This is a genomic window from Mesorhizobium sp. M0243 (genome assembly GCF_040321775.1).
Lineage (GTDB): Bacteria > Pseudomonadota > Alphaproteobacteria > Rhizobiales > Rhizobiaceae > Mesorhizobium.
Genome location: NZ_JAMYSF010000003.1, coordinates 1 through 224,680, shown reverse-complemented (window position 1 = coordinate 224,680; position 224,680 = coordinate 1). Strand labels below are relative to the sequence as shown.

The window sequence follows — 224,680 nt, the reverse complement described above, 5'->3', positions numbered from 1 at the left end:
GGCAGTGCCACCGTTCTGCGCCTTTTGCGCAGGCGGCCAAGCGCCTCGTTGATGACGATGCGCGACAGCCATGTGGCGAGCGAGGAGTCGCCGCGAAACGCATCGAGATGGGCGAAAGCCTTGACGTAGGCCTCCTGCACGATGTCCTCGGCCTCGCTGTCATTGCGCACGACGCCACGCGCGATCCGGTAGAGCCGCTGATTGTGTGTCTTGATGATGGTGCGGAAGGCATCGCCGTCGCGCGCCAAGGCGCGGCGCACAAGCTGCATCTCGCCTGGCACAGCAGAAGGCACGGCCGTCAAGACAGCAGGCATGGCCAGTTTCCTCAACCCAATCTCCGGACCGAACCTCGATTGAGAGATTGGACGCTGTCGCCGGCAAAAGGTTCCCGAAGACTTTTCGCGGGGCCCGGCGGCGGTACCCTACCGCGCGAGTGAAGGCTTGTCAGGCAGCCTGCAGGCGCGCCGTGGCCGCCAACAGATCGGTCTGGGTGATCAGCCCGAGAATCCGTTTGTCGTCGTCGACGATGATGACCGCATGGCTGCGGCCGTCGGTGAGCACCGGCAGCAGACCCATGGCGGCGAAGCCGGCGGCGGCTGTTGCCGCGGGCGATACAACGGATCCGACCGTCCCGGAGGCCTGGGTGAGTTCGCGCAACCCCACGGTGCCTGCCAGCCTGGCCTCCGCATTGACGACCGGCAAGGTCCGGATGTTGTGGTCAAGCAGCAATTGGCGCGCCGCCTCGGTGGAGGTGTGAGCATCGACCGAGATCACATCGCGCGACATGATATCCTCGCACAGAAGCGTCTTGTGCGCGCGTACCATCGCCTGCAACTCGACCTGCCGCAGCAGCCGGTCGAGATCGTTGCGATCGATATCGAATGTCTCGTCGAGTGCGCCAAGCGCGGCATCGATGTCTTCGGACCGGAAGCCCACGCGCAGCTGCGCCGGCGGGTCGCCGGTGCCGTGGCTGTTCGCCGGCGCTGCAACCGGTACATGCGGATAATTGCGCCGGGCCAGCCTGTGGAAGCCGTAGCCGAGCGTCACCAGCAGGATCGAGTTCAGCGCCACCGGCACGAATGGAAACAGGAAGCCGGCGCTGATGACGGCAGGCCCTCCCAGCACCGCGGTCAGCGCGGCCGCTCCGCCCGGCGGATGCAGGCAGCGCGTGAACGACATGGCGGCGATGGCCAGTGCCACCGCGATGCCGCTGGCAAGGGCGGTTTCGTGGATGAAATGCGCCACGATCACGCCGACCAGGGCCGATATCGTGTTGCCGCCGATGATCGACCATGGCTGTGCCAGCGGACTGGCGGGCACGGCGAACAGGAGCACCGCCGACGCCCCCATCGGCGCCACCAGCAGCGGCACATGCGGGCCGTTGCCGAGCACAAGGCTGGCGATCACGCCGGTGAGTGCAATCCCGATCGTCGCGCCGATACAGGCGACGAGACGCTCGCGCAGCGTTGCGCCGGCAAGAATGGGAACAAAAAGGCGGAAAGCCATGGGGTCGAAAACTCTGCCGGTATTCCAGGGGAAGTCGAAAATGTGCTGATCGCACCGCAATGACGCGGCAGCGCTGAATTTGAAAGCCAAACTGATCCGGGAAACCGCAATTTGAGGGAATAGAATTTCGCTAGCGCATGTCGCCCAAATGTGACCTCGGTTTTGGGAGAACGACATGCACAAAAACAAAACCTGAAGCGGGTCGCCTGAAAATCTTCAGGCGCGACACGCTTTAGGCCGCTGCTGCGGCGGTCAGGCCGCGCGAAATATCGGCCTTCAGGTCGTCGACATCCTCGAGGCCGATCTGCAGGCGGATCAACGGACCCTCATAGGGGGCTTTTGCAACGACACGGTCGCCAAGCCAGACCGGCACGGCAAGGCTCTCATAGCCGCCCCAGGAATAGCCGAGGCCGAAGATCCGCAGCGCGTCGAGGAAGGCGTGCTGCTGCTTCTGGCCGCCACCGGCAAGAACGATGGAAAAGATGCCGCTCGAGCCGGAAAAGTCGCGCTTCCACAGAGCGTAATCCGGATGGCTGGGCAGGGCCGGGTGGAGCACGCGCGCCACGCCCTTCTGGCCCTCGAGCCAGGAGGCGATCGCAAGCGTACTGCGCTGATGGTGTTCGAGGCGCACGCCCATGCTGCGCAGGCCACGCAGCACCTGGTAGACGTCGTCGGGCCCGGCGCAACAGCCAAGCGTGCAGAAGCTTTCGTAGAGGTGCGTCCAGCAGCTCTCCTTGGCCGACACCGTGCCAAGCAGCACGTCGGAATGGCCGGCCGGGTATTTGGTCGCCGCATGGATCGATATGTCGACACCGTGGTCGAGTGGGCGGAAATAGAGTGGCGTCGCCCAGGTGTTGTCCATCATGACGATGGCGCCCGCGGCGTGCGCCGCCTTGACGATGGCCGGGATGTCCTGCACCTCGAACGTGTTGGAGGCCGGCGATTCCGTGAACACCACCTTGGTGTTGGGCTTGATCAACGCCGCGATGCCGGCGCCGACATCGGGAGCGTAGTACTCGACCTCGACGCCCAGCCGCTTCAGCATCGTGTCGGCGAAATTGCGGGTCGGATGATAGACGGTATCGACGATCAGCAGATGGTCGCCGGCCGAGACGAAGGCGAGCAGCGGCACCGTCACCGCCGCAAGGCCCGACGGCACCACGATCGTGCCTGCCGAGCCTTCCAGCGCGTCTATGGCATGGGCAAGCGCATCGGTCGTCGGTGTGCCGCGCGTGCCGTAAGTGTATTTCTGGCTGCGTGCCGCCATCGAAGCCGCGTCGCGAAACAGCACGGTCGAAGCATGCACCACCGGCGGATTGACGAAGCCAAAATAGTCATGCGGGTTGTTGCCCGAATGGGCAAGCCGCGTGTTGATGCCCATCCCGCCGTGCTCGCTGCCGTCTTTCGCCATTCTGCGTCGCCTTGTTTGACAAGCCGCTAGCCATAGTGCGGCGCTATGGACCGTGCAACAGCCACCGTCCGCCAGGAGGCGGACTTCGAATATGCCAATTCGTCGCGGCAAAAACAGCGATGCTGGGACAGGGTATCAAACGAAAAACCCGCCTGTGCGGCGGGTTATCGGCGCAAATCGGCACCATGGACGAATATGTACCATAGCTGAGGGCAGGGAGTCAAGAAAAAATTCCTATCGCAAAAGGCGGCCTTTTATTGAACTGCGTTCGGAGCCCTTGTCTCAGCCGATCGGTCTATTGTGGGCGGCTGTGGATGGTATATGATCGTCGGCTAATGTTAATCGCCGGATTGCTTCGATCAGATGCTGCCGGATGGTTGCTGCCGGTTGACCTCTGGTCCTCCACGATCCGGATCGCGCTCACGAAGCGTGAGCGCGGCAAGGGAGGAATGCCATGCCGGATGTCAAATGGGCCATGAAGGCGAGCGAATTCATCAACTGCAACTGCGCCTATGGCTGCCCGTGCCAGTTCAACGCCATGCCGACATACGGATTCTGCCAGGCGGTCGCCGGCATGGAAATCGAGAGCGGCCATCACGGCGACACCAAGCTCGACGGGTTGCGGTTCGTCGGGATTTTCAGCTGGCCCGGCGCCATACACCAGGGCGGGGGTGAAGCCGCGGTGGTCATCGACGAGAGGGCGACGGAAGCCCAACGTGGCGCGCTGCTTCGCATATTGGGTGGTCTGGACACCGAGCCAGGTGCAACGATATTTCAGGTCTTTTCGACCACTCTGGAGAAATTCCACGATCCGATCTTCGCGCCGATCGAGTTCAAGATCGACGTCGACGCGCGAACCGGTCAGTTGCATGTCGAGGGTATAACCGACGGTCGCGGCGAGCCGATCCGGAATCCGGTCACCGGCGCCGCGCACCAGGCGCGCATCGACTTGCCGCACGGCTTCGAATACGCGATCGCCGAGGTCGGGCGCGGCTGGACCAAGGCGACGGGCCCGATCAAGTTCGAGCTGGCCGATACGCACAGCCATTTCGCCAATCTGCATCTCACGCAGAGCGGCATCGTGCATTGACCTGATCCAATGGGCGATACGGCCCTCGAGGCGGTGCTGAGGCGCGATCGCGCGGTCGTGACGGTCGCGCTCGTCGTGATTGCCGTGCTCGCCTGGGCCTATGTGCTGTGGCTCGCCGCCACCATGGTCATGCCCGGCTCCCCCTTGCCGGACGGCGGAGGCGGCGACATGGCCGGCATGGATATGTCCGGCATTGATATGGGCGCCGCCATGGCGCCCGGCTTCCGGCCCTGGGCATTGGGCGATTTCGCCTTCACCTTCACGATGTGGGCGGTGATGATGGTCGGCATGATGACGCCGTCGGTCGCGCCGATGTTGCTGCTTTATGCCGGGGTCGGCCGCAAGGCGCGGGCGGATGGCCGGCCCATCGCTTCGACGGGATGGTTTTTTGCCGGCTATCTCGCCGTCTGGGTCGTCTTCAGCCTCCTGGCGACCGGTGCGCAATGGCTTCTCGCCCGTCTAGCCTTGCTCGATCCCTCGATGGCGACCGGCAGCGCGATCCTCGGCGGCCTCGTTCTGATCGCCGCCGGTCTCTATCAATGGACGCCGATGAAGGGCGTCTGCCTGCGCCAATGTCAGGCGCCGATCGCGTTCCTGGCCGGCCGTGGCGGATTCCGCTCCGCTCCGCTCGGCGCGCTTCGGCTCGGCATGGATCACGGCGCTTATTGCCTGGGGTGCTGCTGGGCGCTGATGGCTCTGTTGTTCGTCGGTGGCGTCATGAACGTGCTGTGGATCGCCGGCATCGCCATCCTTGTTCTGCTGGAGAAGACGGTGCCGACCGGGCAGCTGATTCCGCGCGTTTCAGGTGCGTTTATGGCTGCCATCGGGATCTGGATCGTCTTTCAAGCCCTTTGAGAACAGTCTTCGTCGGCGGTCTGTATTGGTATGCAGCCGTCAGTAAATTGTCAGATGACAATCTTGGGACCTGGTAGTTCGTCGCACGCGGAGGTCAACAACGACGAGGTATTGCCCGGGATGGATTTCGCTGCCGCGGCCCGTATTGGCCCGGCGTTGGCGTTGCATGAGATTTGCCGCCTTTATTAGCCCTGCTGGCTAAATCGCGGGCGTGTTTGTCTGTAAATCGGGCATTTGCGGCAATCGGTTTTCAAACTCTTTGGGTTTCGGTCATTTCCCTTGACCTCACAGGAATTATCGCCTTCGATGACATTTGTGAACGGGAGGCGGCGCGTCGGTTACGATGCGGGGTTCCGGGATGGGCCGGGATGGGAGCCGCGTTCACACGGGAGAAAAAAATCAGGATTTACTCCTGAAAAACAGAGAAAAGGGTCTGTGGGTCATGAAACATATTGCTATCGGCATTCTAGGCGCCGCCACGCTTGGATTGATGGCGTCCGCCGCGTCGGCGGCCACGCTCGACACCGTCAAGGCGAAGGGCTTCATCCAGTGCGGCGTCTCCACCGGCCTGGCCGGCTTTTCGGCGCCGGACGACAAGGGTGACTGGCAAGGCATCGATGCGGATTTCTGCCGCGCTGTCGCGGCCGCCGTCTTTGGTGACGGCTCCAAGGTCAAGTTCACGCCGCTCAGCGCCAAGGAGCGGTTCACCGCGCTGCAGTCGGGCGAGATCGACATCCTCTCGCGCAACACCACCTGGACCATCAACCGCGATACGGCGCTTGGCCTGAATTTCATCGGCGTCACCTACTATGACGGCCAGGGTTTCATGATCAACGCCAAGAAGCTGCCGGGCGTCAATTCGGCATTGCAGCTTTCGGGCGCCGCCGTCTGCGTGCAGAGCGGCACCACCACCGAGCTGAACCTCGCCGACTACTTCAAGGCCAACAAGATGGAGTACAATCCCGTCGTCTTCGAAAAGCTGGAAGAGGTCAACGCCGCCTATGATGCCGGCCGCTGCGACGTCTACACCACCGATCAGTCGGGCCTCTATGGCATCCGCCTGACGCTGGGAGCGCCGGCCGACCATGTCGTGCTGCCCGAGATCATCTCCAAGGAGCCGCTCGGACCGGCCGTTCGCCAGGGCGACGACCAGTGGTACCACATCGTCAAGTGGACCTATTTCGCGCTGCTGCAGGCTGAAGAGCTCGGCATCACCAAGGCCAATGTCGATGAGATGAAGAACTCGGCCAGCCCCGAGATCAAGCGCGTGCTCGGCCAGGAAGCCGATACCAAGATCGGTACCGATCTCGGCGTCTCCAATGACTGGGTGGTCAACATCGTCAAGGCAGTCGGCAATTATGGCGAAATGTTCGAGCGCAATGTCGGCTCGGGCAGCCCGCTGAAGATCGCGCGCGGCATCAACGCGCTGTGGACCAAAGGCGGCCTGCAATACGCGCCGCCGATCCGCTGATCGAAATGTGATCCGGGAGGCAGATCATCTGCCTCCCGGTTTCTCTTTCCAGGGGACGGTCGAATGGCATCGCAGGACGTACTTCGCGAGGAGCCCAGCCGCGGTTCCTTCATCAACGATCCGAAAATCCGGGGCATATTCTTCCAGGTGCTGGTCGTCGTGCTGCTGGTGGCGGGCGTCTGGTGGATTGCCCACAACGTCATCGACAACCTGACGCGGCTGCGCATCGCTTCAGGCTTCGGCTTCCTCAAGGGCCGCGCCGGCTTCGACATCAGCGAGAGCGCGATCGCCTATTCGTCGGATTCGACCTATGGCCGCGCGATTCTGGTCGGCCTCATCAACACCTTGATCGTCGCCATCGTCGGCATCATCACCGCGACAATCATCGGCTTCGTCATCGGCATCGGCCGGCTCTCGCAGAACTGGCTGATCAGGAAGATCTGCACCGTCTATGTCGAGGTCTTCCGCAACATCCCGCCGTTGCTGGTCATCTTCTTCTGGTATTCCGGCGTGCTGGCCGTGTTGCCGGCGCCGCGCGACAGCATCGGTTTGCCGTTCGGCTCCTTCCTCAACCAGCGCGGTTTCTATTTTCCACGCGCCGTGTGGGGCGACGGCTCATGGCTGATCTTCGTCGCCCTGCTCGTCGGCATCGCCATGGCGTGGTTCGTCGCGCGCAGGGCGCGGCAACGGCAGATGGCGACCGGCCAGCAATTTCCAGTGTTTTGGACGTCCACCGCGCTGATCGTCGGGCTTCCGCTGCTCGCCTATGCGCTGAGCGGCTTTCCCCTGAGCTTCGACTACCCGAAGCAGTCGACTTTCAACCTGGCCGGCGGCTTTCAGGTCCGGCCGGAGTTCCTGTCGCTTTATCTGGCGCTGTCCTGCTATACCGCCGCCTTCATCGCCGAGATCGTGCGCGCCGGCATCAGGGGTGTCAGCGCGGGCCAGACGGAAGCTGCCGGTGCGTTGGGCTTGCGGTCCGGATCGATCCTGCGGCTGGTCGTCGTGCCGCAGGCCATGCGCATCGTCATTCCGCCGCTGACCAGCCAGTATCTCAACCTGACCAAGAACTCGTCGCTGGCTATCGCCATCGGCTATCCGGACCTGACGGCGACCGCCGGGACGGTGCTGAACCAGACCGGCCAGGCCGTCGAAGGCGTGGTGATCATGATGGTGATCTATCTGGCCATCAGCCTCCTGACCTCGCTTGTGATGAACTGGTTCAACGCCAAGATGGCGCTGGTGGAGAGGTGAGGTAAGGACATGCAAGAACATGATATGTCCTGGGTGCGAACCGAAATGGTGCTGGCGCAGCCGGCGCCCGCCAGCGTCACCGGCCTCGGCGCATGGGTGCGCAAGAACCTGATCGCTTCTGCCGGCGACACCATTTTGACCATCGTCGGCATCGCCCTGGTGGCGATGATCCTGCCGCAAATCATCAATTGGGCGTTCATCAACGCCGTGTGGACGGGACCGGACCGGACCGTATGCGCCACGGTGGCGCAAGGCGGCATCCAGCCGGATGGCTGGACCGGCGCCTGCTGGGCTTTCGTCAACGCCAAATTCGGCCAGTTCATGGTCGGACGCTATCCCATCGAGGAGCGCTGGCGGCCGATTTTGGTCGCCATACTGTTCGTGGCACTGCTGGTGCCGATGCTTATCCCGAAAGTGCCGCGCAAAGGGCTGAATGCGGTTCTGCTGTTCTTCGTGCTGCCGGTCGTCTCCTTCGTCCTGCTGGTCGGCGGCATGTTCGGCCTGCCGCATGTCGAGACCTCGCTGTGGGGCGGGCTCTTGGTAACGCTCAGCCTGTCTTTCGTCGGCATTGCCGTGTCGCTGCCGCTCGGCATCGTGCTGGCGCTCGGCCGCCGTTCCAAGATGCCGATCATCAAGACGCTGTGCGTCGTCTTCATCGAGACGGTGCGCGGCATCCCGCTGATCACCGTGCTGTTCTTTGCCAGCGTCATGCTGCCGCTGTTCCTGCCGGAGGGTGTCTCGTTCGACAAGTTCCTGCGCGCTTTGATCGGTGTGTCGCTGTTTGCCGCCGCCTATATGGCCGAAGTGGTGCGCGGCGGCCTGCAGGCGATTCCCAAGGGCCAGTATGAAGGTGCCGATTCGCTCGGTCTCGGCTATTGGCAGAAAATGTATTTCATCGTCATGCCGCAGGCGCTGAAACTGGTCATCCCGGGCATCGTCAACACCTTCATCGGCATGTTCAAGGACACCAGCCTGGTCATCATCATCTCGATGTTCGACCTGCTCGGCATCGTCAAACAGAATTTCTCCGATGCAAACTGGGCAACCGCGCAGACGGCGAGGTCCGGCCTGATCTTCGCGGCCTTCGTCTTCTGGCTGTTCTGCTTCGGCATGTCGCGCTATTCAATGTACACCGAACGCCGGCTCGACACCGGCCACAAACGTTAAACAAAAGAACAAGGGGACCCCCTGTCATGGCCACCGAAAATGCCGTCAGCGCCGAAGAGATCAAGGTCAACGCCGCCAAGATGCAGATTTCCACCACCGATGTCGCCATCGACATCATCGCCATGCACAAATGGTATGGCGAGTTCCATGTGCTGAAGGACATCAACCTGAAAGTGATGCGCGGCGAGCGCATCGTCATCTGCGGCCCCTCCGGCTCCGGCAAATCGACGATGATCCGCTGCATCAATCGCCTGGAGGAGCACCAGAAGGGCAAGATCATTGTCGACGGCAAGGAATTGACCAATGATCTCAAGAAGATCGACGAGGTGCGCCGCGAGGTCGGCATGGTGTTCCAGCACTTCAACCTGTTTCCGCATCTGACCATCCTGGAGAACTGCACGCTGGCGCCGATCTGGGTGCGCAAGACGCCGAAGAAGCAGGCCGAGGAAATCGCCATGCATTTCCTCAAGCGCGTCAAGATCCCGGAACAGGCCAACAAATATCCCGGCCAGCTTTCCGGCGGCCAGCAGCAGCGTGTGGCGATTGCCCGCTCGCTGTGCATGAACCCGCGCATCATGCTGTTCGATGAGCCGACCTCGGCGCTCGATCCGGAGATGATCAAGGAAGTGCTGGAGACCATGGTTGGCCTGGCCGAGGAAGGCATGACCATGCTGTGCGTCACTCACGAGATGGGTTTTGCCCGCAAGGTCGCCAACCGGGTGATCTTCATGGACCAGGGCCAGATCGTCGAGCAGAACACGCCGGCCGAGTTCTTCGACCACCCGCGCCACGAGCGCACGAAGCTGTTCCTGTCGCAGATCCTGCACTAGGCCTCGACGGCCACGAAGAGCCCGGCTGAAACACTGCCGGGCTCTTTTGCGTATGGGATAACAGGCGGGCGTTCGTGTCGCGCCGGAGCGCGTTTGCAGGGCCGCCTTTCATGAAAAGACTGGGACGTTTTCTAGGTCTTCTGTTGGTTGTCGTCGCACTCGCCGTGACGACGGGCACCTTCGTGCCACGGCCGCTGTGGCCGGCGGCCGCCGCCATGCCCGCCGCGACGCACCACATCCTGGTGCTGAACAATCCGATCCACACCGATATCGCCATCCCGGTCGATGACGCCGTGCGCCGGCGTTTCCATTTCCTGGTCGACGCGGGCATACCGGCCGACAGGCCGGAGGTCCGCTACATCGTCTTCGGCTGGGGCGGCCGCGCCTTCTACCTGGAGACGCCGACATGGTCCGAGTTGAAGGCGGTGCCGGTGATGAAGGCACTGACACTCGACGCCTCGGTCATGCATGTCGATGTCGCCGGTGACATCGTCGAACCGCGCCCTGATATCGCGGGGTTCGACATCACTGAGGATCGGTTCACGGCGTTGCTCGATTTCATCGATGCGAGTTTCCAGCGGGGACCGGAAGGCCCGATCCTCGTTCTGGACGCAGCCTATTCCAGGTTCGACGCCTTCTACGAAGGCAATGGCCATTTCAACGCACTGGTCGGCTGCAACACCTGGACGGCGGCGGCCTTGCGCATCGCCGGCCTGCGCACCGGCTGGTGGAACCCGCTGCCTGTATCGCTCGGGCTGTCGATGAGCTTGTATAATTAGCGTGAGCATTCCGCGAATTGGCGTCGCGTTCCTTCACACCCCCCTCTGTCCTGCCGGACAGAGGGGGGTGCTGTCCCACCAACCGATTGTGCTTGTACGCTCAGCGTCGAATGATCTTCTGAGCCTGCCACCCATAGAGCCAGTCCAGATCCGCCGCGAGTTTTTCCGACGAGCGCACCTTCAGGAACACATTGCGCGCAATCGCCACTGGACCCACGGCATGCCAGGCCAGCCGGTTGACAGCGCCGCGTCGGGCGACCTGCGCGACACGCGGCCGCCGTGACTGCTCCCAGACGGCAAGCGCGGCCAGAGGATCGGCAGGGAAGTCGGCGATGATGTCGGCAAGCGTCGCAGCATCCTCGATCGCCATCGCCGCACCTTGCGCCGCGAACGGGGTCATCGCATGCGCGGCGTCGCCGATCAGCGCGATGTTGCCGGTCGTCCAAGGTTGTTTGCTGTCGACCGTGTGGATCGGCCATGCGGTCCACGGGCCGGCCTGCTCGACCAGGCGGGCAAGTTCTGCCGCGGTGCCGCGCAGGGCGCTGCTCAGGATCCCGGCGTCGGCGTTGCCGGACCAGCCCTCGGCAATGCGGTCGCCCCTGGTGAAGGCCGCGAGATTGAAGGCCGCACCCTTGCTGACGGAATAAGCGACCATATGGAAGCCAGGATGCAGGAAGGTGGTGACGCAGTCCCTGGCGCCGATGGCGGCAAAGCTCTGACCGGCGGCGCTCTCGGCCGCGACGGTGGCGCGCCAGGCCAGTTCGCCGGAGAAATGGTTTCTTCGCGAAGCCGACCCCTTGGCCGAATCGACAAGTGCGCGCACCGACGACCAGACGCCATCGGCCCCAACCAGCAGGAAGCCCTCCGCCTCGACGGTTTTGCCACCGATCTCGGCCGTCGCGGTGATGCCGTGCGGGCCGGTGTCAACGCCGCCCATGCGGGCGCCGGTGGTGAGATGGATATCCGGTATCTCGGCAGCGCGCGCGGTCAGTGCGCGCTGCAGATCGGCCCTGTGCGCGACGAGATAAGGTGCCTGCCAGCGCGTTTCGGCGGCTTGCCCCAGCGGCACGCGCGCCAGTTCGCGCAAGGTCGCGGCCTCCTTCAGCACCACGGCTTCCGGCCGCACCGCCGCCGGCAGCAGCCGGTCGAGTACGCCAAGCTGGCGAAGGATGCGGGTCGCGTTGGGAGAAAGCTGAATGCCGGCGCCTGCCGCTTCCAGGCGCTGCGCCTGTTCGAACACCCGTACCGAGTAGCCGCGTTCGGCGAACGCCAGCGCTGCGGTCAATCCGGCGACACCCGCCCCGGCGATGACAATTTGCCGGGAGCGCGTGTCGTTCATCGGGCTGGTCGCGAAAGACTCAGGCGGCCTGTTCTATGTAGATGCAGCCGGCCGGCAGCGTTTCGGTTGCCTTCAGCTTCGGCGAATAGCGGTAGAGCGTCGAGCAATAGGGACAGACCTTTTCGTTGTCGTCGCCCATGTCCAGAAACACATGCGGGTGGTCGAAAGGCGGATTGGCGCCCGTGCACATGAATTCCTTCACGCCGATGTCGATTGCCTGATAGCCCGCATCGTTCTGAAAATGGGGAATGGAACCGCCTGCCATCGTCGTCTCCTTAACGCAGTCTCGTCTGCATCTGGATCATATCAGGCCTCTTTGCAAGTTCGATGAAATGAAACTGTCGCAAAAGCCTGTCAGAGGATAAGTTAAGCCGGTTAACGCATGGCCCCGAAGACCGACACCGGTTTTCGGCAAGGACCATGCGTCGCCTTGGAGTGGTAGAGCGTCCTTTGCGCGTCCTGAATGACGCGCGGCGCTTTAGCTGGCTGACGGTGTGGAAGAGCGGGAATCATGAACGAACTGAAGCCGGTGCAGAACGAATTCGTGGATGTCGAGGTAGCTCGTCCGGAGGGCGGCAATCCGGACCGGTTTGTCAACCGCGAGTTTTCCTGGCTGCAGTTCAACCGGCGCGTTCTCGAGGAATCGCTGAACCTCAATCATCCGCTGCTGGAGCGCGTCCGCTTCCTGTCGATCTCGGCCGCCAATCTCGACGAGTTCTTCATGGTGCGCGTCGCCGGCCTCGCCGGCCAGGTGCGCGAGGGCATCACGCTGAAGAGCCCTGACGGCCGCACCCCCGAACAGCAGCTCGAACAGCTGCTGCGTGAGGTCGAGCGGCTGCAGGAAGACCAGCAGAAGAGCCTTTCGGCGCTCACCGTGCTGCTCAACAAGGAAGGCATCGAGAGCATCACCCGCGATGTGCTGACCAAGGACGAGAAAATCTGGCTGGAAGACCATTTCCAGGGGCAGGTGTTCCCGGTGCTGACCCCGCTGTCGATCGATCCGGCGCACCCGTTCCCGTTCATTCCCAATCTCGGCTTCTCGATGGCGCTGCAACTGCGCCATCGCAAGAACGGCGAAGAGATGAGCGCGCTGCTGCGCCTGCCGGTGGCGCTGAAGCGCTTCATCCGTCTGCCGGACCGCAAGCATCACGTCCGCTTCATCCCGCTGGAAGAGGCGGTCGGCCTCTACATCGGCAAGCTCTTCCCCGGCTATGAGGTCAAGGGCTCCGGCACGTTCCGCATCATTCGCGACAGCGATATCGAGGTCGAGGAGGAGTCCGAGGACCTGGTGCGCCTGTTCGAAACGGCGCTGAAGCGGCGGCGGCGCGGTTCGGTGATCCGCATCGAATTCGACAGGCTGATGCCTGATGAATTGCGCGACTTCGTCGCCGGCGAGCTTGGCGTGTCGTCCAGCCGCATCAGCGTCTTGACCGGTCCGTTGGCGCTCAGCCAGATTTCCGAGATCGTCGCCGTTCCCCGCGACGACCTGAAATTCACGCCCTACAATCCGCGTTTTCCCGAGCGCATCCGCGAGCATGGCGGCGATTGTTTTGCCGCCATCCGCGAGAAGGACATCGTCGTCCATCACCCCTACGAATCGTTTGACGTCGTGGTGCAGTTCCTGCGCCAGGCGATGGCCGATCCGGAAGTGGTGGCGATCAAGCAGACGCTTTACCGCACCTCCAACGACAGCCCGATCGTGCGTGCGCTGGTCGACGCGGCCGAAGCCGGCAAGTCGGTCACCGCGCTGGTCGAGCTCAAGGCGCGCTTTGACGAGGAAGCCAACATTCGCTGGGCGCGCGACCTGGAGCGCGCCGGCGTGCAGGTCGTGTTCGGCTTTCTCGAGCTGAAAACCCATTCGAAAATGTCGCTGGTGGTGCGGCGCGAGGACGGCAAGCTGCGCAACTACGTGCACCTCGGCACCGGCAACTACCATCCGGTAACGGCGCGCATCTACACCGACCTGTCCTTCTTCACCACCGATCCGACGATCGCCAGCGATGTCGCCCAGCTGTTCAATTTCATCACCGGCTATGCCGAGCCGACGGATGAAATGCGGTTGGCGATCTCGCCGTTCACGCTGAGAAGTCGCATCCTGAAGCACATTGCCGACGAGATTGCCTACGCGGTGCAGGGGAAACCGGCGCGCATCTGGATGAAGATGAACGCACTCGTCGATCCGATCATTATCGACGCGCTCTACGATGCCAGCCGCGCCGGCGTCGAGGTCGACCTGGTCGTGCGCGGCATCTGCTGCCTAAGGCCGCAGGTTCCGGGCCTGTCGGAAAACATCCGCGTAAAATCGATCGTCGGCCGCTTTCTCGAGCACAGCCGCATCTATTGTTTCGGCAACGGTCACGGCCTGCCGTCGGACGAGGCGATCGTCTACATCTCCTCGGCCGATCTGATGCCGCGCAATCTCGACCGCCGCGTCGAAACCATGGTGCCGATCACCAATCCAACTGTGCACGAACAGATCCTTGGCCAGATCATGCTGGGCAACATCATGGACAATCAGCAAAGTTTCGACGTATTGGCTGATGGAACCTCCCGGCGCGTCGTGCTGGAGGAGGGCGAGGAACCGTTCAACGCGCAGGAATATTTCATGACCAATCCGAGCCTGTCGGGACGGGGTGACGCGCTGAAGTCGCATGCGCCCAAGCGCATTGCGCAGTTCAAGCGCCGCAAGAAGAACGCAGCAGCGTCCGGCTGATGCTGTCTGATTCCCAGGGCCGGTTGCAGGACCGCCGACCGCTGTCCATCATCGACATCGGATCGAATTCGATCCGTCTCGTCGTCTATGAGGGGCTGGCGCGTTCGCCGACCATGCTGTTCAACGAAAAGATGCTGGCCGGTCTCGGCCGCGGCATCGTGTCGACCGGCAAGCTCGACCCCGAGGCGGTGACGCGCTCGATGGAGGAGTTCCGCCGCTTTCGCGCGCTCTCCGACCAGGCCGGCGCCGAGCATATGTATGTGCTGGCCACCGCCGCCGCCCGTGAGGCTATCAACGGTCCCGATTTCATTCACCGCGCCGAGGACGTGCTGAAGACCGAGATTCGTGTCATCAGCGGCCGTCAGGAAGCCTATTATTCCGCGCTCGGCGTCATTTCCGGCTTCCACCCGGCCAATGGCATCGCCGGCGATCTGGGCGGCGGCAGCCTCGAACTGGTCGACGTCAGCGGCGAAGCGATCGGTGACGGCATCACGCTGCCGTTGGGCGGCCTGCGCCTGCAGGACATGGCGAAGAACTCGCTGGCTCAGGCGGCGAAGATCGCGCGTGACGAACTGGCGAAGGCGAAGCTGTTGAAAGGCGGGCAGGGCCGGCCCTTCTACGCCGTCGGCGGCACCTGGCGAAATCTTGCCCGGCTGCACATGGAAATGACCAACTATCCGCTTGGTGTCATGCACCATTACGAGATCTCGGCCGAAAGCGCGGCGAATTTCCTCAAGCAGGTGGCCAAGGCCGAGATCGAGAAGGTCAAGGGCATCGAAGGCGTTTCCAAGAACCGCCGTTCGCTGCTGCCCTATGGCGCCGTCGTGCTGCAGGAGATCATGGCGGCGATGCAGCCGTCGAAGATCATCGTTTCGGCTCTGGGTGTACGCGAAGGCTTTCTCTATTCGCTGCTCGACGAGGCGGAGCAGAAGGCCGATCCGCTGATTTCGGCCTCGGAGGAACTCGCCCGCCTGCGCTCACGCTCCGTCGCCCATGCGCATGAGCTCGTCGACTGGACCGCCAAAACCTTTGCTGCCTTCGGCATCGACGAGACCGAGGACGAGGCGCGCTACCGCCACGCGGCCGCATTGCTGGCCGACATCGGCTGGCGCGCGCATCCCGAATATCGCGGCAAGCAATCGCTCAACATCATTGCGCACGCCTCCTTCTTCGGCGTCGACCATCCCGGCCGTGCTTTCCTGGCCATGGCCAACGCCTATCGTCACGACGGCATCTTCAACGAAGCCATCGCCCCCGAGATCAAGGCGCTGGCGCCGCCGCGTTATCTGGAGCGGGCGCGCGTGCTCGCCGCGATGATGCGCGTCGTCTACCTGCTGACGGCGTCGATGCCCGGCATCATGCCCAGGCTGAAATGGGAACAGCGCGCCAACGGCGTGCTGGCGCTGGTCTTGCCGGCATCGCTGGCCGATCTCTATGGCGAGCGGCCGGCCGGGCGCCTGGCGCAACTGGCCAGGATCACCAACCGCCGGCTGGTGCTGGCCGTCGAAGGTGGGCCCAGTGGGTCGGTGAAGTAGAGTCGGAGCAGAGCGGATTAGAACCTGCTCGGTCGAGTTTCTTCACACCCCTCTCTGTCCTGCCGGACATCTCCCCCGCAAGGGGGGGAGATTGGCTGCTTCGTCGTCGGTGCTTTTTTCTTGCAACATTGAAGATTGGCGAAAGCCTGGATGACATCCGATCTCCCTCCTTGCGGGGGAGATGTCCGGCAGGACAGAGGGGGGTGCTGTCCCGTCGACGTTTCCAACCCAGTCCGTCAGGCCAAACCACGTCCGTCGACCGACCAGGCTCCCGCACCGGCCATCGCCAACGCAACGAACCCGCCTGATATCGCAATGTCCTTCATCAGCATCTGCTGGTGCAGGAAGGCGAGCATCGCGTCGCCGCCGCCCTGGCCGTAATGGCCGATGAAACCGGCGGCAATGCAGAAGGCGGCGAGCAGCAGCGCCGCGATCCGGGTCTGGAAACCGACCAGGATGAGCAGCCCGGCGATCAGTTCGAACAGTCCCGTGCCCCAGGCGGCAAGCGTCGGCAGCGACAGGCCGAGGCCGGCGAAATAGCCTGTCGTGCCGGCAATATCGCTCAAAGCTTGGAAACCGGAGGGCACGAACAGGGCGGCGAGCAGCAGCCGGGAGAGCAGGAGCAGCGCGTTGCGGGGCATGTTCACCTCCGTTATCGGCCGCCGGCCGGCCTCGTCCGATGCCCCGATCCTAGAGCAATTCCAGGAAAAGTGTGAAACGGTTTCCGTCCGGAATGGCGTCAAATCAAAGAGTTAGAGCGGTTGGCCGTTTCCGTGAAACGGTGAACTGCTCTAGCAGAAAACTCCGGCCGACAGATCGGCGGGCATGTACCAACAACGAAAAAGCGGCGCGGAAAATTCCGCGCCGCTCTTTCGTTCGGCTATTGCCAGTTTTTGGCTCAGCCGCGCTTGGCGTCGATCGAATAGGCACCGGCGCCCGAGGAAGCCAGCACGAGGAAGCCGCCAGCGATGGCGAGGTTCTTGAGAAACTGGATCATCTGCATCTGGTCAGCCCAACCGGTGTGGGCGACCAAGCCGGTAGCGACCGTGAAGATCGCCAGCACCCAGGCGACAATCCGGGTCTTGAAGCCGACGAGGATGGCGAGGCCGCCGAGAAGCTCGATCAGGCCGACGACAATGGCCGTTACGGTCGGCAAGGGCAGGCCGAGGCTGCCGAAATAGCCGGCCGTGCCGGTGATGGCGGTCAGCTTGCCGAAGCCTGAAAGCAGGAAGATGACGGCAAGCAGGACGCGGCCGAGGAGAATGGTGGTCGAGGCATTGGATGCGCCGGAACCGGCGACTGAAGTGTTGATGGACATGGTGGCTCTCCGGGATGGGTTGATACCGGGGAGATAGAGCAAGCCGACTGTTCACCAAAGCCACCAGACTGGCGACACATTGTTCACAGTACTTACGTTTCCGTGATCGGGCGGCCCGCGCAAAATTTGCTTCGGGTCAGGTTGCGACGGGAGTAAATTCTCCCGCGCGGAATACTGGGCTTTTGGCTGACGCAATTCCGGACGGAAAACCACAAGACATTTTTCCCGGAATTGCCTACCCCGGATGCGTCATGTCCTCCGGCCGCACCAGCCGGTCGTAATCGGCTTCGCTGACCAGCCCGGTGGCAAGCGCTTCCTCGCGCAGCGTGGTGCCCTTCTTGTGCGCGGTCTTGGCGATCTTGGCGGCATTGTCGTATCCGATGGTCGGCGCCAGTGCCGTCACCAGCATCAGCGAGCGGTCGAGTGCCGCCTTGATGTTGTCTTCGCGCGCCTCGATGCCGACGACGCAATTGTCGGTGAAGGAGACCGAGGCGTCGGAGAGTAGTTGCACCGACTGAAGGAAATTGTAGGCCATCAGCGGGTTGTAGACGTTGAGTTCGAAATGGCCCTGGCTGCCGGCGAAGGTGAGTGCTGCATTGTTGCCGAACACCTGCACGCAGACCTGCGTCAGCGCCTCGCACTGGGTCGGATTGACCTTGCCCGGCATGATCGACGAGCCCGGTTCGTTTTCCGGCAGCGACAGTTCGCCGAGGCCCGAACGCGGGCCGGAACCGAGGAAACGGATGTCGTTGGCGATCTTGAACAGCGCTGCGGCCGCCGCGTTGATGGCACCATGCGAGAACACCATGGAATCATGGGCCGCCAGCGCCTCGAACTTGTTCGGCGCGGTGACGAAGGCAATGCCGGTGATGGTGGCGATGCGATCCGCCACCCTTTCGGCGAAGCCGACCGGCGCGTTGAGGCCGGTGCCGACGGCGGTGCCGCCCTGCGCCAGTTCCTGCAGGCCGGGCAGCGTCAGCTCGATGCGCTTGATCGACGAGGCGACCTGCGCGGCATAGCCCGAAAATTCCTGGCCAAGCGTGAGGGGGGTGGCATCCTGCGTGTGCGTGCGGCCGATCTTGATGATGTGATTGAACTCTCTGCTCTTGGCGGCGAGCGCCTTGTGCAGGTGCTTCAGCGCCGGCAACAGCTCGTGCACGATGCGTTCGGCGCAGGCGATGTGCATGGCCGTCGGATAGGTGTCGTTCGACGACTGGCTCATATTGACGTGGTCGTTGGGATGCACCGGCTTCTTGGAGCCCATGACGCCGCCCAGCATCTCGATCGCCCGGTTGGAGATCACCTCATTGGCGTTCATGTTGGACTGCGTGCCCGAGCCGGTCTGCCAGACCACGAGCGGGAAATGGTCGTCGAGCTTGCCGTCGATGACCTCTTGTGCCGCCTCGACAATCGTCTTGCCGATCGCCGGGTCGAGCCGCTGAAGGTCCATATTGGCTTCGGCCGCGGCCCGCTTGACGATGCCCAGCGCGCGCACGATCGATGCCGGCTGCTTTTCCCAGCCGATCTTGAAATTGCCGAGCGAACGCTGCGCCTGCGCGCCCCAATAGCGGTCGGCGGCGACTTCGATCGGGCCGAACGTGTCGGTTTCGGTTCTGGTCTTTGCAGCGGTCACGGGTCTCTCCTTGTCGAAGTCGGCAACGGCGTATCGCGTTGCACAAACGGCTTCAAGCGGAGATTGCGGGCGGCGAGGATGCAAATCGGTTGAAGGTGCGGCGCTTCTCGCCTTCTCCCCTTGTGGGAGAAGGTGGATCGGCGCGCAGCGCCGAGACGGTTGAGGGGTGGGTGACGGAGTGCCGTCGGCGCCAAGCTGGAACACCCTCATCCGACCTCTTCGCGGCCACCTTCTCCCACAAGTGGAGAAGGGAAAGAATGCGCGGTTTCGGCCTCTCACCCTAGCGGCGGACCGACAATGTCGATGCCGTTTTCTGCGCAGAGCTGCACCAGTGCCGCGATGATTTCCGGTGTTGGTTGCATCTGCGGCGGCACCTCCGGCTGTTCGGCGGGACGGCTCGCCTGACGCAGCATCGTCTCGAAATCCGAACCGCGCGTGATGGTGAGCGTACGCGCGCCTTCGCGCGATTCGACCCGGTAGGTGTGCGGCAGGCCTTTCGGCGCAATGACGGTTTCGCCGGCTTCAGCAATGCGTTCGTGGCCGTCGATCTGAAAGCGCAGTCTCCCGTCCAGGATGTGAAACACTTCGTCCTCCCTGCGATGCACATGCAGGGGCGGGGAGTCGCCATAGGGCATGCGATGCTCGACGACGCAGGTGCCGTCCTCTCCTGCCGCCGACGAGACGTGGATCGCGACAAGCGTGTTGTTGAACCAGAAGAGTTCCTTGCCTGTGATCGTGCCGGGGGTCATTGTCATGGCCGTCTGATCCTCCTGTTGCCTGTGCCTGCTGGGCCGATGACGATCTAGCCAGGGATATGCCGACAACGGAAATCGAATGATCGTATGGGGCGAATTGATGCGATGAATTTGAACGCGCTCGACCTCAATCTCATCAGGGTGTTCGACGCCCTTCTGCGGGAGAGAAGCGTTACGCGTGCCGGCGAGCAGATCGGCCTCAGCCAGCCTGCCGTCAGCGCTGCGCTCAATCGCTTGCGGCATCTCCTCAACGACCAGCTGTTCGTGCGACGGGGCAATGACATGATGCCGACGCCACGCGCCGAGAGCATGGCCGAGCCGTTACGCGTGGCGCTTCGTGAAATCGAACGCGTCTTCCACTCGGCCAAGGCGTTCGATCCGGTGGAACTGGAGCGAACCTTCACGTTCATGGGTGCGGATTTCTTTTCCATGATGCTGATGCCAACTTTAGCGGCGCGCATCGCGGGTGCCGCGCCGCGCGCGTCGCTAAGGTTTCTCGACAGCGCGCGCGGCGACGTCTCGCGGCTGCTCCAGGACGATGAAATCGACGTAGCGCTCGAGCGTCCGCTGGAGGTCTCCGACTGGGTCTCAAGCACGCCTCTGTTCCATTCACCATTCGCCATCATCGCCGCGAGCGACAACGCTGCGATCAGGCAGGCGGGGATCATGGAAGGCGAGCTTCTACCGATCGACCTCTTCTGCGAACTGCCCCATGTTCTTCGTTCTATCGATGGCTCGATGTCGGGGTCCACCGACGAGGCGCTCCGCAAGATCGGACGAACGCGCCGTGTAAGCCTGACCCTGCCGCACTTTCAGGCTGTCGCATTGGCCGTGGCAACCGGAAACCACCTCTCGGCGGTTCCCAGGCAGTTCGCGGTTTGGGCGGCCAAGACCATGCCGCTCGTCATCTTCGAACCGCCACTTCCCATTGCTGTTCCTGAAATCAGGATGTACTGGCACGCGCGCCACGACGACGAGCCACCCCATCGCTGGGTTCGCGATCAGATCCTGGAGGCGGTAGGCGCACTCGGATTTGTGGAAAGCGGCGCCGCCGAAAATGCCGACGCCTGGCGTGGCGCCCGGACGGATCACCCCGCCGTATAGCCGCCGTCCACGGAAAAAATGCCACCGCTGGTCCAGGCGGCCTCTTCGCTGGCCAGATAGACCGCGATGCCGGCGAGGTCGTCGGGGCGGCCGATTCTGCCGAGCGGATAGCTGCGCTCGACATAGGCCCTCAGCTCCGCCTTTGCCTCGGCCGGCAAATTGTCGACGGTCTTGCGCCGCATGGCGGTGTCGACCGTGCCCGGCGCGATGGCGTTGACGCGGATGCCGCGCGGGCCGAGTTCGAAGGCCAGCGATTTGGTCAGCGAGTTCAACGCGCCCTTCGACAGCGAATAGAGGCTCGACGGCCGCTTCGGGATCATCTTGTTGGCGAAATAGGACGAGATGTTGATCACCGATGCGCCGGCCGCCAGATGCGGCAGCAGGCCCTGTGTGAGGAAGAACACAGCAGTGACATTCAGCGCGAAGGATTGCTGGAACTGCGCCTCGCTGACGGTTTCGAACGGCACCAGGAAAGCCACTCCGGCATTGTTGACGAGAATATCGAGAGGCCGGCCGGAATTTTTCACCTGCTCGACGACGGCTGCGATGCCGGCCGATGTGGCAAGATCGGCCGACAGCGTCTCGATATTGCCGCCGAGCTGCTTGCGGGCGGCGTCGAGCTTCTTGGTGTCGCGGCCGACGATCAGCACGTCCGCGCCCTCGCGCAAAAAGGCTTCTGCGATCGCCAGGCCGATACCGTCCGACCCACCAGTGACCAGCGCGCGCTTGTTGTGAAGTCTCATTCGACGCTCCAAGGCTGCTCTGGCCGCCGCGAGAGCACCGCATATCAGCGGGCGAGGTCAAGCGGCCAGCCTATCCGGTAGTGGGTCAGTTTGAAATCTGTCTCGCCTGAACGTGGCTCAGCAGTGAGACGACATATCGTTCCATATCAAGCCTGCGAGCGGTTCCAAGTACACTTGCCCAGGTATCCTGCGGACCGGCGCCAGAGGCGATCATGGCCGGTGCGTTGTGAAATGAATCCGCGAGCATACGAGCTCTGGATAGATCATCGGTCGCGCGAATTTCGACGAGGACGATGCAAAGAACCCTCAGGATATTTTCATTCGTGATGGGTTGAGGATCAATCAGTTGAGACACCTTTCTTTCGGTACGCCCCCGAGCCGCTGGCTTTTCGGCTTCCTTCGCCTCGATCAGCGCAACGATATCGCTAATCTCCCAAAGCTTGCCAGTCACGCCGGCGGCCATCGCGGGCGTCATGCGCATGAAGCATGAATGCGGACAAAGTTGTAATACATGAAGTGCAGGGCAACGGCGTTGGCGTGAGCTTCCACTGCCGTTGGTCAGGCGCGTGAAGCGGTGCATATGCATCCGCATAGTCCGGTTTTGGCGTTCGGCAAATGACGTGCTGACGTGCTTGATGTCTGGATTACCTTCGATCCACTCTTTCCGCGCACCAGTGCATTCGGCGGGGCTATGCACTCGATTGTCATACGCCGTCCCATACTTTTCTGTAAGCATATAGGAGTTCACGGCGGGTCACGACAACGGCATTCGCGGCATCAAATTTCAAACTGACCCACTACCGCCTATCCCACGGTATGAACTTCGGTGACGGGCTCCCGCATGGCCAGCCGGCCCGCGACATAGTTCTTGACCTGACGGACCGCCTGTTCCCGCGAGACGCTGCCTGGCTGCAGGCCGAGCCGCAGCCAAAGCCCGTCGATCAGCGCGGTGACGCCAAGCGCGATGTCGTCGGCGTCTCCAGGCGAGGCGAGGCCGTGCAGGCCCGACAACAGGTTCGAGCGCATGCGCGCATGGATCACCCGCTGGATACGGGCCATCTTCTCGTCGCGCGGCACCTCGGCGCAGAGCGACAGCCAGGCATGGCACAGAGGCGGCTGGAACAGATGCTCCTCGAAATTGCCCTCGATCACCGCATCCATGCGCTCCATCGGCGTACGCGCCCGGCGAAGCCGCGCGATCACCGCCTGGCACAGGACGGCGTTTGCCTCGCGCATCGCGTGCTCGAACAATTCCTGCTTGTTGCGGAAATAGTGCAGCACGATGCCCTTGGAGGCACCGGCCTGCGCCGCCACCTTTTCCAGGGTCGCACCGGCAATGCCTTCGCGCTCCAGCACCGCGAAGGCCGCCTGCCGCAGCTCCTTGCGGCGGATCTCACTGAGACGCTTGAGTTTCACGGGATCGGTCCATGCATCGCGAATCCACGTTGACATTTCCGTCCGCTCAGATCAAGAATTGACCTATGGGACAATAAAAAGACCAATTGGTCAATTTGACGACAATGAGGAGAACCGAAATGTTGCGCATCCTTGCAAACGGCGTCTGTTTGGCCGCCCTCATGTTGGCCTCTCATGCGGCTCAGGCGGCCGAGGGCCAAGAGTGCAGGACGATCCGCATGGCCGAACCCGGCTGGAACGACCTTGCCTTCACCACCGGGGTCGCCAACGTCCTGTTGGAGGCGCTCGGCTATCAGCCGCAAAGCCAGGTGCTCGGCATCAACGTCATCTACGAGGGCATGAAGAACAGGGACCTCGACCTGTTCCTGGGCTACTGGGATCCGGCCATGGTCACCTATTACGAGCCCTACAAGAAGGACGGCTCTGTCGAGAATGTGCGCGTCAATCTCGTGGGCGCCAAATACACCTTCGCCGTCCCGACTTACGCTTGGGATGCCGGCGTCAAGGACATTTCCGACCTGCACAAATTCGCCGACAAGTTCGGCAAGAAAATGTACGGCATCGAGCCCGGTTCAAACCAGTTGATGATGGACGCCGTCGCCGATCCGGCCTTTGGCCTGGACGGCTGGCAGGTGGTCGAGTCCAGCGAAGCCGGCATGCTGTCGGAGGTCGGCTACGAGATCAAGGAAAAGCAGTTCATCGTCTTTCAGGGCTGGGCGCCGCATCCGATGAACACGATGTACGACTTCAAATATCTGACCGGCGGCGACAAGTTCTTCGGCCCGAATTTCGGTGCCGCGACGGTAACGACGCAGGTGCGCAAGGGCTATCTTGAGCAGTGCCCGAACGTCGCGCAATTCCTCGGGAATCTCGTCTTCGACATCGATTTCGAAAATGTCGGCATGGGTTATCTGATCAATGACGGCATGAAGCCGGAGGACGGTGCGCTGAAGGCAATCATGGCGAACAAAAGCCGCCTCGACGCCTGGCTCGCCGGCGTCACCACTTTTGACGGCAAGCCGGGCCTCGCCGCAGTCAAGGAAAAGCTCGGCCTGTGAGAGCGGCCGCGCTTGATGACTTGCCGAAGCAGGATGTGATGGCGGAGCAGGGCGCCTGGGCCAGCCGCAAGCAGTTCGTCACTGTCGGCGATCTCGACATCGCCTATGTCGAGATATCGGGCGCCGAGCCGGCACTGCTGTTGGTGCACGGCTTCACCGACACCAGCCGCAGTTTTTCGCTTCTGGCGCCATATCTGGCCGGCCGCCGTCTGATCATGCCGGATTTGCGCGGCCACGGCGCCTCGCAGGCTGGCAAGAACTGCGGCATCGCCGATCTTGCCGATGATATCGCCGGGCTGATCCAGAGTTTACAACTCGACCGACCGGTCGTCGTCGGCCATTCGCTGGGCGCCATGGTGGCTGTCGCTTTGGCTGCGGGGCACAAGGAGTTGATCGGCGGGCTGGTGGTCCTGGCCGGCACGTTGAAGCCCGATTTCGCGCCGGGTCATCCGCTGGTCACAGGCGTCGAGGCGCTGCGCGACCCGATATCGCCGGCCGATCCGTTCTATGCCTGGTGGCATGCCTGTCGTCCCGACGTGCCCGCAGCCTTTCTCGCCGGCTTGGCGCAAGAGGCCTCGGCGATGCCGACCCCGCGCTGGCGCGCGATTCTCGAGGAAATCCGCCGCGCCGACCTGACCGATGCTGCGCGGGCCGTGCAGGCCCGGACGCTGATCATCGCCGGCGCGTGCGACCCGCTGTTCGGCGAGGCGCACCAGCAGGCGTTGCAATCCGCTCTTGCAGAAGCCGTCTTCGTTCGGGCCGAGAGCTGTGGCCACAACCCGCATTGGGAAGATCCAGGCCTCGTCGCCAAGGCCATCATCGAGGCGTTTGAAGTCTGATGCATGTCGCCCAAAAGTGCCCCCGGTTTTGGGAGAACGACATGCACAAAAAAGGCCTATTCCTAAAGCGCGTCGACGCGCTTTAGGAATAGCGCCCGACCAGTGATTGCGATGTCGGCGACAGCCGCAAAGTCTCCGTTGGTTTGGTCAGGCCGAGCTGCGCGGCCTGCCAAAAATCCTGCCATGCCGGCGAAGCGGCGAGGGCGGCCTTATGATGGGCATGCGCCTCGGTGCTGGCAAAACCCATGACGCTGATGAAGACGTTTTCATCAGCCCGTACCGGCAGGCGCGGAAAACTGTTTTCGGCATGCTCGGTAACGAAAGCGGCGAGCAGGCGTGCGTCGGCCGTCATCAGGCACGCCGTCTCAATCTCGAAGCGAGTGGCGAAATCTGCCTCCGTGCCGGACTGCAAATGATGAATCTCGATGACAACGATGCCGGTCAGCGGTTTGTTTTGAATGGGCTTTTCGTCATCGGCCAGGCTTGGCCGCTGCTTGCCCGCCAGGTCGAAGCCGGCGCCCGGCCACGCCGGCTTGAGCAGCAGCACATCGTCGGAATCGATCATCGTTGAGTTGGCCGCATCACTGTGCGCCGCCCAGACCGGCCCGCCATAAAAAGCGGCGAGAGCATTTTTCCGCGCATCCATGCCGTCGAAGCCGCGCATCCAGACGAACATGTCAGGCCGATCGAGGTCCCGGAACTGGCCGATGATGGTCATGCCGGCGTCCTCCTGGCCCTCGATCAGCCTGCTGTCGAAGATGCCGATGAGCGTGTCGCGCCGGCCGGGTTGCAGCGTGTATTGCCGAAGCTCGACGACAGGCGAAGCGAGCGCTGAGGGTTTCGTCGCGACGTTCTGGGTCAGGTTCATCCGGCACTCTCCTTAAAACAGGGTGATCGTCCTGTTTTGTAAAACAGACCGGTTGTCCTGTTTTGTCAACATGCTAAAGTTCGGCAATGTCAGCAGAGATGACCGTCCAGCCAAAACCGCGCCCGGGAAAACGCATCAACGACCCTGAGGGCATGCGCAAGAAAGTGCTCGATGTCGCCGAGGACGCGTTCCAGGCGCGCGGCTATCACGCCTCCAGTATCGGCGATCTGATGGCGGCGGCTGATGTCAGCGGCGGAGCGCTGCATCACCATTTCCCGACCAAGAAGGCGCTGGCGCTGGCTGTGATCGACGAGCGTGTGGCGGCAGCGGTCGAAGAGACATGGATCGCGCCGGTGCTGGCGGCGGCATCGGCGCGCGAGGGCGTGCGCGCCGTGTTCGAGGCCGTGGCGGCGGAACTGGAGCAGCAGGGGTTCGTGCGCGGCTGCCCGCTCAACAATCTGGCGCACGAACTGTCGCTTGCCGATCCCGATTTCCGCCTTGCCCTTGCCGATATCTTTGGCGGGTGGCGGCAGGCGATTGCCGACAAGGTGCGTGCCGACCAGCAGGCGGGCAAGGACGAGGGCACGGACCCCGAACGCTTCGCCGCGCTGACGGTCGCCGCCTATTCCGGGGCGATGTCGATGGCCAAGACGGCGCAGGATGCCGGTGTGCTGCGGGATTGCCTGGCAGGGTTGGAGCGCAGCGCGCCGTCGCAGGGCGGCTTGGTTGCCAGGCGACGCAACAGGATACTGCCACGGCCGAGAATTATTTGATGTCGGCGGGACAGCACCCCCCTCTGGCCTGCCGGCCATCTCCCCCGCAAGGAGGGAGATCTGCAGCATCGGCGCTCGCTCGTACCTTCACCGGTGGAGATTGGCGAAAGCCGGTGTGACAGCCAATCTCCCCCCTTGCGGGGGAGATGTCCGGGAGGACAGAGGGGGGTGTGCAGGATCGCGACGCAGCCACTTCTCTCGACCTTGCGGCTTCGCTCTGGCTGACACGAGGGGGAAGCGAAGAAGCCTGGGCTCTTACCTACTCGGCCAGCGGCTTGATCGTCTCGTAGCCGTTGACGGATTCCGAACTGGTGCCTTCATCGTAGCGCCGCGCGAGCGCGGCTTGCAGATCGGGAGCATAGAGCGCGGTGAATGAATCCAGCGTCTCGCCGGCACCGTTCTTGAAGGTCTCCTTGACCGCCAGGACATTGTATTTGCAATCGATTCGTAGGTGTTGGCAACCGACATCATCCCGCCGGCCACGGGCCGAAATTCGCTCTGGATGCCGGGTCTCGCCAGAACGAAACCCTTCCTGGCGGACTTGGCATCGACGCAACCGGCGGCATGCGCGGTGCTCGCGCACAACATCGCGGCCAGGATCATCCAGATAGGTGCGGCTTTCATTTTTCCTCCTCCTCCGCTTGCGCAGCGAGACATGCCAGACCCGTGGCGTCATGTCGATGATGGCGCAGAGGCGCTGGACGACCGGCTGCTGTCCATGCTGAATCAGCAGATGATGAATCGCCGTTCGACTGGATCGCTTTCCCGACGCAACTTCCTGGTACAGGCTGCAGGATTTGCCGCGGCCGGCGCCTTGCCGCGGCCGGCCTTAGGCCAGACCGGGCAACGCGTCCAGTCGATCGACGCCACCTTCCTGTTCATCGCCGATGTCCATGCCTGCCGCATGGCGAGCGGCTTGAGCCCCAACTGCCTGCAAGAAGGCAAGACCGACGCAGCGCTGCTGCGCAACGTGGCGGTGCTGAATGCGCTTGGCGACAAGGACTGGCCGGCCGAGATCAATGGCGTCGCCACCGGCCTGCGTTCGGCCGGCAAGATAGGCGCGCCGCTCGGCCTTGTCGTCGGCGGCGACATCACCGACGATGGCGGCGGCCAGATCACCCAGCCGAGCGAGGGCACCCAACTGCTCCAGTTCAGCCAGCGCTACAGCCAAGGCGTCGGTCCGGATCGCGTGCACATGCCGGTTTATGTCGGGCTCGGCAACCATGATCTCGACCAGAACGGGCCGCCGCACCATGTCGACTGGTACCGGCGCGAACTGCGCGACTATGTCGAGGTCAACCATCGCGCCGGCGTGTTCTTCAAGCCGCCAGTGCCGGCCACCGACTATGATGTCGACACCGACTGCTACTCCTGGGACTGGGGCGGCCTGCATCTGATCCAGACGCATCGTTTCGCCGGCGATACCGGCCACGGTGCCGAGAGCAGCCTGCCATGGCTGAAGCAGGACCTGGCGACCTATGCGGCGGACGGCCGCCCGGTCGTCCTGTTCCAGCATTATGGCTGGGACACTTTCTCGGTGGAACGCTGGGATGCCGCCAGGAGCCACTTTGATGATGACGGCACCGGTGCGCCGCATTGGTGGAGCGAGGCCGACCGGCAGGCGCTGCTGGCGGCGCTCAAGGGCTACAATGTCGTCGGCATTTTCCATGGCCACCAGCACGAAACGCCGCTGATCTATCGCAGGGACGGGATCGACCTGTTCAAGCCGAAGGCTGCCTATATGGGCGGTTTCGCGCTGGCCAGGGTGACCAGCAACGGCATGGACGTGGTGCTGGGCGAGGCGATCGGCGATAATGGCGAGGTCGTGTTCACCAATGCTTTCAGCAAGGGCTGGAGCACCTGAAAAAGGCGGCCTTCGCGACCGCCTTTCCCTCGATAACAACGCGTTCCTCGATGCGGATCAGAGCGCCTTCCTGACCTTGTCCTTGACGTCGCCATAGGCCTTCTGCACCTTGCCGGCGATCCTGTCGGCCGTGCCTTCGGCCTGGGTCTGCCGGTTGCCGGTCTTGCCCGCGGCTTCCTTGACCGAGCCCTTGACCTGCTTGGCCACGCCCGCGACCTGATCCTTGTTCACCATTTTTGCGCATCTCCCGGGATTTTGAATTCGAAGGAATTCATTGCGGTAGCTAACGAGCCGATGTCGGTTAGGTTCCAGGCGTCGCCCGGACGGCAGATCAGGTCGCGCGGCCGCCGCCTGGGGCAAGGTCGGTGGGCTAGGCTGTGAACACGCGTTGGCAATGGGATTTTGGAGGCCGTGCGTGCGGGGAGAAAAATGGCAGAATTTACGCTCTATATTGGCAACAAGTGTTTCTCCTCATGGTCGCTGCGGCCATGGGTGGCGATGAGGCATCTGGAGATCCCGTTCGAGGAAGGTTTCGTGCGGCTGCGCACGCCTGAAACTTTTGCCAATCTGGCAAAAGTGTCGCCGACCGGTCAGGTGCCGGTGCTGAATCACAACGGCAAGATCGTCTGGGAAACCCTTGCCATCCTTGAATATCTCGCCGACCTGTTTCCCGAGAAAAAGCTCTGGCCCGCCGATATCGACGCCCGTGCGCTGGCGCGTTCGGCCGCGACCGAGATGCATTCCGGCTTTCGCGAGGTTCGCTATGGCTGGCCGATGAATTTGCGTCGGCCGAAGGGCCACAAGCCGCTTGACGCCGAGGGCGAGGCGCAACGCGCCCGCATCGAGGCGCTGTGGCGCGAGTGCCGGGAAAAATACGGCAAGGGCGGCCCGTTCCTGTTCGGCCACTTCACCGTGGCTGATGCCATGTATGCGCCTGTCGTCACCCGTTTCGATACCTATGGCGGCACGCTGGCGCAGGATACGCGCGCCTATGTCGATGCCGTGCTGGCAACGCCGGCGATGCGCCACTGGTATGCCGAGGCGGCCAGGGAGACGTGGCCGGAACCCGGCCCGGACGAATAGGATCCAAACCAAAACGCCCCTCGCACCTTTTATCGTGCGGGGGGCGTCTTTGCCATCAACTGTTATTCGATTGCTCTCATGAACTGCTGATGACACCGAATAAATGCGCGTCTGCGCAGATGGTTCCTGGATGCCGGAAAACTTTTTTCAAGTTGGCGCAAGCGCGCTGTTTGGGGTCCGATTTGCCGTCATGTCAGGTGTTTTGGCCAGGTGGTTTGGGAGAATTCCGCAGCTGTGGCTTTATGCAAATTTGACAGCGCCCCAAAAGAAGCCTATAAGCAAATCGTCGATATTTGTTTGACTGACTTTTGTTATCCGCGCTTTCGAGCGCGCCTTTGACGAACTTCCCACATCAAAAATCGGGACAAACGACGTTGTGCATCCGCATGGCGTCGAACGAATATTTGCCATGGAAAGGGTTCGTCATGAGCACCGGCACAGTTAAATGGTTCAACGCCACCAAAGGTTTTGGTTTTATTCAGCCTGACGACGGCTCGGCCGACGTTTTTGTCCACATCTCGGCCGTAGAGCGCGCCGGCATGCGCGACATCGTCGAGGGCCAGAAGCTCGGCTACGAGATGGTCCGCGACAACAAGTCGGGCAAGATGTCCGCCGACCAGTTGAAGGCGGCCTGAAAAACGAATTCAGCTCTCCCGGTGACCACGGATGTACTGGCACCGGTGAGTGGCGAATTCGGGCGCATGGCCGCGGAGACCTGAGTTTCCACGGCATATCATGTGCATAAGCAGGGCGTTCCCGTGCACCCCCGGTGCATCCTTTTGGATGTCGTCTGGTTGCGCGACGCTCTCATGGAAGGTCAGGCGGTGCCTGGCCTTTTTCATTTTGCGCGCCTTACCGCCGAAAGTGCGCTGCGCGCCGGCCTGGACGTGCTAAGGGACGCTCCAGCAATTTGAATTCGCCGCGCGTATTGCTTTGTGCGTGATCCTGACCGAAGACCCGGTCTCGCTCCATCGGCACAGGCTCCTGACAGGAGAAAGATTTGACCACCAGTTCAAAGACAACCGTCGATCAGGCCGTGTCCCTGTTCAGCAAGACGCAAACCCAGTCGATGTCGCTCAACCGCATCAATTCCGAGCGCGACGCCGTCAGCGAGGCACGCGAAGCCAAGACCGCGCGGCTGCGCGAATTGCGCCTGGAGAAGGAGGCCGACGAGATGGCCGCCGCCGCCGCGCTAGCCGCTTTGCCGAAGCGGGCCGGAAGACGCTGATGGCCACCAAACGCGTACCGCCAACACCGATCGCCGCCGATGCAACCATTGCCGATATGGTCGAAGGCCTCGACAAGCCGGTCGAATTCGTACGGCGTGTGCTGGAAAAGCTCGAACGCTGCAAGCGTGCCCACGGCGATGCCCAGGTGCGCGTCGGCGTGCGCGGCCGCGCCGAATGCCCGAATTACCTGATCGAATATGTCCGTGAAGACGCCAAAACCCATGAGCGGGTGACTTATCAGGACGCGGCCTACAGCGGCAGCACGCATCGCGAGCTGGCGGCCCATCACATCGAGGCGGTGAAAAACTGGTCGCCCGAGGAAATGAACATCACGGCCGTTTCGGCGCTGATCGGCCGCCTGCGCAATCCGCGCGCCCCATCATCGCGCTTCGCCGACGAGGACTGACATGGCCATAAAATTCTCCTCCAAGGATCAGCCGGCAGCCTCGGGTGCCGCGGCAAAACCGGCTAAGCCGGTTGCCGCGCCGAAGGCCGGCGACGCCATCGAGGCCGCGACCGATCTGTTCAAGTCGCCGGCGGATTCGCCGAAGGGCAAGACGGCTAAGAAGAAATAGCGCCTTGCCGCAAGACGCCGATCGCAACCCCGCCGCGCCAGGGCTGTCCGCCCTGGTGGCGAGCGTTTTGTCGTCGCAACAGGGCACCTTCGATTGCCAAAGCTGCGGTGCCTGCTGCTCCTATTCGGCCGAGTGGCCGCGCTTTTCCACCGAGGATGACGCGCAGCTCGACCGTATCCCGGAAAAATATGTCGCATCTGACCTGTCAGGCATGCGCTGCGAGGGCGTGCGCTGCTCGGCGCTGTCCGGCGAGATCGGCAAGTCGACCGCTTGCGGCATCTACGACGTCCGGCCAGACGTCTGTCGCGCCTGCATGCCCGGCGACGAGGAGTGTCTGATGGCACGCCGAGCGCTCGGATTGCCGGTGTAGCCAAGCTCCGATCACCTCCGCTTGTGCGCCGACCCGCAGCCCGATACGTTCCTGGCCGGGTCGGGTGCCGGAGGAACCATCGTGAGCATCGAATTTCTGTTGACGTCGCTGATCGTCGTGGCTTCGCCCGGCACCGGCGTTCTCTACACGCTGAGCGCCGGCCTTTCGCGCGGCGCGCGGGCCAGCGTCATCGCCGCCTTCGGCTGCACGCTCGGCATCATCCCACACATGGCCGCCGCCATCACCGGCCTTGCGGCGCTGCTGCACACCAGCGCGCTTGCCTTCGAGACGCTGAAATATCTCGGCGTCGCCTACCTCCTCTACATGGCCTGGAACACGCTGAAGGAAAATGGCGGCCTCAGCGTCGAGCAGGATGTGACGCCGCGCTCGGCCGGCAAGGTGATTGCCACCGGGATCCTCGCCAACGTGCTCAATCCGAAACTGTCGATCTTCTTCTTCGCTTTCCTGCCGCAATTCGTCAGCACCACCGAGCCCAATGCGCTGTCGAAGATGCTGGAACTGAGTTCCGTCTTCATGCTTTTGACCTTCGTGGTTTTCGTCGGCTACGGCATCTTCGCCGCCTCGATCCGCAGCCACGTCGTCTCGCGGCCAATGGTGTTGACCTGGATGCGCCGGACCTTCGCCGGCGCCTTCGTCATGCTCGGCGCGAAGCTGGCGCTGGCCGATCGGTAGCGCCACGGGGAGCGGTTCAGTCTCGCTGATCCGCTCCTCTTTGTTGCGCTATTCCGGGCGAAAAGCCGTTATGCGCTTTCGGGGAATTGCTCGGGCACGCTACCCCTTCACATAGCCCATCGCTTCGACGATCCGCCCGCCGGCCACGCGCATGAGGTTGACGCCGCGCAGCGAATTGCCGTCGGTCATGAAATAGCGCCAGCGGATCGTTGCCCGGTCGCCGGCAACGAAGGTTTCCTCGATATCGAAGCGCGTGCCGGCCTGGGTTGCTATCGCCGCCCAAAGCCCGACGCACGCCGCTTGGCCGGCATAACGGGCGCCGTCCGGCGCTGGCACGGTGTTCTCGATCACGCAATCCTCAGCCACCAGCTCGGCGAGTGCCGAAGGATCATGGCGTTGGAATACGTCGTTGTAGCGCCGCATGATCTCGGCCGTCTGCTGGGACAGGTCGTACGCGGCTGCGTCCAGGACAAGCTCCTGTGTCATCTTCTTTCTCCTGGCTTCATTGGCCTTTGGTGGCTTCGACGAGTGTTGCCTTGAGGGTGATCTGGGACACGCCGGCAAGGGCCCGCGAGACGAGGCAGCCCGCCTTGGCGGACTGTGCAAGGCGCTCGAATTCACCTTCGGCAAGTCCCGCGACCTCTGCCTCGGTTTCGAGTTCGATGCGGGTGATCGTCGGACCGGCAGCGGTTGCGCCAAGATGCACCTTGGCGACGGTGCTGATGCTTGTCGGAACATGATTGGCGTTGCGCAGTATGGCGCTCAGCGCCATCGAGAAGCAGCCTGCATGCGCTGCGGCGATCAGTTCCTCCGGATTGGTGCCCGGACCGTTCTCGAAACGCGACGGGAAGGAATAGGCGCCTTCGAAGACGCCGCTGCCGAGCCGCAACCGTCCCGAACCTTCCTTCAGCGTCCCCTGCCATTTGGCCAAGGCTTCACGAATTGTCATTGTCGTTCTCCCTTCGCATGGCATTCCTTAGGAATATATAGACTGATCTACATATTATGTAGACCGATTGTCATATTCTGCGCAAGGCCTATAATGATTCCTGCTGACAGAGGTTGACATGGCCAACGACACCCGCACCCGCATACTCGAGACGACTGGGCTGCTGCTCAGGCAGCGCGGCTATCACGGCACCTCGCTCAACGACATATTGAGCGCCAGCGGCGCACCGCGGGGCTCGCTCTATTTTCATTTTCCCGGCGGCAAGGACCAACTGGTCATCGAGGTGACGCGCGCTAGCGTTGCCGACGTGACGGAGAGGCTGGGCGAAGCGCTGGCTGCCGAAAAGGATCCGGCGGTGGCCGTCCATCATATCTACCAGTCGGTGGGGCGCATGCTGGAAGACAACCAGTTTTCGCTCGGCTGTCCGGTCGCGCCTGTCGTGCTGGACTCGCCCACCGACGTGCCGGAACTGGCGGAATTGTGCCGCTCGGCCTTCGAACAGTGGATAGGCCTGCTGCGGGACGCCTTCGTCAGGGCAGGGGTGCCCGAGCGCCGCGCGCATGCATTGGCACTGCTGGTCGAATCGTCGCTGGAGGGGCTGATGGTGATCGCCCGCGCCACCCGCGACCGCGCTCCGATACAGGCCGTGGCCGATGAAGTGGCGGCGCTGATCGAAGCCGCGGTGCTTGCCGGCGAGGTAAAGCAACGCGCGGATGCCGCCGTCTGAGAGGCCACGACGACCGCTGCGCAAAACAAAAAGGGCGGCATCTCTGCCAGGCATCTCTGCCGCCCTTTCCGTATCTGAAGGCTGATAGGGCTGGATTAGAAATCCATACCGCCCATACCGCCCATGCCGCCGCCCATGCCGCCAGGCATGCCGCCGCCGCCAGCCGACTCCTTCTTCGGAGCCTCCGCGATCATGGCTTCGGTGGTGACCAGCAGGCCGGCGACCGAGGCCGCGTCCTGGAGAGCCGTACGGACGACCTTGACCGGATCGACGATACCCATGGCGATCATGTCGCCATATTCGCCGGTCTGGGCGTTGTAGCCGAAGGTCAAGCCCTTGTTCTCAAGGATCTTGCCGGCAACGATCGATGCTTCCGCACCGGCGTTGGCCGCGATCTGGCGGGCCGGAGCCTGCAGCGCACGACGAACGATGTTGATGCCGGCGGCCTGGTCGGCGTTGACGCCGGTGGCCTTGATGTTGGCCGAAGCGCGCAGCAGGGCTACGCCACCACCAGCAACGATGCCTTCTTCGACGGCCGCGCGGGTCGCGTTGAGGGCGTCATCGACGCGGTCCTTCTTTTCCTTGACTTCGACTTCCGTCGCACCGCCGACGCGGATCACCGCAACGCCGCCGGCGAGCTTCGCCAGACGTTCCTGCAGCTTCTCCTTGTCGTAGTCCGAAGTGGTCTCTTCGATCTGCTGCTTGATCTGGGCGACGCGGCCCTGAATCTCGGCCTTCTTGCCGGCGCCGTCGACGATGGTGGTGTTCTCCTTGGAGATCGACACCTTCTTGGCGCGGCCGAGCATGTTGAGGCCGACGTTCTCGAGCTTGATGCCGAGGTCTTCCGAGATGACCTGGCCACCGGTGAGGATGGCGATGTCTTCCAGCATGGCCTTGCGGCGATCACCGAAGCCCGGCGCCTTGACGGCGGCGATCTTCAGGCCGCCACGCAGCTTGTTGACGACCAGCGTGGCCAGAGCCTCGCCTTCGACGTCTTCCGAGATGATGAGCAGCGGCTTCGAGGTCTGCACGACGGCTTCGAGAACCGGCAGCATGGCCTGGAGGTTGGACAGCTTCTTCTCGTGCAGGAGGATGTAGACGTCCTCGAGCTCGGCAACCATCTTGTCGGCGTTGGTGACGAAGTAGGGCGAGAGGTAGCCGCGGTCGAACTGCATGCCTTCGACGACTTCGAGTTCGGTCTCGGCGGTCTTGGCTTCCTCAACCGTGATGACGCCTTCGTTGCCGACCTTCTGCATCGCTTCCGCGATCATCTTGCCGACCGACTCGTCGCCATTGGCCGAGATCGTGCCGACCTGGGCAACTTCCTCGGAGGTCTTGATCTTCTTGGCAGCCTTGCCGAGCGCCGCGACGACTTCGACGACGGCCAGATCGATGCCGCGCTTCAGGTCCATCGGGTTCATGCCGGCGGCTACCGCCTTGTGGCCTTCCTGGACGATCGACTGTGCCAGAACGGTCGCGGTCGTGGTGCCGTCGCCGGCAATGTCGTTGGTCTTCGAAGCAACTTCGCGGACCATCTGCGCGCCCATGTTCTCGAACTTGTCTTCAAGCTCGATTTCCTTGGCGACGGTGACGCCGTCCTTGGTGATGCGCGGGGCGCCGAACGACTTGTCGATGACGACGTTGCGGCCCTTGGGGCCGAGCGTGACTTTCACCGCGTCGGCGAGGATGTTGACGCCGCGCAGCATGCGCTCGCGGGCATCACGGGAGAATTTTACGTCTTTGGCAGCCATTTTTAGCTCCTGGCAGGGGCTTTGATCGAGCCCGGGAATTCAGTTGACGGGGAAAGGCCTGATATCAGCCGATGATGCCCATAATGTCGGATTCCTTCATGATCAGAAGGTCTTCGCCATTGAGCTTGACTTCGGTGCCCGACCACTTGCCGAACAGGATGCGGTCGCCGGCCTTGACGTCCAGCGGGACCAGCTTGCCAGCTTCGTCACGAGCGCCGGAGCCGACAGCGATGATCTCGCCTTCCTGCGGCTTTTCCTTTGCCGTGTCGGGGATGATGATCCCGCCAGCGGTCTTGGATTCGGATTCGACCCGGCGAACGACCACGCGGTCATGAAGCGGGCGGAACTTCGACTTTGCCATTTTTTCTTCCTCGATGAGAACGGTGAGAAACAGTTCCTCCATCCGGCGGCGCCGGACATATGAGTTAGCACTCACCAATGGAGAGTGCTAACGTGGCGCTGAAATAGGCTGACGGCGCGCCGGAGTCAAGGCGCTCGGAGCGCCTCTTGGCGGCATGATGATGAACTTACCGGTGCCTGGCCGAACCGAGTACCAGAAGCGGGCACCGTTCGGCCAGCGGATAGCTGCCGCTCGGCACGACGCGCACCTCGCCGAACCAGTTGGCGGCCTCTTCGATCAGCGTGGCCAGGGTCGCGAAACTGTAGCTTATGTCCGAGCCGGCATAGACGTCGATCGTGTTGATCGAGGTCATGCTCCAACCCGTCCTTGCGGCAAGAGCTTCGCGGTCTGGGAACAGGCTGCCGAAGGTATCGCGGATCGTTCCCACCTTGATGGTGAAATCGCGGTCGTTCGTCGTGGACGCCATCGCGATCCGCCATTTGAGCGCGTGGAAATTCTCGACCCCGCCGGCCAGAACCAGAGCTTCGATGCCGCGCAGATCATCTGCCGTTTCCGGTCGTGCGAAGACGCGGATCGCTGCGCGCCTGCCAGGCTTCAGCACCCTGGCGACCTCGCCAAACAACGAACTGCGCGCCGCCTGGGAATCGACCGCCGACAGGCATCCGTCGCCGATGACGGCGTCGATGCTTGCGTGATCCACGGGCAGGTCAAGCCAGTTGCCGGCGATTGCCCTTCGCGAGCCGTCGTCGCCGGCCCATACGCCGGAAATCATGGCCGCCGACTGGTCGACCGCCAACATCGACTTGCCCAGAATTGCCAATTCCGGGGTCACCCCCAAGAGCAGGACATCGGCATTTCCGAGATCAAGTTCGCGATCGAATATAGCGACGGTTTCCGCTGTTGGCCGGAGCGGCGCTTCCAGAAGTTTCCAATGGCGGTGGTAATCGTCCCAATGATTTGTCATGCAATTTTATTAACCCCTGGACGCCTGGATTTAGATACCCGCCGGGGCTTAATAGAGGTCGTCGGACAAGCCAAGACATTTCAAGAATTTACAGACAGTCCAAGAGGTAGATAGTGGCGCGCATCGTTGTGATAACGCACGAGCATGACAGGTTCCTGGGCAGGCGCGACATCCTGCTGCGCAGGAGCAGCCCATACATGCTGTTCGACATTCTTGCGGAATTGAAAAGGCGCGGCCACTCGGTTCAGGTTCAGCAAGGCCTGTCGAAGCTGGTCAGCGGCGATATGGCGGTATTGCATGTCGATGCCACGGTGACGCCCACGGACTATGTCGACTACGCCCGGAGTTTTGCCTTCTGCCTCAACATCGGCGCCGACGACATATCCAAGCGGCGGATCAGCGGCGCATTGGTCGACAGAACCGATAGCTGGCAAGGTCAGGTGATCGTCAAAAGCAATCTCAACAATCGGGGTATTCCGGAGACGCTCCTCAACCGGCGATCCGAGCGCGCCGGGAAACAGCAGCCGTTTCCGCGTTTGCCAACCTTGCATCCTTATGAGGTCCATGGATCTCTCGGCGACGTTCCAGATGGCGTCTTTGATTGCGACGATCTCGTCGTGGAAAAGTTCATTCCGGAGAGAGAACCCGACGGTTTTGCTGTTCGTTTCTGGGTGTTTTGCGGAGAGCGCGAGCGCTGCACCCGCTACGTCTCTCCGAACGGGCTGGTCAAGGCATCGGAGACGATCCGGCGCGAGCCCGTCCCGGTGCCCGACCAATTGCGTGAGCGTCGGCGTGAACTCGGCTTTGACTATGGAAAATTCGATTTCGTCATGCATGAGGGCAGGGCCGTCCTCCTCGACGCAAACAAGACTCCCGGCCGTCCGCAAAATCTCGTCAAGATGTTCGCGGCCGGCGCTTTCGATCTGACACACGGCTTCGAAGGCCTCATCCCTCGAGCGAAATAGGCCGCGGCTGAGATCGCCACGGCTACAAAAACAGCCGCAGCTGGGTGTGAATGATAGACCGGTAATCCTCGATGGTCTGGCGGCTTTCCGGTTCGCCCTCGGCGAGCGCCAGGCGCACCACGCCGCCGGCGAGCTGGAAGATCAGCAGAACCATGCGTTCGAACTGCTCGCGCCTCTCGGGCTCGAGCAAGGCGATGACGTGGTCGCAGAACATTTTGGCTTGGTACCGGGTTTCCGCGATGTCGAGGTTCTTGAGCGCCTTGTCGGCCTGGATGGCGTTCTGCAGATCCTGGATGGCCGGATCGCCGGCGACACGGTTGAGATAATCATCGAGCAGCCGGTCAGCGGCCACGATCACATCCTTCGCCTCGTGGATTTCGGCGATGATCGTCGTCAGCCGTGCCCGGCTGACCTCTGAAAACCGTTCATAGAGCATCGCCAGGATCGCCGATTTGTTGGGAAAATAGTGGTAGACGGTGGCGATCGGCCCGCCCGCCAGCATGCCGACCTCCTTCATGGTGACGGCGTCGATACCCTTTTCCCCGATCAGCCGCATGGTCGTCGACAGGATCGCGTCGATGCGCTCGCGGCTGCGTTCCTGCTTGGGCCTGCGCCTCGGCTCGGTCGCCATTCTTTTCAATTCGGTCATGCACCGATCTTTCGCACGATTTTCAAATTCCGGTTGACAAGAAATATGATCAAGTATCAGTTTCTGAAATACTGACAGGTTGTCAGCTTTTTTGCCGCACGGCAAGGACGTTGGGAGGCGCCTTTGGCTTCGACAGACACCGGCCATGCAGGCAGTGGCGACTGGCTGGTCGGTAATCCGACCGGCTGGCAGCTTGCCTCGGCCCTGTGGATCGGTTCGGTCGGCCTGCTCATCCTCGGCCTGCAGCCGGTGCTGCTTGGCGCCCTTTATACTGAGGGCCATGTCAGCGGCGACGCACTGGCGCTGGTCGCCACCGCCGAGATGATCGCCATTGCCATCGGTTCGGCCGTCGTGGCGATGCTGCTTTCGGCCCACCACATGCGCTGGAAAAGTGCCGTCCTTCTGCTGCTGCTGGCGCTGGCCAATATCTGGACGGCTTATGCCGCGAGCGCCAACATGCTGATTGCGGCCCGCGCCCTGGCCGGGCTCGCCGAGGGCGGTCTGGTCGCCATCGCCACCGAACTGATCGCCCGCTCGCGGCGCGCCGAGCGCATCGGCGGCTATTTCGTCACCATGCAGACGCTGGCGCAATGCGCGCTCGCCTTGTTGCTGGCGCTCTATGTCATCCCGGCCGCAGGGTCGGCGGGCGGCTTCATCGTGCTTGCCGTCGTCTGCGTCGTGTCGCTGGCGGTCGCCTTCACTGTTCCCGGTGACTATGCCGACCTGCCCAAGGAGGAGAACCTGGCCAATGTGCTGACGCTTCCCTCGATGACCGCGCTGCTGTCGGTCTTCTGCTATTTCATGTTCTTCGGCGCGGTCTGGGCTTTTCTGGAGCCGCTAGGCGCGCAATACGGCATCGATGGCCGCACCGTTGGCCTGATCGTCTCGGCCAGCCTCGCGGTGCAGGTCCTGGGGGCGATGACGGCGACCGCGTTCGAGGCGCGCATCGATTATCGCCTTGCCATCGCGGCGATCGGCGTCGTCGCGCTTGTCAGTTCCCTGGTTCTTGCCAGTAGCCCCGGCCTGACGACGTTCTGGGTCGCTGCCCTGGCCATGGGCTTTATCCTGCTGTTCATCGTGCCCTACCAGATCCGTCTGGCGATCACCGCCGACGAGACGCGCACCGCTGTGCTGCTGGTGCCGGCAGCCCAACTTTTCGGCCTGGCGATCGGACCCATCGCGGCGTCGCTGCTCATTGATGGCAAGGATTTCCGGCCGGTGCCGGAATTCGCCGCCGCCAGTGCGGTGGCCAGCGTGGCGCTGCTCGGTCTGTTCGTCCTTGTGTCGCGTCGCCGTCGTGCGGTTGCCTGAGCGGGGAGGTGGGATGTCAAACATTTGGAGCAACTGGTCGGGCTTTGTAAGTGCCGAGCCCAAGCTGATCGCCAGCCCCGGCGATGCCGGTGAGCTCGGTGATCTCGTCCGGACCGCGCCTGGCCCGGTGCGCGTCGCCGGCGCCGGTCATTCCTTCACGCCGCTGGTGAAATCGCAGGGCACGATCCTGTCCCTGGAGAGACTGGAAGGGCTGGTCTCGCACGACGCTGAAAAACATCAGGCGCGGGTGCGGGCAGGGACCCGGCTCGGCGCGCTGATGGGCATCCTGCAAGGTATTGGCCAGGGCCTGCCCAACATGGGCGATATCGACCGCCAGGCGATCGGCGGCGCGCTGGGCACAGCCACGCACGGCTCGGGACCGACGCTCGGCGCCTATCACACGCAACTGGAGACGGTGCAGATCGTCGACGGGCTTGGCAAGCTCCGCGACTTCAAGCGGGCAGGGGATCAGGACATGATCCATGCCATCGGTGTCGCGCTCGGCGCTTTCGGCGTGCTCACCGAAGTGACGCTGAACAACATCGCGACCTACCGGTTGCGCCGCCGCAAATGGGTGCTGCCGATCACCGAGATGCTGCGCGATTTCGAGGCAATGATGGCCGCGCATCGCTCGGCCGAATTCTACTACATTCCGTTTTCCGGCTATGCGCAGTTCATCGCCAGCGATTTCAGCGACGCCGCACCCACCACACGGCCGCCGGAAGAGGACGAGGCGGGTTTGAGGACACTGCGCAGGCTGCGCACCTCACTTGCCTGGCTGCCATCGCTGCGTGGCCGTCTGATCCTGGGCGCCATCGCCAAATTGCCGGCCGAGGACTACGTGCAGGACTGGCTCAACGTCTATGCCAGCGACCGGCAGACCAAGTTCAACGAGATGGAATATCATTTGCCGTTCGAGGAAGGGCCGAAGGCGCTGGCCGAGATCATCGAGCTGACCGAGAAGCGTTTTCCCGAGGTCTATTTCCCGATGGAGGTGCGCTCGGTCGCGCCGGACCAGTTCTGGCTTTCGCCATTCTACAACAGGCTGACCTGCTCCATCGCCATCCACCATGATGCAGCGAACGATCCGTTGCCGTTCATGCGGGCGGCAGAGCCGATCTTCCGCAGATATGGCGGCCGGCCGCATTGGGGCAAGATGCACAGCCTGAAAGCGGCGGATCTGAAAAAGCTCTACCCGCGCTGGGACGATGCCATGGCGGTGCGCCGCGACGTCGATCCGCAAAACCGCTTCGTCTCGCCCTATATGGCCGGCCTGTTCGGCATCGAATGATGAGCACCTATTTTTCCACCCTGTCCGATGCGCTGAAGGAAGCCGGCATCTTCCAGCCCTGCCTGCTGCTCGATCGCGACCGGCTGGACGGCAACATTGCCCTGGTAAAGGAGAGACTGGATCCCGGCCTGGCCGTGCGGCTGGTCGACAAATCGCTCGCCTGCCTGCCGCTGCTTGCGCATATCGGCAAGGCGCTCGGCAGTGAGCGCTTCATGACCTTTCACCCGCCGATCAGCGAGGCGGTGCTGAAGGCGTTCCCGGATGCCGATCTGCTCTATGGCAAGCCGATGCCGATCGGTGCGGCAAGGGCTGCGCTGGTGAAGGGTAATGTTGACTGGTCGCGTGTCTGCTGGCTGATCGACAGCGAGGAGAGACTGGCGGAATATGGCGCCCTCGCTGGCGAACTCGGCATCGGCCTGCGCATCGCTTTCGAGATCGATGTCGGGCTGCATCGCGGCGGGTTCGCCAATCCTGAGGCCTTGTCGAAGGCGTTGAGCGCGTTGCCGGCCCGGCTGCATTGCGAAGGCGTCATGGCCTACGAGGCGCATGCGCCGCTCATTCCCGGCCTTTTCGGCGGACCGGCAAAGGCATTGGCCAAGGCGTCGGCGCAGGCGTCGGCGTTCGTCGCCTGTCTCGGCGCCGACCAGCGCCGTATCCTGAACATCGGCGGCAGCAAGACCGCGCTGCTTCATCATGGCGGCATGGCCAACGAGGTTTCGATGGGCTCGGCCTTTGTGCTGCCCAGTGATTTCGATACGCCAGGCCTCGACGGCTTCCAGCCGGCGGCCTTCATCGCCACGCCGATCCTGAAAATGGTCGAGCCGATGCTGCCTGGCCCGCCGGCCGTCACCCGCCTGCTGCAGGCGCTCGGCCGCTTCCCGCGCAAGGGCTGCTATCTCTATGGCGGCAAGTGGATGGCCGAGCCCGTCTTCCCCGAAGGCATGAAGGCGAACGGGCTGCTCGGCCTGTCCTCCAACCAGCAATTCATGGGCTTGCCCGCCGACGCGACCGCAAAGCCCGGCGACTACGCGTTTCTAAGGCCGACGCAGAGCGAAGCCGTGCTGCAGCAGTTCGGGTCGATCGCTGTGTTTTCCGGCGGCGGGATAGTCGATCGCTGGCCGGCGCTGCCGATGGCCTGACCGACTACGCCTTCACCGGTATCCAGATCTCCAGCCCGCCATTGCCGCTGCGTGGGTCGAACTCAGGGCCGTAGCGTTCGAATTCCGGCGCATCCGATATCTCGTGGCCGGAAGCCGGCAGCCATTTGTTCCAGATCGTATTGACCGTGCGGCGGATGGTCGAGATGTGTTCGCGGTGGGCAAAGACCGCATATTTCTGCGCCGGCACCCGCACCCGGCTGAATTCCCTCGGCAGGTCGGAAAAATCAGACACTTCGACGCCGGCGATGTAGTCGAAATTGCCGGCATCGTCGCCGTTGACGCAGACGCCATAGGCGACGTCGCCGGCCTCGCCCGGAATGTTGCCGATATAGGGGCCGAAGCGCTGCCATTGCATCGGAATGGCGGCGCTGGTTTCGCAGCTGTAGCGTTCGCCGAGGCCGGCGATCAGGAACGGCCGGCTGGTCTCGAAACGCGGTGGTTCGAGATTGGTGAGGAAGGACTGGTCCATCAGGATCGGCTCCACGAGGTCGAGCTTGTCGAGTGTGCCTTGCGCGCGCACCAGTTCCGGCGTGGTGCCGAACTGATCGCGGAAGGCACGGGTGAACGCCTCATGCGAGTTGTAGCCGGCGTCGAGCGCGACGGAGAGAATGTCGGGCGCCCCGCCGGCCAGCTTGCGCGCCGCCTCGGTGAGCCGGCGTGAGCGCATGTAGCCCATCACCGAGCGGCCCGTGGCAGCGCCGAAAGCCCGCGTCACATGAAAACGCGACACGCCGCTGCTTTGCGCGACATCGTCAAGCGAGATCGCCTCCGGCAGATGACTTTCGACGAACCACAGCGCTTTCTCGGTCGGGTTCATTTTGCTCCTCGCATTGGCCAGATCATCCTGCCGTTTCCTGGCGCGGCCAGTTTGATCGAAATTGCGCATCCCGCGCAATCGAACCGATCCCGTCACAGTCGCACACCGATATGGCACAGCGGTCGAGCGCCCCTTGCCGCCGACGAGCCAAATTCGGCAGGCTTCGCTTGACAGCGCCAGGCGGCATCCTCTAAATGCGTAATGTTATTACATATCGAGAGCGTGAAATGCATGTTTCCCCTAGCCGGCCCACCACTCCGTCCGAGAAATCCATTGCGAAGCGATTGGGGGAAATCTACGCTGAAGCGGTGATGGTCCCCGAGTCGAAAGGCGAGGGGTGAAAAGGGAACACGGTGAGATCCCCAGGGGTCGAGGCCGTGGCTGCCCCCGCAACTGTAAGCGGCGAGCAAAATCCGTGAATGCCACTGGCCGGCAAGGCTGGGAAGGCAGGATGGCGCAACGACCCGCGAGCCAGGAGACCTGCCATCACTGAGTTGACCGGACGGGGTGTGCCGGGAGGAAACGCGAATCCCGGTCTTGTCGGCCGCTTCGCCAGCTTCCTTCCGTCGCCAGTTTTGGAAAGTGACGGAAAGTTGGACGGCTCTATCGATCATCGCATCATCGTGTGCACGCTTTGCCATCCCGGCAATCTGGCGGGCAGCCGATGACCGTAGCGCTTCTCGAAGCACATGACCTCTGCGCCATGGCCAATGGGCGGGATCTGGTCCAGGCGGTCAGCTTCTCGGTGGCCGCTGGCGATCGCCTAGCCATCATCGGTCCCAACGGCGCGGGCAAGACGACGCTGCTGCGCATGCTGTCGGGCATGCTGCGGCCGAGCTCCGGCGAGGTGAACCTCGGCGGGCGCCGGCTGGGCGGGATTTCCGCCGCCGAGCGGGCGCTGCATATCGCCGTTGTCGGCCAGACCGACCAGCCCGATCCGCGGCTGGCGGTGATCGACTATGTCGAGCTGGGCCGGGTCCCGCACGCTCGGCTACGGCGCAGGAGCGAGGAGCGTGACATTGTCGTCGATGCGCTGCGCCGGACCGGCCTGCTGCCGCTGCTTGGCCGCACCATCGGCTCGCTGTCGGGCGGCGAGCGCCAGCGCGCCCAACTGGCCCGCGCCATCGCCCAGCAGCCAAAGATCCTGTTCCTCGACGAGCCGACCAACCATCTCGACCCGCGCGCCCGCGGCGAACTGCTCGACCTCGTGGCAGGCTTCGAGATGACGGTGATCGCGGTGCTGCACGATCTGGCGCTGGTGGCACCGTTCGCCACCAGGGTGGCGGTGATGAACCATGCCCGTCTGCAAGCGCTCGCCGCACCGCGCGAAGCGCTGACCCAAAAGCTGATTCGCGAAATTTTCGGCATCGATGTGCTGCGTCTGCGCCATCCGACCGAAGACCGCGAACTGACGGTGTTCGATGTTCCGAACCGTGCCGCGCCGCCATCCTGATTGAAGCCGTCCCATATCGATCATCCCGTCCACAGGAGCAAACCCTTGAAACGCCTTGCTTTTTCGCTTGCCTTCTCGCTGCTGGCCTCGACAGCCCTGGCCTTCCCGGTAACTGTCGACAGCTGCGGCAAGCCGCTGACCTTCGATGCGCCGCCGAAGCGCGCCGTCATCCAGGATCTCAACATGGCCGAGATGGCTTTCGCGCTGAAACTGCAGCCGTCGATCGTCGGCCTGACCGGCATCACCGGATGGTACAAGGTGGGTCCTGAGTTCAAGGCCGAGCAGGGTTCGATCCCGGAACTGGCGCCGAAATATCCGACGCTCGAAAACCTCGTCGCGGTCGAGCCCGATTTTTTCTTCGCCGGCTGGTATTATGGCATGAAGCCGGGTGGTGAAGTGACGCCCGACACGCTTGCTCCGCACGGCATCAAGACGCTGGTGCTGACGGAAAGCTGCGTCCATCTCGACAAGAGCCGCCCCGCCGCCTCGATGGACCTACTCTATGGCGACGTCGAGAAACTGGGCAAGATCTTCGGCAAGGAGGCCGAAGCTGAGAAGCTTGTCTCCGGCTGGAAGACGCGGCTCGCCGAGATCACCGCCAAGGTCGGCGACGCCAAGGGAACGCGGGTCTTCCTCTATGATTCCGGCGAGGACAAGCCGTTCACCGCAGGCAAATTCGCCATCCCCAGCGCCATGATATCAGCCGCCGGCGGCGACAACATCATGGCCGACATGGACACCAGCTGGGGCAATACGGACTGGGAAACGGTGGCGTCGCGCAATCCGCAATTCCTCATCCTGCTCGATTACCAGGATGGCGGTGGCTACAGGAAACTGCTCGATTTCCTGAAGGCGCATCCGGCGATGAAGGAGACGGACGCGGTCAAGAACGAGCGCTTCGTCGCCCTGCGCTATGCCGAACTGACGCCGGGCCCGGCCAACATCGAAGCGATCGACAAGATCGCCAAGGCCATGCATCCGGAAGCGTTTTGATGCCTGTGGCCCAAAAGTGCGCAGCGGTTTTGGGGCAACGACATGCATGAACAAAAGATGCTGGAAGTGCGTCGCACGCGTCCTGACAGACACAACGCATTTCCAGGCTTGCGCCATCCGGCATTTGCACTGGCCATGCTGGTGGGAGCGGCGGCGATTGCCGCTCTCGCTCTGCTGTCGATCGCCTATGGTTCGACACTGATCCCGTTGACCGATGTTGTTGCCGCGCTTGGCCGTGCAGTCGGCTTCAGCGGGCGCGACGTGGCAGGACCGGTCGGCAAGATCGTCGTCGACCTGCGGCTGCCGCGCACGATCCTGGCCATCTGCGTCGGCGCCGGCCTCGGCGTCGTCGGTGCGCTGCTGCAGACGGTGACCCGCAACGACCTCGCCGATCCGTTCCTGTTCGGCCTGTCGTCGGGCGCCGCCGCGGGTGCGGTTTCCGTTATCACCGTCTTCGGCGACAGTTTCGGCATCTGGACATTGCCGGTCGCGGCCTTCACCGGCGGCATATTGGCTGCCGGCGTCGTGCTGCTGCTGGTTGCGCGGGTGAGGGGGCAAGGCCCGGAGCGGCTGATCCTTGCCGGCCTTGCCGTGTCCTTCATGTTCACCGCCTTGACCAACTATCTTGTCTTTGCCGGCGATCAGCGCGCCGCCCACTCCGTGCTGTTCTGGACCATGGGCGGCCTTGGCCTGGCGCGCTGGGACAACATCTGGCTCGGCGCACTGGGTGCGGGGACCATTCTGGCTTACGCGCTGTGGAACCACCGCCGGCTCGATGCTTTCCTGGCCGGTGAAAATGCCGCCGAAAGCCTTGGCGTGCCGGTGGCGCGCATGCGCCGGATGACCTTTCTCGTCGCCGCCTTCTCGACGGCTATCCTTGTCTCGGTCGCTGGCGTCATCGGCTTCGTCGGGCTGATGATTCCGCATCTGTCACGGCCGCTGGCGGGCCCCCTGCATCTGCGCCTGGTCGCCAGCTGTGCCGTGTTTGGCGCGGTGCTTTTGCTGGCCAGCGACCTTCTGGCCCGAACGCTGCTGCCGCCGCAGGAGCTGCCGATCGGCATCATCACCAGCTCGGTCGGCGCGTTCTTCGTCGTCACCATGCTGATCCGCAACCGGCTTTGAGTGCGGCCTGGGTCAGGGCCGCGATTACTCTCCCGAAATGCCCAGTTGCACCCGTTGCTTTGGGCGCTTCGACTGGAACAGGGCAAGCAAAAAAACGCCGGCCTGAACGACGACGATCGTCGGGCCGGTGGCTGCGTCGATGTGATAGCTGAGGATCGTTCCCACGACGCTCGACCCGATGGCGGCCGCGGCAGCAATGGCGAGCATGCGCTCAAAGCTCTTCGTCAAAAGAAAGCCGATCGCTCCCGGCGCGATCAGCATGGCGATGACAAGGATGATCCCGACAGCCTTCAGCGAGGCCACGATGGTCAACGCGAGCAGCGTCAACAGCCCGAAATGCAGCAGGTTGACGGGCAGGCCGATCGCGCGCGCATGGGCCGGATCGAAACAATAAAGCAGCAGATCCTTGCGTTTTGCCAGAACGATGAGGATCGCCGGCACGACGATGACCGCCGCCTCGATCACGTCGCGCCACTGGACGCCGAGCATGTTGCCGAACAGGATATGATTGAGATGCTGGTCGGTCTCGACTTTGACGAACAGCACCAGGCCAAACGCGAACATGCCTGAGAAGACGATGCCCATGACTGCGTCCTCCTTGATCCGGCTTTGCTGCTTGAGGTAGCCCGTCGCCAGCGCGCAGCCAAGTCCTGCCACGAAGGCGCCGAAGGCAAGCGGGATCCCGGCGATATAGGCGAGCACGATACCCGGAAGCACGGCATGCGAAACGGCGTCGCCCATCAGCGACCAGCCCTTCAGGACGAGATAGCAGGACAACACCGCGCAAATGGCGCCGACCAGAACGGCGACGGCGAGACCGCGACGCATGAATTCGTGGCTGAGCGGTTCGGCGATCCAGGACCAGATCGTCATCATGACGCGACCTGCGATGCGGCACGTGCCGCCCGGCGTGCGGCGAGCCGCCCATGTTTGGGTGCGAAGACGAAGGCAATCAGAAAGACGACGGTCTGCAGCACCACGATCAGTCCGCCAGTCGCGCCATCGAGAAAGAAGCTGAGATAGGCGCCAACCGCGCTCGTCGCCGCGCCGATCGCCATCGCGAGCAGGATCATGACGCCGAACCGATCGGTAAGCAGATAGGCGGTGGCGCCAGGCGTTACCACCATCGCGATCACGAGGATCGCGCCGACGGTCTGGAGCGCGGCGACGATGCAGGCGCTGAGCAGCACGAAGAACAGGACCCGCAGCCGCCACGGATTCAGGCCGACGCCGCGCGCATGGTTCTCGTCGAAGAACACCAGCATCATATCCTTCCATCGAAGCCCCAGTACAGCCAGCGAAACCGCTGCGATGAGGATGACCTGGGTTACATCCTCGTCGGAGATTGCGAGGATGTTGCCGAGTACGATGGACTGGATGTTTACGGAGGTCGGACTGATCGACGCAATCAGCAGCCCGCCAGCGAACAGCGTTGTAAAGACAAGGCCGATCACGGCGTCCTCGCGAAGTTGCGTCACGCGCCGCACCAAGGTGATGCCGAGTGCGGCGATGAGGCCGGAGGCGAATGCGCCGGCGGCATAGGGAAGGGCCAGCATGTAGGCGGCCGCAACGCCCGGCACCACCGAGTGGGCAAGCGCGTCGCCCATCAGGGCCCAGCCCTTTAGTATGAGATAGCAGGACAGGAACGCGCAGACCATGCCGACCAGGGCGCTGACCCAGATGGCCTTGGCCATGTAGTTGTAGGTGAAGGGTTCCAGCAGGATGTCGATCACGGGGCTGGCGATCCGCTGTCGGGCTTCATCATCTTCTCTTGATCCCGCTCGCCGTAAAGCACCAGAGGACGCTCGTCATCGGTCAGCACGGTCAGGTGGCGAGCGTCGGGGTCGTCATGAAGATCGGCGCCGCCGAGGCGCAGATGCCTCAGCACGCCGCCAAAAGCTTTCGCAAGATTGGCTTGCGTAAACGTTGTCTCTGTTGGTCCGAAGGCCAGCACCGTCTTGTTGAAGATGACGACATGGTCGCAGAAATTGACGATGCTGCCGAGATTGTGCGTCGACACCAACATCAGCTTGCCGTCGTCGCGCATCGACCGAAGGAGATCGATGATCGCTGCTTCGGTCTGAACGTCGACCCCGGTGAACGGCTCGTCGAGCAGGATGATTTCGCCGCCCTGCGCCAGAGCGCGCGCCAGGAACACACGCTTCTTCTGGCCGCCGCTCAGTTCGCCGATCTGGCGCTTGCGAAAATCGGTCATGCCGACCCGTTCCAGTGCCGCGTCGACCGCCATGCGATCGGCTCTGCCTGGGATACGCAGAAAATTCATGTGGCCGTAGCGGCCCATCATGACGACATCTTCCACCAGCACCGGAAAGTTCCAGTCGACATCCTCGCTCTGCGGCACATACGCGACTAGGCCGCGCTTCAGCGCTGCGTGGACGGGCAATCCGGCGATAAGCACTGTTCCGGTCGACGGCGTCAGGAAGCCCATCAGCGCCTTGAACAGCGTCGATTTGCCGGAGCCGTTGACGCCGACCAGCGCGCAGATGGTGGAGGCGCCGAGCCTGAAAGAGGCGGAGTGTACGGCCGTGACCCCGCTTGAATAGCTGACGGTGACGTCGTCCACGTCGATGGAGGCAACGACCCGGCCGCTACCGGTCGATGTTCGATCATGGCTGCTGTCCGGAGCGAGCGCGGTGCGAACCCCGGTCACCCGCCGAACCCCTGGACGATCGTCTCGACGGTGGTTTCGAGAAGCTTCAGATAGGTCGGAACCAGGCCGTCTTCCTCGCTCAGCGAATCGACGTAGAGAACGCCTCCATAGGTGGCTCCGGTTTCGCGCGCGACTTGCTTGGCCGCCTTGTCGGAAATGGTGCTTTCGCTGAACACCACCGGAATCTTGTTCTCGCGCACCAGGTCGATCAGCTTGCGCGCCTGTTGCGGGGTGCCTTGCTGGTCGGCGTTGATCGGCCACAGATAGGCTTCGCGCAGGTCGAAGTCGCGTGCCAGGTAGCTGAAAGCGCCTTCGCTTGTAACCAGCCAGCGTTGGTCCGTTGGGATCGCCGACAGGCGCTTGCGCATGGGCTCGTCGATTGCCTTGATCTTTTCCGAATAGGCGGCGGCATTGGCGGCATAGACCGGGGCGTTTGCCGGATCCGCCTTGGACAGCGCCTTGCGGATGTTCTCGACATAGATGAGGGCGTTCTTCGGCGACATCCACGCATGCGGATTGGGCTTGCCTTCGTAAGGTCCCTCCTTGATCCCCATCGGCTCTATGCCCTCCGTGACGACGGCACTCGGCACGTTCTTCACGTTGTCGAAGAATTTCTCGAACCAGCGTTCGAGGTTCATGCCGTTCCAGAGCACGAGGTCGGCCGATTGCGCCCTCACCACGTCGAGCGGCGTCGGCTGATAATCGTGGATTTCAGCGCCGGGCTTGGTCACCGACTCTACGATTGCCGCGGTCCCGGCCACGTTTTGCGCGATATCCTGGATGATCGTGAACGTCGTCACGACGCGCAGAACCTTCCCTGCCGCAGGCCGGGTCTCCTGTGCCATGACCGGAACGAGGCTCGCCATCGTCGCAAAACCGATGGCCACAAGGCCGCCAAGCGCCCGCTGCATCGTCCTGCGGGTTGGGGAAGCAGAAACAGTCATCGGATGCCTTTCGACTGGAGTTGATCGTCGCCCATGCGCTAGTCACGTCATGCTAATGCAAGTGATTTGCATCTGATATTGCAGTTGCAACTGATTTGCAAGTAGCTAATTGCAGTCGCGTGGCAACGCGGCTAAGTATGACGGATGAAAGCGGACAACGACCTTTTCGAGCGATTCCGGAGCAATTTGAAAGCCGCCGGTGTCCGGATGACCGAACAACGCAAGGTGATCTTGCGGCTGCTGGCGGATGCGCACGACCATCCGGACGCGAACGAATTGTATTCTCGTGCCCACCAGATCGACGGCAGCATTTCCTTGTCGACCGTCTACCGGACGTTGCGGCTCCTGGAGGAGAAAGGCGCCATCCAGCGTCATGCCTTCGACGAGGGCCGCGCCCGGTTCGAAAACGCGGACCGTGAACATCACGACCATCTCATCGACCTCGACACCGGTCAGGTGATCGAGTTCCGTTCCGACAAAATCGAGAAACTGCAGGCCGAGATAGCGTCGGAGCTTGGCTTCGAAATCGTCCGCCACAAGCTGGAACTGTATGTCAGGAAACGCGCTAAATAGCGTGGTTTCTGGTCGTCACCATGCTCATCCGCAACCGCTTTGAGCGCGGCAACAGATCGCCGGATCACACGGTCCAGAAATAGCGCACGATGTGGAAGAACACCGGGGCGGCGAAGACCAGGCTGTCGGTGCGGTCCATCATGCCGCCATGGCCTTCGATGAGATGGCCCCAGTCCTTGACGCCCTGATCGCGCTTGATGGCCGATGCGACCAGCCCGCCGAGAAATCCCATCGAGCAGGCGACGAAGGCCACGGCTGCTGCCTGCAGCGGCGAGAAGGGTGTCACGAACGATAGCAGCGCGCCGAGCAGGCTCGCCGACACCAGTCCGCCGATCAGGCCTTCCCAGGTTTTCGACGGCGAGACGTTCGGCGAGAAACGGTGTTTTCCAACCAGCTTGCCGAAGATGTATTGCAGCACGTCGCTGCCTTGCACGACGATGATGAGAAAGGCGATCAGCAGCAGGGTGCGGCCTTCGAAGCCCGGCACGTCGAGTGTCAGCAGGGCAGGGACGTGGCTGACGCAATAGACCGAGATCATCACCGCCCATTGTTGCGCGGCGATCCGCTCGAGGAAGCGTTCCGTGTCGCCATGCAGCGCCGTGATGGCCGGCATCAGCAGGAAGCAATAGACCGGAATGAAGATGACGAAGAGCCCGTACCAGGCGGTCCACACCAGCCAGTATTGAAACGGTATGATGATGCCGAACATGCCGAGCAGCACCCAATGGTCGCTGCGGCGCGTATGCGTCAGCGTCACGAATTCGCGCAGCGCGGCGAAGGAGATCAGAGCGAACAGGATGGTCATCCCGTAACGGCCGAAGAAGAAGGCGACCGTCATCAGCGCCACCATCACCCACCAGGCGTTGATGCGCTGGGTCAGATTGACCAGCGTCGAACTGAGCGGCTTGGGCGCCCGCGCCGAAAGTATGGTGGCGACGATGCTGGCGGTGGTCAAAACCGCCAGCAGGCCGATGATCAGGATGGAGATCTCGTGGCGCATCAATCGTCTCGCTCGGGACGCGGGTTGAGCGCCAGAAGCGCGGCGTGGGCGCGTTCGAGGAAGGCGCGGCGTTCTTCGCCCGGACCGATCGCCACCGGCGGGCCGAAGACGACGCGGCACAGCAGCGGCACCGGCAGGAATTGGCCTTTGGGCAGCACGCGCGACATGTTCTCGATCCAGCACGGGATCAGCTCGACCTCAGGCCGCGCCGTCGACAGATTGTAGAGCCCGGAGCGGAATGCCAGCAGCGGCTCTTCGGTCATGTTGCGTGTGCCTTCGGGAAACAGGATCAGCGAGTGCCCCTGGTCGAGAACCGACAGCATGATCTCGATCGGATTTTCCTCAGGTCTCGTCCACTGCCGGTTGATGAGCACCGACGACAGCATATCCTGCGCGATGAAGCGGCGCAGCCGCGACTTCCCCCAATATTCGCCTGCGGCAACAGCATGGGTGATCGCGCGCTCCCTTTCGCTGAGGCAGGCCGACAAAAGGATGAAGTCGCCATGGCTGGTGTGGTTGGCGAAATAGATGCGCTGGCGGTCGGAGGGCAGGCTGCCGTTCCAGATCGGCCGCACCCCGGTTACCATCCGGGCCAGCGCCGACAGGCCGACGGAGGTTACAGTCTGCAGCAAGGTGAAGGTCTTGAGCGAAAGCCTGTTCATCGCGGCGCCCAAAACCCTGCCGCCAGAAGTGCTGCGGCAAACAGAGCCAGGGCGGCACGCTGCTTGAACAGCAGACGACGCGTGCCGGCCATGCGGTCATCAAGCGAACGTGTCGCGGACGGGGCCGTTTTCAGGCGCATGCGCGCCAGCATGTCGTCCACTGCGGCACCGCCGGAAGCTTCGTCGTCATGGCTGGCCATGATCCGGAACAGCAGCGCGTCAAACGCCAGCAGTGTCGACAGCATCAGCACCGCCACCGCGCTCGCGGCGGTGATCGACAAAGCAATGGCCGCGGGCAAGTTTTCGAAAGCGCCGCGCGTCGAGGCAGCCAGCGGCGCAAGGACATTCGCGGCCACCACGATTGCAGCCGGCCACGCTGCCTGCCGCATCAGCATGCCGGCGAAGCGGTCGGTGCGGTCCTGATAGGCATTGCCGGTCATGACGCTACCGGATCCGTGGCTTCTGCAAGATGAACCGGCCGGCCGAGGGCCGCGAGCATCTCGCGGGCAAGCGCCGGCGTCCTGGCTCTGTCGGTCGCCACAAGCCATTCGGCGACGACGCCGGCGCTGCGCTGGAAGCCGAGCGCGCAGCACACCAGCACGGTGCCATCCCGGCGCGCGCTTTCCAGCGCGCCGGCTGCCTGTTGCTGTACCGACACGGGCGGCGGCAACAGGTCGATCATCGGAAAGCTGATCCAGCGGCAATCGGGTGCCGCCGGTCTTTCAAGTTCGGCGGCAAGGTCGATGACCGTGCCGAAGCCGTTGGCCTCGCGTGTAGTGGGAAAGCGCCCGAGAAAGACGCCATCGGCAATCGCCACCTGGGGAGCAAGTTTGCGCGTCCAGGCCCATATGTTTGCCCTGGCGCCGAGACGGTAAGGCAAGAGCAGGACACGGCTTGCAAGCGTGATGCTGCCATCGGCGGATTTCTGGAACACTTTTTCGACTGCCCCTGCATAGGCGAGGGCGACGATGGCCAGCGCCAAAGCCGGCCAAAGCAGGAAGAGGGCGACAGCGCAAACGAATGCACCGAGCGCGGCGCCCGCCAGCGCAAGAACGGCGCCCAGCGCATAGAACCGCGCCAGCCGCCGCGCTTGCACATCGCTGGTCAGCCGGAAGCCTGAAAACGGCAACGCGCCGCTGCGCGGAAACAGCCACAACGCAAAGAGCCCGAGCAGCGCGCCGGTCGGGATGTCGATGAAATGATGCTGCCAGGTCGTCAGCACCGAGGCGCCGATCAGGAAGCACCAGCCGTGCCAGAGCGCCAGGAGAAAACCGCCGAGCCGGTGGCGCCAATGATCCCAGATGATCACCAGAAGGGCGATGTGCAGCGAGGGCGCCTGGTTGAACGGCTTGTCGAAACCGCCGAGCACGGCAAACAGGAAGCCGGGCAGGCCGGTCGTCGCCGGTCGCACGAATGTCGCGGTCAGCGGGAACAGGATGAAGCAGGCAACGGCGACGATTTGCGCGGTGAGATAACGCCCGGCCAGGCGGTCCACCCCTTGCCTGTCGTTGTTGAGCAGCAGCGACAGGCCGTAGAACAGGTTGATCGACCAATAGGGCACGATGGTCCAGGCGACGAACGGAATGCCGTGCTCCCACGAGAACACGATGCTGCCGACATCGTCGCGCCGCGAGGCCAGCCAGTTGGCGAAGCCGTAGCTGAGATAGAAGAATGGTGCCAGCAAGGCCAGCCAGAGCGCAGCCCTGACGACCACCCGTCCATAAGGCTCGGCGCGCGCGGTGGGTGCAGGCGATAAGACCATGCTGTTCAGCGGCGCCGCGCGACCGAGACGGTGAAGATGCCCCATTGGTCGATGCGCTGGTCGAGCTTCTCGAACCCGGCGGATTCGACGAGCTGGTCCATCTCGCCCTGCGTGCGCCGCCGCATCACCCAGGCCTCGCCGCCGCGATGCGAAGTCAGGCTGCGGGCGATCATCTCGAGCTGCGGATGCCAAGGCTGGTTGGTGTAGAGCAGCAGGCTGCCCGGCTGCATGGCGCTGGCCAAACCACCAAGCGAGCGGGCGATCATCGCGTTGTCCGAGAACAGCTCGTAGAGGCCGGAAACGATGGCGAGGTCGGGGGCCGGATCGACGTTGGCGAGCATGTCGGCATCGAAGGCATCGGCGCGCTGGAACGAGACATCAGCCGGCAATTGCCGCTCAGCGATCAGCTTGCGGCCAAGCTGGACGTTGAGGTCGGAATAATCCTGCAGGCGAACGCTCGCTGGCTGGTCGGGGCTCTTCGCGATGGCATCGAGAACATAGCGGCCATGGCCGGCGGCGATGTCGAGAATGTGCGCCGGCCGGCCAGCGGCCTTGAGCGTCGCCACGCAAGAGCCGATGAGCTCTTCGAGATGCAGCTTGCGCTGGCGGATGCCGCGCCAGCCAATGGCCTCCAGGAAGACACGGTCGACGACGCGGCCAAGAGGTGTGAGACCCCGCGCGTCGTTCTCGTAGACGTAATCCAATGTCGAGCCGGAATCGAAGCCGGTGGCGATGCCGGTCTTCATGCCCTGCGAGACCCAGGCACCCATGCGGATGGAGGCGCGGCTGAATGCCCAATAGAGGCCCTTGGGCGACATCAGAGCGAGCGGCGAGGCAAGCCGGTCGGCCTCGTCGCGGGTGTAGCCGGCGATGTCCGCCTGCTTCAGGTCGACCGGCGCGTCCGGTGCCGCGAATTGCCTGGCGAGGAACGGCCGGATCAGCTCGAGGGCCTGCGCCCGGTCGCGTTCGCCCAGCGTGTCGTGAAAGAAGCCCGGCAGCACATGGCGTTCCTTGGTGCGGCTGCCGAGATTGACGAAGAACTCGTGCTGCGGGCCGTGGCGCACCACCCAGTCGCTGCCCGAGAGCAGAAGCTGGGTCGGCACGCTGATGGCGCGGGCGTCAGCGACGATGCGTGCGGCATGCTGGTAGAGTTCGACCAGGATGTTGGAAGCGATCGGCCGCGCGATCAGCGGATCGCTCTCGAAGGAGGCGATGCGCACAGGATCGTGGGTCAGGAATTTCGCCTTGACGTAGGAATTGACGAAAAAGCGGCCCTTGATCTTCTGCCAGAGCGCGATGCCCTCCTTGGCGAAGGGTACGTAGAGTTTCACCGAGAAGGCCGGTGAAGCCAGCACCATGGCGCGCAGCTTCGGCGCATAGTCATGCACCCAGGCGGCGGCGAGCACGGCGCCGAAGGACTGCGCGATCAGCGCGATATCCCCAGTGGCGACGCCATCCCTGGCTGCAATCTCGCGCATGAAGCAGTCGATGTCGCGCACCAGCGCCGAGAAGTACGGGGCATAGCCGCGCTCGCCGGATGAGCGGCCATTGCCGCGGGCGTCCCAGGCATAGAAGGCGTGGTCCGGCATCCGCAATTCATCGACGAGATGGGCCATGCGGCCGCCATGCTCGTGGCCGCGATGGAACAGCACCACCGCGCCCTTGGCACCGGCGGAGTCCGCCGGCCAGAATCGGTAGAAGATCTCCGTCCCGTCATGGCTGCGGAAAACCCGCTCCTGCGCTTGCCGCGCAAGGCTTTGCGTGGCCGCGGCGGCGATTGGTTCGTGCATCATGGTCTTCCCCTCTGGCGGCATGGCGAGCCTCGATGCTCAGCTGGCGCTGCCAATAAGGCCGGCGCGTATCCGGTTTATGGCGGTCAGCAGCGAAAGCGTTGCCATGGCCGGAAACACAAACGGTGCTATCGATGCCGGCCAGATCCCGGCGGCGCACAGCACGGCGACCACACCGAGCGCCAGCGCTCTGTCGCTCTTGCCGAATGGCCCGGCATAGTTGCGTCCGATCTTGGCGGCAATGCCGAGCACGCCGGCGAATTCGGTCAACACGGCCGATATCGCGAAGGCGATGACGCCCCATGCGCCAAATTCCGGAAAGACGGCAAAAGGAAGAATCAGTGCGAGGTCCGAAACGACGTCGCACAACTCGTTCAGATACATGCCGAGCGTCGACGCCTGCCCATGTTCCCGTGCCAGCATGCCATCCACGGCATTCAGCGCCATGCGCACGAACATCACCACGGGGATAAGCAACAGCAGCCAGCGCCATTCGTGCAGGATCGCGATGGCCGCGCCGGCGGTTATCGACATCACGGCCGCCAGGATGGTTATGCTGTTTGCGGTGACCCCGATTGCCGCCAGCCGATTGACCAGCGGCCGCAGCCGTCCCTGGAAGGCCGGCTTGAGAGCGTAGAGCGTCGGCATTTTCGTGATCCCCCGATCCTGACCAACGGCTGTACATCAATATGTCAGACCCGACCAGCATGACGTGGCGGAGCGGCGAAGCCGGCTGGCATGGCGACAGGCGCTCACCAATCGGTAACCATGCCTGCATCGCATGACTGTCGTGCATATCTGCCGGCTTCTTATGCAACGCGGCATCTTGAATAGTGAGCACGCTTATTATATATCCCGCTCATGGTTTCCGATGGCATCGACAGATTGGGCTTCTTGATTCACGACGTGCAGCGCCTGATGCGCAAGCGCTTCGAGGCGAGGGCCAGTGGCTTGGGGCTTTCTTCGGCGCAATGGCGGCTTCTGGTCCGCGTTGCCAAGGAAGACGGCGTCGCGCAGGCACGGCTGGCCGAACTTCTCGAAATCGAGCCGATCAGCGTTTCGCGCCTGGTCGACCGCATGGAGGAGGGAGGCTGGATCGAGCGTCGTGCCGACGCCGCCGATCGTCGCGTCCGCATGATCTTCCTGACGCCCAAGGCGAGCGACGCCTACGCCGTGATCAAGAGCATTGCCGGGGAAGTCTATGAGGAATCGCTGGTCGGCGTGAAGCCGGAAGCCCGTCGCGTCCTCGTCGAAGGGCTCGAGGCGATGGTCCGCAACCTGACCGACGACGAGACGCCGTCCATTGAAAAAGTGAAGAATACAGAAGGCGCAGCAGCATGAACGCGGTAGCCAAGATAGACAAGAACACGACCGAACTGGAGATGGAAGCGCCGGCGCAGCCGGCCGCGGCCCCGGTGGCGGTTGCTCCCCCAGTGCAGCCGGCCCCGGCGCCGGTGAAGAAAAAGCGCCGGCTGGGCCGCTTCCTGCTGATGGTCGCGCTGCCCGCGGCACTCGCTGTCGGGGGCGGCTACGTCTGGGTCACCGGCGGCCGCTACCAGGAGACCGAGAACGCCAACCTGCAACAGGCCAAGGTGTCGATCGCTTCCGACACGGCAGGCCGCATCGTCAAGGTCGACATCTTCGATAACCAGCTGGTCAAACAGGGTGACGAGCTGTTTGCCATCGACCCCGAGCCATACCGGATCGCGCTGGCGCAGGCCGACGCGGCGGTGGCGGGCGCGCGTCTCAATGTCGAGCAGCTGCGCGCGGCCTATGGCCAGTCGATGGCTCAGCAGAAGTCCGATGCCAGCCAGGTCGTCTTCGCCCAGTCGCAGTTCGACCGCGCCGCCGATCTTGCCCAGAAGGGCATCAACGCCAAATCGTCGCTGGACGAGGCCAAGAACGATCTCGACAAGGCCAAGCAGCAGCTGGCCGTTGCCGAGCAAGGCATCATCAGCGCCAAGGCAGCCCTTGGCGGCAATCCCGACATCGAGACCGACAAGCACCCGACCGTGATGGCCGCGCTCGCCGCGCGCGACAAGGCGGCCTACGACCTGGCGCAGACCACGGTCAAGGCGCCGGCGGACGGCATCGCCAGCCAGGCCTCGTCGTTCAAGGTCGGCCAGTATGTCGGTTCCGGCACGCCGCTGTTTTCACTGGTCGAGACCGGCGACACCTGGATCGATGCCAATTTCAAGGAAACGCAGCTCACCCACATGAAGCCCGGCCAGAAGGCCGAGATCGTGGTCGACACCTATCCAGGGCGCACCTTCGAGGCGACGGTCAAGGCGATCGGCGCCGGCACGGGAGCCGAGTTCTCGCTGCTGCCAGCCCAGAATGCCACCGGCAACTGGGTCAAGGTCACGCAGCGCATCCCGGTTCGTCTCGAATTGACCGATGCGGACGCCAAGATGGCGTTGCGCACCGGCATGAGCGCCACCGTTACCGTCGACACCGGCGTGGCGCGTGGCCTGCCTTCGATCTTCGGTCACGCCACGGCTGGCGAGGCCGCGCAGTAACGTCAACAGAATGCCGCAGGACCAGCGGCGGAGGTGAATAGCAGGATTGGTCTGATGGGAGGAGCTGGAGGATCAGCGTTTGGGCGTGCCGCGTAGCGGCCTGGCCGAAATCTGAAATCTCCGACGCGGACCCGTCGGTCCTCATGTTTCCGGGCGGCAGGCATCCGCTCATCAGAGACTTTCAGTCGATGTAACCCCCACATCGACAATCGCGTCCCACCGCGACGAGGGTCTCTCAACGGAAGGCGTTGCCGCCCGGAAACCCCTTGTACACGTTTTTGTTACCTGCTGGAAGTTTCATGCCATGAGCACGCCCGAACCCTTCAAAGAAGTGCCGCATCGCGGCCTGATCACGGTCGCGCTCATGCTGGCGACGATCATGCAGGCGCTCGACACGACGATCGCCAACGTCGCGCTGCCGACCATGACCGGCGATCTCGGCGCCTCACCCGACAACATCAACTGGGTGCTGACCTCCTACATCGTTGCCGCCGCCATCATGACGCCGGTCACCGGCTGGCTGGCCGATCGCTTCGGCCGCAAGGAACTGTTCCTCGGGGCGGTTGTCGGTTTCACCGTATTCTCGATGCTGTGCGGTATCGCCTGGAGCCTGGAGAGCATAGTGTTCTTCCGGCTGATGCAAGGCGTGTTCGGCGCCGCCATCGTGCCACTGTCGCAAACCTTCCTGCTCGACATCAACCCCAGGGAACGTCACGGCCAGGCAATGGCCATCTGGGGCGCCGGCATCATGCTGGGGCCGATTCTGGGTCCGACGCTCGGCGGCTGGCTGACCGAAAATTTCAACTGGCGCTGGGTGTTCTTCATCAACCTGCCGGTCGGCATCATCGCCTTCCTCGGCATGGCCGCCTATCTGCCGGCGGTTGCCCGGCGGGTGCGCAGCTTCGATTTCTTCGGCTTCGCCATGTTATCGCTCGGTGTCGGCGCGCTGCAGCTGCTGCTCGACCGCGGCGGCGAGGTCGACTGGTTTTCCTCGGTCGAGATCTGGATCGAGCTTGCTCTTTCGATCACCGGATTCTGGGTGTTCATCATCCACACGCTGACGGCGGAACGTCCTTTCATCGATCCCAAGATCTTCCTCGACCGCAATTTCGTGACCGGGCTGGCATTCATCTTCGTCATGGGCGTGCTGATCCTGGCCTCGATGTCGCTGCTGCCGCCGATGCTGTCGACCATCTTCGGCTATCCGACCGTCACCATCGGTGTCGTGTTGGGGCCACGCGGTGTCGGCACCATGATTTCGATGCTTGTCGTCGGGCGGCTCATGAGCAGGATCGACGCCAGGATTCTTGTCGTCATCGGCTTCCTGCTCACGGCGCAATCGCTCTACACCATGTCCAGCTTCACCCCGCAGATGGACAATTGGCTGATCCTCAGCTCCGGCGTCATCCAGGGCCTGGGCATGGGAATGGTGTTCGTGCCGCTGTCGACCGTCGCCTTCGCCACGCTTGACGTGCGCTTCCGCACCGATGCCACGGCTTTGTTCAGCCTGGTGCGCAATCTTGGCTCATCCATCGGCGTGTCGGTCGTGACGGTTCTGATGGTGCGCAACACGCAGGTCAACCACACCGAGCTTTCGGCCTTCATCAACCCGTTCAATCCGAATCTGTGGGCCGTCTCTCCAGCCGCCGCGAGCGGCGATCCCATGGCGCTCTCACAGGTCGATCGCATGGTCAATCTCCAGGCGATGATGATCTCCTACGTCAACGACTTCAAAATGCTCATGGTGATGACGCTGCTTGCCATTCCGTTTGTTTTCCTGCTGCGCAAGCCGAAGCAGGCGCCTGCCGGCGGCGCGCCGGCAGCGCATATGGACTAGCTTTCCATCCTATTTCCCGAGCACCAGGCTCCAGTAACGGAGCTTGCTGTCGCCGCCGTCGCGCACATAGGCAAGGCCGAAGCGGGTGAAGCGCGGGTCGAGCATGTTGCGGCGATGGCCGGGCGAATGCACCCAGATGTCGAACAGCTTCTCAAGATCGAAACGGCCCTCGGCGATGTTCTCCGCCGCGGCACCGGAAATTCGATTGTCCCTGACGCGCGAGGCGAAATCCTTGCCCCAGCCGGTGGTGTGGCTCATGCGGCGGCGCTGCGCCATGTAGCCGGCCTGCTGCAGGGCGGCCTGTTCGAGCTGCCGGTCGGGGACCATCGGCGCCAGCCCGGCCGAGGCGCGGATACTGGCCAGCGTGCCGGTGGCGGAGGAGGAGACCCCGGCGCCTTCGCCGGTTGGCAGTGAAACAGTGCTGCAGGCGGCGAGTCCCGCTAGGGCGGCGAGGCCGGTCAACACCATGCGCCTGTTCAGATTCGGCATCGGGTAGGTTTCGATTTTCGCTATGGTCATGCCCCTGAGATAACGTCGATCATGGCTTTTGCCGGGCAGGGCGGCGAAAATCGAAGATGTTAGGCGGCAGTATCGAGATCTGCGTCCGAGGAACCGCGCATCCGGTCGTCTTCCGTATGCACCCACCACGAGCCCAGCGCGTCGATGAGCGGTACAAGCTTGCGGCCAGGCGCCGTGAGGTCATAGTCGACCCGCAGCGGATAGCCCGAGCGGGCCGTTCGCCTCACGATACCGGCGTCCTCGAGCTTGCGCAGTTCCAGAGCCAGAATGCGGTGCGACACGGTGGGGTTGTCGCGTCTCAGGTCACTGAACCGCTTGGTCCCGTCCTTCAGATAATAGAGCAGCAGCGTGGGCCAGCGGCCGCTGAGCACGCGCATGGTCTCTTCGATCGGGCAGCGTGAGACGACGTCTTTCATGGGCGGATCCTGGTTACAGAATTGTGCGTAATTTACATGGGACGACCAGCGTTTAGGGTCAAGTTTCGCTGCGCGGCGTGATCTCCTCAATCACGGAAGAAAACAAATGGAACCTATCCTGCTTTATGGCTTCCCGGCGGGAAGCTCGATGGGGCTCGTCGCTGCCTTCGAACGCGTCGGGCAACCCTATCGCCTGTGCCGCGTCGACATGCTCACCGAGATGAAAAACGATGCCTATGCCAGCATCAACGACCGTCAGGAAACGCCGGTGCTGATCACCGACGAAGGCCGGGTGCTCACCGAGACAATGGCCATCGCCGCATGGCTCGAAGCCCGCGACACACAGCGTCGCATCAGCTTCGAACCGCGCACGCCGCAAGCCGACCGCATGCACCAGTTGATGGCCTTCGTGAACACCGGTTTCACCGCCGCCTTCAGCCCGCTCTGGGTGGCATTGGAAATGGCGGCGGATGAACCCGCGCTGAAGGCGACCTTGCGGGAGTTCGGCCGCAAGGCCGTTGCGGAACGTCATGATCGGCTCGAGGCGATGATCGCCGGTACGGATTTCCTGGTCGGCGACGGGCTGACTCTTGCCGATACCACGCTGATCGGCGTGGCACGCTGGGCGGAATTTCACCAGGCGATCGACGGCGCTGCCTATCCCAAGCTGGCCGGATTGCGCCTTCGCATCGAAGCCGATCCGGCCGTGCGTTATGCCCTGGCTGTCGAGGATGGCGAACAACCCGCCGGTTCTGGCGCCTGCCTTGGCCACGTCCCCCTGACTGAGGTGATCGATCGCTTCGCTGCACCGGCGCAATCGTAGCGATACCCCATTTTCAACCAGGATGTGCCTTTGTGAGAGGCACTGATCTGCCGGAGTGCGGTCGCCGCACTCCGGCATTGTTAAACGCGACCGCATTTTTTCTCAACGCGACCGCTTGGGCCGCCTGTCGTTTCTCATTTCACCAGAGTGATCATCCGATCGGCATACATTGTGCGATTTCCAAGCGCCGCCGCGCAGTCCGACTTGACGGACGAGTTTCCGGTCATCTGTATCGTATTGCCGACAAGCCTGAGACAGTTGCCCTGGGCGCTCATATCAGAGTTGCCGGCGTAGGAAATGGGCGCGTCCGGCGCGTAGATAAAACCGCTGATCACGGAATTTGCGCCGCCATTCAATGTCAGAGCAGACGTGTTGCCGTGATCCTGAAAAATGGTGATACCGGCATAAGGGCCGCTGGTGGGCGGGGAAAGGTTCACCTTCTCATTGGCATTTATGTAGATCTGAGCGCTTTCCATGAGGAATATGGTCACGCCCTGGCCAGTCAGGCTGCCGTTTCCCCCTGGCTTTATGGTGGTGCCGCGCATGATGTAGACGCCCGGATTAAGCGTGATGTTTCCCGACAATGTCTTGTCGCAATAAGTGCCTGGCGACAGCGTGTAGGTTTTGCCGTTCGGGACCGGCAAACACAATGTGTAAGGGGGAGGAACGACGTCGGCCAGCGGATCAAAGGATGCGTACCGATGTTCGTGCGGCGTTCCGCAGGCGAGACTGGCGCTGGGTGGCAACAGCCCGCTGGTGCCGCCGACAGTTGAGACACAGCCCGCTGAAACCAGGGCGGAGCCGCCCCTGTTCACGGAATCGGGGGCGTCCGAGTTCGCCGCGATCACACAATTGTCCATCGAGACGTTGGTCGAGCCCTGCAGGTTCACGGCGGCGGACGCATGCGGATCGAGCGCCAGCACGCAGGCCTGCGCGCCAGGTTTTATCTTGACCGAGGCCGAGCGGTAGGCCTGCCAGGGGGCCGAGGCGCTGATGAAGCTTGGGCGGCTTATGCTGGACGACAGCGAGATAAAGTAGGCGCTTGGGCTGCCGCTTGCCGTTGCCGCGAAAGCGGAGACGCTGCCCAGATATTCCTGCTGGTCGGCCACGCTCATATTGGCGGCGAAGAATTGCAGCCCAAGCTGCTGGACATCGCCGGCCGCCATATCGGGAGAGAACTTCGTGCCGATGGCGAGCCCCGCCGCGTCAAGCGAGTTCTGTAGTTGCGAGGCGTCATGGCTCGTGCCGATCAGATCAACGGCGCCGGCCAAACCAATCATTATCGGCAGCATCCCGATGGCGGTCGTTATGGCAAAGTTGCCACGCTCCGAAGACCAGAAGCCTTTCAATGCGAACATAGTTCCTCGCCGAACTTCGTAAAGCTCAGGTGATACGCCAAAGATCCCTACGAGCAATTTAAGTAAATGCTAAAATGCGTAAATGCTAAAATGCAGCACAATGATTGGTCAAAATGAAGGACCGCCAAGGTACGCCATATGAGAGGCCATACGGAGAGTTGAACACTACGAGGAGTTGCTCCCCAGGCAATTGACGCGGCGACAATCGCCGCCAACTCTGCTATCGTGCCTCTCGTTCTTGAAGTGGCAGCTCTGGCGGCCATCCTGGCGGTGACCGCCCCGACACACGGGAGGAAGGTTATGGCCGGCTTTCATGTCATGGCGGACGCACGTGGAATGCATGTGCAGCCAACGGTGCGCCGCATCACCACGTCGGACCTTTGGGATGCGCTGCGCCTCGGCGTCGAGGATTTCTGGGCAAAACCTTCGCACTATGTGTTCCTGTGCTTGATCTATCCCATCGTCGGCCTGATCCTGACGCAGTGGACGTCCGGGGCCAACGCCATCCAGCTCATCTATCCCCTGATGTCGGGTTTCGCGCTGGTCGGGCCCTTTGCGGCGCTCGGCCTTTACGAGATCAGCCGCCGGCGCGAACTCGGCATGAACACCTCCTGGCGGCACGCGTTTGATGTGCGGCGCTCGTCCGCGGTTCCATCGATCGCTGTCATCGGCATCATGCTGGTGGCGCTGTTCCTGTTATGGCTCTACACCGCGCAATCGATCTACACCGGCCTGTTCGGCGACCAGCCGCCGGCCTCGATCGGTGGCTTCATCCGCGACGTGCTGACCACCAGCAAGGGCTGGACGCTGATCCTTGCCGGCAATGCCGCGGGCTTTGTCTTTGCCGTAATCGTGCTGGCCACCACCGTGGTTGCCTTCCCGCTGCTGCTCGACCGTGACGTCGGCGCCGTTTCGGCGATCGAGACCTCGGCCCGGGCGGTAATGGCCAACCCGCTGCAGATGGCGCTGTGGGGCTTGCTGGTCGCCGTGCTTCTGGTGATCGGTTCCATCCCGCTGTTTGCCGGGCTAGCCGTCGTCATGCCGGTGCTCGGCCATGCCACCTGGCATCTCTACCGCAAGGTGGTCGAGCCCGAGCGGGCGCAGCAGACAAGGCGGCCGATGTAGGGTGCGCTGTCGCTAACTTCTTGCAATCACTCAACGACGATAGGCCGTTCAGCGATTGAGCTGGGAAACATCACCGCCCCAAAACGCGGCGCGCGGTCTTGACCGGGCGCTTTCCAGGAAGGCGACAATGATTGGATGCGGGTGCTGCTTTGTCGACGTCAGCTGCGGCACGAAGAGCGTGGCAAGGTAGAATGGGTGGGATGGCAGCAGGAGGACGCGAGCCTCGCCATTCGAATCCCTGCCGACAATGTGAAAGCCGCCGGCGTCCAGTTCTTTCTGGTAGGCTGGATTGATGCCGAAGTTGCAATAGTAGCGCTCTTTCGTGTTCGTTTGTCCATAAATCCGCGCTGCCCGGCTCCCTCGCGTCAGAAATACGTCCATGGTTTGCCCAACGAGTGAACAGGTCAGCTGTGTGACGAACAGGGTGGAAGCATAGGGATCGTATTCCGCATGCTCGGCGTCCTGGAAACCCAGCACGTTGCGGGCATATTCGACGACCATATGCTGGCAACCGCCGCAGGTTCCCAAAGCAGGAATTTCGTTTTCCCTGGCATGCCGGATGGCATTCAGAGCGCCATTCATGCTCCTGTACGGGCTGCCTGGAGCGATCCAGATCGCATCAAAAGGTGCCAGCTTGTCGCTGACCCCGGTGATCAGTTCTTCGGTCGAAATCCACTGGTGTTCGTACTGGATACCGAGCGTGGACCCGGCATGATCCAGCGCTTCGTCCATCTTGGCGTGTGGTTCGAAAGATGGCGTGTATTCACCGATCAGCGCCAATGCGAGTCGTTGTGTCATGAGAGCTCCTATGAATTGAAGTGAGCTTCCAGATGCGTTATCGGAGATGCATAAGTAAAATGCATTCTGATGATATCTATCATGACTATCACTAATATCACTCTCGCTCAGCTGCGGGTCCTGACCATGATTGTCGAAGACGCGAGCTTTTCGACGGCCGCTACGCGGATCGGCATGACGCAGTCGGGCGCAAGCCAGGCGATGAGAAGCCTTGAAGGCGTTCTTGGAGTGAAGCTTCTGGTTCGCGGCAAGAACGGGGTGTTTCCGACGGAAATTGGACAAGCAGTGCTTCAGGATGCGCGAGAGGCCGTTCTGGCCATCGAGCGAATCCAGCAAAGGAGCGCCGCAGCTTCAGGCGCTCAGACCGGGCGGTTGCGCATTGGAAGCGTGGCAAGCGCGGTAGAGCGTTTGCTGCCGCAAATACTTGCCCGCTTCCAGCGGCTTTTCCCCGGCGTCGAACTGGTTTTGCTGGAAGGAACCGATCATGAGGTTCTGGAATGGGTTGAAACAGCAGTCGTTGACGTCGGCCTGACCTCCGAACAATCAGCCGAAACTGTCGGGGATGTAGTCCTGGAGGATGATTTCGTCTTTCTTGCTGCTTGCGACCACCCGCTAGCAGCGACGGCGCGCGTCAAATTGTGCGACCTGGCCGACGAGAATTTCATCATGTCGGGCTCTGGTTGCGAGCCGGTCATCCGTCAGCTCTTCGCATCCGTGAACATCTCGCCTAAGGTTGTCCTTACGGTTCGCGATACGGCTGCCCTGGTGGAAATGGTGTCGCAGGGGATCGGTGTGACACTGATGCCTGAGCTTTCCACTCCGGAAGGAGACGCTCGCGTGTGTCGAATTCCCATTGTTCCTTGTGTTCAGAGGCGGCTGCTCGTTGTCAGTCTTGCAAGGGCCAATCGTTCGCCAGCCGCGGAGAAATTCGTGCAGCTGCTGGCGCCCTGACGTTTCTAGCTCAGCTCGCGATCATCGTCCAAGGCGAATTCAGCGCTGCGCCTCTGTCGCCATCTTCAGCGCAAGTGCCGCCAGCACGGTGCCCATCATCCAGCGCTGGATGACCAGCCACAAAGGCCGTCCGGCGAGAAAGGTGGCGATCGAGCCGGCCGTCACCGCGATGACGGCATTGACGCTGAGACTGATCGAAATCTGCGTCGCGCCGAGCACCAGTAGCTGCGACAGGACGTGGCCTTTGCCGGGGCTGATGAACTGCGGCAACAGCGACAGATAGAGCACGGCCACCTTCGGATTGAGCAGATTCGTCATCAGGCCCATGGCGAAAAGCTTGCGCGGCCTGTCCCTCGGCAATTCGCGCACTTCGAACGGCGAGCGTCCGCCCGGCTTCACCGCCTGCCAGGCCAGCCACAGGAGATAGAGCACGCCGGCAAAGCGCAGCGCGTCATAGGCGTAGGGCACGGCGAGCAGCAGCGCGGTGATGCCGAACGCCGCCGCCAGCACATAGAAGACAAAGCCGAGTGCCACGCCGCCAAGCGAGATGAGCCCCGCCTTCGGCCCCTGCGACAGGGAACGCGAGATCAGATAGATCATGTTGGGGCCAGGCGTCAGCACCATGCCGAGGCAGACCAGCGCGAAGGCGAGATGATTGGCCGTTTCGGGCATCTGTTCTTCCCCAGCGCGCCGCGAATGGATGCACGATCCGGCAGGCGGCCAACATGTGCCTGTCCCGGCAGGCGCGCGCAAGTGCATGGCGGCGCCAGCCGTTGTTCCAGCTAGCCGCCGGTGCCTACGGATCAGCCGACGACGCGCAGGTTCGACAGTTCGTTGCCGATTTCCTTGAAATCGTTCGACAAGCTGGCGCCGGTGGCGTTCCAGAACAGTTTTGCCGGCTTGCTCGCGTCCGTTGGATCCTTGCGGAAGCGCGAGTTCGACGAGCAGGATTTCAGCGCCTCGATCGCCTGCTGGTCGGCGATTTTAGTCGTCGACAGATCGAGCGCCACAGTCATCACCATGATGTTGGCTGCCTTGGCGTTGTTGCAAAGCGTCGCCATCTGCTCGTTGAGCGCGTTGGTATAATTGCCGTTAGAATAATCGAATTGGCCAATGGTGCTCGATGTGCCCATGAACAGGCGGCCCACCGACGTGCCGTTGTAGCCGGGTTTGAGATAGCCGAAGGACGCATAGGTCGACTTCGAATCGGCGGGGTCGGAATAGCCGAGCGAGGAAGGCGTGTAGTAGGTGTTGGCGCCGTCGGTCAGCACGATCACGACCTTGTCGTTGCCCCTCTCGGTTTCCGGGCGTCCTTGCGTGAAGGGCTCGCCGCTCGAAACCACGCGCCATCCCCAGGCGATGCCTTCGGGAACATTGGTGCCGCCATCGGGCTTCATCAGGTCGATCGCGGCCTTGATCGCCGTGAGCCCAGTGGCAACGCTGACATCGGTCAGCGGCGTGATCGGGTTGGTGGAGCAGCTGTAGTTCGGCCCGTTGCCGGCGGCCAGCGCCGGCGCATTGATCGGCCGCGGCTGGAAATATTTGGCCATGTTGCGCAACCGGGATTGGCCGGTGCTGCTTGTCGGGTCGTCATTCCACCAGCTGTTGATAGCGCCATAGGCCGTCGGCGCGGCCTCATCCGGATCCTGAGTGATCTTCCAATGGTTGCCGGGTTCGTCAGGGGCGAACATCGGCACGAACATCGTCGCCGGATCGCCAATCCCTATGCCGGTGTTCGCAGAGCCGCCGGAAGGCGCCGCGTCGTTGACATTGTAGGGATAGGGCCTGGCCTCGACGCAACCCTGCCAACTGGCGAACGGGCCATAGGAATCGATGTAGTCGTATTCGTCGTGGTCGCGTTTGCAGGTGTTGTTCGAGTTGTATTCGTCGCAAACCACGCGCTTGCTGTTGGTGACACGCTCATGGTTGGTGACGACCTTCATGTCTCGGTAGAGCGAAAACCGGGTCAGCATCTGGCCTTCGCCGGTACCCCATCCGGTGCCGCGCTTGTACCAGATACCGTTGGTCTGCTGGGCGTATTTGTCGACCGCGTTCAGCGTCGACCAGTCGAAATTCTCGTTCGATACCGGCGACAGTCCTTCGGTGTCCATCCAGGACGCGTTACCGTTGCCGGGTCCGACATTGACCGAGGCGGCAAACGGCACGAGGCCGAACTGCACCGGCCTGTCGACCTGCTTGATCATCGCCGCCTGCTGGGCCAGCGTGTCGACCAGCTGTTTGGCCGCGGTCTTGAGAAGGTCGATCCGCGTTTGCCCCGAGCCCGTTCCGGTCTTGGTCATCGACCCGGAATTGTCGAGCACCAGGGCGACTTCAAGAGTGTTCTTCAGCCGCACTTCCGAGGAGACGTTGAAGCTGATCTTCTGGTTGGCGTCGGTTTCGGATTTGCCGACGAGCTGACCGAAGACCGGATAGAAATAGGGCTTGTAGTCAAGCCGCGCGCTCATCTTGAGCAAGCCCCCGCCGGCGGTGTTGCTTGGCAAGGTGACGCTGAGCGTCGTGTTGGCAGGGTTGATCTTGTTGAGGTTGGCATTGAAGAAATCGAGCGCATAGGCTCTCAACTGGTCGTCGGTAGCACCTTCCGTCAGCCGGCGCGCCGTGGCGAAGTTTGCGGCATCGAGCGCATTCGAAACCGCCTGTTTTTCGCGGCTCATCTCGGTGAAGTCGACGGCCATCGCCAGGGCGCCCATGAGCGGAACCATCGCGACGACGGTCATAAGAGCATAGTTGCCGCGTTGGTCGCGGCAGAACTGACGCCAAAGTTCATGCATGTCTTGCAGCGGCCCCCGCCGGCGGATTCTCGATCAATGCCAGCTTTCCACAAAACGCTGAAGGCCGTGTTTGGGAAATCGCTCGATTGCCGGGGCAGCGCTTCACCAACCGCTAACCAATCGTGCCTGGCGAAAGCTGATGACAGGCCGGGGCGGTTCGGCTAATCCGAACCGGCTGCGGCGAACCGTCGGTCGCGGCGATCGCAACGATCATGACTGAAGGAAACGGCATGGCGGATTCGCCTGAAATCATCAGCTCGCTCGAAGACGTGTCGAAGGCCTATTCGGCAATCCTGTGCGACGTCTGGGGCGTGGTGCACAATGGTGAAACGCATTTCCCGGCGGCGGCCTCGGCATTGGCAAGGGCTCGAGAGGCGAAAATCCCCGTCGTCCTCATCACCAATTCGCCGCGCAGAAGTGCCGATGTCGTGGCGCAGATGAACGCGATCGGTGTTCCACCGTCAGCCTACGACCGGGTGGTTACCTCAGGCGACGTGACGCGGGATCTGATCGCCGAAGGGCCGCGCAAGATTTTCCATATCGGCGCCGACCGGGACTTCACCCTCTATGAAGGTCTCGACGTCGAGCTTGTCGAGGAGTTCGAGGCGTCCGGCATCGTCTGCACCGGCCTGTTCGACGACGAGGTCGAAAACCCCGAGGATTACACGGAGCTCCTGCGGCGGCTGCGCGCCCGGAACCTGCCTTTCATCTGCGCAAATCCCGACATCGTGGTCGAGCGCGGCGAACGCATCATATGGTGTGCCGGCGCGCTGGCGCGTGACTACGCCCAGCTCGGCGGCCGCACATTGATCGCTGGAAAACCTTACGCGCCGATCTACAATCTCGCGATGAAAGAGGTCGCCGAGATTCTTGGCCAGCCGGTCGAGCGCGGCCAGGTGCTGGCCATCGGCGACGGCATGATGACCGATGTGAAGGGCGCCGCCGACAATGGCTTCGATGTTCTTTATGTCTCCGGCGGCATCCATGCCCGCGACTATGGCGATGCCCTGTACCCGGACCCGGCAAGACTGGCGGCGTTCCTGGAAAAGCATGGCTATGGTCCGGTGGCCGTCATTCCCAGACTTCGGTAGGTGACGATGGCAGCCTTCCAACGCATCCTGGCAACCGCGCCGCTTCCCGCCGACCTGCGCGGCGGCGTGGTGGCGATCGGCAATTTCGATGGCGTCCATCGCGGCCATCAGGCGGTGCTCGAGCGGGCCTCTGCCGAGGCCGGACGGCGTGGAGTGCCGGCCCTGGTGCTGACATTCGAACCGCATCCGCGCAAGATCTTCAGGCCTGATATCCCGTTGTTCGTGCTGACGCCGCCGCCGATGAAGGCGAGGCTCCTGTCGCTGCTGGGCTTTGCCGCGCTGGTCGAACAGCCGTTCACGCGCGACTTCGCCTCGCTGTCGGCGGAAGCGTTCGTGACGGATGTGCTGGAAACGAACCTTGGCATTACCCACGCCGTGACCGGGTTCGATTTCCACTTCGGCAAGGATCGTCAAGGCGGCCCGGCCTACCTGATGGCGGCCGGCGAACGTCATGGCTTCGGCGTCACGCTCGTCGACGCCTTCCGGGACGAGGGCGCCGAGGTGGTGTCGTCCAGCCGCATCCGCGGATTGCTGGGCGAGGGCGAGGTGGCTGAAGCCGCCGGTCTGCTCGGCTACCGCTTCACCGTCGAAAGCGAGGTGGTCGGCGGACAGCAGCTTGGCCGCACCCTTGGCTTTCCAACCGCGAATATGAGGCTGTCGGCTGAAGCCGCACTCAAGGAGGGCATCTATGCCGTCCGCTTCCGCCGCGCCGACGGCACGCTTCACGACGGCGTCGCCAGCTTCGGCCGTCGCCCGACGGTCGACGACAATGGCGCGCCGCTGCTTGAAACCTTCGTCTTCGACTTCTCCGAAGACCTCTATGGCGAGGTCTGTCAGGTTTCCTTCTTCGGTTTCCTGCGCCCGGAGGTGAAGTTCGAAGGGCTCGATGCGCTGGTCGCGCAGATGAAGCGCGATGAAGCCGAGGCACGCGCGCTGCTTGCCGGCGTCAAGCCGCTCTCCGATCTCGACGCGGCCATGGCTTTTTGAGTCCAGGCGTGATCCCGGCTATTTTTTCAGCGCGAGGCCGACGGCGATGAAGGTCCAGCCCTGGAAGATCAGATCGATCGCAAGGAACAGACCGAGCACCCACAGGCTGTTGACCGGCCAGCCCATGGCGATGATCAGACCTGCAAGGGCGCTGATGACACCGGCGGCGACGATCCAGCCCCAGCCGCGTTCCGGCCGATGGCTGTAGCCGACCCAGGCCCTGAGCACCCCTGACGCGACCAGCGCGATCGCCAGCAGGAACGTCAGCACCGCCGAGGCAAGCAACGGATTGCCGAAAGCGAAGAAGCCGGCAACGGCGTACAGCAGTCCGCTGAGCAGCCAGTAGAAGAAGCGGCTCCAGGTCTTGACGCCGAACGCATGCACGATCTCGATGATGCCCGCCATCAGCATCAGCCATCCCACGACGTAGACGGAAGCCACCGTGGCGACGAACAGATTGGCAAAGGCAATGCCGCCGAAGATGAGCAGCAGCACACCGAGCGCGACAAACCATCCCCATTTTGTCCGTGTCTGTTCGATCGCGATTTTCAAGGCGTCGCCATGCAGGGTCATTGTCGCGGTCTCCATCGAGGGCTGCGGAATACTGCGAATGGAAGGTAATCCGGGCGCGGGCCAACGTCCAGTCGATGACCGGCAGCCGGATCGCGGCAAAGCGCGAGCGTATGTCTCGGGTTTAAATCAAATTTTACCAAACGGCCGTCAAAGCTGTCGTCGGTATCCGTGTGTGTTGTGTTAGTGGAGTGGCCATGAGTCCGGTCGGAAGAATCTCTCTGGTGTGGGCCGCTGCGATGCTGGGTGGCGCGGGCGTTGCCAATGCGGGCGAGGGCAGCTGGCTGTCCGGCGACTGGTATCTGACCGTTGGCGCCACTGGCATGGTGGCGCCGAATTTCGAGGGCGGCAAGAAGTACCTGCTCAGCGCCTCGCCGATCATTTCGCTGGGCAAGGCCGGACCTGCCGCCCGCTTTGTCTCGCGCAACGACAACATCTCGCTGGCGCTGGTCGATGATGGCGGTGTCCGCGCCGGCCTGACCGGCAAGTTCCTGTTTTCCCGCGACGATGACAACGCCGATGAGCTGAAGGGCCTCGATCCGGTGCGCTGGGGCGGGGAAGTCGGCGGCTTCTTCGAATTCTATCCGACGGACTGGCTGCGCGCCCGCGCCGAGCTGCGCCATGGCATTCGCGCCCACAACGGCTTTGTCGCCGACATTGCCGCCGACGCCTTCTACGATGTGACGCCAACCGTCAGGATTTCGGGAGGACCGCGTGTTTCCTTCGCCTCAGGCAACTATTTCGACGCCTATTATGGCGTCAACGCGCAGGAAGCGGTGGCTTCGGGCTTGAGCGAATATCATCCCGGTGGCGGGCTGAAATCGACCGGCCTTGGCGGCGCCATAACCTGGAAGGTGACCGAGCCGATGACCGCCAGCCTGTTTGGCGAATATTCGCGCCTGATGGGACCGGCGGCCGATTCCAGCCTGGTCAAGGAGCGTGGCGACCGCAACCAGTTTATGATTGGCGTGTCGACCACCTACCGCTTCGATTTCACGATGTAGGTGAATCGAACGAGAGACGCTTTATTCCTGCGTCTATCTCCGCTAAAAGCCCACCAATGACGAGCTTTTTGCGCCTTCGCGTGCTGACGATACGAATTACCGGCCCGGTGTTCCGGGCGGCCTGAGGGTCGCCGGAACCGCCGGGAATTCTGCGCGCGGCCTCTCGCGCTTTTTCCAGATCATCAGGCATGTCGCCCAAAAGTGGCCCCGGTTTTGGGAAAACGACATGCGCAAAAGTATAGTTCAACGCCCGAGCTCTTTTGCCGCCGGGCAATGCACATGGCAGACCAATGACCGATACAACTGAAACGATCGACTATTCCAAGACGCTTTACCTGCCGCGGACGGATTTCCCGATGCGTGCCGGCTTGCCGGAGAAGGAGCCGCTGCTGGTCAAGCGCTGGCAGGACATGGACCTCTACCGCAAGCTGCGCGAGAGCGCTGCCGGCCGCACGAAATACGTGCTGCATGACGGCCCGCCCTACGCCAACGGCAACATCCATATCGGCCATGCGCTGAACAAGATCCTCAAGGACGTCATCACCCGCTCGTTCCAGATGCGCGGTTACGACTCGAACTATGTGCCCGGCTGGGACTGTCACGGCCTGCCGATCGAATGGAAGATCGAGGAGCAGTACCGCGCCAAGGGCAAGAACAAGGACGAGGTGCCGGTCAACGAATTCCGCAAGGAATGCCGTGAGTTCGCCGCAGGTTGGATCACGGTGCAGGGGGCCGAGTTCCAGCGCCTCGGCGTCATCGGCGACTTCGAGAATCCCTATACGACGATGGCTTTCCATGCCGAGTCGCGCATCGCCGGCGAGCTGTTGAAATTCGCCATGTCGGGCCAGCTCTACCGCGGCTCCAAGCCGGTGATGTGGAGCGTGGTCGAGCGTACGGCGCTGGCCGAGGCCGAGATCGAGTACCACGACTATGAGAGCGACACGATCTGGGTGAAGTTTCCGATCCAGTCTGCTGATGGGGATACGATTTTACACGTCGAGGACGAAGGTGGTGAGCGAACTGGCAGGAAAATTGTCGTAAAGCCGCCGCACAGTTTGTCCCATGCTTCAGTTGTCATCTGGACGACAACGCCTTGGACGATCCCGGGTAACCGGGCGGTAGCCTATTCGCCACGCATTGCCTACGGACTTTACGAGATCGTGGCAGCCGAAAATGACTTTGGCCCTCAGCCCGGTGAGAAGCTGGTCTTTGCCGACGCGCTTGCCGATGAAAGCGCAGCCAAAGCCAAGGTGAATTTTAAGCGACTTCGCACCGTGACAAGCGAGGAACTTGCCAACGTAACGTTAGATCATCCGTTTTTTGCGTTAAACGGAGGGTATCATTTCGATGTGCCCATGCTCGTCGGCGACCATGTCACCGACGATGCCGGCACCGGCTTCGTCCACACCGCGCCCGGTCACGGCCGCGAGGACTTTGACGCCTGGATGGATGCGGCGGTGGATCTGCGCACACGCGGCATCGATCCCGCCATCCCGTTCACCGTCGACGATGGCGGCTTCTTCACCAAGGACGCGCCGGGGTTCGGCCCCGACCGCGAGGGTGGACCGGCACGCGTCATCGATGACAATGGCAAGAAGGGCAACGCCAACCAGGCCGTCATCGACGAGTTGATCAAACGCAACGCGCTGTTCGCGCGTGGCCGGCTGAAGCACAGCTACCCTCACTCCTGGCGGTCCAAGAAACCGATCATCTTCCGCAACACGCCGCAATGGTTCGTCTACATGGACAAGGACCTCGGCGATGGCTCGACGTTGCGCAGCCGGGCGCTCAAGGCCATCGACGACACCCGCTTCGTGCCCGCCGCCGGCCAGAACCGCATCCGCGCCATGATCGAGGAGCGCCCGGACTGGGTGCTGTCGCGCCAGCGCGCCTGGGGCGTGCCGATCGCCGTCTTCGCCGATGCCGACGGCAATGTGCTGAAGGACGAAGCGGTCAACCAGCGCATCATGGACGCCTTCGAGAAGGAGGGCGCCGACGCCTGGTTCGCGGCTGATGCCAAGGAGCGTTTCCTTGGCAATCACGACGCTTCGAAGTGGAAGCAGGTGATGGACATCCTCGACGTCTGGTTCGATTCGGGCTCGACGCATGCCTTCACGCTGGAGGATCGTCCTGACCTGAAATGGCCGGCCGACGTCTATCTCGAAGGCTCCGACCAGCATCGCGGCTGGTTCCATTCGTCGCTGCTGGAGAGCTGCGGCACCAGGGGCAGGGCGCCTTACGACACCGTCGTCACCCATGGTTTCACCATGGACGAGGATGGCCGCAAGATGTCAAAGTCGCTGGGCAACACCGTGGTGCCGCAGGACGTCATCAAGCAGTCGGGCGCCGATATCCTGCGTCTGTGGGTGGTGACGACCGACTACTGGGAGGACCAGCGGCTCGGCAAGAACGTGCTGCAGACCAACATCGACGCCTACCGCAAACTGCGCAACACCATCCGCTGGATGCTGGGTACGCTTGCCCATGACGATGGCGAAGAGGTGCCGATGGAGAAAATGCCGGAGCTGGAGCGGCTGATGCTGCACCGGCTGGCCGAGCTCGATGAGGTCGTGCGTTCGGGCTACGACGCCTTCGAATTCAAGCGCATCACCCGCATGCTGCTCGATTTCATGGTGGTCGAGCTGTCGGCGTTCTATTTCGACATCCGCAAGGACGCGCTCTACTGCGACGCGCCGACGAGCCTGAAGCGCAAGGCTTCGGTGCAGGTGGTGCGCCATCTCTTCGATTGCCTGGTGAAATGGCTGGCGCCGATGCTGCCTTTCACCATGGAGGAGGCCTGGCTTGACCGTCATCCCGACGCCGTCTCGGTGCATCTCGACCAGTTCCCGCAAATCCCGGCGGACTGGAAGAACGAGGCGCTGGCGGAAAAGTGGCGCCAGGTGCGGCAAGTGCGGCGCGTCGTCACCGGCGCGCTGGAGATCGCGCGCGCCCAGAAGGTGATCGGATCGTCGCTGGAAGCGGTGCCGGTCGTCACAATCAACGACGCAGCGCTCGAAGCGGCGATTTCAGATGTCGACATGGCCGAGATGGCGATCACCAGCGATCTGGTCATCGCTCATGGCGAGGCACCGGCTGGTGCCTTCGCGATCGACGACGTCAAGGGTGTCGCCGTGGTGGTCGAGAAGGCCGAGGATCGTGGTCTGTTAAAATGTGCACGCTCCTGGCGCTACACCGCCGATGTCGGCCAGGATCCGGAATTCCCGGATGTTTCGGCTAGGGATGCGGCGGTGCTGCATGAATTGAAGGCGCTTGGCCGACTTTAACGGTTAGTCGGCTGGATCGGTGCACAAATGCCACGCCGGGCGGGCGAAAACCGCCCGCGCGTTGCCCTTAACGAGTGGTTGAGGTAAACACGCGAAACTCCGGAAGACAAATTGTCGCCGGATTTCCGTCGCAAGTGCTTGGACGATGGGGACCGGCCACAAGGCCGGCGGCAATCGAGAGGCTGTCTAGAGTGGGACTTTTTGGCATGACCGAGAGATATAATGCGCGCTTGGCGCTGCTGGCGCCGCTTGTCGCGTCGGGCCTCGCTTTGTCCGGCTGCATGGGCTCTCCGACCTACGGCACCGACAAGACCGCCGGCGAACAGCTGGCCGGCGATATTTCAGGTGCCTTTTCATTCGCGCCGAAGCGCAAGGAACAGATCGACTACAAGCCGCGTCCGACGCTTGTGAAGCCGGCGCCAGGCCAGAAGGAAGCGCTGCCGGCCCCGCAGGACAGCATCGAGACGGCGAGCGCCGAATGGCCCGAATCGCCCGAGCAGCGCCGCGCCCGCCTGCGCGCCGACGCCACCGCCCATCAGAACGACCCGGCTTACCAGTCGGAGATCGTCGACGACGTGCAGACCGATCCGGCCTCGGTGAAGAGGGCAATGGCGGAATCAGGCTCGAGCCACCCGCCGGCATGGACACCCGCCGATTCCGACAAGGGTCGCGCCGCCGAGATCCAGCGCCGCCTTGCCGACAGCAAGCAGGGCGATCCGAACACCCGCAAATATCTGAGCGAGCCTCCAGTGCAGTATCGTGTCGCGGCCGGCACCGCACCGCAGAACGAGCTTGGCGAGGACGAGTACAAGAAGGAGCGCCGCCTCAAGAAAGAGGCGGAAGGCAAGAAGGGCAGCGGCTGGTTCGACTGGATGCCGTCCCTGTAAAAACCGCCTCTTTGTTGTTTCTTGCCGAAGGGCGCCCGGTTCAACCGCGCCGTTCCAGGAAAAATCCTTTGAGCAACAGGGCCGCCTCGGTCTCGCCCATGCCTGGATAGATGTCGGGCGTGTGGTGGCAGGTTGGCGATGCGAAGAAGCGCACGCCATTGACCACCGCGCCGCCCTTGTCGTCGGCGGCACCGAAATAAAGCCGGCGCAGCCGGGCGAAGGAAATGGCGCCGGCGCACATGGCGCAAGGTTCCAGCGTCACATAGAGATCATGGCCGGTCAGCCGCTCGGCCGACAGTTTGCGGCAAGCTTCGCGGATGACCAGCATCTCGGCATGCGCGGTCGGGTCGGCAAGTTCGCGTGTGCGGTTGCCGGCGCTGGCGACAACACCAGCGCCATTGGCGATGACGGCGCCGACCGGCACTTCGCCTCGCAAGGCGGCAGCCTCGGCCTCCTTCAGCGCCAGCGCCATGAAATCGGGCCGCTTCACGCGATTTTCACTCCGATTATCTCCTCGCCACCTGACGGTGATCCTGTTATTGAGCGCAGGACCTCGAAAATCGGGACTCGGTTTTCGAAAATGATCATGCGCCACATCAAAAGTGCTACAGCGTTCGTTGCGCGCCCGAAAGGATGCGCCACGCTGTAGCAGCGCAAACGGATAAAGGCCACATGGACGACAACGAGAAGAAATTCCGACCCAGGAAGGGTCCGGCCAAGAGTGGGCCGAAAGCCGCGGGACCGCGCAGCCGAGATGGCGCCGCGGGCAAGGGCGGCAAGCCGTCCTTTGGCGCCAAGAAGCCTTACGCACCGCGTGGCGATCGGCCGATGGCCGCTGATGGCGAGCGGCCGAAGCGCGATTTCAAGGGCGGCGACAAGCCTTTCGGCAAAGGCCCGCGACCCGAAGGGAAGCCTTTTGAGAAGCGCGAGGGGCCGCGCAAGCCCTACGCACCGCGCGGCGACCGCCCGATGGCCGCCGAGGGTGAGCGCAAACCGTATGAGAAGCGCGAAGGACCACGCAAGCCCTACGCACCGCGCGGCGACCGCCCGATGGCCGCCGAGGGTGAGCGCAAACCGTACGAGAAGCGCGAAGGACCACGCAAGCCCTACGCACCGCGCGGCGATCGCCCGATGGCCGCCGAGGGTGAGCGCAAACCGTATGAGAAGCGCGAAGGACCGCGCAAGCCCTATGCACCGCGGGGAGACCGGCCGGCTGCGGCGGCAGCGGACGGCGAAAAGCGTTTCGACCGTCCCAAGCGTGATTTCAGTGACCGCGCGCCGCGCGAAGCCGGCGATCGACCGAAGCGTGACTTCGCCGACCGCCCCAAGCGTGATTTCGGCGACCGGCCGAAGCGGGATTTCAACGATCGGCCGCAAGGCGCGGCAGGCGGCAGCTTCAAGCCACGCCCGCGTCCCGCCGAGGGCGCGGAAGAGGCAGGCGAGCGCATCGCCAAGCGGTTGGCCCGCGCCGGCCTGGCCTCGCGCCGCGATGCCGAGGAGCTGATCGCCGCCGGCCGCGTCAAGGTCAATGGCCGCGCCCTGACTTCACCGGCCTTCAACGTCATGCCTGATGACATCATCCATCTCGACGGCATGGAAATCCCGCCGATCGAGCGCACCCGGCTGTTCCTGTTCCATAAGCCGGCCGGCGTCGTCACCACCAACCGCGATCCCGAGGGCCGCAAGACCGTCTTCGACGTGCTGCCGGCTGAATTGCCGCGGCTGATGACCATCGGCCGGCTCGACATCAACACCGAAGGCCTGCTGCTGCTCACCAATGATGGCGGCCTCTCGCGCGTGCTCGAACTGCCGGCCACCGGCTGGCTGCGCCGCTACCGGGTGCGCGTCCACGGCAAGGTCGAGGAAAGCGCGCTTGCGGGCCTCCGTGAAGGCATTGCCGTCGACGGCGTGTTCTACGGTGCCATCGAAGCGACGCTCGACCGTGAGCAAGGCACCAATGCCTGGCTGACGATCGGCCTGCGCGAGGGCAAGAACCGCGAAGTCAGGAACATCCTGGGTTCGCTCGGCCTCGACGTTACGCGGCTGATCCGCATCTCCTACGGGCCGTTCCAGCTCGATGACCTCGCCGAGGGCCATGTGCTGGAGATCAAGGGGCGCGTGCTGCGTGACCAACTCGGCGAGCGCCTGGTCGAGGAATCCGGCGCCAATTTCGACGCCGATGTCACCAAGCCGTTTTCCAACAAGCCGGTGCGGCGCACCGAAGTTCGCGAGCCGGAGCCGGAGCGGCCGAAATTCACCCGCGACGGTGAGCGCCGCCCGATCGGGGAGGGCGGTCTGATCAAGAACCGCAAACGCCGCGAAGGCAGCCGCGACGAGGCTCTGGGCAAACTGTCGACAAGTCCCGACAGAAGCGCGGAGAAGAGTTTTGGCGAACGCGGCCCGCGTCCCGAACGCAGCTTCGGCGACAAGCCGCGCGGCAATTTTGGCGACAAACCGCGCGGTGGCTTCGGTGACAAGCCACGCGGCGGTTTCGGCGACAAGCCTCGGGGTGGTGGCAAAAAGTCCGAGCGCGAGCAGCGGCCGATCGAGCCGCCCGGCCAGCGCAAGGCCAATGTCTGGATGGCACCGGGCGCGCGGCCGATCGGCAAGGGCAGGGCCGACGCAGACGCAGCCAAGGCCGCTGAAGCAAAGGCGCGAAAGGCATCGTTCAAGCCGACCTATGGCAAACCGGCCGGTGCCAAGCCGTTCGGCAAGCCGAGAGGCGAACGTCCGGGCGGGGCCGGCGGCGGTGAGCGTCCGCGCAATGGTCCCCGAGGCCCCAAAGCGAGATGAGAATCGTCGGCGGTGAGTTTCGCGGGCGTCCGCTGGCGACGCCCCGTTCGAGCGCCATCCGTCCGACGACCGATCGCACCCGCGAGGCGGTCTTCAACGTGCTGGCGCATCGCTTTGCCGCGCAGTTGGACGGTGCGCGCGTGCTCGACCTGTTCGCCGGCACCGGCGCGCTGGGGCTCGAAGCCCTGTCGCGCGGTGCCTCCTACGGGGTCTTCATCGAGGAATCGGCCGAAGGCCGTGGCCTGATCCGCGACAATGTCGAGGCCTTTGGGCTGACCGGCCGCACCAAGATCTTCCGTCGCGACGCCACGGGCCTCGGCGAGGCCGGCACGCTGGCGCCGTTCGGCCTCGTCTTCGCCGACCCGCCCTATGGCAAGGGTCTTGGCGAGCGCGCCTTGCAGTCGGCGAAAGCCGGCGGCTGGCTTCGCCCCGGCGCGCTGTGCGTGGTCGAAGAGGCGGCAGTGGCGCCGTTCGAGCCTGGTCCCGGCTTTTCGGTGCTGGACGAGCGCAACTATGGCGAGACCGTTATCCGCTTTGTCGAGGCGGTCTGATAGCCTGCATCCTTGGCCGGGCCTCATGGGCCGGCCTCTTTGCCGCCGCCTTTGCCGGCAACATGACCAACAATTCACTTTGCTTGTCGCCAGCACCTTGCCTATCGTCCGCCAAGAAACCGGAGCCATCGATGACATTTCAGGCTGAATGGCTGCGCGGAACGCTGTTGGCGACCTCTTTGGCTTTTGCGATAACCGGTCCGGTGCTGGCCGAGAGCCCCGTCTTGCCCAACACGGTTCCGGCCGAGTTCAAGGTCACGGATTTCCTGCTCGACAACGGCATGGAGGTGGTCGTCATTCCCGACCACCGTGCGCCGATCGTCACCCACATGGTCTGGTACAAGATCGGCAGCGCCGACGAGCCGCCCGGCAAATCCGGCATTGCGCATTTCTTCGAACATCTGATGTTCAAGGCGACGACCAACCATGCGGCCGGCGAGTTCGACCGCGCCATCTCCGATATCGGCGGCTCCAACAACGCCTTCACCTCTTACGACTACACCGCCTTCCACGAAACGGTGGCGCCGTCGGCGCTCGAGCTGATGATGAGCTTCGAGGCCGATCGCATGCGCAATCTCATTCTCACCGACGATGTGATCAAGACCGAGCGCGATGTCATCCTCGAGGAGCGCCGCTCGCGCATCGACAACAGCCCCGAGGCCGTGCTGGACGAGGAGGTCGATGCGACGCTGTGGCAGAACCAGCCCTATCGCATCCCGGTCATCGGCTGGATGCAGGAGATGCAGCAGCTGAACCGCGCCGACGCTGTTGCCTTCTATGACAAATATTACCGGCCCAACAACGCGGTGCTGATCGTCGCCGGCGATGTCGAACCGGACACGGTGCGGGCGCTGGCCGAAAAGACCTATGGCAAGGTGGCACGCGGCCCCGATCTGCCGCCGCGCATCCGTCCGGTCGAGCCGGAGCAGAACACCAAGCGCACGGTGACGCTCGCCGATGCCCGCGTCAGCGTGCCGAGCTTTTCCACCCAATGGGTGGTGCCGTCCTATCACACCGGCAAGCCGGGCGAGGCGGAAGCGCTCGACCTCTTGGCGGAGATCCTTGGCGGCGGCAATCGCAGCCGGCTCTACCAGGCGCTCGTCGTCCAGCAAGGTATCGCATCCAGCGCCGGCGCCTTTTTCCAGGGCACCATGCTCGACGACACCAACTTCACCGTCTATGGCGCGCCGCGCGGGGATGCCAAGATTTCCGACGTCGAAGCGGCGGTCGATGCCGAAGTGGTGCGCATCGTCAAGGACGGCGTCACGCCATCGGAGCTGGAGAAGGCCAAGGACCGCTATGTCAGGTCGATGATTTTTGCCCGCGACAAGCAGGATTCCATGGCCAACATTTACGGCTCGACGCTGGCCACCGGCGGCAATGTGCAGGACGTCCAGCAATGGACGGACCGCATCCGCAAGGTCACGACAGATGAGGTCAAGGCCGTCGCCGCGCGCTACCTGGTGCTCGCCCGGTCGACCACCGGCTATCTCTTGCCGCAGCAACAGGCGGGGAATTGATTTGATGAGCACGAACGCGGTACGCGCACCCCTCACCACCCTCTTCCTCTCCGTCCTCTTCCTCATCCTGCCGGCACTCACCGCGCGGGCCATGGAGATCCAGTCCGTCACCTCGCCGAAGGGCATCACCGCCTGGCTGGTCGAGGACTATTCCGTGCCGGTCGTCGCCATCCGCTTCGTCTTCGGCGGCGGCTCGACGCAGGATCCGGTCGGCAAGGAAGGGCTGGCCAATCTGATGACCGGCCTGTTCGACGAAGGCGCCGGCCCGCTTGACAGTGAAGACTTCCAGATCAAGCTCGACGATGCCGGCGCCGAGATGAGCTTCGACGAGAGCCGCGACGGCATCTATGGCTCGATGCGCATGCTGGCCGAGCAGCATGACCAGGCGTTCGACCTGTTGCGGCTGGCGGTCAACGAGCCGCGCTTCGACCAGCTGCCGATCGACCGCATCCGCGCCCAGATCCTGTCCGGCATCATCGCCGGCGAGAATGATCCCGACACGGTGGCGCAGAACAAATGGGCGCGCGCCCTCTATGGCGATCATCCCTATTCCCGCTCCGACCAGGGCACCAAGGAAAGCATCGCCACCATCACGCCCGATGATCTCAAAGCCCTGCACAAAGCGGTGTTCGCGCGCGGCGGGCTGCGTGTCGCCGTTGTCGGCGCCATCGACGCGGAGACGCTGAAGAAGAAGCTCGACATGGTGTTCGGCGACCTGCCGCAAAACCAGGCGCTGAGGCCGGTGGCCGATATCGACCCGAAGCTGGCGCAGCATATCGAGGTCGACTACGACCTGCCGCAGACCTCCCTGCAGCTCGCTTTTCCCGGCGTGAAGCGCAAAGCGGCGGATTTTTTCCCCGCCGTGCTGATGAACGAGATCCTCGGCGGCGGCACCTTCACCTCGCGCCTGTTCCAGGAGGTGCGCGAGAAGCGCGGGCTGGCCTACAGCGTCAACTCCTCGCTCATCAACCAGGACCACGCCAACGCGCTGATTGTCAGCACCGGCACCCGCTCCGACCGTGCGGCCGAGACGCTGGGCATCGTCCGCGATGTGGTCAAGCGACTGGCCGAACAAGGCCCGACCGAGGCGGAACTGGCGGCGACCAAGAAATACATGATCGGCGCCTACGCCATCAACAATCTGGACTCGTCCAGCGCCATCGCCTCGACGCTGGTCGAACTGCAGCTCGACGATCTCGGCATCGACTACATGCAGCGCCGCGCCGGCTACATCAACGCGGTGACGCTCGACCAGGTCAAGGCGGCGGCGAAGAAGCTGCTGACCGCCGAGCCGACCATCATGGTCATCGGCCCGAAATTGGCCGGAGCCGGCAAGGGATGAGCCCGACCTTCGGCATCGCCTTCGGCGGCGGCGGCGCGCGCGGGCTGGCGCATATCCATGTCATCGAGGCGCTGGACGAGTTGGGCATCAAGCCGGTGGCGATTGCCGGCTCGTCGATCGGCGCCATCATGGGCGCCGGCATGGCATCGGGCATGACCGGCAAGGACATCCACGACTATGCCCGCTCGATCCTCGGCCGCCGCGCCCAAGTGGCGAGCCGCATGTGGCGGGCACGGCCGGGCACGATCGCCGAAGCCGTGCAGAACGGCATCCGCGTCAGCCAGTTCAACGTCGAGCGCATCCTCAAGGCCTTTCTGCCCGAAGCCATTCCCGAAACGTTTGCCGAGCTGAAAATCCCGCTGAAGGTGACGGCGACCGACTATTTCGGCCACAAGCTGGCCGTCTTCGACGACGGCGACCTGCACTCGGCCCTGGCGGCGTCAGCGGCGATACCCGCCGTGTTCCGCCCGGTGATGCGCGACGGCAGGCTGCTGATCGACGGCGGCATCTACAACCCCGTGCCGTTCGACCTGATCGAGAACGATGCCGACATCATCATCGGCGTCGACGTGGTCGGCGCGCCGGAAGAGGCCGACCGCAAGCAGCCGACCTCCGTCGACCTGATGTTCGGCGCCACGCAGCTGATGATGCAGTCGATCATCGCCAACAAGCTGAAACAATGCCGCCCCGACATCCTGGTCCGCCCGGCAGTCTCAAGATACCGTGTGCTCGACTTCCTGAAGATCGATGCGCTGATGAACGAGACAGTGGATATCAAGGACGAGCTGAAGCGGCAGGTGGAGAGGGTGGTGGAGGTGCGGGGCGCCGCCGCCGTTAAAGGGAGGCGAGGAAAGCAGGTCGGGTGAGGATGCATCTTCCCGACGCGATCTGAAAGGCTCCAACCGATTTACGATTTCGCCACCGGCACATACTCCAGCGCCACAACACCGTTGCTGAACGGCGTCGCCGAAATCAGTTCGAGCGACACCGGCTCGCCGGCTAGGAACAGCGGCTTGCCCTGACCGACGGCGCCGGGGTAGCTGAGCAGCCTGACGCGGTCGACCAGGCCATGGCGCAGCAATTCCTGCGCGACGCTGAGGCTGCCATGCACATAGATGTTGCCGCCGCTGCCTTGCTTCAGCGTCCTGACCGCATCCGGCAGCGGTCCCTTCAGCAATTGCGCCGGCTTCCAGTCGAGCGCCTTCAGGCTGGTGGAAGCGACATATTTCGGCAGCGCGTTGAACCGGTCGGCAAAATCTCCGGTTTCCGTGGGCCATGAGCCGGCAAAAATCTCATAGGTCGTGCGCCCCAAAAGCATGGCGCCGCTATCGGCAAGCTCGTCCTCCTTGAACCTGTTCATCTCGTCGTTCCAGGTCACGCCGGGCAGCTTCTTGACCTCGGCAATGCCATCGACACTGATGAATTCGGTGACGATAAGTTTTCGCATGGCGCTCTCCTTCTTCTGTCAAAGGACGGAATGCGCGGACGCTTTGCGACATGCTTCGTGAAAAATATCGCTGCGCTTGGTTGTTTTTAGTAGACGTCGGACGCTGGCGTCGACCTCCGCCCCTGTGCCCGGCGCTACGCAATTTCATGATGCAGTCAATCATTGCCAACAAGCTGAAGTAGTGCTGCCCCAACATCTAGGTTTGCCCGGCAGTGTCAAAATCCATGTGCTCGATTTCCTGAAGATCGAGGCTATGATGAGCGAGACGGTGGATATCAAAGACGAGCTGAAAAGGCAGGTTGAGAAGGTGGTGGAGGCTAGGGGCGGGAAGAGCAAGCGCCGCGGGTGGCTGGTGGGAGGCGGTGCATCAATGGGCGCGATCTAATGCTTGGCGCTTGCGAAAAATACTCTGGAATCCCGCTGAATGGTGCTTTGCAACGGCTCAATTGCAAGAAGCTAACATAGAGGTTTGGCGACTTGTCTACCTAATTCGACTCCCACGCCCGCGCTCGGTTGATCGTTTTGGCGAGATTAATGACTGCCTATGACAGAAACTAGTTAAAGCGTTTGGCGTCCTCATAGTCATCGACGCAAATCGGTCAAAGCTTTTAAGAGACTGATCAGCGCTGCCAGCAATTTGGTGTCGATACCAAGCACCAAACAAAGGTAGAGAAATGCTATGGCGACAGAAAGGAGCTTCGAAATATTCATGAAAAACTTCCTACCTGAGCTTACTGCCGGGTCGACAGCATATTTGAAGTGACAGTGTGGCTCAGAAGGGACATACGAGAATGCGGTTCAGAGGCGTAAAAAATGCGGAGTAAATGCGGATTATGAGAAGCTTTGGGCAGGCGCTCGGTGCCCTCGTGCGTCAGAAGCGTCAAACCCAAGGGCTTACGCAGATGCAACTGGCCGAAGATGCATTCGGAACAAGCGGGAAAACACGCCGCATTAGCGAACTGGAAAGCGGTAGTGTCGCCAACCCGCATCCGAAGACAATTGACCCGATTATCGCGGCGCTTGGTATCACCACATCCGAAATTGAAGCATGCGCTAAGCAGGCTTCTGCGAAGCCAGAGGATGACCTTGATCGCGCTTATCGCGAGGCGAGAAACCTAATAGAAGCGATTGCCCGTCAGTTCGAACACGAGCAGCCTTCAGCTACTCTTGCGGAGCTCGATCAATTTCTTCGCGAAAAAGCTACGGAATGGGCCAAATTGCGTGACCAAATCGGCAACATTGACGCTGATGAGCGGGGGCTTGAACAGATTAAGCATGCCGCAGCCAGCGCATTAGCCGACGGCCGATTTGATGATGTCGATTTACTCCTCGCCAAAGCAGAGGAGCAGTATCAGCGTGACCGCACTCTAGTTGAGGTCCGAAAGCATGCGGATATTCGTATCTCTCGCGGAGACAGTAGCTTGCTCAAAGGCGATCCTGACGCAGCCCTCGGTCATTACCATTCCGCGGTAGAGTTTTATCGACCGTTCGATGAAGAAGAGATGGCCGAAAAAATAAATTTGGTAGCCCAAGATTTGTATGAGGTTTCACGTCGGTCTTTGAGGCCATTCTTTTTTGTCGGAGCAAAACTTCTCGAGTTATTATTGACATTGCCGAGCGTCAAAGCCGATCCCATAGCCATGGCGGAGGTCGGCTATCACCTCGGCCTAAGCTATCGGAATGAATATGATGATCCGAAGTCTTCGCGTAGGGACGAGGCTCTGTCAAAGGCGATTCACTACTCCAAGCTGGCTGTGGAAGCGCCGGAAACCCAGGCGGATGCATACAAGGCCACAACCTCTGCGGTCGGGCTTGCCAATTGCCTTCGAGACCGAGCTAAGGCCACCTCAAATCTCGACGATTTTCAGGAGGCCATCGCGCTTCTTACCTCAACACAAGAGAAATTTGGAGGAGACGAGGCTGCTGGCCCGATCATGTCGCATCTAAACAATAGCTTAGGTGCACTCTATAGAAATTTAGCTGCACTGGGCGGAGGCGGTATTGCTGATATGGAAGCCAAAGCGTTAAGTGCTTTCATGCAGGCGGTCGTGAACAGTGAGAGATACGGCAATATTGATACCTGGGGCGCGTCTCATCTCAACATAGGCATGATCCTTGCAATCCGTGCAAATGCCGATGGGATCGGCGCAGACGAAAGGTATTTCTTACGCTTGCGCGCGATCGTGGAGATTAACGCCGCCATAGAGACGTTCCCGGCTGCTACATTTCCTTTTCGCTTCGCTGACGCCCAGTTGGAAATGGGCAGACTTTTGTTTCAACATGCTGTCGCACTTCAGAACCAGCAGCTTTCAGAAGTCTACCTGGCAAGAGCGGTTCACTCGTTTGAAGTGGCGTCGGAAGTGATGGGGATTGAACGAGATGCTTACCGTTGGGCGCAGCTTCGTACAACCCTCGGTTCTCTTTTTGCTTACCATGCAGACCGGGCTGAGGTCATGGTAGCTTTAGCTGATCTTGAAAGAGTCATTGAATACTATGAAGAGGCGGCGGAAGTGCTTCAGATGAACGGATATATATCAGAAATCGATCCATGTCGAAAGGCAATCTCTACTGCGCAGTCGAAAAGGAACGTGTTGCTTAAGCTAAACAAGAAGGAAGGAATGGCCTAGCATTGACGAGATTTCTACTTTGGCTGGTTTGGTGATAGCTCACTTCAGTAATTGAATAGCAGAACGATTGGGGCGCCCTTGGCTTATCATGATCTAAATGTGGCTGACCTGAGAGTTAATCGTTCCAACGATCGCCACGGTGAGCTTGTGAACGAATCCAGCGCGATAGCAGAGCTGTTTCGACTGCATGATCTTCAGATGAAGAATCTGGCAGTCGACATAGCTGCAGAAGGTGCCATCTACGACCCTCCGCTGGTAATGCCAAGCGGAGAGATTTTTGTCGTGTTTGATGGAAATCGGCGCGTAACTTGCCTGAAGCTTATGCTTGAGCCTGCGCGTGCCCCGACCCAAGAACTACGGAAGTATTTCCAAAACCTTCAAGACAATCGGAATAGGGAAATTCCAACGAGGTTGAATTGCCGGGTGGAAGAGGATCGGGTTTTAATCGATACGATCTTGTATCGGCGGCATACGGGCTCCCAAAAGGGCGTTGGTCAGCTTGATTGGAATGATCGGGCAAAACTGAATTTTGTAGAGCGTACCGGCCAAGGAAGCGGAGTAAACGTTGCCTCCGAAGTCGAACGGTTTCTCGCCGAGGAGGGCCGCCTGCCGGCAGGCACAATTCCTTGGTCCACTTTAACGCGCCTACTCTCGTCCGAAGAGTTTCGCCGCCGGGCGGGGTTTAGCACAGCGGGCAGGCGATTCTACCTGACGCATGATCGTGAGGCAGTGGCTGACGCATTGACACGAATTGCTACCGATCTTGCAAATCAGGTAGTCACTCTGGGGCACCTTTGGAATAACGAAGGTAAAAGAACATACCTAAATAGGTTGCAAGATGAAGGCATCCTACCTGGAGATGACGAACGACTTGAAGAGCCAGAGAGTCCCGAGCATACGCCGAGAGTGCCGCGAAGGAGGCCTTCTCCGTCCCCACTCCAAACAACTTTCATTCCAGCTGACTCGCCGCATATCCAATGGCTTGGTACCCAACAGCGCATCCGCGCTGTTTGGGAGGAACTGCAATCGCTCCAGCTACAGCAACATCCGAACGCAATCTCGGCGCTTATGCGAATACTTCTCGAACTCGCTATGGAGAGCTATATGGTTGAGCATAGTCTCCGAGCTCGCGACACTTTATCCCAAAAAGTGGGCGCGGTCGCGTCAAGTTTGTTGCAAAGGGGGGTGATTGATCAGCATTATCATGACGAAATAGACAGAGTTCGTCGTGATGACCAATTGATATCGGTGGCCAGCATGCAGCGCTACATTCATTCACCAGATTTTGCACCAATGACAAATGAGCTTCGAACATACTGGGTTCGTCTAGGGCGATTCCTAGTTGCGTCGGTATCTCGTTAGCGGCTCGCTACCGACGCCAAGGCATTCGGCTCCGTCTCTACCTCGCGAGGAGCCGCTTGCCTGTTCACATGAGAGCTGGCAGCAAATTTGAACCGGAAGGTTGCGCCCCCTCAGTCCTTCGCGCGCTCCACATAAGCCCCATCCGCCGTCATCACCACCACGCGGGTGCCCGGCGCGATGTGCGGCGGCACCAGGGTGCGCACGCCGTTGGACAGCACGGCCGGCTTGTAGGACGACGAGGCCGTCTGACCCTTGGTCGTCGGCTCGGTTTCCACCACTTCGAAGGTCGCGCGCTGCGGCAGCACCAGGGAAATGGCAATGCCGTTGAACTGTGACACCTGCACGGCCATGCCTTCCAGCAGGTAAGGCGCCATGTCGCCGACCACGGCTTCCGACACCGCCACCTGGTCGTAGCTTTCCGGGTTCATGAAATGAAAGCCTTCGCCGTCGCGATAGAGGAAGGTGTGCTCGCGCTCTTCCACATAGGCACGCTCCACCTGTTCGGTGGTGCGGTAGCGCTCCGAAACCTTCACCCCGTCGCCGATGCGGCGCATGTCGAGCTGCGTTACCGGCGTGCCCTTGCCTGGGTGGATGTTTTCGGCAAAGAGGATCACATAAAGCTTGCCGTCCCTGTCGACGACATTGCCTTTGCGGAGCGAACTGGCGATGACTTTCACCACGGTTTTAAATCCTGCAAGAAGAGTTGACTGGCGTTTGCCGGCTTGTGCGGCGCTGGGTGGGGGCCTACCGCATCTTGGCCGCCGCCGCCAGCCCCATTCCACCATGATCTGAGCCCCATGACCGAAGCTTCGCCCTGGTGGACGCCGCATGTCCATGCCGACCGCCGCCCGCGGCTGATGCTGCGCAATGGCATCGCCGCCGGCCTGCGCGACTGGTTCGCCGCCCATGATTTCGTCGAGGTGGAAACGGCGGCCCTGCAGGTCTCACCCGGCAACGAGGCGCATCTGGCGGCTTTTGTCACCGAAGCGGTCGGGCCGGACGGTGCAAGGGCGCCGCTCTATCTCCACACCTCGCCTGAATTCGCCTGCAAGAAGCTGCTTGCCGCCGGTGAAGTCAGGATTTTCAGCTTCGGTCCGGTCTACCGCAACCGCGAGCACGGCCCTTTGCACCATCCCGAATTCACCATGCTCGAATGGTACCGCGTGGGCGAGGCCTATGAGAGCCTGATGCTGGATTGCGCCGCCTTTCTGGCGCTGGCCGCGACAAGGGCAGGGGCTACTCTTTTCTCGTTTCGGGGCCGCGACTGCGATCCGTTTGCCGAGCCGGAACGGCTGACGGTGGCGGAGGCCTTCACTCGCTACGCCGGCATCGATCTGCTGGCAACGGTCGCCGCCGACGGCAGCACCGATCGCGACGCGCTGTATGCGGCGTTGACCCAGGCCGGCCTGCGCACTGCGCCCGACGATAGTTGGGCAGATTTGTTCAGCCGTGTGATGGTGGAAAAGATCGAGCCGTTGCTCGGGCAGGGGCGGGCGACCATCCTGTGCGAATATCCACTGGCCGAGGCGGCATTGGCGCGGCCGAGCCCGAACGACTCGCGCGTCGCCGAGCGTTTCGAGCTCTATTGCTGCGGCGTCGAACTCGCCAACGGCTTTGGCGAACTGACCGACGCCGACGAGCAGCGCCGGCGTTTCGTCATCGAGATGGATGAGAAACAGCGCATCTATGGCGAGCGCTATCCGCTGGACGAGGATTTTCTTGCCGCCCTTGCCATCATGCCGCCGGCCAGCGGAATCGCGCTCGGCTTCGACCGGCTGGCGATGCTGGCCACCGGCGCGCAAAAGATCGAGGACGTGATCTGGACGCCTGTTGCCTGAGGCGCGGAAAGATCTGGCCTATTCGATTCCAGGGATCAAGACTGGACCGTGACCCCGAACCAAGAGACCACATGATCGGTACGGGATTTCAAGGTCAATCGGGAAGATCCACAGTGGCTGCTTCTGAAACGGTCGAAATCGCCATTGTCGGCGCCGGAGTTGTCGGGCTGGCGACGGCACTTCGCCTTGTCGCGGACGGCCGCGAAGTTCTGCTCATCGATCCGAACGAGCCGGGCTCCGGCGCGTCGTTCGGCAATGCCGGGACGATCGCCGAATATGCCTGCATGCCGGTCGGCACTCCTGCGGTGCTGCGGGCGTTGCCAAAGCTGCTGCTTGATCCCGACAGCCCGTTTTCGCTGCGCTGGCCGGCGCTGCTGCAGCTGGCGCCATGGCTCGTTCGGTTCATGCGGCAATCGCTGCCGGCGGCCACCCGGGCCAATGCGCTGGCGCTCGCCGGACTGCTGGCCGACGCCCTCCCGGCCTGGGAGGACATGGCTGGGGAGGCCGATCTGGACGATCTGCTGCGCCGCAATGGCTGTCTTTACCTCTATCGCCGCGAGAGCGATTTTGCCGCTGGCGCCGGCGGCCGGGCAGTGCGCGCTGGGTTTGGCATCCACCAAGAGGTGCTGACTCCGGAAGAGGTGGCGGCACTTGAGCCGGGCCTGCCGGCGACAGCAGCGCATGGCGTGTATTTTCCCGACTCGATCAATGTCACCGATCCGGCAATGGTGATGCGGCGGTTGCTGGGCGCGGTGAGCGCCCGTGGTGCATCGGTGAAGCAGGCTGAGATCACCGGGCTGCAGGTCGAGGCTGGCGGTGTCCAGCTCAGCGGCCCCGGCGTTCGCATCAAGGCTGGCACGGTGGTGATCGCCGCCGGTGCACGGTCACGCGCACTGGCCGCGCAGGCCGGCGACAGGATTCCGCTCGAGACCGAGCGCGGCTATCATCTGGAATTCCACACCGACGCGCCGCTGCTCAACCGGCCTGTGTGTCCCGTCGATCTTGGTTTCTACCTGACGCCGATGGCTGGCCGCTTGCGGGTCGCCGGCACCGTCGAACTCGGCGGCCTGGTCGCGCCGCCAAATCCGCGCCGGCTGGCGCTGCTTGACCGTGGCGCCAGGCAAATTTTTCCCGGGCTCGGCTCGCCTGCCTCGCAATGGCTCGGCTTCCGGCCGTCCCTGCCGGATTCCAGGCCGGTCATCGGCGTTTCGCGCGGCAGCTCCCGCGTAATCCATGCTTTCGGGCACGGCCATCTCGGCCTGACGCTGGCTCCGATCACCGCGCGGCTGGTCGCCGACTTGATCGGCGGACGCGGCGATCCGGCGCGGCTCGCACCTTTCGCGGCGGGCCGTTTCGGCCGTTGATCGACCGATGCCCTCGATCTGAGCTAGTGGGCGAAAACCTGCTCCAGCGAGCGAAAGCCTTTGAATTCCAAGGCATTGCCCGAGGGGTCGCGGATGAACAGCGTCGCCTGTTCGCCGGGTTCGCCCTTGAAACGGACCATCGGCCGTTCCAGCCAGTCGATGTCGTCGCGCGCCTCCAGCCGCGTCGCCAGGCGCTGCCAGTCGTCCATCAAGAGCACGGCGCCGAAATGCGGGATCGGCACGGTGATGCCGTCGACCTTGCCGTCGCCGGGGGCTTGTGCGGCCTGCGGCCGCAGATGCGCCGACATCTGGTGGCCGTAAAGGTCGAAGTCCACCCAGGTCGCCGACGAACGGCCGATCGCGCAGCCCAGCACCTCGCCATAGAAAACGCGGGTTTCATCGAGATCACGGACCGGGAAGGCGAGATGGAAAGGCGTCATCGAAATGCTCCGTGCAGGCTGCGGACCGATTTTGCGTCACAGGGTTCGCGGTTTTGAACCGCCCACCCTGCATTTTGATTGAAGCCTATGCCATTGCACAAGCCGGACCGGAACAATAGATGGGTGGGCAACGGCCGCACACCGGCCGCACCAGCAGGATTTCAGGCATGACCGATATATCAGACGCAGCAAAATTGACCGACCGCGTCGCGGCTCTGGTCGAGGCTGCAAAAAAGGCCGGCGCCGATGCCGCCGACGCGGTGGCCGTGCGCGGCCGCTCGACTGGGGTGTCGGTGCGTCTCGGCAAGGTCGAGGCTACCGAAGCCTCCGAGAGCGAGGATGTCGCGCTGCGCGTTTTCGTCGGCGGCCGCGTGGCGAGTGTCTCGGCGACCGCGGCGTCCGACCCGAAAACACTGGCCGAGCGCGCTGTGGCGATGGCGAAAGTGTCGCCGCAGGATCCTTATCAGGGGCTGGCCGACCCGGCATTGCTGGCCAAACAGACGCGCGATCTCGATCTGTTCGACTCCACCGAAGTGTCCGCCGACCAGTTGAAGGAAGCCGCATTGGCGGCCGAAGCGGCAGCGCTTGCCGTCAAGGGCGTGACCAATTCGGCCGGCGCCAGCGCCGGTGCGGGGCTGGGTGGCCTGGTGCTGGCCACCTCGCACGGCTTCCTCGGCCACTATGTCGGCTCGCGTTTCTCGCGCTCGGCCAGCGTCATCGCCGGCGAGGGCACCGGCATGGAGCGCGACTATGAATTCTCCTCGCGCCAGCATTTTGCCGATCTCGATGCGCCCGAGGACATCGGTCGCAAGGCCGGTGAGCGCGCCGTGCGCCGCATCGGCGCGCGCAAGGCGGCGACCGGGCCGGTCGACGTGGTTTTCGATCCGCGCGTCGCGCGCGGCATCGCCGGCCATCTTGCCGGCGCCATCAACGGCGCCTCGGTCGCGCGCAAGACCTCGTTCCTGCGCGACATGATGGGCAAGCAGGTAGCCGCGTCCGCCATCACCGTCACCGACGAGCCGCTCCGGCTGCGTGGCCAGGCCTCGCGGCCGTTCGACGGTGAAGGCGTCGAGGGCGAAAAGCTGTTGATGGTCGAGAAGGGCGTGCTCAACCACTGGTTCCTGTCGACCTCGGCCGCAAGGGAACTGGGCCTCGTCACCAACGGCCGCGGCGCGCGCGGCGGCTCTTCCGTGACGCCATCCTCCACCAATCTCGCCATCGAACCGGGCGAGCGGTCGCCGGAAGAGCTGATCAAATCGCTCAAGACCGGCTTCTACGTCACCGAAGTGTTCGGCCAGGGCGTCGACATGATCACTGGCGAATACAGCCGTGGCGCTTCCGGTTTTTGGATCGAGAATGGCGAGCTTGCCTATCCGGTCGCCGAGGTCACCATCGCCTCGAACCTGAAGACGATGTTCCTCAACATGGTGCCGGCCGATGACCTCGACCGCAATTTCGGCACCGCCGCGCCGACGCTCCTGATCGAAGGCATGACCCTTGCCGGAGCATGACCTGACCATAGCCGGGGCCATCTCCGGCGCCTCTGGGGACTTGCCGCTGCTGCGCGATGCCGCCCGCGAGGCGGGGGTCATCGCCATGCGCTACTTCGGCAACAGCCCACAAGTCTGGATGAAGGGCGGCACATCGCCGGTCAGCGAGGCCGACCATGCCGCCGACGCCTATCTGCGCGAAACGCTGCTGGCGGCCCGGCCCGACTATGGCTGGCTGTCGGAAGAGACGGTCGACGATCCGGTCCGGCTTTCCGCACGCCGGACCTTCGTCGTCGACCCGATCGACGGCACACGCGGTTTTCTGGAAGGCCAGCGCACCTGGTGCGTCAGCGTCGCCGTCGTCGAGCGTGGCCGTACGCTGGCCGGCGTGCTGGAATGCCCGGCGATGGAGGAGACCTATTGGGCGCTGCCCGGCCAGGGTGCTTTCCGCAACGGCAAGCGCATTGCGGTTCGCAAGCTGGCGGATACGGCCGAGATTTCCGGGCTGAAGCAGTTGACCGACCTGATGCCGGCCGAATGGCAGGCGCGGCTGAAACGGGCGCCTTACAGCCCTTCGCTCGCCTATCGGCTGGCCATGATTGCCAATGGCGCGCTGGATGCCACTTTCGTCAAGCCGAACGCGCATGACTGGGACATCGCCGCGGCCGACCTCATCTTGCGCGAGGCCGGCGGCCAGCTGCTCGACCAGCATGGCCGTGCTCCGCTCTATGCCGGCGAGGTGACCCGTCACGGCGCGCTCGCTGCAGGCAGCGGTGAATTGCTGGCCGTGCTCGCCGGCGTCATCGCCGGTCTGGACGCGTGAAAGCGTTTTCCCGGGCGAGATGAATTCATCTCGCCCTAAAGGTTCCAAAGTCGGCGGCTTTGGTCTAGACCTGTCACAAACTCACGATATGTGAAGGACCGACATGGCCGCGGAAGACGGAAAGAAACAGCTTTTGCATCTGGTGTTCGGTGGCGAACTGAAGAAGCTTGGCGGTACCGAATTCCGCGATCTCGACGGGCTCGACATCGTCGGCATCTATCCCGACTATCAATCCGCGCACACGGCATGGAAAGCCAAGGCGCAAGCCAGCGTGGACAACGCCCACATGCGTTATTTCGTCGTTCATCTGCACCGGCTGCTGGACCCCGACAACAAGGCTTCCGGTTGACTTCGATGGAGCATGACCTGGCGAAAGGGCCAGCAAGCGATGCCGCGCCCACGGGCAGGGGACGCAGCCGCACGACCAAGGCCTTCTGGCGCAAGATTCGCCAACCGCTGGCGCAGTCGCGATTCGTCAAGAACGCCATCGCCAGCCTGTTCGCCCAGTTCGTCCGCTTCGTGCGCCTCACCAATCGCGTCGTGGAGGGCTCGGCGCGGTTTTCGGGCGGCGCCTATACCGAGTTCGAGCCTGGCATCATAGCCTTGTGGCACGGCCAGCATCTGCTGACGCCGGCCTACTACCCCAAGCGCAAGCCGCTGGTCGCCATGGTCTCACGCAGCGCCGATGCCGAGCTCAACGCGCTGATGCTGGAAAAATTCGGCATCGAGGCGGTGCGCGGGTCGGGCGGGCGGGAAAATGCCAGGCATCTCGACAAGGGTGGGGCAAAAGCGCTTATCGCCCTGAAAAAGTCGCTCGCCGTCGGCAAGAACGTCGCCATGATCGCAGATATTCCGCACGGCACGCCGCGAGACGCAGGGCTTGGCATCGTTCTCCTGGCCCGCCTCTCGGGCCGGCCGCTTGTGCCCGTCGCCATCACCACCAGCCGCCGCAAGGTGCTGGAGAAGAGCTGGGACAAGACCACCATCAACCTGCCGTTCGGCCGTTCGTCGATCGTCATCGGCCAGCCGATCTTCGTGGCGGCCGGCGCCGATGACGCCGAAATGGAGCGCAAGCGCCAGGAAGTGACGACCGCGCTCAATGCCGCGACTGCCGAGGCCTACCGTCTCGTGGATGCTCCGCGATGAGCGGCCGCTGGGCACGGGCCATGCTGTCGGCTTACCGGTTCGCGGGTGCGGCAGCCTATCCGCTGGTCGGGCCCTATGTTGCCTGGCGCACCTCGCGCGGCAAGGAAGACCGCTACCGCCGCCGCGAGCGCTATGGCGTCGCCGGCCGCGCGCGCCCCGACGGGCCGGTGATCTGGATCCATGCCGCGAGCGTCGGTGAGACCATAGCCGTCGTGCCGCTGGTCGAAAGCATTCTCGACTACGGCGTCAACATCGTGCTGACGACCGGCACGGTCACCTCGGCGCAGGTCGCCGACGAGCGGCTCGGTGATCGGATCATCCATCAATACGTACCGCTCGACCTGAAGCCGGCGGTCAGCCGGTTCCTTGATCACTGGCAGCCGGATCTGGCGATCATCGCCGAATCCGAGATCTGGCCGATGACCATCCTCGAGCTCGGCGCGCGCCGCGTGCCGCAGGTGCTGGTCAATGGCAGGCTGTCCGACCGCTCGTTCAAGTCGTGGAAGAAACGGGCCAACATCGCCGAGGCGTTGTTCGAGAACCTGGCTCACGTCGTGGCGCAGTCGGATGTCGATGGCGAGCGGTTTCTGGCGCTAGGCGCGCGGCCGGTCACCGTGTCGGGCAATCTCAAGGTCGATACCTCGCCGCCGCCCGTCGACGAACGGGCGCTGGCGACGCTGCGGCGGCAGGTAGGCACGCGCCCGACCTGGGCGGCGATCTCGACCCATGACGGCGAGGAAGTGGTCGCGGCTGAAGTCCACGCGACGCTGCACAAACGCCACCATGGTCTGCTGACGATCGTCGTTCCGCGTCATCCCGATCGCGGCGAGGCGCTTGCGGCACAAATTTCCGGCATGGGCCTGAAGGTCGCGCGGCGCAGCAAGGGCGACAGGATCGCCGCCGACACGGATATATTGCTCGGCGACACGATCGGCGAGATGGGACTCTATCTCCGGCTGACCGAAATCGCCTTCGTCGGCCGCTCGCTTACCTCCGAGGGTGGCCAGAACCCGCTGGAGCCGGCCATGCTCGACACGGCGGTTCTCGCCGGGCGCAATGTGCAGAATTTTCGCGAGGCCTACCAGCGTCTGCTCGACAGCGGCGGCGCCAAGCTGGTGCGCGATCGCGACATGCTGGCCGGCGCCGTCAATTTCCTCCTGACCAACGAAGTGGCGCGCCACGAGATGATGGCGGCAGGCGTGGCGACCGTCGACGAAATGCGCGGCGCGCTGGCGCGCACGCTGAAATCGCTCGAGCCCTATATCCAGCCGCTGGTCGTCAAGTCGCGCCTGAAGGGCGCTAACGGGCGCTAACGTGGCCTCCGAAGCACCACCATTCTGGTGGGAAGAGCCGGACTGGCGGGTCTTGGCGCTGTCGCCGCTATCGGCCATCTATGCCGCCGCCGCCGGCCGCGGCATGCGGCGGGCCAAGCGCGAGAAGATCGAGGCACCCGTTCTGTGCATCGGCAATTTTACGGTTGGCGGCACCGGCAAGACACCGGTGGCCATCGCGCTCGCCAAACGGGCTAAGCGCATGCATCTGAAACCAGGCTTCCTGTCGCGCGGCCATGGCGGCTCCTTCGCCGAGCCGCACGTGGTCGATATCGACCATGACAGTGCCAGGCATGTCGGTGACGAACCGCTGCTGCTCGCCGAACACGCGCCGGTGGCGGTGACGCCGAACCGCGCCGCCGGCGCTCGGCTGCTGCTGGAACGGCATGGCTGCGATTTCCTGATCATGGATGATGGCTTCCAGAGCGCCCGCATCCACATCGATTATGCGCTGGTCGTCGTCGATGCGCGCTATGGGATCGGCAATGGCCGCGTCATTCCGGGCGGTCCGCTCAGGGCCAAAATCGTCGACCAGCTGGTCTTCACCAGCGGGCTGTTGAAAATGGGCGAGGGCATCGCCGCCGACAGCGTGGTCCGCCAGGCGGCACGCGCCGGCCGGCCAATCTTCGAGGCCCATACGGAACCAAGCGGCAAGACAGGGCTTGCCGGCAGGCGGTTCCTGGCTTTTGCCGGTATCGGCCATCCCGAGAAATTCTTCGATACGGTGCGCGAGGCGGGCGGCGAGCTGGCGTTGACGCGGCCGTTTCCGGACCATCATTTCTATGCCGAGGACGAACTTGCCGAGCTGGCGGCGACCGCGCACGCCGAAGGGCTGGTGCTCATCACCACCGCCAAGGACGCCGCCCGGCTGCGCCACGGCGCCTCACAGGACTTTCTCGACCGGCTCGAGGTGCTGGAGATCGACACTGTCTTCGAGCTCGATCACGTTCCCGAGCGCATCATCGACGAGACCCTCGATGCCTGGCGCCAGCGCAAGCTGAAAGGCTAAAGCAATTCCAGGAAAAGTGTGAAACGGGTTCCCGGGAAAAGCGCATAGCGCTTTCCCTTGGGAATTGCGTCAAAACAAAGAGATAGAGCGGTTCGCCGTTCCGTGAAACGGTGAACTGCTCTAACCGCGCTTACGCAGCTCCGGATGCATCTCGATTTCGCGGCGCAGCGAGGCGGTGGCGCTGATGTAGGGCTCCTGCCTGGCGACGCTCCAGTATTTCAACTCGTCGAGCGGAATGCTTTCGCCTGTCACCGCGCAGCGCACGAACGCGCCGGGACTGGTAACCTGGAAGTCGCCATCCAGATAGCGGATGCGGGCTTCCTTGCCGCCGGGGCCTTCGAAACGGTTCATCATGCGGGGACGCCAGGGTTCATGAGGATTTCATCGCCATAAATTCCCGGCGAGGTCAAGCATGCGACAAGCCTGAGACAATGCTGAACGCTTATTGTGAAGCGGAAAAATGGTGTTGGTGGGCCGCAATGGACATTTCCTCCACTCGTCTTCCCGCGTTGCTCAGGGAAGTGATGACGCCGCAGGCAGTGCCCTCGGGGCAGGCTGATCCAGTCATGACGGCACTGGTCAAGGCGCTGGTCCAACCGCCGGCGCCGTCTCTGCTTGCGCAACAGACAGCGCCAGCGCTGTTGACTTTGCCGGTCGCGCCGATGGCCGTCAAATCGCAGCAGATCGCATCAGCTGGCATCGTCGATGCCTATCTTGCCCAGCTTGAGACGGGCGAAGAGGCGGCGTTGGCAACGATCGCGGCGAGAAAGGCAGAACCCGAAGCCGAAACGCTGCGAGCCTTCTTGCCGCTTTCGACAACGGCCAATGACAATGCTCCTGCCAGGGTTGCGGGGCTGTCATTGCTGTCGCTTATCCCGCCGCAGGCTCCAGTCCCGCGCAACGCTGCCGCCCTGGGTACATTGGCGGGCAGGCACAGGCCGGCCAATCAATCCCATGGTGCGGTGCCGAGCCCTGAGCAGTTGCTGGTGAAAATTGGCTTTGTTTCGATAATGGCCGGTTTTCTGGGAGCCGTGATCCTCGGGTTCGTTCTGTTGTTGCTTCGCTGAGCTTCGAATCGGCCGGTTCTCGATATATGTCCGAGAGGCCTATCGCTCGGCTTCGATGAACGCCTCGATCTTGTCCGGAGCCAGCCCGGCCTCTGCCGCGATGCGGCGGGCGAGGTCGGCGGCTGCGGCACGCGGCCGCCCGATCGGCCGGTCAAGCCAGTAGGACACCGGATTGAGCGCGGTGCGCTCATCGACGGGAGTGATGCGGCCCGATTGCAATTGATGCCCGGTCAGGGGTGGGCGTGCCAGCGCGATGCCCAGCCCATAGGCGGCGGCGTCGAGCACCAGATTGTAGTCCTCGAAGCGGCGGTCCTGCGGGCGCGGGCGATAATCCATGCCTTGCGCGGCAAACCAGGCGCGCCAGGCAGACGCGTCGGAATCGTTGATCAGCGGATATTTGAGCAGCCGGGCCGGGTCGCCGCGGCCGATCTCGCGGGCAAGCCCGGGTGACGCGACGGGGAAGACATGTTCCTCGAAAAGCTGCACCGAGACGCGGCCCGGAATGCCGCCGCGTCCACAGCGGATGGAGAGATCGATGCCCTCATCGGCAAGGTCGGCCTGGCGGATGTCGACATCGAGCACGATGCGCAGCTTCGAGGGATTGTTTTCCAGAGCCGCCATGCGCGGCATCAGCCACAGTCCGCTGACCGAGGGGATCGAGGTCAGCCGCACCACGGCGGTGCCACGCGGCTCGACCCAGCGGTCGGAATGGGTCGATATCAGCGCAAAAGCTTCCGCCGTGCGCAGATGCAGCCGGTTCCCCTCGATCGTCAGCGAGACGCCGCGCGCACCACGGTCGAAGACTTTCAATCCCAGCCAGTCCTCGAGCTTGGCGATCTGCCGGCTGACGGCGCCATGGGTGATGTTGAGCTTTTCTGCGGCCGCCGAAAAGCTGCCTGTCCGCGCCGCCGCATCGAAGGCGCGCAGCGTCTCGAGCGGCACCATTGTGTCCGAGCTGTGATCCATAGTCACAGGTGATCCTCGATCTGGTCGTTTGTCAACCGGCCTGAAATGGCGTTTCCTGCCTTTCAGGACCGAAGAATGCGAGGGTAGTGAGATGAACGCAATGACGGGCACGTTGAATTCGACACAGCGGATGGACACCACGGCAGCCATTGCTGTCGCGCTGACGGTGGTCGGCTGGGCTTCTGCCTTTCCCGCCATCCGAGCCGGTCTCGCCGCGTTCGGACCGCTGGAACTCGGCGCGTTGCGCTTTGCCATCGCCGCGGTGCCGGCGGCGATCTTCCTCGCCGTCAAGCGCCCGGCGCTGCCCAGGCTGAACGAAGTGTGGCGCTTGGTCTTCGGCGGCGCCATCTTCGTCGCGCTCTACACCGTCATGCTCAATTTCGGCGAACTGACCGTCTCGGCCGGTGCCGCCGGCTTCATCATCAATGTCAGCCCGATCTTCACCGCCATTATGGCGATGGTCCTGCTGGGCGAGCGCTTTTCGGGCATGGCCTGGGCCGGCACGGTGATTTCCTTCGCCGGCATAGGCGTCATCGCCATGGCCGACGGGCATGGCCTGTCATTTAACACCGGTGCTCTTCTGGTGCTTGGCTCGGCCTTGTGCTCGGCCGTCAACACCATCGTCCAGAAGCCGCTGTTTGCCCGCCATCATCCGTTGACCATTTCGGCTTCGAACATGGTGCTCGGCGCACTATGCCTGGCGCCCTTCCTGCCGTCGGCCTTTTCGCAGGCGGCGGTTGCCGACACGGCAGGCCTCGGCGCCGTCATCTTTCTCGGCATCGTGCCCAGCCTCATCGCCTATGCCGCCTGGGCGACCGCGCTGTCGCGTCTGCCCGCCGCACGTGCCTCCAACTTCCTCTATCTGGTCTCGCCGATGTCCGCGCTGATCGGCTTCTTCTGGCTGGGCGAAGTCCCCACGCTGCTCGGCATAATCGGGGGCGCGCTGGCCCTGGGCGGTGTCATCGTGGTGAATTTGAAGAGATGAATATTGCCGTCCGTCCGCTTCCCTCATTCGGAACGATCCCTCGGTCAAAGGCGTTTAGCCGGTGTTTATTCGACGGAGGTCCGAATGCCGGGTGCAACGACGCACCGACGCATGCAACTGGATGATCTATCCATTTTCTATCGCGAGGCAGGGCCGCCAGAAGCACCTGTCTTGCTCTTGCCGCACGGCTATCCCTGCTCTTCGTTCCAATTCCGCCGACTGATGCCGGCGCTCGCCGACCGCTGGCGAACGATTGCATTCGACTGGCCGGGCTTCGGATACAGTGGCACACCAGATCCGGCCGCCTTTGGCTATGATTTCGACGCCTATTCCGACGTGCTTTCCAAACTTGCCGGTGAATTCGGTCTCGAACGCTACGCCTTGTGGCTGCATGATTATGGCTCGCAGATAGGACTCCGGCATGCGATCTCGCACCCGGAGCGGATCAGCGCCCTGATCATCCAGAACGGCGACATCTACGAAGACGTGCTTGGACCCAAATACGCCACGATCAAGGCTTGGTGGACCGACAAGTCGCCCTACAAGCACCGTCCGCTCGAGGCCGCCGTGAGCGAGGACGGGTTCCGGGGCGAGTTCATCGGGGAAGTGGCTGACGACGTTGCAATCCGCGTGCCGCCCGATCTCTGGAGCCTTCACTGGCCATTGATGAACACGCCGGTTCGTCGGCAGATCGCCGTCGGTCTGATGGAGAAGCTGGAAGCCAATCTCAATTGGTTTCCGCGTTACCAGGCTTATTTGCGTGAACACCACCCGCCCACGCTGATCGTTTGGGGGCCAGAGGACGGCTATATGCCCGCGGCGTCGGCGCGGGCCTATAATCGCGATCTGCCCGATGCGGAACTGCATCTGATCGAGGGGGCGGGTCACTGGCTGCTCGAGACACATTTCGACGACGCGCTGCCGCTGGTCCGCGATTTCCTGGCTCGTGTTCACGCCTGATCTCACCCGGCGTCGCTTGCTGCGCTCAGTTGTTGTCCCCTGTCTGAAGGAGAACCTCATGCCGACCAAACCGACCATCGCGCGCATCTGGCGCGGTCGCACCCGCCGCGACGTCGCCGACGCCTATGAGCCATACCTGCGTGCCGAGGGTATTCCGCCCCTTGAGAAGACGGCGCTTGGCGTCCAATTGCTGCGCGAAGACCGCGATGCCGAGACGTGGTTCACAACCATCTCGTATTGGGCCGACATGCAAGCGATGACGGCCTTTACCAGAGGCGAACCGACCAAAGTCCATCATCTGGACCGCGATGCCGAGTTCCTGATCGAGCTGCCGGAGCGGATCGACATCCACCGGATACTTGTCGATCGTCAGGGACTGCGCTGAGCGGCGAATCTGGTGGTTCGCAATCTCGCCTTCTTCGCGGTGATGTCGCTGATCTGGGGGCTGACCTGGGCGGCGATCAAGCTCGGTCTCAATGACGTGCCTCCGCTACTGCTGGCGGCGGCGCGCTATTTGCTGACCGCCGCGCTTCTGGCAACAGCGGTGCGTGGAGCCGGCGCGGCATTCGCCCACGGGCGAACGGGGCGGACGGTGGTCTCGGCATTGCTGGTCAATACCGGCACCTACGGTCTGCTTTTCTGGGGAATGCAGCACGTGCCCTCGGGATTGTCGGGGCTGGTCAACCTGGCGCTGATCCCGATCCTGCTGTTCGCGATTGCCGCATTCACCGGCGAGGAGCGACCGACCTGGCGCCACGCTTCCGCGCTCGCTATCGGCAGCATCGGGCTGGTTGGGCTGTTCTGGACGCGGCTTGGCGCGGGAAGCGGTTCGAGCGGCATCGGGCTCGCTGCGATCGTCGTTGCGACCGCCTGTTATTGCTTCGGCAGCGTGGTTTCGCGCCCGCTGGTGGGCGCGGTCAAACCACTGGCGCTGACAATGGTCCAGGCTGCGATCGGCGGTGTTGCACTGCTTGCGCTGTCGCTCGTGCTGGAGCCGATCTCGGGTGAGACGCTCGAGGCGCTGCACACGCCGGCCGCCATCGGCAGTCTGCTGTTCCTGTCGCTGTTTGGCACGATCGTCGCCTATACGCTCTATCTCGTGCTGATGCGTGATTGGGGCACCGTCCGTGCCGGGCTCTACGCCTTCGTTTCGCCGATCGTCGCTTTAGCGGCCGGAGCCTGGCTCTTCGGCGAGGCGGTCGGCTGGGCTGAAATCGCCGGTGCGATCCTCCTGCTGGCGGCGGCTGCGATCGCGCTGCTCGGGCCGCCAGGCGAAAATCGCGGGTGACCGCATTGTCGGCCGATCTCCTTGGCTTGCCGGTCTCAAGTGGTGAAGCGATGGCCCGCAATCCGTCCGCAGCTATCGCCGCCCGAAAAGCCGTTCGATATCCGCCAGCTTGAGTTCGATGTAGGTCGGGCGACCGTGATTGCAGGTGCCCGAGCCGGGCGTCGCCTCCATCTGCCGCAGCAGGGCATTCATCTCCTCGGCCTTGAGCAGGCGGCCGGAGCGCACAGAGCCGTGGCAGGCCATGGTCGCGGCTATTTTGTCCAGCCGCTCCTTCAGCGTGTCGACCGTGTCGTTGTCGGCGATCTCGTCGGCGAGGTCGCGCACCAATTGCCCGACATTGGTCTCGCCCAGCATCGACGGCGTCTCGCGCACCGCGACGGCGCCGGGGCCGAAGCGCTCGATGCCGAGACCGAAGCGGGCCAGCGTTTCCGAATGCAGCGCAAGCCGCTCGGCATCCTCCTCCGGCAGGTCGATGATCTCGGGCAGAAGCAGCATCTGCGAGGGCACCGGGCGCGAGTGCAGCGCATTCTTCAGCGCCTCGTAGACCAGCCGTTCATGCGCCGCATGCTGGTCGACGATGATGAGCGAATCCCTGGTCTGGGCGACGATGTAGTTCTCATGCACCTGGGCGCGCGCCGCGCCCAGCACCGCGCCGAGCAGCGTCTCGGCCGCTTCATCCTGCCCTGCGCGTGCATCGGCGCTATGCTGCGGACCGGCATCGAAAGCCGCTTGCTCGTTTTCATGCAAGCCGCGCTGCTGGAAGCCCGCACCCTCGAAACCCATATCGAGCGGCCGCTGCGACGACCGGGCGGGATCGAAGCCGGACGGACCCGAGGCGCGGTAGGCCGCGTCGTAGCTGCGGTGGCCGTTTGCCGCTCCACCGTGGCCGTAGGATGCGGCCCCTGGCCGGAACGCCGCCATCATGCCGGCGGCCCCCGTGGTGGCGGCGCGGACGCCGGCATCGGCCAGTGCCTGTCGGATTGCCCCGACGATCAGTCCGCGCACAAGGCCGGGATCGCGGAAGCGCACATCGGCCTTGGCTGGATGAACATTGACGTCGACGATGGCCGGGTCGAGCGTCAGGAACAGCACCGTCACCGCATGGCGGTCGCGCGGCAGGACGTCGGCGTAGGCACCGCGTATGGCGCCGGCGATCAGTTTGTCGCGCACCGGGCGGCCGTTCACATAGGCATATTGCTGCAGCGCGTTGGCGCGGGTGAAGGACGGGATCGACACGTGGCCGGTCAGATGCACGCCTTCGCGCATCGCGTCGAGGGCAATAGAATTGTCCGGAAAGTCGGCGCCCATCACCTGGGCGACACGGCGCAGGCTGCCTTCCGCGCTGTCATCCGCCGCCGGCAATTCCAGCGTCGAGCGGTCCGAGCCGGCCAGCGTGAAGCGCACGGCGGGGAAGGCGATGGCGATGCGCTTGACCACATCGCTGGTGGCCGAGCTTTCGGCGCGCTCGCCCTTCATGAACTTTAATCGGGCCGGCGTTGCGAAGAACAGGTCGCGCACCTCGACCGTGGTGCCGCGATTGGCCGCCGCCGGCCTGACAGGCAGGACGCGGCCACCCTCGATGCCGATCTCGGCGGCGCTGTCACTTGCTGCCGTGCGCGAGCGGATCGAAAGTCGCGACACCGAGCCGATCGACGGCAGCGCTTCGCCGCGGAAGCCCAGCGAGCGGATGTCGTTGATATCCTCGGTGAGCTTGGAGGTGCAGTGTCGTGCGATCGCCAGCGCCAGCTCCCGTTCGGGAATGCCGGAGCCGTCATCGGTGACGCGGATCAGGTTCAGCCCACCGCCGGCTGTGACGATCTCGACGCGCGAAGCACCGGCATCGAGCGCATTCTCGACCAGTTCCTTGACCACGCTCGCCGGACGCTCGATGACTTCGCCGGCGGCGATCTGGTTGATCATCGTTTCGGAAAGCTGGCGGATGGGCATGGCGCCACTATAGGCGGATTCGACGCCGATGAGAAAGCATTCGATGTCGGCGGAATAGCGATGATGCTGGCGGGACAGCACCCCCCTCTGGCCTGCCGGCCATCTCCCCCGCAAGGAGGGAGATCGGATGTCGCCACGGCTTTCGCCAATCTGCAGCGCTGCAGGAAGGGTGGCGAGGCTGGAACTGCCAATCTCCCCACTTGCGGGGGAGATGTCCGGCAGGACAGAGGGGGGTGCTGTCCCGCCGACTTCCAAGGGACAGGGAGGCACTGCCCCTCACGCCTGAGCCGCCAGCCAGTCTCGCACCTTGCGGGCGTTGTCGCTGAGTTCCCGGTTCTTCGGCCAGACGACATAGAACGCCTTGCCGGTCTTCAGCACATGATCCGTCACCGGCACCAGCAAGCCCGACGCCAGCAACCGCTCGGCGAGGTGCCGCCAGCCGAGCGCGATGCCTTGGCCTTCCATGACGCCCTGAATCACCAGGCCGTAATCGTTGATGCGCAGGCCGCGCGCGGTATCGCTGAGATTGGCGCCCGCCGACTGGAACCATTCGTCCCAGCTGGCCGCCTCGCGATACGGCTCCTCCAGATGGATGAGGCGGTGCGTGGCCAGTTCGGCAGCGGATTTGGGCAGGCCGAACTTTGCCGCATAGCTGGTGCCGGCGACGGGAAATATCTCCTCGTCCGCCAGCGGCAACGAGTGATAGTCCGGCCAGTCCCGCGGCGCGCCGCCGCGCACGCCGAGCGGAATGCCTTCGGCGATGATGTCGAGGTCGCGGTCGGCGGTCTGGATACGCAGGTCGATGCCCGGCAGTTCGTCGCGGAACTGCTGCAGGCGCGGCATCATCCAGAACGAACCGAACGCGGTCGAGGCGGCCAGCGTGACATGACCGCCGGTCGCCTGCAGGCGTAGATCCTCCGCCGATTTGCGGATATGCGAAAGCCCAAGCGAGACATCGGCATGGAAGCGCTCGCCGGCCTCGGTCAGGAGAACCTGGCGGTGGCGGCGCTGGAACAGCTTGGCGCCAAGCTGCTCTTCCAGCCCGCGCACGGCATAGGAGACGGCGGCCTGCGTCATGCCGAGCTCGCGGCCGGCGGCGGTGAAGCTCGAAAGCCGCCCGGCCGCCTCGAAGACGATCAGGCTGCCGGCCGAGGGCAGGAGGTGGCGCAGGCTTCGCATAAGCTGAGCTTATACAAGAGATCAGGATTTTCCAGCGTCACATCACCATTTTGTCGCGCTAGGCTCCTTCATGAGTGGAATGGAGTTGCCATGAACGCACCGGCCCCTGAAGTGACCGAACATGCCAACCGCCGCAGTGGCGGCCGCCTGGGGCGCAAGGCGCTGCGCGGAGCCCCCGTAACGTCGTTCCCGACCCTGGTCCGCCAGATCCCCGTCTACCAGATGGTCCCCGATGAGGCGGTCGAGCTGATCCACGAGGAGTCGCTCCTGATCCTCGAAGAGGTGGGATGCGAATTCCGCGACGACGAGGCTATCGCGCTGTGGAAGGCGGCGGGCGCGGATGTCTCGGAAACTCGTGTGCGGATCGACCGGGCCCTGCTGATGGAGCTGGTATCGAAGGTCCCGTCGGAGTTCACGCTCAATGCGAGGAATCCGCAGCGTACGGTGCGGGTGGGCGGCAACAATACCATCTTCGTGCCGATGTATGGCGCGCCTTATGTTCGCGATCTCGACAACAACAGGCGCTACGGCACGCTGGCCGACCTCAACAATTTCCACAAGCTCGCCTACATGGCGCCGGCGCTGCATTCATCGAGTTCGGTCATTTGCGAGCCGATGGAAATCGCGGTACCGAAGCGTCACCTCCACATCATCCATTCCGCGCTTAAGCATTCCGACAAGCCGTTCATGGGCATCGTCACGTCCAAGGAGCGGGCGGAAGACACGATGGCGATGGCAGGCATCGTGTTCGGCGAGGATTACGTCCGCGACAATCCGGTCCTGGTGTCGATCACCAACTGCAATTCGCCGCTGGTGTGGGACGCCACCATGCTGGACGCGATGAAGGTCTATGCGCGAAGCAACCAGCCGCTGATCCTCGCACCCTTCGCACTGTGCGGCGCCTCGACTTCGGCGTCCGCCGTGGGCGCGGTTGCGCAGGTCAATGCGGAAGCGCTGGCGGGCGTCGCCTTCACGCAACTGCTGCGCCCAGGGTCGCCGCAGATCTACGGGCAGTTCATGGTCACGGTGGACATGAAGACCGGCGCTCCGATGGGCGGCACGCCCGAGGCGGCGCAGATGATGTATCTGATGGGAGCCTTGGCGCGGAAATACCGGCTGCCGTGGCGCACGTCCGGCTTTCATGTCGGGTCGAAGCTCAACGACGCCCAGGCGGGTTACGAGGCGAACATGCTGATGCATGCCGCCATCCTCGCCGGCGCCAACTACATCTGGCACTCCGCGGGATGGCTCGAGGCCGGCCTGACCTGCGGCTATTCGAAATTCGCCACCGACTGCGAACAGCTCATCGGCTGGTACAAATATGCCGGCGGTCTGCCGTTCGACGATTTCAAGGAAGCCATGGCGGCCATCCGCGAGGTGGGACCGCAGGGCCATTTCCTCGGCACCCAGCATACGCTCGAACATTTCGAATCCGCCTTCTTCATGCCCTCGATCATGGACTTCAATTCGTTCGAACAGTGGAAGGCGGAAGGGGCGAAGGACCACGACACGCGCGGCCGCGAGAAGGCGCGCAACATGCTGGCGGATTACGAGGAGCCGAAGCTCGATGAAGGCATCGCCGATGGCCTGATGGATTTCATCGCGCGGCGCGAGGAGAGGCTGCCGGACAGCGTCAGTTGACGCGAAGAACCAAGATCAAGGGAACCAGACGGGAGGAAAAAATGGCATTCTTCAGAAGCAGTGGCGATCGCGTGCCGAGCGCTATCGAGGCAATGGCGGTCGAAGCACGCGCGGGTCGTGTCGACCGGCGCGAGTTCCTGGCGCTGGCAAGCGCCTTCGGCGCATCGACGGCGCTTGCCTATGGCATGATCGGTCTTGCCGTGCCGGATCGGGCCTTGGCCGAAGAGCCGAAGAAAGGCGGAACGCTGCGCGTCTCGATGTCGGTGAAGGGACAGAAGGATCCGCGCACTTACGACTGGGTGGAACTGGCGAACATTTCGCGTTGCTGGCTGGAGCCGCTTGTCCGCTATACCAGGCAGTTCACCTTCGAGCCGGTTCTGCTCGAAAGCTGGGATATCAATGACGACGCCACCGAATATGTGCTGCATGTGCGCAAGGGCATCACATGGAACAACGGCGATGCCTTCAACGCCGATGACGTCGCTCACAATCTGACGCGCTGGTGCGAGAAGAATGTCGCCGGCAATTCCATGGCCGCCCGTGTCGGCGCGCTGATCGACACAAAGACCGGCAAGGCCAGGGATGGTGCGATCACCAAGGTCGACGACAACACGGTCAAGCTGAAGCTAAGCGAACCAGACATTTCACTGATCCCGAATTTCACCGACTATCCGGCGCTCGTCGTCCATCGCAGCTTCGATGCCGATGGTGCCGATCCGATCAAGAAGCCGATCGGCACGGGACCGTTCGAACTGGTCTCCTACGATGTCGGCCAGAAGGCGGTCGTCAAGCGTCGTGAGAATGGCAAATGGTGGGGTGGTGAAGCGCCGCTCGACAGCGTCGAGTTCATCGACTACGGCACCGATTTCAACGCCACCGTTAACGCGTTCGAATCGGGTGAGATCGACCTCAATTTCGAGTCGCCCGCCGACTTCATCGACATTCTCGACAAGATGGATCTGGTGAAATCGGAGGTGGCGACGGCGACGACGCTGGTTGCGCGCACCAACATTACCCACAAGCCCTATGACGACAAGCGGGTGCGCAACGCCCTGCAAATGGCCGTCGACAACAATGCGGTCCTCCAACTTGGTTACGCCGGGCGAGGCACCCCTGGTGAAAACCACCACGTTGCCCCGATCCATCCGGAATACTATCCGCTGCCCAAGAAGACACGCGACGCCGCCGGCGCCAAGAAGCTGATGGCGGAAGCCGGACAGGCTGACTTCGAGCATGAGCTGATCACCATCGAGGACGATTGGCAGAAGAATACCGGCGACGCCATTGCCGGCCAGCTGCGCGATGCCGGGATCAAGGTGAAGCGCACGGTGCTGCCGGGTTCGACCTTCTGGAACGACTGGACGAAATATCCCTATTCGATGACGATCTGGTACATGCGCCCGCTTGGCGTCCAGGTGCTGGCGCTCGGCTATCGCACCGGCGAGGCCTGGAATGAATCGGCATATTCCAACCCCGATTTCGACGCCAAGCTCAAGCAGGCGCTATCGCTCATCGACGTGGAGAAACGACGCGAGGTCATGAAGGATGTCGAGCAGATCCTGCAGGATTCGGGCGTCATTATTCAGCCGTTCTGGCAGAAGCTCTACAGCCACCAGAACAAGAAGGTGAAGAACTATGGTGTCCACCAGACATTCGAGATGGACCTTCAGAACGTCTGGCTGGACGGCTGAAACAAGGCGCTGCAGGACTTCATGAGCCGCAAAAAAGCCGATATGCAGGATACGTGGTATTGATAGGCTCAAGCCATCAAAAGCCGGAGATTCTGCATGAGACTGACAGTGCTCGTTGCCGCCCTTTCGATAGCCCTGCCGGCCGCCGCCGTCGCCGGACCGGCGTCCGATGCGGTGAAGTTCTTCTATGTCCCGGCGGTCAAGTTCGAGGCCGACGAACAATATCGGGACCGGTTCACCGAACCGGTGACGAAACTGTTCGAGTTGAACGACCAGGCAACGAAGAAGAACCCGGACCAGGTCGCCTGCATCGATTTCGATCCTGGTCTCGACGCCCAGGATTTCGATCAGAAAACCGTCTCGAAAACGCTGAAACTGTCTGAGAAGCTGGATGGCGATAACGCACAGGTCACGGTATCCTTCAGCCTGTTCTCCGAGGGCGATGATTCCAAACGTGAAATGCTCTGGTCGCTCAAGAAGATCGACGGCAAGTGGAAGATATCGGACATCGCTTCCAAGACCAGCGACTGGACGCTCAGTGCGCTGGAATGCATGGCCGGCCAGACGCCGGAGTGAAGCGATGGCCCATCGCCGGTTGCTGGCCCTGTCGGGTGTGTGTCTGCTGGCGGCTCTGAGCGGCGCCGCCGCGCAAGGCCTGTTGGGTGCGCCGCCGGCTGACGCCGCGCCGGGCGACAGCGGGGCTCCGCCCGCAAATGCACCCGGAACCGGAGTGGAACCGGCAACGCCGCCTGTTGGATGGTCGCCAGCCGAAGCCGCGCCGGCCGCACCGATCCAGCCGGGCTCGCCGACCGCTGTGGTGCGGCCGTTTTACGATCAGGTCGGGCTGGAGATCGATCCAGCCGAGCGAAGCCATTTCATCGACCCGGCCAAAACCGTGCTCGACAAGAGCGACGCCTTGCGCAAATCCGGGCAGGGCGAGTGCCTCGACCCCAACATGGCGCTCGATAATGCCGATTACGACAAGGCCGAGATCGACAAGAGCCTGAAGACGCTCGAGGCGATCAACGGCGACCAGGCCAAGGTCATCGTCGCCTTCGTCATATCGGGCAACCCGCACCGGCTGGAATGGAAATTCAAGAGGGTCGACGGCGACTGGAAGATATCGGACCTGCTGTCGGTGACCGGCGAATGGGCACTCAGCCAATATCAGTGCGAATGATGGGCGAGCTCAACCCCGCCCGCGATAGGGCGCCACCCCGGTGTCGGGCAGCCAGGCGCCTTCGGGCGGAGCGCCCGTTTGCCAGAACACATCGATCGGAATGCCGCCGCGTGGATACCAATAGCCGCCTATGCGCAACCACAGCGGCTTGGTTGCCGCCACGATGCGGCGGCCGATCATGACGGTGCAGTCTTCATGGAAGGCGCCATGGTTGCGAAACGAGGTCATGAACAGCTTGAGCGACTTCGATTCCACCAGAGCCGCATCGGGTGCGTAGTCGATGACGATATGGGCGAAGTCCGGCTGGCCGGTGACGGGGCACAGCGAGGTGAATTCCGGACAGGTGAAGCGCACGATCGCCGGCGGTCCGTCACCACGCGAAAACGGTACGGTCTCCAGGACCGCTGCTTCGGGGCTTTGTGGCGTCTCGACGTGCGCGCCGAGCTGGGTGAGAGTTTTGGTGTCGATCATGGGCGCAATCCTTGTCGCATGCGCCCGGAGTGCGTGCGGGACGACATGCTTGAAAACGAATTTTGCCGCTCATTAGCACAATTTGAAACCGCAGGAAGACGATGACCAGCAACGATCCGCTTCTCCAGCCCTACCAGCTCAAACATTTGACGCTGAAGAACCGGGTCATGTCGACCAGCCATGAGCCGGCCTATTCCGAGGACGGCATGCCGAAACAGCGCTACCGGCTCTACCATGCAGAGAAGGCCAAGGGCGGCATGGCGCTGACCATGACCGCCGGCTCGGCGATCGTCTCGCGCGACAGCCCGGCCGCCTTCGGCAATCTGCATGTCTATGACGACAGGATCGTGCCGTGGCTGGCCGAGCTCGCCGACGCCTGCCACGAGCACGACTGCAAGGTGATGATCCAGATCACCCATCTCGGCCGCCGTACCGGCTGGAACAAGGCCGACTGGCTGCCGGTGCTCTCGGCCTCGCCGGTGCGTGAGCCGGCGCATCGCGCATTCCCGAAGACGATCGAGGACTGGGACATCGAGCGCATCGTCGCCGACTATGCTTCAGCCGCCCAGCGCTGCGAGGCCGCCGGCCTCGACGGCATCGAGTTCGAATCCTACGGCCATCTGATGGACGGCTTCTGGTCGCCGGCCACCAATCATCGCGACGACGAATTCGGCGGCTCGCTGGACAATCGCCTGCGCTTCACCAACATGGTGCTCGATGCCGTGCGGGCAGCTGTCGGCGACAAATTCGTCGTCGGCATCCGCATGGTCGCCGACGAAGATTTCGAAAAAGGCCTGTCGAAGGCGGAGGGGATCGAAATCGCCAGGCGGCTGGCGGGCTCCGGCAAGGTCGATTTCCTCAACATCATTCGTGGCTCGATCGAGAGCGATGCGGCGCTGACCAAGGTCATCCCGGTAACCGGCATGCGCTCTTCGCCGCATCTTGATTTCGCCGGAGAGGTGAGGGCGGCGACGAAATTCCCGACCTTCCACGCGGCGCGCATATCCGACGTGGCCACCGCACGCCACGCCATCGCCACCGGCAAGCTCGACATGGTCGGCATGACCCGCGCCCATATCGCCGATCCGCACATCATCAAAAAGGTGATGGAGGGGCGCGAGCATGAGATCCGCCCGTGCGTGGGCGCCACCTATTGTCTCGACCGCATCTATGAGGGCGGCGAAGCGCTTTGCGTCCACAATGCCGCGACCGGCCGCGAGGCCGAAATCCCGCATATCATCGTCAAGACCGAAGGACCGAAGCAGAAAATCGTGGTCGTCGGAGCCGGCGCCGGCGGGCTGGAGGTTGCGCGGGTCGCGGCCGAGCGCGGCCACAAGGTGATGGTGCTTGAAGCATCGAGCCAGGCCGGCGGCCAGGTGCGATTGGCGACGCAGAACCCGCGCCGCAAGGAACTGATCGGTATCATCGACTGGCGGCTGGCTGAACTCGACCGGCTCGGCGTCGAGATCCGCTACGACACTTGGGCGGAAAAAGACGATGTCCTGGCGCTGTCGCCCGATGTGGTGGTGGTCGCTACCGGCGGCCTGCCGCAGAACCCGCCGCTGACGGCCGGCGACAACCTTGTCACCTCGAGTTGGGACATCATGGCCAGCAGCGTCAAGCCGGCCGAAAATGTGCTGCTCTATGACGACAATGGCGGCCATCAGGGCATGGGCGCCGCCGAACTGATCGCCAATGCCGGCTCGAAACTCGAGCTTGTATCGCCGGAGCGTTTCTTTGCCCCGGAAATGGGCGGCATGAACCATGTGCCCTATATCAGGGCCTTTCAGGAAAAGGGCGTCACCATCACCATCAACACGCGGCTGCGTTCGGTGCGGCGCGAGGGCAATCAACTGATCGCAGAGCTGGCTTCGGATTTCGCCGATGGCTGGCGCGGCGAGCGCAGGGTCGACCAGGTGGTGGTCGAGCACGGTACGCTGCCGCTCGATGATCTCTACCTATCGCTAAAGCCTCTGTCGAAGAATGGCGGTGCGGTCGACTACGAACGGCTGGTGAGTGGTGGCGACATCTTTCCCAAGCGCAATCCAGAAGGCGGCTTCGTGCTGTTCCGCATCGGCGACGCGGTCGCCTCGCGCAACATCCACGCCGCCATCTATGACGGCATCAGGTTCGGCTTGCGTATCTGAAATTAGCTATTGCGAGGATCGGTGGCGCGCGGTCGGACCTGCGTACGAGAGCCCGTATACTTCGGTCTGGCCGCGCGCCCGCACGTCATTGGCTCGTCGCCAGACAACGTACGATTCTGTGAGCTTGTGCTGCGTGGGCGGCGCTCAAAACATTCTGGCCGTGGCCATGCACAGCACGGTCAGCACCAGCAGCCCCCCTGCGATGCGCTCGCCTCTTGTCATCTTCGCGCGCAACTGGCTTTCCGTTGCCGCATCGGCACCGGCAAGCTGCCTGCTGGCTGAGCCCACCAGCGCGCCTTGCACGCCGGCGGCGATCAGGGCCGTCACGATGCCCAGCGCCAGCACCTTCTCCATCGAGCCGAAAACGCCCTCGTGAAAGAAATACCAGAGCAGTATGCCGGTCAGGAAAACCAGACCGGCAGCGCCCATTTGCGGCCGGAAGAACCGTTCCGCCCGGATGTCCGGGTCACGGCCGACCGCGATCGTCGTACCCGCCCAGAATACACCTGCCATGACATGAAGGCCGATAACGACGATGTAGACATATTGCATAACCGGATTTCCTCTTTAGCCCGCCATCTCTCGGTAATTAGATATCAAATGGTTAGATGTCAATGTATAAGTCGCGCCAGTTCCATCCGTGCATGACACCGTCTAGTGTCCTGCAATGACACCCTTCGAACGCCCGCCAGTCGGCATGAATCTCGGACGAACCGCCAAGCTGGTTGCCCAGGCCTTCGACGCTGCCCTGGTCGAGGCCGGTGGCACGCTGCCGGTCTGGCTCACTCTGCTGTCGGTCAAGTCGAGCAAGCTTGCCAATCAGCGTGAACTCGCCGGCATGATCGGCATCCAAGGCGCGACGTTGACCCACCATCTCAACGCGATGGAGGCGCAGGGCCTGCTGACGCGCCGCCGTGATCCCGTCAACCGCCGGGTTCATCTGGTCGAACTGACCGCGGCCGGAGAAGCGATGTTCGAGACATTGCGTAAGGCTGCGCTTTCCTTTGACAAGCGGCTGCGGGTCGGACTGTCCGACGAGCGGCTGGCGGAGTTCGCGCAGGTGCTGGCCGTGTTGCGGGCGAATGTGGGATGATCTTGGGGGGATCGACAGGCCTTGTTTGATCCGAGTTGCTCTGCTATATGACCACTCTAGTCATTTTGGAGCAAGCTATGCGCGAGATTCAGTTGAAGGATGCCAAGGCAACACTTTCAGCGGTGGTCGATCAAGCCGTCGCCGGGACGCCTGCCGTCATCACCCGTCACGGGCGCAAGCAGGCTGTCATTCTGTCTTTCGAAGACTATGAAAGGCTTTCGCGCGTGCCAAGTTTTGGACAATTGTTGGCGGCCTTCCCTGGTGACCTTGGCGATATTCCGCCTCGTTCCCGCAAACCGGCTCGCAAGGTCGCGTTGTAACGCGGTCGATGTTTCTGCTGGATACCAATATCATCTCGGCAATGGCGCCGTCCAAGAAAGCGGATCGGCATGCATTGGCGACTTGGCTCGACCAGGCGAGCAACCATCTGTTCCTGTCCGTTGTCACCGCATCCGAAGTTGCCGCTGGAATAGCGAAGGCCGAACGTGAGGGTGCGACAACAAAGGCGAACTCGCTGCGCGGCTGGTGGCAAGCGGTTCAGCACCTTTATGGAGAAAGAGTGCTTCCCTTCGATTTGCGCGCCGCGCATGCTGCCGGACTAATCCTGGATCGGGCGAGGGCGCACCGGCCTGGATTTGAAGACATAGCGATCGCTGCCACTGCCGAGGTTCATGGTTTAACGATACTGACGGACAACGAGCGTCATTTCGCGCCACTTGGTGTGCCAATGCTCAATCCGCTGAAGAGCTTGCCGTCTTTGCCGGCTCAGTCGTCGTAGCCCTGGATTGTCCCAAAAGTGTAATGGCGCAGCTTCAGAGCGGTGATCAGGTTTGTCAGCTTCGTCTTGCCGTCGAACGCGTTCTGGAACATCTCGTCATGCATCAGCAGGATCAGCTTGCCGGGCTTGACGAAGCGGCCATAGCCGAACAGGTGATCGATCTCGCTGACCAGATGATCGACGCTCTGCACCGGCTCGCCGTTGTCCTTGTGCACCCATTCATGGTCCCAGCCGTAGAGATAGAAGCCTGAGGCCGCGACAAACTCGTAATCGGGCTCTTCACGCCCCTCCTGGGCGAGGCCAAGCGAAGTGTCGTTCTTCGACATGGAGGGCAGCCTGAACACGTCGCGCCCCGGCAGTCTTGCATGCACCAGGGGCTTCAACCCGAGCACCGCGTTTGCCCGTACCATGTCGGCGACGACACCCTCGGTGTCGCCGTAAAAATGCCGGTAGTGATTGTAAGCATGGCTGTAGCTGTGGTTGCCGAGCGTCACCAAAGGAAGCTGCCTGGCACGCTGGACGAGCGCTCTGTTGGCGGCGCTAGCCTGTGCGTGCATGCCGACCATGAATAGGGTTGCAGGAACCTGCTCGGCTTCCAGCACATCGAGGATGTTGCTTGTGCCGTTCAGCGGCCCATCGTCGAAGGTAAGATAGATTATGCGATCGGCCCCTTGGGCGGGAACCGCAAAAATCAAAAGCGCCGCCAGCACAAACCGAAACGGTGTCATCGGCCCCGATATCCGGTTGCGATCACGACAAGGCCGCCATGTCCACAACGGCTTGTCAAGGCGAGCCGGTGCATGTCGCCCAAAAGTGCGCAGCGGTTTTGGGATAACGACATGCACAAACAAAAAGGCAAACCTATGCCAGGCTTCCTTGCAGCACCGTCAGCTTGGCCTTCTTGGGCATGCGGGCGGTCAGCCATTCCAGCGCCTTGTCGTGCGGCATCGGGAAGGCGATGGAGTAGCCCTGCACCTGGTCGCAGCCGATCGCCATCAGCGAATTGAGCTCGGCCTCGGTTTCGGCGCCCTCTGCGACGATCGAGATGCCAAGGCCACGCGCCAGCTCGGTGATGGCGCGGACGATCTTCGAGTTGTCGCCATTCTCATGGATGTTCTGGACGAAGCGGCGATCGATCTTCAGCCGGTCGATCTCGTTCGGGTTGACATGGCTGAGCGAAGCATAGCCGGTGCCGAAATCATCGAGTTCAAGATGGACGCCGGCTGCCCGGATGTGCCGCAGCTTGGCCGCGATGCCCGTCTTTTCGTCATCGAGGATGACGGATTCGACGATTTCCAGCGACAGTTTCTGCGGCGGCAGCCCGGCCTTTTCCAGCGTCTCGAACAAAAACACATCGAAGTCGTGCTCGCGCAGCTCGGTGCCGGAAACATTGACGGCAAGCCGTCCGAAGGCAATGCCGGCGCGATTCCATTCGGCGGCCTCGTTGATCGCCTTGGTGATGACGATGCGGCCGATCTCGGGCATGAAGCCGCATTTCTCGGCGACCGGAATGAACTCGCCGGGCGGGATCATGCCGCGCTCCGCATGGTTCCAGCGCACCAGCGCCTCGATGCCGCTGATCGTGCCGTTGGTCAGCGATACCTGCGGCTGGAAATAGACCTGGAACGCCCGCTCGGCGATGGCGACCTTGATGTCGTGCTCGAGCTGCTTGCGATAGTCGAGTTCGCGGCGCAGCTCCTCGGAGAAGAAGGAGAAGTTGCCGCCACCAAGCTTCTTGGCGGAGTAAAGCGCCAGATCGGCATGGACCAGCAAATCCCCAGCATTGTCGGCGTCGATCGGATAGACCGCGATGCCGGCGCTGGCGCCTGGGAGAATGGTCGTGCCCTGGAAGACGATCGGCTCGTTGATGTGTGCCAGGATGCGCCGCGCCAGCATATTGATGTCTTCGGTGCCGCCGGCGCCGCCGAGGATCATGACGAACTCGTCGCCGCCCAGGCGCACGCACAGATCCGACGCCCGGCAGGAATCGCGCATGCGCTGTGCCGTGACGACCAGCACATAGTCGCCGGCGGCGTGGCCGAGCGTATCGTTGATCTGCTTGAATCGGTCGAGATCGAGCTGGACGACGGCAAGGCGTTCGCGACGCCGGTGCGTGCCCTTGATCAGCGTGTCGAAATGATCGGTCAGGAACGTGCGGTTGTGCAGGCCGGTGAGGCCGTCATGCACCGCGATGAAGGCCATGGAATTGCGCGCGTCGATCAATTCATTCGTCTTGCGCAGGATGGCGTTCGACATCGGCCTAAAGATGAACAGCGCCACCAGTATGATGACGCCGATTGTGGCGTAGAACAGCGTGCGATGGAGAGCGAGCAGCTTCTCGGAGCGGTCGTCGGCGTCGGCAGTGATGCGCTGGCCGAGCGCGGCATAGCCCGACAAGGTCGCATTGGCGACAGAGGCGTCGAGATTGACGCGCTCGCCGCCGCCCTTGTAACCGCCATTGCCGCTGAATTGCGATTCATAGGCCGAGATCAGGCGGTCGCCATTGGCGATCAGCCCGACCGAGAAATAGTCGAGGTGGAAGGGCTTGGCGAAAAGGACGCTTTCGATCGACTTCGGGTCGAGCTTGGCCGGCGATTGCGGATCGGCTCCCGTCTGATCGAGCAGCAGGTCGTAGTTCGTCTCGAACTCCGCCGTTGCCTGCTTGAGCGCGCTGACCAGCGCCGGCTGCTTGTCGCGTGAACCGGCACCCGTTGCACCGGCAAGGAAGACGATGCGCTGCGACAGCGTCTTTTGCGTGCTGACGATGTCGAGCAAGTTGTGATTGTGCTGTTGGGTGGCCATCATCTGCTGCAGCAGGATGAAGGAGGCGATCACCATGGCCGCAATGATCAGCAGGGCCAGCCAATAGCCAGCCTTGATCAGCAGTATGAGCTTGCCTGAAACGGTTTGCACCGGCTGCTGCGACATTTTCGGGGGCGGCCCTCTCGCCTACGGATTCTTGCCAAAAGATTCTTGTATGAGCACCATTGAACTGCAAACGTTAACAGGACCGGAAATCGACGGCTGCCCGGAAAGGGGCAGCTGTCGAAAGATCGCGAAATGGTTATCGGCTCGTTTAGCGCCGTACCGGCATTTGAGCGGTCATCGGCCAGAACCGTTTGTCGCGGCGTCGTTTCCGCGGCTGCATGATGATCGACATCGGGGCCGCATCGTGCTGCCTGCCACCGATCCGGTCGTTTTTGCGATGGATTTTTCGCGCGGACGAGACGACAGTCAGCCCACATCAAACGAGGCCGACCATGACCGCAGCATTCCTCTCCCACATCGACAGCGAGCTCGCGGGGCTCAAATCGGCAGGCCTCTACAAGTCGGAGCGGTTGATCACTTCGACGCAGTCGGCCGAGATCGAGGTCGGCGGCGACAAGGTGCTGAATTTCTGTGCCAACAACTATCTCGGCCTCGCCGATAGCGCCGATTTGCGCAATGCTGCCAAGCAGGCGCTCGACCGCTATGGCTACGGCATGGCATCGGTGCGCTTTATCTGCGGCACGCAGGAAGAGCACAAGCAGCTCGAATCCACGATTTCCTCTTTCCTCGGCATGGAAGACACCATCCTCTACGGCTCCTGTTTCGATGCCAATGGCGGCCTGTTCGAGACGCTGCTGGGCGAGGAAGACGCCATTATCTCGGATGCCTTGAATCATGCCTCGATCATCGATGGCGTGAGGCTGTCTAAGGCCAAACGTTTCCGCTACGCCAACAACGATATGGCCGATCTCGAGGCGCGCCTGAAGGAGGCGAAAGACTGCCGCTTCCGGTTGATCGCCACCGACGGCGTGTTTTCGATGGATGGCATCATCGCCAATCTCAGGGGTGTCTGCGACCTCGCCGAGAAATACGACGCCATGGTGATGGTCGACGACAGCCATGCCGTCGGCTTCGTCGGCCAGAACGGCCGCGGCTCGGCCGAACATTGCGGCGTCGAGGGCAGGGTCGACATCGTCACCGGCACGCTCGGCAAGGCGCTTGGCGGGGCCTCCGGTGGCTACACCTCGGGCAAAGGCCAGGTGGTCGACTGGCTGCGCCAGCGCTCACGGCCGTATCTGTTCTCCAACACGCTGATGCCGGCGATCGCCGGCGCTTCGATCAAAGTGTTCGAACTGATCAAAGACGGCGATGGGCTGCGCGACAAACTCTACGACAATGCGGCGCGCTTCCGGTCGCAGATGGGCAAACTCGGCTTCACGCTGGCCGGAGCCGATCATCCGATCATCCCGGTGATGCTGGGTGATGCCAGCCTGGCGCAGGAGATGGCGGCGCGCATGCTGAAGCGCGGCATCTATGTCATCGGCTTCTCCTTCCCGGTGGTGCCGAAAGGGCAGGCCCGCATCCGCACGCAGATGTCGGCGGCCCATTCCAGCGCCGATATCGACCGCGCGGTGGAAGCGTTTGCCGCCGTCGGGCGCGAACTCGGGGTCATTTCCTGAAAGGCCGGAATCGAAAAGCGCTTCCGGATCAAGAGATTCAAGGGACAAAAGCATGTCGAACATGATGAAGGCGCTGGTGAAGGCCAAGGCCGAGCCAGGCATCTGGATGGAAGAGGTGCCGGTGCCGGAGATCGGCCCCAACGACGTGCTGATCAAGATCAAGAAGACGGCGATCTGCGGCACCGACGTGCATATCTACAATTGGGACCAGTGGGCGCAGAAGACGGTGCCGGTGCCGATGGTCACCGGCCATGAATTCGTCGGCACCGTTGCCGATTTCGGCGCTGCGGTCACCGAATACAAGGTTGGCAAGCGCGTGTCGGGCGAAGGCCACATCGTCTGCGGCCATTGCCGCAACTGCCGGGCGGGCAGGGGGCATCTGTGCCGCAACACGCTCGGCGTCGGGGTCAACCGTCCGGGCGCTTTCGGCGAGTATCTGGCGATCCCGCAGCACAATGTCGTGCCGATCCCCGATGATGTGCCCGACGAGATCGCCGCCATCTTCGATCCCCTGGGCAATGCCGTTCACACCGCATTGTCCTTTGATCTGGTCGGCGAGGATGTGCTGGTGACCGGCGCCGGGCCGATCGGCATCATGGGCGCGCTCGTCGCGCAATGCGTCGGCGCGCGCAAAGTGGTCATCACCGACATCAACCCGGTGCGGCTGGCGCTGGCCAAGAAACTCGGCGTCCAGCATGTCGTCGACGCCTCGAAGGAAAAGCTGCGCGACGTCATGCCGGCGCTTGGCATGACCGAGGGGTTCGACGTCGGCCTCGAAATGTCGGGCGCCGCCCCCGCTTTCCGCGACATGATCGACACCATGAACAATGGCGGCAAGATCGCCATTCTGGGCATCGCGCCGACCGGCTTCGAGATCGACTGGAACAAGGTCATCTTCAAGATGCTGCATCTCAAGGGCATCTACGGCCGCGAGATGTTCGAAACCTGGTACAAGATGATCGCGCTTGTGCAGGGCCCGCTGGATGTCTCCGGCCTGATCACGCACCGCATCGGCATCGACGATTTCCAAGCCGGCTTCGATGCGATGCGCAGCGGCAGTTCCGGCAAGGTGGTGATGGACTGGTAGATGCCGCCCTACCGCAGAATTCTGTTTTTCATCAGCCATTTCACGGAGCGGGGCCACGCGTGGTTCGCACCCATGCGAAGATCGGTAAACCCCTCCGAAACATGTCTCCCGGTTTCGGCGTCAAGGATGCGAATGAACATAGTATGTTCTGTTCGGTTGACGCGCGTTACGACGCCAAGCAAGGCAAGCGACGCGCCGTGCTCCTTGGCAATCGGGCCTTCACAACCAGCGCAGTTGCGCAATCCGTGCGGCGCAGCAGCCTGTGTATCCCTCGCCGGCACATCAATTACTGTAAAACCCCCAGACTGGGAGAGCATGTCCCTCGCAACTTGTGCCGATTCCGACAGATAGCGCCTGTCATATTCATCCGGGGGAATTATTCCCGCCCCGGCGCTCTTATCCTCCAATTCGAAAGGGAACACTTCGATCGACATCGGCTTTGTCTGCTGGGCCTGCGCAAATGTGCAGGTGCCTACAAGCAGCGTCACCAGGACACTTAATGTGCGAATGCTCATCGTAGTCCTCCCGTCGGTGTGATGGGCATTATACGCGGCCTGACAACGCAAATCACGATCAAATCGAAGGCAATGCTATGCTTTGGCTGTGGTGGGAGCTCCCACGCAGTCTCGCTCGAACTCTGTCGTTCAGAGTGATTGGCTTGATCTTGGACTAGCTCGGGACCAGACTGGTCTCCAATGCAGCCAGTCCGCTGGTGATCGCCGCGCGCTCTTCAGCACTTAGTCTTGCCAGCAAATCCCGTTCGAACGCCTTCGCCAGCGGCACCATCTCGCGATAGGCGGCAAGCCCCGTTCCGGTCAGCGTCAAATGTTCGATACGGCGGTCTTTTTCGTCCGGTTTTCGCGTCAGCCAGCGACGCCGTTCGAGTTCGGCGACAGCGCGCGAAACCTTTGTCTTGTGCATGGCCGACTGTTCGCCCAGCGCCGTCGCCGTCATCGTGCCACGCTGTCCGAGCCCGGCCAGCGTGCGCCATTCGGGACGCGTGAGGCCGTGACGATCCTTGTATATCCTCGAGAATTCCCGGCTGACGGCCTCGGCAAGCCGGTGCAGCCGGTAGGGCAGGAAATTTTCCAGATTGAGAATTTCAGGCGCGTCGGACGCTTCGCTCTTGATCACCATTTTTCAAAGTCGCCATTGATGGTTACATTTTCAATGGTTACAAATGAAACCAGTTTGGTCAATTGATATCCATTTCGGGAGGAAGCAATGGCCTTTTCCTATATGCCGGGCTTCGGCAACGACTTCGAAACCGAGACGCTGCCCGGTTCGCTGCCGCAAGGACGGAATTCCCCGCAGCGGCCGGCCTACGGCCTCTACGCCGAGCAGCTTTCGGGCTCGCCCTTCACCGCGCCGCGCGGCACCAATGAGCGCTCCTGGCTCTACCGCATCCGGCCAAGTGTGAAGCACACCGGCCGCTTCAAGCCGGCGAGCTATCCCTTGTGGAAGAGCGCGCCCAATGTCGGTGATCACGAACTGGCGCTTGGCCAGTACCGCTGGAATCCGGTGCCGATGCCGAAGGAGCCGACCGATTTTATCAAGGGCATGCGCAGCATCACCACATCAGGCGACGTGCTCGGTCAGGCGGGCATGGCAGCGCATGTCTATGTCGCCAACACCTCGATGGTCGACGACCATTTCTTCAACGCCGACGGTGAATTGCTGGTCGTGCCGCAGGTCGGCGCCTTGCGCTTGGTCACCGAGATGGGCGTCATAGAGCTTCGGCCCGGCGAGATCGCCGTGCTGCCGCGCGGTCTGGTCTTCAAGGTCGAACTGGTCGATGCCGAAGTGCGTGGCTATGTCTGCGAGAATTACGGTGCCAAGCTGACGCTGCCCGACCGTGGCCCGATCGGCGCCAATTGCCTGGCCAATCCGCGCGATTTCAAGACGCCTTGCGCCTGGTTCGAGGAGAAGGAAACGCCTTGCCGGCTGACGGTGAAATGGTGCGGCAATTTCCATGTCACCGAGATCGGCCATTCGCCGCTCGACGTCGTTGCCTGGCACGGCAACTACGCGCCCTACAAATATGATCTGGCGACCTTTTCGCCGGTCGGAGCGCTGCTGTTCGACCATCCCGACCCGTCCATCTTCACGGTGCTGACCGCACCGAGCGGCGAGGAGGGCACGGCCAATATCGACTTCGTCATCTTCCCGCCGCGCTGGCTGGTGGCCGAAGATACGTTCCGGCCGCCCTGGTATCACCGCAACATCATGAGCGAGTTCATGGGCCTGATCCATGGCCAGTACGACGCCAAGGAAGAAGGCTTTGTGCCCGGCGGCATCAGCCTGCACAATCTGATGCTGGCCCATGGGCCGGATGCGCCTGGCTTCGAAAAGGCCTCGCGCGCGGACCTGAAACCGGTCAAGCTCGACAACACCATGGCGTTCATGTTCGAGACCCGATTTCCGCAGATGCTGACCCGCTACGGCGCCGAACTCGAAACCCGGCAGGACAATTACATCGACTGCTGGGCGGATCTGAAGAAGCGTTTCAACGGCACGCCCGAGGGCGACTGGTCTTGAGCACCGAGCCAATGCCGGATCGGCTGGTGCTTCTTGGCTCGAAGGGCGGCCCGGCACTGCGGCCGGGTGGCCCATGGCCAAGTTCGTCGCTGCTGCAGATCGGCGGCCGCAGCATCGTTGTCGACTGCGGACTTGGCGTGACGCGCGGTCTGGTCGACGCCGGCATCAGCCTGAAATCGCTCGACCTGATCTTCATCACGCATCTGCATTCCGATCATGTGCTGGAGCTGGGGCCGCTGATCCACACCGCCTGGACGGCGGGTCTGGCGGCGCCGGTCCACGTGTTCGGTCCGCCCGGCACGGATCATTATTGGCAGCGCTTTTGCCAGGCGATGGACTTCGACATCGAAATCCGCGTCGTCGACGAGGGCCGGCCGGATATTCGAGACCTGGTTTCGATCGTCGAATTCGGCGAAGGCCAGGTGCTCGAGCAGGGCGGCTTGACGGTTTCGGCGCTGCGCGTCGAGCATCCGCCGGTGACCGACTGTTTTGCCCTGCGCTTCGAACACGGCGGGAAAAGCGTGGTGTTCTCCGCTGACACGGCCTTCTTTCCGCCGCTCACCGAATTCGCCCGGAGTGCGGATATCCTCGTCCATGAAGCCATGCTGGAGGAAGGCATCGAGCGGCTGGTGGCCAGGACCGGCAATGGCGCGCGGCTGAAAGAGCATCTGCTTGCCAGCCACAGCTTTGCCGAAGAGGCCGGCAGCGTCGCCAGCGATGCCGGGGTGAAGAGACTGGTGCTCAATCACCTCATTCCAGCCGACGATCCCGGGATCGGCGAGGCCGACTGGACTGCAGCTGTCAGGAAAACATGGGCTGGCGACTTGACGATCGCCCGCGACGGCCTTGTTGTGGAGTTAAGCAGCGGGAAAGCTGCACAAGGAGAGGAAATCGCATGAAGCTTGCCACATTGAAGGACGGGACGCGCGACGGAAAACTCGTCGTCGTCTCGCGCGACCTGACACGCTTCACCGACGCCTCGTTCCTGGTGCGCACGCTGCAGGCGGCGCTCGACGACTGGCGCCGCATCGCCCCGCATCTCGCGACAATAGCGGAATCGCTTGAGAACAATGCGATGCCGGCGGAGCGCTTCCACGAGCATGACGCCCACTCGCCGCTGCCGCGCGCCTATCAATGGGCCGACGGCTCGGCTTACGTGAACCATGTCGAGCTGGTGCGCAAAGCGCGCGGCGCCGAGATGCCGGCGAGCTTCTGGACCGACCCGCTGATCTACCAGGGCGGCTCGGACGCCTTCATTCCGCCACGTGACCCGATCCGCATGGCTGACGAAGGCTTCGGCATCGACATGGAGGGCGAGGTCGCCGTCATTGTCGACGACGTGCCGATGGGCGCCACTCTCGAAGAAGCGCGCGCTGCGATCCGGCTGGTCATGCTGGTCAATGACGTCACGCTGCGCGCGCTCACCGGACCGGAACTGGCGAAGGGGTTTGGTTTTTTCCAGTCAAAGCCGTCCTCGGCGTTTTCGCCGGTCGCGGTCACGCCGAACGAACTGGGTGACGCCTGGGACGGCGGCAAGGTCAGCCTGCCGTTGCTCGCCGACCTCAACGGTAAGCCGTTCGGCCGGGCCAATGCCGGTGTCGACATGACCTTCGATTTTCCGGCGCTGATCGTTCACGCTGCCAAGACCAGGCCGCTTGCCGCCGGCACGATCATCGGTTCCGGCACCGTTTCCAACAAGCTCGACGGCGGGCCGGGCAAACCTGTCTCGGCCGGCGGCGCCGGCTATTCCTGCATCGCCGAACTGCGCATGATCGAGACCATCGTGTCAGGCGAAGCCCAAACGCCGTTCCTGCGCTTCGGCGACACGGTACGCATCGAGATGAGGGACAAGGCCGGGCATTCGATTTTCGGCGCCATCGAGCAGAAGGTCGAGAAATACGAGAGGTAAGGGAATGACGGGGGTCTATCTGCTGGCCGGTGTCTGGGCACTCGCCATACTGGCGGTCTTCATCCAGGCGATCCGGCTGAGTTACCGCATCGAGGCGCGCTCGCCTGACCTGACCAACCGCAGCGGCTTTCCGCGCAAGGCGATGATGTTGCACACCATCACCAACATGAAAGTCGCCCGGGATGAGGAGACGCAAGCCATGCGTCGGCGCATGAACCGGCTGCTGCTGATCGTTCTTGCGGGATTTGCAGCTATGTGGGCGGGCTTGTATCTGGTGCGGGCAGGGGGCTGATCTCGTGAATCTGCTTGACCATCTGCGCCGTATGGCCGGCAACAATCTGTGGTCGAACGACCGGCTCTACCGCGCGGTGCTGTCCCTCCAGCCAGGTGAGTTCGAGGCCGAACGCACCAGCTTCTTTCCATCGATCAAGGCAACGCTCAACCACATCCTTGCGGTCGATCTTCTCTATCTCGATTTTGTCGAAGAGGGTGGTCTCGGTGCTGCCGCCCATGACGACTTCGTGCCCCTCGACGAGCCGGCGGCGTTGTTTGCGGCGCAGGTCGCAGCTGACCGCAGGCTGATCGCCTTCTGCGATAGGCTGTCGGCCGACGATCTCGATCGCCGCGTCATCACCGACCGGCGCGAGGACGGCATGATCCCCGAGCGCATCGGCGATATCCTCGCCCATGTCTTTCTGCACGACATCCATCACCGCGGCCAGGTGCACGCAATGCTTTCGGGCACGTCGGTCAAGCCGCCGCAATTGGATGAATTTCTGCTCTATTATGATGCGAAGCTGAGGGAGAGAGAGGTCGAGCGGTTGGGTTTGTGAGAGCGACTTGTCTCGCTAATCATCCCAGAGCGACATCATAACGGGCAAAACACGGGTCGGATGTAAGGATTGCTAGGTCCTCCATTTGCGCCTGCGCGATCAGCAGTCTGTCGAATGGATCACCATGATGGTGGGGTAGGCTGCTGACGGCGTTCGCATGCTGCAAAGTGACGGCAAGTGGCTGAAATTGCATTCTGGGAAGCAGCGTTGGCAGATCGTCCGGCGCGTTGAGTTTTCCGATTGAGCGTTTGATGGCAATTTCCCAGACGCTTGCCGCGCTCGCGAACACCACCGCTTCCGAAGCCAAGACAGCGCGGTGGTGCTGGCTGAGACGTGGATCGTCTGAAATCGACCACAGGATGATATGCGTGTCGGCGAGAAACGGGCCGACCGTCATTTCACGTACTCGTCCCATTCGGGACCGAGTTCATCAAAATCGTCCGCAATCCAAATCTTGCCCTTCAAGGCGCCAATACGCGGCAGTGGTTCGGCCGCTGCCGGCGGTACGATGCGCGCGGCCACCTTGCCGTGGCGTGTGAGAACGATCTCCTCGCCGGCTTCCGCGCGGCTGACGAGTTCCGACAATTTGGCCTTGGCCTCGGCGATGGAAACATTCATAGCGCGATCCTTATGACCATAATTTAGGTCATAATTGGTCGCGCCGCAAGAAGCCCGGTTCGAATCTACCTACTCCGCAGCCTGAACCTTGATCACCCCGCGCTTGATCTGGTCCTGCTCGATGGATTCGAACAGCGCGCGAAAGTTGCCCTCGCCAAAACCTTCGTCGCCCTTGCGCTGGATGAACTCGAAAAAGATCGGGCCGATCACGGTCTTCGAAAAGATCTGCAGCAGGATCTTGGTCGTGCCGCCGTCGACGACGCCTTCGCCGTCGATCAGGATACCGTGCTTCTTCATCCGCTCGATCGGTTCGTCATGGCCATTCACGCGGTCATACGACATGTCGTAGTAGGTCTCCGGAGGGCCGGGCATGAACTTCAGGCCGTTCTCGGCCAACCTGTCGGTGGCGGCGTAGATCTCGTCGGTGCCGACAGCGATGTGCTGAATGCCCTCGCCATTGTACTTCTTCAGGTATTCGGCGATCTGGCTGGTCTCGTCCTTGGACTCGTTCAGCGGAATGCGGATCTTGCCGCAGGGCGAGGTGATGGCGCGGCTCACCAGGCCGGTGATCTTGCCGTCGATGTCGAAGAAATGGATCTGTTTGAAGCCGAACAGATTGCGGTAGAAATCCCACCACTTGTCCATCTGGCCGCGATAGACATTGTGGGTCAGGTGATCGAGGTAATAGAAGCCGACGCCTTCCGGCCGCGGGTCGCGAGTGCCCAGCCATTTGAACTCGGCATTATAGGCCGAACCCTTCTTGCCGTAGGTCTCGATGAAATAGAGCAGCGAGCCGCCAATGCCGATGATTGCCGGCACGTCGAGCGCCTTGTCGGCGCCTTCGTAAGGCGTGGCTCCCTTGGCAACCGCGTGATCGAAAGCGTGCTTGGCATCGACCACCCGCCAGGCCATAGAGGCAGCACAAGGGCCGTGCTTGTCGACGAATTTCATTGCATGCGAGCCGGGTTCGGCATTGACGACATAGTTGATGTCGCCCTGGCGCCAGATGGTGATGTCTTTCGTGCGGTGCTTGGCCACCGCGGCATAGCCCATGCGGGTGAACAGCTCGGCCAGTTTTTCCGGCTCCGCATGCGCGAATTCGACAAACTCGAAACCATCGGTGCCGGCCGGGTTGTCCTTGCTGATCTTGGCGGGCGGGGCGTGGTGCGGGAAGGGACCCATGATATTCCTCCGAAAGCTGGCCTGGCCTGAAAAGGCCCTTTGACACGATCATAACGCGGAGGAGGCGCACGGTGCTTGCATTCAAACGCATGAAATGATGATGTCATGCGTGAAGCGTGCATGATATGAGGAAAAGCCATGGATGAGACGCGGATTGATCGGTTCGACCGCAAGATAATGGCGCTATTGCAGGGTGATGCGCGGCTCACCAACAACGATCTTTCGGAGCGGGTGAACCTGTCGGCGTCGCAATGCTCGCGCCGCCGCCAGCGACTGGAGGAAGACGGCTTTATCAAGGGCTATCGCGCCGTTCTCGATCGCGACAAGCTCGGCTTCTCGCTGGTCAACGTCATCTCGGTCACACTCGCCACGCACAATCACGACAATGCGCGGCGCTTCGGTGAACTGGTGGCGCGGCTGCCCGAGGTGCAGGAAGCGCACGCGCTGACCGGCGAGATGGATTACATCCTGAAAGTGGTGACGCCCGACCTGAAGTCGCTGTCGGAATTCGTCAACGGCGTGCTCTTGCCGCACGAATCCGTGCAGCATGTAAAAACGGCGATCGTGCTGGAGACGCTGAAGGAAACCGGCGCGCTGCCGATTTAGGCAGAACGGATTTCAGTTGATACGTCGGAGGGGCAGCACCCCCCTCTGTCCTGCCGGACATCTCCCCCGCAAGGGGGGAGATTGGATGTCGCGAATCCCTTCGCCAATCGCCAACGTTGCAGGAAGAGCCTTGGCGGCGAAGCTGCCGATCTCCCCCTTGCGGGGGAGATGGCCGGCAGGCCAGAGGGGGTGTGAAGGATCGCCAGCTACGGAATGACGGAAAGGCCGTTCAGCCCTTCGACTGTTGGATCAGCCCATAGAGATTGGTGCAGCGGGCGCCGGAGCGGCAATAGGCGAAGACCGGGCCGTCGAGCTCGTCGAGCGCTTCGGCCTGATCCTCGACATTCTCGGCGGTGATCTGGCCGCTGATGACGGGGATGTAGCGGAAGGCAAGCCCTGCGGCTTCGACCGCTGCCTTGACGGTGTCGGCAGAAGGCTGGCCGGGCTGTTCGTCATCGGGCCGGTTGCAGATGACACTCTTGAAGCCGGCTTCCTTGATGGCGGCGACGTCCTCAGGCTGGATCTGGCCCGAAACCGAATAGTCCTCGCTGATTTCGCGGTATTCCATGGCAGCATCCTCGCAAACTGGTCAGGCGGCAGTCTTGCCACTCCCCGACATGGGCGGCAATCCGTACCGAAAGAATTCTCTGCCAAATAGACACTGCGTGCCGGAAAATCCAACCGGGCCGATGCGGCCCGGCTGCACAATCCTTCATACTCAGCTGCCGAGAATGGCGCCTTTGATCTGACGGATGTTGTTGTGCATCATGTCGATATAGGTCGCGGCCGGGCCGTCGGGCTGCGACAGCGCATCCGAATAGAGCGTGCCGCCGACCTTGATGCCGGTTTCGCTGGCGATCTGTTCGATCAGGCGCGGGTTGGTGATGTTCTCGACGAAGATCGCAGCCGCCTTGTCCTGCTTCACCTGATTGACCAGTTTGGCGACGTCTGCGGCGGATGGCTCGGAGTCGGTCGAGATGCCTTGCGGGGCGAGGAAGGTCAGGCCGTATGCGTGTTCGAAATAGCCGAAGGCGTCATGCGAGGTGATGACGACGCGCTTGCTCTCCGGGATCGAGGCAATCGCAGTTTTCACTTCACCTTCGACCGCGTCGAGCTTCTTCGTGTAGGCGGCGGCATTGGTCTGGTAGCTGACGCAGCCTTCCGCATCCGCCGCGCAGAAAGCCTCGGCGATGTTCTTCACGTAGATCCTGGCATTGGCGATCGACTGGAAGGCGTGCGGATCGGTGACCGTCTTGCCGCCGCCGGTGCCGGCACCTTCGGCCGCGTCGGCATCGGCGAATTCAGGTTTGAAATCGATCGGCGTCACGCCCTTGGTCAAGGTGATGATAGACGCCTTGGTGGCGCTGGCATCGACCAGCCGCTGCAGGAAACCTTCGAAATGCAGGCCGTTGACCAGAACGATGTCGGCCTTGGCCATGGCAACCGCATCGGCCGGGCTAGGCTCGTAGACATGGGCGTCGCCATCCGGCCCGACAATGGTGGTGACGTCGATGCGGTCGCCGCCGACATTTTTGGCGAAATCGGCAATGACGGTGAAGCTGGCGACCACTTTCAGCGGTGCCGCCAAGGCCGACGATGCGCCAAAGGCGGTTAATGTTATAACGCTCATAGCCAAGGCGGCATGGATCGATTTCAGCATAGACGGGTCTCCTTCTAGGGGCGGGATCAGGCCGTTCTGTGACGGTGATGGATGATGCGCGCGCGCAGAATGCCGCGCGTGCCAAACAGGATCGAGGCGAAATAGACGACGCCGGCCGACAGGATGATGGCCGGGCCGGACGGCAGTGACGCGTGATAGGACAAAAGCAGCCCGGCGACGCAGGACGCGAAGCCGATCAGCACCGCCAGCACGCACATCGGCTCGACGCGAACTGTCCAGAAGCGGGCGGCTGCGGCCGGCAGCATCATCAGCCCAACCGACAGAAGCGTGCCGAGTGCCTGGAAGCCGCCGACAAGGTTGAGCACGACAAGGCCGAGGAAGATGAAATGCACCGGACTGCCGAGCCGGCTGACCGAGCGCAGGAACAGCGGGTCGAGGCATTCGGCGACCAGCGCCCGCCAGAAGATGGCGAGGCTGACCAGCGTCACCGCGACGATGCCGCCGATCAGCGTCAGGGCCTCATCGTTGAGCGCCAGCACGGTGCCGAACAGCACGTGCATGAGATCGACGCTGGAACCGCGGATTGACACCATCAGCACGCCGATGGCGAGCGAAATCAGATAGAACGCCGCCATCGAGGCGTCCTCGCGCTGGATGGTGAAGCGCGAGACGGCGCCGGCGCCGAGCGCGACGATGACGCCGGCGATCAGGCCGCCGATGGTCATCGGCAGGATCTCCAGCCCATAGAACAGGAAGCCGGCGGCCGCACCGGGCAGGATTGCATGCGCCATCGCGTCGCCCGACAGGCTCATGCGCCGCAGCATCAGGAAGACGCCGATAGGGCAGGCGCCGAGCGACAGCATCAGCGAACCGATCAAAGCCCGCTGCATGAAGCCGAAATCGGCGAAGGGCGCGATGACAAGACCGTAAAGCATGTCCATCAGGCAGCCCTCGGTCCGACGCCGTGTTGATGGTCATGGTGATCGTGGCCATGGTGATCGTGACCATGAGCGTCCTCGCCCGGCTCGCACCAGGGTGCATTTTCTTCCCAGGCTTCGTGGAAGCGGCGGGCGCGCAACAGGTTATCAGGCTTCAGCGTTTCCCTGGTTTCGCCCCAGGCGATCGGCTGGCGGGCGAGAAGCAGCGTTTCGGGGAAATTCTGCCGCACCAGGTCCAGATCGTGCACGACAACCATGATGGTGCGTTCCTCGCCATGCCAGTGCTTGATCAGGGCAATGAGGTCGCCGACCGTCTTGGCGTCGACAGCATTGAAGGGTTCGTCGAGCAGGATGAGGTCGGCGTCCTGCAGCAGGACACGCGCAAACAGCGTGCGCTGCAACTGGCCGCCCGACAGCGTGTCGATCGGCCGCTTCTCGAAACCGCCGAGGCCAACCGCCATCAGCGCCTTGCTGACGTCTTCGCGATCTTCCTTGGTGTAGCGGCCAAGCAGGCCGCGCCGTGGCCACAGGCCGAGCGAAACCAGATCCACCACCCGTGCCGGAAAGGAGCGGTCGAGCTCCGATTGCTGCGGCAGATAAGCGGCACGTACACCGGGCGCGCGGATAACCTCGCCGGCCATCGGCTTCAGGACGCCGACAATGCCTTTCATCAGCGTCGATTTGCCGGAGCCATTGGCGCCGACCACAGCGGTCAGCGAGCCCTTGCGGATGGTGCCGTCGAGATGATGGATCGCCGGATGGCTGCCGTAGCCAAGCGTCAGGTCGCGGAATGTCAGGCAGGTATTTGTCATTCTGCGATCCGTAGGCGGCGAAATCCGGCTGCTGGCAGCGGCCGACTGGATATGTGATGTTATTACATTAGTCAACAAGCCAATCCGGCGGAATTGCGGCCGTAGGGTCAACTTGCCGTGTTTGCACATCCATATGCCGTTGGCCCAAGGGGATTCGACCTGACGATCTTGCCCGAAGCCGGTCGCGACTCTAAAGAAGCGCAACCGCCACAGGAAGGAACCATCCAATGAGCATTCGTCGCATCGATATTGGCCCGCGCATGAGCCAGATCGTCATCCATGGCAATACCGTCTATCTGGCTGGTCAGGTCGGCCAGCCAACCGGCAACGTCGCTTCGCAGACCAGGGACATCCTGGCGGCCATCGACGACCTGCTGGCCAAGGCCGGTTCCGACAAGACCAAGATCCTGCAGGCGATCATCTGGCTGGCCGACATGAGCACCTTTGCCGAGATGAATGCTGAGTGGGACAAGTGGGTGCCGCAAGGCAACACGCCGGCCCGCGCCACCGGCGAAGCAAAGCTCGCCACCCCCGATTATCTGGTCGAGATTATTATTACCGCGGCGATTTGATCGGCGGCCTTCTACCTCCCCCTTGTGGGGAGGTCGGACCGAAGGTCCGGGTGGGGGTCGGCGCCGCTGCCCTCCGCTATGGCTCCGGGCGTTCGGCGTTCGAAAAGCCAAATCGTTGGCTTTTCGCCAGCCTGCGGCTGGACACGCCTCACCCCTGCGAGGGCCTGAACCTTGCCACCAGCGTGTGGCTCTCGGCCGCGTAGGTAAAGCGCACATGGGTGACCGGATGTTCGGCGCTCCATGTCCGTCGCTCTACCACCAGGCATGGCGCGCCGGCTTCGATGTCGAGTGCGGCCGCTATATGCCTGTCGGCGGCGACAGCGCGAATCCGGTGCTCGGCTTCGCTCCACGGCACGCGGCCGATCAGCCATGGCCCTGGCGCTATGGCCAGGAATTCCTCATCGGCTGCTTCAGGCACGGCGGTGAGGTTGATCAGCCGCTGCTCATGCGCGAACGGCCGCTCGCCGGCGAAATGCCCGCACTCCAGCGCCAGCACCGGTCCGGCCACGCCCAGCTCGAGCAGCGCGCGGTCCCCGGCGCTGCTGCGCCTTTTGTGTCGCATCACGCGCTCGTAGCGATAGGGCAGACCGAGCGCTTCGACCTCGATGCGGATATCGTGGATTTCCAGCACCGCCGCTTGCGACTGCGGCCGGCGCACAAAGCTGCCTGAGCGGCGGCGGCGTTCGATCAGCCCGGCCTTGGCAAGCTGTGACAGCGCCTTGTTCACCGTCATGCGCGAGCAATTGTATTGCACGCTCAATTCGTGCTCGAACGGGATGCGATGGCCGGGCGCCCAGGCACCGGACGTGATCTTCTCGCTAATGTCGGTCAGGATGCGCTGGTGCAGCGAGCCGCCACCTTCCGCTACCACTGTGTCGGTCATGCTCATGCCGAAAGCGCCGTCATCACGCTGCGAAACCGCCCGGCGATGGCCTCTCGCTTCACATGCCTGCCGCCGCTGACCTGTTTGCGGCCATGCACCCAGACGCAGTCGACCTTGCCGCCATTGGCGAAGATCCAGGCGTCCAGGATCGCGTCGCCGCTCTTGCCGGCCAGCGAGGGATTTTTGGGATCGAGCGAGACGAGATCGGCGGATGCGCCGGCGGCGATCTGCGAGGCGCCGGCGCCAAGCGCGACGCTGCCACCGTCGAGTGCGGCGGCGAACAGTGCGCGGCCGGTCGAGCCGCCGGCGACCGCCAGCACATTACGGGCGCGGCGGGCGAGGCGCTGCGAATATTCGAGCTGGCGCAACTCGTCCGGGAGGCCGATGAGCACGTTGGAATCGGAGCCGACCCCGAAGCGGCCGCCATGGTCTCTGAACAGTGGCGCTGCAAAAGTGCCGTCGCCGAGATTGGCCTCGGTGATCGGGCAAAGGCCGGCGATGGCGCCACTCCTGGCCATGGCAACGGTTTCAGCATCGGTCATGTGCGTGGCGTGGATCAGGCACCAGCGCTTGTCGACCTTGGCATGCCCAAGCAGAAATTCGACCGGCCGCGCGCCCGACCAGGCAAGGCAATCCTCGACCTCTTTCACCTGCTCGGCAATGTGGATGTGGATAGGCCCATCCGGTGCTATGGCAGTCACCTCAATCAGTTCTTCCGGTGTCGCGGCGCGCAAACTGTGCGGAGCGACGCCGACGACAGCCTGATTCAGTGCACGAACCGATTCGCGGCATTTCTCAACAAGCCGCGAGAACCGATTCACATCGTTGATGAATCGCCGCTGGCCTTCGTTTGGCACGGCACCGCCGAAAGACGAGTGCGCATAAAACACCGGCAACAGCGTCAGGCCGATGCCCGTCTCGCCGGCCGCGGCCGCAATGCGTTCGGCCATCTCGGCGAGGTTGGCATAGGGTTTTCCATCGCGGTCGTGATGCAGATAGTGAAATTCGCCGACGCGGGAAAAACCGGCCTCCAGCATCTCGACATAGAGCTGCGCTGCAACCGCCTCGACCTGATTGGGCGTCATCGACAGGGCGAAGCGGTACATCACCTCTCGCCAGCTCCAGAAACTGTCGGCGGAGGGGCCGCGAAGCTCGGCAAGGCCGGCCATGCCGCGCTGGAAGGCGTGGCTGTGCAAATTGGGCATGCCGGGCAACAGGATCGCGTGGCGTTCGTCGTCGGCTGTCGCAGCGGCACCAGGCTGAACGGCTGTAATGCGCCCCTCGGCCAGGGTGATCCGCACATTATCGCGCCAGCCATTGGGAAGGAGCGCCTGTTCCGCAAAGATCGCTGCCACTTTTCTCTCCGGTTCTCTGTCTCTCATGCGATGATGGCACTTGCAGTGCGTTTCGATATGTATATACATAATCGTCATCGATTGAAACGGAAAAGATGATGGCTGGACAGAGCAAAAGCCGGGCAGGGGATCTTCGTCTGTGGCGCAATGCGCGGCTCGCGACCATGGCCGAAGAGTCTGCCGGACTTGGCATCGTCGAACACGGCGCGGTCGCTTCGCGTGACGGCCGCATTGTCTATGCCGGCCCCGAGTCGGAGCTGCCCCCAACACTTGCCCAGGGCGTCGAGACGATCGATTGCGAGGGCCGCTGGATCACACCCGGCCTGATCGACTGCCACACCCATCTGGTCCATGCCGGCAACCGCGCCAACGAATTCGAGATGCGGCTGGCCGGCGCCACTTATGAAGAGGTCGCCCGGGCCGGCGGCGGCATTGTTTCGTCGGTCAAATCCTTGCGCGCCGCCAGCGAAGACGAACTGGTCACTCAATCGCTGCCGCGCCTCGATGCGCTGATCGCCGAAGGCGTGACCACCGTCGAGATCAAGTCCGGCTATGGCCTCGACCTCGAAAACGAGAAGAAGTCGCTGCGTGCCGCCCGCCAACTGGGCGAGCAACGGCCGGTGACGATCCGCACGACCTTCCTCGGCGCTCACGCGCTGCCGCCGGAAGCCAAGGGCGACAAGGACGCTTTTATCGATCTGGTCGCCAATGAGATTCTTCCGTCGGTTGCCGCCGAGGGACTGGCCGATGCCGTCGACGGTTTTTGCGAGGGCATCGCCTTTTCGCCGGAACAGATGGCGGGCGTCTTCGATGCGGCCAAGGCGGCCGGCCTGCCGGTCAAGCTCCATGCCGACCAACTGTCCAACCTGCATGGCGCCGAACTCGCCGCCCGCTATGGTGCGCTGTCGGCCGATCATCTCGAATACACCGATGAGGCAGGTGCGGCGGCGATGGCCAAGGCCGGAACCGTTGCGACGATCCTGCCCGGCGCCTATTATTTCATTCGCGAAACCAAGAAGCCGCCGATCGGCCTGTTTCGCCAGCACGGCGTCAAGATGGCTGTCGCCACCGATAACAACCCCGGCACCTCGCCGCTGACCTCGCTGCTCCTGACCATGAACATGGCCGCGACCCTGTTCGGCCTGACCGTCGATGAATGTCTTGCCGGCGTCACCCGCGAGGCGGCCCGCGCGCTTGGTTTGCTGGAAGAAACCGGCACGCTTGAGGTCGGAAAGTCCGCCGACCTGGCGATCTGGGACATCGAGCGCCCCGCCGAACTCGTCTACCGCATGGGCTTCAACCCGCTGCATGCCCGCATTTGGAGAGGACAATGACCGAACTGACCCTGAAGCCCGGCAATGCGACGCTGGCGGACTGGCGCGCCATCTATCGTGGCGCCGTGCCCAAGCTGGACAACGCCTGCCGGCCAAAGATCAAGGCGAGCGCCGAGGCCGTCGCCAGGATCGTCGCCAAGGGCGAACCGGTCTATGGCATCAACACCGGTTTCGGCAAACTGGCCAGCGTCCGCATCCCGGCCGAGGATCTCGAGACCTTGCAGCGCAACATCGTTCTGTCGCACGCCGCCGGCGTCGGCGAGCCGATGCCGGTTGCTGTCTGCAGGCTGATGATGGCGCTGAAGCTCGCCAGCCTGGCGCAGGGCGCGTCCGGCGTGAGGCCGCAAACCATCGAATTGCTGGAAGCAATGCTGGCCAACGACGTCATCCCGGTGGTGCCGGCGCAGGGTTCGGTCGGCGCCTCCGGGGACCTTGCCCCGCTGTCGCACATGACCGCGGTGATGATCGGCGTCGGCGAATGTTTTACCCCGCATGGCCGTTTCCCGGCCAAGGTCGCCTTCGTCTCACATGGACTGGAGCCGGTGACACTGGGCGCCAAGGAAGGCCTGGCGCTGCTCAACGGCACCCAGTTTTCGACCGCCTATGCGCTGGCCGCCTTGTTCGAGGCCGAAGTGCTCTATCAATCGGCGCTGGTCGCTGGTGCCCTATCGACCGACGCGGCAAAAGGTTCTGACGCCCCCTTCGATCCGCGCATCCATGTGCTGAGAAAGCATCCCGGCCAGATCGAGACGGCCGACGCCCTGCGCAATCTGATGGCCGGCAGCGCCATCCGTGAATCGCATCGGGTTGGCGACGAACGCGTGCAGGATCCCTATTGCCTGCGCTGCCAGCCGCAGGTCATGGGCGCCGCACTCACCGTGCTGCGCCAGGCGGCCGACACGCTGGGCACCGAAGCCAATGGCGTCACCGACAATCCGCTGATCTTCGCCGAGGATGACACCGCGCTTTCCGGCGGCAATTTTCACGCCGAACCGGTGGCCTTCGCCGCCGACATGATCGCGCTCGCGGTCTGCGAGATCGGCTCGCTGTCGGAACGCCGCATTGCCATGCTTGTCGATCCGGCACTTTCGGGCATGCCGGCCTTCCTGACGCCGAAGCCCGGTCTGAACTCCGGCTTCATGATCCCGCAGGTGACGGCGGCGGCTCTCGTCTCGGAAAACAAGCAGAAAGCCTATCCGGCCAGCGTCGATTCGATTCCCACATCGGCCAACCAGGAAGACCATGTTTCGATGGCCGCGCACGGTGCGCGCCGGCTGATCGGCATGGTCGAGAATGCAACGGCGGTGGTTGGCATCGAATTGCTGGCCGCCGCGCAAGGCTGCGACTTCCATGCGCCGCTGGCGTCGAGCGATGCCCTTGAGGCAGTGCGCAAGCTGGTCCGGGCCGAAGTGCCACATCTCGACAATGACCGCCATTTCCACCCCGATATGGAAAAAGCCATCGCCATGGTGCGCAGCGGTGCGGCCATCGAGGCCGCCGGCGGCGTGGCTCTGCCGTCGATTTCCGGAGCGATGTGATGGCAAGCGCGCCCTGGCTGACGGTCACGCCCGGCACAGCCCCGTTGCTGGTGTCGCTACCGCACACCGGCATCGACCTGGCCGGCCTTGAGAATCGGCTGGTCTCGCCCTGGCTCGGCCGCCGCGATTGCGATTGGTGGATCGACAATCTCTATGACTTTGCCGCCGGCCTCGGGGCGACGGTGGTGCACACCGCGATCTCGCGCACCGTCATCGACGTCAACCGCGATCCCTCCGGCGCCTCGCTTTACCCCGGCCAGGCGACGACCGGCCTTTGCCCGACCGAGACTTTCGATGGCGATCCGCTCTATCGCGAGGGCGAAGAACCGGGGCCGTCGGAGATCGACGAGCGTCGCGAGAAATTCTTCGTGCCCTACCATGCCGCCCTGCAGTCCGAAATCGACCGGTTGCGCGGCCTGCACGAAAAGATCGTCCTCTATGACTGCCACTCGATCCGTTCAGTGCTGCCGCGCCTGTTTGAAGGCACGCTGCCGGTTTTCAACCTCGGCACCAATGACGGCAGGAGCGCCGATCCGACGCTGCAGGCGATGGTCGGCCAGATCATGGCCGAAACCGGTGAAACCTCTGTCATCAACGGCCGCTTCAAAGGCGGCTGGATCACACGCCATTTTGGCCAGCCGCAGCAAGGTGTGCATGCGCTGCAGATGGAACTCTCCAACCGCGGCTATATGCGCGAGCCCGATGGCAAGGGCACGCCGGACAACTGGCCGGTGCCTTACGATGCAGAGTTCGCAGCACCGATCCGCGCCACCCTGCGGAAAATCCTCGAGACCGCGACATCCTGGGCGCGCGTCTGACATCAGGTCCTTTATGGAGTGACGCCATGAACAATCCTCGCCACAACATCCGCGAAGTCCGCAGCCCGCGCGGCACCGAAATCAGCGCGCGCTCCTGGCTGACGGAAGCGCCGCTGCGCATGCTGATGAACAATCTCGACCCGGATGTTGCAGAAAATCCCAACGAGCTGGTCGTCTATGGCGGCATCGGCCGGGCGGCGCGCACCTGGAACGACTTTGACCGCATCGTCGCCTCCTTGAGGACGCTGGCCGATGACGAGACTTTGCTGGTCCAGTCCGGCAAGCCGGTCGGCGTGTTCCGCACCCATCCCGACGCCCCACGCGTGCTGATCGCCAACTCCAATTTGGTGCCGCACTGGGCGAATTGGGAAAAGTTCAACGAGCTCGATAAGAAGGGCCTGATGATGTACGGCCAGATGACGGCCGGCTCGTGGATCTACATCGGCACGCAAGGCATCGTGCAGGGCACCTACGAGACCTTCGTCGAGGCCGGCCGCCAGCACTATGGCGGCAATCTCCGGGGAAAATGGATCCTGACCGGCGGTCTCGGCGGCATGGGTGGCGCCCAGCCGCTCGCCGCCGTCATGGCCGGCGCCTGCTGCCTGGCGATCGAATGCAATCCGGACTCGATCGATTTCCGCCTGCGCACCCGCTACGTCGACGAGCGCGCTCACACGCTCGACGAGGCGCTGGAAAAGATCGAACGCTGGACCAAGGCCGGCGAGGCGAAGTCGGTCGGCCTGCTTGGCAATACGGCCGACATCGTGCCGGAGATGTTCAGGCGTGGCATTCGCCCCGATATGGTCACCGACCAGACCTCGGCGCATGATCCCATCAACGGCTACCTGCCGAAGGGCTGGACGATGGCCGAGTGGCGCGAGAAGCGCGTCAGCGACCCCAAGGAAGTCGAGAAGGCAGCCCGCGCCTCCATGCGCGAACATGTCGAGGCGATGGTGGCGTTCTGGAACGCCGGCGTGCCGACGCTCGACTATGGCAACAACATCCGCCAGGTGGCCAAGGAGGAGGGGTTCGAGAACGCTTTCGCCTTCCCAGGTTTCGTGCCGGCCTATATCCGTCCGCTGTTCTGCCGCGGCATCGGCCCCTTTCGATGGGCGGCCCTGTCGGGCGATCCGGAGGATATCTACAAGACCGACGCCAAGGTGCGCGAACTGACGCCCGGCAACACCCATCTGCACAACTGGCTCGACATGGCGCGTGAGCGCATTGCCTTCCAGGGTCTGCCAGCGCGCATCTGCTGGGTTGGCCTCGGCGACCGGCATCGGCTCGGGCTCGCCTTCAACGAGATGGTGGCCAGGGGCGAGTTGAAGGCGCCTGTCGTCATCGGTCGCGATCACCTCGATTCCGGCTCGGTCGCTTCGCCGAACCGCGAAACGGAATCGATGAAGGACGGCTCGGACGCGGTATCCGACTGGCCGCTGCTCAACGCATTGCTCAACACGGCGTCCGGCGCCACCTGGGTGTCGCTGCACCATGGCGGCGGCGTCGGCATGGGTTTCTCGCAGCACGCCGGCATGGTGATCGTCGCCGACGGCACGCGCGAAGCCGCCAGGCGCCTGGAGCGGGTGTTGTGGAACGACCCGGCGACCGGTGTCATGCGCCACGCCGATGCCGGCTACGAGATCGCCGTCGAATGCGCCAAGGAGCACCAGCTCAATTTGCCCGGCATTCTCGGCTGATTGGTTGAGCCGATGCGTGTTCTGCGGGCAGCCGAATACCGGTCGATGCCGTGGAAGAACGGCGGCGGGGTGACGACGGAGATCGCCGTCTCGCCTGGGGGTGCCGGGCTCGACGATTTCGACTGGCGCGTCTCGATGGCGCGCGTCGAATTGAGCGCTCCTTTCTCGCAATTTGCCGGGATCGATCGCACCCTTGCCGTGCTCGAAGGCGAGGGCATCGTCCTCGATATTGCCGGCCACCCGCCGACATCCATAAACAGGACGACTGCCCTGTTTTCTTTCCCTGCCGACGTGCGGACCTCGGCCGCGCTGATCGGCGGACCGATCACCGATCTCAATGTCATGACCCGCCGAAGCCGGATGACGCATTCGGTCGAACGCCTGGTGATTTCGGCCCCCGTGGAAATCCGGACTGAAGCCGGCACAACGCTCATCCTGTGCTTGAACGGCGACGTCAGCGTGCCCGCCGCTGAACCGGTTCGCCTCGGACCGCTCGATACGCTGCGGTCCGGTCCGGTCAGCACCGGCCTGCTTGTCCAGCCCGCCCATGAGGCAACGCTGTTCGTGATCCGGATCTGCGCCGTCGCCGGCAACGATTAACGCTTGTTTCCAAACATGATCGCGGTACCGGCGAAATATAGCGTAAGCTGCTGGCGGCATCACGAAAAAGCCTGAATCCTCTCCGCCGATCTGGCTTGGTGGGAAGTAGGGTGCTTGTCTTTGAGTCTTGCTGAGAGATGACGCCCTGTCGCGGTGCGGAAACAAACTTTCGGCAAGTGGGGTTTATGCAACCAATTGCATTTGAACCGGTTTTAGGGCCATTGCCGTGGCGGTGACGCCGCTCAGTGCCCGCTTACGGAATTTTCAATGAATATTCAGACGAATCCTGCCCAAATCGAGAAGACAAGCGCAAGCTTCCCGGCCATTACCGAAGAGCCGATCCGTTCCAATTACCTGCCCGAAGAGCGCCTTCGGCTGCTTGGCGAAAGCCTGGCAAAAGGCGACCTCACGGACCTGTTCGGCCTGACGCCCTTTGATTTTCAGGCCCGTATCCGGGACAGCGCCAAGAAGATTTTGGAAGTTTACCGGTCGACCAATGCTGCGCAGGCGAGGGGCGAGACGATCACGCCGGCGGCACAATGGCTGCTCGACAACAATTACCTGGTCGAAGAGACCATTTTCCAGGTCAAGCGCGACCTGCCGCGCCGGTTCTATCGTCAGTTGCCGACGCTGAAACTGCCTGACAACGGCACTGTGCCGCGCGCGCTGGCGCTGGCCTGGACCTATGTGGCGCATTCGGACAGTTCCGTTTCGGCGACGATGTTCAAGTCCATCGTCCAGGGTTTCCAGTCGGTCGAGCCGCTGAAGATCGGCGAACTCTGGGCGCTGCCTTCGCTGTTGCGCTTCGTCCTGATCGAAAATCTCCGCCGGCTGGCCGTCAGGGTCAATCGCACCCGCCAGATGCGCCAGATCGCCAACGATGTGGCCGACAAGGTCCTGGCCACCGACGACAGCGCCGACCGGCAGTCGATCCTGTCCAACTTCAGCGCCCACGCGCAGGACACCACCTTCGCCACCCAGCTGCTCTATCGGTTGCGCGATGGATCGCAGAATGCCGGCAAGGCTCTGGAATGGCTGGAAGGCGAGCTTGAAAAGACCGGCTCCGATGCCGAGGAAATCATCATTTCCGAACATCACACGCTGTCCAGCGGCAATGTGACAACGGGCAACATCATCCGCGGCCTGCGCCTCATCAACGACGTCGACTGGACGGTGTGGTTCGAAGGCGTCAGCCGCATCGACACCGTGCTGCGCGAGCGCACCGATTTCGCCGCGCTCGACTTTTTTTCGCGCGATCAGTACCGGACCGCGATCGAGGAATTGGCGCGCCGCTCGAACCTTTCGGAATATCGCGTTGCCGAGAAGGCCATCGAGCTGGCCGGCCACGCTGCTAGTGATGGCGATGGCGACGTCGTTTTAACCGGGTCCGCCCACACCGATGTCGGCTTCTTTCTCGTCGGCCCACGCCGGCTGGAGCTGGAGAAGGCGATCGGCTATCGGCCCACCATCAGCCAGACAGTCAAGCGTGCCTTCCGCAAGACCGGCTGGCTCGGCATCGTCGTGCCCGTGTTTGCGCTGACGGCGCTGCTTCTCGTTCTGTCCGGCAACGCGCTTGCCAATCTTGGCCTGTCGGTGCCCTCGATCGTCCTCATGCTGGCGCTTTTTGCCGTGCCGGCCAGCGAGGGCGCGCTCGCCTTCTTCAACACGGTCGTATCGCTGTTCCTGAAACCGACGCGCCTCGTCGGCTACGATTACCGACACGGCGTGCCGCCCGAGGCGCGCACGTTGGTGGTGGTGCCGTCGCTGATCGGCTCGCGCGACGATGTCGAGGAAAACATCCGCAACATCGAGGTGCATCATCTCGCCAACACGGCCGATGAAATCCATTTCGCGCTGCTGTCGGACTGGCCAGACTCGAAGACCGAGATCGATGCGGCGGACACCGAAATCCTCGAATTCGCCCGTACCGAAATCGCCCGTCTCAACGCCCGCTATCCCTCCGAAGGCGCGCCGCGTTTCTACATCCTGCACCGGCGCCGGCTCTTCAACGCGGCGCAAGGGGCCTGGATGGGCTGGGAGCGCAAGCGCGGCAAGCTGCACGAGCTCGATCTTCTGCTGCGCGGCGACAGCGACACCACGTTCCTGCCGCTCGACGTGCCGCTGCCGGAGAACGTCGTCCATGTGATGACGCTCGATGCCGACACGCGCACCACCCGTGACGCAGTCGCCACCCTCGTAGGCAAGCTCTGCCACCCGCTCAACCGGCCGCATTTCGATGCCAGCAAGCGCGTCGTCACCGCCGGCTACGCGATCCTGCAGCCGCGCATCACCGCGTCGCTGACATCGGGCGACGATGCGTCGTTCTTCCAGCGGGTGTTTTCGGCCAATCGCGGCCTCGACCCTTATGTCTTTGCCGTGTCCGATCTCTATCAGGACGTCTTCGGCGACGGGTCCTTCACCGGCAAGGGCCTCTATCATGTCGACGCCTTCGAGGCCGCGCTGCAGGGCCGCATCGAGGAAAACACCATCCTCAGCCACGATCTGCTGGAAGGCGCGCTGGCGCGCGCGGCGCTGGTCACCGACGTCGAACTGGTCGAGGACTATCCGACCCGATACTCGGTCGACGCCTCGCGCCACCATCGCTGGGCGCGCGGCGACTGGCAGCTGCTCGGCTTCATGCTCGATCCGCGCTCCGGCGTGCCGGCGCTGTCGCGCTGGAAGATGATCGACAATCTGCGCCGCTCATTGACGCCGATCTTCTGGGTGATGGCGGCGATCGCCGGCTGGACGCTGCTGCCCTTCACGCAGGCCGCGCAATGGCAGGCCCTGCTGATCCTCAGCCTGTTCATGGCGCCGACATTCGACATCGTCAACGCCATCCTGCCCAAGAGCGGCGACCAGACGCCGCGCGGTCATTTCTCGGCCCTGGCACGCGACGTCGCCTTCGGCACCGCCATGGTGGCGCTGAAGATCGTGCTGATGGCGCACAACGCCTGGATGATGGGCGATGCCATCGTGCGCACGATCTACCGGCTCTTCGTCAGCCGCCAGAACCTTTTGGAATGGCGCACCGCCTCGCAGGCGCACAAGGCGGGCGACAACGATGTCGGTTCCTATTACGGCATGATGTATGGCGCCGTGATCATCGGCTTCGTCGGCCTTGCCATTCCGGTGCTGGCCGATTCGACCGGCGCCTTCGTCGCCTTCTTCTTCGCCCTGTTCTGGATTGGCTCGCCGGCCATCGCCAGCTGGATCAGCCGTTCGGCTGAAACCGAGGATCGGCTGCGCATATCGCAGGCCGACATCCACACGCTGCGCACGGTGGCGCGGCGCACGTGGCACTATTTCGAAAGCTTCGTGACGGCAGAACACCACCATCTGCCGCCCGATAATTTCCAGGAAAGCCCGGCGCCGGTGGTGGCGCCACGCACCTCGCCGACCAATATCGGCGTCTACCTGCTGTCCGTCGTCTCCGCCCGCGACTTCGGCTGGATCAGCCTGTCCGACGCCATCACCCGCATCGACGCCACCATGGCGACGATCGAGGGCATGCCGCGTGAGCGCGGTCACCTCTTCAACTGGTACGACACGACGACACTGAAGCCGCTCTATCCGCTTTACATCTCGGCTGTCGACAGCGGCAATCTCGCTGGCCATCTGGTGGCGGTGGCGGCGGCCTGCGCCGAATGGGCCGAAGCGCCCTCCGTCCATCTCCAGGGCGATTTCGAAGGCATTCTCGACACGGTCACCATCCTCAGCGAAAGCCTCGATGATTTGCCCGACGACCGCCGTCAGTTGCGCCCGCTGCGCCAGCGTCTCGCGGACCGTCTCGACGGCATGCGGCGCGCTGTCGACACCATCAAGGCGCAGCCCGAAATGGCGTCGATCCGCACCATCAACCTGGCTGTGCTGGCCGGCGAGATCCGCAAATTGGCCACCGCCATCCATACCGAGGCCGTGTCGCCCCAGAGCGACGTCATTGTCGACTGGGCGGCAAGGCTGGAAGCCACCTGCGAAGCGCACGTCCATGACGCGCACAGCGACGACAATGCCGTCGAGGCGCTGCGTGCCAAGCTGCTCACCTTGCGCGAGCGCACGCGCCGCTACGCCTTCGAGATGGATTTCTCCTTCCTGATGCGACCGGAGCGCAAGCTGTTGTCGATCGGCTACCGGGTCGAGGAACATCAGCTCGACGAAAGCTGCTACGACCTTCTGGCCTCCGAGGCGCGGCTGACCAGCCTGTTCGCCATCGCCAAGGGCGACCTGCCGACGGAGCACTGGTTCCGGCTTGGCCGGCCGATCGTCGAAATCGGTTTCCAGGGCGCCCTGATGTCCTGGTCCGGCTCGATGTTCGAATACCTGATGCCGCCGCTGGTGATGAAGGAGCCGCAGGGCTCGATCCTCAACCAGACCAGCAAGCTGATCATCAAGCGCCAGATCCAGTACGGCCGCCAGAAGAACGTGCCGTGGGGCATTTCGGAGGCCGCCTACAATGCGCGCGACCGCGAACTGACCTACCAATACACAAATTTCGGCGTTCCAGGTCTCGGGCTGAAGCGCGGCCTTGGCCAGAACACGGTGATCGCGCCTTACGCCACCATACTCGCGGCCCAGTTCAACCCGCGTGAAGCCGTGCTGAATCTCGCCCGATTGCGGGAGATCGGGGCGCTCGGCCGCCACGGTTACTACGATGCCGTCGACTTCACGCCGCAGCGCGTGCCGGAAGGCACGGATCACGTCGTCGTCCAGAACTACATGGCCCACCATTCGGGCATGTCGATCGCGGCGGTTGCCGACGCCATCTTCGAAGGTCGCATGCGCGACCGCTTTCACAGCGACCCGGTCATCGAATCGGCCGAACTCTTGCTGCAGGAGAGGGCGCCGCGCGACATCCCGACCGCGACCGTCAGGACCGAGGCCGACGAACGCTCCAAGGACGAGACCGAAGTCGACAGCCCCGACACCCGCATCGTGCTCAATCCGCTGCAGTCGCTGCGGTCGACCAACGTCATGTCGAACGGCCGCTATTCGGTGATGGTCACCGCGACCGGCTCGGGCTACAGCCGCTGGGGCGATCTCTCCGTCACACGCTGGCAACCGGATCCGACCGAGGACCGGCTCGGCTCCTACATCTTCCTGCGTGACGCAGGCTCAGGTGACTGGTGGTCGGCTACAGCCGAACCGAAGCGCGCCGCCGAGGAAAAGGCGCAGACCTTGTTCTCCGACGACAAGGCGAGCTTCGTCAAATCGGTGGGCACGTTGCGCTCCGAGGTCGAATGCATCGTCATCTCGGAAGGCAATGGCGAGGGCCGTCGGGTCACGCTCTACAATGACGGTCCGTCCGACCGTCACATCGAAGTGACCTCCTTTGCCGAACTGGTGCTCGGCCTGGAGGCGTCCGACAACGCGCATCCGGCCTTCTCGAAGATGTTCGTGGAAACCGAAATCTCTGCGAACAACGCGGCGATCTTCGCCACGCGGCGCAAGCGCGAGACCAGCGAGCCCGATATCGCCATGGTGCATTTCGTCACCGATCCGTCCGGATCGGCGCGCGATGCCGAGGCCGAGACCGACAGGCGCGCCTTCATCGGCCGTGGCCGTACCATCGTCGACGCAGCCGCTTTCGACCCGGGCGCCAGGCTGGGCGGCCATTCAGGCTTTACGCTCGATCCCGTCGCGTCGCTCCGCCGCCAGGTGCGCGTGCCGGCCAACAAGAAGATATCGCTGACCTTCTGGACCGTCGTCGGCGCTGGCCGCACCGAGCTGGACGAAGCCATCGCCCGCCTCGACCATCCGGAGAGCTTTGCCCGCCAGGCCATGCTTGCCTGGACGCGCAGCCAGGTGCAGACCCGCCATATGGGCCTCAGCCTGACCGATGCCGCCAATGTGCAGAAGCTGGCGCGCTACCTGATCTATCCGGATCCGTTCCTGCGTCTTCCCGCTGAATCCATCGCCACGGGGCTGGGCAAGCAGTCGAGCCTGTGGCCGACAAGCATTTCCGGCGATTTCCCGATCTTCCTGGTCAGGATCGGCGATGTCGCCGATCTCGAAATCGTTGCCCAGGCGCTGCGTTTCCAGGAATATATGCGCACCCGCGGCATGATGATCGACTTCGTCGTCGTCAACGAGCAGGCGTCCTCCTATGTCCAGGACCTGCAACGGGCGGTCGAGACGCTGTGCGAAAACAGCCGCCTGCGCGGCAAGGAGCTCGGACCGCGCCAGCACATTTTCGCGGTGCGCCGCGACCTCATGGACGAGACCACCTACAAGACGCTGCTCGCTGTCGCCCGGGTGGTCCTGCACACGCGCAATGGCACCATCTTCGACCAGATCGAGCGCGCCGAGGCGGCGGCTCTGCAGGCGCGGGACGCTCTGGCAGCATTGCCGATTCCGCGTGAATTGCCGTCGCCGACACCCACGACGCATGCTCCTGCCTCGCAGGCGGTGGCAAATGTCAGCGCCGATGGCAGCGGGCTCAGCCAGTGGAACGGCTTTGGCGGTTTCGACGGCGACGGGCGGCACTATGTCGTGCGCCTGGCCGGCCGGCGCACGACGCCGCAGCCGTGGATCAACGTCGTCTCCAACGCCTCGTTCGGCTTCCATACCTCGGCCGAGGGCGCCGCCTTCACCTGGAGCCGAAACAGCCGCGACTACCAGTTGACGCCGTGGTCGAATGATCCGGTCTCGAACCGGCCGGGCGAGGGCTTCTATATCTACGATCAGGCGAGCGGCAAGGCATTCTCGCCGCTCGCCGCCATGGTGCGCGATCCCTCGATGACCTACGAGGCCTGGCATGGCCAGGGTTTCTCGACCTTCCGCTCGAAGCGCGGACCATTGTCGATGGATCTCACCCATGTCGTCGATCCGGTCGATCCGCTGAAGATCTCACGGCTGCGCATCCAGAATTCCGGCTCGGTGCCGGCGCGGCTGCGTGTCTATGCCTATGCCGAATGGGTGCTCGGCGGGCACCGGTCGCGCACGGCGGCAACCATCGTCCCGTCGCGGGATGCCGCCAGCGGCGCGCTGCTGGCACAAAACCCCTACGGGCTGGATTTCGGCGAGCGCGTTGCTTTCCTCGCGGCCGACGGTGGCGTCCATTCGGTGACAACAGACCGATCGGAGTTCCTGGGCCGGCATGGTTCCAGCGAGCTACCCCAGGCGGTGCTGAGTGGTGCGGCGCTGTCTGGCCGTGTCGAGGCTGGTGACGATCCGTGCGCGGCGATTGCCCGCGATGTCGAGATTCCGGCTGGCGGCGACGTGACGCTGCTCTGGCTGCTCGGCGACGCCGAGTCCGCCGAGGAGGCTAGCGCGCTGGTGCAAGAGCACCGGGTCAAGGATTTCGACCAGCGGCTGGCCGACAATGAGCGCGAATGGCGCGGCTTTCTCGACACCATCCAGGTCGAGACGCCTGACAAGGCGCTCGACGCCATGGTCAATCACTGGCTGCCCTATCAGAGCCTGGCCTGCCGCATCCGTGCCCGCTCCGCCTTCTATCAGGCCAGCGGTGCCTTCGGCTTCCGCGACCAGTTGCAGGATACGCTGGCGCTGCTGGCGCATGACCCGCAACTGGCGCGCGACCAAATCCTCAACGCGGCGCGGCGGCAGTTCCCCGAAGGCGACGTGCAGCACTGGTGGCTGCCGCGCACGGGTGCTGGCGTGCGTACGTTGATCTCCGACGACGTGGTCTGGCTTGCCCACGCCACGGCGCGCTATTTGCTGGTCACCGGCGATGCCACCATCCTGAAGGAGCAATTGGCCTTCATCGATGGACAGCCGCTGGGCGAGGGCGAGCACGATGCCTTCTTCACCCCGGAAATCTCGAAGAAGACAGCGTCGCTCTACGACCATTGCGCGCGTGCGCTCGATCTCGCCATCAAGCGCAGCAGCCCCGCGGGCCTGCCGCTGATCCTCGGCGGCGACTGGAACGACGGCATGAACCGCGTTGGCGAGCAGGGCAAGGGCGAGAGCGTCTGGCTCGGCTGGTTCCTGCTGAAGACGCTGGGCGACTTCGCCCCCGTCGCCAAGGCCGAGGGCGACGCCAAGCGAGCACAGGCCTGGGCAAAGCATGCCGATGTTCTGAAGCGGGCGCTTGAGAGCACCGCATGGGACGGCGAATGGTACCGGCGCGGCAGTTTCGACGACGGCACCCCTTTGGGGTCTCGCAACTCGCAGGAGTGCAAGATCGACTCGATCGCCCAGTCCTGGAGCGTGCTTTCGGGAGAGGGCGATCCGGCACGGTCGACGACCGCGATGGAGCAAGCAACGAAGCTGCTCGTCGACGACAAGCTGAAGATCGTCAAGCTGTTCACGCCGCCCTTCGCAAGGACGGAAAAGGACCCGGGTTACATCAAGAGCTATCCGCCCGGCGTGCGCGAGAATGGCGGCCAGTACACCCACGCCGCCACATGGTTCGTCATCGCGCTTGCCGAGATGGGACAGGTCGACGAGGCCTATCGCTGTTTCTCGATGCTGAACCCCGTCAACCATGCGACCGACGAGGCCACGGCCGAGCACTATCGTGTCGAGCCCTATGTCGTGGCGGCCGATATCTATGCCGGCGACGACAATGCAGGCAACGGCAAGGGCGGCCGTGGCGGTTGGACCTGGTACACCGGCTCTGCCGGCTGGCTCTACAGGGCTGCGGTCGAAGGCATTCTGGGCATCGAACGGCGTGGCAAGCGTGTCCAGTTCAAGCCGAAGCTGCCGAGCCACTGGGACGGTTACTCGGCAAATCTCAAAATGCTGGGAGCGGAACTCAGGGTTCGCGTCATCCGCGACAATAAGGCCAAGGCCGTGTCGCTGGAGGTGAATGGGGCAAAGACCAAGGTTTCGGCAGTCGAACTGAAGGACGGCGAAGTTGCCGAGGTGGTCATCCGGATCCCGGCTTAATGCAATGTTGCTCAAAAACTATGCGCTCGGGCCTGGGATCCGGGGCGCGACTTTTGCCGCCACGGCGGGATGAGAGGCCGTCCCGCCTGGCGTTGCCGCCTGCCGATTGAAGGACATGCCACCGAGGAGTGCATGAAATCAAAGGCTTGAGGCATCCGACAGGGGCGCCACGAGCAGTGAGAGTTTGGCCTCCCTTCACCTGGAAGGGCGCCCTGCAGCTTTGTTTCGCTCTATACTTCGCAAAAGGCGATTTCGGCCTTAGTCATCCGCCCGACATTGTTGCTGATTAAAATTGTGGCAGCACGTGCCAACTGCCATGATTTCGCCGCATGCCTGACATTTTACCTGTCTTCTCAAACCGTTAGGTGATCACGGCAGATTTCGGAACGTCGCCATCTTTTGTTCGCTCTAAGGGAACTGAAGGGGTACACGGCCATTGTTTTGCGACGTATCAACCGGTACGAATAAAATGATGCAGTGCACAATAAACAGCGTGGCGGAGTAACTGGGGTGACCCTTCTGCAAATCTACTGGCGAGCTCTCGGTTATCTGGCCGCAGACAGGAAACGCGTTGCGTTGATCTGTTCGGCCAACGTGGCTCTCGCCATCGTAGCGCTTCTCGAGCCGATTATGTTCGGTCGCGTCATCGGCGCCATCTCCGAGCGTGGCTCTGTCTTCACCACGCTGGTCATGTGGGCCGGTCTCGGCGCCTTCAACATCGTTGCTTTCGTCATGGTGGCGCGCGGCGCTGACCGCTTCGCCCATGCTCGGCGCAGCGAAGTGCTGTGCCAGTCCTTCGAGCGTGTGATCACCATGCCGCTCGCCTGGCACCATCAGCACGGCACCTCCAATGCGCTGCACACGATGCTGCGCGCCGTCGAAACCCTGTTCAGCCTTTGGCTCGAATTCATGCGCCAGCATCTGTCCACGGCTGTCGCCCTCGTGCTGCTGGTTCCGACCGCGATCAGCATGGACCTGCGCATGTCGCTGGTGCTGCTTGGCCTCGGGCTGCTTTATGTCGGCATCGGCCGGATGGTCATGCGCCGCACCAAGGCGGGCCAGGCTGCGGTCGAGCGTCACTACCACAAGGTGTTCGCGCATGTGACCGACTCGGTCAGCAACGTTGCGGTGCTGCAGAGCTACAATCGCCTCGGCCACGAGGCCGATACGCTGCGCCGCTACGTCAAGAACCTGCTCGACGCGCAGAACCCCGTGCTCGACTGGTGGGCGCTGGCCAATGCCTTGCACCGTCTGTCATCGGCAATCTCGATGCTGATCGTGTTGTCGATCGGCTCCTATCTTGTGACTCGTGGTCAGTTGGGTGTCGGCGACGTCATTGCCTTCACCGGTTTTGCCACGATGTTGATCGCTCGCCTCGACCAGATGTCGGCTTTCGCCAACCAGATTTCCGAGGCCCGTGCCAAGCTCGAGGATTTCTACCATCTCGAGGACTCCGCGGCTGATGCCGCCGAGCCGGACGGCCTACGCGATCTTGCCAACGTTACCGGCCATGTCCGCTTCGAGAATGTCGGCTTCGAATTTGCCAATTCCGGCCAAGGCATCGACGACGTGTCCTTCGAGGTGCAGGCGGGCCAGACCGTCGCCATTGTGGGCCCGACGGGCGCCGGCAAGACCACGCTCATCAACCTGCTGCAGCGTGTCTTCTCGCCGTCCCATGGCCGTATCCTGATCGACGGCATCGACACCCGTACCGTGACCCGCAAGTCGGTGCGCCATTCGATCGCCACCGTGTTCCAGGATGCCGGGCTGCTCAACCGCTCGATCGAGGACAACATCCGTGTTGGCCGCGCCGATGCAAGCAATGACGAGATTCATGCCGCCGCCAATGCGGCTGCCGCACAGGACTTCATCCTGTCCAAGAGCAATGGCTACGACACGGTGGTTGGCGAACGTGGCGGCCAGCTGTCGGGCGGCGAACGTCAGCGCATCGCCATTGCCCGCGCCGTGTTGAAGGACGCACCGATCCTGGTGCTCGACGAGGCGACCAGCGCGCTCGACGTCGAGACCGAGGACCGCGTCAAGGAAGCGATCGACGAACTGCGCCGCGACCGCACCACCTTCATCATCGCCCACCGCCTGACCACCGTTCGCGACGCCGATCTGGTCGTGTTCATGGACAAGGGCAGGGTGGTCGAGATGGGCGGCTTCACCGAGCTGTCGCTGCGCAATGGCCGCTTTGCCAGCCTGTTGCGCGCCGGCGGCCTGCTCAACGACGAGGAAGTCCGCCGCCTCAGCCGCACCGTACAGCAACAGCAGGAAGCAGCCGCCTGAGCTTCTTTCTCCGACCTCCCCTTGTGGGAGGTCGGACCATAGGTCCAGGTGAGAGTACAGGCACGGCCGCCCCAATTGCGTCTGCGACACCACGCTCGATTGCTCCGAACGCCGCGGCGGTTTATGTAGAAACGCATGAGCGACACGACTTCACGCCTGACCGGCTGGATGGATCTCGCCAACCCGACGCGCTTCGTCGGGCTGGCGGACAAGGTCGTGCCGTGGCTGGCCACGATCGCCACACTCATCCTCGCCGTCGGGCTCTATATGAGCTTCGCCGCGCCTGAGGATTTCCAGCAGGGCATAACCGTCCGCATCATGTACATCCACGTGCCTTTCGCCTGGCTGGCCATGATGTGCTACACGCTGATGGCGGTCTCGGCGCTGGGCACGCTTGTCTGGCGGCACCCGCTGGCAGATGTCGCGCTGAAATCCGCAGCCCCCATCGGCGCCGTCTTCACCGCGCTGGCGCTGATCACCGGTTCGATCTGGGGTAAGCCGATGTGGGGCACCTGGTGGGTCTGGGATGCGCGTCTGACCTCGGTCTTCGTGCTGTTCCTGATGTATCTCGGCATCATCGCGCTGACCCGCGCACTCGACGACGCAAGCCGCGCCGCCTGGGCCGCCGCCATCATCACGCTGGTCGGCTTCATCAACATCCCGATCATCAAATTCTCGGTCGACTGGTGGAACACGCTGCATCAGCCGGCCTCGGTGTTCCGCATGGGCGGCTCGACCATCGATCCCAGCCTGCTATGGCCGCTACTGGTGATGGCGCTCGGCTTCACCGTGCTGTTCTTCGCGCTGCACCTGATGGCGATGCGCACCGAAATCCGCCGCCGCCGGGTGATTGCCACGCGCAGGGTTGCGGCACGGCAGGCCGAGCGGTCCGCCAACTGACGCGCGTCGACTGTAATTTTCGCTTTCGCCAACGTCTATCTCTGAGCAGTGAGTGGGGCGCTGAAGCTGCTGATCTCCCCACTTGAGGGGGAGATGGCCGGCAGGCCAGAGGGGGCGCTGTCCCGCCGGCGTGCTGAAGATACTGCGGCGTTCGCTGGCCTTGACGATGACCCTCACCCCATCCTTCCCCGCGCCGCCACGGGCAACGTTTCCAGCACCGTGTCGCCGTCGACCAGATTGACCTCGTTGAACAGGTTTGTGACGACGCAGCAATGGTCGGGCACGACACGCACGCGCTCGCCGATGCGCAGCTTGCCGTCGCCCGAAAGCGTGACGGTGCCGTGCTCCTCGCTCAGGCCCGTCACCCGCGCTCCCGACACGCCGAGCAACTCGCCAAAATCGGCGAGACCCAGCGTATCGCTGGACAGCGCCTTGCTCCCGGCATCGAGGATAGCGCGCGTCGCTGTGGGATGGCTGACCACCGTCGACAGCACCGTCAGCGCGCAGTCGTCGAGGCCGCCGACGCCTTTGGCGACCTGATAGCGGTCGAGATAGATGTAGGTGCCTGGACGATACTCCGTGACAACAGATGTATCGCTGGAGCGCCACATATCCGGCGTGCCGCCGCTGGAGATGCGTTCGCAGGCGAGGCCCGACGCGGCAAGTGCCTGCTTGGCCTCGGTGAGCCAGGCTTCGGCCTCCGCTGCCCGCCCGGCGGCCGGGTAGGTCATCAGTCCGCCGAAGGCGAGGCCGCCGGCTCTGTCGATCTGTCTTGCCAGCGCGACCGCTTCATCAGCCGACTGCACGCCGCAGCGGCCCATGCCGGTGTCGCATTCGACCAGCACCTGCAAGCGATGACCGGCATCGGTGAAGGTGGTTGCCAGCCCTTCGAGCGTCTCCATGCTGTCCGCTGTCACCGACAGGGTGACGCGCCCGTGCAGCCCCAGAAGCCGCTCCAGCTTGGCGCGCCCAAGGATGTTGTAGGGAAGAAAAATATCGGTCAGCCCGGCATCCGCCATCACCTCGGCCTCGCCAATCTTCTGGCAGGTGATGCCGACGGCGCCGGCCGCCACCTGCTTCTTCGCCCAGTAGGGCAATTTGTGCGTCTTGATATGCGGCCTGAGCTTCAGCCCGTTCTTGTCGGCATGCGCCTGGGCGCGGGCAATGTTGGCTTCCGCGCGCGTGGTGTCGATCAGGATGGATGGCGTATCGAGATCGTGAACGGTCGGCATCATCTTTCACCCCATGAGGAATCCGCGGGTTTTATGGCCCTGAAAATCCGTGATGTCACGCGGCCAGCGAAGCGGATTTGTGGTCCATGCGCCTAAGCGCAACGCCGGACAGGCGGCGAGATGGATCGACACCGCATCGACGTTCGGCTATGCGATTTGCCAGACAAATCGATACGAAGGGATCATGATCATGAAGCGCTCCGCCATCAACGACATCATCCGCGAAGCCGACGCTTTCATCCGCTCGTTCGGCTACATCATGCCGCCCTTCGCCTATTGGTCGCCGCAGGAGGCGAAGGTGCGTCAGGTCGACTCGTCGGCCGTATTCACCTCGCGGCTTGGCTGGGACATCACCGATTACGGGCAAGAGAAATTCAGGGAACTCGGCCTGTTCCTGTTCACCGTTCGCAACGGCCGCTACGAGGACATGAAGAAGGGCATGGGCATGCTCTATGCCGAAAAGATCATGATCTCGCGCAAGGACCAGCTGTCGCCGATGCACCGCCACAACATCAAGGCCGAGGACATCATCAACCGTGGCGGCGGCAAGCTGGTGCTGGAACTGTTCATGCATGACCGCGACGGCGGCATCGATCCCAAGGCGGAGGTTTCGGTGCCGGTCGACGGAACCATCCACAGGCTGCCTGCGGGTGGGCTCCTGAAGCTCGACCCGGGCCAGAGCGTTACGCTGCTGCCCGGCGTCTGGCATGCCTTCTGGGCCGAGGGCAAGGACGTGCTGATCGGCGAGGTCTCGACCGTCAATGACGATCTCACCGACAATGTGTTTCGCGAACCGATCGGCCGTTTTTCCAACATCGACGAAGACGTTGCCCCGATCCACCTGCTGGTGTCCGACTATGAGAAGTGGCTGGGGTAGGGGGCGCCGCCCCATGCCTTCGGTGACGCCAGCCCCACGATCGAAAGCGGGTTAGCCGGTAGCGCCTACCTACTGCGATCCTTGTTCGACCGATCCTGCCGCTTCGTCCCTGAAGACGACCTTTGTGCCTTTTTGCACTTTGGAGGCGAGGTCTTCGGCATCCCAGTTGGTCAGGCGGATGCAACCATGCGAGAAGGTCTTTCCGATCTTGCCTGGGTCCGGCGCCCCGTGAATGCCATAACTATCGATGGACAAATCGATCCAGACCGATCCCACCGGATTGTTTGGTCCGGCAGCGATCGTGAAGGGGCGCTTGGTCTTCACCCCCTTGAAGGCAAACTCTGGATCGTAGTGATAGGTTGGGTGGCGCACCACGCGTTTGACCTCTGCCTCGCCACTCGGCGCGGGCTTCTCCTGGCTCCCGATCGAGGCGGGGTACGTCGCAAGCACTTTGCCGAAAGGGTCGAGCACGCGAACCTGGCGAGCGCTCTTGTCGACCTCGACGTTCCCAATGTCTTGCGGCGGATCACCTCGGGCGACAGCTGGCACCAGCAGCTTTTGCCCCGCCTTCCTGAAGCCGATGCCGGGATTGAGCCGTTCAAGCAGCTGCTCGCTGATGTGGAAGCGCTCCGCCATCTTTTCCAAGGCATTGTGATAGGCGAGCCGGGGCAGGCGGGCCATCCTCTCCATGCGCGCCGGAATTCGCCTGGTGAACGGTCCACGCACATCCTTGCGCGTCAACTCGTAGGTCTCAAGCGCGGGGCGCGAGGAGGTCGCGACCAGCTTGTCCCATGTCTCGCGGCTAAGCTTGCCGTCGGCAGGCAATCCGTTGGCCGCTTGAAACGCACTGACTGCCCGGGTGAAGTTCTCTGCTTGGCGGCCGTCGATCAGGCCTGGCGAGAAGCGTGCACGATCCAGGAGGATTTGCGCCTTCAGCACGGTCACACTGACGCCTTTCGCTTCGCTGCCGTCAAATTGGGCGTTGTTGACGGTGGCCGCGTCCAGTTTTGCCGCCGCCGTTGCATCGCATGCCATGACGAGCATGGCGGCCGCGGCAAGAACGAGCCTGATCATGGAGGTCACACTCCTGTATGAGCACCTGCTTCTATGACGTCGCACGGCCGATCTGGTTCCATTCCCCTGCATCTGAGTCCGGTTGCCGAGTGCCGATGCGCCGCAGCGAACCCGGACCAGGAGCACCCGGCGGTGGCGCGGGTGCATTGTTGATAAGGGTCCGCCATCATCAAGATGGATGGCGACTCTCGTCAGCGCCTGTGTTGGCAATAGGCCAAGGTCCCATTGAGCGTCTGTCTCCATAGGCTCGGTGATCGAGGAGAGCCAGGATGCAATTTCCTGCCCAGAAGAACAGAAGACCGGCTCAACCAGCCGAGGACGAGCGCCAGGCACGGCTTGAGAAAACAGCCAGGCTCAAGCAGCTTAGGTCCTATGCTTCCTGGCTTTCGTCTGACCCAAACGCCCAACTTCACGATGAGATAGACTGCTCGGTGCTGATCGAGGAAGGCGTGGAACGACGCGGCATGGAGCCTTGGCCGATCGGCAGGTGACACGACCGGGCGGCGAGATTTCCACCGCCAACGACGATCGGCCGACAATTGTTTGGCGAGCCGATCGGCCGCAACAGTGGCGGCAGGCTGACTTCGCGTCAGTGACAGCAGCCTTGCTGCGCGCTCGTCCTGCACAGGCAGGACGAGGTGATCGGCACATCCGCCTTGGCCATCGCCGCGGCAAGGCTTGTCTGCAGTATCGACAATTCATCAGTCTCGCCGCGCCGTTTCAGGCATTCCACCAGCCCGTGCAATGCCCAGACATTGTTCGGATGTTGGGCGCAGCGCTGCACCTTGCCGCTCAGGCCCAGGTCGTCGCGATAGACCTGTTCTGCTTCTTGCGCGTGGCTCTGGTCGAGAAGCAGCGCCGCCAGCGCATGGCGCGGCGGGTGCATCCAGGCCCACGGTTCGGTGTAGGACAAATTGTCGTCAAGCTCGACCGCCTGCCGCAAATGGCCATAGGCCTCGTCATGCCGGCCCTGGTGGTACGCCAGCTCGCCGTCGAGCAGAGCGACACCGACAGCCAGCGAAGCCTGCGCCGGGTTGCTGAGGAAGCGCCGCTCGGGCGCAATGCCTTTCAGATGCCGATGGAATTCTTCGCGCTCGCGCTCGGCTTCAGCGAAATTCCCCAGCGTCGCATGCGCCACACCCTTGGCGTAGTGCTGCATGGCCGCCGTCAGCACATAGAGGCCCGGATCGTCGGTCACCGGTTCGTCGATGATCTCCTGCCAGCGGCCGAAGCGCACTTGCACATGCGATTTCATCGCATGGTAGCCTTCCACCGTCTGCGTGAGTTTGGGCCGGCCCTGGATGGCGACCACGTCGCGCGCGACCAGGCTGCGCACTCTGTCGGCGGCCCACAGTGCAGGCTGGTACTGGCCCGACAACATGCAGGTAAACATCATCAGGTGCAGATCGTGGCAGCAGCCCAGCAAGTAGTAGGTCGGCTCGTCCGCATAGGCCAGATAGAGGTCGTTGGCGCGCACCGCCTTTTCGCTGGCACGTTTGGCTTTCTCATACTCGCCGCACAGCACATAGATGTGCCCCGGCATGTGGTTCATATGTCCGGCATCGGGGCACATCTCGCCGAGCAGATCCGCCGAGCGCATGCCGCGCTCCGGCATGGTGGACATTTCCAGGAGATGAATGTGCAGGTGGACGATCGCCGGATGTTGTGCCGCGCCGGCTTCATCGGCAAGCCGGATCGACCGCTCGCAGACATCGAGCGCCTCGACGACATCGGAATTCGGAGCCGGCGCGCCGGTCTTGAGGTTCCACAGCCGCCGCACCGTGCGCATCATCAGCGCTTCGACCAGCAGTGCCATCACATCATGGTCGTCGGGAAAGTCGCTGTACACAAGCCGCATCGCGGCGGCATAGGCGTCACCCCACCGTTCGAATTCCTCGGGGCTCACCCGGTGCGGCTTCTGGAAGCGGGCGGCCAACGCCTCGATCAGCCGCTTCTCGATTTCGTTGGCGGCAACCGCATTGGCCCGCGCAAGCTGGACATGCTCGAAGCAGCGCTTGGCCGCGCTGTCGGCCTCGGCCTCGCCATGCTCCTTCCAGGTCAGATTGTAGAAAGGTCCGGCGGCATAGGCGATGCCCCAATGCACCATCGGACATTCAGGATCCGTCTCCAGCGCCTTCTGAAAACACTTGATGCCTTCCTCATGGTTGAAGCCGTAGCACCAGTTGAGGCCGATATCGAACCAACGCTGGGTTTCTGCCGAGCGAGTGGAGATGGGGCGGCGGTAGGTGCCGAGGTCGAAGCGGTCCATGTCTTCCATTCAAGTTTGGGCTGTTGTTCTAGATATTGCCACCACTGCTAGCTGGTCCTTAAGCGGCGCTTCATTTTTGCCAGCCGGCTAGCTCTGGCAGGTCGTCGAGCCAACTTTTTTCCGTCATCAAGACATCGCCGGGCTGCGGGTCAGTGGCGTTTTGAATGAGCCAGTCCATCCACTTCCGATAGGCAGCCGGGTCCAACTGAGGCGGCAACACCTTGGCCTTGGCCAGCATGCGTTTGCGGAAACTCACCTGCCTGCGGAGTTTGGTCGTCGTGAATTTGATGGCCTTGCCCTGGTATTCGACCGTCCAGCGCTCATCGCCATGGCTGGTCAGCCTGTCGATGGCGAAACCGACGTCCACCGGCCTATCCCGCCACGGAAGCTCGATGGCATTCTTCCTCAGATCGAGTGCCCATCGCCTGTAGTCGGTTCCGGCACGCTGGGGCGGCAGCACCCCAGCCTGTTCGAGTATCTTCCTGCGGAAGGTCGGCTGCTTCTTGAGCTGGCCTGTCGTCAGCTCGACGCGATGCCCACGGAATTCGACATGCCATCGGATCCTCCCATTGCCGAAATACTTCACCAGCCTGTCGATGACGAACTCGTCATCGGAGAGCGTCAAGCAGCCCTCCTTGATGCTTTCGAAAATGTACTGGCTGTCAGTGAGCATGACGCGGCATTGTGCTGGAACCTTCATGAAGCTTAGCGAGTAGCACGCGCCGGCGGCAACGATCTTTTTCGCTCCGGGAATCTCGACCGGCTCAATTGCGGGCAACTGCGGGTAGCGCCCGTAAAAGCCCGGTACTGTGCGTAACTGACATAGCGATGCAGATGAAAACGATGCCAAATTGGCGTGCTAAATCATCGGTTTGCTTGTGGGATTTTGGCTGGGGAACCTGGATTCGAACCAGGACTAACGGAGTCAGAGTCCGTGGGTCTACCGTTAACCTATTCCCCAGCAGGCGCGGTCATGAACCGTGCGGGCCGAGCGGGCAAGCCGCTGTGAGCGCTGCCTTGTAGCCGCCAGCGGAAAATAGTCAAGCCTGCTCTGTGGTTCAATGGCAGGTTTCGTCAGGTGATTTCAGACACCACTCTTCAGATGCCGGCGCGCGGCCCCCAGTCCAATCCCGCGCCTCAAGGCTCCGTCCGGCTGAACTGCGAGCGTTCGAAGAACAGCACCACCCCCAGGCCCAGAATCAGCGGGATGATCAGGTAGAACAGCCGGAACACCAGCAGCGCCGCCAGCACGCCGACCGGATCCATGTCCGACAGGCCGGCGAGAAACACCACCTCGAACACGCCGAGCCCGCCCGGCGCATGCGAGATCTGTGCGATCGAGAAGGAGACGAGGAAGACGCCGAGAATGACGAAATAACCGGGATTGTGGGCTGCTGGCAGGGCAAAGAAGATGATCGCGGCGGCGGCCAGCAGTTCGATCGGGCCGATCAGCAACTGCCGGGCGACGATCGGCAGCGCCGGATAGTGGAGCTGAAAGCTGGCGATCTTCAGCGGGCGCAGATGCAGCCAGCTGCCGAAGACATAGGCGGCGACGAGCAGCAGCATCGCGATACCGGCCGCTTCCGACAGGCCATGATGAGCGATGCCGGAAAACCGGTCGAGTACCTCTGGCTCGAACACCAGAACGAGGCCAGAGGCGAGAATCGTCGATAGCACGAAGGTGATCCAGCAGATCGCCACCAGCACGCCGACATCCTGTCCGGTCAGGCCCCTGGTACCATAGGCGCGATAGCGGATGACGGCGCCCGAAAACACCGAACCGCCAATGTTGTGCGACAGCGCATAGGTGGTGAAGGAGCACAGCGTGACGAACAGCCACGACACGCGCTTGCCGATATGCAGGAGCGCGATGTGGTCGTAGCCGGCAAGCGAGGCATAGGCGATGACCGAACACAGCGCGGCAAGGACCCAACCGCGGGTCGGAATGGCCGTGATACCGTCCCAGACGTCGTCGAGTGAAACGCCGCGCAGTTCGTGCCAGAGCAGCAGCAGCGAGAAGATCACGGCGGCGATGCCGACAACCGGCCAGAAATAGCGTCTCCAGTTCATTGCCTGCCAATTCATTGCCGGAATGCCATGCGTTGCGGGTCCGCTTCCTTTTCCGTGGCTGGTGGGAGGCCGGCTGTGCCGGATTCTTCCGCTCATTTCAGAAATGCCTCATCGAAGCCGGCTATTCAACCGCGAACCCTTGTCGCAGCGGTGGCCGGCAAGATTTGTCCGGCGTGAGCGGCCGAAAGAGACGCCGGCAGGCGTAGCGCCGGCATCTGCGGCGTGCGGGTTCATTACGCGGCCGCACCGGAACGGCGGTTTGCGGCCTGCCGGCAAAATTCGGCACGCGGCTCTTGGTGATCGGGCGCGGCGCTGTTAGTCTGGCGGCAACTTAAAACACTGAAGCGCCTGCTGCGTCCATCATAGGTTCGCGCGGCGCCGGAAGGAACGACAGTGGAAGACCACGACACCGGCGCCGGCGCGCCGGAGGTGGGCGTGTCCAGCGCTTCCCAGCGGTCGGCTGGCCCGGGGAATGCAAGCTGGCAGCAACGCCGCCCGACGGAGCTCCGCTCCACGGACGGGCAGGCGGGCGACGCACCCCACAAAGGCAAGCCCAAGAAGCGGCGCAAGCGAAGGCGCGGGCGCAAGGTTTTTGCGCGCGACGAGGCACGTCCCACGGAGAATCGATCGCCGGCGCCGGGCAAAGCCGGTGTCCCGGCGGCGGAGTCCCACAGACCGTCGGAATCGGTGGCCTCGCCCGCCGCTGTAGTGCCACGGCCGGAACAGAGCGCCCGTCGGCCGCCGGTCCAGGAGCTTCCGGTGTTTGCGGCGCTTGACCTCGGCACCAACAATTGCCGGCTGTTGGTCGCCGTGCCGACGCGGCATGGCCAGTTCCGCGTCATCGACGCCTTTTCGCGCATCGTCCGGCTGGGCGAGGGGCTAACCGCCAATGGCCGGCTCGGCCAGCCGGCGATGGACCGCGCGGTCGAGGCGCTGAAAATCTGCGGCGACAAATTGCGCAACCGCAAAATCAGGAAAGCCCGGCTGATCGCCACCGAGGCCTGCCGCACGGCCGAAAACGGCGTCGAGTTCATCGACCGTGTCGAACGCGAGGCCGGCCTGAAGCTTGAGATCATCGACCGCCAGACCGAGGCGCGGCTGGCGGTGTCCGGCTGCGGCTCGCTGGTCGAGCGCGACACCCAAGGCGTCGTCCTGTTCGATATTGGCGGTGGTTCGTCGGAAATCGCGCTCATCGACCTCGCTGGCCGCCGTTCGCCAAGGCTGGCCAATCATATCGTGTCGTGGACGTCGCTGCCGGTCGGCGTCGTCTCGCTGGCCGAGCGCTTTGGCGGCCGCACGGTGACGCGCGAGATCTTCGCCGCTATGGTCGACGACGTTGCCGGCCGGCTGGCCAGCTTCGACGGTCGCGACCGGCTGAGCCATCTCAAGGCCAGCCCGAATTTCCATCTGCTGGGCACGTCCGGAACCGTGACGACGCTGGCCGGCGTTCACCTTGAGCTCGAGCGCTACGATCGCCGCCGTGTCGATGGGCTGTGGATGGACCGCGACAGCGTCGATCGCATGGTCGAAAGACTGGTTGGCTGGGATTTCCAGCAGCGCTGCGCCAACCCTTGCATCGGTGCCGATCGCGCCGATCTGGTGCTGGCCGGCTGTGCTATCCTCGAGGCGATCCGCGCCGTGTGGCCGTCCGAGCGGCTGCGAGTCGCCGATCGTGGCCTGCGCGAAGGTATTTTGAGCGAACTGATGGCCGATGATGGCGTCTGGCGCAACGATGGCCGTGGCAGAGCGTGAGCAGTCGACCCCCACTCCGTCAAGCTTCGCTCGACACCTCTCCCCCGATCGACGGGGGAGAGGAAAGGCGCGAGGACGCCGGCCTCGGCACCCTTCCTCTCCCTCCGGAGGGGGGAGAGGTGGCTCGGCGAAGCCGAGACGGAGTGGGGGAAGCCGTTCACGAAACGCGCAGACGTCGAAAAACGGCCACAACTCGGCGAGCTAGAAAACTCAGACAAGAAATCAAGCAATGACCAAGAAACCGGAAAAACCAGGGTCCGCCAGCATTCGTGTGCTGAAGACGCGGATCAAGAAGAAGAGCGGGCTGAAGGAATCGTCGCGCCGCTGGCTGCAGCGCCACATCAACGATCCCTATGTCCAGCGCTCCAAGGCTGACGGCTATCGCTCGCGCGCGGCCTACAAGCTGATCGAGATCGACGACAAGCATCATCTCCTGAAACCCGGCATGAAGGTCATCGACCTCGGCGCCGCCCCCGGCGGCTGGTGCCAGGTCGCGGCAGCGCGGACGAAATCGACGGCCGACAAGCCGCATGTCATCGGCATCGATTATCTCGAAATGGACGCCGTGCCCGGCGCGCCGGTGCTGTTGATGGATTTCCTCGATCCGCTGGCGCCGCAAAAGCTGGCCGAGGCGTTGGGCGGGGATCCCGATATCGTGCTGTCCGACATGGCGGCACCGACCACCGGCCACAAGCGGACCGACCATATCCGCACCATGCATCTGTGCGAGGTGGCAGCCGATTTCGCGCTGTCGGTGCTGAAGCCGGGCGGGCATTTCCTTGCCAAGACCTTCCAGGGCGGCGCCGAAAACGAACTGCTCTCCATGCTCAAGAAGAACTTCCGCTCCGTGCATCACGTCAAGCCGCCGGCGTCGCGGGATGAATCGGTCGAGCTCTATTTGCTGGCCAAGGATTTTAAAGGGCGAGAGGCCGGTCCGCCGCCAGGCGGATCGGAACGTCCAGTGGACGTTCCGAAGGACTCGAGCGCCCGGAGCCATAGCGAGGGGCCGGAGGACGACGAAACGTAAAGCCAGCCGCATCAATTGCCGGGCGGGCTCACCGTTTCCAGCGTCTTGGGTGTTGTCAGCCGGCCGTGACCGGAGATGGCGTTGCCGGCATCGGGCGCCAGCCGGACGAAGGATAGCGATGCCGCCGCCGAGACCGCTGCAACGATGAAGAAGGCAATGTGGAAGTCGTCCAGCGACAGCGGGCCGCCATGGATTGACGTCGATACTTCCAGGATTCCGCCGGCCAGCGCCACGCCGAGCGCGACCGACAACTGCTGGAAGACCGCGGTAATCGGCGTCGCCTTGCTGGTGTCTTCAGCCGAAACCTCGGCATAGGCGAGCGCATTGACGCCAGTGAAGAACATCGAGCGGATGAAGCCGCCGACGAGCAGCATGGCCAGCATCAAGAGATAGGGTGTGTCGGGTGTGAACAGGCCGTTGATGGCGATCGAGGCCGCGGCGACCAGTGAACCGACAACCAGAACGCGGCGGAAGCCAGCGACGCGGAAGATCAGCGCGGTGACGAATTTCATGCCGATGGCGCCGATTGCAGAGACGAAGGTGATCATGCCGGACTGGAACGGCGTCAGCCCAAAGCCGATCTGGAACATCAGCGGCAGCAGGAACTGCACAGCACCAATGCCGATGCGGAACAGCCCGCCACCAAGCACCGAGGAGCGGAACACCTGGTTGTGGAACAATTCGAGCGCCAGCAGCGGGTTTTTGGCGTGGCGCGCATGCAGCAGATAGAGCGCGCCCGATACGAGGCCGACCGCCACGGTGAGGACACCGACGATTGGCGGCAGATAGGGCAAGCTGACCACCGACAGGCCGAACACCACGCCGGATGCCGCCAGCCCGCTCAGCACGAAGCCGATGAAATCAAGTGGTGGGGTCTGCGCGGGTTCGGTCTCCGGCAGGAAACGCGTCGCCAGCCAGATGCCGATCAGCCCGATCGGCACATTGATCAGGAAAATCCAATGCCAGGTGAAGTAGGTGGTGATGAAGCCGCCGACCGGCGGGCCCACCAACGGTCCGACCAGCGCCGGAACGGTCAGCCAGGACATCGCCGCGACGAGTTCGCTTTTCGGTGTCGCGCGCACCAGCACCAGCCGCCCGACCGGCGTCATCATGGCGCCGCCGATGCCTTGCAGGAAGCGCGACACCACGAAAGCCGGCAGCGAACCGGAGAGGGCGCAAGCGATCGACCCGACGATGAAGACCGCGATCGCGGCGCGAAAGATATTCTTGGCGCCGAAACGGTCTGCCATCCAGCCGCTGATCGGAATGAAGATCGCCAGCGATACCAGATAGGCGGTCAGCGCCAGCTTGAGCGCGATCGGGCTGGTGTGGATGTCGACGGCGATCGCCGGCAGCGATGTCGCGATGACGGTCGAATCCATGTTTTCCATGAAAAGGGCGACCGCCAGTATAAGCGGAATGGTGCGGTTCAAGGAACGCGTCCAGACTTGAATGTTGCGTTGCCGGTTGCATGTCGGCCTTGAGGCGGGCGGTTACCATGCCTTCGCCGGCATGTCGCATTAATTTGCTGTCACTTTTGTGCGACCGGCAACCACAGGTCGCATCCTTCGCCGAAAAGTCACCTTTCCGGGAGCGTGAAATCATCGGCTTTTCATCGGCGCTCGGACGTGGTACCAGCCAGCGCCAATCCTGAAAGGGAAGAAACGAGTCGGCGCTGTCCATTCCGGTCCAGCGCTTTTTTGTATTCCCCCACCGCGTTTATATCGAGGGACTGGCCATGGCAAAAATCATCGAAACGTCTACCGGCGCATTGGCGCTGACCTTTGACGACGTGCTGCTGCAGCCCGGCCATTCCGAGGTCATGCCCGGCGAGACCGATGTCCGCACCCGCATCGCCGGTGACATCGACCTCAACGTGCCGATCCTCTCTGCGGCGATGGACACCGTCACCGAGGCGCGGCTCGCCATCGCCATGGCCCAAGCCGGCGGCATTGGCGTCATCCACCGTAATTTCTCGCCGGCCGAACAGGCCGAGCAGGTGCGGCAGGTCAAGAAATTCGAATCCGGCATGGTGGTCAATCCCGTCACCATCGGCCCCGACGCGACGCTCGCCGACGCGCTTGGCCTGATGCGCAGCTATTCGATCTCGGGCATTCCGGTGGTGGAGAACGGCGGCAGCGGCGGCCACAAGATCGGACGGCTGGTCGGTATCCTGACCAATCGCGACGTGCGCTTTGCGTCCGATCCGGCGCAGAAGGTCCATGAGCTGATGACCCGTGACAACCTGATCACAGTCAAGGAGAACGTCGACCAGGACGAGGCCAAGCGGCTTCTGCATCAGCACCGCATCGAAAAGCTGGTGGTCGTCGACAGGCAGGGCAATTGCGTCGGATTGATCACCGTCAAGGACATCGAGAAGTCGCAGCTCAACCCGCACGCCAGCAAGGACTCGCAGGGCCGCTTGCGTGCCGCCGCCGCCACCAGCGTTGGCGATGACGGTTTCGAGCGCGCCGAACGCCTCATCGATGCCGGCGTCGACCTTCTGGTGATCGACACCGCGCATGGCCACTCGCAGCGCGTGCTCGACGCTGTCACGCGGGCGAAAAAACTATCCAACTCGGTCCGCATCCTGGCCGGCAACGTCGCCACCGCCGCGGGCACGCAGGCGCTGATCGACGCCGGGGCGGACGCCGTCAAGGTCGGCATCGGTCCGGGTTCCATCTGCACCACCCGCATCGTTGCCGGCGTCGGCGTGCCGCAGCTTTCCGCCATCATGTCGGCTGTCGAGACGGCGCACAAATCCGGCGTCTCGGTGATCGCCGATGGCGGCATCAAATATTCCGGCGATCTTGCCAAGGCGCTGGCCGCCGGCGCCAGTGCCGCCATGATCGGCTCGCTGCTGGCTGGAACCGACGAAAGCCCTGGCGAGGTCTATCTGCACCAGGGCCGCTCCTTCAAGGCCTATCGGGGCATGGGCTCGGTTGGCGCCATGGCGCGCGGCTCCGCCGATCGCTACTTCCAGGCCGAGGTGCGCGACACGCTGAAACTGGTCCCTGAAGGCATCGAGGGGCAGGTTCCCTACAAAGGACCTGTGTCCGGAGTGTTGCACCAGCTTGCAGGCGGGCTGAAAGCCGCTATGGGTTATGTTGGTGGCCGTGATCTTGCCGATTTCCGCGAGCGCGCCACTTTTGTGCGCATATCCAATGCCGGACTTCGTGAAAGCCACGCCCATGACGTCACGATTACCCGCGAAAGCCCGAACTATCCCGGCGGAGCCTGACCAGTACGGGCTCGGGCGGAACCTGACGGCAACGATCCTGCGGCTATCGCGCCACGCAGGCGCGCTCTGTTTCCTGTCAGGGGTGGTTTTCATCGCCATGACGGCGCTGGAATTCTTCTATTTCCGCCAGTTGAGCGGCGGCTTGCCGTCACTCGACATGCGCATTTTAGGGTTTACGCCGGACGAAGGCATGGCCTGGCTGACGGCGCTCGGCCGGCGCGGCGGCGAGATCATTCTCGTCTGGCATTATCTGACCTTCGATCTGTTGTTCCCGGCGCTGTTGTCGGTCACGCTGGTCAGCCTCATCCTGGCCACCGGCCGGCGATTGAAGGCTTTCCGCATGCTGCCGGCGCAGCTGCAGTCGATTTTCGCGTTGGTCCTGGTGCTTCCCTACACGCTTGCACATTACGTTCAGAACTTTGCGGTGGCGCGGCTTCTGTCCGATTTCCTGTCGGCCAACCCGGACTCGTTGTCTTTCGCCTCGGCGCTCACCGTCACCAAATTCGCGCTTTTCGCCATACCGGTGATCGTCATTGCGGCCTTCTGGCTTGCAGGCCAGAAACGCCAGGCCTGATGCCGCACGCGAAGCCCAACCGGGCAGGGGGCACTTGATGAACCAGACCACGATCTTCTGGCCCGTTCTCGCGCATGTGCTGCTGATCTACATCGTCTACTGCGTGCTGGGCCGCCGCAGATACGGCGCAGTCAGGTCAGGCGAGGCGAAACCCGGCCAGTTCAAGGTGCGTTCGAGCGAGCCGGCCTCCAGCGTCACCGTTGCCGCCAATCTCACCAACCAGTTCGAATTGCCGGTGCTGTTCTATGTGCTGTGCCTGACGCTGCACCTGACCAACGGCGTCAACTATCTGACCTTGGCGCTGATGTGGATTTTCGTCGCGTCGCGCTATTTCCATGCCTGGGTTCACCTGACCAGCAACAATCTGCTGCTGCGCAGCCGGTCCTTCTTCGTCAGTGCGGTGATTCTCCTGCTGGGATGGATCTGGTTCGCGCTGCACCTGCTCGGCGTGGTTTGAGCAGACAGTTCTCCCTTCTCCCAGCTTGCGGGAGAAGGAAAGAATGCTCGTCTACAGATCGAACACCGCAATCTTGCGCTTGTCGAACTTGATGCCGATCTCGCCGCGCACCAGCTTGAGCGCGGCCTCGCCGAACACCGCGCGCCGCCAACCCTGCAGGGCCGGTACGTCGGCCTCCTCGCCCTCGGCGGCGATACGGTCGATGTCGTCGCTGGAGGCCAGCACCTTCGAGGCGACGCCTTCCTTTTCGGCGACGATCCGCAGCAGCACCTTCAACAGTTCCGCCGCGGCGCTCGAGCCCTCGGGCGGCTGGAAACTCTTTGGCAATTTCGGCATCTGCTCCTTGGGCAAGGCAAGTGCGGTGTTGACCGCGCCGAGCAGCGCCGTCGCCGTCGACGAGCGCTCCCAGCCCTTCGGTGTCGTGCGCAGCTTGCCAAGGGCTGCCGTGTCGCGCGGCGCCTGCTGCGCCACCTCGTAGATCGCGTCGTCCTTGAGCACGCGGCCGCGCGGGACATCGCGTTCGCGCGCCTCGCGCTCACGCCACGCCGCAACGCCCTGCACGATCGCCAATTCCTGCGGTTTGCGCAGCCGCATCTTCAGCCGCTTCCAGGCGTCCTCGGGATGCGGATCATAGGTTTCGCGTGAGGTCAGCACCTCCATCTCCTCGTTGAGCCAATGGGCGCGGTTTTCCCGCTCCAATTCGGCGCTGAGGTGCTGATAGACCTCGATGAGATGCGTGACGTCGGCCAGCGCGTAGTCGAGTTGCTTGTCGGAAAGCGGCCGGTGGCGCCAGTCGGTGAAGCGCGACGACTTGTCGAGCCGCGCGCCGGTAATGCGCTGCACGAGCTGATCGTAGGAAACACTGTCACCGAAGCCGCAGACCATCGCCGCCACTTGCGTGTCGAACACCGGATGCGGAACCAGATCGCCGAGGTGGACGATGATTTCGATGTCCTGCCGCGCGGCGTGGAAGACTTTGACCACCGCTTCATTGGCCATCAGCCTGAAGAACGGCTTCAAGTCGATATCGGGCGACAGGGGATCGATGAGCGCCGTCACGCCGGGTGCGGCCATCTGGATCAGGCACAGGATCGGCCAAAAGGTCGTTTCCCGAATGAATTCGGTGTCGACGGTGACGAAATCCGACTTTTCGAAAGCGGCGAGAACGGTCTCGAGTTCTTTCTGGGTGGTGATGACGTTCATCAAATCGCTTTTGACAGGAGTAAGGTCTTCCTAGATTTCAGCCGCCGGGGCTTTCGTCAAGCTTTGGCACCGCCATCATCAGGTTCCCGGACCATCGGAATCGTCGTTTCTCCTGGCCAGCCGCGCGAAAACCGTCGAAGTGCGCAGGAGCGCGGTGAAGCGGCCGCGCCTGCCTGCAGGCACGCCAGACCGGGCCTGCATGCGGTAAAGGATGACGGCGATGAAGATCGCATAGACCACCGCGCTGAATACAAACAGGGCGCCCGGTCCGAAATACTGCATTGCCGTCGAGGCGGCAAACGGGCCGCCAATCGCGCCGAAGGAATAGAACAGCATCAGCGCCGCGTTGATCAGCACGAACTCGCCCGTGTCGGCGCGGTCGTTGGAATGCGCCGCCGACAGCGAATAGAGCGGCATGGCGAAACAGCCGAAGATGAAGATGAAGATGAAGTTGAGCGCCGGATTGCTGCCGGCGATGAACACCAGCGCCAGCGCCGAGAACATCGCGCAGCACGTCGTCATCAGCAGCACCCGGCGCCGGTCCCAGCGGTCGGAGAGGTAACCCAGCGGATACTGGATGATGGCGCCGCCGAAAATGCCGACGCTGACGAAGGTGACGACATCGGCGACCGACATGCCGATCTGCTCGGCATAGACCGGCGACAGGGTGCGAAAGGCGCTGTTGGTGACGCCGACGGCGATGCAGCCGAAGCAGCCCAGCGGCGAAATCCGCCAGACGCGCGCCAGGTCGAGCTTGACCTCTTCGGGTGGCGCCGGGTTGGAGCGGTCGCCGAGCGACACCGGCACCAGCGACAAGGTGATCATCATCGACATGATGGCGAAGATGGCGAAACCGCCAGCGCCGAAGATCGGGATCAGGAACTGCGCTGATGTCACCGAACCGATGTCGACCATCCGGTAGATCGCCAGCACGCGTGCCCGGTCGTGATTGCCGACGCCGGAATTCAGCCAGCTTTCGACGATGGTGAACAGCCCGGCGAAACAGAAGCCGCCGGCAAGGCGCACCGCGCACCACATCACCGGATCGATGACCAGCACCAGAAGCAAGGTGCCGACCGAGGCGATTGCCGCCAGCGCCGAAAACGCCCTGATATGGCCGACCGCCTTCATGATGCGGGTGATGGCCAGGCAGCCGAGCAGGAAGCCGGCGAAGTAGAAGGTGCCCATCAGGCCGATGTCGGAAGCCGAAAACCCTTCCTGCGCGCCGCGCAGCGCGATCAGCGTGCTCTGCAGCCCATTGCCGCCGAGCAAAATGCCGGCGGCGAGAAGGAGCGGGATCATCGGGCGGATGGAGGACATGAAGAGGCGATCACGTGTCGGTGATCCCTTCTTGAACCATCACCCTGGCCAACGCCAGCAGCAATTCCCTGCGCCAACAGGGATGATCGCTGTATTCGCCTGGATTCGTTTCCGCGTTTTGCTTGGTCAGTGCTCAAGGCTGCCGGCGACGTGACTGCCGATCGTCGGGCCACAGGCTGAGCCGCTCGGCTGCTCCCGTTGCGATGCCTATTCCTGCGAGGACTGCCACCAGCCCGACAATCAGGTTCGCGCTTACCTGTTCGCCCAGGAAGACGACACCGAAGATCGATGCCGTCACCGGATTAACCGCAACGGAGACGGCAACCAGTGTCGGCGACGCGCGCTCGAGCGCGAATGCCCAGAGGAAGAAAATGAAGGCGCCGCAAATTATGGCCAGATATGCGCTCGCGATCCACTGAGGTGCGCTGAGAGTGGCAAGTCGCGCGAAGCCTCCGTTCGAAACCACCAGGACCGATAGGCAGACCGCGCCCACGCCCATGCCAAACGCCACGAACGGGATTGGCGCGGTGCGGGATAGAAATGGTCTCGACCAGACGTTGTAGAGCGCCATGCAGAAAGCGGCCGCGACCATGAGGAGATCTCCGCGCCAGGCATCTGGGGGAGCAGTCGTCAGGCTCGTGCCGAGCGCTACGGCCACCCCTGCCATTGCGATCAGGACACCGACGATCTTGCGGATGGTCGGCGGCTCGATCCTCAGAACTGCCGCGGCAAGCATTGTGAGCAGAGGCAGTGTCGAAAGCGCAAGCGCACCTCGCGCGGCCGTTGTGTAGACAAGGGCTCCATTGAAGAGCACCGGAAACAGCCCGAAGAACAGCAGACCCAATGCACCAATGCCGAGCCAGTCGCTCTTCGGCGGCCACCTGTCTCGTCGCCAGAGAGCTACGGCGGCCAAAACCAGAAAGCCGCCGCCGAACCGGACCGCACCGATAGCGAGAGGATCGAGCGTGCCCGCGAGATATCGCGTTGCGCCAACGGCGGTGCCCCCAAAAGCGCTGGAGAGAATCGCGGCGAGCACTCCTGTGATTTCCATGGCCCTGACCTTGCCAACTCTGAACCAGCGATATCGGGCAGGCGGGCCATAAGGAATCGAATAAGCTCAATGAGTTTGATAACATTCCACTATGAGCATCCCGAATCTCGATCCGGACCTTCTGCGGGCCTTCGTCGTCGTTGCCGAGCGCCTCTCGTTCACGCGAGCCGCCGAGCAGCTCAATAGAACGCAGGCGGCCGTCAGCTTGCAGGTGAAACGTCTTGAGGAGCGCATCGAGACCATCTTGTTCCGGCGCTCGACAGCCCGCGTTGAACTCACCGCCGCCGGGGAGGGCTTTCTGATCGATGCCCGCCGCATACTTGCTCTCAATGAGCAGGCGATTGCGCGTGTTTCCGGTCAGCAGGTGGCCGGACAGGTTCGCATCGGGGTCATGGAAGATTATGGCACCAAGATCCTGCCGCGCCTCCTTTCTGGCATCGCCGAGCGATTTCCGTTGGTGCAGGTCGAAATGGAGATCGGTCTCACCGCCCGGCTCCTGAAACGGCTTGGGTCGTCCTTCGACGCCGTCATCGCCATGCACCCGGAAGGCACAACCGAGGGGGATCTGATATGCCGCGAAAGGGCGATTTGGGCGGCGGCGGCGACGCGAGCCGTCGAGGAACTCGATCCGTTGCCGGTCGCTCTGTCGAGCCCCGATTGCCTGTTTCGCTCCTGGGCCATTGAGGCGCTCGACAAGGCAGGCCGGCCATGGCGTTTGGCCTATGTCAGTCCAAGCCTTTCAGCCACGGAGGCAATTGTCGAACAGGGACTGGCGGTCACCGTGGTCAAAGGCAGCATGCTTGCGCCTGGCCTGCGAGATGTCCATCCCGGCCGGCATGTGCCCCCGCTGCCGGGGGCGGAAATTCGCCTTCATCATGCCGCAACGTCGTCCGCCAGCGCTGCATTGGTCGTCGAGCACCTTGCCCAGCGTCTTCGGCTATCGGCACTGGGCTCATAGGTCGCCTGGGAAAGCGGAACCAAGATACCAACACGGGCCGCTTGCCTTGACAAATCCGGCCTCCCATGCGCTTTTCGCGCAAATTTTCAGGGCCGGGCCGTGATGCCTCGGCCGGCAACTAGAGCACCCCGGACTTTACCAATGACAATGCACCGTTACCGCAGCCATACCTGTGCCCAGTTGAGGAAGAGCGACGTCGGCTCGACCGTTCGCCTGTCGGGCTGGGTGCATCGCGTGCGCGATCATGGCGGCCTGCTCTTCATCGACCTGCGCGACAATTATGGCTTGACCCAGATCGTTGCCGATCCGGATTCGCCTGCCTTCAAGGTCGCCGAAACCGTGCGCGGCGAGTGGGTCATCCGCGTCGACGGCGAGGTCAAGGCTCGCTTGCCCGACACCACGAACGCGAACCTGCCGACCGGGGAGATCGAGATTTTCGCCCGCGAGATCGAAGTGCTGTCGGCGGCCAAGGAATTGCCGCTGCCGGTGTTCGGTGAGCCGGATTATCCCGAGGATATCAGGCTGAAATACCGCTTCCTCGACCTGCGCCGCGAGACGCTGCACAAGAACATCATTGCGCGGACAAAAATCATCGCCGAGATGCGCAAGCGCATGGGCGAGGTCGGCTTCACCGAATTCTCGACGCCGATCCTGACTGCCTCGTCGCCGGAAGGCGCGCGCGACTTCCTGGTGCCGTCGCGCATCCATCCCGGCACCTTCTACGCGCTGCCGCAGGCGCCGCAGCAATATAAGCAGCTGATCATGGTGTCGGGCTTCGACCGCTACTTCCAGATCGCGCCCTGCTTCCGCGACGAGGACCCGCGCGCCGATCGTCTGCCCGGCGAATTCTACCAACTTGACCTTGAAATGAGCTTCGTCGAGCAGGACGACGTGCTGTCGACCATGGAACCTGTCATGCGCGGGGTCTTCGAGACCTTCGCCAACGGCAAGCCGGTGACGCAGAATTTCCAGCGCATTCCCTATGATGTCGCCATGCGCAAATACGGTTCCGACAAGCCGGACCTGCGCAACCCGATCGAGATGCAGGCCGTTTCCGCCCATTTTCGCGATTCCGGCTTCAAGGTGTTCGCCAACATCCTGGCCAACGATCCGAAGGCCGAGGTGTGGGGCATTCCGGCCAAGACCGGCGGCAGCCGCGCCTTCTGCGACCGCATGAATTCCTGGGCGCAGGGCGAGGGCCAGCCGGGCCTCGGCTATATCTTCTGGCGCAAGGAGGGCGACAAGCTCGAAGGCGCCGGCCCACTCGCCAAGAACATCGGCGAGGAGCGCACGGAGGCGATCCGCCTTCAACTCGGCCTTGCCGATGGCGACGCCGCCTTCTTCGTTGCAGGCGACCCGAAGAAGTTCGTCTCTTTTGCGGGGGCTGCGCGCACCCGTGCCGGCGAGGAGCTGAACCTGGTCGATCGCGAGCGTTTCGAACTGTGCTGGATCGTCGACTTTCCGTTCTTCGAATGGAACGAGGAAGAGAAGAAGATTGACTTCGCCCACAACCCGTTCTCGATGCCGCAAGGTGGCATCGATGCGCTGAATGGCGAGGACCTGCTCGGCATCAAGGCGTTCCAATACGACATGGTCTGCAACGGGTTCGAGATCGCCAGCGGCGGTATCCGCAACCATCTGCCCGAAACCATGGTCAAGGCGTTCGAGACGGTCGGGCTGGATCGCGCCACGGTCGAGGAGCGCTTCGGCGGCCTCTATCGTGCCTTCCAGTATGGCGCGCCGCCGCATGGCGGCATGGCCGCCGGTGTCGACCGCGTCGTCATGCTGCTGCTCGGCGCCAAGAACCTGCGTGAGATCACCATGTTCCCGATGAACCAGCAGGCCTACGATCTGTTGATGAACGCACCGTCGGAAGCGAGCCCGCAGCAGCTTCGCGACCTGGCGCTGCGCGTTGCCGTGCCCAAGAAGGACGCCTGATCGCGCTTCGGGCAATGCTTTAAGGAACCGCCCGAACCGATTCTTTCGATTCGCTAATCCCGACAAAAAAAGCCCGGCATGCCGGGCTTTTCGCATATTGAGATCGCTTCGATCAGTCTTCGTTGGCCTTGACGGTGACGCCGAGCGTCTTCGGCAGGTCGAGCGGGTTGGACATGGCGCCCGCCATGATCAGTGCGAACGGCACGGATGCCGGCGGCTCGGCCGAGATTTCGAGGCTCTTCGGATCGTCGAGGAATTTGCTGACCGCGGCCGTAACCTGCGCCGTCAGTTCCGGATTGTTGAGTTGCGCCATGCCGAACGGCACGATCGCCTTGGCCTGGTTGGCGATGTCCTTGCCGGACATGCCTTGCTGCTTGCCGACATAGTCCAGAACCTTGTTGGTCAGCGAATCGTCGTCGAAGCGGATCGAGGCGCTGTTGAACGAAAGCTGCTGCAACAGGCCGAGCATGGCCATGCCTTGCGCCGAATTGTCGGCGCCTTCAGGCTGTGCCGCCATCTTCTTCTGCATTTCCTGCAGCGACTTGATAAAATCCAGCGTGTAGCCGCCGAGATTGAAGGTCATGCCGAGCGTGCCGGCATTCTCGACCGAGATGTCGTATTTCGACAGTTCCATCTTGCCGTCCGTGGGCTGCCAGGTGCCGGCCATTTCGAGATTGCCCGCGATGTTCTGGTAGCCGAGCGCGTTGATGACTTCCTTGGACTTGGGATCGTCCACCAGCGTCAGGTCGGCGTTGAATTTCTCCGTGGTGGCGGTGAATTCCATTGCCTTGCCGTCCGCCGGCGGCGTGATTTCGATGGCAAGCCCGTCCATCGAGAAGGCGGTCTTGTCGGCGACCTTGACGGTCATGTTCGAGAGTTCGGCGGACTTGTACATCATCAGCGAGCCGAGCGGGCCGGTGGCGCCGTCGGCCGGAACTGTCATGTCATGGATGACGAAGGGGCTGAGGTCGAGGGTGACGCCGTCCTTGCTGTGTGTGAAGGCAGCCGTCGATACGGTGGCGATGTCATAGCCGCCATTTGCCTCGGTCACACCTTCGAGTTTGACGTCGCCGATGGGAAGCGCTTCCTTCTCCGCCGCCGGTTTGATGGCAACGCCCTGCAGCACCATGCTGGTGTTGTCGCCGGTCACGCCGGTCCAGGTGATGTCGACACCTTGTGCGACAAGCGCGGCCTTCAGCCGGTCGGCCACTGCCGTATCCTGTGCGAGGGCCGCATTCAGCGGCAGCGTGAGCAAGAAGGTCGAAAGGGCTAATTTCCTAAGAGTTGAGCGTTTGATTGTCATCGCAAGGTCCCTGAGAGTGTCCTGAAATTGTTTTTCAATTATTTGCGCCATCACCATTCCGTGACGAACTGGACCGGAAAAAGGCGTGTCCCGGCACAATGGTCAAAAATCGCGGTGAAAGGCAAACCTGATCCCGCCGTCTTTGCGCAAACCGGTGAATTTGTCATGAAGAGCCGATAGCCGGATATCGTCACGCTTGGCCATAGAACCCGCATGTAACAGCCTGATGTTGGCCGACATCCCCCGCGGTGCGGTTTCATGTTGCAGAAGGGCCGGTATCTCTGTCGGGCTCTTGCCGCGAATCACCCGCTCGGCTAGTCCGAGCCCATGGGAAAAAGGCTTTTGCCGCCTGAAAATGGCGGTGGCGATCATATCGAGCCGGTCGATCTGAAGAAGGCGCTGGAAGAGCGCTATCTCGCCTATGCGCTGTCGACCATCATGCACCGGGCGCTGCCCGACGTGCGCGACGGACTGAAGCCGGTCCATCGCCGCATCATGCACGCCATGCGCCTGCTGCGGCTCAACCCTGACCAGGGCTTTGCCAAATGCGCCCGCATCGTCGGCGAGGTGATGGGCAAGTTCCACCCGCATGGCGACCAGTCGATCTATGACGCGCTGGTGCGGTTGGCGCAGGATTTTTCGATGCGCTATCCCCTGGTCGACGGGCAGGGCAATTTCGGCAACATCGACGGTGATAACGCCGCCGCCATGCGCTACACCGAAGCGCGCATGACCGATGTGGCGACCGAACTGTTGTCCGGCATCACCGAGGATGCCGTCGATTATCGGCCGACCTACAATGAAGAAGACGAGGAGCCGGTGGTTTTGCCCGGCGCCTTTCCGAATCTGCTGGCCAACGGCTCGTCCGGCATCGCGGTGGGCATGGCGACATCGATCCCGCCCCACAACGCCGCGGAGCTTTGCGATGCCGCACTTCACCTGATCGAAAACCGGGACGCGCCGGTGGCGAAGCTGATGGACTTTGTCCAGGGGCCGGATTTCCCGACCGGCGGTATCATCGTCGACAGCCGCGCCTCGATCCTCGAAGCCTACGAAACCGGCCGCGGTGGCTTTCGCGTGCGCTCGAAGTGGTTCCAGGAGGACCAGGGCAGGGGTACCTGGAGCATCGTCGTCACCGAAATTCCCTATGGCGTGCAGAAGGCGCGGCTGATCGAGAAGATCGCCGAGCTGCTGATGGCGCGCAAGCTGCCGCTGCTCGAGGACATCAGGGACGAAAGCGCCGAGGACATCCGCGTCGTGCTGGTGCCGAAGAGCCGTTCGGTCGACCCCGGCATCCTGATGGAATCGCTGTTCAAGCTCACCGAACTCGAAAGCCGCTTCCCGCTCAACATGAATGTGCTGTCGCGCGGTAAGGTGCCCAATGTGCTGTCGCTGAAGGGCGTGCTGCAGGAATGGCTCGAGCATCGCCGCGACGTTTTGGTCCGCCGCTCGAAACACCGCCTCGGTGAGATCGAACGGCGCCTGGAAATCCTTGCCGGTTACCTGATCGCCTACCTCAACATCGACGAGGTGATCAGGATCATCCGCGAGGAGGATGAGCCAAAGCAGGTCATGATGGCCCGTTGGTCGCTCACCGACACCCAGGCCGAAGCCATCCTCAACATGCGGCTGCGCGCTCTGCGCAAGCTGGAAGAATTCGAGATCCGCAAGGAATTCGACGGACTGAGCGCCGAGAAGAAGCAGATCGAGGCACTGCTTGCTTCGAACGAGAAGCAGTGGGCGACGATCAAATGGGAAGTCACCAACATCCGCGACAAGTTCGGTCCGGAGACCGAACTCGGCAAGCGCCGCACCCAGTTCGCCGACGCGCCCGAGCATGATCTGACCGACATCGCCCATGCCATGATCGAGCGCGAGCCGGTCACCGTCGTCGTCTCGGAAAAGGGCTGGCTGCGGGCGATGAAGGGGCATCTGGCCGATCTCTCGACGCTGACCTTCAAGGAGGGCGACAGCCTCAAGCTCGCCTTCCATGCCCAGACCACCGACAAGGTGCTGGTCTTCACCACCGGCGGCAAATTCTACACCATCGGCGCCGACCGGCTGCCTGGCGGGCGAGGCCATGGCGAGCCGATCCGCATCATCGTCGACATGGACAATGACCAGGACATCGTCACCGCCTTCGTTCACGACCCAAAGCGCAAGCTGCTGCTGGCCTCGCACGACGCCAACGGTTTCATCGTGCCGGAGGAGGAAGTCGTCGCCAACACCCGCAAGGGCAAGCAGGTGATGAACGTCAAGGCGCCGGACGAAGCCAAGCGCTGCATCCCGGTCACCGGTGACCATCTCGCCATCGTCGGCGAGAACCGCAAGATGCTGGTGTTCGCGCTCTCCGAGATTCCGGAAATGGGCCGCGGCAAGGGCGTGCGGCTGCAGAAATACAAGGATGGCGGCCTTCTCGACCTCAAGCCGTTCACGCTGGAGACCGGCCTATCCTGGCAGGATTCGGCCGACCGCACTTTCATCCGGTCGCGTGAGGAACTGACTGAGTGGATCGGCGCCCGCGCCTCAGCCGGACGCATGGTGCCGAAGGGATTCCCGAGGACGGGGAAATTTGGGTAGCGGCAGTTTTCAGGTTTGAAAATCTCAGGCGCTAGCAATCCTTCACACCCCCCTCTGTCCTGCCGGACATCTCCCCCGCAAGGGGGAGATCGGAAGCTTCGCCCTTTCTGCCCGCTTTCCAATGTTGGCGATTTGCGAAAGCCGACATGACAGCCAATCTCCCTCCTTGCGGGGGAGATGTCCGGCAGGACAGAGGGGGGTGCTGGCCCGCGGCGACGCCAATGGCGCGCGCAACTCCATCACCATTTGGACTATCGTCACGATTGCTGCACTATATCAGTGCATAGACAGGAGGGGTGTTTGGGAGAGCCAGGCGTTTGAAGGAAGCAAAAGTCCAGAAACCGGAACGGCAGCAACGCCTGTTCGGCCTGTCGACGCCGCTCAGGTCCGCCGTCATCCCGCCGCTGTCGGCGGCGCGCTGGCTGCTGGTGCTGATCGTCGCCGCCGGCGTTTATTTCTTCCACGGCTTCCTGTTTCCGGTGCTGGCGGCGCTCGTCATCGCTTTCGCCAGCTGGCCGCTCTACCGCCGCCTGCTTGTCGCGGTCAGTGGCAACCGCACCATCGCCGCGACCTTAGCCATCCTCTTCATCCTCGCCTTCCTGGTGATCCCGATCGCGCTCGCCGGCACCTATGCGATCAACGAGGTCCGCGAATGGGTCGCCTGGGCGATCGAGACCAACCGTCATGGCGCGGTGACACCGCACTGGATCGCCACGCTGCCTGTCGTGGGCGAGTGGCTGAACCAGCAGTGGACGACCAATTTCGGCCATCCGGGCGGCATTGGTGAACTGATCCAGCTGGTCAGCGGCGCCAATATCGGCAGCATCTATCGCGGTGTGCTGGCGGCCGGCGGCAGCGCTTTCGGCCTGCTGTTGACGCTTTTGTTCATGATGATCGCGCTGTTCTTCGCCTATCGCGACGGCGAGCATTTTGCCGGCCAGGTCGACCGTCTCGGCGAGCGCATCCTGCCGACCAGATGGGAGCGGATCTCGCGCGTCGTGCCGGCAACGATCTCGTCGACGGTGACCGGCATGACGGTCATCGCCATCGGCGAAGGCCTGGTGCTGGGCATTGCCTACTGGCTGGCCGGCGTGCCGTCACCGGTAACACTCGGCGCCCTGACCGGCGTCATGGCGCTGATCCCCGGCGGTGCACCGCTGTCCTTCACGCTGGTCTCGATCTACCTCGCCGCCAGCGGGTCGCCGATGGCCGGGCTGGCGCTGTTCATCTGGGGTGCGGTCGAACTGTTCATCGTCGACAAGACATTGCGCCCGAAGCTCGTCGGCGGGCCGATAAAACTGCCCTTCCTGCCGACTTTTTTCGGCCTGATCGGCGGCGTCAAGACCATGGGATTTCTCGGCCTGTTCATCGGTCCGGTGCTGATGGCGCTGCTGGTCGCGATCTGGCGCGAATGGCTGCGCGAGGTCGAATTGGCCGACGACATCATCCCCGGCTCGCCAGCCGAAATCGAAGCCGGTCCGCAAATCGAGGCCCTGCCGGAACCTGACGTGGCGAAGAAGGCCAGCGCCTGATTTCAACACACCTCAGACCGGATGTTGCACCGCAACGTCGCCACGCCGCTTGCGTCCTTCGTGAAGCTGCCACAGCGAATGGGCGATCAACGTCACGATCAGGATCCCGCCGCCGACCAGGCTGTTGCGCGTCGGTGTTTCGGCAAAGATCATCCACACCCAGACCGGCGCCAGCACGGTTTCGAGCAGGTAGAACATCGCCACTTCCGGTCCCGAAATGTATTTCGGCCCGGTGGCAAGGCAGAAGAACGCTATCGGCATGATGACGGCGCCGTTGAGGATGATCCACCATGGCGCCTCCACCTGAAAGCCGGTCTTGGAGACCATGAACGCCGCCAGCCCTAAAGGCAGGACGACGCCGATCAGTGAGGTAAAGCCCATATCCTTGCCGCTGGCGCGCGAGATGGTGATGGCGCAGGCGATCAAAAAGGCCGAACACAATGCCATCAGGTCGCCGAACAGATGTCCGGTGCCGACGGAATCGCCGACGATGATGACGACGCCGACAATCATCATGGCCAATGCCGCAAGGGTCAGCGGCCGCGGCCGCTCCTTCAGGAACACCCATGAAAGCAGCGCGGCGAACATGGTTGTGAAGGCCAGGATGAACACCAGGTTGGCGGTCGAGGTGTTGTAGACGCCTGTGATGAACGCAATCGCGCCGAGCCCGTAGATCGCGGCAACGATCAGGCCCGACCAGCCAGGTATCAGCTGCGGCGCATTCTTGCTGAATGAGCGCCAGATGGTCCACATGATCAGTGCCGCGGCCAAGGTGCAGCCGGTGCGCAGCAGCAAGATTGTCCACGCCTCGCCATGGGCGAGCCGGATCAGCGGGATATCCACGGTCAGCGTCAGCCCGCCAAATGCGGTGAGCAGAAGTCCTTTGGTGTGAGTATCGTGAGACGACATGCAGCGACTTTCACAATGAATTCGGGAGAGGATGGCGGACCGGCGCAATCTCACGCTCTCCGCCAACCAGCGGAAAGACCAGCATCGTCTCGATTGAAAATGTTTAAGCCCGGACTTGGGAAAGACTAATCAGCGCGCGACCGCTTCGTTGGTGTAGCGCTCCCAGCCCTTCGGGCCGAGATGCTCCTGCGGCATGAAGCGCATCTTATAATTCATCTTGCGCGAGCCGTTGACCCAGTAGCCGAGATAGACATGGGGCAGGCCCATCGCCCTGGCGCGGGCGATGTGGTCGAGGATCATGAAGGTGCCGAGCGACCGTTCCTCGAAATCGGGATTGAAGTAGGAATAGACCATGGACAGGCCGTCGGCCATCTTGTCGGTGAGCGCCACCGCGATCAGCTCGCCCTGTCCCTTGCCGGTGATGAACGTATCGGGTCCACGCCGCCGGTACTCGATCACCTTGGTGTCGACATGGGTATCCTCGACCATCATCGCATAGTCGAGCACCGTCATGTCGGACATGCCGCCACGGCGGTGGCGGGCGTCGAGATAGCTGCGGAACAGGGAATATTGTTCGGTCGAAGGCTCGGCATTGTGCATGTGGCCGACGAGGTCGGAATTGTGCTGCAGCACGCGCTTCATGTTGCGGCTGGCGACGAATTCCTGGGCGAGGATGCGTACCGAAACACAGGCGCGGCAGGTCTCGCAGGCCGGCCTGTAAGCGATATTCTGCGAGCGCCGGAAGCCGCCTTGCGTCAAGAGGTCGTTCATCTCCGCCGCCTTGTCGCCAACCAGGTGCGTGAACACCTTGCGCTCGAACTGGCCGTCGAGATAGGGGCACGGCGATGGCGCGGTCAGGAAGAACTGCGGCGACTGGGTCGGATGCTGCGTCATCGAGCCTTGGAAACACTCCTTCGAATCGCTCTACCTTTGGCGCGGACGGCGAAAAATTCAACAGGATTGTGTGGGCGTGGTCGACTCGACGCCTTCACATTTGTGCTCAATCAGTTGCGACTGCTCTTCAGAGGGCCGTTTCAGCGGTCGGTGCGGCTGACGACCGTGCCAAGCAAAAGATCGTGCAAGGTGCGCTTGCGGTCGGAAAACAGCGTCACCAGCAGGACGAGCGGCGACAGGATGACATTGCCGGCCCAGAACAGCACCGAATGGACGACCGCGGTGAGGCCGTCGATCGGCCTGCCGTCGAGCCGGTCAAGGCGGATGCCCATCATCTTCATGCCCGTGGTGGCCTGGTCGGTGCTGCCCAGCGTGTTCCAGATGTAGAGGATGGCGACGGCCGGTACCAGGATGCCGAACAGCATCCAGCCAAGCCCGAGGGTCAAAAGCCCGAGGAAGAACACCAGAATGGCAAACGGAATGGTAAGCAGCGCGACGATGACATAGTCGATTACGAAAGCCAGAATGCGCTTCCTGCGCACACCGTCATAGGCCCTGACATCGTCGAGCCTGCTGGTGATGATTTCGCCGTCGAGAACGCGCGCGTCCATGTCATTTCCTCGTAACAAGGTCCGACATAGGGTGCGGACCGCTCAGCCATGAAATGGTGAAGGCCTGTGGCGGAATCAAGATCGGGCTTCTTGCGGTGCGCCGGCCTTCAAGGCGCCAAGCGCAATCTGAACCGGTTGAACTTGCGGCGCGGATAGCATTAGCTTGCTGCGGCGCAGCAAAAGCGCACATGGCAGGGGACGGGGCAATATGGACTACGACATGCTGGTCATCGGCAGCGGCCCTTCCGGTCGCCGGGCCGCGGTGCAGTCGGCCAAGCTCGGCAAGTCGGTGCTGGTGGTCGATCGCGGCCGGCGTCTGGGCGGTGTCTCGGTGCATACCGGCACCATCCCGTCGAAAACGCTGCGCGAAACTGTGCTCAACCTTTCGGGTTGGCGTGAGCGCGGCTTCTACGGGCGCGGCTACCGGGTCAAGCAGGATATCTCGGTCGGCGATCTGGTAGAGCGCCTGCACAAGACGCTCGACCATGAGGTCGAGGTGCTGCAGCACCAGTTCATGCGCAACACGGTCAAGAGCGCCCGGGCTGCGGTGAAATTCCTTGGCCCCGACAAGGTCAGCCTGACCACCGACACCGGCGATTACAGCGAGGTCGGTTTTGCCAATGCGCTGATCGCGGTCGGCACCAGGCCGCACCGGCCGCGCGACGTGCCTTTCGACAAGACCCGAATCTTCGACAGTGACGAGATGCTGGAGCTTGATCGCTTGCCGCGCACGCTGACCGTGATCGGCGCCGGCGTCATCGGGGTCGAATATGCCACGATCTTTTCCGCGCTTGACGTGCCGGTAACCTTGGTCGAGCCGCGCAACTCCATCCTCGATTTCGTCGACCGCGAGATCGTCGACGATTTCATTCACCAGATGCGCGATCGTGGCATGACCATCCGGCTGGGCAGCGCGGTGAAGGAAATCCGCTCCAAGCCTGATGCCGCCGAGGTGGAACTGGCCGATGGCCGCACTATCCGTTCCGAGGTCGTGCTCTACGCCGCCGGTCGCACCGGCAATGTCGGCAGCCTGGGCCTGGATGTGGTCGGTATCGACGCCGATTCCAGGGGCCGTATCAAGGTCGATCCGCATACGTTCCAGACCAGAGTGCCGAACATCTACGCCGCCGGCGACGTCATCGGCTTTCCGAGCCTGGCCTCGACGTCGATGGAGCAGGGCAGGGTAGCCGCCTGCCATGCCTTCGGCGTGCCTTTGCCGCCGCCACCGGAAACATTCCCCTATGGCATCTATGCGGTGCCGGAAATCTCGACGGTTGGCCAGTCCGAGGAACAGGTGCGTGAAAGCGGTGCGGCCTATGAGGTCGGCGTGGCGCGCTTTCGCGAAACCTCGCGCGGCCACATCATGGGCGTCAACACCGGTTTCCTGAAGCTGCTCTTTTCGATCGAAACGCGCCGTCTGCTCGGCGCGCACATCATCGGCGAGGGCGCCACCGAACTCATCCACATCGGCCAGGCGGTGATCAATCTCGGCGGCACCGTCGACTTCTTCGTCAACAACACCTTCAACTATCCGACGCTTGCCGAAGCCTACAAGATCGCCGGACTGGATGCCTGGAACAGGATGGGACGGGGGTAGGCAGACTGGTCATGCTGGTGAGTCCGTCAGCCTGCCTGCGCCGCCGATCCCCGCAGCCATTGCCTGACGATTGCCGCGTCAGCGCTGCCGAATTCATGACCTGACGGGACAATCCGGGCGTCGATCTCGGCGCCATGCTGGCTGAGCAATGTCACCAGAGCAGGGGCGAAGGGCGAATAGGTGAGATCCGCGGCGCCGGCGATCATCAGGACGCGCACCTTTGACAAATCCGTCGCCGGCACATCATCGAGCACCGGCATCGGCCGCAGCAGTGCGGCGCGCTCTATAAGAGCCGGATGCAGCAGCATCAGGCTCGAAGTCAGATTGGCGCCGTTCGAATAGCCGAGGAACGTCGCGCGTGAGATATCGAGATGGTGGCGGGTGGCCGCGTCGGCGACGAAGCCCGCAAAGGCATTGGTCTCGGTGCGAATGCTGTGCTGTTCGAAGCGCGTCGGCGTGATGCGCCCGAACCAGCGGAAACCATCCTCCTGGACAATGCGGCCACGCACCGCGATCAGCTTGGCCCGCGGTGCGATCTCTCGTGCCAGCGGCACCAATGTCGTCTCGTCGACACCCGATCCATGCAGCAGGAAGAGACATTCGCCGGTTGAATCCGCCGGGCTGTAAAGCCGGTAGCTGAAGGCGAGATCACGCCGCAGCGCACCATCTTGTGAGGTCTCTTCGATCATCGCGCATCCTCTTGATTATATGAGGTTTCGCTCAATTTGCCGGCTTCAAAACGCAATATTTTCAAGCTCCGCGAAAGTTGATTGAACCGGGCGCATTACAGTCCGTTTCTCCGCCGATAACATTCCTTCGGGAGGAATCGAAGCGGTGCGCCGGGGGTCGCATTGCGCGGTATGAACAACCAGCTTTGAGGCCTTTTTGTCGATGACCACCCAGATTTCCCCGGACCGCGATGCGCGTGTCCCGGATCGCACTGAGCGCGACACGCGCATAGACGTGCTCCGTGCTCTCGCTTTGCTGACCATCTATGTCGACCATGTGCCAGGTACCGCCTTCGAGTATCTGACCTACAAGAATTTCGGCTTTTCCGATGCGGCGGAAGTCTTCGTACTGATCTCCGGCATCTCGGTCGCACTTGCTTATGGCAGGAAATTCCAACCTGGTAACCGGCTGCTGGCAACGTTGAAGATGTGGCGCCGCGCCGGTGTCCTCTATGCCGCCCACATCGTCACCACCATGGTGGTGATGGCCATCTTCTGCGCGGCGGCAGTGTTCGTCAGGCGGCCGGAGCTTCTGACGATGATCAACATCGAGCCGTTGATCAAGAATACGCCGCAGGTGCTGATCGGCATCGTGACGCTCGGCCACCAACTCGGCTACAACAACATACTGCCCGTCTATGCGGTGCTGCTCTTGCTGACGCCGGTGTTCCTGCTCATTGTCAGCTATCGGCCGGTCTCGGCACTGGTCGCCTCCGGCGCCCTGTGGCTGGTCGCGGGGGTTTATCAAATTGCTCCGCCCAACTATCCCGAGCCCGGCTTCTGGTTTCTCAACCCGCTGTCGTGGCAGTTCCTCTTCAACATCGGCCTGGCAGGCACGCTGCATGTGCGTCGCGGCGGCATCATCCCGGTCAATCGCTGGCTGGTTGGCGCTGCCTTGGCCTACACCGCAACCGCGCTGGTCTGGGTGCACAGCCCGCTTTGGGGGCATATCTCCTGGTTGGGCCTGCCTCCGGTGCTGACCGGCTTCGACAAGACATTTCTGTCGCTGCCGAGGCTGCTGCATATATTGGCGGTGAGCTACCTGATCGTGGCATTCCCCGCCATCTCGAACCTGTTTCGCACCGGGCGCGATCATCCGCTTGCCATATTGGGCAAACGATCGTTGCCGGTTTTCATTGCCGGCACGGTGCTCGCGATGGCGGCGCAGGTGCTGAAGCTGATCAATCCGGGCGGATTTGCCTATGACAGCCTGTTGATATCGGCCGGCATCGTCATGCAGTTCGCGCTTGCCTACTATCTCGAATGGCTTTCGGGACTTGGCTGGTCCGCCAAAAGCAGGCCGGCTCACGCCGCACCGCCCGTCCATGCTGCATCCTTCGCGATGCCGACCATGGCGACAAGAATGGGCCGTTGAGCTTAGGCGGGCGAGGGGCCGGATGAAGCTCGCACCACGAGTTGGACCGGCAGCGATTGCCGGCTGAATGAGCCATCATTTTCAAGGATCGCCTTGACGGCAAGACGGCCCATCTCGGCGATCGGCTGGACGATCGTGGTCAGCGGCGGACTGGAAACCGCTCCTTCCGGAACACCGTCGAAGCCGACGATCGAAACGTCGCCCGGTACCGTGATGCCACGCTGCCGCAGCCAGTCCAATGCATGCAAGGCCATCCTGTCTGACATAACCAGGATGGCGGTCGGGGTCTCGGCACCGGCGAAAATATGATCGAGGCCGGCCCACACGCTTTCCTCGTCATTGACGGTTTCGTAGATCGGAACACGCTCGACGTCGATGTCGACGCGGGAGAGTTCCGCGAAATAGCCACGCAGGCGGTCGCGCGTCCCGGAATAGAGGGCCTTCTCCATCTGCTCCCTTGTGGTGGGGCCGAAGCCGGAGTCCGCGACGGGCAGGGCAAGCACGGCAAAGCGACGATGCCCAAGCTCGGTCAGATGTCGAGCCGCCAGGCCGGCCCCGGCGATGTTGTCGACACCGATGGCGGCGACCGCGTCGTCGTCGTCTGAATCGAGATCGAGCGCAACGAAGGGGAGCTTGCGGTCGCGCGCCAGTTCGACCAGCTTTGACCCGCCGTCGACGCAGAAGACGATGAAGCCATCGACAAGCGCGCTCTGGATATTCCAGGCGAGTTGCTCATTGTTGGCGGCGGAGACCAGCGAAATCCCAGCACCGGTCGCATCGCAAGCCTGTGAGATGCTGGCCATCATCACCCGGGCGAAAGGGTCGTCGAAGAAATAGGAGAGGGGTTCCGCGGTCGCGACACCGATGGCATTGACCTTGCCGGCGCGCAGCAGCCGGCCCTTGGGATCGGGGCCGCCATATCCCATGGCCTCGGCTGCCGCCTTGACCCGCTCGCGGACCTCCTCACGCACGATCTCCGGACGGGCGAACACGTTGGACGCGGTGCCGTGCGACACGCCGGCCGCCTTGGCAATGTCCGCCAGCCGGACCGGTCTTGTCTTTGCAGAGATAAGTGGCGCCATCTTCGTCTCCTGAATCCCTCCCATCTAACACTTTCGTTGGATCGGTTCAAATTTTGACTTGATCGCAGCCTCGCCAAGGCGTATATTTGAATCGATCCAAGTGAGCGATGGTTCTCTGAATTGGATCGATTCAACATATTCAGGGGAGTCGTGCCATGCATCCCGTCAATTTTCTGTTCGAAGACATTTACCGCAACGACTGGAGCATCTCGTCGAACACCACGACGCAGAAGCGCCGCGGCAAAGCCAGCCCATGGGTTCGCGAGTTGCGGTTCCATGTGGAGCGCAAGCGGAGCTGAGCGGGGTCGGTTTTCGCGCCTGTCGATTGGATCGATTCAAGAATCTAAAGGAAGCACATCATGCATCCCGTTAGCTATCTGTTCGAAGACATCTACCGCAACTATTGGGGCATCGCGCCGGCTTCCAAAAGGCCGCAAGAGCGCTGGTTGGCCAAGCTGCGGCGACGCAATCGCGAATTGCTCATCAAGCCCGAACGTCGGCAAGACTAGCAAGCCACGCTTTGACGTTTGATGCCGGCGGGCGCGCCGAGGCGTCAGGGACGCACGCGCACCAGCGCCGAGGCAGCGATCGCCAGCCAGCCGGCAATGAGTAGCGTGCCGCCGATCGGCGCCGACAGCGGGAACAGTCGCGACCCGATGAAATCGCGGGCAAGCAGATCGCCACAGAACAGCAGGAGCCCGACCAGCAGGATCAGGCTGCCGATGCGCAGCATCCGGTTCGCGCCAAGCAATCCGGCGGCAAGGAAGACCGGCGCATGCATCAGCAGGAAGGATGCGGCGGTGCCGACGAAGGCGCCGCCCAGATGCGCTGCCGCGGCCGACAGCGCCACGCCGGCGCCGCCGCACAGGCCGCCGGCCAGGACGAGGATACGGGTGCTGGTGCCGGAAAATTGCTCGGCCGTGCTCATGTCCGTGGCTCCGTGGTATCAGAGGGATATGCCTGACCCGGTCAGGGCTTGCCGGGGTTGGCAAGCATGTCCTGCTCGCGGCGTGACTGTGCCAGCCAGTTATACACCGCGCCTCCAGCCATCAAGACGGATGTGCACAGAAACACCGAGCGCATGCCGAAATGACCGCCGGCAAAGCCGCCCAGCAGGGGACCGGCGACCTGCCCGACATACTGGGCGGAAATCGACAACCCGAGCACATTGCCGCCGACCCCATCGGGAACATTGTGGCGGATCACGCTGGTGATGCAGGGCAACAGCCCGCCCAGCCCCAGGCCCATCAGGAAACGCAGGCCGATGAGTTGCCAGCTCTGTGTGACGAAGGCCTGCGGGATCAGCAGCAGCGCCGAGACGGCAAGTGCGCCGATGATGACGTTCCAGTGGCCGACGCGGTCGGCGAGCTTGCCGAGGCGCGAGGCCGACAGGATGGCGCCCAGCGCGGCCGCCGACATGACGACGCCTGATATCAGCGTGACGCGGCTCTGGTCTTCAATGAACTGCTGCACATAGACCGTGATGATCGGCTCGATCGACATGGTGGCGAAGCTTAACAGCATGCCGGTTGCCAGCATGGCGACGACAGGCCGTTTGTCGGGAATCTGTGCCCAGCCGCCTTTAGGCTTCTCCTTCGAGGCGGCGCCCGCCGGTTTCGGCCGGGGATTCTCTTTGATCAGAAACGTGGTCGCCAGGAACGCCAGGAAGATGACGCCGCCGGAGAGGAGAAAGGTGGCGCGGATGCCGATCAGCGGCGGCAGTGCGCCGCCAACCAGCGGGCCGACCAGAGCCCCACCCGTGATACCGGCCGACAGAAGGCCCAACGCCCAGCCGGAACGCTCCTTCGGCGTCTGCATGGCGACGAGGATGGTCGATCCCGAGGAATAGCCGCCGGCAAAACCGATCAGCAGCCGCAGCAGCACCAGCTGCCAGACGGTCTGCACCATGCCGGTCAGCGACATGCATACGGCCATGCCGAAGCTGGCGCGAACCAGCATCACCTTGCGGCCGTAGCGGTCGCCGAGACGTCCCCAGAGCGGCGCCACCAGCGCCGCCGCGAAGAACGTCGCGCCATAGGCAATCCCCGACCATTGCACGATCGCCGCGTGGCCCTCGGCACCCAGCTGCTCAATATAGAGCGGCAGGAACGGCAAAAGCAGCGTCATGGCGACAAGCGTGGAGAACGAGCCGGCAAAGCACACGAACAGGTTGCGCCGCCAGTGGATGTTGTAGGTGCTGTCGGTTGCCGGGGGCGTGCTCTGCTGCATGTCATATGTCCTGTCCCAGCAACTCTTTTATCGATGGTTGCTGCGGATACCAATTTGGGATACCAAGATGGTGCACGTCATGGACGCAAGCTTGGCCGCTGTCAATGCAACCTCAAATGTGATCGTCGTCAAACGGTCCGAAGCCATAACGACCGGAAACCGGGAGCAAAAATGTCGCAGATGCAGAGCGTCGAGAAACAGCTTCGGCAAATGATCCTGGGCCTCGAGATCGGTCCCGGCGAGAAGCTGACCGAGCGCTGGATCGAGAGCCGCTTCGGCGCGTCGCGAACCCCGGTCAGGGCAGCACTGCTGCGGCTTGAGACCGAGGGCCTGGTTGGTAGGGACGGGCGCGGCTGGACGGTGTCGCCCATCAATCTGGCTGAACTCGAGCAGATCGCCGTCTATAGGGAAGCAGTCGAGGTTGCGGCACTTCGCCTGACATGCAGCCTGGCGGACCGGAGCGCCGTCGATGTCATCGAGGCGATGCTCGAGTCCTGCGACAACGACACGCCGCGCGAGGAATGGCATCGTGTCGGCATGGATTTCCACATCGAACTGGCGCGTCTGTCCGGCAACGAATTCCTGTTTAGGGCGGTCCGCGATGCCATGACGCGCCTGTCGCGGGCGCGCTGGCTGGAGGTTCGCGACGAAGCGGCTCTTGCCCGCGCCTGGGCTGAACATCGCGCCATTCTGGCGGCCACGCGCCTTGGCGACGCCGATGAAGCCGCGCGCCTGCTCTCGGTCCACATCGTCGGCAGCCGCGACCGGCTGGTGACGTCGCTCGCCAACGATCGGCGCGGTCTTCGCGCCAGAGGCTTTGCCGTCGTTGCTGCTTAAGAGTGAATGAAGGGGCGCAAAGCGGCGTCTGGACGTATGCGCACTTTCGCCTCGCTTCGCAGACGCCGATGGCGTAAGGAGCGGCCATGGAAAACAACCGATTTGAAACACCTGTGACTGTGAAGTCAGTCGCGGCGGGAAGCACTCAGCTCTTGCGCACGGCGCGTGAGGCTTCCGACTACCTCCTCAACAGCTGGCCCGGCAAGCGCAGCCCCAAGCATCGCGCGGCCCTGCAGGCCTGCCATGACGCACTCGCCGGCGACAAGCCGGCGATGAACGCCAGGCGCGCCTTCATCGCGGCAGCACGCGAAGTGGACGTCTTTGTCAGCGACAAGGCGCCGGCCTGACTTCAGGCGACAATCCGAATTGAGGCATGGCCCGCATCCGCGGGCCTTTTGCCGTCACTTTGCCGTTTCGGTTTCGCCTTCGGTTTCGTCCTCGGGCTTCGAACGTTCCCTCGCTGCAACCTTGGCTGCCAGCTTCTCGGCCTTCTTGGCCGCCTTCTGGCGGTCGCGTTCCTTGCGTTCCTGGTCGTAATTTGGTGGTCGCGCCATATCGGCTCCTTTTCACTGCCTTGCGGCTCTGGTCCTGCCTAGGAGCATTAGCCGTCAAACACAACAGCTGAAGCGATAGTGCGTCGATGATGGCCAGGCTTGCAAGATGCGCGTCGCAATCAAGCGGCCAGGCCCATCATTGCGGTGACGATACCTATCGCCGTCGATTTGCTGATCAGATGCCGCTTCGGTCAATCACCAGATCGGCGGCACCAAAACGGTCCTTTGCCGTCAGCTGCTGGTGCCAGTAGGGATAGAGCAAGGGCGGCCGGCTGACCGCGTCGAGGCGCTCGCGCTCCTCGCCGGAAAGCACCAGGCTTGCCGCCGCGATGTTGTCCCGGAACTGCGTTTCCGCCCTGCCGCCGATCACCAGCGAACTGACGGCCGGCCGGCCGAGCAGCCAGGCCAGCGCCACCTGCGCTGCCGACACGCCGCGCTGCGTGCCGATCTCGACCAGCACATCGACGATCCGCCACAGCCGGTCCTCGTCGCGGATCGGTGGTTCCGACCAGCCTGCGAGTTGGCGGGCAGTGGGGCTGTCGCGGCGGTATTTGCCGGACAGCAATCCGCCGGCAAGCGGGCTCCAGACCAGAACGCCCAACCCCTGGTCGACGGAAATCGGCAGCAGTTCGTACTCCGCCTCGCGCGCTTCCAGCGTGTAGTGGATCTGCTGCGTGACGAAGCGCGGCTGATGATGGCTGTCGCTGACGCCGAGCGCCTTCATCACCTGCCAGCCGGAATAGTTGGAGCAGCCGACATAGCGGATCTTGCCCTGGGCAACCAGCGTGTCGAGCGCGGCGATGGTTTCCTCCAGCGGTGTCACACCATCCCATTCGTGCAGGAAGTAGATGTCGATGACGTCTGTCTTGAGCCGCTTCAGGCTCTTCTCGCATTCGCGGATCAGGTGATGGCGCGACAGGCCTTCATCGTTGGGACCTTTGCCGATCCGCATCCGTGCCTTGGAGGCGATCAGCACGTCGCCCTTGCGCTTGCCGCCGAGCGCTTCGCCGATGATTTCTTCCGACATGCCGTTCGAATAGACATTGGCGGTGTCGATGACATTGATGCCGGCGTCGATGCAGAGATCGATCATCCGGCGCGCCTCGTCGAGGTCGGTCTTGCCGACAGCCGAAAATGCACCGGCGCCGCCGAAAGTCATGGTGCCCATGGTCAGCGTCGATACTTTCAGGCCGGAACGGCCGAGAGTGCGGTATTCCATGTCGGTCCTCGTGAGTGCATTGAGAAGGGGTTGGGAAGGGCGCCCGAATGTGGCTGCTATTTGTAGGACAATTTGCGCGGTATGTCTCCATGCCAGGGCGGCGGATCGATCATGCCTCGCGGGTTTTTGCAGTGATGGCGATCAGGTCAGGCTGCAATAAAACCGTCATTGCGGGCCTATATTGAAGTCGGCTCAGGCGTTGCCGTTCCGGGCTGTAAGCCGGGAGTTTGGGGCGCCGGACGTGGATCGACAGAGCTTGCAAGCGGAGCAGCCGATAGTGACCGAGCTAAAACAGAATTCTGCGGCCAGGGATTGGCTTGAAGCCGAACTCGCCGACACGCTCGACGAAGACTATGAACTCGAAATGTCGGAGCCGGCGCTGTCGATGGAGATCGCCAAGATCTACAATAATTCGCATCCGCCTTCGATCGATCGCATGCAATATTTTCGCGACCTGATCAGCCTGCAGTCCGAATTGATCAAGCTGCAGTCCTGGGTCGCCTACCACAAGAAGAAGCTGGTGGTGATCTTCGAGGGACGCGACTCGGCCGGCAAGGGCGGCGTCATCAAGCGCATCACCCAGCGGCTCAATCCGCGCATCTGCCGTGTCGTGGCACTGCCGGCGCCGACCGAGCGCGAAAAGTCGCAATGGTATTTCCAGCGCTATGTCCCGCATCTGCCGGCCGGCGGCGAGATCGTGCTGTTCGACCGCTCATGGTACAACCGCTCGGGCGTCGAGCGGGTGATGGGCTTTGCCCAGCCCGATCAGGTCGAAGAATTCTTTCACGACGTGCCGGAGTTCGAGCGCATGCTGGTCCGCTCGGGCATCACCGTGGTCAAATACTGGTTCTCGATCACCGACGAGGAACAGCAGATGCGCTTCCTGATGCGCATCCATGATCCGATGAAGCAGTGGAAACTGTCGCCGATGGACCTGCAGTCGCGCGTGCGCTGGGAGCAATACACCAAGGCCAAGGAAGAGACCTTCGCCCGCACCAACATCCCGGAAGCGCCCTGGTTCATCGTCGAGGGCAACGACAAGAAGCGCGCGCGGCTGAACTGCATCGACCATCTGCTCAAGCAATTGCCCTACGAGGAGGTGCCGCACGAGGAGATCACGCTGCCGGAGCGCGTCTTCAACCCCGAATACGAACGCCAAGTGCTGCCGCGCGAGCTTTACGTGCCGGAGAAGTATTGAGATAGACGAAGCTGCGATCTCCCCCCCGAGGGGGGGAGATTGGCTCTCCACCTACGCCCGCTTGATGATGACGTGCGTGGCGAGCGGCGTCGCCACCTGCTCGTTGCAGACATAACCGAGCTTGAGCATGTCCAGGCCGGTAAAAAGGTTCTCGCCCGTGCCCAGCAGCACCGGCGCGATCGCCAGATGCATCTCGTCGATCAGTTTTTCCTGCAGATATTGCCGGATGGTGGCGACGCCGCCGCCGACCCGCACGTCCTTGCCGCCAGCGGCAGCCTTAGCCTGTTCAAGAGCTGAATGGATACCGTCAGTGACGAAGTGGAAAGTGGTGCCGCCCTCCATCGTGATCGGTTCCCGCTTGTGATGGGTGAGCACGAAAACCGGCACATGATAGGGCGGGTTGTCGCCCCACCAGCCCTTCCAGCTGTCGTCAGGCCACTCGCCGCGGATCGGTCCGAACATGTTTCGGCCGAGGATCCAGGCGCCGACATTTTCGAAGCTGCGCGCCGCGAACGCCTCGTTGACGTCGGTGGTGCCGCCATCTTGTCCGAGAACCATCTCACGGAAGGTGCGGGTGTCGACAAACCACTTGTGCAAGGATTCCCCACCGACGCCGAGAGGATTTTGCAGATCCTGATCGGGACCGGCGCCATAGCCGTCGAGCGACAGGGTGAAAGCGTTGACGCGAAGTTTGGACATGCGAGCCTCCTCGATAACCAGTTGTATTTTGCAAGCAGTTGTTTTGTATCAAACTGATTGTGAATTGCAAGCGGTATTTCAAGCGCGAACGAAGCCCAGGCTAGGGGTCAAGCGACCCCCGCTATGGATTCCCCGGCCAGGAGCCGGAAATTGGTAGGGATGTCGAAGCGGATTCGCCGAAATTGGTTGCCGCGACCGGTCATCGTCGGAAGAGAAATTACCCCTTCAGCAGTTCCGCCACTTCGGGCGCGAAATAGGTCAAGATGCCGTCGCAGCCGGCGCGCTTGAAGGCGAGCAGCGATTCCAGCATTGCCTTCTCGCCGTCGATCCAGCCATTGGCGCCTGCCGCCTTGATCATCGAATATTCGCCCGACACCTGGTAGGCGAAGGTCGGCATCTGGAACTCGTCTTTCAGCCGTCGGATGATGTCGAGATAGGGCAGGCCGGGCTTGACCATCAGCATGTCGGCGCCCTCGGCAATGTCCTGTTCGGCCTCTCTCACCGCTTCGTCGGAATTGGCATGGTCGATGTAATAGGTCTTCTTGTCGCCCTTGAGCAGGCCGGCGGTGCCCACCGCCTCGCGATAGGGGCCGTAGAAGGCCGAAGCGAATTTGGTCGCATAGGACATGATCGCCACATCCTGGAAACCATTGGCGTCAAGCGCGTCCCGGATGGCGCCGATGCGGCCGTCCATCATGTCGGACGGCGCGATGATGTCGGCACCGGCGGCCGCCTGGATGACAGCAGCTGCGGTCACCTGTTCCACTGTCTCGTCGTTGACGATGATGCCGTCGCGCAGGATGCCGTCATGGCCGTGGCTGGTGAACGGGTCGAGCGCTGCGTCGGTGATGATGCCGATCTCCGGCACCGCATCCTTGATCGCACGGGTGGCGCGGTTGATGACATTGTTGGGATCGAGGATGTGCGAGCCGGTCTGGTCGCGCAGCGAGATGTCGACATTGGGGAAGGTGGCGAGTGCCGGAATGCCGAGTTTTGCCGCGCGCTCGGCCTCCTTGACGGCGAGATCGATCGACAGGCGGAAGACGCCGGGCATGGCGGCGATCGGCTCGCGGACACCCTTGCCCTCGACGACGAAGATCGGCCAGATCAGGTCGTCGACCGTGAGCCGGTTCTCCTGCACGAGGCGGCGCGACCAGTCGGCCTTGCGCATGCGGCGCAGACGGCGGCTGCCGGTGATCTCGTCGACGCCGCGCGCGCCGGCGGGCTTTGCGGGGGTGAATTTGTTCATCGCCAATACTCTCGTTCGGGCAGGCTTTTACCACGAGCTCCCGCCGCTGACCAATGCGGCACGATTGTGCCAGCGACGCGGTCGAGGTCTATTCGGGTTGCCCATTGCCTGACAGAATCTGTGCTGCGCCCCTGATGGCGACACGGAAAGCCTCGTCGAAGCCGACACCGCGCACCTGCCAGATGTAGGTCTTGCCGGCCATGGCCAGCCGCCAGTCGGCGATCCAGCCCAGTTCCTTGTCGCTCCAGATGAGACTGCCGGAAAGCGCTTGGTCGGCGCCGGCCTTCTTCGCGAGTGTGTCGAGCTTTGTCATCTGGGCATTGCGAAGCGCCCGATCGTCCAATCCGGCCTGCGCCAGCTGTGCTGCCGTGGGAAAAGCCACCTGCATGGCCAGCGGTACGGCGGCATTGCCGAACGATTCGCGCATCGGCATGCCACGGTCGCCATCGGCATCGAGCGCGTAATGCATTGTTCCGCGCTCCGTCGCCAAAAACACCGCCAGCCGTGGCCGCGCGGTCAGCCATGGCCTGCTGCCGAGCGAAGCAAGCACCGGGTCGATCACTTCAGGCTTGTACTGGCAGTAAAGGTTGTGAGGCCGGTCGTAGGTGCCTTGATCGTCATGGTTGGGAATGCCTTCCATGCGGTCGCGGTAGCGAAAGCCAGCGACGAAGCTGCCGGCCTTATCACGCAATACCGTCATTTCAGGTTTCGCCGGCAGGCGCTGATCACCGGAAATCCGCACCAGAACCGCGTCGAGACAGCGCTTGAAGCCGGACTGGCGGTTCTTCTCGTACTTGCCGTTGACGATGGTCTGCGAACTGTAGAGATCTTCCAAAGTCCCCGCCATGACAGGGTGAACAGCCAAGCAGATGCTCAGCCCAATTGCCACCGGCGCAAAGCGTGAAAATCGAGTCATAACCAATCGTCCCGTTCGAAGACCCGCCAGAGCTGCGCTTCAATGAACTCTATCCAGTTTTTCAGTATTGCAGCTCGATTTTTAGTACCGGCTCCTGGTCCGGGCCAGAGCTTGCACCGGTGTGCTCGCCATTGACGCACCCATGCGCCACGCTTTAGCACTTCAGTCCCGGCGGCCGGGGGAGGGATTCTTCACGATGGATTTTGGCGGAGGCGACGAGATCCGCTTCGAACATCTGGGCCGGGCCGGCGTCGTCACCTTGACGCGGCCGCAGGCGCTCAATGCCTTGACGCACCGCATGATCGGGGCGCTCGACGCTGCTCTTTCCGCCTGGGAGGCCGACCAGGGCATCGACGTCATCGTCGTCAAGGCAGAGGGCAGGGCCTTTTCGGCCGGCGGCGATATCCTGCATGTCTATGAGACAGGCCGGGCGGGAAAACCGCCGGTCGAGTTCTTCGCCGACGAATATCGCCTCAACGCCCGCATCAACAGTTATAGGAAACCTTATGTGGCCCTGATTGACGGCATCGTCATGGGCGGTGGTGTCGGCATCTCCTTCCACGGCTCGCACCGGGTGATGACCGAGAATGCCCAATTTGCCATGCCGGAAGTCGGCATCGGCTTCTTTCCGGATGTTGGCGCCAGCCACCTGCTGCCTGACCTCGGCGGCTCCTTCGGTATGTATCTGGCGCTGACCGGCAATCGCATCCGCTATGGCGATGCGCTGTGGTCGGGGCTGGCCACCCATACCATCAAGGCCGAGGACCAGGCTGGCTTCCTCGACCGCCTGGCGCTGACCGGCGATCCGGAATCGGTGCTGCGCGGCTTCTTCGTGCAGGCAAGGCGAGAAACCGACAGGCCGACGCTGGAGGCGATTGTTCGCCATTTTTCGCAACCGTCCCTGAACCGCGTCATCGACAGCCTCGAGCGTGCGGCCGCCGCCGACGAGTTCGCGGCAAAGACACTGGCGACGATCCGCACCCGCTCGCCGACCAGCCTGCGCGTCGCCTGGCGACAGATCAGCGCCGGACTGACGCTGTCCATGGAAGCCTGCATGAAAATGGAGTTCCGCATCCTCAACCGGATGCTCGCCGGCCATGATTTCTACGAAGGTATCCGCGCCGCCATCATCGACAAGGGCTCGAAGCCGCAATGGCGGCCGGCAAGCCTCGCTGCGGTCAGCGAAGCGGATGTCGATGCCTATTTCGCTCCGCTCGGCGAACGGGAACTCTTGATATGAGCGAGGTGACCTCGAGGCGCGTCGTGCTGCAGCCCTCCGGGGTGGAGGTGATCTTCGCCTGGTTCCAGCGCGTCATATCGGGCTACTGCCTGCTGTTCGGCATTCTCTACTGGATCAGGTTGATCGGCTTTTATCCGGGTACGCTGTGGCGGTTCGACCTGATGCCCGTGCACTGGCAGGTCGCGGCGGTGGTGCTCGCCGTGTTCTTCCCCTTTGCCGCTGCCGGCCTGTGGATGCTGGCGTCCTGGGGCCCGGTGATCTGGTTCATTTGCGCGGTGACCGAGACGGTCATGTATGCCGGCTTTCCCGAGCTATTCGGCCATCGCTTGCTGATTGTCGTCTCGCATGCGGCGGTGGCTGTCCTCTACATCGTCTTCCGCGTCGTCATCTACCTGCAGAAGCGCCCGGTCCGCCACTAAGCCCTTGAGCACATTGGCGGCCCCGCTGTCGCCTCGAATGAGCCCCGCAATCGTTGCCGAAATCTTTAGGTTAATTATCCTTGCTCGGGTGACCGTTCGTTAAGCCTCTTGCGAAACCTCTTACCGGTAAGCTCTTGTTAGCCCTAGCGTTTAAGTCGAATTTTATGAGTATTCGATAGTGTCGCGATCAAGGTGAAAAACAAAAAATCACCAGGGCGACAAACGAGAGGCAAAGACAATGATCAATTCGCGTCCGGCGGCGAAGACCGCCAACGTATCCGACGATCGCCGCGAGGCTATCCGTTCCCTGTACATGGAATCGCTGCAGCTTGTTGAGCGGCTGCACCGCCGCCTGCTTGATGTGATCAAGGACGAATTCGACCGCAATGGCCGTTCCGACATCAATGCCATCCAGGCGCTGCTGCTGTTCAATATCGGCAATTCCGAGCTGACCGCCGGCGAGCTGCGCTCGCGTGGCTACTATCTCGGCTCGAACGTCTCCTACAATCTGAAGAAGCTGGTCGATCTCGGCTTCATCAACCACCAGCGCTCGCGCATCGACCGCCGTTCGGTCCGTGTCTCGCTGACGCCGAAGGGCAACGAGGTGGCGGAGGTCGTTGCCGGCCTCTACGAGCGTCATGTCGGCTCGATCGAACAGGTCGGCGGCATCAACACCGACGAGTTCAAGCAGATGAACCGCGCTTTGCAGCGGCTCGACCGCTTCTGGAACGACACCATCGCCTACCGGATGTAAGGCGCCGCATCGGATCCGGCCCGCGCCACAGAAGCGCGGCCGAAATATCGACCTTCAGTCAGGGCCGGTGCCGAGAGGCATCGGCCTTTTCTTTTCCTGATCCCAAAGCCCAAATATCCGGCCAGGTTTGCTTTCGCTGCAGCAGTGCCTAATGTCACGGCCTGGAGGGGCGCGTTATGGGTGAGGGAAAACGCTCGAAGATTTGCTCGGTTGCCGCAGTGCTTTTGTTGGTCTCGCAAACGGCTTTTGCCGAGGAATGGTGGAAGGATTCTTTCGCTGGGGAAGGCAGCGAGCCCTGTGACAACAATGACTCGATAGTGACGTTTACCGACAAAGCAATGGAGATGTGGGAGGTCCGCTGCACGTTGGACAAGGTTCAGAAGATCAACCGCCTGGATGTCGTCATCCTGGATATGACGTGTACGGACGGCGAGAGCACAGACAAGAGGCGGGAGCTGCTGCTCAAACTCGAGGACAACAAAGTCCTGCGCTACCCCCAGCATGAGGTGTTGCAACGATGTTCGGAATTGAAGGCGAAGCCAGGTCCGGGCCCAAAGGTTGAAACCTCACACTGAGGGATCGTGAGGATAGGCAGCGCGTCTCGTGGAGCGGCCGAACCGCCGTCTGCTTGACGCGATCAAGGATGCCGATCGATACCGAAAAAGCACGGGCCTTTCATTTCGCTGCGGCGCCCGATGCAAATCGCGGGCCAAGGCCACGTTGCCGCCATATTCCAATGGAACCGAGAGTGGCAGTGATGCTGGTGTGAAGACCATGCGTTCACCCGCAATCCGTATCGCGCCTGGGCGCTGTCACACCAAGGTGATACGGAGCATGGTTGGCTAATTGTTAAGATTGCCAATTTTACAGTGCGGGCGAGATCGCCCGGTGATCAACGCAGCAAGTGATCGAACTGCTACAAATGTCTGGAACGTCCATGAGAACCAGCCGTCGTTTTTTCCTCTCCGGAGCCTCCGCGCTCGCAGCAGCGGTGGTCGCCGGCGGCGCCAATGCGCAAGATGTGATCGGTGATATCCTGAAATCCTCAGCGCGCGGCAATTGGGACGACCAGTTCGACGCCCGCGCCAGCGAGGGCGGCAAGGTGGCCTCGACGCTGCCGATCTTCAGCCCGCAGACCGTCGCCTTCACGGAACAGGCGGTCGGGCAATACCAGAACATTGTCGGGCAGGGTGGCTGGGTCGAGGTTCCCGCGACCAAGAAGCTGCAGCTTGGCGTCGATGATCCCGATGTGGTGCCGTTGCGCAAGCGGCTGATGGTTTCCGGCGACCTGTCGCAGAGCGCCGGCATTTCGACGGCTTTCGATTCTTATGTCGACTCGGCGGTCAAGCGCTTCCAGCTGCGCCACGGTCTGCCTGCCGATGGTGCGCTCGGCAAATACACCTATGCGGCGATGAACGTTTCGGCGCAGATCCGGCTCGGCCAGCTGCAGACCAATCTGCAACGGCTGCGCGAGAAGGCCGGCACGCTGGGCAGCCGCTACGTGCTGGTCGACATTCCGGCAGCGCAGGTCGAAGCGGTCGAGAACGATCGCGTCGTGCTTCGCCACACCGCGATCGTCGGCAAGATCGACCGGCAGACGCCGATCGTCAATTCCAAGATCAATGAGATCATCGTCAATCCATACTGGAACGCGCCCGTCTCGATCGTGCGCAAGGACATCATTCCGCTGATGCGGAAAAATCCCGATTATCTCAAGAACAGCCACATCCGCCTGTTCGCGCCCGATGGCAGCGAAGTCGATCCGATGAATGTGGACTGGTCGACCGACGACGCCGCCAAGTACCGTTTCCGCCAGGATCCCGGCTCGGAAAACGCCATGGCCTCGGTGAAGATCAATTTCCCGAGCCCTGACGGCGTCTACATGCACGACACGCCGCAGCAGAGCCTGTTCGGCAAGATGCTGCGTTTCGATTCCTCGGGCTGCGTGCGCGTGCAGAATGTGCGCGACCTCGTCACCTGGATCCTGCGCGACACGCCCGGCTGGGATCGCCAGCATTTCGAGGCGGCGATCAAGACCGGTGAAAACACGCCGATCCAGGTCACCAATCCGGTGCCGGTCCACTTCCTCTATCTCTCGGCCTGGTCGACCGGTCCAGGCGTGGTGCAGTTCCGCGACGACGTCTACGCGCTTGATGGCAACAACGAACTGCAGATCACGTCTGCGCTGTAAGCATTTGATTCTTATCTAAAAAGGCCGCCTCTCAGGGCGGCCTTTTTATTGATTGGGTGCCGCGGCGTTTTTCACGGGACGGGCGGCTGGACGGATCGGCCGGCTTTGCGCATGGTCGGCGGAAAGCCTGGAACCGGACCATGGAAGTCGCCGTCTTCATTCTGGTCGTGCTCGTCTTCGTGGCGCTTTCCGGCGCTCTGGTTCGCCTGGTGCGGGTGCCGTTGCCGGTGCTGCAGATTGCGATCGGTGCCGCGCTCGCCTGGCCGGTGCGCGGCATCCATGTCGAGATCAATCCGGAACTGTTTCTGCTGGTGTTCATTCCGCCGCTGCTGTTCGGCGATGCCTATGGCGCGCCGAAGCGTGAATTGATGGCGCTGCGCGGACCGATCCTCGATCTTGCCATAGGGCTCGTCTTCTTCACCATCGTCGGCTTCGGCTACGCCTTGCACTGGCTGGTGCCGAGCATCCCGCTGGTGGTCGCTTTCGCGCTTGCCGCGGTGCTGTCGCCGACCGACGCGGTGGCCGTGTCCTCGATCGTCGACAGGAATGTCGTCCCGGCGCGGCTGATGCACATTCTGGAAGGCGAGTCGCTGCTCAACGATGCTTCCGGCCTCGTCATGTTCCGCTTTGCAGTCGCGGCGGTGCTAACCGGCAGCTTTTCCCTTGCCGCGGCTTCGCTCAGTTTTCTCTATGCCGTGGCGATCGGTATCCTGATCGGCGTAGCGGCGCTGTTCGTTGCCGCCAAGCTGCTGCAACTGCTCAACCGGATCGGCGGCGTGCCGGCCGAGGCGCAGGTGCTGGTGATGGTCCTGCTGCCCTTCATAGCCTATCTCGGCGCCGAGCATGTCGGAGCTTCCGGCATCCTGGCGGCTGTTACCGCCGGCCTGCTCACCGGCGGCTCCGGCGTGTTTCGCTTCCTCGGTGTCTCGGCGCGCATGCAGACGATGTCGCTGTGGACGACGCTTTCCTTCGTTTTCAACGGCGCTCTCTTCATCGTGCTCGGCCTGCAGCTTCCCGACATCATCCGCCATGTGCCGCCGGAACTCATGAGCCTGCACCCGATCATCCAGCCGATCGCGACCGTCATCGCGCTGACGCTGTGCCTGATCGCGTTGCGCTTCCTGTGGATCTGGGTGGGCGATATCGCGGCCGGCATCGCCGCGCGTCTGGGCAAGCGCAAGGTGGAGCCGTTCGGGTTGCGCGTGCGGCTTGCCGGTTCGGTGGCCGGCGTGCGCGGCGCCATTACGCTGGCCGGCATCCTGTCACTGCCGCTCGCCATGCCGGACGGCTCGCCGTTTCCGGCGCGCGACCTGGTCATTTTTCTGGCCGCCGGCGTCATCATCTGCTCGCTGGTCATCGCCAGCCTCGCTCTGCCGACGATCGCCAGGGGGCTGGTCGAGCCCGGTGAGGATGCCGGCGCCGCCGAGGAGCGCCTGGCGCGCGTCGGCGCCGCCAAGGCGGCAATCGCGCGCATCGAGAGCATTGCCGGAGCCGCTGATGATGAGGGAGGCGATGTGCCCGGCGCCAGGCTTGCCGCTGCCGACAGCATCGTCGCTGGCTACCGGCGCCGCATCGCCGCCTCGGACGAAGCCGATGAGGCCCGCGCTGAGGCGCGCGAAGCCGGAAGGCTGGAACTCGAGCTGAGATTTGCGGGCATCGAAGCCGAGCGCGAGGCCGTACGCGCCATGTTTCGCCGGGGCGAGATCAACGACCACACGTCGCAGGCGCTGTTTACCGAGATCACGCTCACCGAGGCCTTGCTGAGAGGCCGCAAGGCGAGGAAATAGCGACCTGAAGGCTTCGCTGGCGCAATCCGGCCAGCAAATTTCGCGCCGCAAACGTGGCGGGGCGAAAACAACTGTGTTAATGGCCCGGCAAATGCAGGTCGCCCAAAAGTGTGCAGCGGTTTTGGGACAACGACTTGCATAAATCGAAAATTGCCCCCGAACCCCGAGGATTTCAGGCCATGGCAACAGCAGCGGCAGTGTCGAACAAATTCGAATCCTTCTTCGAAACCACGCTGGAAGATGCCGATCCAGAGATTTTTGGCGCCATCCGCAACGAACTCGGCCGCCAGCGCCACGAGATCGAGCTGATCGCCTCGGAAAACATTGTTTCCCGCGCCGTGCTTGAGGCGCAGGGCTCGATCATGACCAACAAATATGCCGAGGGCTATCCCGGCAAGCGCTATTATGGCGGCTGCCAGTTCGTCGATGTGGCCGAGGAACTGGCCATCGAGCGCGCCAAGAAGCTGTTCGGCTGCAACTTCGCCAACGTCCAGCCGAACTCCGGCAGCCAGATGAACCAGGCGGTGTTCCTGGCGCTCTTGCAGCCGGGCGACACGTTCATGGGCCTCGACCTCAATTCCGGCGGCCATCTGACCCATGGTTCGCCGGTCAACATGAGCGGCAAATGGTTCAAGGTCGTCTCCTATGGCGTGCGCCAGGACGACCATCTGCTCGACATGGACGCCATCGAGAAGACAGCGCACGAGACCAAGCCGAAGCTGATCCTGGCCGGCGGCACCGCCTATTCGCGCGTCTGGGACTGGAAGCGGTTTCGCGAGATCGCCGACGCGGTCGGCGCCTATCTGATGGTCGACATGGCGCACATCGCCGGCCTCGTCGCCGGCGGCGTGCACCCGTCGCCGCTGCCGCATGCCCATGTCGTGACCACCACGACGCATAAATCGCTGCGCGGCCCGCGCGGCGGCATGATCCTGTGCAATGACGAGGACATCGCCAAGAAGATGAATTCGGCGGTGTTCCCAGGCCTGCAGGGCGGCCCGCTGATGCATGTCATCGCCGCCAAGGCTGTCGCTTTCGGCGAAGCGCTGAAGCCAGGCTTCAAGGTCTATGCCGAGAGCGTTGCCGCCAACGCCAAGGCGTTGGCCTCCAGCCTCAAGGAGACTGGTCTCGACATCGTCTCCGGCGGCACCGACAACCATCTCATGCTGGTCGACCTCAGGCCCAAGAACGCCACCGGCAAGCGCGCCGAGGCGGCGCTGGGCCGCGCCAACATCACCTGCAACAAGAACGGCATTCCGTTCGACCCGGAAAAGCCGTTCGTCACCTCGGGCGTGCGTCTCGGCACCCCGGCCGGCACCACGCGCGGCTTCGGCCAGGCCGAATTCCGCGAGATCGGCAAGCTGATCGCCGAAGTGCTGGACGGTCTCAAGGTTGCGAATTCCGACGAGGGCAATGCCGCTGTCGAAGCAGCGGTCAAGGCCAAGGTCGTGGCGCTGACCGATCGTTTCCCGCTCTATCCCTATCTGGGCTGACGCGATAGGAAGTCTTACGGCCTGCTGCAACGACAAGGGTGGCTGCCCTAGGCCGGGGCGGCCGGCAGGAGCCTTGATGATGCGACCATTTCGTTTCGCCGACCTTGGCGCCGTTGGCGCTCTGGCTGCTTTGATCGCCGTGCCTTTCCCCGGCATCGCCTTGGCGCAAACCGCCCCTGCTCAAGCCGCGCCCGCGCAACCCGCACCTCAGCCCGAGCCCGCGGCGCCCGCCCAGGCGGCACCCAAGCTCGAAACCTTCGGCAGATGGTCGACCCTGGTCGACGAGGCCGACACCGGTGAGGATCTGCGCAAGACCTGCGCGGCCTCGACCGCCTTTATCGGCGCTGGCGGCGAGAGCGGCGTTCTGACGCTCATCATCACGAATGGCGATGCTCTGCCGCCGGATGCCTACCCGTCCGTAACGATCGCCGTCGACAACAAGGCCTTGCCGGCCGGCAAGTCGGTTGCCGCCACCTTCGGCGACGACAAGGGCCGCGTCACTGCCAAGCTCCATTCCGATGGCGCCGTAAACGGCCGGCTCAGCTGGACCGTGGACAACCAGGCCAAGACCAGCCTGTCGCTCCTGCGCGCCATGCGGCGGGCATCGGTGCTTGACGTCTCCTTCGGCGACGCGCCGGTTGGAAGCATATCCATGGACGGCTTTACCAAGGCCTATCGAAGTCTCGGCACATCATGCGGATTTCCGACCGCCGACGTCGCTCCCTGAAGACATCGGTACGCTGTGCGGCCGCCTGGCGAGGCTGGCAATCCTGCTTGCGCCTCGCTATCTCTGTGCGACGAGGGCCTCTGAAGGGCGATTGTTGGCGACACTTTGCCATCGCTGCAAAAACCTCTAAGCCTTTCGCTTCACCAGATTCGCCAACCAAAGGCTTCTCCATGCGCTGTCCCTATTGCCAGTCAGAAGATACGCAGGTGAAGGATTCGCGCCCCGCCGAGGATGGCGCGGCGATCCGCAGGCGGCGCGTCTGCCCCGATTGCGGCGGTCGCTTCACCACCTTCGAGCGCGTGCAGTTGCGCGACCTCGTCGTGGTCAAGAAATCGGGCCGCAAAGTACCCTTCGACCGCGACAAGCTGCTGCGTTCGGTGGAGATCGCCGTGCGCAAACGCAATGTCGATCCCGAGCGCATCGACCGCGCGGTGACCGGCATCGTGCGCCAGCTCGAAAGTTCCGGCGAGACTGAGGTTGCTTCGGGAGAAGTCGGCCGGCTGGTCATGGAAGCGCTGAAATCGCTCGACGATGTCGCCTATGTGCGTTTCGCCTCGGTCTACCGCAATTTTCGCGAGGCCAAGGATTTCCACGAACTGCTGGGCGAGCTCAAGGGCGACGAAATCAAGGGTGAAGAGGAAGCCAGCTGAGCATGACTGCAAGCGAACAGGCCGCCCTTGATCGCCGCTTCATGGCGGCGGCACTCAGACTGTCGCGAAAAAATGCCGGGCGCACCGCGACCAACCCCTCCGTCGGCACGCTGATCGTACGCGATGACGGCAATGGCCCGATGATCGTCGGCACCGGCGTCACCGCTGTCGGCGGCCGCCCGCATGCCGAGACCGAGGCCTTGGCCGAGGCCGGCGACCTCGCGCGCGGCGCCACCGCTTACGTCACGCTGGAGCCTTGCGCCCATCACGGCCGCACGCCGCCTTGCGCCAATGCGCTGGTCAATGCCGGTGTCGCACGCGTCGTCGGTGCGGCCAGCGATCCCGATTCGCGCGTATCCGGCAAGGGTTACGCGATCCTGCGTGCCGCCGGTGTCGAGGTGGTCGAGAAGGTGTTGGCCGAGCAAGCCGCCGAGCAGATGGCCGGCTATTTGATCCGATCATTGAGAAAACGCCCGGAAGTGATTCTCAAGCTTGCGCTTTCCAGCGACGGTAAGATCGGCAGGGAAGGCGGTGGGCAGGTGTCGATCACCGGAGATATCGCGCGCCGCGAAGTGTATCTGATGCGGGCCGAGGCGGATGGCATACTGGTTGGTATCGGGACGGCCCTTGAGGATGATCCGGCCCTGACGGTGCGTTTGCCGGGGCTGGAGAACCGTTCGCCTGCCCGCATCGTGCTCGACCGCCAGATCCGGTTGCCGGAGGCCTCGAAGCTGGTTTCGGGCGTCGACCGGGTGCCGCTCTATGTCGCCGCTTGCCTGGAGGCCGATCCGCTGCGGCGGGCAGCACTCGAACGCGCAGGCGTGCGCTTCATCGGCACTGAAACACATGAGGGCGGCATCGCTCTGCCGGAACTGCTCGAGGATCTGGCCGCGCTCGGCATGGGCAGCGTGCTGGTCGAGGGCGGCGCCAAGGTGGCGAGCGCCTTCCTGGCCGATGGGTTGGTCGACCGCGTTGTGCTGTTCCAGGGGCCGGAAGCGATCGGCGACGACGGCATTGCATCGCCGATCGACGCCGACCATATCCCGGCAGGATTTCGCAAACTGCGCGACATGCGTTTCGGCGAAGACAGCTACGCCGAGTGGATAAGAGACCTCTAGGGATCAACACCAATGTTTACCGGAATTGTCACCGATGTCGGCACTGTCGCTTCCGTCGAGCCGCTCAGGGAAGGGGTGGGGCTGCGCATCGACACCGCCTATGATCCGCAGACCATCGCCATCGGCGCCTCGATCTCCTGCGGCGGTGTTTGCCTGACAGTCACTGCCTTGCCCGACAGCGGCTCGAACGCGCGCTGGTTCGAGGTCGAGGCTTGGGAAGAGGCGCTGAGGCTGACGACGGCCTCGGGCTGGAAATCCGGCACCAAGGTCAATCTGGAGCGGGCGCTGAAGATCGGCGACGAACTCGGCGGCCACATCGTTTCGGGCCATGTCGACGGCATGGCCGAAATCGTCGAGCGCAAGGATGAGGGCGACGCCGTGCGCTTCACGCTGGAGGCGCCGCGCGACCTGGCGAAGTTCATCGCGCCCAAGGGCTCCGTCGCGCTCGACGGCACCTCGCTCACCGTCAACAAGGTCGAAGGCACGCGCTTCGACGTGCTTTTGATCCACCATTCGCTGACCGTGACCACCTGGGGCGAGCGCAAGGTCGGCGACCGCGTCAACCTCGAGATCGACACCATGGCCCGCTATGCGGCGCGGCTGGTGGAGGCGACGAAAGAGGGGCTTTGATGACCAAGGACAGGGTGAATTCCACGCAGGAAGACAAGTTGATGCGTGAGGTGCAGGCCGATGTGAACACCGAGGAGCACTCGCCACTCGATCTGTCCGTCAACGACAGCAGAGTCTTCGTTGAAGCCTTGATCAATCCTCGATCGGTGAACGATCGTCTGCGCGATACCGTGCGTGGCTACCGTCACAATACAGGCGTGTGAGCACTGGAAACCAATAAGTTCTGCGGACCTTCGGCAACGTGGACAATCTTCCGCTTGCGATGAACCCGGCTTCGGCCTAAGTCACCGGCAACTCCCCGGAGACTTTTATGGCTGGTACATCCCAACACGGCAAAGCCTTCATTCGTCCGAAGGCGAAGGCGCATCTGCTCATTGTCGAAGCGCGCTTTCACGACGATCTTGCCGACGCGCTGCTCGATGGCGCGACAAGCGCGCTCGATGAAGCGGGCGCGACTTATGATGTCGTCACCGTTCCAGGTTCGCTCGAGATCCCCGCGGTGATTACCTTCGCGTTGGACGGCGCGACGGAAGGCGGCACGAGTTATGACGGCTTTGTCGCGCTCGGCACCGTCGTCCGCGGCGACACCTATCATTTCGACATTGTCGCCAATGAATCCAGCCGCGCGCTCATGGATTTGAGCGTGCAGGACTCGGTCTGCATAGGCAATGGCATCCTCACCACCGAGAACGACGCACAGGCGTGGACGCGGGCCAAGCGCTCGGAGGGTGACAAGGGTGGTTTCGCGGCGCGTGCGGCGCTGACCATGATCGCCCTCAAAGAACAATTGGGAGCGCGATCGTGAGCGAACCCGCTTCGCCCGGCCAGCCTGCGGTGCGCCACGCCAACAAGCGCGGTGCTGCCCGTCTGGCCGCCGTACAGGCGCTCTACCAGATGGATGTGGCCGGTAGCGGCGTCTTCGAGATCACCGCCGAATACGAGGCGTTTCGCCTTGGCAAGGAAGTCGACGGTGCGCTCTACCGCGAGGCCGATGCGCAATGGTTTCGCGCTATTCTGGCGGGTGTCGTCGAGAACCAGAAGACCATCGATCCGATCATCCGCCAGGCGCTGACCGAGGACTGGCCATTGTCGCGGCTCGATTCGACGCTGCGTGCCATTCTGCGTGCCGGCGTCTACGAGTTGATGAAGCGCGAGGATGTCCCCGTCGCGGTCATCGTCTCCGAATATGTCGACATCGCCAAGGCCTTCTACGAGGAGGACGAGCCGAAGCTGGTCAATGCCGTGCTCGACCGTGTGTCTCGCCGGGTGCGTGGCGAGGGGCGCGGCAAGGACGCATCATGACGGCCATCGCCCTCGATGCCGGTCAGGAGGCGCGACGCACGGCGCTGATCCTGGCCGCCTCGCAGGCGATCATCGGCTCGGCGGCCCCCATCGCCATCTCCGTGGGCGCGCTGGCCGGGCAATATCTGCTCGGTCCCGACAAATCATTGGCGACAGCGCCGGTCACCGGCTTCAACATCGGCGTGGCGCTCGGCGCGCTGCCTGCAGCGGCCATCATCCGCAGCATGGGCCAGCGCGGCGGCTTCATGACCGGAACGATCGTCACGGCGCTTGGCGGCCTCGTCGCCACGCTTGCGCTTTTTCAAAGCAGCTTCTGGCTGTTTGCCTTTGGCTTGCTCACGATCGGTGTCGGCGGCGCCTTCGTCCAGCAGTTCCGCTTCGCCGCTGCCGACAACGCACCGCCGGAATTCAAGGCGCGCGCCATCTCCTTCGTGCTGGCCGGCGGCGTCGTCACCGCCATCCTCGGGCCGCAGATCGTCATCTTCACCCGCGAATTGCTTGCGCCGGTCATGTTTGCCGGTTCGTTCGTCTCCATCCTGCCGCTGGCCGCCGTCGGCGCCATCGCCCTGTCGTTCCTGCGGCTGCCGGCGAAAGCATCCGGCAAGGTGGAGATCGCCGACAGCGACGCCAGGCCACTGGCTGAGATCGTCACGCAGCCGCGTTTCGTCGCCGCGCTTTTCTGCGCGGTCGGCAGCTATGCGCTGATGAGCTTCGTCATGACGGGCGCACCGCTGGCCATGGTCGGTTGCGGCCTGTCGGAGAACGACGCGACGCTCGGCATCTCCTGGCACGTCATGGCGATGTTCGCGCCAAGCTTCTTCACCGGCTCGCTGATCCATCGCTTCGGCGCCGAACGCATCGTGGCCACCGGCCTGATCCTGCTCATCGGCTGCGCCATTGTCGCTCTGTCGGGCCTGGCGCTGTGGCAGTTCTGGACGTCGCTGATCCTGCTAGGCCTTGGCTGGAACTTCGGCTTCATTGGCGCGACCGCGATGGTGGCCGCCACCTACCGGCCGTCGGAAAAGGGCAAGGTGCAAGGCTTCCACGACTTCGTCCTGTTCGGCTCCGTCGCCTGCGCCTCGCTGATGTCGGGCATGGTCTACAACGCCTGGGGCTGGGAGATGCTGAACTGGATAGTCTTTCCGGTCACCGTCCTGTGCTTCGTGGCGCTCGGCGCGCTCAAGCTGACGAGCGCGCGCCCGGTTTGACGCCAAGCCTATGCATCCGGCGGCAACACCTGAAGCACCCGCGCTATGAACATGTGGAACTCAGCCATGTAGCTGCGTAGGAAGTCCTCAGTGGATTCGACCGTCACTTCGCCGTCGGCCGTTATCAGTCCCGGCGTGAACTGGATATAAGCTTCCGGCGCATTCATCTGGGGTGAGTTGCAGAAGCTCAGAACGCTGCGCAGGCTTTGTTGAGCGACAGCGGTGCCCGGCGATGTTCCGATGACGGCGGACGGTTTGCGCGCGAATGAATTCTTTCCATAGGGGCGGCTGGCCCAATCGATCGCGTTCTTTAATCCGCCAGGGATCGAGCGATTGTACTCCGGGGTAACGAACAGAACGGCCTGAACGGAAGCGATCGCCTTTTTGAAATCCCGGGCGACCGGTGGGAAATCCGCATCATAATCGTAGCTGTAGAGAGGCAGATCCCTGAAGGCGATTTCCGTCATTTCCAGTTCCGGAGGAGCCAGTTGCACGAGCGCCTTCGCGAGCTTGCGGTTAATGGATTCCCGGGCGAGACTTCCGATGAGGTAACCGACTTTGTGTATGGCCATGACACGCTCTCCGTGTTTGCCACCCGCACCCTCATTGCATTATCCGCCAGATGGCGGCAGATCGCCAGCGCCGCCTCGAAAACGGCCTTTGGAACAAAAATATTGCGCTGATCCCCCTTCTTATGAAACCGTGTGCCCCGACTGGCCGTTGAAGCCATGCTCATATGCGGTCACCGCGTTTCGGTTCATAGCAAGGGGTTTCACAATGTTTTCAGTCAAGTTTCTGGCCGGCGCGGCATTGGCGCTCGGCATCACGGTGGCTTCCGCCAATGCCCAGGTGGTTGTCTCTTCCAAGATCGACACAGAGGGCGGCGTGCTCGGCAACATCATCCAGCTCGTGCTCAACGCCAACAACATCAAGACATCGGACCGTATCCAGCTCGGGGGCACGCCGGTGGTGCGCAAGGCGATCACCGCCGCCGAGATCGACATCTATCCCGAATATACCGGCAACGCCGCTTTCTTCTTCGAAAAGGCCGACGACCCGGTCTGGAAAGACGCCGCCAAGGCCTATGAAACTGCCAAGAAGCTCGACTACGACGCCAACAAGATCGTCTGGCTGTCGCCGTCGCCCGCAAACAACACCTGGGCGATCGCGCTGCGCAAGGAAGTCGCCGAGACCAACAAACTTGCCACGCTCACCGACTTCGGCAAATATGTCGCGGGCGGCGGTCAGGTGGTGCTGGCGGCTTCCGCCGAGTTCGTCAATTCGGCGGCTGCACTTCCGGCTTTCCAGACCACCTATGGCTTCACGCTGAAGCCGGACCAACTGATCACCCTTTCGGGCGGCGACACGGCAGCAACCATCGCAGCGGCCGCCAACCAGACCAACGGCGCCAATGCAGCCATGGTCTACGGCACCGATGGCGGCATCGCACCGTCCGGCCTGGTCGTGCTCGACGACGACAAGGGCGTGCAGCCGGTCTACCAGCCGGCGCCGATCATCCGCGAAGCGGTGCTGAAGGAACATCCCGAGATCGAGACGCTGCTGAAGCCGGTCTTCGCCAAGCTCGACCTCGTCACGCTGCAGGAGCTGAACGGTCGCGTGCAGGTCGGCGGCGAGCCGGTCAAGGGCGTCGCCGAGGACTTTTTGAAGAAGAACGGGTTTTTGAAGTAGTCAGTGACACCGGTGCAAGGCACCCCCCTCTGGAAGCTGCTGATCTCCCCCCTTGCGGGGGAGATGTCCGGCAGGACAGAGGGGGGTGCTGTCCCGCCGACCTCCCAACCCGTCAAAGGTGCGTGCCTCGACAGGGTTGCTTCTGAACAAGCCGACACCCGAAAGTTGGCGATCCTTCACACCCCCCTCTGGCCTGCCGGCCATCTCCCCCGCAAGGGGGGAGATCGGATATCGCGTCGGTTTTCGCCAATCCCCAAAGAAAGCTGCGCGATGTGGCAAATCGCCCCTCATGAGGGGCAACCATGACTCCCCGCTTCGACAAGCTCGGCGTGGTCATCGCCGCGATATCAGCCTACGCGGCTTTTGCCGCGCCCTTTGCCACGTTCCGTGCCAACCGCATCGTCCCCGGCCAGGCGCGCTCGATTCTCGAGGCGCTGCCGGCAACGACCGGGACGCTGCTGCTCGCCATCATTGTCGCCGCAGCACTCATCGCGCTGTTCAAGACACCACTTGTGCTGCGCCTTGCCGCCAGCGTGATGGCGCTTGCCGCGCTCGCGCTGCTGATCGGTGTCGCCGGAACATTTCTCACGCCGGCGGGCAACACCTTCGCCAGAGTTTCGCCAGCCTCCGGTTTCTGGATTCTGATCTTTGCCTTCACGCTTTTGCTCGCCGACGTGCTGACAAGGCTGAACCTGTCGCCATTGGCGCGGGTTGGCGTGCTTGTGGTCGCGGCTTTGGCGATCGGGCTGCTGTTGATTTCGGGAAGCTGGGACAATCTGTCGATCCTGAAGGAATATTTCAACCGCGCCGACAGTTTCTGGGCGGAGGGCTCCAAGCATGTGACGCTGGCGCTCGGTTCGCTGGCCGCCGCGGTGATCGTCGGCCTGCCGCTCGGCATCCTGTGCCATCGCGTCGAAAATCTGCGGGCCGGGGTTCTCAACGTGCTCAACATCATCCAGACCATTCCCTCGATCGCGCTGTTCGGCCTGCTGATCGCGCCGCTCGGCTGGGTTGCCGCGCATGTGCCGGGGGCTGCCGCGCTCGGTATTCGCGGCATCGGCACCGCTCCCGCCTTCGTCGCGTTGTTCCTTTACTCGCTGCTACCGGTGGTGGCCAACACGGTGGTCGGTCTCGCCGGCGTGCCGCGCGCGGCCAACGACGCGGCGCGCGGCATGGGCATGACCGACAGGCAGCGCCTGTTCGGCATCGAGTTTCCGCTGGCTTTTCCTGTCATCCTCACCGGCATCCGTATCGTTTTGGTGCAGAACATCGGCCTCGCCACCATTGCCGCGCTGATCGGCGGCGGCGGTTTCGGCGTGTTCGTCTTCCAGGGTGTGGGTCAGACGGCAATGGACCTTGTGCTGCTCGGCGCCGTGCCGACGGTCGCGCTCGCCTTTGCCGCCGCCATCATCCTCGATGCGGTGATCGAAATGACCGCCACCAAGCGCAGGGTTGAAACGGCATGATCGAGATCGAAGGCATCACTAAGCGCTATGACGCGACGACCGTGGTCGATGACGTGTCGATGGTCATCGAGCCGCGCACCATCGCCGTCATTGTCGGCACGTCCGGTTCCGGCAAGACGACGCTGCTGCGCATGATCAACCGGCTGGTCGAGCCGACCTCGGGCATCATCAAGCTCGACGGCGCCGACAATCGTTCGCTGCCCGGTTACGAGCTGCGCCGCAGCATCGGCTACGCCATCCAGGGCCACGGCCTGTTTCCACATCGCACGGTGGCACAGAACATTGCCACCGTGCCGGTGCTGCTTGGCTGGGACAAGGACCGTATCAAGGCCCGGGTCGACGAGCTGATGACGCTCTATCAGCTCGATCCCGAAGCCTTCGGGCCGCGCTATCCGCACGAACTGTCCGGCGGCCAGCAGCAGCGCGTCGGCGTTGCCCGCGCACTCGCCGCCGAGCCCAACGTGCTGTTGATGGACGAACCGTTCGGCGCCCTTGACCCGATCATCCGCACCAAGGCGCAGGAGGATCTGCTGGCGATCCAGAAGCGCTTCGGCACCACCATCATCCTCGTCACCCACGACATGGAAGAGGCCGTGCATATGGGCGACAAGATCGCGGTCATGGATGCCGGCAAGCTGGTGCAATACGCCAAGCCAGCCGAGATCCTGGCAAAGCCGGCAAGCGCCTTCGTCGAGACCCTGGTTGGCGCCAGCGAGAGGCCGTTCCGGTTGCTGTCGCTCGGCCGGGTCCGCGATGCCGTGGAGAAGGGCTCCGCCGAAGGCGAGGCGATCCCCGGCGATGCCAGCCAGCGCGACGCGCTGGCCGAATTGCTGTGGTCGGGCCGGCCGGCGCTGCCGGTCTCAGGCACCGACGGCAAGCCGCTTGGCCGCGTGACCATCGACGGGCTGGTGAAGCGCGCGGCGAGGCCGGCATGAAGGCCTGGCTTCCATCGCTGCTCAGGCTAGCCTTGGTGGTGCTGCTCGTTGCCTTCGTCACCAATCCGGGCTGGTTCGAGCCGCTGCTGAAGCCGCTGACCGAAAACCATGCGCCGGTGATCTACAATCAGGGCAGCCTGCTGACACTGACATTGCTGCATTTGCGCACGGTTCTGATCGCCACCGTGGCCGCAACCATCGTCGCGGTGGCGCTTGCCATCCTGGTCACCAGGCCGGCCGGCGCCGAATTCCTGCCGCTATCGCGCAGCCTGGTCAACATCGGCCAGACCTTTCCGCCGGTGGCGGTGCTGGCGCTTGCGGTGCCGGCCGTCGGCTTCGGCGAGAAGCCGACGCTGATCGCCCTGTTTCTCTACGGCCTGTTGCCGATCTTCGAAAATGCGCTGACCGGCCTGACGACGCTGCCGGCCAATGTCGTCGAAGCGGCGCGCGGCGCCGGCATGACCGGTTGGCAAAGGCTCACCAAGGTCGAGCTGCCGCTCAGCGCCCCGATCATTCTCGGCGGCATCAGGCTGTCGGTGGTGATCAGTCTTGCCACCGCGACCATCGGTTCGACCGTGGCAGCCAAAACGCTGGGCGAAGTGATCATCGCCGGGCTGTTGTCCAACAATCTCGCCTTCGTCCTGCAGGGCGGCCTGATCGTGGCAGCCCTTGCCGTGCTGATCTATGACGGTCTATCGGCGATCGAGCGCTACACGGCGCGCCGCATGGGCCGGGAGACCGAGTAGCCGCGTCTTGCGTCAAGGCCAATTTCAATCGATCTAATAGGAGAGTGCTAACGGCAGCCGCCGCTTGGCCCCAACCATTTAGGCGAAAGCCGGGCAAAAACCGAACAATATCTTGACGTTCGCAGCCCTGTTTCGCATACACCGCTGCGAAGAGGCGGATTCCGTGCACGGAATCCGGTCTTTGTCTCAACGGCCCAGGGAGGGGTTCTTTTGGGCCATCAATCGAGGAAAATCCGGCAATGACAATTATTTCCGCCGTCATCGCCTGCGGCCTGCTTTCAATCCTTTACGCCATCTGGGCGACACGTTCGGTCCTTGCGGCCGATCAGGGCAATGCACGCATGCAGGAAATCTCCGCGGCTATCCGCGAGGGCGCACAGGCCTATCTGGCGCGTCAGTACACCACCATCGCCATCGTTGGCGTCGTCGTCCTCGTGCTCGCCTGGTGGCTGCTGTCCATCACCGCCGCGATCGGCTTCCTGATCGGTGCAGTGCTTTCAGGCGCCGCCGGCTTCATCGGCATGCATGTCTCCGTTCGCGCGAATGTTCGTACGGCGCAGGCCGCATCGAACAGCCTCGCTGCCGGCCTCGACATCGCGTTCAAATCGGGCGCCATCACCGGCATGCTGGTTGCTGGCCTGGCCTTGCTCGGCGTTTCGATCTACTACCTCATCCTGACCCACTTCATGGGCCTCCAGCCCAATGATCGCATCGTCATCGACTCGCTGGTCTCGCTCGGCTTCGGCGCATCGCTGATCTCGATCTTCGCCCGTCTCGGCGGCGGCATCTTCACCAAGGGCGCCGACGTCGGCGGCGATCTCGTCGGCAAGGTCGAAGCCGGTATTCCCGAAGACGATCCGCGCAACCCGGCCACCATCGCCGACAATGTCGGCGACAATGTCGGCGACTGCGCCGGCATGGCCGCTGACCTGTTCGAAACCTATGCGGTGACCGTTGTCGCCACCATGGTTCTGGCTGCCATCTTCTTTGGCGGTACCGCCGTTCTGGGTGCAGCCATGCTTTATCCGCTCGCTATCTGCGGCGCCTGCATCCTGACCTCGATCGTCGGCACCTTCTTCGTCAAGCTCGGTTCCAACGGCTCGATCATGGGCGCACTCTACAAGGGCCTGATCGTCACCGGCCTGCTGTCCATCGTCGGCCTCGGCGTCTCCACCCATGTCACCCTCGGCTGGGGCGAGATCGGCACCGTCGCCGGCATGGTCATCACCGGCAAGAACCTGTTCATATGCGGCCTGGTCGGCCTCGTGGTGACCGGTCTCATCGTGGTCATTACCGAATACTACACCGGCACCAACAAGCGCCCGGTCAACTCTATCGCCCAGGCGTCGGTCACCGGTCACGGCACCAACGTCATCCAGGGCCTTGCGGTCTCGCTGGAATCGACGGCGCTGCCGGCGATCGTCATTGTCGGCGGCATCATCTCGACCTATCAGCTTGCCGGCCTCTTCGGTACGGCGATCGCCGTCACGACGATGCTCGGTCTTGCCGGTATGATCGTTGCGCTCGATGCCTTCGGCCCGGTCACCGACAATGCCGGCGGCATTGCCGAAATGGCCGGCCTGCCCAAGGAAGTGCGCCAGTCCACCGACGCGCTCGACGCGGTCGGCAACACCACCAAGGCGGTGACCAAGGGTTACGCCATCGGTTCGGCCGGTCTCGGCGCACTGGTGCTGTTTGCCGCCTACTCTAACGACCTGAAGTTCTTTGCCGCCAATGGCGACAAATATCCCTACTTCCAGGGCATGGGCGAGATCTCCTTCGATCTCTCCAACCCATACGTCGTCGCTGGCCTGATCTTCGGCGGTCTGATCCCGTATCTGTTCGGCGGCATCGCCATGACGGCCGTCGGCCGCGCGGCGGGCGCCATCGTCGAGGAAGTGCGCAAGCAGTTCCGCGAGGATCCGGGCATCATGGCTGGCACCTCGAAGCCGAACTACGCACGCGCGGTCGACCTGCTGACCAAGGCGGCAATCAGGGAAATGATCATCCCGTCGCTGCTGCCGGTGCTGGCGCCGCTCGTCGTCTATTTCGGCGTGCTGCTGATCTCGGGCTCGAAGGCGTCCGCCTTTGCCGCCCTTGGTGCCTCGCTGCTCGGCGTCATCGTCAACGGCCTGTTCGTCGCCATCTCGATGACCTCTGGCGGCGGTGCCTGGGACAACGCCAAGAAGTCCTTCGAAGACGGCTTTGTCGACAAGGACGGCGTCAAGCATCTCAAGGGTTCCGAGGCGCACAAGGCTTCGGTGACCGGCGACACGGTCGGCGATCCCTACAAGGACACCGCTGGCCCGGCCGTCAACCCGGCGATCAAGATCACCAACATCGTCGCGCTCTTGCTGCTGGCCGTGCTCGCGCACGGCTGATCAAAAGCATCCACTCGAAAACAGAACCCGCGGGAGCGATCCCGCGGGTTTTTTGTTGAAGCGATGACAACGTCGACCCTTCAGCGCTTCGCTTCGCCTGGGTCCTCCAGTGCGTGGTGTGCAAGCATCTCATCCAGGCTCGGCTCGCGTTTCCTTGGCCACGGCCACACCGGTGACCGATCCCCGTAACAAAAACCCGCAGGATCGCTCCCGCGGGTTTTTGGTCGCCTGAGATGATGAGGCTTCCGGAATGAAAGCCGAAAGGAATTAGACGCCGCCGCCCGGAATGCTGGGTGCCAGCTTGCTGGCACCGTTGATGATCTGGCTGAGGAAGTTCTGGTCCTTGCCGCCGGTCGGTGTGGTGCGCGAGATGAAGTCGAACATCTTGCCGTCCTTCATCCCGTAATTGGCGATCTGGGTGACGCGGCCATCGGCGCCGAAATAGACCGCCAGCACATGCTGGTCAATCAGCCGTGGCTTGTCGAAGGCGACGTAGCGCTTGCGCGTCTGCGAAATGTAATAGAAGGCCTCGTTGTCGAAGGTCGCGGTCGTCGACGGCGTGCCGAGCGCCAGAAGCACCTGCTCGCGGCTCGAACCGACCGGCACCAGGTCGATTGCCTGCTGGTCTATGACGTAACCTTGCGTCAGCGTCTCACTTGGGCTGAGGTCGCCGATCATCTTGGAGGTGTGGCAGGCGGACAGTGCCGAAACGATCATCAGCAGCGAGATCGCGCCGGCGGGCCTGGACGAGAAGGTCGACTTGAAATTCAGCGCGCGCAACAACAACTCCATTAGCTGGCCGCAACTTGCGCTGGGCCGCGAAACCGGTAAACCAGCTTGCTTGCCGATGCAACAAGCCCACTTCAACAAACGGTCCCCAGGAGACCATCCCCAATGTTCCAGCGCTTTTTTGGCCGCGAACGCTACGCCAACCGCGCTATCACCGAGGCGCTTTACGCACAAATCGTGGCGGCGGCGCGGCAGACCGTGTTTTATTCCCACTGGAATGTGCCAGACACGCCGCTTGGCCGTTTCGAGATGCTGTCGCTGCACATGTTCCTGTTCCAGCACAGGTTGCGCGGGGAGGGCGGTGCGGCGCAAGAGGTCGCCCAGGTGCTGATCGACGAGTTCTTCCTCGACGTCGACCATTCGTTGCGGGAATTGGGCATTGGCGACGTGGGCGTGCCCAAACGCATGAAAAAGCTGGCAAAGATGTTTTATGGCCGAACCGCTGCCTATGACGATGCCCTGGAAAGAAACGACCATGAAGGGCTGACCGCGGCTCTTGCCCGCAATGTCCGGCCCGACGCGGGCGCCTGGCTGGAAGCATCGCTGCTGGCCAACTATGTTACCGACGCGCGCAGTCATCTGGCCGCGCAGACATCCGAATCGATTGTCTCCGGCACGCTGACCTTTGCCGCCGCCAAGGAGGTTGAACAATGAAGCATGTTGACCCGCAAAGCCCGGTCTCCTTCCGGGCAAACGTTACGCGCCTGCCGCAGAAGGGCCTGCCGCTGGTTATCGAGGCCGATGCCGCGCAGCGTGCGGCACTGGCCGAGGAGCACGGGCTGATTTCGGTCGAATCCTATCGCGCCGAGCTTCTGGTCGCGTCGTGGAAGCGCAATGGCGTGAAGATAAGCGGTCGCGTCGAAGCCGACATCACCCAGGCCTGCATCGTCACGCTCGAGCCTGTCGAGGCGCATATCGACGAACCGGTCGAAGCGCTGCTGCTGCCCGAGGATTCCAAGCTTGGACGGCAGGGTTTCGATGGTGGCGGCGAGATCCTGCTCGACGCGGAAGGCCCTGACAGTCCAGAGACATTTTCCGGTGACACGATCGATGTCGGGGCAATCGCCGAACAGTATTTCGGGCTCGCCATCGACCCCTATCCGCGCAAGCAGGGCGCATCGCTCAACACCGGCAGCGAGAACGAACCGGCGGAGAATGAATTTCAGCAAAAACTGCGATCCTTGCTGGGAAAATCCTGAAAAGCTCGCCCGCGACGGAAAAGTCGGTTGTGCGGCAGCCCAAAACCGTTATTTTCGCCGAACCTTCGCGGTCGCTAAAGCGACCTGCCGCCTAACCGTGAGATAAATACCGCGTGATCAGGATTTCCATCGATGCCATGGGCGGCGATCACGGACCAGCCGTGGTCATTCCAGCGCTCATGACGGTCGCGACCCGTCGTCCCGACATCCGCTTCGTCATCTTCGGGCGTGAGGAGGTCGTGCGCCCGGAGCTTGCCAAATTTCCCAAGCTCGCCGAGATCAGTGAATTCTTCCATTGCGAAATTGCGGTCAGGATGGACGACAAGCCGAGCCAGGCGCTGCGCCACGGCCGCTGGAAGTCATCAATGTGGAAGGCCGTCGAAGCGGTCAAGGCCGGCACGGCCGACGCCTGCATTTCCGCCGGCAACACCGGCGCGCTGATGGCGATGTCGAAATTTTGCCTGCGCACCATGGCCACCATCGATCGCCCGGCGATCGCAGCCCTTTGGCCGACATTGCGCGGCGAAAGCGTGGTGCTGGACGTCGGCGCGACCATTGGGGCCGATGCACAACAGCTCATTGATTTTGCCATTCTCGGCACCGGCATGGCGCGCTCGGTCTTCGGCATAGCCCGGCCCAGCGTCGGCCTGCTCAATGTCGGCGTCGAGGAGATCAAGGGCCAGGAAGAGGTCAAGGAGGCCGGGCGCATGCTGCGCGAAGCCAACATGGCCTCGATGAACTATCACGGTTTCGTCGAGGGTGACGATATCGGCAAGGGCGTGGTCGACGTCGTCGTCACCGAAGGCTTTGCCGGCAACATCGCGCTGAAGACGGCGGAAGGCACGGTGCGCCAGATCGGTGGCTATCTGCGCGCCGCGATGAGCCGGACTCTGATGGCCAGGATCGGCTATATCTTCGCCAAGGGCGCCTTCGATCGCCTGCGCGAAAAGATGGATGTCGGCCGCTCCAATGGCGGCGTTTTCCTGGGGCTGAGCGGCATCGTCGTCAAAAGCCATGGCGGTGCTGATTCTGACGGGTTCGCCGCCGCGATCGAACTCGGCTATGACATGGTCCGCAACAACCTACTCGACCGCATCGAGGCCGATCTGGACCTGTTTCATGCGCGCAACCCGCGTGCCCTGTCAGCTAGGAAATCCGACGTCGTCACCGACGCAAAGGAATAGGAAAGAACTTTGATCAGATCAGTCGTGCGCGGCACGGGCGCCGCGCTGCCCCGCCGAATCATGAAGAATGCCGATTTCGAAGGCATGGTCGAGACCTCTGACGAGTGGATCGCCCAGCGTACCGGTATTCGCCAGCGACATATCGCTGGTGACGACGAGACCACGGCTTCGCTCGGGGAAGCAGCGGCACGTGCCGCACTTGCCAATGCGGGCCTCACGCCCGCCGACATCGATCTGATCGTGCTGGCGACCTCGACGCCAAACAACACATTCCCGGCCACCGCCGTCGAGATCCAGAACCGGCTCGGCATGCATCACGGCTTTGCCTTCGACCTGCAGGCGGTCTGTTCGGGCTTCGTCTATGCCGTGACCACCGCCGATCTCTACATCCGCGGCGGCCTGGCCAAGCGTGTCCTGGTGATCGGTTCGGAAACATTCTCGCGCATCCTCGACTGGAGCGACCGCTCGACCTGTGTGCTGTTCGGCGACGGCGCCGGCGCCATGATTCTGGAAGCAGGCGAGGGGGCGGGCACGATCGCCGACCATGGCGTTCTGGCGGCCAGCCTGCGCTCCGATGGCACGCACAAGGACAAGCTTTTCGTCGACGGCGGGCCGTCGACCACGGGTACGGTTGGCCATCTCCGGATGGAGGGTCGCGAAGTCTTCAAGCATGCGGTCGGCATGATCACCGACGTCATCGAGGCGACGTTCGCGCAAGCCGGTATCTCGGCCGATGATCTCGACTGGTTCGTGCCCCACCAGGCCAATAAACGAATTATTGACGCTTCCGCCAAGAAGCTCGGGATAGCTGAGCAAAAGGTGGTGGTTACGGTCGATTTGCACGGTAACACCTCGGCTGCTTCCGTGCCGTTGGCGCTGTCGGTGGCCGTCGCCGACGGCCGCATCAAGAAGGGCGATCTCGTCCTCCTGGAAGCGATGGGTGGCGGCTTCACCTGGGGCGCTGTCCTGGTTCGCTGGTAAGTGCCGAACGGTCCAGTTTCGGTCCTTGACCTTGACGGATCAATTACTTAGGCTCTGCCGTTGTTGTGCCGAATTTTATGTTTTGAGCTGATGGGACGGTCGCATGGGGGGAAAGACACTTACGCGCGCCGACCTTGCCGAGGCAGTTTACCGGAAGGTCGGCCTGTCGCGCACTGAATCGGCCGAGCTCGTCGAAGCGGTGCTGGATGAAATCTGCGAAGCCATCGTGCGCGGCGAAACGGTGAAGCTGTCGTCCTTCGCGACATTCCACGTCCGCTCCAAGAACGAACGCATCGGCCGCAATCCCAAGACCGGCGAGGAAGTGCCGATCCTGCCGCGTCGGGTGATGACCTTCAAGTCGTCGAATGTGCTGAAGAGCCGTATCTTGCGCTCCCATCAGAGCGGCAAGGCCAAAAGCGGCAAGTAGTCCATTGCGCGGTTGAAAACTGCCGCCGCCATGACGCCGGGCTTGAATATTGCTTCATAAACCGCTGAAATAAGCCCCGATTCGGCAGGTAGGCCGGATCATCGTCCAGCGTGAGGATTCGCCCATGGACAAGAGCCCCGACGCCTTTCGTACCATCAGCGAGGTCGCCGAAGATCTCGATCTGCCGCAGCATGTGCTGCGTTTCTGGGAAACGCGTTTCAACCAGATCAAGCCGATGAAGCGCGGCGGCGGCCGTCGTTACTACCGGCCGCAGGATGTCGAACTGATCAAGGGCATTCGCCACATGCTCTACGACCAGGGCTACACCATCAAGGGCGTGCAGAAGCTGTTGCGCGAGAACGGCAACCATTTCCTGGTTGCCATCGGCAATGGCGACATGGCCGCCGTCGAGGCGATCTCACAGCGAAGGCAGGCTGACCAAGTGCCGCTGACGCCGGCGGCCCAGCCGCGTGGCATGGACGACGAACTGGTCGGCCAGCCGCGGGTGAAGCCCAGCCGCCGCTTTTTCGGCCTGGGCAAGAGCGACGAGGACGGTCCGGTGCAGCCGGATGCATCGAAACTCTCGCGCGACAACAGGGCCTTGCTGCAGGAGGCGCTGTTCGACCTCCTGGAATGCAAGCGCCTGCTTGACCAGGTGCGCTGACCGCAGCCCGACGCGACATCGATAGTTCGAAACCGGAACCCGTCTTCCGGTGAGGCGTTACGTTTCCTTCTGCAAGTGAAGGAAACACATCATGGCATCATTTTCGACCCTCTCGGACATCGATCTCGACAGGCAGGTCGCGGTTCTCAGCAAGGAACTGGCCAGCTTGAAGAGGGCTGTGGCGAAGCGAGGCGGCGCCTACTACGAGGACGGTCGCGATGCCGCGCTCGACACCTATTCCGATCTTGCCGGCCGCCTGCACGATGCCATGCCTGCAATCCGCAAACAGGGCAGGGTGATCGAGAAGTCGGCCCGCGACCATCCGGCGGCTGCCGCCGCGGTGGGCCTTGTGGTGCTCGGTCTTGTCGCCAGTCTGCTGTTCAGCCGGCGCTGAATTCTAAAACCCAAATCCCACAGATACGAGCAAGAAGAAGTGACGGCTCGCCCTAAGGTGATCCGTCATTTTCCTTGCGATCGGCCATGTCTGTTGTCGCTCCGGCATCTGGCGAGGAGCGTGTCGGCATAGAGGCGCCCAGCACCTCTGTGTCGCCGGCGCAGGAATGCGGATTGGTCAAGCCGCCAGGGCCGCTCGATTTCGCCGGTGAACGCCGGATTGGTGGTGGTGCCATAGCCAGCGCCGGGATAGACGACGATCTCACCGGCGTCGCGCATTGGATTTGCGTGAATTGTCGATCCGCGATCGAGCCTCGCGGGGCGGAGTAGCCGGCCTTGGACAGGAAGCCAAGGCCGGTCTTCTCGGTGGCGGTCTGCGGAGCTTAGGCCTTGTTTCCGATCACATGGTGGTGGTGGCGGTGATGATGGTGGTGGCGGACATGGTGGCGATGATGATGGTGGTGACGATGGTGGTGACGATGATGCTTTGCCATCGGGGCGGCATCCGCACTCGTCGCACCGATGACGGGCACCGTGAAAGCCAATGCAACTGCAAGCCCGAGGGCCGAGAGGAGGGACTTCTTCATGGATCGTTTCCTTTTGTTTCGCGGGCGTATGGATCGGGGCGATAGCCCGGCCGCCGCGAATGGAATTACGCGCCTAAATTTTTTCGTCAGTATTTCCCGATTGTAGAATTTTGTTTCTGTACTGTTTCTGCCCAATTCAGCCTCCCGCCACCATGCACGGCAAGATCGAGAGGCGGCCATTGGCCGCCCGTCCCACTACATCGGCGGCACGACGCCGTTGTTTCCGACCACGACGCGGCTGGCGCTCAGCGCGCCGTCACTGCCCCGCTCAACGGTGACAAAGACCGTCGCACCCGGCTTGAGGTCGGTCGGCGTCGCCGGCGCGAAGGTCACGACGGGCGTGGTGTCGGGGATCGAAATCTTCTTGGTCTGGCCATTGTCATAGGTCAGCGTGACCGATCGCCCGCTTATGTCGGTAACGTCGGCGACTGTGCCGTTGGTCATCCGGCTGTTTGGCTGCAGGTCCCAGGGGCGGTCACCCTCGCCAGTGCCTTTCAGCGCGGCCGGAAAGACCACCACCTCCAGGGCGCCGCTGCCGCCATCCGCTTTCGAAACGGAGGCAATGCCGAGGAAATCCCCCTGCTTAATGCCCTTTGCCGAGGCGTTGGCGACGCCCGAGATCTTCCAGCCGGCCTTGAGCTTGATCGCGTCGGTATCGCCCCGGCGGGTTTTCACGGTGAGCAGCGTGGGCTCAAAACTGACCACCGTGCCGCGCACACGCAGCGCGTCTGCGGCTTGGGCGGCGCCCGCGCCGGCGACGGAAAGGCTGGAAATCGTGCCGAGCACGACCATGACTGTCTTCAAGTTCATTGCAAAAAATCCTTCCGGGAACGAGCTGGCTGGAACCGGATGGTTTCACGCCAGCGACCCGGAGATAACGAATGGGCGCGGCGAAACTGCCGGCAAAAGCCCGATCAGGCCTTCAAAACAACTTGATCGCGACGTGTACGCGAGAGGATCGCGCCAAGCACCTGGTTCACGATCCCGTGACGGCCCTTTTGGCTCTTGGCAAATCGCCGGCGAGAGGGCATCTTCCCGACCGTCTCAGGCAACACTCCTCATTTGATCAAACTCTTTCAGTCATGGAGTTGCCAATGCCCCATAATGCGAAAAGCGAACCCCACTCCGAACCGGCAACCAACGGGAGCGGGCCAGATTACAACACCCTCAGAGCGATGCGGGAGACCCGCGGTTACAGCGTGGAAGAGCTCTCCCTGACATGCGGCCTGGCGGTGGACGAAATTGAGGATATCGAAAGCGGGAGAGTGACCGACCCGTCGAAGCTGCGTCGTATTGTGTCCGCGCTTCACCTTCCCCAGGAGGCCCTGATCACCCCGGCTGCGCCGACGCCGGCGGCGCAAGGTCGATCGCTGGCTTAGATCCGCACCACGCATTCCAAAGAAACCCGCCAAGGCTCAGCGGGTTTCTTTGTACCTGCCGCAGCCTCTGCTTCAGCCTGGGGCTTGCCGATCCGTCTATCGCACGTGCTTATGCGTGCTGCGGCCGTGGCTGCTGGACCGTAATCCGCCGTCCATAACGTTTTTGAACCGTCGGTTTTTCGATATGAGCCTGGAATCCGTTCGTGCCTTCTTCGCCACCCATGCGCCCGACATCCATGTCATCGTCACGCAGGCGAGCTCGGCGACGGTGGCCCTGGCGGCTGAGGCGCATGGCGTGCTGCCGGCCCAGATCGCCAAGACGATCTGCCTGCGCGTCGGCGACCGCACCATGCTGGTGGTGACCAGCGGCATCGCCAGGCTGGACAACCGTAAGTTCAAGGACCAGTTCGGCGGCAAGCCGCGTATGCTCGACGCCACCGAGGTTGTCGAAGCAACCAGCCATCCGGTCGGCGGCGTCTGCCCGTTCGGCCTGCCGGCGCCGCTGCCGGTCTATTGCGACGTGTCGCTGCGTGAGTTTGAAGAGGTGGTGCCTGCGGCAGGCGCCACCAACGCCGCGGTGCGGATTGCACCGCAGCGCATGGTCGATCTCACCGGCGCTGAATGGGTGGATGTCTGTCAGGGCTAGAGCGTTTCATATTTTGACGGAAGCGTAGCCTGCGTTTTCGAAGTAGTTCTTGCATTCGGCTGCCTCGATGGTTTCGACGAGGTGGCCGATGT

Annotated in this window: 223 protein-coding genes, 1 tRNA gene, 1 pseudogene and 1 riboswitch (1 of these 226 cut by a window edge); of the genes and pseudogenes, 133 read left to right on the top strand and 92 right to left on the bottom strand. The window is 62.9% G+C overall.

The window, feature by feature from the left end; translation table 11 throughout:
• The 3 genes from NKJ11_RS05240 to NKJ11_RS05230 all read right to left on the bottom strand — a co-directional run.
• A protein-coding gene (locus NKJ11_RS05240) for an RNA polymerase sigma factor (protein ID WP_127289128.1) crosses the window boundary here: on the bottom strand, positions 1-314 show its start. It extends 361 nt beyond the left edge of the window; the window shows 314 of its 675 coding nt (coding positions 1-314); the start codon lies at positions 312-314; the stop codon falls past the left edge of the window.
• A gap of 130 nt (positions 315-444) precedes the next feature.
• Entirely contained in the window at positions 445-1,506 is a 1,062-nt protein-coding gene (locus tag NKJ11_RS05235) for an HPP family protein (RefSeq protein ID WP_352555364.1), read from the bottom strand.
• Positions 1,507-1,738: 232 nt separating this feature from the next.
• Positions 1,739-2,917, bottom strand: a complete 1,179-nt coding sequence (locus NKJ11_RS05230) for a cystathionine beta-lyase (protein WP_352792825.1) — start codon at positions 2,915-2,917, stop codon at positions 1,739-1,741.
• Positions 2,918-3,371: 454 nt separating this feature from the next.
• On the opposite strand from NKJ11_RS05230, the gene NKJ11_RS05225 reads away from it, so the two are divergent.
• From NKJ11_RS05225 to NKJ11_RS05195, 7 genes are all read left to right on the top strand, one after another.
• Complete coding sequence (locus NKJ11_RS05225) at positions 3,372-4,007, top strand: DUF1326 domain-containing protein (RefSeq protein ID WP_127381241.1); 636 nt, start codon at positions 3,372-3,374, stop codon at positions 4,005-4,007.
• Positions 4,008-4,016: 9 nt separating this feature from the next.
• Entirely contained in the window at positions 4,017-4,862 is an 846-nt protein-coding gene (locus tag NKJ11_RS05220; RefSeq protein WP_352555370.1) for a DUF2182 domain-containing protein, read from the top strand.
• A gap of 442 nt (positions 4,863-5,304) precedes the next feature.
• Positions 5,305-6,333, top strand: a complete 1,029-nt coding sequence (locus NKJ11_RS05215; protein ID WP_023814120.1) for an amino acid ABC transporter substrate-binding protein — start codon at positions 5,305-5,307, stop codon at positions 6,331-6,333.
• A gap of 63 nt (positions 6,334-6,396) precedes the next feature.
• On the top strand, positions 6,397-7,584 hold the full coding sequence (locus tag NKJ11_RS05210) for an amino acid ABC transporter permease (RefSeq protein ID WP_128305379.1): 1,188 nt from the start codon (positions 6,397-6,399) through the stop codon (positions 7,582-7,584).
• Between the two features lie 9 nt (positions 7,585-7,593).
• On the top strand, positions 7,594-8,751 hold the full coding sequence (locus NKJ11_RS05205; RefSeq protein ID WP_127289116.1) for an amino acid ABC transporter permease: 1,158 nt from the start codon (positions 7,594-7,596) through the stop codon (positions 8,749-8,751).
• Between the two features lie 80 nt (positions 8,752-8,831).
• Complete coding sequence (locus NKJ11_RS05200; RefSeq protein WP_031213892.1) at positions 8,832-9,581, top strand: amino acid ABC transporter ATP-binding protein; 750 nt, start codon at positions 8,832-8,834, stop codon at positions 9,579-9,581.
• A gap of 110 nt (positions 9,582-9,691) precedes the next feature.
• Positions 9,692-10,360 carry a TIGR02117 family protein gene (locus tag NKJ11_RS05195; protein WP_352792823.1) on the top strand — a complete coding sequence of 223 codons (669 nt, stop codon included), beginning with the start codon at positions 9,692-9,694 and terminating at the stop codon, positions 10,358-10,360.
• 100 nt (positions 10,361-10,460) lie between these two features.
• Here the strand turns inward: NKJ11_RS05195 and NKJ11_RS05190 are convergent, their stop codons facing one another.
• Positions 10,461-11,699: an FAD-dependent monooxygenase gene (locus tag NKJ11_RS05190; RefSeq protein WP_352629657.1), complete on the bottom strand. Its 1,239-nt coding sequence runs from the start codon at positions 11,697-11,699 to the stop codon at positions 10,461-10,463.
• A 19-nt stretch (positions 11,700-11,718) separates the two neighbouring features.
• A complete protein-coding gene (locus NKJ11_RS05185) occupies positions 11,719-11,964 on the bottom strand; it encodes a zinc-finger domain-containing protein (RefSeq protein WP_027037845.1) in 246 nt (81 codons plus the stop codon).
• 246 nt (positions 11,965-12,210) lie between these two features.
• On the opposite strand from NKJ11_RS05185, the gene NKJ11_RS05180 reads away from it, so the two are divergent.
• Complete coding sequence (locus NKJ11_RS05180) at positions 12,211-14,412, top strand: RNA degradosome polyphosphate kinase (protein ID WP_352792822.1); 2,202 nt, start codon at positions 12,211-12,213, stop codon at positions 14,410-14,412.
• Positions 14,412-15,947, top strand: coding sequence for an exopolyphosphatase (gene ppx, locus NKJ11_RS05175; RefSeq protein ID WP_352629660.1), 1,536 nt, complete (start codon positions 14,412-14,414; stop codon positions 15,945-15,947). Before NKJ11_RS05180 ends, ppx begins: the two co-directional genes overlap by 1 nt.
• 236 nt (positions 15,948-16,183) lie before the next feature.
• Here ppx and NKJ11_RS05170 read toward each other — a convergent pair whose 3' ends face one another.
• The 4 genes from NKJ11_RS05170 to NKJ11_RS05155 all read right to left on the bottom strand — a co-directional run bounded on the left by NKJ11_RS05170 (position 16,184) and on the right by NKJ11_RS05155 (position 19,647).
• On the bottom strand, positions 16,184-16,588 hold the full coding sequence (locus NKJ11_RS05170) for a DoxX family protein (protein ID WP_352442925.1): 405 nt from the start codon (positions 16,586-16,588) through the stop codon (positions 16,184-16,186).
• 257 nt (positions 16,589-16,845) lie between these two features.
• On the bottom strand, positions 16,846-17,265 hold the full coding sequence (locus tag NKJ11_RS05165) for a DoxX family protein (protein WP_127289105.1): 420 nt from the start codon (positions 17,263-17,265) through the stop codon (positions 16,846-16,848).
• A 235-nt stretch (positions 17,266-17,500) separates the two neighbouring features.
• A complete protein-coding gene (fumC, locus tag NKJ11_RS05160) occupies positions 17,501-18,898 on the bottom strand; it encodes a class II fumarate hydratase (protein WP_352611846.1) in 1,398 nt (465 codons plus the stop codon).
• Between the two features lie 275 nt (positions 18,899-19,173).
• Complete coding sequence (locus NKJ11_RS05155; RefSeq protein WP_023814131.1) at positions 19,174-19,647, bottom strand: cupin domain-containing protein; 474 nt, start codon at positions 19,645-19,647, stop codon at positions 19,174-19,176.
• A gap of 111 nt (positions 19,648-19,758) precedes the next feature.
• On the opposite strand from NKJ11_RS05155, the gene NKJ11_RS05150 reads away from it, so the two are divergent.
• Positions 19,759-20,757 (top strand): LysR family transcriptional regulator, encoded by a 999-nt coding sequence (locus NKJ11_RS05150; protein ID WP_352792821.1) that lies wholly within the window; start codon positions 19,759-19,761, stop codon positions 20,755-20,757.
• Here the strand turns inward: NKJ11_RS05150 and NKJ11_RS05145 are convergent.
• From NKJ11_RS05145 to betI, 3 genes and pseudogenes are all read right to left on the bottom strand, one after another.
• Complete coding sequence (locus NKJ11_RS05145; protein ID WP_352611844.1) at positions 20,742-21,500, bottom strand: SDR family NAD(P)-dependent oxidoreductase; 759 nt, start codon at positions 21,498-21,500, stop codon at positions 20,742-20,744. The genes NKJ11_RS05150 and NKJ11_RS05145 overlap by 16 nt on opposite strands.
• Before the next feature lie 385 nt (positions 21,501-21,885).
• Positions 21,886-22,248 (bottom strand): annotated as a pseudogene (locus NKJ11_RS05140) (IS1 family transposase); the annotation flags it as partial.
• Positions 22,249-22,304: 56 nt separating this feature from the next.
• Positions 22,305-22,952, bottom strand: coding sequence for a choline-binding transcriptional repressor BetI (gene betI, locus NKJ11_RS05135; protein ID WP_352792819.1), 648 nt, complete (start codon positions 22,950-22,952; stop codon positions 22,305-22,307).
• An 83-nt stretch (positions 22,953-23,035) separates the two neighbouring features.
• Here betI and choX point away from each other — a divergent pair, with 83 nt between their 5' ends.
• Both choX and NKJ11_RS05125 read left to right on the top strand, forming a co-directional pair.
• A complete protein-coding gene (gene choX / locus NKJ11_RS05130; protein WP_352792817.1) occupies positions 23,036-23,974 on the top strand; it encodes a choline ABC transporter substrate-binding protein in 939 nt (312 codons plus the stop codon).
• On the top strand, positions 23,971-24,813 hold the full coding sequence (locus tag NKJ11_RS05125) for an alpha/beta fold hydrolase (RefSeq protein ID WP_352792816.1): 843 nt from the start codon (positions 23,971-23,973) through the stop codon (positions 24,811-24,813). Before choX ends, NKJ11_RS05125 begins: the two co-directional genes overlap by 4 nt.
• Before the next feature lie 82 nt (positions 24,814-24,895).
• On the opposite strand, the gene NKJ11_RS05120 is transcribed toward NKJ11_RS05125, so the two are convergent.
• Positions 24,896-25,681 carry an NIPSNAP family protein gene (locus NKJ11_RS05120; protein ID WP_352792815.1) on the bottom strand — a complete coding sequence of 262 codons (786 nt, stop codon included), beginning with the start codon at positions 25,679-25,681 and terminating at the stop codon, positions 24,896-24,898.
• Between the two features lie 98 nt (positions 25,682-25,779).
• Between NKJ11_RS05120 and NKJ11_RS05115 the strand changes: the two genes are divergently transcribed.
• Entirely contained in the window at positions 25,780-26,454 is a 675-nt protein-coding gene (locus NKJ11_RS05115) for a TetR/AcrR family transcriptional regulator (RefSeq protein WP_352792813.1), read from the top strand.
• Positions 26,455-26,713: 259 nt separating this feature from the next.
• On the opposite strand, the gene NKJ11_RS05110 is transcribed toward NKJ11_RS05115, so the two are convergent.
• Complete coding sequence (locus NKJ11_RS05110; protein ID WP_352792812.1) at positions 26,714-27,130, bottom strand: hypothetical protein; 417 nt, start codon at positions 27,128-27,130, stop codon at positions 26,714-26,716.
• Between the two features lie 57 nt (positions 27,131-27,187).
• Here NKJ11_RS05110 and NKJ11_RS05105 point away from each other — a divergent pair, with 57 nt between their 5' ends.
• The gene (locus tag NKJ11_RS05105) at positions 27,188-28,318 is read left to right on the top strand and encodes a metallophosphoesterase (protein WP_352442936.1); all 1,131 of its coding nucleotides are present in this window, start codon (positions 27,188-27,190) and stop codon (positions 28,316-28,318) included.
• A gap of 57 nt (positions 28,319-28,375) precedes the next feature.
• Here NKJ11_RS05105 and NKJ11_RS05100 read toward each other — a convergent pair whose 3' ends face one another.
• Positions 28,376-28,552, bottom strand: a complete 177-nt coding sequence (locus NKJ11_RS05100; protein ID WP_352792811.1) for a CsbD family protein — start codon at positions 28,550-28,552, stop codon at positions 28,376-28,378.
• 195 nt (positions 28,553-28,747) lie between these two features.
• Between NKJ11_RS05100 and NKJ11_RS05095 the strand changes: the two genes are divergently transcribed.
• The 7 genes from NKJ11_RS05095 (at position 28,748) to NKJ11_RS05065 (ending at position 32,268) form a co-directional block, all read left to right on the top strand.
• Complete coding sequence (locus NKJ11_RS05095; RefSeq protein WP_023814142.1) at positions 28,748-29,401, top strand: glutathione S-transferase family protein; 654 nt, start codon at positions 28,748-28,750, stop codon at positions 29,399-29,401.
• Positions 29,402-29,826: 425 nt separating this feature from the next.
• On the top strand, positions 29,827-30,036 hold the full coding sequence (locus NKJ11_RS05090; protein ID WP_010915421.1) for a cold-shock protein: 210 nt from the start codon (positions 29,827-29,829) through the stop codon (positions 30,034-30,036).
• A gap of 365 nt (positions 30,037-30,401) precedes the next feature.
• Complete coding sequence (locus NKJ11_RS05085; protein WP_013532399.1) at positions 30,402-30,629, top strand: hypothetical protein; 228 nt, start codon at positions 30,402-30,404, stop codon at positions 30,627-30,629.
• Positions 30,629-31,036, top strand: coding sequence for a hypothetical protein (locus NKJ11_RS05080; RefSeq protein ID WP_013532398.1), 408 nt, complete (start codon positions 30,629-30,631; stop codon positions 31,034-31,036). The genes NKJ11_RS05085 and NKJ11_RS05080 overlap by 1 nt, the downstream gene beginning before the upstream one ends.
• A 1-nt stretch (position 31,037) precedes the next feature.
• Positions 31,038-31,205 (top strand): hypothetical protein, encoded by a 168-nt coding sequence (locus NKJ11_RS05075; protein ID WP_023814145.1) that lies wholly within the window; start codon positions 31,038-31,040, stop codon positions 31,203-31,205.
• A gap of 4 nt (positions 31,206-31,209) precedes the next feature.
• Positions 31,210-31,575, top strand: coding sequence for a YkgJ family cysteine cluster protein (locus NKJ11_RS05070; RefSeq protein ID WP_023814146.1), 366 nt, complete (start codon positions 31,210-31,212; stop codon positions 31,573-31,575).
• 81 nt (positions 31,576-31,656) lie between these two features.
• The gene (locus NKJ11_RS05065) at positions 31,657-32,268 is read left to right on the top strand and encodes a LysE family translocator (protein ID WP_031213900.1); all 612 of its coding nucleotides are present in this window, start codon (positions 31,657-31,659) and stop codon (positions 32,266-32,268) included.
• A 99-nt stretch (positions 32,269-32,367) separates the two neighbouring features.
• Here the strand turns inward: NKJ11_RS05065 and NKJ11_RS05060 are convergent, their stop codons facing one another.
• Together NKJ11_RS05060 and NKJ11_RS05055 are read right to left on the bottom strand one after the other, a co-directional pair.
• Positions 32,368-32,754, bottom strand: coding sequence for a nuclear transport factor 2 family protein (locus tag NKJ11_RS05060; RefSeq protein WP_352792810.1), 387 nt, complete (start codon positions 32,752-32,754; stop codon positions 32,368-32,370).
• A gap of 16 nt (positions 32,755-32,770) precedes the next feature.
• Entirely contained in the window at positions 32,771-33,217 is a 447-nt protein-coding gene (locus tag NKJ11_RS05055) for an OsmC family protein (protein ID WP_352792809.1), read from the bottom strand.
• Positions 33,218-33,335: 118 nt separating this feature from the next.
• Here NKJ11_RS05055 and NKJ11_RS05050 point away from each other — a divergent pair, with 118 nt between their 5' ends.
• Positions 33,336-33,944, top strand: coding sequence for a TetR/AcrR family transcriptional regulator (locus NKJ11_RS05050; protein WP_352792808.1), 609 nt, complete (start codon positions 33,336-33,338; stop codon positions 33,942-33,944).
• Positions 33,945-34,039: 95 nt separating this feature from the next.
• Here NKJ11_RS05050 and groL read toward each other — a convergent pair whose 3' ends face one another.
• From groL to NKJ11_RS05035, 3 genes are all read right to left on the bottom strand, one after another.
• Positions 34,040-35,695, bottom strand: coding sequence for a chaperonin GroEL (groL, locus tag NKJ11_RS05045; RefSeq protein ID WP_352553866.1), 1,656 nt, complete (start codon positions 35,693-35,695; stop codon positions 34,040-34,042).
• 64 nt (positions 35,696-35,759) lie between these two features.
• Positions 35,760-36,056, bottom strand: a complete 297-nt coding sequence (gene groES, locus NKJ11_RS05040; RefSeq protein WP_006203049.1) for a co-chaperone GroES — start codon at positions 36,054-36,056, stop codon at positions 35,760-35,762.
• 166 nt (positions 36,057-36,222) lie between these two features.
• Positions 36,223-37,020 (bottom strand): class I SAM-dependent methyltransferase, encoded by a 798-nt coding sequence (locus NKJ11_RS05035; RefSeq protein WP_352611839.1) that lies wholly within the window; start codon positions 37,018-37,020, stop codon positions 36,223-36,225.
• Between the two features lie 113 nt (positions 37,021-37,133).
• Between NKJ11_RS05035 and NKJ11_RS05030 the strand changes: the two genes are divergently transcribed.
• Positions 37,134-37,985 (top strand): ATP-grasp domain-containing protein, encoded by an 852-nt coding sequence (locus NKJ11_RS05030; protein WP_352792807.1) that lies wholly within the window; start codon positions 37,134-37,136, stop codon positions 37,983-37,985.
• Between the two features lie 22 nt (positions 37,986-38,007).
• Here the strand turns inward: NKJ11_RS05030 and NKJ11_RS05025 are convergent, their stop codons facing one another.
• Positions 38,008-38,634, bottom strand: a complete 627-nt coding sequence (locus tag NKJ11_RS05025; protein ID WP_352553869.1) for a TetR/AcrR family transcriptional regulator — start codon at positions 38,632-38,634, stop codon at positions 38,008-38,010.
• Positions 38,635-38,757: 123 nt separating this feature from the next.
• Between NKJ11_RS05025 and NKJ11_RS05020 the strand changes: the two genes are divergently transcribed.
• From NKJ11_RS05020 to NKJ11_RS05010, 3 genes are read left to right on the top strand one after another with little or no spacing between them, the layout of a single operon-like run.
• Positions 38,758-39,945 (top strand): MFS transporter, encoded by a 1,188-nt coding sequence (locus NKJ11_RS05020; protein WP_352792806.1) that lies wholly within the window; start codon positions 38,758-38,760, stop codon positions 39,943-39,945.
• A gap of 13 nt (positions 39,946-39,958) precedes the next feature.
• Complete coding sequence (locus NKJ11_RS05015; protein WP_352611836.1) at positions 39,959-41,236, top strand: D-arabinono-1,4-lactone oxidase; 1,278 nt, start codon at positions 39,959-39,961, stop codon at positions 41,234-41,236.
• A complete protein-coding gene (locus NKJ11_RS05010) occupies positions 41,236-42,375 on the top strand; it encodes a DSD1 family PLP-dependent enzyme (RefSeq protein WP_352629669.1) in 1,140 nt (379 codons plus the stop codon). Before NKJ11_RS05015 ends, NKJ11_RS05010 begins: the two co-directional genes overlap by 1 nt.
• 4 nt (positions 42,376-42,379) lie before the next feature.
• Here NKJ11_RS05010 and NKJ11_RS05005 read toward each other — a convergent pair whose 3' ends face one another.
• Complete coding sequence (locus NKJ11_RS05005) at positions 42,380-43,213, bottom strand: AraC family transcriptional regulator (RefSeq protein WP_352611834.1); 834 nt, start codon at positions 43,211-43,213, stop codon at positions 42,380-42,382.
• Between the two features lie 295 nt (positions 43,214-43,508).
• Positions 43,509-43,715, top strand: a riboswitch (cobalamin riboswitch).
• Positions 43,716-43,877: 162 nt separating this feature from the next.
• Between NKJ11_RS05005 and NKJ11_RS05000 the strand changes: the two genes are divergently transcribed.
• The 3 genes from NKJ11_RS05000 (at position 43,878) to NKJ11_RS04990 (ending at position 46,781) form a co-directional block, all read left to right on the top strand.
• A complete protein-coding gene (locus NKJ11_RS05000) occupies positions 43,878-44,666 on the top strand; it encodes an ABC transporter ATP-binding protein (RefSeq protein WP_352611833.1) in 789 nt (262 codons plus the stop codon).
• Between the two features lie 45 nt (positions 44,667-44,711).
• Positions 44,712-45,659, top strand: coding sequence for an ABC transporter substrate-binding protein (locus tag NKJ11_RS04995; protein ID WP_352611832.1), 948 nt, complete (start codon positions 44,712-44,714; stop codon positions 45,657-45,659).
• A gap of 135 nt (positions 45,660-45,794) precedes the next feature.
• Entirely contained in the window at positions 45,795-46,781 is a 987-nt protein-coding gene (locus tag NKJ11_RS04990; protein WP_352611888.1) for a FecCD family ABC transporter permease, read from the top strand.
• A 24-nt stretch (positions 46,782-46,805) separates the two neighbouring features.
• On the opposite strand, the gene NKJ11_RS04985 is transcribed toward NKJ11_RS04990, so the two are convergent.
• The 4 genes from NKJ11_RS04985 to NKJ11_RS04970 form a co-directional block, all read right to left on the bottom strand.
• Complete coding sequence (locus tag NKJ11_RS04985) at positions 46,806-47,654, bottom strand: metal ABC transporter permease (RefSeq protein ID WP_502905551.1); 849 nt, start codon at positions 47,652-47,654, stop codon at positions 46,806-46,808.
• Positions 47,654-48,514 carry a metal ABC transporter permease gene (locus NKJ11_RS04980; RefSeq protein WP_352611831.1) on the bottom strand — a complete coding sequence of 287 codons (861 nt, stop codon included), beginning with the start codon at positions 48,512-48,514 and terminating at the stop codon, positions 47,654-47,656. The genes NKJ11_RS04985 and NKJ11_RS04980 overlap by 1 nt, the downstream gene beginning before the upstream one ends.
• A complete protein-coding gene (locus NKJ11_RS04975; protein ID WP_023813519.1) occupies positions 48,511-49,371 on the bottom strand; it encodes a manganese/iron ABC transporter ATP-binding protein in 861 nt (286 codons plus the stop codon). Before NKJ11_RS04975 ends, NKJ11_RS04980 begins: the two co-directional genes overlap by 4 nt.
• A 77-nt stretch (positions 49,372-49,448) precedes the next feature.
• Positions 49,449-50,396, bottom strand: a complete 948-nt coding sequence (locus NKJ11_RS04970; RefSeq protein WP_128304802.1) for a metal ABC transporter substrate-binding protein — start codon at positions 50,394-50,396, stop codon at positions 49,449-49,451.
• Positions 50,397-50,540: 144 nt separating this feature from the next.
• Here NKJ11_RS04970 and NKJ11_RS04965 point away from each other — a divergent pair, with 144 nt between their 5' ends.
• Entirely contained in the window at positions 50,541-50,969 is a 429-nt protein-coding gene (locus NKJ11_RS04965) for a Fur family transcriptional regulator (protein WP_023813521.1), read from the top strand.
• Positions 50,970-51,033: 64 nt separating this feature from the next.
• On the opposite strand, the gene NKJ11_RS04960 is transcribed toward NKJ11_RS04965, so the two are convergent.
• From NKJ11_RS04960 to NKJ11_RS04935, 6 genes are read right to left on the bottom strand one after another with little or no spacing between them, the layout of a single operon-like run.
• Positions 51,034-51,969: a phosphatidate cytidylyltransferase gene (locus NKJ11_RS04960; protein WP_352792805.1), complete on the bottom strand. Its 936-nt coding sequence runs from the start codon at positions 51,967-51,969 to the stop codon at positions 51,034-51,036.
• Entirely contained in the window at positions 51,969-52,631 is a 663-nt protein-coding gene (locus NKJ11_RS04955) for a lysophospholipid acyltransferase family protein (protein ID WP_352553883.1), read from the bottom strand. The genes NKJ11_RS04960 and NKJ11_RS04955 overlap by 1 nt, the downstream gene beginning before the upstream one ends.
• The gene (locus NKJ11_RS04950) at positions 52,628-53,071 is read right to left on the bottom strand and encodes a hypothetical protein (protein WP_352553885.1); all 444 of its coding nucleotides are present in this window, start codon (positions 53,069-53,071) and stop codon (positions 52,628-52,630) included. The genes NKJ11_RS04955 and NKJ11_RS04950 overlap by 4 nt, the downstream gene beginning before the upstream one ends.
• Positions 53,068-54,393 carry a phosphatase PAP2/dual specificity phosphatase family protein gene (locus NKJ11_RS04945; protein ID WP_352611829.1) on the bottom strand — a complete coding sequence of 442 codons (1,326 nt, stop codon included), beginning with the start codon at positions 54,391-54,393 and terminating at the stop codon, positions 53,068-53,070. Before NKJ11_RS04945 ends, NKJ11_RS04950 begins: the two co-directional genes overlap by 4 nt.
• Before the next feature lie 5 nt (positions 54,394-54,398).
• A complete protein-coding gene (locus tag NKJ11_RS04940) occupies positions 54,399-56,183 on the bottom strand; it encodes a bifunctional alpha/beta hydrolase/class I SAM-dependent methyltransferase (protein WP_502905785.1) in 1,785 nt (594 codons plus the stop codon).
• A gap of 39 nt (positions 56,184-56,222) precedes the next feature.
• Positions 56,223-56,831, bottom strand: coding sequence for a CDP-alcohol phosphatidyltransferase family protein (locus NKJ11_RS04935; RefSeq protein WP_352752970.1), 609 nt, complete (start codon positions 56,829-56,831; stop codon positions 56,223-56,225).
• Between the two features lie 213 nt (positions 56,832-57,044).
• On the opposite strand from NKJ11_RS04935, the gene NKJ11_RS04930 reads away from it, so the two are divergent.
• The 3 genes from NKJ11_RS04930 to NKJ11_RS04920 all read left to right on the top strand — a co-directional run bounded on the left by NKJ11_RS04930 (position 57,045) and on the right by NKJ11_RS04920 (position 60,539).
• Positions 57,045-57,524 carry a MarR family winged helix-turn-helix transcriptional regulator gene (locus tag NKJ11_RS04930; RefSeq protein WP_023813527.1) on the top strand — a complete coding sequence of 160 codons (480 nt, stop codon included), beginning with the start codon at positions 57,045-57,047 and terminating at the stop codon, positions 57,522-57,524.
• Positions 57,521-58,702: an HlyD family secretion protein gene (locus NKJ11_RS04925; protein ID WP_352792804.1), complete on the top strand. Its 1,182-nt coding sequence runs from the start codon at positions 57,521-57,523 to the stop codon at positions 58,700-58,702. Before NKJ11_RS04930 ends, NKJ11_RS04925 begins: the two co-directional genes overlap by 4 nt.
• A gap of 304 nt (positions 58,703-59,006) precedes the next feature.
• Positions 59,007-60,539, top strand: coding sequence for a DHA2 family efflux MFS transporter permease subunit (locus tag NKJ11_RS04920; RefSeq protein ID WP_023813528.1), 1,533 nt, complete (start codon positions 59,007-59,009; stop codon positions 60,537-60,539).
• 9 nt (positions 60,540-60,548) lie between these two features.
• Here NKJ11_RS04920 and NKJ11_RS04915 read toward each other — a convergent pair whose 3' ends face one another.
• Entirely contained in the window at positions 60,549-61,058 is a 510-nt protein-coding gene (locus NKJ11_RS04915) for a CAP domain-containing protein (RefSeq protein ID WP_023813529.1), read from the bottom strand.
• A gap of 59 nt (positions 61,059-61,117) precedes the next feature.
• A complete protein-coding gene (locus NKJ11_RS04910; RefSeq protein WP_352442472.1) occupies positions 61,118-61,474 on the bottom strand; it encodes a winged helix-turn-helix transcriptional regulator in 357 nt (118 codons plus the stop codon).
• Positions 61,475-61,580: 106 nt separating this feature from the next.
• Here NKJ11_RS04910 and NKJ11_RS04905 point away from each other — a divergent pair, with 106 nt between their 5' ends.
• Positions 61,581-62,297, top strand: coding sequence for a glutathione S-transferase family protein (locus NKJ11_RS04905; RefSeq protein WP_352442471.1), 717 nt, complete (start codon positions 61,581-61,583; stop codon positions 62,295-62,297).
• A 134-nt stretch (positions 62,298-62,431) separates the two neighbouring features.
• Here NKJ11_RS04905 and NKJ11_RS04900 read toward each other — a convergent pair whose 3' ends face one another.
• The gene (locus NKJ11_RS04900; RefSeq protein ID WP_128304793.1) at positions 62,432-63,655 is read right to left on the bottom strand and encodes a TadE/TadG family type IV pilus assembly protein; all 1,224 of its coding nucleotides are present in this window, start codon (positions 63,653-63,655) and stop codon (positions 62,432-62,434) included.
• A 300-nt stretch (positions 63,656-63,955) separates the two neighbouring features.
• On the opposite strand from NKJ11_RS04900, the gene NKJ11_RS04895 reads away from it, so the two are divergent.
• On the top strand, positions 63,956-64,780 hold the full coding sequence (locus NKJ11_RS04895; protein WP_023813533.1) for a DUF2189 domain-containing protein: 825 nt from the start codon (positions 63,956-63,958) through the stop codon (positions 64,778-64,780).
• Between the two features lie 48 nt (positions 64,781-64,828).
• Here NKJ11_RS04895 and NKJ11_RS04890 read toward each other — a convergent pair whose 3' ends face one another.
• The gene (locus tag NKJ11_RS04890; protein ID WP_023813534.1) at positions 64,829-65,578 is read right to left on the bottom strand and encodes a CTP synthase C-terminal region-related (seleno)protein; all 750 of its coding nucleotides are present in this window, start codon (positions 65,576-65,578) and stop codon (positions 64,829-64,831) included.
• An 81-nt stretch (positions 65,579-65,659) separates the two neighbouring features.
• On the opposite strand from NKJ11_RS04890, the gene NKJ11_RS04885 reads away from it, so the two are divergent.
• Positions 65,660-66,529, top strand: coding sequence for a LysR family transcriptional regulator (locus NKJ11_RS04885; RefSeq protein WP_164892996.1), 870 nt, complete (start codon positions 65,660-65,662; stop codon positions 66,527-66,529).
• Between the two features lie 39 nt (positions 66,530-66,568).
• On the opposite strand, the gene NKJ11_RS04880 is transcribed toward NKJ11_RS04885, so the two are convergent.
• A complete protein-coding gene (locus tag NKJ11_RS04880; RefSeq protein ID WP_023813536.1) occupies positions 66,569-67,201 on the bottom strand; it encodes a LysE family translocator in 633 nt (210 codons plus the stop codon).
• 131 nt (positions 67,202-67,332) lie between these two features.
• Positions 67,333-69,318: a TadE/TadG family type IV pilus assembly protein gene (locus NKJ11_RS04875; RefSeq protein ID WP_352792803.1), complete on the bottom strand. Its 1,986-nt coding sequence runs from the start codon at positions 69,316-69,318 to the stop codon at positions 67,333-67,335.
• Between the two features lie 230 nt (positions 69,319-69,548).
• On the opposite strand from NKJ11_RS04875, the gene NKJ11_RS04870 reads away from it, so the two are divergent.
• Both NKJ11_RS04870 and NKJ11_RS04865 read left to right on the top strand, forming a co-directional pair.
• On the top strand, positions 69,549-70,409 hold the full coding sequence (locus NKJ11_RS04870; protein ID WP_023813538.1) for a TIGR01459 family HAD-type hydrolase: 861 nt from the start codon (positions 69,549-69,551) through the stop codon (positions 70,407-70,409).
• 6 nt (positions 70,410-70,415) lie between these two features.
• A complete protein-coding gene (locus NKJ11_RS04865) occupies positions 70,416-71,396 on the top strand; it encodes a bifunctional riboflavin kinase/FAD synthetase (protein WP_023813539.1) in 981 nt (326 codons plus the stop codon).
• Between the two features lie 18 nt (positions 71,397-71,414).
• Here NKJ11_RS04865 and NKJ11_RS04860 read toward each other — a convergent pair whose 3' ends face one another.
• On the bottom strand, positions 71,415-71,969 hold the full coding sequence (locus NKJ11_RS04860) for an HdeD family acid-resistance protein (protein WP_023813540.1): 555 nt from the start codon (positions 71,967-71,969) through the stop codon (positions 71,415-71,417).
• A gap of 194 nt (positions 71,970-72,163) precedes the next feature.
• Here NKJ11_RS04860 and NKJ11_RS04855 point away from each other — a divergent pair, with 194 nt between their 5' ends.
• On the top strand, positions 72,164-72,970 hold the full coding sequence (locus NKJ11_RS04855; RefSeq protein ID WP_352792802.1) for a MipA/OmpV family protein: 807 nt from the start codon (positions 72,164-72,166) through the stop codon (positions 72,968-72,970).
• On the opposite strand, the gene NKJ11_RS04850 is transcribed toward NKJ11_RS04855, so the two are convergent.
• Complete coding sequence (locus NKJ11_RS04850) at positions 72,960-73,217, bottom strand: hypothetical protein (protein WP_352611820.1); 258 nt, start codon at positions 73,215-73,217, stop codon at positions 72,960-72,962. The genes NKJ11_RS04855 and NKJ11_RS04850 overlap by 11 nt on opposite strands.
• Positions 73,218-73,260: 43 nt before the next feature.
• Between NKJ11_RS04850 and ileS the strand changes: the two genes are divergently transcribed.
• Together ileS and NKJ11_RS04840 are read left to right on the top strand one after the other, a co-directional pair.
• Complete coding sequence (gene ileS, locus NKJ11_RS04845; protein WP_352792801.1) at positions 73,261-76,254, top strand: isoleucine--tRNA ligase; 2,994 nt, start codon at positions 73,261-73,263, stop codon at positions 76,252-76,254.
• Between the two features lie 206 nt (positions 76,255-76,460).
• The gene (locus tag NKJ11_RS04840) at positions 76,461-77,141 is read left to right on the top strand and encodes a hypothetical protein (RefSeq protein WP_023813543.1); all 681 of its coding nucleotides are present in this window, start codon (positions 76,461-76,463) and stop codon (positions 77,139-77,141) included.
• Positions 77,142-77,181: 40 nt separating this feature from the next.
• On the opposite strand, the gene NKJ11_RS04835 is transcribed toward NKJ11_RS04840, so the two are convergent.
• The gene (locus NKJ11_RS04835; RefSeq protein WP_127289016.1) at positions 77,182-77,631 is read right to left on the bottom strand and encodes a nucleoside deaminase; all 450 of its coding nucleotides are present in this window, start codon (positions 77,629-77,631) and stop codon (positions 77,182-77,184) included.
• A 182-nt stretch (positions 77,632-77,813) separates the two neighbouring features.
• Between NKJ11_RS04835 and NKJ11_RS04830 the strand changes: the two genes are divergently transcribed.
• The 5 genes from NKJ11_RS04830 to NKJ11_RS04810 all read left to right on the top strand — a co-directional run bounded on the left by NKJ11_RS04830 (position 77,814) and on the right by NKJ11_RS04810 (position 84,213).
• Positions 77,814-79,934 (top strand): pseudouridine synthase, encoded by a 2,121-nt coding sequence (locus NKJ11_RS04830; protein WP_352792800.1) that lies wholly within the window; start codon positions 77,814-77,816, stop codon positions 79,932-79,934.
• A complete protein-coding gene (gene rsmD, locus NKJ11_RS04825) occupies positions 79,931-80,485 on the top strand; it encodes a 16S rRNA (guanine(966)-N(2))-methyltransferase RsmD (protein WP_023813546.1) in 555 nt (184 codons plus the stop codon). Before NKJ11_RS04830 ends, rsmD begins: the two co-directional genes overlap by 4 nt.
• Before the next feature lie 131 nt (positions 80,486-80,616).
• Positions 80,617-82,005: a M16 family metallopeptidase gene (locus tag NKJ11_RS04820; RefSeq protein WP_352553909.1), complete on the top strand. Its 1,389-nt coding sequence runs from the start codon at positions 80,617-80,619 to the stop codon at positions 82,003-82,005.
• A 4-nt stretch (positions 82,006-82,009) separates the two neighbouring features.
• Entirely contained in the window at positions 82,010-83,347 is a 1,338-nt protein-coding gene (locus tag NKJ11_RS04815) for a M16 family metallopeptidase (protein ID WP_352792798.1), read from the top strand.
• The gene (locus tag NKJ11_RS04810; RefSeq protein WP_352792797.1) at positions 83,344-84,213 is read left to right on the top strand and encodes a patatin-like phospholipase family protein; all 870 of its coding nucleotides are present in this window, start codon (positions 83,344-83,346) and stop codon (positions 84,211-84,213) included. The genes NKJ11_RS04815 and NKJ11_RS04810 overlap by 4 nt, the downstream gene beginning before the upstream one ends.
• Before the next feature lie 41 nt (positions 84,214-84,254).
• Here the strand turns inward: NKJ11_RS04810 and NKJ11_RS04805 are convergent, their stop codons facing one another.
• Positions 84,255-84,794 carry a dihydrofolate reductase family protein gene (locus NKJ11_RS04805; RefSeq protein ID WP_352792795.1) on the bottom strand — a complete coding sequence of 180 codons (540 nt, stop codon included), beginning with the start codon at positions 84,792-84,794 and terminating at the stop codon, positions 84,255-84,257.
• Positions 84,795-85,020: 226 nt separating this feature from the next.
• On the opposite strand from NKJ11_RS04805, the gene NKJ11_RS04800 reads away from it, so the two are divergent.
• Positions 85,021-85,179, top strand: a complete 159-nt coding sequence (locus NKJ11_RS04800; RefSeq protein ID WP_352792794.1) for a hypothetical protein — start codon at positions 85,021-85,023, stop codon at positions 85,177-85,179.
• Between the two features lie 197 nt (positions 85,180-85,376).
• Here the strand turns inward: NKJ11_RS04800 and NKJ11_RS04795 are convergent, their stop codons facing one another.
• Positions 85,377-85,505 (bottom strand): hypothetical protein, encoded by a 129-nt coding sequence (locus NKJ11_RS04795; RefSeq protein ID WP_352792792.1) that lies wholly within the window; start codon positions 85,503-85,505, stop codon positions 85,377-85,379.
• Positions 85,506-85,696: 191 nt separating this feature from the next.
• Here NKJ11_RS04795 and NKJ11_RS04790 point away from each other — a divergent pair, with 191 nt between their 5' ends.
• Together NKJ11_RS04790 and NKJ11_RS04785 are read left to right on the top strand one after the other, a co-directional pair.
• Entirely contained in the window at positions 85,697-87,421 is a 1,725-nt protein-coding gene (locus NKJ11_RS04790; protein ID WP_352792790.1) for a hypothetical protein, read from the top strand.
• A 99-nt stretch (positions 87,422-87,520) separates the two neighbouring features.
• Positions 87,521-88,783: a hypothetical protein gene (locus NKJ11_RS04785; protein WP_352792789.1), complete on the top strand. Its 1,263-nt coding sequence runs from the start codon at positions 87,521-87,523 to the stop codon at positions 88,781-88,783.
• A gap of 110 nt (positions 88,784-88,893) precedes the next feature.
• Here the strand turns inward: NKJ11_RS04785 and efp are convergent, their stop codons facing one another.
• Positions 88,894-89,463, bottom strand: coding sequence for an elongation factor P (gene efp / locus NKJ11_RS04780; protein ID WP_128304774.1), 570 nt, complete (start codon positions 89,461-89,463; stop codon positions 88,894-88,896).
• A 117-nt stretch (positions 89,464-89,580) separates the two neighbouring features.
• On the opposite strand from efp, the gene epmA reads away from it, so the two are divergent.
• Together epmA and NKJ11_RS04770 are read left to right on the top strand one after the other, a co-directional pair.
• A complete protein-coding gene (gene epmA, locus NKJ11_RS04775; RefSeq protein ID WP_352792788.1) occupies positions 89,581-90,621 on the top strand; it encodes an EF-P lysine aminoacylase EpmA in 1,041 nt (346 codons plus the stop codon).
• A gap of 113 nt (positions 90,622-90,734) precedes the next feature.
• The gene (locus NKJ11_RS04770; protein ID WP_352792787.1) at positions 90,735-91,985 is read left to right on the top strand and encodes an NAD(P)/FAD-dependent oxidoreductase; all 1,251 of its coding nucleotides are present in this window, start codon (positions 90,735-90,737) and stop codon (positions 91,983-91,985) included.
• A 23-nt stretch (positions 91,986-92,008) separates the two neighbouring features.
• On the opposite strand, the gene NKJ11_RS04765 is transcribed toward NKJ11_RS04770, so the two are convergent.
• The gene (locus NKJ11_RS04765; RefSeq protein ID WP_352792786.1) at positions 92,009-92,425 is read right to left on the bottom strand and encodes a VOC family protein; all 417 of its coding nucleotides are present in this window, start codon (positions 92,423-92,425) and stop codon (positions 92,009-92,011) included.
• A 167-nt stretch (positions 92,426-92,592) separates the two neighbouring features.
• On the opposite strand from NKJ11_RS04765, the gene NKJ11_RS04760 reads away from it, so the two are divergent.
• The 6 genes from NKJ11_RS04760 to lpxK all read left to right on the top strand — a co-directional run bounded on the left by NKJ11_RS04760 (position 92,593) and on the right by lpxK (position 98,224).
• Positions 92,593-93,936, top strand: coding sequence for a TldD/PmbA family protein (locus tag NKJ11_RS04760; RefSeq protein WP_352792784.1), 1,344 nt, complete (start codon positions 92,593-92,595; stop codon positions 93,934-93,936).
• On the top strand, positions 93,923-94,738 hold the full coding sequence (locus NKJ11_RS04755; protein ID WP_128304770.1) for a 3'(2'),5'-bisphosphate nucleotidase CysQ: 816 nt from the start codon (positions 93,923-93,925) through the stop codon (positions 94,736-94,738). Before NKJ11_RS04760 ends, NKJ11_RS04755 begins: the two co-directional genes overlap by 14 nt.
• A gap of 103 nt (positions 94,739-94,841) precedes the next feature.
• A complete protein-coding gene (locus tag NKJ11_RS04750) occupies positions 94,842-95,087 on the top strand; it encodes a DUF4170 domain-containing protein (RefSeq protein WP_127288992.1) in 246 nt (81 codons plus the stop codon).
• A gap of 5 nt (positions 95,088-95,092) precedes the next feature.
• Complete coding sequence (locus NKJ11_RS04745) at positions 95,093-95,884, top strand: lysophospholipid acyltransferase family protein (protein WP_013532344.1); 792 nt, start codon at positions 95,093-95,095, stop codon at positions 95,882-95,884.
• Entirely contained in the window at positions 95,881-97,197 is a 1,317-nt protein-coding gene (gene waaA / locus NKJ11_RS04740; RefSeq protein WP_128305059.1) for a lipid IV(A) 3-deoxy-D-manno-octulosonic acid transferase, read from the top strand. The genes NKJ11_RS04745 and waaA overlap by 4 nt, the downstream gene beginning before the upstream one ends.
• Position 97,198: 1 nt before the next feature.
• Positions 97,199-98,224, top strand: coding sequence for a tetraacyldisaccharide 4'-kinase (lpxK, locus tag NKJ11_RS04735; RefSeq protein ID WP_352792783.1), 1,026 nt, complete (start codon positions 97,199-97,201; stop codon positions 98,222-98,224).
• A 120-nt stretch (positions 98,225-98,344) separates the two neighbouring features.
• Here lpxK and NKJ11_RS04730 read toward each other — a convergent pair whose 3' ends face one another.
• Positions 98,345-98,578, bottom strand: a complete 234-nt coding sequence (locus NKJ11_RS04730; RefSeq protein WP_031213688.1) for a DUF2093 domain-containing protein — start codon at positions 98,576-98,578, stop codon at positions 98,345-98,347.
• 125 nt (positions 98,579-98,703) lie between these two features.
• On the opposite strand from NKJ11_RS04730, the gene NKJ11_RS04725 reads away from it, so the two are divergent.
• Positions 98,704-99,291, top strand: coding sequence for a hypothetical protein (locus tag NKJ11_RS04725; RefSeq protein WP_352792782.1), 588 nt, complete (start codon positions 98,704-98,706; stop codon positions 99,289-99,291).
• A 39-nt stretch (positions 99,292-99,330) separates the two neighbouring features.
• On the opposite strand, the gene NKJ11_RS04720 is transcribed toward NKJ11_RS04725, so the two are convergent.
• Positions 99,331-100,257 carry a LysR family transcriptional regulator gene (locus tag NKJ11_RS04720; RefSeq protein WP_128305062.1) on the bottom strand — a complete coding sequence of 309 codons (927 nt, stop codon included), beginning with the start codon at positions 100,255-100,257 and terminating at the stop codon, positions 99,331-99,333.
• A 91-nt stretch (positions 100,258-100,348) separates the two neighbouring features.
• Here NKJ11_RS04720 and NKJ11_RS04715 point away from each other — a divergent pair, with 91 nt between their 5' ends.
• From NKJ11_RS04715 to NKJ11_RS04700, 4 genes are all read left to right on the top strand, one after another.
• On the top strand, positions 100,349-101,242 hold the full coding sequence (locus NKJ11_RS04715; protein ID WP_352792780.1) for a DMT family transporter: 894 nt from the start codon (positions 100,349-100,351) through the stop codon (positions 101,240-101,242).
• Between the two features lie 84 nt (positions 101,243-101,326).
• The gene (locus NKJ11_RS04710) at positions 101,327-102,202 is read left to right on the top strand and encodes an alpha/beta fold hydrolase (RefSeq protein WP_128305064.1); all 876 of its coding nucleotides are present in this window, start codon (positions 101,327-101,329) and stop codon (positions 102,200-102,202) included.
• Between the two features lie 58 nt (positions 102,203-102,260).
• Positions 102,261-102,587: an antibiotic biosynthesis monooxygenase family protein gene (locus NKJ11_RS04705; RefSeq protein ID WP_023813566.1), complete on the top strand. Its 327-nt coding sequence runs from the start codon at positions 102,261-102,263 to the stop codon at positions 102,585-102,587.
• 12 nt (positions 102,588-102,599) lie between these two features.
• Positions 102,600-103,490 carry a DMT family transporter gene (locus NKJ11_RS04700; protein ID WP_023813567.1) on the top strand — a complete coding sequence of 297 codons (891 nt, stop codon included), beginning with the start codon at positions 102,600-102,602 and terminating at the stop codon, positions 103,488-103,490.
• A 72-nt stretch (positions 103,491-103,562) separates the two neighbouring features.
• Here NKJ11_RS04700 and mutL read toward each other — a convergent pair whose 3' ends face one another.
• Both mutL and NKJ11_RS04690 read right to left on the bottom strand, forming a co-directional pair.
• Positions 103,563-105,437 carry a DNA mismatch repair endonuclease MutL gene (gene mutL / locus NKJ11_RS04695; protein ID WP_128305109.1) on the bottom strand — a complete coding sequence of 625 codons (1,875 nt, stop codon included), beginning with the start codon at positions 105,435-105,437 and terminating at the stop codon, positions 103,563-103,565.
• 276 nt (positions 105,438-105,713) lie between these two features.
• Positions 105,714-106,616: a LysR substrate-binding domain-containing protein gene (locus NKJ11_RS04690; protein ID WP_127288978.1), complete on the bottom strand. Its 903-nt coding sequence runs from the start codon at positions 106,614-106,616 to the stop codon at positions 105,714-105,716.
• A gap of 90 nt (positions 106,617-106,706) precedes the next feature.
• Between NKJ11_RS04690 and NKJ11_RS04685 the strand changes: the two genes are divergently transcribed.
• From NKJ11_RS04685 to NKJ11_RS04670, 4 genes are all read left to right on the top strand, one after another.
• Positions 106,707-108,257 carry a trimethylamine methyltransferase family protein gene (locus NKJ11_RS04685; RefSeq protein WP_013532332.1) on the top strand — a complete coding sequence of 517 codons (1,551 nt, stop codon included), beginning with the start codon at positions 106,707-106,709 and terminating at the stop codon, positions 108,255-108,257.
• A gap of 41 nt (positions 108,258-108,298) precedes the next feature.
• Complete coding sequence (locus tag NKJ11_RS04680; RefSeq protein WP_023813570.1) at positions 108,299-109,948, top strand: ABC transporter substrate-binding protein; 1,650 nt, start codon at positions 108,299-108,301, stop codon at positions 109,946-109,948.
• 96 nt (positions 109,949-110,044) lie between these two features.
• On the top strand, positions 110,045-110,524 hold the full coding sequence (locus tag NKJ11_RS04675) for a DUF3828 domain-containing protein (RefSeq protein ID WP_023813571.1): 480 nt from the start codon (positions 110,045-110,047) through the stop codon (positions 110,522-110,524).
• A 4-nt stretch (positions 110,525-110,528) separates the two neighbouring features.
• Complete coding sequence (locus NKJ11_RS04670) at positions 110,529-111,128, top strand: hypothetical protein (protein WP_023813572.1); 600 nt, start codon at positions 110,529-110,531, stop codon at positions 111,126-111,128.
• A 9-nt stretch (positions 111,129-111,137) separates the two neighbouring features.
• Here NKJ11_RS04670 and queF read toward each other — a convergent pair whose 3' ends face one another.
• Positions 111,138-111,599 (bottom strand): preQ(1) synthase, encoded by a 462-nt coding sequence (queF, locus tag NKJ11_RS04665; protein WP_010915503.1) that lies wholly within the window; start codon positions 111,597-111,599, stop codon positions 111,138-111,140.
• Between the two features lie 101 nt (positions 111,600-111,700).
• On the opposite strand from queF, the gene NKJ11_RS04660 reads away from it, so the two are divergent.
• Positions 111,701-113,746, top strand: a complete 2,046-nt coding sequence (locus tag NKJ11_RS04660) for an NADH:flavin oxidoreductase (protein ID WP_023813573.1) — start codon at positions 111,701-111,703, stop codon at positions 113,744-113,746.
• Positions 113,747-113,890: 144 nt separating this feature from the next.
• Here the strand turns inward: NKJ11_RS04660 and NKJ11_RS04655 are convergent, their stop codons facing one another.
• A complete protein-coding gene (locus NKJ11_RS04655; protein ID WP_127258021.1) occupies positions 113,891-114,298 on the bottom strand; it encodes a hypothetical protein in 408 nt (135 codons plus the stop codon).
• Positions 114,299-114,413: 115 nt separating this feature from the next.
• Between NKJ11_RS04655 and NKJ11_RS04650 the strand changes: the two genes are divergently transcribed.
• The 3 genes from NKJ11_RS04650 (at position 114,414) to NKJ11_RS04640 (ending at position 115,617) form a co-directional block, all read left to right on the top strand.
• The gene (locus NKJ11_RS04650) at positions 114,414-114,839 is read left to right on the top strand and encodes a MarR family winged helix-turn-helix transcriptional regulator (protein WP_128305073.1); all 426 of its coding nucleotides are present in this window, start codon (positions 114,414-114,416) and stop codon (positions 114,837-114,839) included.
• A gap of 77 nt (positions 114,840-114,916) precedes the next feature.
• The gene (locus NKJ11_RS04645) at positions 114,917-115,159 is read left to right on the top strand and encodes a type II toxin-antitoxin system Phd/YefM family antitoxin (protein ID WP_023813576.1); all 243 of its coding nucleotides are present in this window, start codon (positions 114,917-114,919) and stop codon (positions 115,157-115,159) included.
• Positions 115,160-115,167: 8 nt separating this feature from the next.
• Positions 115,168-115,617 carry a type II toxin-antitoxin system VapC family toxin gene (locus NKJ11_RS04640; protein WP_023813577.1) on the top strand — a complete coding sequence of 150 codons (450 nt, stop codon included), beginning with the start codon at positions 115,168-115,170 and terminating at the stop codon, positions 115,615-115,617.
• Here the strand turns inward: NKJ11_RS04640 and NKJ11_RS04635 are convergent.
• On the bottom strand, positions 115,605-116,345 hold the full coding sequence (locus NKJ11_RS04635) for a polysaccharide deacetylase family protein (RefSeq protein ID WP_352442452.1): 741 nt from the start codon (positions 116,343-116,345) through the stop codon (positions 115,605-115,607). The genes NKJ11_RS04640 and NKJ11_RS04635 overlap by 13 nt on opposite strands.
• Before the next feature lie 133 nt (positions 116,346-116,478).
• Entirely contained in the window at positions 116,479-118,545 is a 2,067-nt protein-coding gene (locus NKJ11_RS04630; RefSeq protein WP_352611656.1) for a putative bifunctional diguanylate cyclase/phosphodiesterase, read from the bottom strand.
• Positions 118,546-118,877: 332 nt separating this feature from the next.
• On the opposite strand from NKJ11_RS04630, the gene NKJ11_RS04625 reads away from it, so the two are divergent.
• Both NKJ11_RS04625 and tdh read left to right on the top strand, forming a co-directional pair.
• On the top strand, positions 118,878-120,065 hold the full coding sequence (locus NKJ11_RS04625; protein ID WP_352611657.1) for a glycine C-acetyltransferase: 1,188 nt from the start codon (positions 118,878-118,880) through the stop codon (positions 120,063-120,065).
• A 52-nt stretch (positions 120,066-120,117) separates the two neighbouring features.
• On the top strand, positions 120,118-121,152 hold the full coding sequence (gene tdh / locus NKJ11_RS04620) for an L-threonine 3-dehydrogenase (RefSeq protein WP_352678558.1): 1,035 nt from the start codon (positions 120,118-120,120) through the stop codon (positions 121,150-121,152).
• Positions 121,153-121,160: 8 nt separating this feature from the next.
• Here the strand turns inward: tdh and NKJ11_RS04615 are convergent, their stop codons facing one another.
• Positions 121,161-121,667: a DUF2380 domain-containing protein gene (locus NKJ11_RS04615; protein WP_352678555.1), complete on the bottom strand. Its 507-nt coding sequence runs from the start codon at positions 121,665-121,667 to the stop codon at positions 121,161-121,163.
• A 154-nt stretch (positions 121,668-121,821) separates the two neighbouring features.
• The gene (locus NKJ11_RS04610) at positions 121,822-122,289 is read right to left on the bottom strand and encodes a MarR family winged helix-turn-helix transcriptional regulator (RefSeq protein WP_352611658.1); all 468 of its coding nucleotides are present in this window, start codon (positions 122,287-122,289) and stop codon (positions 121,822-121,824) included.
• A gap of 87 nt (positions 122,290-122,376) precedes the next feature.
• Between NKJ11_RS04610 and hmgA the strand changes: the two genes are divergently transcribed.
• Genes hmgA through NKJ11_RS04585 form a run of 5 tightly spaced genes read left to right on the top strand, consistent with a single transcriptional unit; the run spans position 122,377 to position 126,432 of the window.
• On the top strand, positions 122,377-123,690 hold the full coding sequence (gene hmgA / locus NKJ11_RS04605; protein ID WP_352792779.1) for a homogentisate 1,2-dioxygenase: 1,314 nt from the start codon (positions 122,377-122,379) through the stop codon (positions 123,688-123,690).
• Between the two features lie 11 nt (positions 123,691-123,701).
• A complete protein-coding gene (locus NKJ11_RS04600) occupies positions 123,702-124,589 on the top strand; it encodes an MBL fold metallo-hydrolase (RefSeq protein WP_352792899.1) in 888 nt (295 codons plus the stop codon).
• Positions 124,586-125,599 carry a fumarylacetoacetate hydrolase family protein gene (locus NKJ11_RS04595; RefSeq protein ID WP_128305082.1) on the top strand — a complete coding sequence of 338 codons (1,014 nt, stop codon included), beginning with the start codon at positions 124,586-124,588 and terminating at the stop codon, positions 125,597-125,599. Before NKJ11_RS04600 ends, NKJ11_RS04595 begins: the two co-directional genes overlap by 4 nt.
• Before the next feature lie 4 nt (positions 125,600-125,603).
• Positions 125,604-125,891, top strand: coding sequence for a hypothetical protein (locus tag NKJ11_RS04590; RefSeq protein ID WP_128305083.1), 288 nt, complete (start codon positions 125,604-125,606; stop codon positions 125,889-125,891).
• A 4-nt stretch (positions 125,892-125,895) separates the two neighbouring features.
• Entirely contained in the window at positions 125,896-126,432 is a 537-nt protein-coding gene (locus NKJ11_RS04585; RefSeq protein ID WP_352792778.1) for a DinB family protein, read from the top strand.
• 19 nt (positions 126,433-126,451) lie between these two features.
• On the opposite strand, the gene NKJ11_RS04580 is transcribed toward NKJ11_RS04585, so the two are convergent.
• The 3 genes from NKJ11_RS04580 to hppD all read right to left on the bottom strand — a co-directional run bounded on the left by NKJ11_RS04580 (position 126,452) and on the right by hppD (position 128,232).
• Positions 126,452-126,829: a type II toxin-antitoxin system VapC family toxin gene (locus NKJ11_RS04580; RefSeq protein ID WP_352792776.1), complete on the bottom strand. Its 378-nt coding sequence runs from the start codon at positions 126,827-126,829 to the stop codon at positions 126,452-126,454.
• Positions 126,826-127,050, bottom strand: coding sequence for a type II toxin-antitoxin system Phd/YefM family antitoxin (locus NKJ11_RS04575; protein ID WP_023813589.1), 225 nt, complete (start codon positions 127,048-127,050; stop codon positions 126,826-126,828). Before NKJ11_RS04575 ends, NKJ11_RS04580 begins: the two co-directional genes overlap by 4 nt.
• Positions 127,051-127,119: 69 nt before the next feature.
• Positions 127,120-128,232: a 4-hydroxyphenylpyruvate dioxygenase gene (hppD, locus tag NKJ11_RS04570; protein WP_352792775.1), complete on the bottom strand. Its 1,113-nt coding sequence runs from the start codon at positions 128,230-128,232 to the stop codon at positions 127,120-127,122.
• Between the two features lie 138 nt (positions 128,233-128,370).
• Between hppD and NKJ11_RS04565 the strand changes: the two genes are divergently transcribed.
• A complete protein-coding gene (locus NKJ11_RS04565; RefSeq protein ID WP_352792773.1) occupies positions 128,371-128,838 on the top strand; it encodes an Lrp/AsnC family transcriptional regulator in 468 nt (155 codons plus the stop codon).
• A gap of 229 nt (positions 128,839-129,067) precedes the next feature.
• Here the strand turns inward: NKJ11_RS04565 and NKJ11_RS04560 are convergent, their stop codons facing one another.
• The 4 genes from NKJ11_RS04560 to aztA form a co-directional block, all read right to left on the bottom strand.
• On the bottom strand, positions 129,068-129,406 hold the full coding sequence (locus tag NKJ11_RS04560) for a protein tyrosine phosphatase family protein (protein WP_127270126.1): 339 nt from the start codon (positions 129,404-129,406) through the stop codon (positions 129,068-129,070).
• A 150-nt stretch (positions 129,407-129,556) separates the two neighbouring features.
• Positions 129,557-130,498 carry a zinc ABC transporter substrate-binding protein AztC gene (gene aztC / locus NKJ11_RS04555; protein ID WP_352792772.1) on the bottom strand — a complete coding sequence of 314 codons (942 nt, stop codon included), beginning with the start codon at positions 130,496-130,498 and terminating at the stop codon, positions 129,557-129,559.
• A 26-nt stretch (positions 130,499-130,524) separates the two neighbouring features.
• Positions 130,525-131,400 carry a zinc ABC transporter permease AztB gene (gene aztB / locus NKJ11_RS04550; protein WP_031212890.1) on the bottom strand — a complete coding sequence of 292 codons (876 nt, stop codon included), beginning with the start codon at positions 131,398-131,400 and terminating at the stop codon, positions 130,525-130,527.
• Positions 131,400-132,209: a zinc ABC transporter ATP-binding protein AztA gene (gene aztA, locus NKJ11_RS04545; protein WP_023810169.1), complete on the bottom strand. Its 810-nt coding sequence runs from the start codon at positions 132,207-132,209 to the stop codon at positions 131,400-131,402. Before aztA ends, aztB begins: the two co-directional genes overlap by 1 nt.
• A gap of 227 nt (positions 132,210-132,436) precedes the next feature.
• Here aztA and NKJ11_RS04540 point away from each other — a divergent pair, with 227 nt between their 5' ends.
• A complete protein-coding gene (locus tag NKJ11_RS04540) occupies positions 132,437-132,781 on the top strand; it encodes a RidA family protein (RefSeq protein ID WP_352792771.1) in 345 nt (114 codons plus the stop codon).
• A 148-nt stretch (positions 132,782-132,929) separates the two neighbouring features.
• Here NKJ11_RS04540 and hutC read toward each other — a convergent pair whose 3' ends face one another.
• Positions 132,930-133,670, bottom strand: a complete 741-nt coding sequence (gene hutC, locus NKJ11_RS04535; RefSeq protein WP_352792770.1) for a histidine utilization transcriptional repressor HutC — start codon at positions 133,668-133,670, stop codon at positions 132,930-132,932.
• The gene (locus tag NKJ11_RS04530) at positions 133,667-135,019 is read right to left on the bottom strand and encodes a formimidoylglutamate deiminase (protein ID WP_352792768.1); all 1,353 of its coding nucleotides are present in this window, start codon (positions 135,017-135,019) and stop codon (positions 133,667-133,669) included. The genes hutC and NKJ11_RS04530 overlap by 4 nt, the downstream gene beginning before the upstream one ends.
• 98 nt (positions 135,020-135,117) lie before the next feature.
• Between NKJ11_RS04530 and hutI the strand changes: the two genes are divergently transcribed.
• The 8 genes from hutI to NKJ11_RS04490 all read left to right on the top strand — a co-directional run bounded on the left by hutI (position 135,118) and on the right by NKJ11_RS04490 (position 153,048).
• On the top strand, positions 135,118-136,353 hold the full coding sequence (gene hutI, locus NKJ11_RS04525) for an imidazolonepropionase (protein ID WP_352792767.1): 1,236 nt from the start codon (positions 135,118-135,120) through the stop codon (positions 136,351-136,353).
• Entirely contained in the window at positions 136,350-137,891 is a 1,542-nt protein-coding gene (gene hutH / locus NKJ11_RS04520; protein ID WP_352792766.1) for a histidine ammonia-lyase, read from the top strand. Before hutI ends, hutH begins: the two co-directional genes overlap by 4 nt.
• Positions 137,891-138,709, top strand: coding sequence for an N-formylglutamate deformylase (gene hutG / locus NKJ11_RS04515; RefSeq protein ID WP_352721273.1), 819 nt, complete (start codon positions 137,891-137,893; stop codon positions 138,707-138,709). Before hutH ends, hutG begins: the two co-directional genes overlap by 1 nt.
• 26 nt (positions 138,710-138,735) lie before the next feature.
• A complete protein-coding gene (gene hutU, locus NKJ11_RS04510; RefSeq protein WP_352792764.1) occupies positions 138,736-140,406 on the top strand; it encodes a urocanate hydratase in 1,671 nt (556 codons plus the stop codon).
• Between the two features lie 12 nt (positions 140,407-140,418).
• The gene (locus NKJ11_RS04505) at positions 140,419-141,006 is read left to right on the top strand and encodes a HutD/Ves family protein (RefSeq protein WP_352792762.1); all 588 of its coding nucleotides are present in this window, start codon (positions 140,419-140,421) and stop codon (positions 141,004-141,006) included.
• Between the two features lie 267 nt (positions 141,007-141,273).
• On the top strand, positions 141,274-149,856 hold the full coding sequence (locus NKJ11_RS04500) for a glycoside hydrolase family 94 protein (RefSeq protein WP_352792761.1): 8,583 nt from the start codon (positions 141,274-141,276) through the stop codon (positions 149,854-149,856).
• Positions 149,857-150,366: 510 nt separating this feature from the next.
• A complete protein-coding gene (locus NKJ11_RS04495; protein ID WP_352442518.1) occupies positions 150,367-152,148 on the top strand; it encodes a glucan ABC transporter ATP-binding protein/ permease in 1,782 nt (593 codons plus the stop codon).
• A gap of 135 nt (positions 152,149-152,283) precedes the next feature.
• Positions 152,284-153,048 (top strand): heme ABC transporter permease, encoded by a 765-nt coding sequence (locus NKJ11_RS04490; protein ID WP_023810180.1) that lies wholly within the window; start codon positions 152,284-152,286, stop codon positions 153,046-153,048.
• Between the two features lie 173 nt (positions 153,049-153,221).
• Here NKJ11_RS04490 and NKJ11_RS04485 read toward each other — a convergent pair whose 3' ends face one another.
• On the bottom strand, positions 153,222-154,280 hold the full coding sequence (locus NKJ11_RS04485) for a D-TA family PLP-dependent enzyme (RefSeq protein WP_023810181.1): 1,059 nt from the start codon (positions 154,278-154,280) through the stop codon (positions 153,222-153,224).
• Between the two features lie 190 nt (positions 154,281-154,470).
• Between NKJ11_RS04485 and NKJ11_RS04480 the strand changes: the two genes are divergently transcribed.
• Positions 154,471-155,157 carry a D-lyxose/D-mannose family sugar isomerase gene (locus NKJ11_RS04480; protein ID WP_352611675.1) on the top strand — a complete coding sequence of 229 codons (687 nt, stop codon included), beginning with the start codon at positions 154,471-154,473 and terminating at the stop codon, positions 155,155-155,157.
• A gap of 69 nt (positions 155,158-155,226) precedes the next feature.
• Here the strand turns inward: NKJ11_RS04480 and NKJ11_RS04475 are convergent, their stop codons facing one another.
• From NKJ11_RS04475 to NKJ11_RS04455, 5 genes are all read right to left on the bottom strand, one after another.
• A complete protein-coding gene (locus tag NKJ11_RS04475) occupies positions 155,227-156,378 on the bottom strand; it encodes a L,D-transpeptidase family protein (protein WP_352611676.1) in 1,152 nt (383 codons plus the stop codon).
• A 442-nt stretch (positions 156,379-156,820) separates the two neighbouring features.
• The gene (locus tag NKJ11_RS04470; RefSeq protein WP_352792760.1) at positions 156,821-158,500 is read right to left on the bottom strand and encodes a hypothetical protein; all 1,680 of its coding nucleotides are present in this window, start codon (positions 158,498-158,500) and stop codon (positions 156,821-156,823) included.
• A 70-nt stretch (positions 158,501-158,570) separates the two neighbouring features.
• Positions 158,571-159,173 (bottom strand): hypothetical protein, encoded by a 603-nt coding sequence (locus NKJ11_RS04465; RefSeq protein ID WP_023810185.1) that lies wholly within the window; start codon positions 159,171-159,173, stop codon positions 158,571-158,573.
• Between the two features lie 214 nt (positions 159,174-159,387).
• Positions 159,388-159,461, bottom strand: a tRNA-Gln gene (locus NKJ11_RS04460).
• Positions 159,462-159,637: 176 nt separating this feature from the next.
• Entirely contained in the window at positions 159,638-160,570 is a 933-nt protein-coding gene (locus tag NKJ11_RS04455) for a lysylphosphatidylglycerol synthase domain-containing protein (protein ID WP_023810186.1), read from the bottom strand.
• A 393-nt stretch (positions 160,571-160,963) separates the two neighbouring features.
• On the opposite strand from NKJ11_RS04455, the gene NKJ11_RS04450 reads away from it, so the two are divergent.
• Together NKJ11_RS04450 and NKJ11_RS04445 are read left to right on the top strand one after the other, a co-directional pair.
• Positions 160,964-162,322 (top strand): Ppx/GppA phosphatase family protein, encoded by a 1,359-nt coding sequence (locus NKJ11_RS04450; RefSeq protein WP_128305101.1) that lies wholly within the window; start codon positions 160,964-160,966, stop codon positions 162,320-162,322.
• Positions 162,323-162,551: 229 nt separating this feature from the next.
• Positions 162,552-163,349, top strand: coding sequence for an RlmE family RNA methyltransferase (locus NKJ11_RS04445; protein ID WP_352442521.1), 798 nt, complete (start codon positions 162,552-162,554; stop codon positions 163,347-163,349).
• Between the two features lie 11 nt (positions 163,350-163,360).
• On the opposite strand, the gene NKJ11_RS04440 is transcribed toward NKJ11_RS04445, so the two are convergent.
• A complete protein-coding gene (locus NKJ11_RS04440; RefSeq protein ID WP_352792759.1) occupies positions 163,361-164,782 on the bottom strand; it encodes an MFS transporter in 1,422 nt (473 codons plus the stop codon).
• A 305-nt stretch (positions 164,783-165,087) separates the two neighbouring features.
• Between NKJ11_RS04440 and guaB the strand changes: the two genes are divergently transcribed.
• From guaB to NKJ11_RS04425, 3 genes are read left to right on the top strand one after another with little or no spacing between them, the layout of a single operon-like run.
• Positions 165,088-166,590, top strand: a complete 1,503-nt coding sequence (gene guaB, locus NKJ11_RS04435; protein ID WP_023810190.1) for an IMP dehydrogenase — start codon at positions 165,088-165,090, stop codon at positions 166,588-166,590.
• On the top strand, positions 166,541-167,164 hold the full coding sequence (locus NKJ11_RS04430; protein ID WP_352792758.1) for a hypothetical protein: 624 nt from the start codon (positions 166,541-166,543) through the stop codon (positions 167,162-167,164). Before guaB ends, NKJ11_RS04430 begins: the two co-directional genes overlap by 50 nt.
• Positions 167,165-167,201: 37 nt before the next feature.
• The gene (locus NKJ11_RS04425) at positions 167,202-167,621 is read left to right on the top strand and encodes an MAPEG family protein (protein ID WP_023810192.1); all 420 of its coding nucleotides are present in this window, start codon (positions 167,202-167,204) and stop codon (positions 167,619-167,621) included.
• A gap of 51 nt (positions 167,622-167,672) precedes the next feature.
• Here the strand turns inward: NKJ11_RS04425 and rnd are convergent, their stop codons facing one another.
• From rnd to NKJ11_RS04410, 3 genes are all read right to left on the bottom strand, one after another.
• Positions 167,673-168,824 (bottom strand): ribonuclease D, encoded by a 1,152-nt coding sequence (gene rnd / locus NKJ11_RS04420; protein WP_023810193.1) that lies wholly within the window; start codon positions 168,822-168,824, stop codon positions 167,673-167,675.
• Positions 168,825-168,902: 78 nt separating this feature from the next.
• Positions 168,903-170,144 (bottom strand): MFS transporter, encoded by a 1,242-nt coding sequence (locus tag NKJ11_RS04415; protein WP_352792757.1) that lies wholly within the window; start codon positions 170,142-170,144, stop codon positions 168,903-168,905.
• Positions 170,145-170,277: 133 nt separating this feature from the next.
• Complete coding sequence (locus tag NKJ11_RS04410; RefSeq protein WP_352678502.1) at positions 170,278-171,180, bottom strand: DMT family transporter; 903 nt, start codon at positions 171,178-171,180, stop codon at positions 170,278-170,280.
• 106 nt (positions 171,181-171,286) lie between these two features.
• Here NKJ11_RS04410 and NKJ11_RS04405 point away from each other — a divergent pair, with 106 nt between their 5' ends.
• Both NKJ11_RS04405 and aspS read left to right on the top strand, forming a co-directional pair.
• Positions 171,287-172,153: a LysR substrate-binding domain-containing protein gene (locus tag NKJ11_RS04405; RefSeq protein WP_352442527.1), complete on the top strand. Its 867-nt coding sequence runs from the start codon at positions 171,287-171,289 to the stop codon at positions 172,151-172,153.
• Between the two features lie 147 nt (positions 172,154-172,300).
• Positions 172,301-174,091: an aspartate--tRNA ligase gene (gene aspS, locus NKJ11_RS04400; protein WP_352678591.1), complete on the top strand. Its 1,791-nt coding sequence runs from the start codon at positions 172,301-172,303 to the stop codon at positions 174,089-174,091.
• Between the two features lie 112 nt (positions 174,092-174,203).
• Here aspS and NKJ11_RS04395 read toward each other — a convergent pair whose 3' ends face one another.
• Both NKJ11_RS04395 and NKJ11_RS04390 read right to left on the bottom strand, forming a co-directional pair.
• A complete protein-coding gene (locus NKJ11_RS04395) occupies positions 174,204-175,394 on the bottom strand; it encodes an aq_1923 C-terminal domain (RefSeq protein WP_127267503.1) in 1,191 nt (396 codons plus the stop codon).
• 102 nt (positions 175,395-175,496) lie between these two features.
• Entirely contained in the window at positions 175,497-175,766 is a 270-nt protein-coding gene (locus tag NKJ11_RS04390) for a hypothetical protein (protein ID WP_164893083.1), read from the bottom strand.
• Here NKJ11_RS04390 and parC point away from each other — a divergent pair.
• Together parC and NKJ11_RS04380 are read left to right on the top strand one after the other, a co-directional pair.
• A complete protein-coding gene (gene parC / locus NKJ11_RS04385) occupies positions 175,722-177,974 on the top strand; it encodes a DNA topoisomerase IV subunit A (protein ID WP_023810202.1) in 2,253 nt (750 codons plus the stop codon). The genes NKJ11_RS04390 and parC overlap by 45 nt on opposite strands.
• 317 nt (positions 177,975-178,291) lie before the next feature.
• Complete coding sequence (locus tag NKJ11_RS04380) at positions 178,292-179,506, top strand: AI-2E family transporter (RefSeq protein WP_128305697.1); 1,215 nt, start codon at positions 178,292-178,294, stop codon at positions 179,504-179,506.
• 12 nt (positions 179,507-179,518) lie between these two features.
• On the opposite strand, the gene NKJ11_RS04375 is transcribed toward NKJ11_RS04380, so the two are convergent.
• The 3 genes from NKJ11_RS04375 to NKJ11_RS04365 all read right to left on the bottom strand — a co-directional run bounded on the left by NKJ11_RS04375 (position 179,519) and on the right by NKJ11_RS04365 (position 181,920).
• Complete coding sequence (locus tag NKJ11_RS04375; RefSeq protein WP_352792756.1) at positions 179,519-180,415, bottom strand: DMT family transporter; 897 nt, start codon at positions 180,413-180,415, stop codon at positions 179,519-179,521.
• Between the two features lie 129 nt (positions 180,416-180,544).
• Positions 180,545-181,309 (bottom strand): arginyltransferase, encoded by a 765-nt coding sequence (locus NKJ11_RS04370; protein WP_023810205.1) that lies wholly within the window; start codon positions 181,307-181,309, stop codon positions 180,545-180,547.
• Between the two features lie 140 nt (positions 181,310-181,449).
• Positions 181,450-181,920: an RDD family protein gene (locus NKJ11_RS04365; protein WP_352792755.1), complete on the bottom strand. Its 471-nt coding sequence runs from the start codon at positions 181,918-181,920 to the stop codon at positions 181,450-181,452.
• 208 nt (positions 181,921-182,128) lie between these two features.
• Here NKJ11_RS04365 and sthA point away from each other — a divergent pair, with 208 nt between their 5' ends.
• Entirely contained in the window at positions 182,129-183,517 is a 1,389-nt protein-coding gene (sthA, locus tag NKJ11_RS04360; RefSeq protein ID WP_352442531.1) for a Si-specific NAD(P)(+) transhydrogenase, read from the top strand.
• Between the two features lie 26 nt (positions 183,518-183,543).
• On the opposite strand, the gene NKJ11_RS04355 is transcribed toward sthA, so the two are convergent.
• Positions 183,544-184,206, bottom strand: a complete 663-nt coding sequence (locus NKJ11_RS04355) for an alpha/beta hydrolase (protein WP_352792754.1) — start codon at positions 184,204-184,206, stop codon at positions 183,544-183,546.
• A 202-nt stretch (positions 184,207-184,408) separates the two neighbouring features.
• On the opposite strand from NKJ11_RS04355, the gene NKJ11_RS04350 reads away from it, so the two are divergent.
• Positions 184,409-185,620: an OpgC family protein gene (locus tag NKJ11_RS04350; RefSeq protein ID WP_128305701.1), complete on the top strand. Its 1,212-nt coding sequence runs from the start codon at positions 184,409-184,411 to the stop codon at positions 185,618-185,620.
• A 2-nt stretch (positions 185,621-185,622) separates the two neighbouring features.
• Here NKJ11_RS04350 and NKJ11_RS04345 read toward each other — a convergent pair whose 3' ends face one another.
• Positions 185,623-186,702: a LacI family DNA-binding transcriptional regulator gene (locus NKJ11_RS04345; protein WP_352792753.1), complete on the bottom strand. Its 1,080-nt coding sequence runs from the start codon at positions 186,700-186,702 to the stop codon at positions 185,623-185,625.
• A 155-nt stretch (positions 186,703-186,857) separates the two neighbouring features.
• On the opposite strand from NKJ11_RS04345, the gene NKJ11_RS04340 reads away from it, so the two are divergent.
• Positions 186,858-187,001 (top strand): hypothetical protein, encoded by a 144-nt coding sequence (locus tag NKJ11_RS04340; RefSeq protein ID WP_352584500.1) that lies wholly within the window; start codon positions 186,858-186,860, stop codon positions 186,999-187,001.
• A 60-nt stretch (positions 187,002-187,061) separates the two neighbouring features.
• Positions 187,062-187,211, top strand: coding sequence for a hypothetical protein (locus NKJ11_RS04335; protein WP_127288860.1), 150 nt, complete (start codon positions 187,062-187,064; stop codon positions 187,209-187,211).
• Positions 187,212-187,255: 44 nt separating this feature from the next.
• Here the strand turns inward: NKJ11_RS04335 and NKJ11_RS04330 are convergent, their stop codons facing one another.
• Together NKJ11_RS04330 and NKJ11_RS04325 are read right to left on the bottom strand one after the other, a co-directional pair.
• On the bottom strand, positions 187,256-187,630 hold the full coding sequence (locus tag NKJ11_RS04330) for a DUF423 domain-containing protein (RefSeq protein WP_352792751.1): 375 nt from the start codon (positions 187,628-187,630) through the stop codon (positions 187,256-187,258).
• A 41-nt stretch (positions 187,631-187,671) separates the two neighbouring features.
• Positions 187,672-188,931, bottom strand: coding sequence for a multidrug efflux MFS transporter (locus tag NKJ11_RS04325; RefSeq protein ID WP_352792749.1), 1,260 nt, complete (start codon positions 188,929-188,931; stop codon positions 187,672-187,674).
• Between the two features lie 171 nt (positions 188,932-189,102).
• On the opposite strand from NKJ11_RS04325, the gene NKJ11_RS04320 reads away from it, so the two are divergent.
• Positions 189,103-189,768 (top strand): GntR family transcriptional regulator, encoded by a 666-nt coding sequence (locus NKJ11_RS04320; RefSeq protein ID WP_128305704.1) that lies wholly within the window; start codon positions 189,103-189,105, stop codon positions 189,766-189,768.
• A 113-nt stretch (positions 189,769-189,881) separates the two neighbouring features.
• Entirely contained in the window at positions 189,882-190,115 is a 234-nt protein-coding gene (locus tag NKJ11_RS04315) for a DUF982 domain-containing protein (RefSeq protein WP_244506945.1), read from the top strand.
• A 54-nt stretch (positions 190,116-190,169) separates the two neighbouring features.
• Here NKJ11_RS04315 and NKJ11_RS04310 read toward each other — a convergent pair whose 3' ends face one another.
• Positions 190,170-190,322, bottom strand: coding sequence for a hypothetical protein (locus NKJ11_RS04310; RefSeq protein ID WP_081738829.1), 153 nt, complete (start codon positions 190,320-190,322; stop codon positions 190,170-190,172).
• Positions 190,323-190,497: 175 nt separating this feature from the next.
• On the bottom strand, positions 190,498-191,541 hold the full coding sequence (locus NKJ11_RS04305; protein ID WP_352792748.1) for an aldo/keto reductase: 1,044 nt from the start codon (positions 191,539-191,541) through the stop codon (positions 190,498-190,500).
• A gap of 277 nt (positions 191,542-191,818) precedes the next feature.
• On the opposite strand from NKJ11_RS04305, the gene ppk2 reads away from it, so the two are divergent.
• Positions 191,819-192,739, top strand: a complete 921-nt coding sequence (gene ppk2, locus NKJ11_RS04300; RefSeq protein ID WP_352792747.1) for a polyphosphate kinase 2 — start codon at positions 191,819-191,821, stop codon at positions 192,737-192,739.
• Positions 192,740-192,790: 51 nt separating this feature from the next.
• On the opposite strand, the gene NKJ11_RS04295 is transcribed toward ppk2, so the two are convergent.
• From NKJ11_RS04295 to NKJ11_RS04285, 3 genes are all read right to left on the bottom strand, one after another.
• Positions 192,791-193,438 carry a dihydrofolate reductase family protein gene (locus tag NKJ11_RS04295; RefSeq protein WP_023810218.1) on the bottom strand — a complete coding sequence of 216 codons (648 nt, stop codon included), beginning with the start codon at positions 193,436-193,438 and terminating at the stop codon, positions 192,791-192,793.
• Positions 193,439-193,655: 217 nt separating this feature from the next.
• Positions 193,656-194,687, bottom strand: a complete 1,032-nt coding sequence (gene hemB, locus NKJ11_RS04290) for a porphobilinogen synthase (protein WP_023810219.1) — start codon at positions 194,685-194,687, stop codon at positions 193,656-193,658.
• 88 nt (positions 194,688-194,775) lie between these two features.
• Positions 194,776-195,552, bottom strand: coding sequence for a DUF8605 domain-containing protein (locus NKJ11_RS04285; RefSeq protein WP_352677808.1), 777 nt, complete (start codon positions 195,550-195,552; stop codon positions 194,776-194,778).
• Between the two features lie 247 nt (positions 195,553-195,799).
• Here NKJ11_RS04285 and NKJ11_RS04280 point away from each other — a divergent pair, with 247 nt between their 5' ends.
• The 15 genes from NKJ11_RS04280 (at position 195,800) to NKJ11_RS04210 (ending at position 209,122) form a co-directional block, all read left to right on the top strand.
• A complete protein-coding gene (locus tag NKJ11_RS04280) occupies positions 195,800-196,843 on the top strand; it encodes an enoyl-CoA hydratase/isomerase family protein (RefSeq protein WP_127288842.1) in 1,044 nt (347 codons plus the stop codon).
• Positions 196,840-197,262, top strand: coding sequence for a DUF6163 family protein (locus NKJ11_RS04275; RefSeq protein WP_023810222.1), 423 nt, complete (start codon positions 196,840-196,842; stop codon positions 197,260-197,262). Before NKJ11_RS04280 ends, NKJ11_RS04275 begins: the two co-directional genes overlap by 4 nt.
• A 238-nt stretch (positions 197,263-197,500) precedes the next feature.
• The gene (ldtR, locus tag NKJ11_RS04270) at positions 197,501-198,016 is read left to right on the top strand and encodes a transcriptional regulator LdtR (protein ID WP_008875359.1); all 516 of its coding nucleotides are present in this window, start codon (positions 197,501-197,503) and stop codon (positions 198,014-198,016) included.
• A 176-nt stretch (positions 198,017-198,192) separates the two neighbouring features.
• On the top strand, positions 198,193-198,591 hold the full coding sequence (locus tag NKJ11_RS04265) for a hypothetical protein (RefSeq protein WP_128305709.1): 399 nt from the start codon (positions 198,193-198,195) through the stop codon (positions 198,589-198,591).
• A 362-nt stretch (positions 198,592-198,953) separates the two neighbouring features.
• The gene (locus NKJ11_RS04260; protein ID WP_023810224.1) at positions 198,954-200,207 is read left to right on the top strand and encodes a L,D-transpeptidase family protein; all 1,254 of its coding nucleotides are present in this window, start codon (positions 198,954-198,956) and stop codon (positions 200,205-200,207) included.
• A 140-nt stretch (positions 200,208-200,347) separates the two neighbouring features.
• Positions 200,348-201,994 (top strand): Na+/H+ antiporter, encoded by a 1,647-nt coding sequence (locus NKJ11_RS04255; RefSeq protein WP_352792746.1) that lies wholly within the window; start codon positions 200,348-200,350, stop codon positions 201,992-201,994.
• 179 nt (positions 201,995-202,173) lie between these two features.
• Positions 202,174-203,487: a serine hydroxymethyltransferase gene (gene glyA, locus NKJ11_RS04250; protein ID WP_352792744.1), complete on the top strand. Its 1,314-nt coding sequence runs from the start codon at positions 202,174-202,176 to the stop codon at positions 203,485-203,487.
• A gap of 76 nt (positions 203,488-203,563) precedes the next feature.
• The gene (locus NKJ11_RS04245) at positions 203,564-204,214 is read left to right on the top strand and encodes a hypothetical protein (RefSeq protein ID WP_352792743.1); all 651 of its coding nucleotides are present in this window, start codon (positions 203,564-203,566) and stop codon (positions 204,212-204,214) included.
• A 170-nt stretch (positions 204,215-204,384) separates the two neighbouring features.
• Positions 204,385-204,864 carry a transcriptional regulator NrdR gene (gene nrdR / locus NKJ11_RS04240; protein WP_023810227.1) on the top strand — a complete coding sequence of 160 codons (480 nt, stop codon included), beginning with the start codon at positions 204,385-204,387 and terminating at the stop codon, positions 204,862-204,864.
• A 2-nt stretch (positions 204,865-204,866) separates the two neighbouring features.
• Positions 204,867-205,982 (top strand): bifunctional diaminohydroxyphosphoribosylaminopyrimidine deaminase/5-amino-6-(5-phosphoribosylamino)uracil reductase RibD, encoded by a 1,116-nt coding sequence (ribD, locus tag NKJ11_RS04235; protein WP_023810228.1) that lies wholly within the window; start codon positions 204,867-204,869, stop codon positions 205,980-205,982.
• A gap of 12 nt (positions 205,983-205,994) precedes the next feature.
• Positions 205,995-206,612, top strand: a complete 618-nt coding sequence (locus NKJ11_RS04230; RefSeq protein ID WP_023810229.1) for a riboflavin synthase — start codon at positions 205,995-205,997, stop codon at positions 206,610-206,612.
• Complete coding sequence (locus tag NKJ11_RS04225) at positions 206,612-206,815, top strand: type II toxin -antitoxin system TacA 1-like antitoxin (RefSeq protein ID WP_352792742.1); 204 nt, start codon at positions 206,612-206,614, stop codon at positions 206,813-206,815. The genes NKJ11_RS04230 and NKJ11_RS04225 overlap by 1 nt, the downstream gene beginning before the upstream one ends.
• Before the next feature lie 107 nt (positions 206,816-206,922).
• The gene (ribH, locus tag NKJ11_RS04220) at positions 206,923-207,417 is read left to right on the top strand and encodes a 6,7-dimethyl-8-ribityllumazine synthase (RefSeq protein ID WP_128305717.1); all 495 of its coding nucleotides are present in this window, start codon (positions 206,923-206,925) and stop codon (positions 207,415-207,417) included.
• Entirely contained in the window at positions 207,414-207,914 is a 501-nt protein-coding gene (nusB, locus tag NKJ11_RS04215; protein WP_023798402.1) for a transcription antitermination factor NusB, read from the top strand. Before ribH ends, nusB begins: the two co-directional genes overlap by 4 nt.
• Positions 207,911-209,122, top strand: a complete 1,212-nt coding sequence (locus NKJ11_RS04210) for an MFS transporter (protein WP_352792741.1) — start codon at positions 207,911-207,913, stop codon at positions 209,120-209,122. The genes nusB and NKJ11_RS04210 overlap by 4 nt, the downstream gene beginning before the upstream one ends.
• An 8-nt stretch (positions 209,123-209,130) precedes the next feature.
• Here the strand turns inward: NKJ11_RS04210 and NKJ11_RS04205 are convergent, their stop codons facing one another.
• On the bottom strand, positions 209,131-209,694 hold the full coding sequence (locus tag NKJ11_RS04205) for an NADPH-dependent FMN reductase (RefSeq protein ID WP_352792740.1): 564 nt from the start codon (positions 209,692-209,694) through the stop codon (positions 209,131-209,133).
• A 205-nt stretch (positions 209,695-209,899) separates the two neighbouring features.
• Here NKJ11_RS04205 and osmF point away from each other — a divergent pair, with 205 nt between their 5' ends.
• The 5 genes from osmF (at position 209,900) to NKJ11_RS04180 (ending at position 216,339) form a co-directional block, all read left to right on the top strand.
• Positions 209,900-210,811, top strand: coding sequence for a glycine betaine ABC transporter substrate-binding protein OsmF (gene osmF, locus NKJ11_RS04200; protein ID WP_352792739.1), 912 nt, complete (start codon positions 209,900-209,902; stop codon positions 210,809-210,811).
• A gap of 302 nt (positions 210,812-211,113) precedes the next feature.
• Positions 211,114-212,277: an ABC transporter permease gene (locus tag NKJ11_RS04195; protein WP_023810234.1), complete on the top strand. Its 1,164-nt coding sequence runs from the start codon at positions 211,114-211,116 to the stop codon at positions 212,275-212,277.
• Positions 212,274-213,212, top strand: a complete 939-nt coding sequence (locus NKJ11_RS04190) for an ABC transporter ATP-binding protein (RefSeq protein ID WP_023810235.1) — start codon at positions 212,274-212,276, stop codon at positions 213,210-213,212. Before NKJ11_RS04195 ends, NKJ11_RS04190 begins: the two co-directional genes overlap by 4 nt.
• Complete coding sequence (locus tag NKJ11_RS04185) at positions 213,209-213,958, top strand: ABC transporter permease (RefSeq protein ID WP_352792737.1); 750 nt, start codon at positions 213,209-213,211, stop codon at positions 213,956-213,958. The genes NKJ11_RS04190 and NKJ11_RS04185 overlap by 4 nt, the downstream gene beginning before the upstream one ends.
• A gap of 239 nt (positions 213,959-214,197) precedes the next feature.
• Positions 214,198-216,339 (top strand): sodium-translocating pyrophosphatase, encoded by a 2,142-nt coding sequence (locus tag NKJ11_RS04180; RefSeq protein ID WP_352792736.1) that lies wholly within the window; start codon positions 214,198-214,200, stop codon positions 216,337-216,339.
• A 267-nt stretch (positions 216,340-216,606) separates the two neighbouring features.
• Here NKJ11_RS04180 and NKJ11_RS04175 read toward each other — a convergent pair whose 3' ends face one another.
• Positions 216,607-217,119, bottom strand: coding sequence for an outer membrane protein assembly factor BamE (locus tag NKJ11_RS04175; protein WP_023810238.1), 513 nt, complete (start codon positions 217,117-217,119; stop codon positions 216,607-216,609).
• Positions 217,120-217,233: 114 nt separating this feature from the next.
• Between NKJ11_RS04175 and NKJ11_RS04170 the strand changes: the two genes are divergently transcribed.
• The 7 genes from NKJ11_RS04170 to NKJ11_RS04140 all read left to right on the top strand — a co-directional run bounded on the left by NKJ11_RS04170 (position 217,234) and on the right by NKJ11_RS04140 (position 221,977).
• Complete coding sequence (locus NKJ11_RS04170) at positions 217,234-217,782, top strand: ubiquinol-cytochrome C chaperone family protein (RefSeq protein ID WP_352761503.1); 549 nt, start codon at positions 217,234-217,236, stop codon at positions 217,780-217,782.
• Positions 217,779-218,327, top strand: a complete 549-nt coding sequence (locus NKJ11_RS04165; protein ID WP_023810240.1) for a YceD family protein — start codon at positions 217,779-217,781, stop codon at positions 218,325-218,327. Before NKJ11_RS04170 ends, NKJ11_RS04165 begins: the two co-directional genes overlap by 4 nt.
• A 113-nt stretch (positions 218,328-218,440) precedes the next feature.
• Complete coding sequence (plsX, locus tag NKJ11_RS04160) at positions 218,441-219,511, top strand: phosphate acyltransferase PlsX (protein ID WP_023810241.1); 1,071 nt, start codon at positions 218,441-218,443, stop codon at positions 219,509-219,511.
• 9 nt (positions 219,512-219,520) lie between these two features.
• Positions 219,521-220,492, top strand: coding sequence for a beta-ketoacyl-ACP synthase III (locus NKJ11_RS04155; RefSeq protein ID WP_023810242.1), 972 nt, complete (start codon positions 219,521-219,523; stop codon positions 220,490-220,492).
• 103 nt (positions 220,493-220,595) lie between these two features.
• The gene (locus NKJ11_RS04150) at positions 220,596-220,919 is read left to right on the top strand and encodes an integration host factor subunit alpha (RefSeq protein WP_013532231.1); all 324 of its coding nucleotides are present in this window, start codon (positions 220,596-220,598) and stop codon (positions 220,917-220,919) included.
• A 124-nt stretch (positions 220,920-221,043) separates the two neighbouring features.
• Positions 221,044-221,583 (top strand): MerR family transcriptional regulator, encoded by a 540-nt coding sequence (locus NKJ11_RS04145; RefSeq protein ID WP_023810244.1) that lies wholly within the window; start codon positions 221,044-221,046, stop codon positions 221,581-221,583.
• 91 nt (positions 221,584-221,674) lie between these two features.
• Positions 221,675-221,977, top strand: a complete 303-nt coding sequence (locus NKJ11_RS04140) for a hypothetical protein (protein ID WP_352629796.1) — start codon at positions 221,675-221,677, stop codon at positions 221,975-221,977.
• A 65-nt stretch (positions 221,978-222,042) separates the two neighbouring features.
• Here NKJ11_RS04140 and NKJ11_RS04135 read toward each other — a convergent pair whose 3' ends face one another.
• Positions 222,043-222,255, bottom strand: a complete 213-nt coding sequence (locus tag NKJ11_RS04135; RefSeq protein WP_352629799.1) for a hypothetical protein — start codon at positions 222,253-222,255, stop codon at positions 222,043-222,045.
• A 503-nt stretch (positions 222,256-222,758) separates the two neighbouring features.
• Complete coding sequence (locus NKJ11_RS04130; RefSeq protein ID WP_352774728.1) at positions 222,759-223,373, bottom strand: hypothetical protein; 615 nt, start codon at positions 223,371-223,373, stop codon at positions 222,759-222,761.
• Positions 223,374-223,444: 71 nt separating this feature from the next.
• Here NKJ11_RS04130 and NKJ11_RS33815 point away from each other — a divergent pair, with 71 nt between their 5' ends.
• On the top strand, positions 223,445-223,942 hold the full coding sequence (locus tag NKJ11_RS33815; protein WP_502902004.1) for a helix-turn-helix domain-containing protein: 498 nt from the start codon (positions 223,445-223,447) through the stop codon (positions 223,940-223,942).
• 184 nt (positions 223,943-224,126) lie between these two features.
• A complete protein-coding gene (locus NKJ11_RS04120; RefSeq protein WP_352774730.1) occupies positions 224,127-224,588 on the top strand; it encodes a YbaK/EbsC family protein in 462 nt (153 codons plus the stop codon).
• Positions 224,589-224,680 lie beyond the last annotated feature (92 nt).

Coding starts and splice junctions, on each gene's coding strand:
- NKJ11_RS05235 (WP_352555364.1), bottom strand. CDS start 1,506: ATGGCTTTCCGCCTTTTTGTTCCCATTCTTGCCGGCGCAACGCTGCGC.
- NKJ11_RS05230 (WP_352792825.1), bottom strand. CDS start 2,917: ATGGCGAAAGACGGCAGCGAGCACGGCGGGATGGGCATCAACACGCGG.
- NKJ11_RS05225 (WP_127381241.1), top strand. CDS start 3,372: ATGCCGGATGTCAAATGGGCCATGAAGGCGAGCGAATTCATCAACTGC.
- NKJ11_RS05220 (WP_352555370.1), top strand. CDS start 4,017: ATGGGCGATACGGCCCTCGAGGCGGTGCTGAGGCGCGATCGCGCGGTC.
- NKJ11_RS05215 (WP_023814120.1), top strand. CDS start 5,305: ATGAAACATATTGCTATCGGCATTCTAGGCGCCGCCACGCTTGGATTG.
- NKJ11_RS05210 (WP_128305379.1), top strand. CDS start 6,397: ATGGCATCGCAGGACGTACTTCGCGAGGAGCCCAGCCGCGGTTCCTTC.
- NKJ11_RS05205 (WP_127289116.1), top strand. CDS start 7,594: ATGCAAGAACATGATATGTCCTGGGTGCGAACCGAAATGGTGCTGGCG.
- NKJ11_RS05200 (WP_031213892.1), top strand. CDS start 8,832: ATGCAGATTTCCACCACCGATGTCGCCATCGACATCATCGCCATGCAC.
- NKJ11_RS05195 (WP_352792823.1), top strand. CDS start 9,692: ATGAAAAGACTGGGACGTTTTCTAGGTCTTCTGTTGGTTGTCGTCGCA.
- NKJ11_RS05190 (WP_352629657.1), bottom strand. CDS start 11,699: ATGAACGACACGCGCTCCCGGCAAATTGTCATCGCCGGGGCGGGTGTC.
- NKJ11_RS05185 (WP_027037845.1), bottom strand. CDS start 11,964: ATGGCAGGCGGTTCCATTCCCCATTTTCAGAACGATGCGGGCTATCAG.
- NKJ11_RS05180 (WP_352792822.1), top strand. CDS start 12,211: ATGAACGAACTGAAGCCGGTGCAGAACGAATTCGTGGATGTCGAGGTA.
- ppx (WP_352629660.1), top strand. CDS start 14,412: ATGCTGTCTGATTCCCAGGGCCGGTTGCAGGACCGCCGACCGCTGTCC.
- NKJ11_RS05170 (WP_352442925.1), bottom strand. CDS start 16,588: ATGCCCCGCAACGCGCTGCTCCTGCTCTCCCGGCTGCTGCTCGCCGCC.
- NKJ11_RS05165 (WP_127289105.1), bottom strand. CDS start 17,265: ATGTCCATCAACACTTCAGTCGCCGGTTCCGGCGCATCCAATGCCTCG.
- NKJ11_RS05155 (WP_023814131.1), bottom strand. CDS start 19,647: ATGACCCCCGGCACGATCACAGGCAAGGAACTCTTCTGGTTCAACAAC.
- NKJ11_RS05150 (WP_352792821.1), top strand. CDS start 19,759: ATGAATTTGAACGCGCTCGACCTCAATCTCATCAGGGTGTTCGACGCC.
- NKJ11_RS05145 (WP_352611844.1), bottom strand. CDS start 21,500: ATGAGACTTCACAACAAGCGCGCGCTGGTCACTGGTGGGTCGGACGGT.
- betI (WP_352792819.1), bottom strand. CDS start 22,952: ATGTCAACGTGGATTCGCGATGCATGGACCGATCCCGTGAAACTCAAG.
- choX (WP_352792817.1), top strand. CDS start 23,036: ATGTTGCGCATCCTTGCAAACGGCGTCTGTTTGGCCGCCCTCATGTTG.
- NKJ11_RS05120 (WP_352792815.1), bottom strand. CDS start 25,681: ATGAACCTGACCCAGAACGTCGCGACGAAACCCTCAGCGCTCGCTTCG.
- NKJ11_RS05115 (WP_352792813.1), top strand. CDS start 25,780: ATGACCGTCCAGCCAAAACCGCGCCCGGGAAAACGCATCAACGACCCT.
- NKJ11_RS05110 (WP_352792812.1), bottom strand. CDS start 27,130: ATGACGCCACGGGTCTGGCATGTCTCGCTGCGCAAGCGGAGGAGGAGG.
- NKJ11_RS05105 (WP_352442936.1), top strand. CDS start 27,188: ATGATGAATCGCCGTTCGACTGGATCGCTTTCCCGACGCAACTTCCTG.
- NKJ11_RS05100 (WP_352792811.1), bottom strand. CDS start 28,552: ATGGTGAACAAGGATCAGGTCGCGGGCGTGGCCAAGCAGGTCAAGGGC.
- NKJ11_RS05095 (WP_023814142.1), top strand. CDS start 28,748: ATGGCAGAATTTACGCTCTATATTGGCAACAAGTGTTTCTCCTCATGG.
- NKJ11_RS05090 (WP_010915421.1), top strand. CDS start 29,827: ATGAGCACCGGCACAGTTAAATGGTTCAACGCCACCAAAGGTTTTGGT.
- NKJ11_RS05080 (WP_013532398.1), top strand. CDS start 30,629: ATGGCCACCAAACGCGTACCGCCAACACCGATCGCCGCCGATGCAACC.
- NKJ11_RS05075 (WP_023814145.1), top strand. CDS start 31,038: ATGGCCATAAAATTCTCCTCCAAGGATCAGCCGGCAGCCTCGGGTGCC.
- NKJ11_RS05060 (WP_352792810.1), bottom strand. CDS start 32,754: ATGACACAGGAGCTTGTCCTGGACGCAGCCGCGTACGACCTGTCCCAG.
- NKJ11_RS05055 (WP_352792809.1), bottom strand. CDS start 33,217: ATGACAATTCGTGAAGCCTTGGCCAAATGGCAGGGGACGCTGAAGGAA.
- NKJ11_RS05050 (WP_352792808.1), top strand. CDS start 33,336: ATGGCCAACGACACCCGCACCCGCATACTCGAGACGACTGGGCTGCTG.
- groL (WP_352553866.1), bottom strand. CDS start 35,695: ATGGCTGCCAAAGACGTAAAATTCTCCCGTGATGCCCGCGAGCGCATG.
- groES (WP_006203049.1), bottom strand. CDS start 36,056: ATGGCAAAGTCGAAGTTCCGCCCGCTTCATGACCGCGTGGTCGTTCGC.
- NKJ11_RS05035 (WP_352611839.1), bottom strand. CDS start 37,020: ATGACAAATCATTGGGACGATTACCACCGCCATTGGAAACTTCTGGAA.
- NKJ11_RS05025 (WP_352553869.1), bottom strand. CDS start 38,634: ATGACCGAATTGAAAAGAATGGCGACCGAGCCGAGGCGCAGGCCCAAG.
- NKJ11_RS05015 (WP_352611836.1), top strand. CDS start 39,959: ATGTCAAACATTTGGAGCAACTGGTCGGGCTTTGTAAGTGCCGAGCCC.
- NKJ11_RS05010 (WP_352629669.1), top strand. CDS start 41,236: ATGAGCACCTATTTTTCCACCCTGTCCGATGCGCTGAAGGAAGCCGGC.
- NKJ11_RS05005 (WP_352611834.1), bottom strand. CDS start 43,213: ATGAACCCGACCGAGAAAGCGCTGTGGTTCGTCGAAAGTCATCTGCCG.
- NKJ11_RS05000 (WP_352611833.1), top strand. CDS start 43,878: ATGACCGTAGCGCTTCTCGAAGCACATGACCTCTGCGCCATGGCCAAT.
- NKJ11_RS04990 (WP_352611888.1), top strand. CDS start 45,795: ATGCTGGTGGGAGCGGCGGCGATTGCCGCTCTCGCTCTGCTGTCGATC.
- NKJ11_RS04985 (WP_502905551.1), bottom strand. CDS start 47,654: ATGACGATCTGGTCCTGGATCGCCGAACCGCTCAGCCACGAATTCATG.
- NKJ11_RS04970 (WP_128304802.1), bottom strand. CDS start 50,396: ATGACTGTTTCTGCTTCCCCAACCCGCAGGACGATGCAGCGGGCGCTT.
- NKJ11_RS04965 (WP_023813521.1), top strand. CDS start 50,541: ATGAAAGCGGACAACGACCTTTTCGAGCGATTCCGGAGCAATTTGAAA.
- NKJ11_RS04960 (WP_352792805.1), bottom strand. CDS start 51,969: ATGCGCCACGAGATCTCCATCCTGATCATCGGCCTGCTGGCGGTTTTG.
- NKJ11_RS04955 (WP_352553883.1), bottom strand. CDS start 52,631: ATGAACAGGCTTTCGCTCAAGACCTTCACCTTGCTGCAGACTGTAACC.
- NKJ11_RS04950 (WP_352553885.1), bottom strand. CDS start 53,071: ATGACCGGCAATGCCTATCAGGACCGCACCGACCGCTTCGCCGGCATG.
- NKJ11_RS04945 (WP_352611829.1), bottom strand. CDS start 54,393: ATGGTCTTATCGCCTGCACCCACCGCGCGCGCCGAGCCTTATGGACGG.
- NKJ11_RS04940 (WP_502905785.1), bottom strand. CDS start 56,183: ATGCACGAACCAATCGCCGCCGCGGCCACGCAAAGCCTTGCGCGGCAA.
- NKJ11_RS04935 (WP_352752970.1), bottom strand. CDS start 56,831: ATGCCGACGCTCTACGCTCTCAAGCCGGCCTTCCAGGGACGGCTGCGG.
- NKJ11_RS04930 (WP_023813527.1), top strand. CDS start 57,045: ATGGTTTCCGATGGCATCGACAGATTGGGCTTCTTGATTCACGACGTG.
- NKJ11_RS04925 (WP_352792804.1), top strand. CDS start 57,521: ATGAACGCGGTAGCCAAGATAGACAAGAACACGACCGAACTGGAGATG.
- NKJ11_RS04920 (WP_023813528.1), top strand. CDS start 59,007: ATGAGCACGCCCGAACCCTTCAAAGAAGTGCCGCATCGCGGCCTGATC.
- NKJ11_RS04915 (WP_023813529.1), bottom strand. CDS start 61,058: ATGACCATAGCGAAAATCGAAACCTACCCGATGCCGAATCTGAACAGG.
- NKJ11_RS04910 (WP_352442472.1), bottom strand. CDS start 61,474: ATGAAAGACGTCGTCTCACGCTGCCCGATCGAAGAGACCATGCGCGTG.
- NKJ11_RS04905 (WP_352442471.1), top strand. CDS start 61,581: ATGGAACCTATCCTGCTTTATGGCTTCCCGGCGGGAAGCTCGATGGGG.
- NKJ11_RS04900 (WP_128304793.1), bottom strand. CDS start 63,655: ATGTTCGCATTGAAAGGCTTCTGGTCTTCGGAGCGTGGCAACTTTGCC.
- NKJ11_RS04895 (WP_023813533.1), top strand. CDS start 63,956: ATGGCCGGCTTTCATGTCATGGCGGACGCACGTGGAATGCATGTGCAG.
- NKJ11_RS04890 (WP_023813534.1), bottom strand. CDS start 65,578: ATGACACAACGACTCGCATTGGCGCTGATCGGTGAATACACGCCATCT.
- NKJ11_RS04885 (WP_164892996.1), top strand. CDS start 65,660: ATGACTATCACTAATATCACTCTCGCTCAGCTGCGGGTCCTGACCATG.
- NKJ11_RS04880 (WP_023813536.1), bottom strand. CDS start 67,201: ATGCCCGAAACGGCCAATCATCTCGCCTTCGCGCTGGTCTGCCTCGGC.
- NKJ11_RS04875 (WP_352792803.1), bottom strand. CDS start 69,318: ATGCATGAACTTTGGCGTCAGTTCTGCCGCGACCAACGCGGCAACTAT.
- NKJ11_RS04870 (WP_023813538.1), top strand. CDS start 69,549: ATGGCGGATTCGCCTGAAATCATCAGCTCGCTCGAAGACGTGTCGAAG.
- NKJ11_RS04865 (WP_023813539.1), top strand. CDS start 70,416: ATGGCAGCCTTCCAACGCATCCTGGCAACCGCGCCGCTTCCCGCCGAC.
- NKJ11_RS04860 (WP_023813540.1), bottom strand. CDS start 71,969: ATGACCCTGCATGGCGACGCCTTGAAAATCGCGATCGAACAGACACGG.
- NKJ11_RS04855 (WP_352792802.1), top strand. CDS start 72,164: ATGAGTCCGGTCGGAAGAATCTCTCTGGTGTGGGCCGCTGCGATGCTG.
- ileS (WP_352792801.1), top strand. CDS start 73,261: ATGACCGATACAACTGAAACGATCGACTATTCCAAGACGCTTTACCTG.
- NKJ11_RS04840 (WP_023813543.1), top strand. CDS start 76,461: ATGACCGAGAGATATAATGCGCGCTTGGCGCTGCTGGCGCCGCTTGTC.
- NKJ11_RS04830 (WP_352792800.1), top strand. CDS start 77,814: ATGGACGACAACGAGAAGAAATTCCGACCCAGGAAGGGTCCGGCCAAG.
- rsmD (WP_023813546.1), top strand. CDS start 79,931: ATGAGAATCGTCGGCGGTGAGTTTCGCGGGCGTCCGCTGGCGACGCCC.
- NKJ11_RS04820 (WP_352553909.1), top strand. CDS start 80,617: ATGACATTTCAGGCTGAATGGCTGCGCGGAACGCTGTTGGCGACCTCT.
- NKJ11_RS04815 (WP_352792798.1), top strand. CDS start 82,010: ATGAGCACGAACGCGGTACGCGCACCCCTCACCACCCTCTTCCTCTCC.
- NKJ11_RS04810 (WP_352792797.1), top strand. CDS start 83,344: ATGAGCCCGACCTTCGGCATCGCCTTCGGCGGCGGCGGCGCGCGCGGG.
- NKJ11_RS04805 (WP_352792795.1), bottom strand. CDS start 84,794: ATGCGAAAACTTATCGTCACCGAATTCATCAGTGTCGATGGCATTGCC.
- NKJ11_RS04795 (WP_352792792.1), bottom strand. CDS start 85,505: ATGAATATTTCGAAGCTCCTTTCTGTCGCCATAGCATTTCTCTACCTT.
- NKJ11_RS04790 (WP_352792790.1), top strand. CDS start 85,697: ATGCAACTGGCCGAAGATGCATTCGGAACAAGCGGGAAAACACGCCGC.
- epmA (WP_352792788.1), top strand. CDS start 89,581: ATGACCGAAGCTTCGCCCTGGTGGACGCCGCATGTCCATGCCGACCGC.
- NKJ11_RS04765 (WP_352792786.1), bottom strand. CDS start 92,425: ATGACGCCTTTCCATCTCGCCTTCCCGGTCCGTGATCTCGATGAAACC.
- NKJ11_RS04760 (WP_352792784.1), top strand. CDS start 92,593: ATGACCGATATATCAGACGCAGCAAAATTGACCGACCGCGTCGCGGCT.
- NKJ11_RS04750 (WP_127288992.1), top strand. CDS start 94,842: ATGGCCGCGGAAGACGGAAAGAAACAGCTTTTGCATCTGGTGTTCGGT.
- NKJ11_RS04745 (WP_013532344.1), top strand. CDS start 95,093: ATGGAGCATGACCTGGCGAAAGGGCCAGCAAGCGATGCCGCGCCCACG.
- waaA (WP_128305059.1), top strand. CDS start 95,881: ATGAGCGGCCGCTGGGCACGGGCCATGCTGTCGGCTTACCGGTTCGCG.
- NKJ11_RS04730 (WP_031213688.1), bottom strand. CDS start 98,578: ATGATGAACCGTTTCGAAGGCCCCGGCGGCAAGGAAGCCCGCATCCGC.
- NKJ11_RS04725 (WP_352792782.1), top strand. CDS start 98,704: ATGGACATTTCCTCCACTCGTCTTCCCGCGTTGCTCAGGGAAGTGATG.
- NKJ11_RS04720 (WP_128305062.1), bottom strand. CDS start 100,257: ATGGATCACAGCTCGGACACAATGGTGCCGCTCGAGACGCTGCGCGCC.
- NKJ11_RS04715 (WP_352792780.1), top strand. CDS start 100,349: ATGAACGCAATGACGGGCACGTTGAATTCGACACAGCGGATGGACACC.
- NKJ11_RS04710 (WP_128305064.1), top strand. CDS start 101,327: ATGCCGGGTGCAACGACGCACCGACGCATGCAACTGGATGATCTATCC.
- NKJ11_RS04705 (WP_023813566.1), top strand. CDS start 102,261: ATGCCGACCAAACCGACCATCGCGCGCATCTGGCGCGGTCGCACCCGC.
- mutL (WP_128305109.1), bottom strand. CDS start 105,437: ATGCCCATCCGCCAGCTTTCCGAAACGATGATCAACCAGATCGCCGCC.
- NKJ11_RS04690 (WP_127288978.1), bottom strand. CDS start 106,616: ATGCGAAGCCTGCGCCACCTCCTGCCCTCGGCCGGCAGCCTGATCGTC.
- NKJ11_RS04685 (WP_013532332.1), top strand. CDS start 106,707: ATGAACGCACCGGCCCCTGAAGTGACCGAACATGCCAACCGCCGCAGT.
- NKJ11_RS04680 (WP_023813570.1), top strand. CDS start 108,299: ATGGCATTCTTCAGAAGCAGTGGCGATCGCGTGCCGAGCGCTATCGAG.
- NKJ11_RS04675 (WP_023813571.1), top strand. CDS start 110,045: ATGAGACTGACAGTGCTCGTTGCCGCCCTTTCGATAGCCCTGCCGGCC.
- NKJ11_RS04670 (WP_023813572.1), top strand. CDS start 110,529: ATGGCCCATCGCCGGTTGCTGGCCCTGTCGGGTGTGTGTCTGCTGGCG.
- queF (WP_010915503.1), bottom strand. CDS start 111,599: ATGATCGACACCAAAACTCTCACCCAGCTCGGCGCGCACGTCGAGACG.
- NKJ11_RS04660 (WP_023813573.1), top strand. CDS start 111,701: ATGACCAGCAACGATCCGCTTCTCCAGCCCTACCAGCTCAAACATTTG.
- NKJ11_RS04655 (WP_127258021.1), bottom strand. CDS start 114,298: ATGCAATATGTCTACATCGTCGTTATCGGCCTTCATGTCATGGCAGGT.
- NKJ11_RS04650 (WP_128305073.1), top strand. CDS start 114,414: ATGACACCCTTCGAACGCCCGCCAGTCGGCATGAATCTCGGACGAACC.
- NKJ11_RS04645 (WP_023813576.1), top strand. CDS start 114,917: ATGCGCGAGATTCAGTTGAAGGATGCCAAGGCAACACTTTCAGCGGTG.
- NKJ11_RS04640 (WP_023813577.1), top strand. CDS start 115,168: ATGTTTCTGCTGGATACCAATATCATCTCGGCAATGGCGCCGTCCAAG.
- NKJ11_RS04635 (WP_352442452.1), bottom strand. CDS start 116,345: ATGACACCGTTTCGGTTTGTGCTGGCGGCGCTTTTGATTTTTGCGGTT.
- NKJ11_RS04630 (WP_352611656.1), bottom strand. CDS start 118,545: ATGTCGCAGCAGCCGGTGCAAACCGTTTCAGGCAAGCTCATACTGCTG.
- NKJ11_RS04625 (WP_352611657.1), top strand. CDS start 118,878: ATGACCGCAGCATTCCTCTCCCACATCGACAGCGAGCTCGCGGGGCTC.
- tdh (WP_352678558.1), top strand. CDS start 120,118: ATGTCGAACATGATGAAGGCGCTGGTGAAGGCCAAGGCCGAGCCAGGC.
- NKJ11_RS04615 (WP_352678555.1), bottom strand. CDS start 121,667: ATGAGCATTCGCACATTAAGTGTCCTGGTGACGCTGCTTGTAGGCACC.
- NKJ11_RS04610 (WP_352611658.1), bottom strand. CDS start 122,289: ATGGTGATCAAGAGCGAAGCGTCCGACGCGCCTGAAATTCTCAATCTG.
- hmgA (WP_352792779.1), top strand. CDS start 122,377: ATGGCCTTTTCCTATATGCCGGGCTTCGGCAACGACTTCGAAACCGAG.
- NKJ11_RS04600 (WP_352792899.1), top strand. CDS start 123,702: ATGCCGGATCGGCTGGTGCTTCTTGGCTCGAAGGGCGGCCCGGCACTG.
- NKJ11_RS04595 (WP_128305082.1), top strand. CDS start 124,586: ATGAAGCTTGCCACATTGAAGGACGGGACGCGCGACGGAAAACTCGTC.
- NKJ11_RS04590 (WP_128305083.1), top strand. CDS start 125,604: ATGACGGGGGTCTATCTGCTGGCCGGTGTCTGGGCACTCGCCATACTG.
- NKJ11_RS04580 (WP_352792776.1), bottom strand. CDS start 126,829: ATGACGGTCGGCCCGTTTCTCGCCGACACGCATATCATCCTGTGGTCG.
- NKJ11_RS04575 (WP_023813589.1), bottom strand. CDS start 127,050: ATGAATGTTTCCATCGCCGAGGCCAAGGCCAAATTGTCGGAACTCGTC.
- hppD (WP_352792775.1), bottom strand. CDS start 128,232: ATGGGTCCCTTCCCGCACCACGCCCCGCCCGCCAAGATCAGCAAGGAC.
- NKJ11_RS04565 (WP_352792773.1), top strand. CDS start 128,371: ATGGATGAGACGCGGATTGATCGGTTCGACCGCAAGATAATGGCGCTA.
- NKJ11_RS04560 (WP_127270126.1), bottom strand. CDS start 129,406: ATGGAATACCGCGAAATCAGCGAGGACTATTCGGTTTCGGGCCAGATC.
- aztC (WP_352792772.1), bottom strand. CDS start 130,498: ATGCTGAAATCGATCCATGCCGCCTTGGCTATGAGCGTTATAACATTA.
- aztB (WP_031212890.1), bottom strand. CDS start 131,400: ATGGACATGCTTTACGGTCTTGTCATCGCGCCCTTCGCCGATTTCGGC.
- aztA (WP_023810169.1), bottom strand. CDS start 132,209: ATGACAAATACCTGCCTGACATTCCGCGACCTGACGCTTGGCTACGGC.
- NKJ11_RS04540 (WP_352792771.1), top strand. CDS start 132,437: ATGAGCATTCGTCGCATCGATATTGGCCCGCGCATGAGCCAGATCGTC.
- hutC (WP_352792770.1), bottom strand. CDS start 133,670: ATGAGCATGACCGACACAGTGGTAGCGGAAGGTGGCGGCTCGCTGCAC.
- hutI (WP_352792767.1), top strand. CDS start 135,118: ATGGCTGGACAGAGCAAAAGCCGGGCAGGGGATCTTCGTCTGTGGCGC.
- hutH (WP_352792766.1), top strand. CDS start 136,350: ATGACCGAACTGACCCTGAAGCCCGGCAATGCGACGCTGGCGGACTGG.
- hutG (WP_352721273.1), top strand. CDS start 137,891: ATGGCAAGCGCGCCCTGGCTGACGGTCACGCCCGGCACAGCCCCGTTG.
- hutU (WP_352792764.1), top strand. CDS start 138,736: ATGAACAATCCTCGCCACAACATCCGCGAAGTCCGCAGCCCGCGCGGC.
- NKJ11_RS04505 (WP_352792762.1), top strand. CDS start 140,419: ATGCGTGTTCTGCGGGCAGCCGAATACCGGTCGATGCCGTGGAAGAAC.
- NKJ11_RS04500 (WP_352792761.1), top strand. CDS start 141,274: ATGAATATTCAGACGAATCCTGCCCAAATCGAGAAGACAAGCGCAAGC.
- NKJ11_RS04490 (WP_023810180.1), top strand. CDS start 152,284: ATGAGCGACACGACTTCACGCCTGACCGGCTGGATGGATCTCGCCAAC.
- NKJ11_RS04485 (WP_023810181.1), bottom strand. CDS start 154,280: ATGCCGACCGTTCACGATCTCGATACGCCATCCATCCTGATCGACACC.
- NKJ11_RS04480 (WP_352611675.1), top strand. CDS start 154,471: ATGAAGCGCTCCGCCATCAACGACATCATCCGCGAAGCCGACGCTTTC.
- NKJ11_RS04475 (WP_352611676.1), bottom strand. CDS start 156,378: ATGCACCCGCGCCACCGCCGGGTGCTCCTGGTCCGGGTTCGCTGCGGC.
- NKJ11_RS04470 (WP_352792760.1), bottom strand. CDS start 158,500: ATGGACCGCTTCGACCTCGGCACCTACCGCCGCCCCATCTCCACTCGC.
- NKJ11_RS04465 (WP_023810185.1), bottom strand. CDS start 159,173: ATGCTCACTGACAGCCAGTACATTTTCGAAAGCATCAAGGAGGGCTGC.
- NKJ11_RS04455 (WP_023810186.1), bottom strand. CDS start 160,570: ATGAACTGGAGACGCTATTTCTGGCCGGTTGTCGGCATCGCCGCCGTG.
- NKJ11_RS04445 (WP_352442521.1), top strand. CDS start 162,552: ATGACCAAGAAACCGGAAAAACCAGGGTCCGCCAGCATTCGTGTGCTG.
- guaB (WP_023810190.1), top strand. CDS start 165,088: ATGGCAAAAATCATCGAAACGTCTACCGGCGCATTGGCGCTGACCTTT.
- NKJ11_RS04430 (WP_352792758.1), top strand. CDS start 166,541: ATGACGTCACGATTACCCGCGAAAGCCCGAACTATCCCGGCGGAGCCT.
- NKJ11_RS04425 (WP_023810192.1), top strand. CDS start 167,202: ATGAACCAGACCACGATCTTCTGGCCCGTTCTCGCGCATGTGCTGCTG.
- rnd (WP_023810193.1), bottom strand. CDS start 168,824: ATGAACGTCATCACCACCCAGAAAGAACTCGAGACCGTTCTCGCCGCT.
- NKJ11_RS04415 (WP_352792757.1), bottom strand. CDS start 170,144: ATGTCCTCCATCCGCCCGATGATCCCGCTCCTTCTCGCCGCCGGCATT.
- NKJ11_RS04405 (WP_352442527.1), top strand. CDS start 171,287: ATGAGCATCCCGAATCTCGATCCGGACCTTCTGCGGGCCTTCGTCGTC.
- aspS (WP_352678591.1), top strand. CDS start 172,301: ATGCACCGTTACCGCAGCCATACCTGTGCCCAGTTGAGGAAGAGCGAC.
- NKJ11_RS04395 (WP_127267503.1), bottom strand. CDS start 175,394: ATGACAATCAAACGCTCAACTCTTAGGAAATTAGCCCTTTCGACCTTC.
- parC (WP_023810202.1), top strand. CDS start 175,722: ATGGGAAAAAGGCTTTTGCCGCCTGAAAATGGCGGTGGCGATCATATC.
- NKJ11_RS04390 (WP_164893083.1), bottom strand. CDS start 175,766: ATGATCGCCACCGCCATTTTCAGGCGGCAAAAGCCTTTTTCCCATGGG.
- NKJ11_RS04375 (WP_352792756.1), bottom strand. CDS start 180,415: ATGTCGTCTCACGATACTCACACCAAAGGACTTCTGCTCACCGCATTT.
- NKJ11_RS04370 (WP_023810205.1), bottom strand. CDS start 181,309: ATGACGCAGCATCCGACCCAGTCGCCGCAGTTCTTCCTGACCGCGCCA.
- NKJ11_RS04365 (WP_352792755.1), bottom strand. CDS start 181,920: ATGGACGCGCGCGTTCTCGACGGCGAAATCATCACCAGCAGGCTCGAC.
- sthA (WP_352442531.1), top strand. CDS start 182,129: ATGGACTACGACATGCTGGTCATCGGCAGCGGCCCTTCCGGTCGCCGG.
- NKJ11_RS04355 (WP_352792754.1), bottom strand. CDS start 184,206: ATGATCGAAGAGACCTCACAAGATGGTGCGCTGCGGCGTGATCTCGCC.
- NKJ11_RS04350 (WP_128305701.1), top strand. CDS start 184,409: ATGACCACCCAGATTTCCCCGGACCGCGATGCGCGTGTCCCGGATCGC.
- NKJ11_RS04345 (WP_352792753.1), bottom strand. CDS start 186,702: ATGGCGCCACTTATCTCTGCAAAGACAAGACCGGTCCGGCTGGCGGAC.
- NKJ11_RS04340 (WP_352584500.1), top strand. CDS start 186,858: ATGCATCCCGTCAATTTTCTGTTCGAAGACATTTACCGCAACGACTGG.
- NKJ11_RS04335 (WP_127288860.1), top strand. CDS start 187,062: ATGCATCCCGTTAGCTATCTGTTCGAAGACATCTACCGCAACTATTGG.
- NKJ11_RS04330 (WP_352792751.1), bottom strand. CDS start 187,630: ATGAGCACGGCCGAGCAATTTTCCGGCACCAGCACCCGTATCCTCGTC.
- NKJ11_RS04325 (WP_352792749.1), bottom strand. CDS start 188,931: ATGCAGCAGAGCACGCCCCCGGCAACCGACAGCACCTACAACATCCAC.
- NKJ11_RS04320 (WP_128305704.1), top strand. CDS start 189,103: ATGTCGCAGATGCAGAGCGTCGAGAAACAGCTTCGGCAAATGATCCTG.
- NKJ11_RS04310 (WP_081738829.1), bottom strand. CDS start 190,322: ATGGCGCGACCACCAAATTACGACCAGGAACGCAAGGAACGCGACCGC.
- NKJ11_RS04305 (WP_352792748.1), bottom strand. CDS start 191,541: ATGGAATACCGCACTCTCGGCCGTTCCGGCCTGAAAGTATCGACGCTG.
- NKJ11_RS04295 (WP_023810218.1), bottom strand. CDS start 193,438: ATGTCCAAACTTCGCGTCAACGCTTTCACCCTGTCGCTCGACGGCTAT.
- hemB (WP_023810219.1), bottom strand. CDS start 194,687: ATGAACAAATTCACCCCCGCAAAGCCCGCCGGCGCGCGCGGCGTCGAC.
- NKJ11_RS04280 (WP_127288842.1), top strand. CDS start 195,800: ATGGATTTTGGCGGAGGCGACGAGATCCGCTTCGAACATCTGGGCCGG.
- NKJ11_RS04275 (WP_023810222.1), top strand. CDS start 196,840: ATGAGCGAGGTGACCTCGAGGCGCGTCGTGCTGCAGCCCTCCGGGGTG.
- ldtR (WP_008875359.1), top strand. CDS start 197,501: ATGATCAATTCGCGTCCGGCGGCGAAGACCGCCAACGTATCCGACGAT.
- NKJ11_RS04265 (WP_128305709.1), top strand. CDS start 198,193: ATGGGTGAGGGAAAACGCTCGAAGATTTGCTCGGTTGCCGCAGTGCTT.
- NKJ11_RS04260 (WP_023810224.1), top strand. CDS start 198,954: ATGAGAACCAGCCGTCGTTTTTTCCTCTCCGGAGCCTCCGCGCTCGCA.
- NKJ11_RS04255 (WP_352792746.1), top strand. CDS start 200,348: ATGGAAGTCGCCGTCTTCATTCTGGTCGTGCTCGTCTTCGTGGCGCTT.
- glyA (WP_352792744.1), top strand. CDS start 202,174: ATGGCAACAGCAGCGGCAGTGTCGAACAAATTCGAATCCTTCTTCGAA.
- NKJ11_RS04245 (WP_352792743.1), top strand. CDS start 203,564: ATGATGCGACCATTTCGTTTCGCCGACCTTGGCGCCGTTGGCGCTCTG.
- nrdR (WP_023810227.1), top strand. CDS start 204,385: ATGCGCTGTCCCTATTGCCAGTCAGAAGATACGCAGGTGAAGGATTCG.
- ribD (WP_023810228.1), top strand. CDS start 204,867: ATGACTGCAAGCGAACAGGCCGCCCTTGATCGCCGCTTCATGGCGGCG.
- NKJ11_RS04230 (WP_023810229.1), top strand. CDS start 205,995: ATGTTTACCGGAATTGTCACCGATGTCGGCACTGTCGCTTCCGTCGAG.
- NKJ11_RS04225 (WP_352792742.1), top strand. CDS start 206,612: ATGACCAAGGACAGGGTGAATTCCACGCAGGAAGACAAGTTGATGCGT.
- ribH (WP_128305717.1), top strand. CDS start 206,923: ATGGCTGGTACATCCCAACACGGCAAAGCCTTCATTCGTCCGAAGGCG.
- NKJ11_RS04210 (WP_352792741.1), top strand. CDS start 207,911: ATGACGGCCATCGCCCTCGATGCCGGTCAGGAGGCGCGACGCACGGCG.
- NKJ11_RS04205 (WP_352792740.1), bottom strand. CDS start 209,694: ATGGCCATACACAAAGTCGGTTACCTCATCGGAAGTCTCGCCCGGGAA.
- osmF (WP_352792739.1), top strand. CDS start 209,900: ATGTTTTCAGTCAAGTTTCTGGCCGGCGCGGCATTGGCGCTCGGCATC.
- NKJ11_RS04195 (WP_023810234.1), top strand. CDS start 211,114: ATGACTCCCCGCTTCGACAAGCTCGGCGTGGTCATCGCCGCGATATCA.
- NKJ11_RS04190 (WP_023810235.1), top strand. CDS start 212,274: ATGATCGAGATCGAAGGCATCACTAAGCGCTATGACGCGACGACCGTG.
- NKJ11_RS04185 (WP_352792737.1), top strand. CDS start 213,209: ATGAAGGCCTGGCTTCCATCGCTGCTCAGGCTAGCCTTGGTGGTGCTG.
- NKJ11_RS04180 (WP_352792736.1), top strand. CDS start 214,198: ATGACAATTATTTCCGCCGTCATCGCCTGCGGCCTGCTTTCAATCCTT.
- NKJ11_RS04170 (WP_352761503.1), top strand. CDS start 217,234: ATGTTCCAGCGCTTTTTTGGCCGCGAACGCTACGCCAACCGCGCTATC.
- NKJ11_RS04165 (WP_023810240.1), top strand. CDS start 217,779: ATGAAGCATGTTGACCCGCAAAGCCCGGTCTCCTTCCGGGCAAACGTT.
- NKJ11_RS04150 (WP_013532231.1), top strand. CDS start 220,596: ATGGGGGGAAAGACACTTACGCGCGCCGACCTTGCCGAGGCAGTTTAC.
- NKJ11_RS04145 (WP_023810244.1), top strand. CDS start 221,044: ATGGACAAGAGCCCCGACGCCTTTCGTACCATCAGCGAGGTCGCCGAA.
- NKJ11_RS04140 (WP_352629796.1), top strand. CDS start 221,675: ATGGCATCATTTTCGACCCTCTCGGACATCGATCTCGACAGGCAGGTC.
- NKJ11_RS04135 (WP_352629799.1), bottom strand. CDS start 222,255: ATGCGCGACGCCGGTGAGATCGTCGTCTATCCCGGCGCTGGCTATGGC.
- NKJ11_RS04130 (WP_352774728.1), bottom strand. CDS start 223,373: ATGAACTTGAAGACAGTCATGGTCGTGCTCGGCACGATTTCCAGCCTT.
- NKJ11_RS33815 (WP_502902004.1), top strand. CDS start 223,445: ATGGGCGCGGCGAAACTGCCGGCAAAAGCCCGATCAGGCCTTCAAAAC.
- NKJ11_RS04120 (WP_352774730.1), top strand. CDS start 224,127: ATGAGCCTGGAATCCGTTCGTGCCTTCTTCGCCACCCATGCGCCCGAC.